Origin of the sequence: Telluribacter humicola, from assembly GCF_017355935.1 — a bacterium.
In the GTDB taxonomy this organism is placed as follows: domain Bacteria; phylum Bacteroidota; class Bacteroidia; order Cytophagales; family Spirosomataceae; genus Telluribacter; species Telluribacter humicola.
Genome location: NZ_JAFIQT010000005.1, coordinates 57,672 through 288,357, shown reverse-complemented (window position 1 = coordinate 288,357; position 230,686 = coordinate 57,672). Strand labels below are relative to the sequence as shown.

Genomic DNA, 230,686 nt, shown 5'->3' with positions numbered 1-230,686 from the left:
TGATAGAGGAGTTGACCCAGACAAACCGGGATCTCAAACAGTTTTCCTATATAACCTCCCATAATTTCCGGGCTCCTCTTTCCAACCTGCTTGGACTGTTGAGCCTGATGGAAGAGGATAAAGTAGAGGATCCGCTCCTGCAGGAAATACTTATTGGTTTCAGAAAGTCAACATATACCCTTAATGATACAATCAATGATCTGATAAAGGTTTTGATCATCAAGGATCAACCGGCTATGGGCCGTGAGCCTCTACAGGTGGCAGATCAGTTTGATAAGATCGTGAATCAGCTTAGTGTGCAACTTGAGGAGGTACATGCCGATCTGAAAACTAATTTTGAAGAGGCCCCTATTGTACAATTTAACCGAACTTACCTGGAAAGTATCTTCCTTAATCTACTGACCAATGCTATCAAATACAGATCATCGTCCAGACTTTTAGAGGTAAGGGTTAGCACTCAGCTTGTCGATGGTTGGGTAGTTCTGCGTTTTGAAGATAATGGTATGGGTATTGATCTAGAGCGATATAAGGATCGACTTTTTGGGCTATACCAGCGTTTTCATGACCGACCCGATAGTAAAGGACTTGGTTTATACCTGGTTAAGTCTCAGATGGAAGCATTGGGTGGTTCCATAGAGATGGAAAGCGAAGTAAATAAAGGTACTATACTTACCTTAAAATTTAGAAATGAGCTATGGTAGATAGCATAGTTTTGATCGAAGATGACGAAGTCACCAGGATGCTTAGCGGGATTGTAATCCGGAAGGCCTCCTTTGCCCGCAACATCCTTACTTTTGGAAATGGTCGGCAGGCACTTGATTACTATCAGGGGCTATCCGAGAGCAACGAAGAAACACGTAGTAATTATCCAAGATTAGTATTTCTGGACCTGTACCTGCCCGTCATAAATGGCTGGGAGTTTCTGGATGAGTTTGTTAGAGAGTACTATCCCCTCTTTAAGGAAACAAGGGTAGTGGTTCTGTCATCATCGGTTGACCCGTCTGATGAAATACAGGCGAAAAAGTACCCACTGGTACTGGATTTCAAATCAAAACCAATCACAGTACAGCTTCTGGAAAGTCTGGCGGAGCGGCTGCGTGAATCAGTTGGTACACCAGTTTCTGCGCGAGAGTAATCTAATAATTTTCCCTCTTCCAAATACGACATTTTCCTCGTGATGTAGTATAAAGCCAGGGATGCGGAATGGGTTGTCGTAGTCTCTTATTTTTGGAATGAATAATGAACTTGGGATTAGTATTTTACTGCACCAAAGTCCATTGCCGAGTGGACCGGAGAAGGGTTCACTCTTCTACTTTTCCAACATCTCTCATTCCCTTCAAAGAAGGTACCATGGGTATTCAACGGCATAAAGGTTAGTGGCTGGGGGATGTGATCCAAGTCCAAGCTCTGATATATCCGGAAGCAAAAGTATCTTTATACTTGCTATTTTTGCACCTTTACCGGATAGCAGGTAGTTAGTTTATGAAATATTGCAAAGCTTTTATTGTGGCCATAGTGCTTTTGGGTGGTCTCGCCTTTTCCTGTACGCGGAAAGATCCTAATCTGGGCGTGCCTGATGATCGGGTAGTAGGTACCTGGCGGCTATTCAAAAGACTGGTGCCTCAGGATTCGGCTACATTAGTAAAAGATATTCCGAACCTACCCGCTCAGACCCTGGTCTTTAATGGGGATGGTACCTTTGCGGCTACGGGTGAGGAGCTGGAGTACTACCGTAGCAGCCGTTACTACCGGATGGACTCAACTCTTCTGGGAGAATGGAGGTTAGGATTTATAATCAATAATTTGAATCCGACTTTTTACCAGAAGTTTAGTCAGCGGGGAGATACATTGGTACTACTGCCCTCCTGCGAAGGGGATTGTGGACTGTATTTTGTTAAAACACGCTAAATATGTGCAGATGGAAACAACCGTTTGGCACAGTCTTTTCGTTTGAAAAAGCATAAAATACAAATTGCAATAGATCCAGGTTTCATTTGTCCCACCATTTAAACAACAAGTACTATGAAAAATGTAAAGCTTTCTATTCTGGCGTTATTATTGTTTATTCCCCTTCTCTACGCTTGCGAAGAAAAAACAGACGTAGTTGATTCAGGTACCTATCAGGGCGTAATAGATGATGTAGAAGCCGAAGAAACGGAGATATACGTGAAGACAGATGATGACAAACGCCTCGAACTATACTTTAACGAATCTACTCAGCTCAGCCAGAATGGACAACCCATCCAGTTTGAACGCTTGAAAAAGGGAGACCGTGTTGAGGTAGAAGTTGAAAAAGTTGGTAATCGTCTGGAACCCGTAGCTGTTAGATTACTTCAGTCCAATGAGTGAACCTAACTTCTGGCGGACCGAGATATGGCATCCGCTGGTATTGCATTTTCCGCTGGCAGTATTGTTACTGGCAACCGTAACAAAACTGGTCGCAGTGTTTATAAATCATGAGCCTGCATCTTTCTGGCAAAGAGCAGGCTCTTATTTGCTTTATTGTGGTTGTATATCCGCCTGGCTGGCTGTTTATACGGGTAATATGGCCGATGGAGTTGTAGCCCGCAGAATCTGTGACCCTACCATTCTGAAACTTCATCAGATAGCAGCCTATAATACAGCTTATCTTTTTACGGGAGCTACTGCCGTGGATCTTGTCCTGTACTATGGCCTTTTCAGGCAGTATAGCCGCCTCATACGAGTAGGCATAGTAGTACTGATGCTGGCTGGATCGGGTTATCTGGTGTACGCAGGGCACCTGGGTGCACAGGTTGTGTACCAGCAGGCAGGAGGGGTACGGGTACCTTCGGCTGATTGTGCCGAATACAATTAATGATTAGAAACTAATGCACAACGAAAGGCAGGCTGCTTCCTCAGAACAGAGTCTAAAAACAACCCTGGTGGGCTTAGTGGTTAGTGCTGTTCTGGCCATAGTAAAAGCCCTCGGTGGAATATTCGGTAATTCCTTCGCTCTCATCGCGGATGCCATTGAGTCAACAATTGATATCTTTACTTCATTTATGTTGTGGCTGGGCCTGAAATGGTCCGTCAAGCCCGCCGATAAAGATCATCCCTATGGTCATGGAAAGATTGAAGCTCTGATCGCCGTTGGGATAGCCCTGGCACTTGTCATCGCTTCTGCCATTATCACCCGTGAGAGTATTGAAAATATACTGATTCCCCATAAACCGCCCGCACCGTTCACCCTGGTTATATTATTCATTGTAATCATCACGAAGGAAGTCATGTACCGGTATGTACTCAAAACCGGTATGGAGCTAAACAGTGGCGTTTTGAAAGCGGATGCTTTTCATCACCGGAGCGATGCCATCACTTCGGTAGCGGCCTTTATTGGTATTACGATTGGTATAGTAGGTGGAGAAGGGTACGAAGTAGCAGATGACTGGGCAGCGCTACTCGCTGCTGTGATCATTGTAATAAATGCCTACCTGATACTGCGCCCTGCTATAGGTGAACTGCTGGACGAAAACCTTGATCCGGAACTGGGAGTCAGGGTGAGGGAACTGGCAGCTCTGGATCCGGAGGTAATCAAAGTAGAGAAGTGCCACATTCGGAAGATGGGTATTATGAACCACGCCGATCTGCACATCTGGGTAAACAAGGACCTGACCGTTGAAAAAGGACATGATGTGGCGCACCGGGTAAAGGAATCTATTCAAAAGGAACTCCCCCAGTTTGTAGGGGTAATGATACACGTCGAGCCAAGTACACCCGAGTAAGGGTTTCGATAGGAGTATATATATTCAATATTTTATAATCTCTAACTGCTTACCACCTTTATTGCCCTGCATGGGTCCTATTACATATCAATATGTCATTTTAGTGAAAAAACTACTCATACTGTCACTATTAGGAATGATGGCCTGTGAAGATCCCTTTTGTGAGGAAAGGCCGGATGAAGTGGCTGGTCTGGTTGTAAGGGTTCTGGATGAACAGTACCTGGCGTATGAGCGAAGCGAAGGTGATCTGGGGCGTAATGGGATTCAAATCACTTCCGAACAGCAGTTCCAGCAGGTTTTCTCCTACTGCTGTGCTACCCAGTTAGATAGTATTGATTTTTCAAAGTATGATGTATTGGGTAAATCAACCGTCAACCGGGGCAGCAATAGTAGCTATCGCCGCGAAGTACAGCATGATGATACAAACAAGAAGATTATTTATACCATTACTGAACACTACTGTAAAAAAGCTTCACCAACCGATGGTCGGGGTAATTTTGTAGTGGTCCCCAAGGTACCTGCTGACTTCCGGGTGGAGTTTATTGTAAATAATTAGTAAGGGAAGCGACCTGGTCAACTACCAATTGTAATGACCAGGTCGCTGTTTTTCATTAGTGGCGTATACCAGCCGGGGTGGCTACTGTGAGTAAGCTACCCGGTACATGACTCCGTTGTTGTCGTCGGTAAGGAGGAGTGATCCATCCTGGTGCTGCGCGATTCCGACGGGTCTCCCAAACATGCTACGGTTGTTGTCCGTCAGAAACCCGGTCAAGAAATCTTCAAAACGAGTAGGTTTGCCATTTACAAACCGCAGACGTACGACCTTGTACCCGGTAGGACTGCTCCGGTTCCAGGAACCACGCAGGGCAACAAAGGCGTCGTTCTGGTACCCCGCAGGAAACTGGCTACCCGTATAAAAAGCAAAACCCAATGGCGCGCTGTGGGCATCGTACGTAAGTAGCGGCAGGGTAGTTTTGCGGAGGTACTGCTGGTAGGTAGTGTCTCCCGGGGGACGATCGGCCGGATTGTACTTGCCTTCTCCGTAAATGTAGGGCCACCCGTAATCGGCATCCTGTTTGATGGCATTGACCTCCTCCCTCTGTTCATTATTGCCCAGCCAGTCTATGCCGTGATCCAGGCCGTACAATTCCTGACTTTGCGGATGCCAGCCAAACCCAATGGTATTTCGCAGGCCTTTGGCGTATATCTTCCGGTTTGTGCCGTCCGCGTTGGCTCGCAGGATGGTAGCACTTTCGGGGGATGTTTCCTGGCAGGCATTGCAGGTACTACCCACGGTCAAATACATCATTCCGTTCGGGCCAAAAGCGATCGTACGGTTAGCGTGCTGTCCACCGTCCGGCAGATCATCTATCAATTTTTTGGGCTGTCCCAGGGTACCGTCACCCTGCATAGGTGCCGAATATACTTCTTTCACCGTAACCAGATACAGGGTTCCCTGGTGAATGGTGATCCCATGTACCTGTTTCAGGGTAAGTACCTTTCTTTTTTCATCGGCCTTTCCATCCTGATTGGTGTCCCGGACCAGCGTTACCGTTCCGGCTTCCCGGTCTGTTACGTAAATGTCGCCATTGGTATGTACTGCCAGCATCCGAGGCTTACCCAGATCTTTGGCAAATTTTGTAACGGTGAACCCTGCTGGTACTTTCAGCTGAGCTATCTGCTGGTCGTTGGCAGGGATCAGTGCCGGCTTGTACACGTAGCCGTTTATTTGTGCGGTAGTAAGCTTATCATTCGTTTCAGGGATGGTGCTGGAAGTAGACGCCTTCTCGGCCCCTTTGCAACCCAGCACCAGCGCCGCCGTGGCGGCCACGTAAACAACTGCATTATGTAACCTTGCCATCTTCGTATTTTTAGCTTATTAGGGTGTTCTATCCAATATTTCTCGGGTTCAACGGATAAGGATGCGGTTAAGGCATTAGGCGGTACTATAATGATCCAGTACTTTCTGGACATTCGTCGTGGAAATTTTCTGACCTGTATCGGCTGCCTGGTATATGGCTTCGATGAGCTGTACATCCCGGAGTCCCATTTCACCGGGTACCGTTGTGGGTTTGTTGTTCAGGATACAGTCTGCAAAAGCATCAATTTGCCGGGCCTGTTGGTTTACATTTTCAATATTCATTTCGCCGCGACTGGTCTGACCTTCGAGGCCGCCGTACTGGTAGGCCGGCTGCAGCTCAAACCATCCGTTGGCCGCTTCCGCCCTTAATAAATTATACTTTTCGGTATAGCTTGTCTTGCAGTCAGCTACGCTACCATCTTCAAACTGCAGCTGGAAGTCCATACCTTCTTCGACTTCTTTGAATTTCTCCTTATCTGTGATAGGATGGTATTGGGCCGTGACCGAAACAGGAAGCTGTCCCTTCGTATAGATCGCTCCCTGTAAGCAGTAGATGCCAACGTCCGGTAGAGGCCCTCCGCCAGACAGCTCTTTATCAAAGCGCCAGGGAGTATCATTTCCTTCTTTTTGCCCGTTCTGAGCGATGAGTTTTTCCACTTTCCCAAACTCCACCTGCTGACCCAGGCGCATCATTTCGAGGTTGTGCGGCTCAAAGTGCAGGCGGTACCCAATCGAAAGCTTTTTGCCGGCCTTATTGCAGGCATCAATCATTTTTTGACAGTCAGCCGATGTTATAGCCATGGGTTTTTCACATATAATATGCTTCCCGGCCTGGGCTGCTCTGATCGTATACTCCGCATGCATCCCATTGGGAAGTACTACATACACAATATCAATCTCGGGATTATCCGCAATCTGATCAAATGTCTGGTAGTTATAGATGTTCTGTTCCGGTATGTTGTACTTCTTCTTCCACTTCTCAGCTTTTTCGGGGGTACCGGTTACGATACCAGCCAGTCGGCATAGCTTGGTTTCTTCCAGAGCGGGAGCCAGCTGACCTTCGCTGTACTTGCCCAGCCCTACCAGCGCAATACCTAACTTACGTTCGCCGGATGCGTCCGATGCTTCGGTTTTTTCTGCCGATTGGGTGGTAGTTCCACCACAGGCCGACAGCATTGATAGGGCAGGCAGCACCAGGGCTGAAGTACCTGCATAGTGGATAAAGTCTCGCCGATTCAACTCATAGAGCGCATTCTTTTTCATAGTCAGATCACGTTGGTGTGCTAGTAACTTATCTTTTACTTACACTGTAACTGGCTCATCTGCTTTATGTTTACTAATAAAATATGATAAAAGTTAATAAGACCTTTGTCTAAGGCTTTCATGGATGATTGGGATAATCCTCATAGCTACCATGCATCTTCGGCTACAGTATTTATTCTTTTCCCTGTTCAAAAGTGCCCATTCCCTAACTATTTCCAGGTAGTCAAAGCCTACTAATTTCAATAAGAAGCTCCGATTTAAAAATAGCGTCCCTTATAACCTGGTTGCACAAGTCTTTCAGAATTTGAATGGTAATGGTGTACGAGACTTCTGGAGACTAACCACTCAGCTGGATGTCGAGGATCTTAGTGTAATTCTACTTTGACTGTCACCTTTACATCTGAACCCACCCAGGATGATGAATGTGGTATTTTTCATGCCAGGGTTAAAATTATCTTGTACTTATAGGAATACTGAATACTGTCCCTAAGATGATGATCATGAGTCAATGACTACACAATCCAAATATATTTCAAGTAGAAAATTATGTTTGAGTGATAATGTTCTGCCATTTTTTGTATCAATGATGGGAACAGGATACCGTTAGATAAAATTCTGCTAAATTCTTAGCTGCGTTGACCTATAATACCTAGTTTGGACATCTATTTTGAATCGTGATATGAGAAGGTCATCATTATTGGTACTACTTATTTTAATTGCTAGCAGTACGATAGCTCAGACTTTTCATGCGATTCTGATTGCTGATACTAAAGATCCGGTCCTTGGAGCTAGTTGTGAAAGGGATTTAGCAGAAATGTCGGCACGTATAACCGATATAGCCCAAAAGATTAATTATCAGTACCACGAAGTTATCTGTAGCAACGAACAATTTGGAAATGCGGGTCTTTCAAAAGCGCTTTCAGAGATAAACTGTTCTCCTGAAGATATTGTATTCTTTTATTACACAGGCCACGGACTTAATACACTTGAGCGTTCCAGTTCATTTCCCCTGCTGTATCTTAAAGATAATAATGACACTGAGCTGGAGTCGATACATCTTCAACTGAAAGCAAAAAAGCCTAAATTCTGCCTGACGCTGGGTGACTGCTGCAATAATCTATATAGCGATACCCGCAGTTTGCGTCCTGTTCCTCCCCTTTTCAAAGGAATCGGAGTAACGGATGATGCAACTATAATCAAAAAACTTTTTTTGGAAACCGAAGGCGATATTATCATATCAAGTGCAGGAAGAGGAGAAAAAGCAACGGCCCATCCAAACCTGGGAAGCTTCTATACCTATTCCTGGATGGAAGCACTTACTAATGCAGAAAGCAATAATCAGGCAATTACGTGGGAGACATTTTTGAGTGATGCAGAGAATCGTTTGCAGGTAGCCCTCAAAGAATTCCCTGATACGATAAAGCACCATTCCCATTGGTCCGTAGGATACAAGAAGGCACCATCAATAGATCCCTCCACCATTAAGCCGGTAGTAAGCTACGATGAGATAAACAAGTTCTTGAATTTTCTGGCCAATGAAAGAATTCCATTTACTGAACGTAATTCTATCCGAGTCCACAAACAGCCTATCTATTTTTCTCCTGCGGCTACTGTAGATATATATATCAATTCGCCTGAAAAGCCTGTTGAACGACAACCTGTTGATCAATTCCTGAAAAGAATAATCAGCACAGCCAAACTTATTGATCAGTTCAATTTTGTGGAGAAAATGTCGGAGTTAAGTGAAGATGGCAAATATAGACATCTTACATTACAGGAAGTCAGGTAGTATAGTATAAACAAAACGCATCCGGTTATGCCAAAACTCTACTATATTCTTTTCTTATTAATTGCCTCTTTTCACCTTCAGGCTCAACCTGATCTGAATAAGGAGCGTTTAGCTGAGTTCAAAATATTGACAGAGCAACGGGTCAATGATCTGCAGGAATATATTACTCAAATAGGCAATAAATCACTACCTATTGAACAGCGTCAGATAGCCATTGACCTTGCCGTGGATCTGTTTGAAAAAGATTACGAAGTAAATGGAAAGCGCCGATCTCCCTACATTCAGGTTTCACGTCGAAATGGAATGGTTGAAGCGATTCCCGTTCGCGCCTACTTCAATAATTTATTAGGTGTAAAGTTCGATAAGGTCGAAATCACTTACTACGATGCGGCCGCTGTATCTGATTTCGAAAAAGGAACTGATGGTAATTACCACGCTACCGCAACTTACTTCCAGCAATTCAAGGGTTTTGACAATAGTGGAAAAATGATTTATGGCAGCCGGGATCGTAAGGATATACGTGTAACGGGTAAAAGTATGGCTGTATATAAAAATCTGGGAAAAGAAGATCTTAAAATTTTCTTTGGGGATGTCACAGTGAGGGAGACAATACCTATTAAGGGTTATTGACCATCAGTTAATAATAAAAAACACAGTGCAGTACTCATTTACCAGAGTGATAGTACTTAAAAAAGGCTGTTCATTTCTGGTGCTTTTCAGGAGTAGCTAACATTTTGTAAAGTCAGTAAAGCTACCTGTAATTATAACTATACACATACTTATCTAAGATTATAATGCGGCTCCTCCTGATTGTGCTATGGGCTATTGGAAGCTCACTCGTAGGACTGGGACAGTCTGTATCAGAGATTGCACCGTCTGTTGTCGCGGATACGTTGAATACAAAAGAATTCAGCCAGAAGCTGGTCAGAAATGAGTCGAAGCCCTATATGATGTGGCAGGTAAAGCATGTAAGTGAATTCATAGCCCGGTTTAACCATGAAGCTCTACCCGGTGGTAAAAAGTTTACAGACTCCTCAAGAATGGAATATCCCAGGGATATGTACCTGCGCCGGCTGTTCAATGAAGATGATGTTCGCTTCAAGAGGACGCGTTTAGGTTTATCCTCGCTTTATTCACAACAGGTAGATGAATTCATCAATACTGTCACTACCCATGACATCAAGATTTCCAGTCAATCACCAATCGAAGCGGTCTCAAAACTTCGGGTTATACATCATCATCTTACGGACACTCTGGTAGTAAAGTTAAGAAAGTACTATACAGCTGATAGTGCCTCTTACTGGCAGATTGTACAAGTGAAGCGCCCGCAAGTATTGCGTGATTCACAATCAGCCGCTTGTGATGGTCTGGAAAAGCAACAAGATCTCCCTCCCAATTCTCACGAGGTAAACTTCTTACCTCTTCTTCGAGGGCTAAGTGACTACCGAAGTTTCTGTCCTTTTATGAATTCCGATTCAAGACTCAATAAGGATTGGCAATGTACAGAAGCGGCCCTACGTAATGGCACTCTGCATATTGAATCTGTAGTGTCTACTACTATTTATATACCCATTGGCACTGAGTGGCAGCTGGAACTGAATGAGTTTTTATATGAAAAGGAAAATTCAGGTTGGTTGATCTCTAACCTTATTCAACTTGCTCATAAATAAATATAGATAAATGAAACTGCTGAAAATAGTTATGCTTCTACTTACTGCATTGGCTGGGCAAGCACAACAGCCCTCCCGGCAGGTATTGGAGCAGATGCTTCCAGACTATTTTCAGAAGCTAAATACTGCTATACAAATTCTGGGTCATGAATCAGATTCAACGAGTTGGCCAGAGGTACAAGCCAGTATTTTAAGATTATACTTTACAACCGATACGATACAAGTACCAGACCTGCTTGTGCCGGAGGATAGCTACCTGCAGAAACGACCTAAGATAGCGGTACATGTTCTGTTGAGTCGAATTCCTTACTACTTCTGGAAAGGATTTCAATTCGAAATACATACGAAAGACGCTACGGTACAGGAGATGAGTGAGAATGATACAAGTATAAAAGCCATAGTATTGGTACCCGTTGGCCTACGAGGTATAGCCCGACAGGAGCGCAGGCTGCAAAGGATAGGTGAGGTTATGAAAATAACATTGGAAGGCCAATGGGTAGATTATTCTATCAAGGATTGTAAAATAAGTAACATACAAGGTACGGGAGAGTGGTTATATGGTGCTCCGCTGACACGCAGCCGAGCATTAGAAATTGAGAATCAGTTATTAACTCCTTTGAAGCGAATCTTCTCGGCTACTACTTCGGATTCTTTAAGACATAAGGCATGTGAAGAGCTAAAAAGTAGGCTAAAAAAAGATACAATTTTTTTTGTGAGTACTGATAAGGTAAGCACACCCTACAGTATAAATGAATGTAAGTTTCCTGGAGAGGTAATGATTGATGATTCCAGAAAGCTTGAGATAGCAGAATTTAGCCTTGACTATACTACTGATTTTTACCGTGGAGCTAATCAGGTTTTTATTGGACAACGTACCAGGCTGGATAATGTGAATCTAAAAACTGCAGTCGGAGCGTGGTATAAGACACTGAAAAAAGATTGGGTACCGGTAGAAGACTCTGTGGCTGTCAGTAAGAAGTACGAATGGAAAGTTTCAGATTTGATCATTCATTTTTAACCATAGCCTATTATGATTTTAAAGCCTTCATATATCCTCACCGCTACAAAAGTGTTACTTACGGGAGGAATTTTGGCTGGCCTTCAGGCCTTTACTCCGGCTGATCATGTACCTCTTTCCCACGAGCGTACGCTTGATGGAATGCTGAAGAGTTATCAACGTGAATTGAACGCATTAGTACCTTCTCTAAATGGAACATCCAGCTCTAAAAAGGCTGAGGAATTTGTGCACGTTTACTTCATGGATGATACTGCTTCTATCGTAAACCACATTATACCCGGAAATGTAAAGCCGGACAAATCCTTGGAACCACTAGCTGATAAAGCATCCCTTAAAGTAGAAGAATACCTCAGACTGGCAGGCGGGCTGTATAAGAAGGGTTTTAAATACGAGTTGGAGCGAGATCTCCTTAAGATTGTAACACTAGATTCAACAAATTCCAAAGACCGGTTTATACACAGGTATCGACTTACTGTACCTGTTACGGTTCAGGGACGACCTAATGCACAATTACAGGTTGAAGTACAGGATACACTAGATATATATGCCTCTGTCTACTCGGATAGTAAACGGAATGTGCGCTATGCCCGGATTCAGAACATAGTTAGAAGTGGTACCTCGATACCTGCTGCGCCGGTTCCTGCTCCAAAACCAGAATCTATACCCGGTAATAATGACGATGTGACTTTGATAGACTGGCCTATCGAACGTAAGATAGATGCCATTCTGAAAAATCTGACTGTACTCAAAAGCAATGTGTCGGAAGAACAATTTTCGCAGTTCAAAGACGAGGCGGAAGCAATATTTGGCCCTAGTGGATATGTAAACCTTGTGACAAAGGATGGTCAGACGATGAGGCTTCCACGGGTAGGTTTTCTGATGCGAGTTCGCGATACCAAAAGCTCATACGAGTTGATGCAGTCGACCCTGGTACTTTATGACCAGTTCCGTGAAAATTCATTAGGTAAATGGTACTGCCGGAGCACAACCTTTCATGATGTCAATCATTTCGATAAGGGAAATCCTGTTCCAGGTAAAGTTACCTCTGCGCAAAGAATGCCTATGCTAACTAAGGCACCTACTCAAAGGGGCAGTTACTGGCAGATCGTAGAATTAACTCTCAAAGAAAAGTAGAACTTCTTTATATAAGATACAGGCACTATAAAATCCATTAATTATGAAAGCTTATCTATCAACCCGTTTCACACTTACAGCTCTTCTTGTACTAACACTATGTGTTTCAGGCTTTTCTCAGACAAGAAAAATGGGATTAAGAATGGACGACGATCAGTACATGCGTCTCCCCAGAAAACCAGATAACTTACGTTTCAAAGGCATACTGCCTCCTTCGTACAATCTTAAAGAATATCTTCCGGAGGCAGGTGATCAGGGGGATTTTGGAACTTGTGTAGGTTGGTCAACAGCATATTATATGCGGACGATCATGCAGGCAAAGAAGAATGGTTGGAATAACCAGGCTGCCAATATTGCCAAAGCCCGATTCTCACCAGCGTGGATATACAATCAGATAAAGAAATCTACTGATTATGATTGTCAGGGAGGAGCTTCACTTGCTGATGCACTTGAACTGATGAAAAACAAAGGGACGGCCATGCTTGCCTGTGCTCCCAACGAGTGTGGAAGTGCTACTGGTAACTGTGATCAGGATGCTGCGAACTTTAAGATACAAGGGTATGCTACACTCTTCAACTCTACACTTTCTGCCACTCCTGCTAGCGAAAAAATACTTGCCATAAAGTCGGCTCTTGTTGAAAGCGAAAATGCTGTTCTGATAGGTATGTTGATGACACATTCATTCCTGGTTGAAGCCAAGGATACATGGAAGGCAGCACCAGGTGAATCGCCTGAAAGTAATCTGGGAGGACATGCTATGGCAGTAATCGGATATGATGATAGCATCAATGGAGGCTCCTTCCTGATTGTCAATAGCTGGGGAAAAGGTTGGGGAGACAATGGCCTTACCTGGGCTAACTATGACGATATGATCCGGTTTACCAAGTACGCCTTTCAGGTATTTCCTGAACCAACTCCAAAACCACAGCCTAATGTTATTGCACTTAAAGGCAATATGGAATTCACATTGACGGGAGGAAATATGCCTGTTCACTCTCTTGTTAATAAAGGTATTGATGTAACACCTGATCAGCCCAATAGCAACGCCGAGATGATTACCTATACGATGAGTAATGGGTACACATCGGGCACTCGCTTTAAAATGGCGATCAACAATAATAAGCAGTCATACGTCTACATTATTGGATCTGATCAGCAAAATCGTGTAAGCAAGCTATTCCCGGTTCCTACTGGTACCAGTACAAATGTAAGTCCTATCATACCTTCCAGTAATGCTGTATTGATGCCGTCTCCCAATAGTTCTTTTACTCTCGATAACGTAGCGGGTGAAGACTACTTCGTAGTTTTTATTTCTGAAAAGGAGCTAAATCTGGATGAGGTAGCTACCAAAATCAAGAATACTAACGGTACTATTGTTCAGAAAGCATACGCAGCATTAGGTGAAGACTTCATTTCACCTCGAGATATGACCTATGAGCCTAATCAAATCGCCTTTGAAGTGAAAGGTAGTCCTAAGGGGAGTGTTGTACCACTCCTGGTGAAAATCGAGCATAAGTAAATTACTTGCTATGAGGAGATACGTAAGGAGATAAGGCAAATGCCCTTATCTCCTTCCGTAATTTAAAAGAAGCTGCCGGAAAAATGACCAATACTACCCAACAATTAAGAAGATTGAACATGAAGAATTTTTACGAACTATTCTCCAGCAAGCTTGATCTGGTACTTCAGGGGCAGTATTCCCTGCACCTTTGGAAAGGGCTATTCGTAATGCTAATTGTAGTGAGCTATTCTAATGTAAATGCACAGGACCGGATCATCAGGAATGATGGAGAAGAGATAAAAGCCAAAGTTCTTAGTGAGGATGATACTTACATAAAGTACAAGCGATTTGATAACCCCAACGGCCCCGAATATTTCCTTTATAAGAAAGATGTAAAAGATATAGTGTACGAACCTAAACCAGGAAAGCCAATTAGTAATGCTCCCAGATATACTATTGAGGAGTTGGAGAGAAATGCCTCAAAGTACAAACGGAAACAACTACTATTCTCTTCCATTGGAGCGGGAGCGGTGGTGGCTGGTGTAGCTACTTTTTTTACTGTGCAGGGAAACTACAATAAATATAAAAGTCAACTCGAACAAACGAACCGGGAGTTTTCCAGCTGGTACACCCAAAACTACAATAGGGAGCCCAACGCCAGTGATTTAGCCAGACCAAAAAGCCTTACGGCCTTTGGTTCCCCCGGCATCTATCTGGCTGCGGCCGGTATCGCTGGAGGTGTTGTATTTGAACTGCTTGGAATTAGAAACGGGAGCCTACGGCGAAAAACGCTGAAAGAGATGGAGCAGGGAAGAACGCAGGCGTCCTTCCAACCCTACTACAATCCTACTACTCGTACTGCCGGCGTGGGGCTTACTTTAAAGTTCTAGCCCCGTATTCATCACTTATTGACTTAGGATCAAGATTATTTTTACTAGTATTTATGTTAAAACGTCTACTGTTTTTCTTTCTATTGGGTGTCTTTTTCATTGGCTGTCACAGCGAGATACCCCCCGAACCAATGGCATCATTTTCGGTTGAAAATGATAATTGCATGGTTCCCTGTGAGGTTGCATTTACCAACAGTTCCGAAAACGCCAGTAGCTATATGTGGGATTTTGGGGATGGAGAAACATCCACCGAGAGGAGCCCCAGGCACACGTTCAGGAGTGCAAATACATTTCAGGTAAAGCTTGTCGCCAAGGGCGACGGGGGAAGCCAGGGAACGACCAAAACAGTTACGACCAGGGCGCCATTGCCTCCTGTTGTTGATTTCAATATAGCCAACAACGGTTGTACCGCCCCCTGTACAGTTAGTTTTACGAACCAAACTACCAATGCCATTACGTATGAATGGACTTTTGGAGATAACACCAGCTCTACCCAGACCAACCCAACCAAACTATATAATAGTGCAGGTACCTATAGAGTCAAATTAACAGCTAATGGCGGAGGCGGAAGCCGGAGCGTAGAAAAAACAGTTACTATTGCTGCACCTGCGGAGGCTCCCGTAGCGGCTTTCAGCATAAGCAATAATGGCTGTACCGCTCCCTGTACGGTAAGCTTTACCAACCAATCCAGCAATGCCAGTTCCTATGAGTGGACGTTTGGAGACAATACCAGCTCTACCCAGACCAGCCCTACAAAGCAGTACAACCAGGCAGGTAGCTATACCGTCAGGTTAACAGCCAACGGACAGGGGGGCAGTAGCAGTACAGAAAAAACTGTGACGGTATTCGCGCCGGCAGCTGCGGTTGCGGCATTCAGCGCATCTAACAATGGCTGTACAGCCCCCTGTACCGTAAACTTTACCAACCAGTCCAGCAACGCTAATTCATATGAATGGAATTTTGGTGATAATACTACCTCAACCCAACCCAATCCTACCAAGCAGTATACCAAGGCTGGGAATTACGTTGTAAAGCTAACTGCTACCGGACAGGGTGGTAGCCACAGTACTGAACAGACCATCAATATAGCTGCTCCCGCGGCTGCTCCAGTGGCGGCTTTCAATATCAATAATAATGGTTGTACAGCCCCCTGTGATGTTAGTTTTTCCAACCAGTCCAGCAACGCCAATACCTTTGAGTGGAGCTTTGGGGATAATACTACCTCTACCCAAAAGGATCCCACCAAGCGGTACTCGCAGGCAGGTACCTATACCGTGAAGTTAACAGCAAACGGTGAGGGAGGGACCAATAGCACTGAGAAATCAGTTACCATCTCGGCACCTGCGGCAGCGCCGGTGGCGATATTTAGTATTAATAATAATGGCTGTACTGCTCCCTGTACGGTAAGCTTTTCTAACCAGTCCAGCAATGCCACTTCCTATGAGTGGTCGTTTGGAGACAACACTAGCTCTACTCAGCCCAGCCCAATGAAGCAATATTCACAGGCGGGTAATTACACCGTACGATTGACTGCGACCGGACCTGGTGGTAGCAATAGTAGCCAGCAAACCGTTACCATCAACTCACCGGCAGCCCTTGAGCCCACCAAACAGTGGGACAAGACCTTTGGAGGTTCGGCATATGATGAGGCCAAATCAATATTGAATACCTCCGATGGTGGCTATCTGCTCTTTGGCCATTCCAACTCTGGCTCATCAGGAGACAAAAGCGAGGGCTCCAAAGGCAACAATGATTACTGGGTGGTAAAGATCAATGGTAGTGGCAACAGGCAGTGGGACAAAACAATAGGCGGTAATGGTAGTGATGATGCCCGGGCTGTAGTACCTACTGCTGACGGAGGCTACCTGCTGGTAGGGCTTTCTGAATCTACTGTATCGTGGGATAAGAGTGAAGGTTCCCGTGGAGGCAATGACTTCTGGATCGTAAAGATCAATAGTAGTGGTACCAAGGTATGGGACAAAACCTACGGGGGTAGTGGCTATGATGAGGCCAGTTCAGTAGTACCTACTTCTGACGGGGGCTTTGTGATACTGGGCTACTCGTACTCTAACCAATCCAGTGATAAAGCTGAAAACGCAAGAGGGGAGGGTGACTACTGGGTAATGAAGATTAACTCAAGCGGAAGTGTGCTATGGGAAAAGACCCTGGGAGGCAGTGGCAATGATGTAGCACGATCCATTGTGGCCACATCCGATGGCGGCTTCCTGCTGGTCGGCAACTCTACATCACCCGCTGGTGGTGATAAAAGCCAGGGCAGCCAGGGCAACTATGATATCTGGGTCGTCAAGATCAACGGTAGTGGAGCAAAGCAGTGGGACAGAACCTTTGGTGGTAATGGCATTGATGATGCCAGGCACGTAGTGGCTACTTCCGATGGAGGGGCTGTACTGGCAGGCCTGACGGAGTCGGGCCGTTCCGGTGACAAGAGTGAAAGCTCTCGCGGGGGCTACGACTACTGGGTCATTAAACTAAACTCCAGCGGTGGTAAAGTCTGGGACAAAACCCTGGGTGGAAGTGGCAATGATTACGCCAGATCAGTAGCCTCTACCTCTGACGGAGGCTTTGTAGTAACCGGTTTTTCAGACTCAGGACAGTCGGGAGATCGGAGCGATAACTCCAAAGGGCAAAATGATTATTGGCTGGTAAAGGTAGATGCCAATGGTGGTAAAGTCTGGGATAAGGCCTACGGTAGTAATGGGAATGATTCAGCGGAGGCTATTCTAAGTACTTCTGATGGGGGTTATATCATGGCTGGTCATTCCAACTCCGGCGCATCGGGTGACAAAAGTGAAGGCTCTCACGGCAACAGTGATTATTGGGTACTAAAAGTAAAATGATTTAACCTATGACTAAATTTTTAATAGTTCTACTAGCCGCCGTTGGTATGGCCAATGTGAGCCAGGCTAACCCAGAGGTAAACGTACCTGCTGATACTCTATACCTGCTGAATCGGGAGAAGCAGGTTGTAGAAGTAAAACAAGTGTTTCCGGATAAAATCAATTATTGGAAAGAAGGTACCTCTAAAAAAGACATCCGTACGCTACCTATCAGTCAGATAGCCCAGATTGTCTATTCCAACGGGACCCGTGATGAATTCAATGTAGTTGCTGATCAGCCCCAGGGGCAGCCGCAACCGGCTATCCAATGGCTTACGCAGGTAGGCCATACCGACAAGCAGGAGCTGTCCCTCACCGCTTGTGTTCAAAACAAAGCACAGGGTATGAAAGTGGAAGTGAACGGAGTAGAGTCACCTATCAACGTGCGAGGCTTTAAGCCAGTTGCGGCCAATGATTGTGCCGGTGGAGTATCTGTATCCCATACGGTGCGGCTGCGTGAAGGACAGAATACAGTAGTATTTGTAGCTACCAACTCTGCTGGTACTACCCGCTCGGTTCCTTTGGCTATCATGTACGAGAAAGCGCAAAAGCGGGTTGCTCTGATCATTGGAAACTCCAGCTACTCGGCAGCCAACAAATTACCCAATCCGATCAATGATGCAAAGGCTATGTCTCAAAAGCTGCGTGGGCTGGGCTTTGATGTAATAGAACGTTATGACACTCGTCAGGGAGAACTAAGAACAGCCGTAGCTCAGTTTGGAAGTAGCCTGCAGGATCAGAACGTAGAGGTAGCTTTATTCTATTACGCCGGGCATGGTATGCAGGTTGCCGGGAAGAACTACCTGATTCCGGTCGACATCACCCCCCAGTCCGAATCGGAGCTTAAAGTACTGGCCGTGGCAGCCGACGAGGTACTTGATCAGATGAACAACGAAAACAACACCAACCGTACCAACCTGATGATCCTGGATGCTTGTCGTGACAATCCACTGGCCCGTAGCTGGACCCGCAGCACAGGCGGAAAAGGTCTGGCCAATATGGGCGCTCCGGCGGGTACCCTGATTGCCTTTTCGACCCGACCCGGCCAGACGGCTCAGGATGGAGACGGCAGCAACAGCCCCTATACCGCCGAGCTGTTGAAAGCCCTGGATGAACCCCAAAAGCGCCTGGAGGATATATTCAAAACCGTACGGGTACGGGTGATGGAGCTTACTCATTCACAGCAGATCCCCATGGAAAACAGCCTTCTCACCCAAGAGCTGATTCTGAATAAAAGTGGTAAGAAGTAATAGTGAAAAGGTAGTGCGGAAGCCTGTAAATGTCCGAAGGGTTTGTAAAAATCAATTACTACAATGAAAAGGTACTTGCTTCTACTTGCGGCAGTCTGTCCATTCTTTTCTGGCTTCGCCCAAACCTTAAGCGAATTCCAGAAGCGTCAGGCGGCGCAGCAGGTGAAGCAGGTACTTAAGGACTTCGAGTCAGCCTTTTCGCTTCATGTCAATCCCAATGTAATGAGCTGGGACGAAAAGACTGATGCATTGAACCGGATGTGGGCAAACGTGCGACTTGATGCGCGCTTTGAAAATGACCTGGTACCTAACAATAAAGGAAGTCGAATCATTGACTTTAAAGAGTACCAACAGATCGCATCAGTAAGCTATAAATCAGGAAGGGGGTTGAATTACAGCCTTGAATGGGACGAGGCTGAATTCAAGCAGGCACAGGATGGGTACATGGTGATTTTCTACGGACTAAAAACCCTCCTGGGTACATATCAGGGACGGGTACCACTGCGTATAGAAGGTGAGCCGTGTCGGGCGGTTGTATTTCTCCGAATGCAGGGTTCTACGATACATGAGGCTAAGATAGGCCTGATGGATACGGACCTTAGGGAAAGGGGCAAGCCATTCTCATTGCATGAAAGTGTGAACCCACTGGATTTCTTTACCCTCCTTGAGGCCATCGATAAACTGGCCACTCAAGTGGCTCAACAGATTCCGGAGAACGTAGTAAAAAAAATATCTATTGAAACCTTTACTTATCAAGGGAAAAAAGTTGTCAATGAATTTTCTCACCAGATTACCGGAACCCTCAAATCTTCCCTTACCCAGCATAATCCGGATATAGAAATAGCAGTTATTACTCGTAGTGCCGCCTTTGAACCTTATATGACCCTTAGAGGTCACTACCAGAAAGTCGGGAATTTTTTGAAAATACATGCGCAACTATACAACTACGGCAGCCAGCCGGTAGGTAAGGCTATCGAATCTGAGGTATTACTTATCAATCTTCCCAATGCCGCCATCGAACCACCGATAGCCCTGGTGGAAGAAGCTACACGTATACATGTTGAAATAGATGACAAACCGGAAGTTGGTCCCGTCCCCGTCAAAGCGGGTGATCTGCGACTTGAACTTAGTACTAACAAAGGCATGGGCCCGCAGTCATACACCGAGGATGATACTATGCGTGTCTCGGTACGTGTCAATACCCCTTGTACCGTCCGGCTTATTTACCGTGATGCAGCCAATAACCTAGTATTGCTACGGAATCAGGACTTTAGAATAGCTGAATCCGAAGTAGATCGGTGGGTTAAAATTCCAACTGATTTTGTGTGTGCAGCACCGTTTGGTGTAGAGTTATTACTGGGATTTGCTACAACCGGTCAGTTTGAACCACTACATACCGAAGAGTTGAGCGGATATACCATCATAAAAGATGATTTGAAAAAAGTAAAAGTGGCCTCATCAGCTGATCAGAAAAGGAAGAAAGCGGGTGTGGGAGTTGCCGAACGAAGTATACAGATCACTACCCAGGCCAAAAGCAACCATACAAAGCGGTAGCTTTGCCATACAACCTAAACTGCCTGAAAGAAGAGTTTTTATAAGTACACCGCTCATGAATAAATCCGATCCCTGTAGTTTGTACCAACAGTCCGAAGCGTTTTTCTACAACGAACTGCTAAAGGAGCGTCATGAGGCTTTTATGTGTTTGTACAAGCAAACGTACCAGTTGTGCCTTCCTTTTGCACTTTCGAAAGGTAGTAAGCAGGAGGAAGCCGAAGATCTGCTCCAGGAATGCCTTGCCATCTTTGTCGAAAAGCTCCGTAGTGGCAGCTATACGTTTCTGGAAGGAGCCAAGATCACTACTTACTTCTATCGCATTTACATAAATCAGTGGAAGAAAGCAATTGAACATAAAGTCAAGCGGGCAGAGGTACAACTTCAAACTGAATCAGTAGTTGAACAGGATGAGGACGAGTTCTACAAACCAGCTACTTCCACTTCCCCGTTTGTAGCTATTCTACGTAATGAAGAGGGAGAAAATCAGGCTCTTCCCATTGATGATGCTATTTACAGCGATTACGATGACGATGAACGCGCCTGGATATTCAGGAAGCTCAACCGTGCTTTCCATCTATTGGCTGAGGATTGTCAGAAGGTACTGAATTGGTTTTACGTGGAAGATTGGTCACTACGCCAAATCGCAGAAGCATTGAATATGACTGAGGCTTCTGCCACAGGAAAGCGCTTTAAATGTGCTAAGTACCTCAAAGAAAAATTCCGGCTGGCCTGATAAGGTTAGCGTGGTAAAGGGTATTAATGCAGAGAATGGAAGGAGTACTTCTATACCTAATAAGCTTTATACTTTTTTGCTCCACCTGCTCTTGTTAATGCGTATCAAATCTACTTTTCATCATGTACACGTAGCTGTACAATCCTAATTGATATATGGAATTATCAGAAGAAATGTTCAATCAGATTCATGCCTATTTGGGTGGCGAAGGGACTGTAGAGGAACGATCAGCATTTGAACAGCAGATGAATCAAAGTCCTGCGCTTGCCCGGGAAGTAGCTACCCAAAAGCGTATCAAATCAGGCTTAAAGATAAATGAATATAAAACGCAGTTTGAAGGCATTCACGCTCAACTAAAAGCCGAAGGCTCACTTCCTATAGTCAATACTACCTTAGAAAAAGAGGTGGTTGGCGAAGAAGAAAGAAATGAGAAAGTACTTCCAACTACCTCTTATCGATCTCTCTGGCGATATGTAGCAGCGGCCGCCAGTATTATAGTAGTAATAGGAGTAGGATGGTGGGTTTACAATAGTACTGATGAAAGTCCGCGGGAAATGGTAGCGCAGGATAAGAAGCCACAAACCAACCAGAATACTACCTCGGAGCCAGGGACTACTAGTCCTGAAAGTGATCCTTTAGATACACCAGCTACATCTACACCTTCGGCCCAAGCCCCTGACTTACCAGACACGCAGCAGCTATTTGCAGATGCCTTTGATTCCACACCTGATATTTCCAGTCCCTTTGCTAATGATAACCTGGGAGTAAGTCCCGGTTCAGTAGCTCGTTGGCAGTCCGATACGGCCACACTACATGCAGGAATCCGACTACTTCAGAAAGGACAGGGTGCCTCCGCGCTTATTCAATTGGAAAAAGCAGAAAAAAGTACAAATAAAGATATCAGGGATCATGCACAATGGTACATTGCTCTGACAATGTTGCAAGGAGGGCAAACAGGATTAGTCAGCCAGCGGTTGGAACAGATTGCTTTGGATACAAATCACCCATATCAGGAACGGGCCAGTATCCTTTTAAGAAAGCTTGCTGCTAAGCCCTGAAGGGCTATGTAGTGGAGAGGTACATAAAAATAGGTTGATCTGACTGATAAGGTTTGGCGCTGATATAGGATAAAGCTACAGACCATTCATTTCAGAAAGCATGTACACATCACTTATTTCGTATCAGGAGTCTACGTTCTCCCACCGGGCCTGGACAATCAGCTTTGGTATCTTTGCTACATTACTACTCGTACTTGGGTTAATCAGGATAACTCCCTCTGCTCAAACGATAGCAAACAAGAAGGCTCACCTTGATAGCCTCGAGCTTTTGACGCTGGTACCCATACGGCTGGAAGCATTTCCCCGACAAAGAAGTACTCCATCTGTCGGATCATCAGGGGCTGCCCCTGCTCCCCGATTTGCGCCCAAGCCTACCCCTGCCCGTCCATCGGCATCCGAAATACGGGGTACCACCAGGCCTGTTGTGACCCAGCAGCATGATTCGCCGGTAGAATCTCCCAAAATAGACCCAAGTAGTCTCTTCAAAAAAACCGAACACCGGGGCAGCGGGAGCGATCCCAAGGCTGCTGCTAACCAGGGCGGAGCACCCAATGGGAGTTCCTCAGGTGCGTACGATGGGCCTAGTAACGGCACCGGTAATATAGGCCTTGACCTTTCCGGGTTCCGATTTGGCAAACTGAGCGTACCGCAAGACCCCTATGAAGATACAGGCAGTGTTGTATTTCGGATCAGAGTAAATGCTGAAGGGAAAGTACTGTCACTTACGGTAATTGAAACCACGGTCTCTGCCACAGTAGCAGGGTGGTACAAAAACCAGTTGTCACAGCTAAAAATCATCCCAACCTCTGCCGGCCAGCGACCTGAAGTATCAGAAGGACGGGTAACAATCATTATTAAAGCGAAATAGTAAGGCCCAATTACGTCTCCACACTAATCCTTTACTAATGATATGGATCTTGTACTTTACTTTATCTTTTTCACTCTTTTTATAATAGTACTTAATGGTATCATGATCCTGAAGCAGATTCAGCGTCGTGAGCGAATTGACTGGCATCAACTGGTTATTTCAATACTACTACTACTGCTCATGTATGTTGTGTTTTTTTATTGATCTGGAAGGGCATTACATATGTCATGCATAGACCTCCAGCACCCGATTGGCCTGCTGAATGTGCCTTTCATCGTGGGCTTTCACAAAGGCGAAGGTATCGCCCAGATTAAGCTTAACTAACCGTGTAATAGAAATAGGTACTTTGATTTTGTTAAGGTTCAGCTGTTCGGCCTGACGAAGTAACTGGAGCCACTGTTCCTGCTGTTCAATGAATTCGGCTACTACCTGTGCCCCGTTAAGTGCAGGTAATGGTATATGACCTTTCATGGCTTTGTACTTCCTGCTGTTTTGAGCATGCATCAGGTTTGTGAAGTAGCTCCCCAGGTAACCACTACGGAAGTAAAGGGTGGGCTGCTTGTATTCGGCCGGACTGGCTTCTATGGCCTGTTGTACCGCGGGTATATAGTACCTGCCGTAGCTGTTGAGGTGCTCCAGGCACTGGGCTACGGACCAGCCCCCGTCTGAGGCTGGTTGCAGGAGTTGTTCTTCCGGTAAGTTTTGGTAAATCCGGGTCGCCTTTTCCAGATGTTCCTCTACCTGTTGCTGTAATTGATTCAGCCAGGCCGTAGTCAGGTGCTTTTTCATTAAGCTACTGTGGGAGTGGGAGAAGTCTGTCGGGTCTTCAGGAAGAGTAGAAGTAAAGAAGACAGGCAAAGTACCGACTCGATTACCAGCCACTGCTGACCAAAATCTCCCAGACTACCTTCGACCAGGATGGTAGTAATTCTGGAAAGAGCGTAGAAGCCCCAGAGGAGGGAGATAAAAATAAGACCCTTGGTAACGTCCCGCAGCAAAAGGTACACCAGCAAAACAACTATGGTAAGACTTACCCCTCCGTATACGCCCCGGATAGAACTGTAGGCATCGGTATTTGTAAGCTGTACGCCTACCAGGTCCATGACGGACTGGGGATCAGAAAAGGCCATCAGGCAAACTGAGAATATGGCAAGTGCCGATAGGGTGAGCAGTATTTTGCTAAGTACATTTACAATAGTTTGTTTTTTCATGGCTTATAGATGTTTTGATTTATGTTCCAAAATTCGGCCTATTCCGGAATGTAAATCTTGGTATTTACCATGATTTCAGATCCGGACTTTGTTCAGCAGCTTACTGAAATTTGTCGGATCTACGCGAAGATAGCTGGCCAGGTACTTATGTGGTACGAGCTGAAGGATGTGCGGACTCCTTTTTAGCAGTGTACGAAACCTGTCTTCGGCAGAAAATGACTGTAACTCCACCAGTCTTTCGAGTACACCTGCCAGGGCACCACTAACTCCCAAGCGAATCATGCGTTCAATGGAAGGGTACTTGAGCATCAGGTGATCTAGGTCGGTAAAGGTGGTTCTTAATAGTATAGAAGGGGTTAGCGTTTCGTAGTAGTACCGTGAAGGCTGCTGAAACAGAAATGAATCAATAACTCCACCAAACGAATGTGTATAGTTAAAAACGAGCGTAGCTTCCCGATCCAGATCGTCGGCATAGTACACCCGCTGGAGGCCTTCCAGTACAAAGTACAGGTACTTTTCGGTATCACCACTCGTAGTAAGTATTACCTTCCGCTTTACCTCTATCGGCCTCCATATGGATAGAAACTCTTCCATTTCCTGTTTATTCAGGGGGTGAATGCGCTGTACTACCTGACGAAGGGCTTCACTATCGTGGTACATGTAAGATTGAGTTGGTTCAATTGGAGGTGCCATAAATCAGCACAGGGCTAAAATAAAAGAAGAAAAGACAATAATAGAGGCTTTGAGATCTACTATCTGATAGAACACTTAGAGATTCCAGGTATACCTACTTGCTCAGGCAGTTGGTACTCTCAACGCAGTGTTATATGCTACTCAAATTTTCAAAATTATTAAATTAGATTGTATGCCATTTAAACTTATGTTAGTTAAAAGCTCTTTGTTTCCTGAACCATTTCGCCCTTCCTTTTTCCAGGAAATTACAGTTTACCCACAACATTAATCTGTATTTATAATTTGGCTCAGCCAAAGGAGAAGCTGTGACGTTCACTAAGTTTCTCTTGATCACTATTTAGTTTTGTCTATATTACGGGTACGTACACGTCACCCTTTTTTACTAAATATACTGATTAGAATATAACGGTTACTTAGTAAGTATCTAAATCCCCCACTACTAATGATCTTAATAAGTCAATGTCATCTGACAAAGGATTAATGAATCACAGTATCGTGTACGTACACGAAAAGATCCCGCTCAAACTTGGAAAAGCACATAGGCTTAGCTATATGAGAAAGCAACAGAAGTGATAGAACCTGACAGGATACAGTGAAGGAAGAGAGTCTACTGATAGCAAAATCAAATAGGATGTGACTAACTAATAATAACCCTTTTCCTAACCCTTAACCCATTTATCCATGAAAATAAAACCACGAGCACCCTAGATAAAGCCCATAGAATACAAATCAGAGGAATCGTGAAAGAGGCAATCTTTTGATCAGACCACTACTGATCAGGAGTGACAGGAGATTACAAGCAAGAAAACCAACTCAATGTTATAACCTATACCCTTAACTACCTTATGAATTTACCTCTCAAAGGAGAAACTGCGCCGACTAATGCATGGCAGCTTCTCAGACAGTCGGTGGGGGAGATCCTGGATTCCTTCCGGGGATCCATTGGATTCTCGCCTGTTGCGGGACCTCCATCAAGTCTACCCAAAAGACTCATTCCTGTTTTTCTGGTTGCGGCCATTACACATGTGGAGGCCGCTGATAACCCTCAGAAAGCCATTGTTAGTCCTAAATATTTTACTGTTGCCGTAGGTAAAACAACCGCCGAGCAACGGGTTACCGGTAAAGTACTGGATGAAAAAGGAGAAGGCTTGCCGGGTGTGAGTATCCTGATCAAGGGGACGAGCCGCGGTACAGTCACCGATATTAACGGGAATTGGGAAATGATGGTACCGGATGCCAATACTGTACTGGTATTTAGCTTCGTGGGCTTTACACCAAAGGAAGTTACTGTCGGGAATCTGACTAACATGGAAGTTACGCTTGGCCCTGACGTAAAGGCTCTCGATGAAGTGGTAGTAGTAGGGTATGGTACCCAGAAAAAGGTGAACCTAACCGGAGCCATTACTGCTGTAGATGCCGCCGAACTGAACAATCAGGCGGCCTCTAACCTATCAAATACCCTGGCTGGTCGTGCGCCGGGGGTGAATGTGACAAATACATCCGGTTTAGCAGGAGCTACTTCGTCCATTCGTATGCGGGGTAGTTTTGGCGATCCGCTATTTGTGATTGATGGTATTGTACGGGATAAAGAATCTTTTGATGCTCTGGAGGCGGCCGAGGTGGACCAAATCAGCTTCCTGAAAGATGCCGCTACGGCTTCTATCTATGGTTCTCGTGCGGGTAATGGGGTAGTACTGGTTACTACCAAATCGGGAGTAAAGCAGAAGCCTACCTTTAATCTTCAGTCTAACTATACCACGGGCCGTCCTACGCAGACACTACTATCAGACCTGACTACGGCGGAGGATGAGCTCATCTACCAAAACCGCGTTGCTCAGTTTAATGGTACTCCGATACCTAACAGCCAGCGTGAATTTGATTACTTTAAAGACAAGCGCTACAATGTAAATGATTTTATCTGGCAGAATCCTTACAGCCACCGGCACTCGCTGAGTGTATCGGGCGGCGAAAAGAAACTGACCTACTACTCACTACTAAGCTATCGCGGAGAGGAAGGCTCCTATAAAAGCCTAGAGCACAACAAGTTCAACATGCGGACGAACGTTTCGGCCGAGATTACAGATGCTATCAAGGTCAACCTGAACCTGGCGGCAAACCAGCAAAACCACGACCGATTTTACTGGCCATTTACAGGTGATGATGACTTCGATGTATCTGACCTCTATCGTGTAACTTTCAACTGGCCTAAGACCTACCCCTTCTATACTGAATCGGATGGGACCCCGGTCAACCACGTTACCGATTATCCTGTACAAACACCTATGGGTAGCTGGCAGGCATGGAGTGTTATAGATCAGGTAGTTGGTGACCGCTACATCAAAACGCGCCGTCGTAATATAAATTCAATCCTGTCGCTGGATATCAAGCTGGATAAGTTCATTCCCGGCCTGACAACCAAGATTATAGGTAACTACATTGCTGGTGATTACATGCGTAAGAAGTACCTGACCTTCCAGAAGAACTACGTATTCAACCAGGCTGATCCCAACGGCAACCGGTTTATCCCGGCTCCTCCGGACCCGAACAAGACGAATACCTTTACATTCAGCCGGAACCAGCCTTTCATGAGCTATGATCTGAATACTACCTGGAGTTATCAGTTCAACTGGTTTGCTAATTACACTCGCACTTTTAACAGGCATTCGGTTGATGGACTACTGGTGTATGAGCAGGCTGAAAATGGTGGATATGGTGCCTCGGCTGTGCTGGAAGATCCCCTCACATCCTATGATCAGTCGTTTGTGTATTCAACGGATATTGCCAGAAGAAACGGCTTTGCTACCGAAACCATTGGGGCACGCCAGTCAATGATAGGTCGTTTTAACTACAATTTTGATAGCCGCTATATTGCTGAATTTTCATTCCGTTACGACGGTAACACCCTGTTCCCGCAAGGTAAGCGGTGGGGTTTCTTCCCATCCGTATCGGCCGCGTGGAGAATATCAGAAGAGGCTTTTATGAAAAATAATACTTCCTTCTTTGATGATCTGAAACTACGGGCTTCGTATGGTACTACCGGTAACGATCTAAATGTAAATAATGACCGGATCAGACCCTTCTCATATAGCTACGTATATACAAATGCCGGTAGCTATATATTTGGTGACCGGTTGTACCAGAGTATCGCACCTGGAGCTACGCCTAATCCAAACCTGACCTGGGCTACCTCTACTACCTATAATGCCGGTCTTGACTTTGGTATGCTCAAGAACCGCTTGTATGGTACTTTGGATATATTCCTCAAAAAAGAGGTGAATATTCTGGGATCGCGCGTAGTGACACTACCTGACAATTACGGACAAAGTCTGGCTCCAGAAAATTACGCGGCCCGTTCGTGGAGAGGAGGGGAGCTGTTTGTGGAGTGGCGTGATAAGGCACTCGGCAATAAGTTGAACTACTCTGTCTCCGCTAACATGGGCTATGCCATTGATCGCTGGGATATACTGGATCAGGGAGCTGCTTTTCAGCCAGGTGGTAGCCGCTATTTTGAAAATAAAATTGGCTATCCGGCTGACCGTATATTTGGTCTGAAAACGCTGGGGATGGTTCGTACCCAGGAGCAGTTGGATGCCCTGCTGGAAAGCGGATTTAAGCAGTATGGTCGAAATCCGTACCTGGGAGGTCTATACTTTGAAGACATCCGGGGTGATGGGTATTCAGAAGGACCGGATGGTAAGATTGACGGAAATGATGTTCAGCTACTCTCAAATAAAGGGGCGCCACGAATCAACTATGGTATTGGTATAAATCTGTCGTACCGCGGTTTCTCAGTTAACTCCGTTCTGCAGGGCGTAGGTGCCTACGACCGGATCATCAGCAACCAGGAAGGAGCGGGTATGCGTCAGCACGGTGGAGCCGTACGACCTTACTACCCGATCTGGGCTTCGGATGTCTGGACTCCCGAGAATCCGAATGCAAAGTACCCCCGCCCGATAGGTCAGAACTGGTTTGAATCAGGAACGGGTGCTTCTTCTTTCTGGATTGTGAATGGGGCATACCTGCGGCTCAGAAACGTAAACGTGGCGTACAATATTCCGAAGGAGTGGATCTCACCCCTGAAATTGGGCAGTGCACAGGTTTTCTTTAATGGAACCAACCTGTTCACCTTCTCCAAAATGAGAGAATTCCACGATCCTGAGCAGAAGAACTACGATTCTTTCCCGGTTATGAAGTCTTTCACTTTCGGAGTTGATTTTAGATTTTAAGCAATAGATATTATGAAGAAGAAGATTTTAAGTATAATGTTCGCGGTTGCAGGCATGCTATCATCCTGTAACGATGTTCTGGACATAGAGGATATCAATAATTATAATCCGCAGCTTGTCTGGAATGATGCCAACCTGGCTAACGCCTATATGGCTAACCTGTACCCTATGTTTGGGAACTGGAATCCCGGTGCGGATTCTTATAGCCAGCAGCTAGCCGGTATACAGTTTTATCTGGATCGGGTAACCATCTCCAATGACCAGTTCAAATCCTGGAACTACGGCCGGATCCGATTGATCAACCAGGCGATCGTAGATGTAAACAAAGGTACCCTACCGGAAGCCGTTAAAAATAACATTACCGGTCAGGCGCTGTTTATGCGGGCCTATACCTACTACGATATGGTACGTCATCACGGTGGGGTTCCGTACATCACCGTACCGCAGGATCGTTATTCGGATGATCTTTTTGTCGCCCGTAACTCCACAAAGGAATGTTTTGATCTGATGATCAAGGACCTGGATGAGGCCATCGCCAAACTACCCCAGCGTATCGCGACTACCTCACCGGATTTTGGAAAAATCGACGGTAACTTTGCGCTGGCTTTCAAAGCCAAGGTACTACTACTCAAAGCGTCTCCGCAGTTCAATCCCTCTAATCCCTGGAATAACCCCTACTGGGCAGATGCTTATGTGGTTAACAAAAAGGCGTACGAGGAGCTGAAAGCGCAGGGATATGCTTTGGCCGCTAACTACGAGGATATAGCCTTAGTGGAAAGAGGCCCTGAATCAGTATTCACCGTGATCAACTCGTATCCTAACAAGACCGCCAACTGGGACAACGGGGTACGTCCGGGATCAGAGAGTCGTGGTCCGGCCTCTGCTACACCTACCTGGGAGTTTGTAAAGGAGTATCCAATGAAGGATGGTAAGTTATACAGTGATCCCACCAGTGCCTACCATATGTCTGAGGAGGAGTTTCTGCAGAACTTCTGGAAGAATCGCGATCAACGTTTCAACAAGTCTATTGTCTGGAATGCTAAGGTATATGAAGTATCCGGTAAGGCTGGAAAGCGTCAGTATACCTCCCTGGGTATTGCCCATGAGCTGGATGATTTTGGGGTAAACCCTAAAGCGGGTGTAAATTCTACCAATCTGGATCGGTATACGGGCTTTTTTGTCTTAAAGAATAGTCTACTTAAACTGGCTCAGGCCGAAGTACAGCAGTACGACGTAGATTATGTACTGATGCGGTTTGCGGAGGTAATGCTGAACTACGCCGAAACGGCAAACGAAACCGGCAAACTGGACGAAGCAATGGATATCCTGAAGCAGATCCGTCGTCGTGCCGGTATAGAGCCGGGTACTGACGGGAACTACGGTATCACAGCTACTACCCGTGAGCAGATGCGGGAAGCTATCCTGGCGGAGCGGAACATTGAATTCGCTTTTGAAGGACATCGTTTTTGGGATCTTCGTCGCCTGCGCATGCTGGACCGGCTGGATGGTACTACCAAGCATGGTGTGGAAGCAGTAGCCATTCTACCCAATGGTCAGGAAATGCCCCTGAGTGAAGCCCGGGCCAAAGCAGATAAGAATGAGCTGCTGGAAGGTAACTTCAGGTATAGCCTGCTACAGGTACCCCGCTCGGGTGTAAAGGAGAACGTTCTACCGGAAAAGTATTATTTCTTCCCTATTCATCGTGACGTGCTGGACCGAAACAAGAGTCTGGAACAAAACAAAGAATGGGGGGGGACCTTTGATCCTACGCTGGAGTAGGTACAGATTAATAGATAGGAGTGGTAGTAAAAGGCCACCCATCCGACTGTAAGCTGGATGGATGGCCTTTTTTATAGCCAGTATTACACGCTTTCTATATTCTCGTCAATTTAATTGCCAACCTTATATATGGAGTTCTTAGTAGAGGTACCCTTTATAGCCGCATACATTCATATAACCCTTTGTATACAATCGGACTCATAATATGAATTTTTGAACAAAGACTGGTTAGAAATGGAGACCATCGGTATATTTAGAGTATTTTTGACTCTTATAAGTTTTAACACATTTCATTTTCATTAATATCTACTCTTTACCAGCCTTAATGTAATTCAAGTATGTTCAGAATTTCTCTAAGTCTGCTGTTTTCCTTCCTGGTGTACCTCTGGTTTGATGGAAGTAGTAAGACAGAAGATGCCCCCATTAAACAGGAAGTATTTGCCAAAGCGGACTCCCTGCCCAATGCGGCCAAATGGCCGGCCGAACTCAACATTACCCATTTTGTGGGTGCTGACATTACCCCAAGCCCTGCCTGTCTGGCGGTTGCTCCTAACGGTGAGGTATTTATAGGAGTAGATATGATTGGCTCACTTGGCAAAAAACCCGGTAAAGGAAGCATTGTGAGGCTTGTAGATAGCAACAACGATGGCAAGATGGATAAGCACACCACCTTTGCCATGGTAGATAACCCGCGTGGTATTATAGCCAGAGGTGATCAGGTGTTTGTACTGCATACTACCTTTTCACCCGAGACTGGCATCGCTACCGGTATGGACCTGGTTGTATTTGAGGATAAAAATGGTGATGGCTTAGCCGATGGCCCTTCTAAGCCGCTGATCCAAAATATCAGCTCTCCTAAGTTTATTCAAAGCCGCGGTACCGACCATGCTACCAACGGTATCCGGATGGGGATTGATGGCTGGATATACATCGCTGTGGGGGATTTTGGTTTCCACGGAGCCGTAGATCGCTCTGGCAAGAAATTGACCCAGCTGGGTGGAGGGATCGTACGGGTACGTCCTGATGGTACTGAGATGGAGGTTTACACGCACGGTATGCGGAATATTTATGATGTAGCTATTGATCCCTACATGAATATCTTTACCCGGGGTAATACCAACGATGGTGGCGGATGGAACATCCGGTTTACCCATCAGATCCAGTCGGGTGAGTACGGCTATCCGGTACTTTTCAAACACTTTACGGATGAAATAATACCGGCCCTTATTGACGTTGGAGGTGGTTCGGGTACAGGAGCCCTGTTTATTGATGATGCTAATTGGCCCGCTAAGTACAACCAAGTACCAATGATGGCCGACTGGGGACGCAACCAACTGTACATTCACCGTGTGAAGCCCGACGGCCCCAGCTTTACCCAGCAGGAAGAAGAATTTATCAAGCTGGCTCAGATTACTGACGTAGATATTGATGCTTCCGGCCGTATGTATCTGTCGGCCTGGGATGGAGCCGGCTACTCAGGTAGCCCATCCAAAGGATTTGTAGTAAGAGCTGTACCTCAGAACTGGAAGTACCAGCCATTCGCTGATCTGAAGAAAGCTTCGATAAAACAATTAGCTAGCCTCCTTGAGTCAGGTAGTGGAGTCGCTCGCCTGGCGGCTCAGCAGGAGTTGCTTACTCGTCCAGCTAAGCAGGCCTCCGAAGCTGCCTGGAAAGTAGCTGCCGATAAGAGCCAGTCTCTGCCTGTGCGTATAGCCGGTATGTACACATATACCCAGGCTGCCGGTGCCGGTAGTGTGGCTAACCTGGTGAAACTGACAGAAGAGCCTGCCATGCGTGAATATGCCCTTCGTGCGCTGTCAGATCGTAAAGCAGTTGCGGCTAACGTACCGGTTGAGCCCTTCATGAACGCATTGAATGATGCCTCACCCCGTGTACGCAGTGCGGCTATCATCGGATTAGGTCGGTTAGATCGGAAAGAAGCGGTACAGGCTCTACTGAATACCCCTGTACCTGCTACATTCGTAGCTCCGGCTCTGGGTGCAGAAGGTCCCCACGCTACTCCTAATTCAGCCATTATCCTGCCTCACCTGGCCGTTAAGGCGCTGGTAAGTCTCAATGCTGTGGACGAAGCGGTACAGGCCGTTGGCACCAAAAACTCTACGCTGGCTCTGTGGGCGCTACGTTATATGCACGATCCCAAAGCGGTTAATGGTTTGTTGAAAGCCTATGATAACGCCAAAGATGCTGAATTGAAAAAGCAGATCATCACTACCCTGGCTCGTTTGTACAAGCAGGAAGCTCCTTACGATGGTTCATGGTGGTGGAGTACCCGCCCCGATACCCACGGTCCTTACTATAAGGCCATTGAATGGGAATCGTCTCCTGCTATCAAAGACTTGTTGGTAAAGGAGGTAAAAGCGTCTTCAGATAAGCAGTTCTATAAGGACCTGAACAGCCGTATGCGCCTGGATATACCCGAACTGGGTACCGATGAGCCGGTAGTGGCAGCCAAAGAAGAAGTGAAGGTTGATCTGGAAAAGATAAAGAACAAGAAAGGTCAGGTGGGTGAGTCATCTATAGAAGATGTCATGCTGGCTATGGACAAACTACCGGGTGACCCTGCCGTCGGTAAGAAGCTGTTTACAACCCAGGGGTGTATCGCCTGCCACAGCATTTCTAAAGGGGAAACTATGAAAGGTCCATTCATGGGGCAGATCGGCTCTATCATGAACCGTGAGCAGATCGCTGAATCGATCCTGAAGCCTAATGCTTCCATTTCACAGGGCTTTGCTTCGGTGATGATCACGGCCAAAGGCAACAAAAGCTACATGGGCTTCGTAACCGAAGAGTCGGCTGATCGCTTGGTACTGCGGGATATCACCGGACAAGTATATCGTATCAAAGCTTCGGATGTTATCAAGCGGGAAGAGATGGAAACTTCCATGATGCCTAGCGGACTGGCTAATTCACTCTCCTACGAAGAGTTTGCTTCGCTAATCACCTTCCTATCCCAGCAGAAGAAGTAGTACTATCCAGTAGCAGTATATTAAACCCATAGCCTGATACAAACTATCAGGCTATGGGTTTTTTGCTTATGTACTCTAAATAAACATGATAAGTTGAGCCACCTTTGTAGGAGCGAAATAGTCTTAGTATAAATGTACATTAGAGCTAGAATAGCACATGATAATACTATTGAATCTTAAAATAATATGTTTATTTAGAATAATTAAAAATAAACTCTTGCTTTGCTTGGATATCCCGCTTCTGTTGTTTTAGTTTGTCTTATTATTTATATTTAATCTAAATAAAATGAGAGCAACTATATTCCTATTTTCCCTTCTGCTTTGCCTTTATGGAGAGGTGGTAGCTCAACAGGGAGGTACCATCAAAGGCAAGATTCATACCAAGGATGGCAATCCGGCTGAGCACGTTTCACTTTTGGTTAAGGGTACTGGTATTGGTACAACAACCGATGATAAGGGTACTTACCTGTTACGCCGTATCAAACCCGGAACCTACACCGTACGTGTCACATCAGTAGGACTGGTTACTCAGGAAAAACAAGTATCCGTTGCTCAGGATGAAGAAGTAAGCCTGGATTTTGAATTGCAGGAGAATGCATCTCAACTAAAAGAACTAGTAGTGTCGGCCAGTAACAAGAATTATAAGGTAAATACCCCTTCGGAGGCTCTGCGCATCGGAGCGCCTCTCCTCGAAATCCCACAGAACATTCAGGTGATTACCAGTGACCTCCTGAAAGACCAGCGGGTATTTGATCTATTGGAAGGGGTGTCCCGTAACGTAAGTGGCGTTACCATCCAGGAGCACTGGGGCAACTATACCCGCATGAATATGCGCGGAGCACGTATTGCTCCCTTCCGCAATGGCATGAATATCGAGTCTACCTGGGGACCTCTGTCAGAAGATATGTCATTTGTTGATCGTATTGAATTTGTAAAAGGACCCGCCGGATTTATGCTGGCTAATGGTGACCCCAGTGGCTTCTATAATGTGGTAACCAAGAAACCAACCGGACAAACCCGGCAGGAACTGAACCTGACCGTTGGGAGCTTCAATACACTGCGGGCTACGGCCGATCTGGACGGACAACTTACTGGTGATGGTAAGCTCCTGTACCGCCTCAATGTAATGGGACAGAAAAAAGATTCCTGGCGGGACTACGAGTACAACAACCGGTACTCCATTGCTCCGGTGTTGAAGTACCGCATCTCAGATAAGACTTCTATAACCGCCGAATTTACTCATCAGTACTCCAAAATGTCAGCGATCGGATCGGCCTATGTATTTTCGGCCCGTTCGTACGCTGATCGTCCCCAAAACTTTACGATTGCCGATCCCAATCTGGAACCCTCTACCATGCGGGACAACAGTTCGTTCCTTACCTTTGAGCACTCCTTCAACCCGAACTGGAAACTCACTGCCCAGACTGCCTACTTCGATTACAGCCAGGTGGGTAGCTCTCTATGGGTCGCCAGTGTAGCCGCAAACGGCGATATGCAACGCACGCTCAGTAGCTGGGACGCCTCTAATAAGAGCAAATTCGGACAGCTATTTATAAATGGAAACATCCGGACCGGTAAAGTATCACACCGGATATTGGGAGGGCTGGATCTGGGCAGCAAAAAATACCTGGCCGACTGGAATCAATACTTTGTGTTGGACGAAACAGTACCTTTCAATATCTATAACCCTGTTTATGGTTTCTCCGAAAGCTCAGTACCGGTCATAGATCGCTCTAAGTCACTAGAAGAAAGAGCCGCTGGTAATATTCTGGCTCAGAAGTACGGAGCTCTGTACGTACAGGACGAACTTGGCTTCTTCAGTAATCAGCTTCGCCTTACCCTTGCCGGCCGCTATACCATAGCCGAAACCAACCAGTATACGACCCTGATCAACAACCAGAAGTTTACCCCACGCGTTGGTCTGAGTGCTTCCCTTAACAAGTATACATCGGTGTACGCCCTGTACGACCAGGCTTTCATTCCCCAGACCGGCCGACTGGCTAACGACGAAAAGGTAAAACCCATCTCCGGAAATAATACAGAACTGGGTGTGAAAAAAGACTGGTTTGGCGGTCGCTGGAACTCAACCCTTTCACTATATCAGATTACTAAGAACAACCAGCTGGTAGGTGATCCTAGTGATCCGACCCAAACACTATCGCTGCAACTGGGCCAGACGCGTACACAAGGGGTGGAACTGGATATAACCGGTGAAATTGTAACTGGTCTTAATGCAGTAGTGAACTATGCCTATACTAACTCTGAAATTACCAAGGATACAGATCCGGCCAAAGTAGGTACTAAAGTGCCGGGCTTTGCTGAGCACGTGACCAACGCCTGGCTCAACTACCGTCATGGCAAGGGTACCCTGCAGGGTCTGGGAGTATCGCTTGGCTATCAGTATCAGGTGAACCGGCACCCATGGTTTATAGCGGATGGTACTAACAGTGCACTCCCCAACTATTTCCGCCTGGATGGAGCCGTGTCCTATCAGTTCAAAAAGGTAACCCTGGCGGTGAATGTCAATAACCTCCTCAACACCTACCTCTACTCAGGAGCCCCCTACGACTTTAACTACGATGGCACTTCGGATGGCTTCTACTGGCAGGCCGAAGCCCCGCGTAATGTACGTATCAGTGTTGGATATAGATTCTAAGCATGAATTTCAAAAAAGCAATTGGCACTATGCACCTATGGCTCGGATTTGCATCCGGGCTACTGGTGCTGTTTCTGGGAATTACAGGATGTATGCTGGCCTTTCAGCGCGAAATCGAAGACCTCACCCAGAGCTATCGGTATGTAGAGCAGGCAGATGCTCCCAAACTTGCCCCCTCAGTACTCCGGCAGATCGCTGATAAGGAGCTACCCGGTAAGCATGCCCATAGTGTAAGCTACCGCCAGGGACGGTCTTCCGAGGTAGTCTATTTTGCTATGGAGCCAGAGTACTATTACATCGTATATGTGGATCCGTACACCGGCAAGGTACTTCAGGTCAAAGATATGAGTCGGGACTTTTTCCGGTTTATCATCATGGGGCATTACTACCTGTGGTTACCTCCTAAAGTAGGCCAACCGGTCTTGGCCACAGCTACGCTTATCTTTGTGATCCTGATGATAACCGGGCTGGTACTGTGGTGGCCTAAGAACAAGGCAGCCCAAAAGCAACGGTTCAACATTAAGTGGAATGCGAAGTGGCGACGGGTCAATTATGATGCGCACAATGTACTGGGCTTCTACATGACCTGGGTAGCTATCTTCATAGCGTTGACGGGTCTGGTGATGGGCTTTCAGTGGTTCTCTAATTCCGTCTATTGGGTAGCTTCCGGTGGAAAGCAGAAAATAGACTTTTACGAGCCTGCTTCTGATACTACACTTGTGTCGGCTGCTTCAAACGTACCGGCTATGGATAGGATCTGGATGAGGATGCATCCGGGCCTGAGTACTTCACCGGCCAAGCTGGAAGTACACGTTCCATCGGGCGCGGCTTCGTCAATCGAAATAGCCGTTAATCCCGATCCCGATACTTACTGGAAGACCGACTACCAGTACTTTGACCAGTACACATTGAAAGAAATCCCTGTCACTCACCAATACGGTCGGTTCGCAGAGGCTACGGTAGCTGATAAAATCATGCGGATGAACTATGATATCCACGTTGGAGCTATCGGAGGGATCGTCGGAAAGATTATAGCCTTCTTTGCCAGCCTCATTGCCTCCAGTCTGCCTGTGACAGGCTTTATGATCTGGTGGGGACGGAGGAAGAAAAGCAAACCAGAGAAGCAAAAAGCAGAAAAGCCGGTAGCGGGTATGGTAGTGAGATAGAAGTATTCAAAGATGATACTAAATCGGGTCAGAAACAGATGTGTTCCTGACCCGATTTAGTATTATACTGTGCAAGTATAGTGGCGTTACTCCGTCTTGTTTTCTTTGTTAGGATCATTAGCCATTTCACGATATTCCTGACGGGCTGTATCCAGCTCGGCTTGTTCTTCTCTTAGTTCGGTGGTGTCGCCTTCCTGACGGGCATCTACTACATCTTCGTAGGCATCCGTTACTTTATCGGCTTTCCTTTCGGTTTCGGAGCTACATGCTACGGAAAGGGAAGCCAGGAAAAAAATGGACGCTAGTCCAGATATCCAATTTTTAGTTTTCATAAATTTCGGTGTTAAGTACTGTTTCTTTAACTGCCTGAATTTCCTAAGGTTTTGTAACAACTACTGGTATGGATGCTCATTCAGGCTTTTGATTATATCACTAAAAACTTGTGCCATTGCTTAAAGATATTGATCCAGGCACAGGTAAAATGTAGTCATCTTTGCTTTTTAATTTCATAATACACCTCTGTTACCTCAACCTATTCCATTTGCACCGAATGAACATTGGCATCGAAATCGGCGGAACAAAAATACAAGTAGTGATAGGCAAGGCGGATGGGACAATAGAAGAGCGGTACCGATTTATAGTGGATAGAAGTCAGGGGGCAAAAGGGATACTGTTAAGCATTGAGCAGATACTAGGTACTTTACCTAATCAGCCTGAAGCGATAGGAGTGGGTTTCGGTGGACCGGTAAACCGTGAGACCGGACTAATCGCAACTTCCCACCAGATAGTAGGATGGGCTGGATTTAGTCTAAAGAATTGGTTAGAGGAGAATACAGGAGCCAGGGTAATTGTAGAGAACGATGCCAATACGGCGGCACTCGGTGAAGCTCTTTGCGGAGCAGGAAAGGAATACAGACATGTATTTTATATTACACTCGGCAGTGGGGTAGGAGGAGGCATGGTTAATGAAGGCCGATTATTTCATAGTGCCTTTCCGGGTGAGGCTGAAGTAGGGCATGTACGTATGAACAAGCAGGGGGATAGCCTGGAATCGGTATGTTCAGGGTGGGCGCTAAATAATACAATCAGAGAAAAGCTCCCCTCGCTGCCGGAAACATCTTATCTCAAAAAAGCCATCGGTGAGGCTACCTCCCATGAAGCCAGGTACCTCAGTGAAGCTCTCAAAAATAATGATCCGGCTGCCCGTGATATACTCATGCAGTACGCTGATAACCTGGCTTTCGGACTTTCACATGTGGTTCACCTGTTTCATCCTGAAATCATCATCCTCGGAGGAGGAGTATCTCTGATCGGTGATCCCTTACTTAATGCGGTGCGGCTGGCTTTGCCTGCCTATGTTGTTTCGACTTTGCATCCGGTCCCCGTTATTGCACTTTCTCAGTTAGGGGAAGATGTTGTACCTACGGGGGCTCTTTTACTTACTAATTCATAATCTATTACATGAAAACCAACTACTACGCTACTTATCTGGATCAGCAAAAGGCTACGCTCGAATCCATTCCCTTAGAACAGGTAGGCCGCATCGCTGAACTGCTGAAGGAAGCCTGGGCTCAAAACCGGCAGGTATTTGTATTCGGAAACGGAGGGAGTGCGGCTAACGCGTCTCATTTCATCACTGACCTGGGCAAGGGAGCATCGGATACATTAAAGAAACGCTTCCGCTGTATGTCGCTCAATGATAACACCGCCTGGATCACTGCACTCGGAAATGATTATTCCTACGAAGATGTGTACATGGCTCAACTACAGAATTACGCGCAGCCTCAGGACCTGGTATTGACCATGAGCGTGAGTGGCAACTCACCCAATCTGGTAAAGGCCATCGACTGGGCCAATAACAACGGATTGACAACCGTAGCCCTGGTGGGGGGCAAAAAGGGTAAACTTGCTGAAATAGCTCAGGAGGTAGTAGTAGTGGACTCGGAACATTATGGCCGGGTAGAAGATGCACACATGACCATCTGCCATATGTTATGCTATGATATCATGGAGCAGGGGATATAGTACAGGTAAATAAAGGTCCAAATTTGGTACTTAAAGCTTATACGCAGAAAAATATTTATATATTAAATTGTGCCTTTAAAGCACCTGAGGGCACATTGTAATTTTTTTATCTGATTTTGTAATAAAGTTACGAACCTAAGTCGTATCTTAGATGTAGTATTACAGAATATAACAAACAACAACATGAATAACGGAACAGTAAAGTTCTTTAATGACCAGAAGGGATTCGGGTTTATCAAGGACGAAAAATCAGGTCAGGAGTACTTCGTACACGTTTCTGGACTTGTAGATGAGGTCAGAGAAAATGACGATGTTACTTTCGATCTTAAAGAAGGAAAGAAAGGACTAAACGCAGTCAATGTTCAGCTTGCTTAGTCTTAAAGATATAAGAAGTTAGCAACGGAAAGCCTTACCTCCTGTAAGGCTTTTTTATTTGTTTACATGATGTAGCTGTCAATCAGGGCTACTAGTAAAGCAACAACAAATTAGTAATTATACAACAACCAAAAACCAAGAGATACGTAAAATATGGGTAGATCGCAGGAGACCTTCGGTAAAAAAGAAAAAGAGCAGAAGAAGCTGAAAAAAAGGCAGAATAAGGAACAGAAGAAAGAAGAGCGCAAAGCAACCGCGAGCAAGGGACAAAATGTTGAAGACATGTTTGTCTACGTAGATGACTACGGTAATTTAACTTCAACTCCCCCCGATCCAAGAAGAAAGAAAGAAGTAAAACAGGAGGAAATTCAGATAGGTGTAAGCCGGCAGGAGGATATCGATCCGGCAGAACTAGTACGAAAGGGTACTGTTACGTTCTTCAACGTAACCAAGGGTTATGGCTTTATCAAAGATCACGCTTCACAGGAAAGTATCTTCGTACATAAGAATGAATTACAGGACACTATCAAAGAAAACGACAAAGTTAACTTTGAAGTAGAAAGAGGTCCTAAAGGCCTTAATGCGCTGAATGTACGTTTGATCAGCTAATTTTTTGAATATTTTCTAAGAGAGTTGGGGGGTAAGCAGTTGTTCTAACAAACCCGCAAGTTCATCGGCATTGACAATATTGTTTACTTCAATAAGGTTGATGGCTTGCTGAGGCATAAAGCCAACTTCGGCTGTGGAAGGATTTTGAACTATAGTATAGCCCCCTGATTTTTTGATTTGAGCAAGTCCGGCCGCGCCATCTGCATTGGCCCCTGATAGTAATATCCCAATCACACTGTTCCCGAACATGTAAGCTACCGATTCGAAAGTTACATCTATACTGGGTCGGCTATAATGTACTTTTTCAGAGCTGTCAAGGGAGAAAAGTTCTTCGCTTTCAATAAGCAAATGGTAATCAGGTGGCGCAATGTAAATGGCATTGATCTGTATAGGGTCCTTGTCCTCTACTTCTTTGACCTTAAGGCGTGTTCGGTTTGCAATAAGATTTTCCAGGATAGAATCCTTATCATTTTTCCGGTGTACTACTAGTATAAAAGTGGCCTTCGGCTGTTCGGGTAGCTTTTCGATCAGTTTAAGGATTATTTCAAGGCTCCCGGCTGACCCACCTATCACTACGTACTGGTACTTCGTTATCGCATTTTTCGCCATATTTTTTCTTTATTCTCCATCTGAGCGTAACTGCCCGCTATTTCTGAAAAGCGTAGGTTTTCCTTGGAGCCAAGTACTATAAAACCCAGTCGTTCCAGGCTGTTGTCGAACAGGGTAAGTACTTTATCCTGTAACTCTTTATCAAAATAGATCAGTACATTGCGGCAGAATATCAGCTGAAACTCGTTGAATGAGCGGTCAGAGACTAGGTTATGGGTGGCTACGATCATTCTGGATTGGAACCGTTCGTCAAATTTGGCCCATTCGTATCGGGTCATGTAGTACGACGAAAAGTCTTTCTTTCCGCCGGACAGGATGTAATTCTCCGAATACTGCTTCATCTGACTCAGGGGAAACAGCCCCTTCTTAATATTCTCAATGACTGAGGGATTGATATCCGTGGCATAAAGTAAAGACTTGTGCAACAGGTTAGCCTCTTCCAGCAGTATGGCCATGGAATATACCTCTTCTCCCGTTGAGCATCCGGCATGCCAAATACGAATGAAGGGATGTGTAGCCAGTACGGGCAGTACCTGTTCGCGTATGGTTTTGAATAGAGCTGGATCCCGGAACATTTCTGTCACGTTCACCGTAAGTTCCTCAACCAGATGCGTCAGATAGTCCGGATCATTTTTTATCCTGTAAAATAGCTCGGCAAAGCTTGTAAAACGGTCTATGGTCAGTAGCCGGTTGACCCTTCTTTTTAATGAAGCTTTTGCGTAGTTGGTAAAATCATACCCATATCTCTGAAAAAGCTCATTAAGCAGTAGATCTAGTTCCTCCTCTTTAATCATTTAAACGCGTACGTGTTAAAGATAGGTTGCTAAAACCTCCATCAACTGGTCCACATCTACCGGCTTGGACTGATACCCATCAGCCCCAGCGGCCAGGCATTTCTCCCGGTCGCCGGTCATGGCCTGAGCCGTGACCGCTATAACTGGAATATCCTTGTATCGTTGGTCAGTTTTTAACAGAGGTATGGCTTCGTACCCATCCATGTCTGGCATCATCATATCTATCAGGATTACTCCTATATTTTCATGCCAGCTCAAAATATCAAAGGCTTCCTTCATACTACCTGCCGAAATCGTAGTATATCCCTTGGCCTTCAGTACTGCTGATAGAGCAAATATATTACGGTTATCATCATCTATGATCAATATGGGTTTTCCGGTTCGGGTCATGCGTTCGTCAGTTATTGGTACAGCCATACACGCAGCAAAGATATCAACTGGTCTACATCTACCGGTTTGGTGATATAGTCGGAGGCTCCGGCCGCGATACATTTTTCACGGTCGCCGGCCATAGCCTTGGCAGTGATGGCAATAACCGGAAGGTTTTTGTACTTGTGAATACCCCGTATCCGGCGGGTCGACTCGTAGCCGTCCATTTCGGGCATCATCATATCCATCAGTACCAAGTCTATGTTTTTATGATCTTCTAGTTGTTTCAGCGCATCCTTGCCATCGGTGGCCGATATCACATTCATCTCGTAGTTTTCCAAAGACTTGGACAGGGAGAAAATGTTACGTACATCATCGTCAACTACCAGGATGGTTTTTCCTTTGAGTACTTCTCCAAACTCACCCATCCGTTTGTATCGGGTAGATTTTGTTTCTTTACTGTTTTCCTCTACCAGGTGCAGGAATAGTGATACCTCATCCAGAATACGCTGGTAGGAATGAGCGGTCTTGATTACAATAGAATCAGCATACTGCTTCATCTTTTTCTCTTCAATATGGGATAGGATGCGACCTGTAAAGATGATGATCGGTAGGTTTTCCAGTCCCGGTGATTGTTTCACTTCATCCAGTATATCGTAGGATTGCTGAGGAGCCTGACCCATATCCAGAATCACACAATCGACTTCCTCCTGATTAAGTGCCGTGATGCCTTCCCTGACCGTATCTTTGATCTCAGAAGCTACGTTGAATGTCTGTAGAAAATACGAAAGAGCCTGCGCATGTTTTGCGTTTTCTTCCACGATCATGACCTTTTTGGGGTGTCGGCTGAGTGCTTCCTCAATCTTCGAAAACATCACACTGAGCTTTTCAAAGGTGACCGGCTTATCTATAAAGTCCATCGCTCCTTTGGATAGGCTTTGGCTCTTCACCTGCAGGGACGACATCATATGAACCGGGATGGGACGGGTAGATAAGTCAGATTTTAGTTCATCCATTACTTCCCATCCGCTCTTGACGGGCAACTGTACATCCAGCAGGATACCGATGGGCAGGTACTGTCTGGCCAGTTCAACACCTTCGTCACCACGTACAGATACTACCCCTTTGTACCCTTTACTTCGTGTATAGTCCAGCAGGGAGCGGGCAAAAGCTGTATCATCCTCAATGATCAGGATGACCCTATCCCCTCTGGATATGGTGTCCCGGTCGTCGGGAATGGGCGATGGAATGACACTGCTGATATACTTATTTTCGGCTCTATCCGGTTTCAGATTTACCTTCTCTTCCACAAGGGCAGTTGGTAGCGGTTCAGGAATGAGTGTAGCTGCTTCGGGTCTGGTACCTGCCTTACTTTTGTGTAGAGGAAGTGACAAGGTAAACTCACTGCCCTGGTCTACTTCGCTGGTTACCTGGATTTCTCCTCCCAATAGCCGGGCCAGTTCACGGCTAATCGATAGTCCAAGGCCGGTTCCTCCGTACTGCCTGCGGGTAGAGCCATCTGCCTGCTTAAAGGCTTCAAATATGACTTTAAGTTTGTCCTTAGGTATTCCTATCCCGGTATCTTTTACTTTGAATAATATAGTGTTATCTACATTCGTAACAGACAGATGTACTGATCCTTTCTTGGTGAATTTAAGCGCGTTGGAGACCAGGTTACGGAGAATCTGAACCAGCCGCAGGCGGTCTATTTCCATGGTGGCCGGTACCTGATCATCCAGCGTCGTATTAAATTCGATACTCTTGTCCCGGGCTATGGGCGAAAACAGGGAATCCAGCTCATCAACCAGGTCATGTAGCCTTACATCTACAAATTCCAGATCCATCTTGCCGGCTTCGATCTTGGACAGATCCAGAATCTCATCGATCAGGGTGAGCAGCCCTTTGCCCGAGGTCTGGATTACATTGGCATACTCAATCTGATCAGTAGTCAGGTTACTATCATGATTTTCACTCAGCAGACGCGACAACAGCAGGATTGAGTTGAGAGGGGTACGCAGCTCGTGCGACATATTGGCCAGGAACTCTGATTTGTACCTGGTACTTTGGGCCAGTTCTTCTGCCTTGGCCTGTATCTCAAAGTTACGCTCCAGGATCAACTCATTCTTTTCTTCCAGTAGCCGGCTCCTTTCTTCGAGTTCCTGGTTAGCCTGCAGTAGTTCTTCCTGCTGTACTTTCAACTCCTCTTCTGAAGCCTGCAGCTTTTCGGCCTGGGCTTCCAGTTCCGCGTTAATATTCTCCAGCTCACTGTGCTGGGCCTGTAGTTCTTCAGCTTGTGCCTGCGTTTCTTGCAGTAGTTCCTGTACCCGTTCGCGGTTTTTAGCAGCGTTAATGGCAATGCCCAGATTAAATGAAACTGCGTCCAAAAAAGCTTTTTTTGTGGTAGAGTATCCCTGCAGGGAAGCCAGTTCAAATACTCCTTTGACTTTGTTATTATAAAGTACAGGGACGGCAATAACCGATTTGGGCTTTACTTCACCAGCTACCAGACTCAGGGTATAGTCTTCGGGTGACAGGTCACTTACTTCCATGATTTTTGCTGACTGTGCACACTGCCCGGCCAGCCCTTCCCCAAACCGCAGGGGCTTTCTGTTTTCCAGCGTATGGGCATAGCCACTGATTCGTTCCAGATTACCTTCGCTATTGATGATATAGAAGGCACCGACCTGGCTGCTGGAGTACTCGGTAATGAAGTCCAGAGAGTTTTTTGCCAGGCTACGCATGTCCTGCTCCGCTATGACGCGCTCGTTCAGGGCTGCAATACCGGTTTGTAGCCATTCTTTATCAGAAAGCGAACTGAACGAGTAGTCAAGTGATGCCGCCATAGAGTTCAGGGCCGTGGCAATACCTCCCAGGGTATCTTCCCCTTCGTCATTTACTTTTACTTTGTAATTTCCTGATGAGATCTGTTCGGCAACTCCCTCTATGATAGTAAGCCTTTTGGATATCTCTTCGTCCTTATCCTCCAGTTCTTTTTGTAGCTGCGCCCTTTTTTCATAGTCGGCATTGACTCTATAAAAAGAAACCAGCGTAACTAAAAAGGCTAACAGGGAAGCAATGACAATGAAAATGGGGGTAGAGGAAGAGAATTTGTTCAACTGTTCAGTTCGATCTAATAACAGATTTCGCTCCCGGGTGGCCATCTGATCGATCACCGAACGCAACTGCACCATGGCATTTCGTCCTTCCTCCAGACCTTCCACGGGCATCTGGCCGGTACTTTCATATTTGAATATTACGTCCTGAAGTACATTGAACCGCTTATCGACCAGGTACCTTAGTGAAGTAGCGTTTTTAAGTTGCTCTTCATTATCAGCAATAAGTGCTTCGACTCTCCTATACGACTGCAGGGCTCTTTCCCGCGCTTCATTGTACGGATCAAGATACCGCTTGTCGTGGGTAAGCAGGTAGCCTCTCTGTCCTGATTCACCGTCTTTGGTGGCTAGCAATATTGAGTCAAGCTCTTTGATTATGGCATTAGTTTGATTGACCAGTTCGGAGCTATACAGCAGGTTGCGGATACTGATATAGGAGGCAACGGAGCTGACGGCCAGCAGTAAAAGCGAAATGCTGTACCCAACCAGCAGGTTACGTTTGAATGGATTCATGTAGAATTAAAGTATATGTTTATTCAGCTGGTACAAATGATTCAGTTTGTCGAACGGGGAGAACGATCATGAAGGTAGTACCTATGCCATCCTGGCTTTTGGCACTGATCAGTCCGTTGTGTTTTTCAATAATCTTCTTGACTATGGCCAGTCCAATACCCGTTCCCTCGTATTCGTACTGGGAGTGAAGGCGCTGAAAAATGCTGAAAATCTTGTTAAGGTACATTTCATCAAATCCAATACCGTTGTCTTCGATGGATATACGCAGGTACTCGGCGGTTTCGGTAGTGACCGGGGCGATGAGAGACTTCTCAATGATGTACTCTCCCCAAATCCGAACCACCGGAGGTACACCATTTTTGGAGAACTTTAAGGCATTACTGATCAGGTTCTGAAACAACTGACGCATCTGACCGGGAATAGCCTCCAGAGCAGGTAACTCTTCATAATAGATCCTTGCCTTTTTTTCTTCGATGGTTAGCTCAAGTGCTTGAACTGTTTCCCTGATAACAGAATTCAAATCGACATCAGAAAAATACGAATGGGCTGATAACTTGGAGTAGTTGAGCAGGTCATTGATCAGGTTGCGCATCCGCTCGGAGGAAGCATTGATCTTTTTCATAAGCTCAGCTGCTTCGTCCATGTGGCACAGGTACTTCTCGTCTATGATGTGCCCAAACGTGATGATTTTCCGGAGGGGTTCCTGTAGGTCGTGCGAAGCGAGTGATGCAAACTGTGCCAGTTCTACATTTCTGGTCTCGAGATCTTTATTTAGCTGGAGTAACTCTTCGGTGCGATCTTTCACCTTTTCTTCAAGCAGCAGATTCATCTGCTCAACAGCCTCCTGCGCTTTTTTCCGGTTTTCGATTTCCTCTTTCAGGGCTTTCTGTACGGTCTGTAGCTCACGGGTCTGTTCAAACAGCCGGTAGAAGGTTTTTACCTTAAGGAGCAACAAGTCCGGATCGAATGGCTTGGTAATATAGTCTACGCCACCGGAGTCGTAGCCTTTGGTGATGAACCGCTTGTCAATATTGACAGCAGATAAGAATATAATGGGAATATCTCTGGTCTTGCTGTACCCGGTGATGGTTTCGGCCACTTCATAGCCATCCATTCCGGGCATTTGTACATCCAGGATTATAAGCGCATATTCCTTTTTAAGTATCTTCAGCAATGCCTCTTCGCCGGAAGTTGCGGTATCCACTTCGTAGAGGTTAATCTGCAGAAGTGTTTTTAGCGAAAATAAATTTTCCTGTTTGTCGTCAACAATAAGGATCATGCGTGTCGGGGAACTTACCTTCTTTAAACTAGTATTTCCAGTAAAATGATATCAGATAATATAATTCGTTAACAGAGTTATTAGATATTCTCTTTTCCTGACTACTACAAAGCATCAGGATTAGCAAAAGCAGCAATAGTCAGTTCCATACCTGTTGACTTCCAAATGTAAGTCTGGTATAGGCCAGGCTGGAACACAGGATTTACATCGTTTTGCAATTGATGCAATTGTCCTTGCAGGGATTCACAGTCAGCGGGGGATGTGCCTGATCAACTACCGGTAACACATTCCCTGCAACGGGAAGATCCGGTTCGTGAATCTATTCTTATGTTCACAATATACATAAGGTACATCAACAAATGTACAATAGATGCTTTATTTATTGGTAAGTTATGGCAATAATTGAGCATCCTGCTGCTTAGTTACTCCCTTATAAGCACCTGTAGAGAGAGACGGTTTGAATTGAAACTGGATTTTGTAAATGGAAGCAAGTTTACCGGGAGCCACAAATCTTTTTGTAGAATGAGTACAGATCTGCCTTAAAGCGTATACGTTAATTACCTGGCTGTAAGTTAATGGACAGGCCAACTCACATGCTGAATAATGGGACTAGTGTAACTCGCTGGGCAGGTACTTGTAGTACTTCTTGAAGGCCGCTGTAAAATGAGCGTGGTTGCGGTACCCAACCAGATGCGCAATCTCCCCGATGGATTTTTCCTTCTCAAGGAGCCACTGTCGGGCTAGTTCCATGCGCTGTTGTTGTACATACCCATAGATGGTGTTCCCTACCTGCTCCTTAAAGTCCTTTTTTAGCCTAAATTCATTAAGACCTACCAAACGGGCTAATTCCATTATGGTAGGTGGAGCCTGGTAGGTTTCCTCCAGGATACGTTTAGCCTCCTGAATCTTCTGCCAGTCGCTACCTCTGGATAAGCTCCGGTTGAAATCAGCCGCATTGATTTGCTCAATCTGCAGCATCAGCAATTCAATTACCTTGGATTCAAAGTAAAGCTTTTTGAGGTCCCCGCTCCGGTCACACTCCCGTATCTCCTGAATCACTCTCCGCATAGCCGGTGTGATTGGCATATTCTGAGAAGTAAAGTAGGTACTCTCCCCCGCCTGTATTCCCCGGGCAAAAGACTGGTGTAGCGCACTATCGGGAGCCAGTAGCTGGAAGTATATATCCTTAGGTATAAATACAGTAAAGTAGTCCAGGGACTTGTCTGTGGTGTGGCAATCAAATACGCGCAGGGAGTTGGGCTGAAAGCAGATCGTATGTTGATTGGGGGAGAAATGCCGCTCATCTGGGTGGCCTTTGGCCTCGGTCATTCCCCCTCCATTAAGTAAGAAGTGGAGTTGTATGCCCTCCCCCTCCACCTGCTTTTCCAGCTGAATCGGACATTTAAGCTGGAAATCCACCTTACATATTAAGAAGGGGCCCGCCTGAGTTTGTTTATCTATAATCAAGCTACCATCCGTCAGATTTACCGTATTGCATGTTTCTGATAGACCAACTAAATCATCATGCGGTTCAGGAAGGGTTTGCTGGCATAACCAGCATTCGGTCCCGCTAACTTGAACTGCCACTCTCATAGAAACTTCTTTTTACGTTACTTTTTGTCCTGATTACGATAACACCGCCTGCAAATGTAGCTACATCTTTGCACAAGTTTATAATTAGTCTAAATAAAAAAATGATTCATAAGATTTACCTTATCAGTCTTTTTGTGCTCATGACGCATATAGGTTGGGCACAAACTAGTCAATCAGTCATTCAGGGAAAAGTAGTGGACGAAGCTGGAAGTCCCATTCCAATGGCATCTATTATGCTGGAAGGTACTCGCTATGGTACTACTTCCAACGAATCAGGATACTTTAAAATATCACGAGTACCTGACGGGTATTACAAGGTAATCGTATCGAGCATCGGGTATGAAACATTGAACAGAAAGGTTGTGGTGAGCGGAGATGAGGTCGTGAATCTTAATTTCAGGATTACCAGTGCGGCCAATGAACTGGAAGGTGTCGAAGTATTTGGTGCCCGTGATAAACAGCCTGATAAGCTGGATGCCATTACCCGACTACCCCTAAAGCCCAGTGACCAGATCCAGAGTATCTCCGTTATTTCTAACAAGCTGATCGAGCAGCAGGGGGCACTCTCAGTCATCGAAGGAGTACGTAACGTACCGGGGGTATATACCTACTCGACCTACGGAGGGGTGAAGGAAAGTATCTCCGCCAGAGGATTCCGTGGTATACCTACCCTGAAAAATGGTGTACGCGTGATGACCGACTTCAGGGGGATGGGGTACCCTACGGATATGCAGGGGGTAGAAAATATTCAGGTAATCAAAGGTACATCGTCCGTTACGCAGGGATTGGGGCAATCATCGGGCTCGGCTACTGATCTGGGAGCGCCGGGTGGACTGGTGAATGTAGTGACTAAGACGCCTAAGTTTATTAATACCGGTACTGCCTCGTTGCGAGTTGGTAGCTGGAACCTGTTCCGTCCCACCTTTGATGTACAGGGGGTACTTAATCCGGCCAAGACCATTGCCTTCCGCCTCAACGGCGCCTACCAGAATGGCGGTAAGTTCCGTAAGGGGATGGAAAAAGAATCGTTTTACATAAATCCATCCCTGAGCATCAGACCGGATGAGAAAACGATGATCACTCTGGAGATGGACTACTACAATGTCAACGAGACCATTGATGCCGGTACCATAAACCTGTCGGTACTACCTAATCCGGCTTTTGATACTACCCGCCCGGCCAGCCGGAGCAATGTACGGTACCTGACCAACCTGACCAATGATATATATGATCTGTCAAATGATCGGATGTTAGGTTTTAAATCAGATATCTCAACCATACGTCACAGCACCTACACTGCCAGCTTCCGCCGCTATCTGGATCTGGATAATAAGCTCTACGTGAGAGGAGCTATTTACCGCTCAGTATATGATGCTGATGCTATTCGTACCTCACTGACTGCACTGACCAGCCGCCCTGACACCAACGATGTAAAGGTAAACCTGTATACCCGCTCTATTAGCCATAACCAGCCTCGCCTCGACAAAAACATGGTAATCCAGTTTGATCTGGTAGGTGAAAAAATCCAGACGGGTGCCATTAGCCATACCTTTATGGTAGGTGCTGATTATAAAGTGACGGACCTGACCGAGTACGCCTATAATACCATCAGTATTCCGGGAGTGATTGATGTGTTTGATCCGTCCACTATCTCCAACACGCTTCCCTTTGGTACCGCTAATTTCACCAAGACGGGCGAGACGATCAGTAAGACGACCAACATGGGTATGACGATGCAGGATGTTATATCGGTAGCTGAATGGATGAAGGTATTCGGAGGGCTACGTTTCAGCACCAATCAGAGTAGCTCACCCCTCAATCCGGCCTTTACCCGGACGCAGTTCTGGAATCCGCTGGCTGGAATCATGATCACGGCTAAGAAAGGCCTGAATCTATTTGCCTCCTACACCAACAGTACCCGCCCCGAAAACGTTAGCCAGATTGACGAAGCCGGCAATACCTTTGGCAACAGCTACATAACCCAGTGGGAAACGGGGGTTAAATCGGACTGGCTGGACAACCGTCTGCGCTTCAACCTGACGCTGTACCGGATCGAGCAGAAGAACATCATAGAGCAACTATACGACATCAACAACAATGCCATTACTGTTAACGGCCGCAACGTGTACCGGGCCAGTGGAGATGACCGTCGCCAGGGAGTAGAAGTTGAGCTAACCGGTCGTATTCTGGAAAATCTGGAAGCGATTATCGGATACTCACACATTGATGCTCAATACCGCCATACTAACGTAAATGTGGAAGGCTCGGCTCCTAACAACACCCCCCGCCATACCTTTAACGGTTGGTTGAATTACACAGTAGTGAAAGGTATAGCAAAGGGACTCAACCTGGGAGCTGGCGTATACTACCTCGGCGAGCGCCCCTACAACGACTGGACACAAGTAGGCTATACTACACACGGACTCGATACCAGCAAGGAGCCCTGGTACAACAAAGCGTATACCCTAGTGAACGCACAGATTGGCTATCAGGTCAATCGCCAGTGGGGAGTACGTCTGTTTGCCAACAACATCCTGGATAAAGTTGGATACGATGCTTACCGAACCTCATTTATTGACCGAATCCAGCCGCGCAACTTCTCAGGAAGCCTGACATATAAGTTCTAATCTTTGAAAAAGATAAATGTGGAGGAGTGGAGAAGCTTAATTTTTAATTTTTCTCCACTCCTTAGCGATGAAAAGTACAAATCTGACGTTCACTACTAAAACCCCAACAATCTACAATGAAAACACTGTTTTGCTATCTGTCGCTGCTGGTAGCTGTCAGCCAGATAACACTGGCCGGTACTGCCGAATCCATGTTTAGTGACACCATGCGTGCCTACGCGGTACCTACTCTGGTTAAGACACCCAAAAACAACGTGGCTCTGTCGTGGACCGAGAAAGACCAGGCCGGTACGGTGTACTTCTACTGGGCCGAATCTAAGGATCAGGGAAAGACCTTCGGAGACAAGAAGTTAATCTTTGCTTCACAGGGGCTGGGTAACTCGCGCCTGATGCGCCCGAAACTAATGTTCAGACCTGATGGCTCAGCCGTTGCCGTTTTTGCATTGCCGGGACCTATGGTTCCGACTGCTCAGGCATCAGCTTCTTCGCATGACGCTCATGCTTCGCACTCGGGCGGACACCAGCAGCATGCCGATCACCAGCCCAAAGCCGAAGGCCGTGGTGGTCGCCCAACGGATCTGCAAATCGTGTATAGTACTTCTAAGGATGGAAGTACCTGGACGGTACCTGCTCCGGTGCATCAGGATAAGACACCCCAAATCATACGTGGTTTCTTTGACGCCACTGTACTGGGCAATGGCGAAATAGGTGTAGCTTATCTCAAAGATATACCCGGTAAGCCTCATGAGCGCGACCTGCGTTTTGTAAGTACTACCGGAGGTACATTCGGAGAAGAAAAAATTCTGGATCCATTTAGCTGTGATTGCTGCAACATTAGCCTCCTGGTAGATCAGAAACGAGCACTGCACGTGTACTACCGCGAAAACAAAGGCAACATCCGTGACATCGCTCACATGACCTCAACTGACCACGGTAAGACATTTTCTAAATCAACCATACTATCGGCAGATAACTGGCAGATCAACGGCTGTCCTCACTCGGGTCCTACTTCCAGCGCAGGTGGTGGCAGCAAACTGGTGGCCTGGTTTTCGGGTGCTACCGACGCACCGGGTATACGGGTAGCTGACGAGAAAGGCAATCGCTTATTCGTTCTGGATGATCCGACTGCCAAAAATGCTTACTTGGTACCTACGCCTAATTCATCAGTCCTGTTGTGGGAGCAGAATCAGGATGCAGAGCCAACGCCTGCGTCAGTAATAGCATATCGTATCATCAAAACAGGTGAGCCCATCAAGACCCAGTTTGTAGCTAAGTCCTTGAATGGTACAAATGCTACTGGATTGGTAAATAACGGAAAGCTGGTAGTAGCCTACGAAGTTCGTAATGCTAATAACAAAAACTCAATTCAGGTAGCTCAGCTCGGATTGTAAATTAGCTTCTATACAAAAAAATAGCTCGCTTCAACTTAGGCTGAAGCGAGCTATTTTTTTTAATAATTGTATTATAGCTTTTCTACCACTACGGCTGTGTTAGAGTTCTCTGACTTTATAATCTTGGTATCGTTATCAGTGAATCGGTCAATCAAATACACAAGCATAAAACCAACTACCGCCAGTACTACGGCTAAGGCCAGGTATGAATCCTGTCCCGTAATCGTCTCATAGATACCCGGCATTACATTCTGCTGTACCAGTGGCTTTACTACACCGTGGCGGTCCGTGTACGTTTCAAGGGTCTCTTTCCAGGGCCATACTTTATTCAGCGACCCTACCATAAAGCCAGTAAGCAGCGCAACGGTAGCGTTATGATAGTTCTTGAGGGCCCAGTTCAGTACATGCGAGAACGACAGGATTCCTACCAGACAGCCTGCGGCGAATACGGCTACAATATCTATTTTAAGCTCTTTTACTGAATTCAGAATAAATTCATATTTGGCCAGTAGTACCAGCAGAAAGCTACCCGAAATACCGGGAAGAATCATGGCACAAATGGCGATGGCACCGGATAGAAAGATAAACCAGTAGGCTTCGGGAGTTTGGGTAGGGGTAGCTACCGTAAAAAAGTAAGCAATAGCAGCTCCAGCCAATCCCAACAGGATCACACCGACCGACCAGCTGGAAATTTTTTTGCCGACTACTACTGCTGAGGCAACAATGAGACCAAAAAAGAATGACCAGAGTAGCTCGGGATAGTTGTCCAGTAAGAATAGGATAACCCGGGAAAGGGTAAGTACCGAAAAGCCAATTCCGGATAGTAGTACGACCAGAAAGGTACCGTTGATGTGACGCCAGAAGTCGGCCAACTTAAAACTAAGCAGTAATTTGATGGCCTCGCCGTTTACGGATCTGATTGACCCAAGTAGTTCCTCATAAATGCCCGTGATGAAGGCAATAGTACCTCCTGATACACCTGGCACTACATCGGCGGCGCCCATGCCCGCTCCTTTTGAAAAAAGCAATAGATACTCTTTTGCAGATCGTTTTTGCATAAAATTAATGGTAAGTTCTAGGTAATTCTTACTTGGCTTTTAAGTTAACTTTCGGATACAGCGAGAGCAATCTAATACTTTAGTATTTACACGTTGCTGTTTAATAGGTTTCTAAATCATGAATACTGTAAGTTGTATTAACCCTATGACTAGTCAGATCCACTTTTTGTTGGTATACATGTTGAAAATATATCAACAGGTTTGATACGGTATCTGATTCTGATTAATCGAAAATGACTGGTAAGTAATCACGAAATAATACAATAGAAAATGCGTCTTAATTGTTTTGTATTTTAGTGTGTATTTATTGAAATTATCCAGCGACATTTACCCCTTTTGCTTCTGCTGCTGCTGATTTATTGTACTTTGCTTAAAAAAGTACTATTTTGCAGGTATGAAAATAACATCTGGTTATACATTACTTACTCCCCCTTGAGCACCTTCTGATCTCTCCGATTCTTACCGGATCCTATTTTCCTTAAATCACTAAGGAACCTATCACTATTATCTTATCATAACTCTGCTGTACTGTCGGGCGTATCAGGCCAGGCTGTATTTGCGCATTTACATTTATTTATCTTCACATTATGTACCAGTACCTCAGATTATTTGACCTATCTCAAAAGGTAGATTATAAGACAGAAATACTGGCTGGACTTACCGTCGCACTGGCTATGATTCCCGAAGCGATCGCATTTGCACTGATTGCCGGGCTTTCTCCACTGACAGGGCTATACGCAGCTTTTACCATAGGTCTGATTACCTCCGTCTTTGGTGGGCGTCCGGGTATGATATCCGGAGCTACCGGAGCCGTAGCGGTTGTCATCGTATCTCTGGCCCAATCCCATGGGGTTGAATACATATTTGCCGCGGTAGTACTGGCCGGTATTATTCAGATACTGGCCGGTGTATTACGATTAGGTAAATTTATCCGGCTGGTACCACACCCGGTCATGTTTGGCTTTGTAAACGGGCTGGCCATTATCATCTTCCTCTCACAACTGGACCAGTTCAAAGCTCCTGACAGTACCGGTGCTCTGCAATGGATGACGGGTATGCCTATGTATATTATGCTTGGGCTGGTACTACTGACTATGCTGATCATCTGGGGACTACCCAGGTTGACCAAAGTTGTACCGTCATCGCTGGTTGCTATTCTGGTGGTTTCCTCCATGGTGATCGGGCTTGGTATTGACACGCGTACCGTAGGAGATATAGCTTCCATACAAGGAGGCTTTCCGCCCTTTCATATTCCAGCTGTTCCTTTCTCGCTTGAAACGCTAGAGATCATTTTCCCTTATGCCCTCATAGTGGCCGGGGTAGGTCTGATCGAAAGCCTGCTCACGTTGAATTTGCTGGATGAAATCACCGAGACCCGGGGACGTGGTAATAAAGAATGCGTAGCCCAGGGAACGGCCAATCTGGTAACGGGATTGTTTTCTGGAATGGGTGGGTGCGCTATGATTGGTCAGAGTCTGATCAATGTTTCGTCAGGTTCAAGAGCCCGTTTATCCGGTATAGTAGCTGCGGTGATGCTACTGGTGTTCATCATGTTTGGGGCCGGTCTGATAGAGCAGCTACCCATGGCGGCGCTGACGGGGGTCATGATCATGGTATCCATCGGCACGTTTGAGTGGGCAAGTTTTAATATGATCGGGAAGATGCCGATCGCCGATGTTCTTGTAGGTATTTCCGTTGCGGCAATTACCGTATTGCTGCACAACCTGGCTCTGGCTGTCCTGGCCGGAGTGATTATATCGGCTCTGGTATTTGCCTGGGAGAATGCCAAACGTATACGAGCCCGTAAGTTTGTGGATGAAAAAGGTGTAAAGCACTACCAGATCATGGGACCGCTCTTCTTTGGGTCGGTTACTGCTTTTAATGAAAAGTTTGATGTTCAAGGGGATCCGGATGAGGTAATTATTGATTTCAGAGAAAGCCGTGTGGCTGACATGTCAGGTATTGAAGCCCTGAACCGGATAACGGAGCGGTACCAAAAGGCCGGTAAGGTACTTCATCTGAAATATCTGAGCCCTGATTGTCTGAGACTACTGAAAAATGCCGAGAAGGTTGTCGATGTCAATATCATTGAAGATCCAACATATAAAGTCGCTATGGATACCTACTAGCAGGACAAGCTAATATATTGAAACAGCTACTGATACTGACCCGGATTGACAACTCCTGTCAGTCCGGGTTTTTTGATTAATAACAGGTGTAAGTCAAATGACTCAGTACCAATACATCAGGAGTAAGCATAAAGAGAAGATTTAGCTTTGTAGCAGTCAGCATAGTAAATCAGGTAGGTATTCTATCTTTTGTAGATAAAATTACATCCTACCTATGAAAACTACTATACTAACCGGTCTATTTGCTGCAACACTAAGTTTGACCTTTGCTCAGACACCAACGAATTTGGAAAGTACCCTAGAAACGCTGGATGTTAAAACCGGAAAACGAATGGTAATCCTCAAGGAGCCCCGGCACTTTGAAGCACCCAACTGGTCGCGGGATGGCAAGTTCTTCATAATCAATGCCGATGGTAAGCTTGAAAAAGTGTCTACAAATGGGAAGAAGCAGGGAGTAATACCAACCGGTATTGCCGACCGGCTTAACAACGACCACGGACTCACCTTTGATGGAAAAACGCTGATTGTAAGTCACAATGATCCGCAGGTGACCAAAGGTGCCAAGTCACGTATCTATACGCTTCCCGCCGAAGGGGGTACTCCCAAACTTATCACCGAAAAAGCGCCCTCCTACTGGCACGGTGTATCACCCGATGGCAAAACGCTGGTCTACTGCGCCGAGCGCGACGGAGCCTGGGATGTATACAGCATTAGTTCAGAGGGCGGAGAAGAAAAACGCCTCACGGATGCGCAGGGACTGGATGATGGCCCTGAGTATTCGTACGACGGAATGTGGATCTACTTCAACTCAAACCGGAGCGGCCGTATGCACCTGTACCGGATGCGTCCGGATGGCAGTCAGCAGGAGCAACTTACCAACGATGCGTTCGACAACTGGTTTGGGCATCCGTCACCCGATGGAAAGTGGCTGGCGTATATCAGCTACCTGGAAGACCAGAAAGGGCAGCACCCGTTTGGGAAAGATGTCAAGCTGCGGCTGATGAATCTGGAAACCCGCGAAATCAAGGATCTAACAGATGTGTTTTATGGGGGACAAGGTACCATTAATGTACCTAGCTGGTCACCGGATGGTCGTAAAATTGCTTTTGTTACCTATCGTAAGCTTTAATAGCAACACAGCAGACACCAATAGTATAGCTCAAATTCTACTAGCCGCTGTTAATAAGGCCAATACGGTCAGCCTCACTGTTGTACAAAAAAGTAACTTTCGGAGATTAAATATGTATATTCATGGCAAAATAGACGAGTAATTATTTATTTTGCCATGAATATTACACAGGTATGACGGGCTGTGAGGCAAACGCAGGTGTGTAATAACTCTCCTCTCAATAGCATTACAAGTGAAAATCATAATCTGACCCGAGTCTCTTGCGGTTCAGCAGGGGACTATTATATATAAGGTGACCATGTTAGTTGCTTCTAACAATATGCAGGATTTTTATAATCAACTCATTGAAGGCTCTTCAGATGGTTTGTTGATTTGTACCCGCAAGAAAAGTGGCGACGACGCCGAATTTGAAATATGTGCTGTCAATCAGCAGGCTCGGTCCCTACTTACCTGGCCTACTCACATAATGACCCCTGTGCCGGTCGGGCAGGTGGTATCTGCTACCAGCCTCAAACAGACACTGGCGGATGCGCATCACTCCAAATCCCGCAAATCGGGTGTTATGGAACAATCCTTTCCTGATAGCCATTCAAACTGGTTCTCTTACGACGTAGATCCCTACGGAGAGGCACTATTGGTGCGTCTGGATACCTGTGAAGCGCCCGAGATCAGGGAAGCCAGAATAAACCAGACGATAGGACAGCATTTTCAGGAGACAAACCTGACCTGCATTATCATGTTCGATGCGGTTAGGAATGATGTAGGGAAGATTGAAAATTTTCGGATTAGCTATCAGAACGAAGCTTCAAAAAACAACCGCGCACTTGGGGTAATACCGCAGGTGGGTTGGCTAATGACTGACTGGTACCCTAATACCAAAACCACCGGACACTTTTCTAAGTACGTTGATGTAGTGGAGACCGGAGTGCCGTATTCTGCAGAGCAATACTATCCCTTATATGACCAAAGCTTTCATGTAGCAGTGTCAAAGTCCGGTGATGGTATTATCATGAGCTACTATAGCATCACTGAAAAGCAGATAGCAATCAGGCAGGCCCAGCAGCAAGCCCAACTGCTTCAGCAGATCATGAACAGCAGTCATGACTTCATCATGCTTTGGGAACCAATCCGGGATAGCTACGGTGAAGTTGTTGATTTTAAAGCAGTACAGTATAGCCAGGCTGTGATAAACGCGGGCTTGTTTTCGGCGGACGATTTCAACAACTATACCCTTACGCAACTGTCGCCGGAGTCTGTTCATTTTATCCCCATGTATTCGCAGGTACTGAAAACGGGAGAGCCGTTTCGGATGGAACAGCCGTTCCGCAAAGGAGACCTTCGACTCTGGCTCGACTTATCAGTGACTCGTCTAAACGATGGAGCCCTATCCATTTTCAAAGATATTACCGAGCGTAAAAGAGCTACTCTCCGCATACAGTCAAACAACAACCTCCTGGAGAATATTCTGGATAGTTCAGAAAATGCTATCCTGGTGGCTAATTCTATTCGTGATCAGACTGGTACTATCGTTGACTTCATGATTACAAAGGCGAATCGGGTAGCCCAGAAATATCTGTTTCAACTATTCGGATGTGATGTAGTGGGCATGACCCTTATGACACTGAGCGGTGGAAAGCTGGATTTATTTTCTGATTTTGTAAAAGTAGCCGAAACGGGTACCCCTGTTATTTTTGACCAGCGCTACTATCCAACTATTGAAAAATGGTTTAAGGTGTCCGCTCACCGCCTGGAGAATGGCATCGTGATCAACTACGTAGATGTAACGGCCATACATAGTTCACTGCTTGATGCCCAAAGTCAGACCGAACTCGTAGAAGGAGTACTTAATGGCTCTATTAACGGGATATTTGCTATGGAACCTGTACATGATGCAAATGGACAGGTTGAGGACTTTAGAATAGTATTAGCCAATGCCGGTGCTACCCGCATTATCGGGCTATCCAGTGAGAAGTTAGCGGGGAGTTCTTTATTCTCTCTTTTTCCGGAAATGTCCGAAATTGGGTTCTTTGATATCTATAACAATGCCATCCAGACGGATGGCTCCTACCGTACTGAATTAGCCTTTCCGGGAGTAGATGGAAAACAATTCTGGTACGATGTGTCGCTTACCCAGGTCAATGACCATCGGGTAATCTTGTCTTTTGTTAATATTACAGATCGGGTCTTACTACGTCAGCGTCAGGAGAATCTGCTGGAAGAGCTAAGACACTCTAACCTATACCTGGAACAGTTTGCCTACGTTGCCTCCCATGATTTGCAGGAACCGGCCCGGAAGATACAGTCATTCGGCGAAATACTGGTCCGACAGTATGGGCCATTGCTGCCAAAGCATGGGGTGGATATCATCAACCGAATGCGCTCCGCCGGTAACCGCATGCAGGATCTCATTGAAGGGTTACTTTCCTACTCCCGCTATTCTACCCAAAAAGAAGCCCACAAAACGGTAGTACTAGATCAGGTACTCCATAATGTAATGCAGGATCTGGAAGGAGTCATAGAGCAGAAGGGCGCACTGGTACAGATAAGAAAGCTACCCGTGGTTAGGGGAAACGCCGTACAACTCCGACAGTTGTTCCAGAATCTGCTAAGTAATGCCTTGAAATTCAACATAGAAGATACTTTTCCTGTAATAAAAGTTGAAGCCGGACCTGCGACCGAGGAGGAAATAGGGGCTACTGTAAAAGCGATTGATAAAAAGTGGGTTGCTATAAGAGTCATTGACAATGGTATTGGCTTTGACGATACCTATCGCGACCGGGTTTTTGAGCTATTCGTCCGTCTGCACGGCAGAAGCCAGTTTGTCGGTAGTGGATTGGGACTGGCCATTTGTAAAAAGGTTTCTGAACTACATGGCGGCGGAATCACTGTAAAAAGTTCGATCGGCGAGGGAGCTACCTTTACAGTGGTTCTACCCAGTCAGGAAAACTTATAAATAGCATTGCTGTATAGTGAAAGAGCTCAATTTCTGAACATGAATAGTCATCAGGCAGAATGAAGCCTTTTCTGTAAATAGTTTCCATCAGGTATAGAAGCACTAGCGTAATCTTTTGAACTATATACTTTACTACTTTTTGTAAGATGGTAGCCAATACCAGTTTCCCTTCCTATGTGTTGTTTTAAGGTTCCGGTCTACTTCCGATCTTTCTTGCTCCTACTGCTCTTTTGCTTTGTCGGTCTCGCACTGGTATCTGCTCAGACAGTTATATCGGATCAGTACCGAGGACTACCTTTCATTCAGAACCTCAGCCCGCGGGACTACATTCACCTGGTTCAGAACTTTGAGCATACCAGTATTCTGCAGGATAGACAGGGAGCAATGCTGATCGGTAGCCACGGTGGGGTACTTAGGTACAACGGCAATACCTGGCAACTTATAGAAACACCTAATCAGAGCCTGGTGTGGTCGCTTGCGAAAGGCGAAGCCGGGCGTATATACGTAGGAGCTACGGATGATCTTGGGTTCCTGGCACCAGATGCCACCGGCAAAACCCGCTTCGTCTCCTTACTCCCCCATCTACCTAAAGAGATAGGGTCCCTAGGGGAAGTATGGCACACCATAGTGACACCCGAAGGCGTATACTACAAAACGAACAAGTACCTGATGCGCTTGCACGGGGGAAAATTCAAAGTATGGCAGGCCGAAACCGTTTTTGGAGGTGTACAGTGGCTGGATCATAAGCTTGTCGTTCAGGTGTATACCAAAGGGTTGTTTGTAATTAATAATGGGAAGTTAAAGCCGTACATCCAAAACACTGTTCTTGCGAATGACAGGATCAACTTCATGCTCCCACTGAGCACTGGCAACTGGCTGATAGGTACCGCTTCTCACGGACTTTTTCATTGTGATGGTCAGAAGGTATGGCCGGTTAATCCCACATTACAAGAGTACCTTATTGACAAAGGCCTATTTCATGGTGTACTTCTTTCTAATGGTGATGTCGCCCTGGCTACAACGAAAGGGGGAATAGTTATTATAGATCAGAAGGAAGCGATCAAAAGCATTGTCAACAAAGAAAGTGGCTTACCTACCAACACAGTTTTCTTTCTGGCAAAGGACCAACAGGATGGGCTGTGGGTTAGTATGGAGAAAGGCCTTAGCCGGATCAGACTAGGATCAGCCTTCTCTCTATTCAATGAACAAAATGGCATCAGGCGCGAAACCTACACCATGGCTACCCACCAGGGGCAGGCATATGCCGGTACTACGGATGGTGTATTTGTGTTGCAGGGAAAATCAGTGATGGACCCATCCGCTACTTTTAAGAGAGTAGGCGGTTTTGACGGCAGTGTTTGGAGCTTACAATCAGTGGGTACTGCATTGCTTATGTCAAGTGATCAGGGGTTGCATGAACTACAAAACGGGCAGGTAGTGTCGTTACCTACATCCGGGCAGGTGTGGGAGAATTATAGCCGCGATCTGCAACCGTGGAGTCTTGATTCTACTATTGTCTTTAAAGCGTCAAGAGGATTATTCGCTTACCGGAGTGAAGGTTCAACCTGGATTAACATTGGTAACATAGGGGGGATACAGGAGGTAATAACACAGATTGTTGAGTCATCAAACGGCAACCTGTGGCTGGTGACTAAATCAGGAGTGGTAAGGGTTGTGTTTCCAAAAGCAAGAAAAGGGTTTCTTTCAAATGATTGGCAGAAAGAGGTAGTCATTCATCGTTATGGTGCAAGCAAAGGGCTTCCTGCAGGAAAGCTTAAACTTTATTCGCTTAATCAGGATGTACTGGCTCAGGTGGGTGAATCAGATTTCAAGCTGTACAGATTTAACAAAGACCAGGACAAGTTTGAACGGCTGGAAAATTTCGGAAGTCAGTACGGGCTTTCTTCCTGTTTAGTACATCCTGCTTTCGAACATAGTACCGACGCAAATCTGTGGTTGTGGGTAAAGAAACCGGGAGATCGGGGATGGCAACTTTGCCAGGTCCTTAAAAATCCTGGAGGAGGATACACCGTACGACACTCAGATTTCAGCGGTATCACCGAACCTTTAAAGCACTTTGTACACCAGCAGGGGAATGAAGCGGTATGGTTTGCAGGTGTGGATGGATTGGTACGCTATTCATTTTCAGAAGTTAGGGAGAATACTACCTCTTTCCCAACATTGCTTGAAAAGGTGCTACTGCCTTCGGACTCTGTGCTTTATCCTACTACTGCTGAGGTACGGTTACCCTACGAATACAACACGCTTCGTTTTGAATATGCGGCCCCCAGTTTTGATGGAGCGGGTGAGAACAGATTCCAGTACCGATTGGATGGGTATGATCAGGGATGGTCAGCCTGGAGCCCTGACCCATTTAAGGAATATACCCGAATTCCCGAAGGTACCTATACCTTTCGCGTCCGGGCCCGAAACGCGCAGGGTGTAGTAGGGCAAGACGCTACCTATACCTTTACCGTACTGCCACCTTGGTACCGTACCGCATTTATGTACCTGTTGTACATATTGGGGAGTATAGCTCTTTTCTGGTGGTTGATCCGCTGGCGCTCATCCAGGATCGAAGCCGAAAAAACCGAACTTGAGCGCGTGGTACAACTGCGTACCCGAGAAGTTGCCGATAAGAATATACTGCTGAGTAAGCAAACCCGGGAGCTGGCCACGCAGGCTGAAAAGCTCCAAGAGCTGGATCAGGTCAAAACCCGTTTCTATGCTAATATCTCCCATGAGTTCAGGACTCCTCTGACGCTTATCCTGAACAATTTGCTCGACAAGCTTACCAATACCCAAAAGGCTCCTGCGCAGGAGCAGGTCACTGTGGGTGTGCACGAACTGAAAGTAATGTCCCGCAATGCCCAAAGGCTGTTGCAACTGATCAACCAGCTACTCGATCTGTCCAAGCTGGAATCCGGTAAAATGGTCCTTAAAAGGCAGGATGGAGACCTGCGACAGGTACTACGCGTGGTACATGCTTCATTCACGTCACTGGCGGAGTACCAGCGGGTCAATTTTGAGTTGCAGCTTCCAGATGACCCTTTGCTTTGTCAGTTTGATGAAGATAAACTGGAAAAGATCTTATACAACCTGCTTTCTAACGCCTTCAAGTTTACTCCGGCTGATGGTAGTGTATTGTTGAAAGCGGAGGTAGTCCCATCTTACATATTATCCAATTCAAAAGAAGTACTCTTAACGGTGCAGGATAGCGGCCATGGTATACTGCCTGACCAGCTAAGTCATGTATTTGATCGTTTTTTTCAGGGTGAACAGCATTACACAGATGCGCAGGGAACGGGTATAGGACTTGCACTAGTCAAAGAACTGGTAGAGCTTCACCAGGGGCAAATAACAGTAGCGAGTGAACCCGGTAAGGGGGCTTGTTTTCAGGTACGCCTGCCGCTCATTCCCGCTTTGTCTACTCCGCTAGTTGGTACCGTGGATACATCAGAGGCATTTAAGGAACTTGTGCTCCCAGTCGAAGTATATCCAATAGAGATAGGCTCTGACTTTATTTTAGCTCAATCAGGATCCGCGCGCCAGGAGGACAAACCTATAGTACTCGTTGTGGAAGACAACCATGACCTTCGGGACTATATCAGGAATCAGTTGGCGCCTCTCTACCAGGTACTCGAAAGTACGAATGGAGCCGAAGGATTGGCGCTGGCTAAAGAGACCATTCCTGACCTCATCATCAGTGACCGGATGATGCCTGTGATGGATGGGAACGAGTTGTGTACACAACTGAAATCACAAGTTACTACCAGCCATATACCGGTGATACTACTGACGGCGCTGGCCTCAGTTGAAGAAAAGGTGAAGGGCCTGGAGACCGGAGCTGATGACTACTTAACCAAACCCTTTGACGCGCGCGAACTACACGTACGGGTTCAAAATCTGATTAAAAGCAGACAGAAACTCCGGGAATACTTTGGGCGGGAGATACGGCTGGAACCTACAAAAAAAGTGGTACAGTCAGTTGAAGAAAAGTTTCTGAAGCAGGTGATGCAAATTGTAGAGGACCGTATGGGTGACTCTGATTTTAGCGTAGATGAACTGAGCCGGGAGGTAGGCATGAGCCGGGTGCACCTCCACCGCAAATTAAAGGCGCTAACGGACAAATCGCCATCTGAATTTATACGGATGATCCGTCTGAAACAGGCAGCTCAGCTACTGGATGCCCGCGCTGGTAATATTGCCGAAGTAGCCTATCAGGTGGGTTTCAATAACTTGTCCTATTTTTCCAAGTGTTTCCGGGAGCAGTTCGGACTTCTACCGAATGAGTACAGCAACAGACCTGCCGAGACTATATAGATTTCTATCCAACTATTTGTAAGCATTGAGAGCAGCACCTCTGGAAGAGGTGCTGCTCTTCTTGTACTTGGGTATGTAGTGGATCTACTGCTATGTTACATCTTTATAACAAATTGGTAATCAGACCTTTTTATTTCTTTGGTGGTTACCTCAGTGGTATAATTTGTTACCGGCGTGGTAGACACAGGAGGGGTGGCCGTTGTAGTTTTGCATTGTCAATTAGCCCAAAAGTAAATACTAGTAGCTATGAAAAATCTATGTAATAATCTCATGATTGCGTGTGCAGTCATGTACGTATCCATCCAGTCATCCGCCCCCGAAAGAGGCGGTCTTACCGGCAGATGGAGTAAGTACCCGGGATTTGTTTGGGAGTTGTACGACAACAGTACTTTTTCCCTTTCCATTGGCTACGGCATCCACATGTTTGGCCGGTACTCCACCGATGGAAACCGCCTGGTATTATCAAAGCAATCAGGCACTTTGCTAGCCTTGCTATGTGGCTACAGTTCAGGACCATTAAAAGCCTCGGGGGACTACTACTTTAAAATGGATGAGGGGCACCTGGTAATCACACAATTCACCGAAGAGTGTAAAGAGCAAAAGGGAGAGATACCTGGCACTTTCTACCGCATATAGCAGCGGCCAACTCAACGACTTCCCTTACTAATCTTCTAACAATTCATTATTTAACTTTTATCATCTAACAGCCATGAACACATTTGAGACAGTATCGGACTATCCTGTTACCAAAGCAGAAGCCTCCTCATCTCTGACCACACCTTGCAAGGTTCTAGATAGCCTGGGATACCTTAGTGGAGCGCTCTTCTTCCTGCTCTTCCAGTACCGGGGAATGGTTGTACCCGGCCCCCCTGCTGAATTCGACAACCAGATCCTTGCCGACTTTTACCGCACTAATGAGGTACGTATCGTAGAAGGTATCTATATAGGGGTACTTGCCTTTCTGTTGTTTATGGTTTTCGTGGTGAGCCTGTCCAACCAGGTGCGCAAGGCTGACAAAAGCAATGGATGGTTACCGGGAGTGATGATTGCCTCTGCGGCCATGGCCGTAACCATTTTTGTCGTTGGTCAGGCTTGTGAGGCGGCTGTGGCGTTAATGGCCGGACGTAATGCTAACCCGGAACTGATACGGGGTATGGATGAGATAGCCCATGTCATTACTCATTTGTTTGCTACTCCACTGGGAGTGTTTCTTATCAGTACGGCCGCTAGTATCAGAATGTATCGAATACTGCCGCGCTGGATGTCTGTCCCCTGCTTCGCATCGGGTGGTATCCTGCTGGTATCATCAGGTACCTTTAATCATAAACTTATATTACATAGTGCAGGTATGGTAGGGTTGATACTATTTCTGGTAACGACCCTGATCATGAGTGGCGTGTTGCTCTGGAAAAACCGGTAGTACCTGTCCTGCTATCAAATGAGAGCCTCCGGTCCTTATGACTGTGAGGCTCTCTTTGCTTTTAAAAAGCAACTTATTAGATTTTGAATTCTGTTGCGTTGGAGGAAGTTACGAGTAGGGACTAGCGCAAAAAGGCTTGAAAAGACTGATATATTACTATAAAGCCTTTTATTTGCTGCTGGTTTAACTACTTGAGAAATGCTTTTAGCCGTCGATGCGGGTAACACCGATACTGTATTTGGATTGTATAGTGCCAACGAGTGGAAGTACATATGGCGAACCAGATCATTGGCACAGGAGCCCGCTTCCTACTATGAATCTACCCTCAGGCTGCACTTGCTCGAGGCCGGTGTAGATACAGACCATATTCAGACGGTAGTTTTAAGTAGCGTAGTTCCTCCTCTGACTCCCACTCTTCAAACTATGTTAAAGGGGCTACTGGGACAAGAACCTGTACTGGTGGGGCCCGATGTATTTCCGGATCTTAACATCAGCATTGATCACCCTTACGAAATTGGTGCTGACCTCATCGCTAATGCGGTAGCTGCCTTCTCCCGTTACCGGCGCAACTGCATAATTGTAGATTTTGGTACCGCCCTTACCTTTACGACAGTATCCGGTGAAGGAGAAATTCTAGGTGTTGCCATCGTACCTGGATTGAAAACCGCTGTGAAGGCTCTATTCGCCAATACAGCCCAGCTACCCGAAGTACCCCTCGTATTACCGGCTTCGGCTATTGGTAAAAATACAACCCATGCCATACAAGCGGGTATCCTGTTAGGGTATGAAGGGTTGGTAAAGTCGATGATTCAGCGAATCAGGAAGGAGCTGGATGGTGACTGTATTGCCGTAGCTACGGGAGGGCTTTCCTCAATCATTGATACCCTACGCGACGAATTTGTAGATATAGACCGTCGTCTAACGCTGGATGGTCTGCGGATCATTGGTGAATATGTACAGGCGGCCCGCAGGTAGGTTTAGCTTCTGAAATTCCCTCCGATTATCTGCTCTAGTCCGGTTACTGATTTATTAAATAGGTACGTCCAGCATTCCAGCGTTTCCCCTGTCGTCAGCTGAACAGGAACTTTCCTACGCAGGTATTGGCTCTCCGATTCGATTGGACTTACATCTTCATAGGCATCAAGTTCCTGGAGGAGTACGTCCGGATTTATAATCTCATATACTTCTCCGAATACCCGGTACTTGGGGTCATCTACAAATACTGCTCCCGGGTACCAGCTGATCCGGTACAACAAGCCGGTCATAGTACCTTCGCCCATCCAGGTAGCATGCTGACGGAGTAGGTTGGCGAATGGGTTTTCGAAGCCGCGCATCAGGGTACCGTACACAAAAAGAAAAAGTTTGTTCTCCATATTTCTACTTAGCAAACTACTTTATAAGCTTTGTTCTTTGTGTTAATTTGACGCAAATCTTTAATTAATTGAATTTAACGAATAGAAGCGACTTTTTCTACCTGATTCTTCGTTACAGAATATGAATATACTTATTTTCGTATACCTACCTAAACTAGTATTTTAAAACGCTTCATCCTCTATCCCATGTACGATAAGACACTTGGCACAAAACAAAAAGCTTTAAAGATCAATCTGGACCGCCGTATTTACGGTTCATTTGCTGAGATAGGTGCGGGTCAGGAAACAGCTGCCATATTTTTCAAAGCAGGCGGTGCCTCGGGTACCGTAGCCAAAACCATGTCCGCCTACGACATGACATTTAGTGATGCTATCTACGGCAACGAAGAAAGTGGTCGCTATGTATGTGAGTCGAGGCTGCTTAAAATGCTTCATAAAGAGTATAGCCTGGTGGAGAAGCGCCTGGCCGAAAAGCGGGGCTCTGATAGTCTTTTCTTTGCCTTTGCCAATACCGTCGTAGCCCTCAACTATCAGAAAACCAACGAATCTCACGGCTGGATTGGACTCCGCTTTCAACTCCGTCCGCAGGGACCTTACAATGATGTCGTGATCCACGTCCGGATGTTGGACAATGAAAATGTACTCCAGCAGCAGGCCCTGGGTATCATTGGGGTTAACCTGATGTACGGCTGCTACTACTACTATAAATCCCCCGAAACACTCCTCCGCTCACTCATGGATGATCTGAGCCCGGAGCGGATCGAGATTGATATGATCCGGTTTAGTGGCCCTGACTTTATAGAGGTAGATAATCGACTGATGAGTCTACACCTGGTCAAGAACGGCTTTACGGATGCTGCTCTTTTTGGGCCGGATGGGGGAGTACTGCAGCCTTCGGAGGCTTTCTATAAAAAACATATCCTGTTATTGAGGGGACGTCTGCGACCAATCACCAATGTGCATATTGACATGATTGAAAATGGAAGCGCCCAGTTTAAGGCTGAACCGGATGTTGATTCCGATCGGGTGATACAGGTGTCAGAGCTGACGCTGCGTAACCTCAAAGCCGATGATAGGGAGATTGATGAAAAGGACTTTCTGGACCGGGTAGATATACTGTGTTCGCTGGGGCATATGGTGATGATCTCCAACTTCCATGAGTACTACCGCTTGGTTTCATACTTGTCCAAGTTATCAAGGCTCAAGGCCGGGCTACTGCTAGGTATACCAAGCCTGCAGGATATATTCGAAGAGTCACACTACAAGTCACTCTCCGGGGGGATTCTGGAATCGTTTGCTACCCTGTTTAGCCGTAAGGTGAAGCTGTTCATCTACCCTACGTTACATCCTGATGGTACGATCTATGACTGTGAAAACTTTACGCTGCCGGATCATCTGCGTCCGTTGTATCAGTACCTGTTGCTGAATAACAAGATTGAGGACATACATAATTACAACCGGGAGCATATGCAATGGACTACGGATCAGGTACTTGAGCGCATTAAGCGGAACGAGCCCGGCTGGGAAAATCTGGTGCCTGAAAGCGTGGTTCAGATCATTAAGGACAACTGTCTGTTTGGTTTCCCATGTGATGTGTACCACCCTAAGGTCGTCAAGCAGATTCACCAGGCGGTGGGAAACATGTAATCAGTATGATAAAGTACCTATAAGGGGAGGATGATTAATCTAAGATTAGTCATCCTCCCCTTATTTATTAGCAGATAAAAATAAAGCAAATCCATAGGAAAGCCAGCAGCAGGGGAGTCCGTGAAACAACCTGGGTACCTGCCATTCGGTTGGTAGAGTATTCAACGAAAAAATCAATGGTGTACTTACTTGAATAATACAGCCAAACAAACTTAGAGGACAGAACGAGTAATAAGAATAGCTCTTTCGATTGCAAAAGATCCGACATACACTGAGCAGGGTTTTAAAGTTTTTGAGGTGTCAGGTCGTAGTAGAGTTTCAGTCTACTACCCCTTATATTTCTGCAAAAATAAAGCAGATGCTGCTATATTTTTAATCCCCCTGCCCTAAATATTTTAAAATTATTTTCGTCTATCCATTTGTACCATAATTGATTGAAGGCGCTGGGTCTATCTTAGAAAGGTAAAACTACAAATATCTCTATACAGAAAGCGGGCAGTTCCTGATGTTAAGTCAGGAACTGCCCGCTTTTTATAAGTACTATGTGTACAGTTTAGTAAGGCTTAGACTGGTGCGATTTTTCTTCCGCATCCCTTACACCTTCAGATGATTTATTGGTACCAATGGGTCCACCCGAGTCATCCATCTTGAAGTTTTTGAGGCCTTCGCCTACCCGGTGACCATAGTCTTCATCACACTGGGTGAATAGCTCAAGCATCTTGTCCTGGATGTGCTTCTGAGCAGGACCGAGGGTATTAACCAGGTTCTTGATCAATTCTTCGCGCTCCCAGTCTTCATACAAGCGGTAGCGTTCACCAGCTTGTTTGAAGTTATTGGTACGTTCTATAGACTGTTTTACCAGTTTACCCTCGATCTGTGGTGAGTACTCTTTACCACTGGCTGGAGCCTCTTTAAGTCCATTTAAAGTTGAAGGCTCGTAGTTGACGTGTGGGTTTCCTCCCTCCGGTACATCTATGTGGTACGCCATCTGGCCACCCCGCTGGTTGGTAGCTACGCGCTTCTTAGGGGAGTTGATAGGTAGGTGCAGGTAGTTAGCGCCTACGCGGTACCGCTGCGTATCCGAGTAGGAGAGGGTACGCCCCTGCAGCATCTTATCATCCGAAAATTCCAGACCATCTACCAGTACTCCCGTACCAAATGCTACCTGCTCCACTTCGGCGTGGTAGTCTACCGGATTGCGGTCCAGTACCATGCGGCCCACCGGCAACCAGGGGAACTGATCCTCCGGCCACAGTTTGGTATCATCCAGCGGATCGAAGTCCAGTTCGGGATGATCGTCGTCGCTCATAACCTGAATCAGAAGCTCCCACTCCGGATAGTCTCCGCGTTCGATGGCCTCGTACAGGTCCTGCGTAGCGTGGTTAAAGTTTTTAGCCTGGATCATCTGGGCTTCTTCCTGCGTCAGGTTTTTGATTCCCTGCTTAGGCTCCCAGTGGTACTTCACCAGTACCGCCTCCCCATTGTCATTGACCCATTTATATGTATTCACCCCTGATCCCTGCATCTGCCGGTAGTTCGCCGGAATACCCCATGGAGAAAACAGGAAGGTGATCATGTGCATAGCCTCCGGTGTATTGCTGATAAAGTCAAAGATCCGCTCACCGTTCTGGATATTCGTAACCGGATCCGGTTTGAAGGCGTGAACCAGATCGGGGAACTTCATGGCGTCACGTATAAAGAACACTTTCAGGTTATTACCTACGAGGTCCCAGTTACCATCTTCGGTATAAAACTTCACCGCAAAACCGCGGGGATCGCGCAACGTTTCGGGGGAATGTCCTCCGTGAATTACCGATGAAAAGCGAACAAATACAGGAGTACGCTTTCCTTTCTGCTGGAAGAGCCTAGCGCGTGTATATTTAGAGACTGGTTCGTCGCCTACGGTACCATAGGATTCAAAATATCCGTGAGCTCCCGCTCCCCGGGCATGTACTACCCGCTCGGGTATACGCTCACGATCAAAGTGAGTAATCTTCTCTAGAAAGTTGTAGTTTTCCAGGGTTGCCGGACCACGATTACCAACTGTCCGCATGTTCTGGTTGTTGTGAATCGGATGACCCTGCCGGTTGGTCAGTGTCTTGTCGTCTCCCCCCTGTTGGCCGTTTCCCTGATCTCCATGACCGTTGTTGGTCATGTTCTTTTCATTTTCCATACACCTGTAGTTTCTAGTTAAGTACTGTTTTTCACTAGTTTAATACAAGTACTCAACCCTGCAGGTGACAAAGTGTTTGGAGTCGTGTATATTTTATTCATTATGAGATTAAGTATGTTGAAGAGGTCAGGTTGAGTAGGTATAATACTCCACCAAAAAGGCTGCGTAGCAAATCATGTGGATGATTATCTGGCTTTTACTCAAGTCAATCGGGATAACAATCAAGTTTAGACAGGGTTAATAATAAGTAAAAATCAAAATCGCTGACTGATGCTAGTTGCTATTACCGGAATCATACTGTTGTTGATTATTTTATCCGATGTTATCACTACCACCCTCTCCTTACAGGGGGGCGGCTGGCTTACCAAATGGATGATGCGGGGAGGATGGTTAGCCGCACTATATATATCGGGAAACAATGGTCGATCAAGGTTTTTGGATCATGTTGGCTATGTACTTCTGCTATCGATGCAGTTATTCTGGGTACTGGGTTTATGGTCAAGCTTTGTACTTATACTCCTTTCTGATAATGATAGTATTGTAAATAGTACTACACAGCTTTCGGTATCATTCTGGGATAAAGTATACTATGCTGGCTATACCATCAGTTCACTTGGCAATGGAGAGTTCCAGCCTGGTACGATCAGGTGGCGGATGGTAGCTTCATTTTACTCATTTATCGGCATTATCATGATTACTTTATCGATCACGTATCTGGTACCTGTCCTTTCCGCAGTACTGAATAAGAATAAGTTAAGTATATATATCAGAAGCATGGGGTATACACCCGCCCAGATTATTCTGAATAGTTGGGATGGGCAAAACTTTAATCGCTTGATTGACCATTGTGCAACTGTGGCCCCGCTTCTTATAGATCATGAACAGAACCATAGAGCCTATCCTGTCATTCACTATTTTCATTCTTCTTTGCCAAGGCATGCTGTTACTTTACGACTAGCCACCCTTTTCGAAGCTATTATTATACTGAAGTACTTTGTACGGGAAGATGTAAAGCCTGACATGAATGACCTGGCACCTATTCTTACGGCTTATGAAAATTATGTAGAATTATCGAAAGATGGCTCCAGGACTACCTTAGATGGAGCTTTTATTCATCCATTGATAGATGCAGAGCTATTAGATAGTGATTTACTCAATAGTGGGGATATAAAAATTACTCGTATCAGTGAAAATGATAATAATCAACGGAAGGCTTTATACCGGCTTGTAGAAGAAGATGGATGGAAATGGAGCGAGTTAGGTAAACAAACAGAAGTTAAATCAAAAAGTAATTACCCCTCAGTATAAGATGAAAGAGGTTATTCTTATTCAAATTTGCTTTTAGTTTATAGCTGCTAAATGGTCTGGCACAGTAATTTAAGATGTATTAGTAATTGAGTTTTATATAAATACATTTAGAACCTTAAAGTAGAAGAGCTATGCGATTTATAAGCACAAAGGCCCACGGGGCACTGGACTACCTGACTGGTATACTGCTGATCGCTTCGCCTTGGTTATTTGGATTCAACTTTGGAGATGAAGCACAGTGGGTAGCGATTATATCAGGTGCCGCTTTATTAGTATTATCAATAATGACTGATTATGAAGCGGGAGTAATGAAGAATATCAGTATGTCAACTCACTTAACTATGGACGTGTTGATGGGTATATTCCTGGCCGCGTCACCCTGGTTGTTTGGTTTTGCTGATTATGTGTATTTGCCACACCTGATCATTGGTATTATGGAAATCGGTGCTGGTCTGATGACTGAGCGAACACCTTACCACAGCCACGGTATGACCCATAGTCACAATCATTAATAGCGTACTTGTAATTAATGATAAGTTGATTTGCTAAAAGCCTCAAACCATACATGATTTGAGGCTTTTCTTTATGATATGCTTAATGATCTATCTATCGTCTTTTCTAATCCTGCCTGAATTCAGTCTACCATTTGTACGGTACTGGTGCCATTCATCAAAAACGATTATAAGGTCTATGATATATCATATACTTTTGAATTGTTCCTAGACTCCCAATTATATGTTATCAAGAATTCTCTTTTACAGCATTGACAAAGCGATAAAGCGGTATCGGCAGTTTGCGCAGGCTAACATTGATCGGGCTGGATTTGCTATCACGATAGACCAGTGGCTGGTACTGAATGTAATTCAGGAAAAACCTGACTCTACGCAAATAGAAATAGCGGAGCGCACCTTCAAAGATCAGGCATCCATAGCCCGTATTATCAACCTTTTGATACAAAGAGCCCTGATAGCTATTGAAAAGCATCCCTTTGATCGTAGAAGAAGCCGGATGATCGTAACTGCTGAAGGGAAAAGAACGCTTGAAGATATGATGCCAACTATAAAGGATAATCGGGCCGTCGCGCTACGAGGAATTACAGAGGAAGAAATTGCGCAACTTCAGTACCTGCTTGAAAAAATTTTTAATAATTGTACAAATCAAATATGCCATGAAGAACAACTACCTAACCAATCAACTATTTTGCTACCGATGGATACTGGCCTTGACAATGCTATTGGCAAGCCAGTTGAAAGTGCTGAGCCAGCCCGTACAATATATAACGGGGAGAGTCAATGACGCTAATGGTGCTCCTGTTGAGTTTGCAACGGTAACCTTACACCGTGCCGTTGATTCGTTAGTAGTAAAGAGTGAGTACACCGGGCAACAGGGAGACTTCAGAATAGCAGCTGTACCACAGGGTAACTACTTTGTGCAGGTTTCTATGGTAGGGTACGAGCGGTATACTTCTGCTCCTGTAGTAGTTCCTGCAAGTACCGCACAGGAATCAGGTATTGCGGGTGTAGTTACGCTACCCGTTATTTCATTGGTATCCTCGGTGAGTACTAATCTGAAAGAAGTAACCGTACAAACACGAAAACAACTATTTGAGCGGGAGTCGGATCGTATTATTGTCAATATCGAAGGAAGTCCACTGGCAGCTGGCGCAACTTCTCTGGAAGTACTGGCTCGCTCACCCGGTATTACCATTGACCAGAACGACAACATCAGCATGCGTGGTAGACAGGGCGTATTAGTACTGTTAGATGGTAAGCTAATACCTATGACCGGAACCGAACTGGGGAATATGCTGCGCTCAATGCCGGCAGAGCAGCTCGAAAAGATTGAGCTAATTACGAACCCACCAGCCAAGTATGAAGCGGCCGGAAGTGCTGGTATTATTTCTATCAAAACAAAAAAAGATACGCGCCTGGGTACTAATGGTAGTGTTAACCTCAGCTACGGACGGGGGCAGTTCGGACGGTTTACATCTGGAGTTACTTTGAACAACCGCCAGAAAAAAATCAACCTGTTCGGAAGCTACAACTATACCAACCGATCCGGATTCTCAATACTGGACCTGCATCGGGACTTCTACATTAACAGCAGTCTGGTGGGTAGCAGTAAGCAGTACAACTACCAGGAAATGCCCATGCAATCCCATACATTCAGAGGAGGAATTGACTATACTATTACCAAATCTACCCTATTGGGGCTAACTGTAAGTGGACTGGCTAATGATATAGATGTGAATGGAACGAATGACACCCGGACATTCAATGCTCAGGGAAGTCCCGAAGCAATTTATTCATCTGATAATGTACGCGCCTTCACTTCACCTAACATGGCGGTGAATATGAATCTCAAGCAGACTGTGGGTAAAGGGGGAGAACTAACCTCAGATCTAGATTATGCCCGCTACAGCAGTAAGCGATTGCAGAACCTGACAACCCGGTTTAGCCTGGGTGGTCCGGCTTCACCACTGGTACTTCAGGGCGATCAGACGGGACTGCTTACGATAAAGTCATTCAAGGCAGACTACACAAAGTCACTACCAAAACAAACCCGATTGGAAGCTGGGGCAAAATTAAGTTGGGTACATTCGGATAATGATGTTTTATTCACCAATATAGTAGAAGGTCGTACCCTGATTGATTCGGGCAAAACCAATCACTTTATCTACGACGAGAACATCATAGCTGGGTACATCAACCTTAACCGGAAGTTCAAAAAAACGACCCTGCAACTGGGATTGCGCGGGGAGCAAACAAATACTACCGGGTTACAGGCAATAGGGGAGGAAGGATTTGATCGTCACTACTTCCAGTTTTTCCCAAGCGCTTCTTTTAAGCATAGTCTCACGGATAAGCACGAGCTAAGCATGTCGATGAGCCGCCGGATCGACCGCCCTTCGTACAATCAGCTCAATCCTTTTCGGTCTTATATAGATGCTACAACCTACGGAGCAGGTAATCCTTCGTTACTACCTCAGTTGAGTTACAATATGGAAGCGGCCTATACTTTCAGACAAAAATATACCGCTTCATTCAGCTATAATGTTACCAGTAAGCCCATGATTAGTGTAGTACAGCCTGCTCCCGACGGTGACCGGCTGGTGGTATCAACATTCCGCAACCTGACCCGTCAGGATTACTATGGCATTACACTAACAGCTCCCGTTGAGCCTGCCAAGTGGTGGCGGATGTACAACAATGTGGTCGGTTACTATAATGTATTTATTGGGGATCTGGCAGGTACGAGTCTGAACGCGGGACTTCCTGCTTTCTCACTGAGTAGCAACAGTACCTTTACTCTTGGCAAGGGCTGGTCTGCTGACTTGAACGCAACCTATCAATCAAGAGAGTTGTACGGCTTCCTGCGTGTGAGACCACTTGGACAGTTAACGGGTGGATTCCAGAAGAATATGTTAGGTAAAAAGGGTACGTTACGGATAAACTTTACGGATATATTCTATACAAACCGGGTTAGAGCTACCTCAACGTATAGCAACTATGTAGAGCGATTCAATCAGCGCCAGGATTCACGTGTGGGTACAGTATCATTTATTTACCGGTTCGGCCGGGAAACGGTGCCGCCTTCTCGTCGAAATCAGGGTGGGGCAGAGGAAGAAAAACGTAGAGCAAGTTAGTAACATGAAAGTTTACTGATTAGTGAGAGGATGGGGATATTAAAAATCTTCCATCCTTTATTTTTCATTATTAAACAGTTTAATGAAGCTTTTTTGTACATGCATTGTAAATATATCTAGATGGCGTTGATTATATAAATTATAATATTATAACGTTCTTATCGCGTTTATATAACATATAAAATATCTTTCTTTATCTCAATTAGGCTATTATCATATACATTTGATATACTCTAATTAGTAACTTGTAAAAGTTAACAAACATATAGATATTTATATAGTCACTAGTTAGCTTTATTAGCTTCCTTAAAAAAGACGCATTGCAAGTAGACCATTTCCAACTGCACCACCCGCACGAAGCGCTGCGGATATGAATACAGTTTCTGCAATCTCTTCGCGAGTTGCCCCGGCTTCTACAGCATTGTTGATGTGGGACTCTATACAATAGGCACATTGAGTGGTCAAGGCAACAGCAACCGAGATCAGTTCACGGTACTTGGCAGGTATGGCACCGTCATTTCGTTCGGCTGTATGTTTGAGATTCATAAATGCAGCTGCCTCTTTTGGGGCTGAATTAATAAGTGTCTCGGTATACTTGCGGTCTTTGGGGGATTGGTATTCTGCCATGGGAGTATTTGAAAGGATAAGTTTTTAATTTATTGTACCACCCATAAAGCAGGATTCCAGGTGGTGCTAATACAAGGTAAGAAATGATAATATATATACCTGTTTATAGAGTCCGCATCTCAACATGTTAACATAACTTGGATAACTGGATAGTTCATATATTCTCACATGAAGTGCACCTGGTTCAAGCTTTTGTATATAAGATGCTGCGATCTATCTCCCGACCTGTTTCGGTACTAAGCTTACCTTTACCCGTTCAAGATGAAAATGTTATCACCTACTTACTAGGCTGTAAATTCATAAGGATTATATACTTCCGATAAGTCTTAATTATCAGAAGTAATAATTTATTTAAATCCGTGATCTTTGTTATCGTTTTTGTATGATCAATCACTGATTATCAGAAAGTAGCTATAGGCTAGGGTATGGGCAGAATGGTTAATGTCTAGTGTTAATAAAAGTAATTAATACGAATATCCATGTTTCAACATACTACTGAAAGGATAGTCATTTCTCCATTCACAATGGATGACGGACTTTTCATCCTGGAGTTGCTCAATACAGCTTCCTGGCTTCAATACATTGGTGACAGAGGAGTCAAAAATCTAAAGGATGCACAAAACTACCTAAGTACCGGACCAATCAGGAGCTATGAGCAGTTCGGCTTTGGATTATATAAGGTAAGCCTTCTGTCAAGCCAGCCAATAGGGATGTGCGGACTTATCAAAAGGCCAGAATTGGAAACTCCAGACATCGGATTTGCATTATTACCTACATATGAAGGTCAAGGCTACGCATATGAAGCAGCTAGTGCGGTGATGGGTTTTGCAATGAATTCATTACGATTACCCGCTATTTGCGGGATAACAACTTCCGAAAATCCAGCTTCTGCCAAACTACTGCAAAAGCTAGGGCTGAAATTTAACAGCTACCTCACTTTACATCCAGAAGGTCCTGAATTGATGTTGTTTCTTAGGGAGCTTCATCCTGAAAAGGCTGGTGCACCCTGAATAAATAGGCATTGTTTTGACAGAGGCATATTGCAATAGAGTATTAATCAATACCGGGATGTTAGACTTTTATCTGGTACTTACTAGCTGACCAAAACAGTAGCGAACAAGAGTATTGACAATGTGAGAGTACCTGTTTAGTTCTGCCTCAATGGGACTATAGATGGGTATTCGGTAGTACTAACCTATATCTTTCAGCAAAGCTATGCTGCATTAACTCTGAAAAAAATCACTAATATTGGCTCCAGTACCAAGCTGGATCTGACTACCAAATCCTTGTACCTGATAGAAGATAAAAATATCTGTCTTTTAGATTAACTATAACCACAATGAAAAGAATAGGTATCATCGGTATAGGTGGAATAGGAGGCTTTATTGGTGCCCCGTTGGTTAATTACTACAGCCAAACAGATGGAGTGGAGATTGTCTTTATCTGCAGAGGCGAGACATTAAAGAGCATTAGTAGCAGAGGACTGATTCTGAAAGCAGCTGAAAAAGAAATTGTAGCTCACCCTGTACTTGTCAGTGATGATGCCAAACACATCGGAAAGCTTGATGCGGTATTTATAACTACTAAACCCTGTTCACACCTACGCATGCCTAGACCATATAAAAGCATAAATGTCTCAATTACCCCTAAACTGTGAGGGAGTTAGACTCGCGTATTTTTTAAAGAAAGTATTGAAGTGTGTAGGACTCTCAAAACCAAGGGTATAAGCGATTTCAGAAACATTCCAGGGACTATGTTTGAGTAAGATCTTAGCCTCTTTAAATAGACGCTGCATGATCAGTTCAGAAGTAGTACTCTGCATCACATCCTTTACCGACTTGTTCAAATGGTTAACGTGAACCGCCAGCTGATTAGCAAAGTCGGATGGGGACCGTATCTGAACCCGGTCATCATTCCCCTCTATGAGAAACTGCTTTTCTAATAGCTCAATAAAAAGAGTAGCAATTCTGGAGGAGGCATTCTGCTTTTCCTGGATGATAGACTCACTCGGCCGCATTTTAAGGGTACTGTGGATCAGCTGAAAGACAAGGTTCTTAAGTACATCATCTTTGAATTCAAAATCGGTATCCAGTTCCTCAATCATTTGCTTAAAAATGGAGGAAATGGTACAGACTTCGGTTGAATTCAATTCATAAACTGGGAAACCTCCCGATTTGAAAACAGGATACTCTTTCAACCGGCCATAATTAGTAAAAAAACTTTCTGAGAAGATACAACTGAATCCCTTTTGTTCTGATTCAAGCGCCTCCCAATTATAGGATATTAGAGGATTAGCGAAAAGTAGAGTGTAATCATTTATTTCGAAACTTCTGTCAGCATAATAAATTCTGCTTTTCCCTTTAGTCAGACATATCTTAAAATAATCTTTCCGGTTAAATACAACGGGCAATGCCTGGTCTGCATTCTGTTCTTCAATCCTGAAAACATTCAAATGCCCTTTTCCCCGTACCAGGTCAGCCGGTTTTGGTAAAGATCTTTCGCTATAAAATTCTTCCAGTGTTTGCAGCTTCGTCATTATGAAACTAAGATAATCCCACAGATTAGTAAAAGTAGAAGCCATAAATTTAAATGAAAATGTGTAGCGTTTCCTAATAGACAAGCAATCATAAAAAGCCAGCACCATCCAAAGATGCTGGCTTTATTCACCAACTTCATATTCGGCTGTTGCCGCGAGAAATTTATCAAGTGGTGCATTCATCGCTTCGAAGGCAGTAAGCGGGTTCCAGAAGTCCACGTTTTTTAAGATTTTTCCTTCAGGTGTAGTTGTCACCACGGAAATGTATTTCTGCAGGTAGGGCTTGCCTGTAGAGATAGCGTAACCATTTCTTGTAAACTCCGCATTTACAAGAGTCGGCTCTTCAGTAGCATGGAAATGCAGATTCTCTAATTCTTCCTTAAAATGTTCAGGGAAGTTTTTCATGTAATCAAATAGGTCCTTTTTGCCACTTACACTCGATAGAAAATCTGTACCCTTAGTTGCATACGGGAATTCAAGAACTCCATCCTCTGTAAAAAGATCCACCCACTCCTCAATACGACCCGTAGAAAGAAATTCCAGGTGATTATTAAAAGCTTGTTGTCCTAGTGCTTTGATGTTTTCTGATGTTTTCATAGTGTTTCTTTTTTGATTTTTAAAATTGTTTCCTGGTATGACACCTGCTGATTAGCGGTGTTTTTTGATGGAACAAAGGTAGGGTACCTAAGCAGGGCCAGGTTACCATAAATCAAAGAGAAACCTATCAAAATCAAATCAATGCTACCCTTTATATCATTAGGGCCTCAAAAGTACTGGGGTGAAATCTGGTAGTGGAAATAGCTTTATTAAGCATATAACACATATAAGTATCATCCACTTTGTTGATAGCATACAAATGGCTTGGTATAAGTTCTTTCACTATCACTATCTAATTACAGTCTACTCTGCCTGAAATTCTTTTAACTGTATTTGAATACGTTAACATACGCCTGGTCAAAACACTGGTAAAATTCTAAAACATTTTTTTCAATACTCAAATCCAAAAAGAATCCATTCTCGTAGTTAGGACGAAATGTCTTCCAACATAACTTCTAACTTGTTCACAATGAAATTCGCTCTAAAAAAATGGTTCTTACCACTCGTGGTACTTGTTTCAGGATCCTTCCTTCTATCCTGCGAAGATCACCGCCTGCCTCCCGCTTCACCCGAGCTACCTGACCAAATTTTTTATGCCCTAACTGATGATAATCAGTTGTTTGAACTGAATGTCAAAAATACTGCTTCACCGCTTCGAACTGTCTCAATTACAGGTCTCCAATCCGGTGAAAAGCTGCTGGGCATTGATTTTCGTCCGGCTACCGGTCAACTTTACGGCGTAGGCAGTACCAGCCGTTTGTATCATATCAATCTCAAGTCAGGAGCAGCTACGGCCCTGAGTACTGAACCATTTACACCCGCCATAGAAGGCACGATGGTTGGTTTCGATTTCAATCCTACGGTTGATCGGATCAGACTTGTGACCAATACTACCCAGAATTTGCGGCTGCACCCCGAAACGGGCGCAGTGGCAGCTACAGATGGTAACCTTAATGGCTATCCCAATCCCATAATAGCTTCTGTGGCTTATACTAACAGCTTTGCTGGCTCAATGACTACCCAACTATATGACATTGACGCTACAACTGATAAACTCTATCTGCAGGATCCTCCTAACGCAGGAGGCTTAAAAGAGATAGGCACGCTGGGGCTAGACATCACCGCAACGGGTGGATTTGACATTTCTGCCGACAACAACTATGGCATCGCATCTGTGCAAGTTGACGGTAAATGGGAACTGGACTATGTTGACTTAACGACTGGAAAATTACAGAAGTTAGGAGATTTGCCTTCAGGTACTATTAAAGGAATCGCTATCCCTACCCGACCTGTAGCGTATGTAGTCGATGGAACTAATACATTGCATATTTTCAACCCCAAAGCTTTTCCGCTTACCACCCTCACCAGACCTATCATGTTACCAACCGGGGTAATGATCGAAGGAATTGACTTCCGGCCGGCTAATGGCCAGCTTCATGCACTTGGTAGTAACGGTATATTATACACTATAAATTTATCTAATGGAGCCGCCACGGTGCTATCCACATTGAGCGTACCTCTTAATGGTACCAGTTTCGGGGTAGATTTCAATCCGGTCGCTGATCGCCTTCGGATCGTGAGTAACACCCGCCAGAACCTTCGGGTGAATGTCATGACGGGAGCAACCATTGAGGACGGTATGCTAACACCTGCCAATGGTATGCCTACACCATTTATTAACGGAGCTGCTTACACGAATAGTTTTGCCGGAGCTACCTCAACCGTACTGTATGACATCGACAGCCAGTCAAGCAAACTATTTAAGCAGGACCCTCCCAATGCGGGAGGCCTGCAGGAAATCGGGAGCTTGGGAATCTCGGTGGAAGCCGCTAATGGCTTCGACATAGGAGGTACTACTGGCGATGCCTATGCTTTCCTGACTACCACCAGCGGAACGGGCTTTTACAAAATTAGCCTGATGACTGGTAGTACTTCCCAAATTGGTAGCCTTCCCGTTGGAGTAAAAGGCTTTGCCCTCGGGTTTGGGCTTTGACATTTTTTGAGCCATATAAAAAAGCGGGAGGAAACGTTTCCTCCCGCTTTTTTATATGTACAGTATCAGACTCAAATCGAGTGCTCTTTGCCGTCAAGGTAGATTGTAGCATCGAAGCGAAAATAAGTTATCGGGCTTAATCAACACAATCCAGATTCATTTACAACTTCACTCTGAACTGCCTGTGCCTGATTAAAACAGTAGCAAACTGTGGCAAGCAGAGACAAGAATGAATACTTATGACCATAGTACTTTGAAGTGACAACGGTTAATTACAGTACCTGTCAATTCTTAAGCGCAACAACCTTATAAAAGGCAGACTTGGGTTTGTTATTCCGGTCGAACAGCAACGGATAGTTGGTCCGGCCGCGAATGGGCCAGTTGTTCAGCCAGGTATTTCCATCGTTTATGCCCCAGAACGTGACGCGGGTGACTTTGTCTTTATGCTTCAAAAAAAGCTTAAACAGAGATTCGTAATCAGCTGCCAATTGTTGTTGCACCCCATCTGGAAGGCCAGCGGTGTAGGGGTTCGACTGTTCATTGGCGGTCATCCGCTGGCTTACTTCGGCCCCCTGAAAATTGCGGGGCAGTACTTCAATGTCCAGTTCTGTAAACATGACCTTCAAGCCCAGAGCCGCGTACTGCAGAATACTTTCCTCTATCGCTTTTAAGGGTACCCGCCCTACGTGCCAGTGCCCCTGAATGCCCACGCCATCTATGCGAACTCCGGCCGCCTGAATCTTTTTTATTAAAGCTATGCAGCCTGCCCTTTTGGCTGGTTGCTCGTTGTTGTAGTCATTGTAATACAGCTCCGTGTTGGGGGCCGCCTGTTGTGCCAACCGAAATGCCTCGGTTACGTAATCGTCTCCAAGGTAATCCAGAAAGACGGTCTTTCGCATGGTACCGTCTTCATTGAGTGCTTCATTGACAACGTCCCATGAAAAAACCTTTCCATCAAAGCGTCCGGCCACCGTTTTGATATGGTCGTTGAAGAACGTCCGGACTGAATCTGCACTCTTCATGCCGCGCATAAACGGCGGTAACTGACTGTGCCAGATCAGTGTATGCCCGTTGATCAGTATGTTATGCTTTTTTCCGAACTGGACCAGCTTGTCCGCCGGTTCGAAGTTGTATGTGTCCCACTTCGGATGGATAAGCGCCGATTTCATGATATTCTCGGGCGTAGCCATGTTGAACTGGCGCACAATGAACTGGGTCATTTGCGGGTCACGTTCTTCGAATTGGGCGTTATTGAGCGCGGTACCTATTCCGAAATCGTTTTTGAAAGTATCTTTTAATGAAGGAATTGTTTGCCCGTACGTGGTACCCGGCAGCAATGCCAAGCCAGCCAGTAAAAGTCCGGCCATACAGGTGGCGACTACTTGTTTTATTTGAATCATAGGGTTGGGAGTTAAGGTTTAAGAACGCTTTACTTAAATAGCAACTGGCTGAACATCATCAGATCGTGCCGCCATACCGGCCAGGTATGCCCACCCGGATACTCGCTGTAGTGGTACTTGACACCCATTTCATCAAACTTCTTCATCATGAACTGGCAATTCTGGTAAGCAATGTCTTCCTTGCCACCCATCGAGATCCATAGGTTTTTCAGATTGCTGTTGATGGTAGCCGCATGCTCTTTCATGAACGCATACTGCGGGTCCGACAGCTTTGGGTTATTGGCAAACCAGCCCGAGCTGAATACACCGAGCGATGAAAATAGGCCAGTATTCCGGATACCCGCGTAGAGCGTCTGCAACCCACCCATCGACAGGCCCGCCAGCGCCCGGCTTCTCGAGTTGGTATCCACCCGAAAATGGGTCTCCACGAAGGGGATTGCTCCCTGTTTGAGTTCATTTTCAAATGCCCGCAGCACGTTTTCGCTGAAGCCAGCCGGACCGCCGGTATTCCCCATGTTGCCGTCGAGCATCACCACTACCATGGGTTTGGCTTTTTGTTCGGCAATCAGGTTGTCCAGAATCAGGTCGGTGCGGCCCTGGGTAGCCCAGCCACGCTGGTCTTCACCCCCGCCGTGCAACAGGTACAACACGGGGTACTTATCGGTGGACATGTCGTATCCTGGTGGGGTATAGACGTACATTTCCCGCCAGGTGTTCGAGGCCTTGGAGAGGTAGCGTTTTACGCGGATGTTGCCGTGGGGTATATCTTTTAATGCGTAATAGCTGCCATCCCGGTCCGGAATCTCGATGCCGCTGGCCATGCGTCCCATACCGTAGAAGGTCTCGCTGGCCGGGTCTGCGACGGCTAAGCCATCAATCAGCAGGGAGTAGTAATGGAACCCGCGACTAACAGGATCCGTCGTGACGGTCCAGAAACCAGCGGTATCTTTCACCATGTCATACTTTTTACCCAAGTCAACCTGTACCTTTTGGGCATCGGGAGCTTTTACCTGGAACACAACACGATTATCAGGCAGAATCTGCGGGTACTTCGAATTGCGTACATTGGTAGACGCCGGAGTTCCCAGAACGGTGTACTTCGTCAGCGATGCGTTATCAACCGGCTTAAACAGGAACTGCGAGAACATGTACAGCCCGTTTTTCCAGACTTTGAAATCGTGACCGCCCGGTTCAATGTAGTACACATGCGGTACATCGTTCTGGTACAGGTAGTCGTGCGTGCGCTTGCTAAATGAGAGCAGGCCGTCGGCATCCCCGCATGAAATCCAGAGCAGCTTCAGCTTCTGTCTGGCGTCTTCAGGGTTAGGTACCAATTCCTCCGGTCGTTTGGTATTCGGAGCCGATGAAAAACCACCAACCCAGGCGAATTTTTCCAGATTCCCCAGACCAAAGTTCAGCGATTGTCCCCCACCCATTGAAAGCCCGGCAATAGCGCGGTGTTCACGGTCGGTCAGAGTTGGGTATTTCTTTTCGATGAACGGAATCAGGTCGTTGAGCAGGTCTTTTTCGAAAGTAGCGAAGGCTTCTACCTTCTCCCGGTCAAAGACATTACCCACGGCGCGGTCGTCTTTCATGGCCCGACCGTTGGGCATCACCACAATCATAGGCTCCAGCTTCTTGTCGGCATACAGGTTGTCTAGTATTACCTGCGGGTTCCCTCCTCTTAACCATTCCTTTTCGTCGCCCCCAATGCCGTGCAGCAGGTACAGCACCGGGTATTTAGTCTTCTTGTTAAAACCGGGCGGGGTGTACACCAGCGCCTTGCGCGTAGTACCTACCGTTTTGGACTCGTACTGGACGGTATCGAGCTTGCCCGTAGTGATTCCGCTACGAACCTGATCGAAGCCCTTGGGTGCTTCCTTGTCGGTGGGTTGGGCATAGGCCGTTACCACTACCACCAAGGCAGCGAATAGGGTATAAAGTGCCCTTTTCAAGAATATATTGGTCTTCATGGTTTAGATAAGATAGATAAGCTACATCTTAGTTCTTAAATAGCAGCGGAGCCAGTTCATGCAGGCTGCGGCGCCAGGTCTGGAACTCATGGGCGGTACCCTCCGACACGTACGAAACGGCATTGTACCCGGCGGCTTTCAGATCGGAGGCCGCTTTCCTTACGCCATCGGGCCGTTCCTTGCTGCCGCTGCTCAGGAAAACCAGCTTTGGTTTGGCCTTGCCGTTGAGGTCTTCGGGGGTATAGACGCCCCCGCTAAGCAGGCCGTAGTACCCAAAAAGGTCCGGTTTATTGAGGGTTATCATCCGGGTTTCCATACCACCCATGGACAAACCGGCCATGGCACGGTTGTCCCGGTTGGGGAGCGTGCGGAAATGGGCATCCACGTAAGGAATCAGTTCCTCGGTCAGCACCGTCTGGAAAGGGTCTATTTTAAACTCCCGGATGCGCCCCCACTTTACTTCGTTGGTCATGCCGTAGGTCATTACGATGATAAAGGGTTTGATTTTGCCTTCGGCAATCAGGTTGTCCATAATCAGATTGGCGTGCCCCTGGTTGCTCCAGGCGGTTTCGTCTTCCCCCCAGCCGTGTTGCAGGTAGAGTACCGGGTATTTTTTTGACCGGTCTTTCTCGTAGCTGGGCGGGGTGTACACAAACGCCCTACGTGAAGTACCCGTGCTTTTGGAAGGGAAAAGAACCTGCTGCACATGGCCGTGGGGTACGTCCTTGAGGGCGTAGAAATCCTGGTCGTGTGCGGGTATCTCAATGCCGCTTTCCCACCGGACCGAGCCATAGTAGTTTTTGCCCCCAGGGTCGTTGAACTTGCCGCCGTCAATCGTGACGTTGTAGTAGTGGAAGCCTTCGTCCAGGGGACCCGCCGTGGTGCCGGTCCAGTAGCCGTCGGCTCCTTTGGTCAGGATGGTACCTCCCCGGCCCCCCAGCCCGAGGCTCACCCGGACACTGTCGGCTTTGGGCGCATGGATGCGGAAGCGGGCGTACCCCTGAGAGTTGACCTGAGGGTACTCCTGCCCCGGCTGATTGAGGGTAGAAGATTTAAAGTCCTCCGCTATGGCCGGTTGGCTGGCCTGCGCCAGGCAGCTGGCCGTGGTGAGTGCGACAGCGAAGAGGGTCGCTATTATTGTACGTATCATTGGTAAAAAGTTTTGTAGTTAAAGGTCAAGAATAAGTCAACTTAAAACTGTTTGAGACTGTCAAAAGAGGTTATTTGTCATTCCGAGGAACGAGGAATCTCAATCGTTTCTGACGCCTGAGATCTCTCGGCACCGGCCGCCCGGCTGCGTCGGGCCGGGTGGCCGGTGCCATGACAATAAATACTCACTTAAAAATCTCCTGTAACGTGGTGGCGAGGTATTGCTTGCAGTTCATCCAAGTATGGCCTCCCGGTACGATGTAGCTTTTCACCGCCAGCTTATTATCTTCAAACATGGCGATGTTCTGCTTTACCGGCTCGTACAGAAAATCTTCTGTACCCACGCTGATGGTGAACAGCTTCAGTTGCTTATTCATCTGCTCAGCATTGGGTGACCAGTCGGTGAAGTTCTTCTTAAATTCCTCGGTAGCGGTATAGGGCGCATACGAACACACGTAGGCAAACTTTTCCGGGTTGGTAAGTCCGATGTTCAGCGTCTGTCCGCCACCGACTGAAAAACCGGCCACGGCACGGCCGTTGCTTTCTTTGATTACCGGGTAATTGGCTTCAATGTAGGGCACAATGTCATTGACCATGTCTTTGGTAAAGTCGGCCATGGGAGCCGGACGCACATTGCCGTAGGGCATCACAATCAGCATAGGCTTAGCTTTGCCCTGCGCGATCAGGTTGTCGGCAATCAGGTTAGCCCGGCCTACTTTTGTCCAAGTTTCTTCGGTGTCGGAGCCGCCATGAATCAGGTACAGCACCGGGTATCTGGTCTTGCCGTTGGGGTTGAAGCCGGGCGGGGTATACACCAGTACCTGCCGGGTAGTGCCCAGTGTACCCGATTTGTAGTAGCGGTAGCTAACTTTGCCGTGCGGCACGTTCTGAAGTGAGTGTACCAGCGGCCCATCGCCGGGCACGTCAACGATGCTGCGCTTAAACCGCTCGTTGGCAAAGATGTAGGTATTATTCGGGTCAGGAATCTGAACGCTATCTACCCAAAAACTATAAGGATAAATATCCGGCTTGACAGGAGGTACGGTCACGCTCCAGATGCCCGATGTATCTTTGGTCATGGATAGGGGTGCTTTCATAAACTCACCACTAACTGTTACTTTTTTTGCATTCCTTGAAAAGTACCGGAACGTGATGCTACGGTCGGGATGCACCTGGGGCGAACTGATGGCCGGCGGCCGTTGCTGCGCAAGAGCCTGTAACGACGCTACCATCAGTATGGTTAGAAGATATAGAATGCGGTTCATGGGCTATGGTATTTGTGGTTGGAATAGCAACGGGACGGTTGCGGCAACGTAGGTTTTCACATTCATCCAGGTATGGCCTCCGTCGGTTACCAGGCTCTTGTAGTTCACCTGTTTGGCTTTCAGGTAATCCATGAACTCCACGGTACCTTTGTACAGAAAATCATCGCTTCCCACACTCACCCACAACAGCTTTAGTTGCTTATTGGTGTTAGCCGGATTGCTAACGATAGCTGGATAGCTGCGCTCCATTTCTTCGGGTGACAGGTACGAGGAGTAGGCACACACCCACGCAAACTTGTCCATGTTGCTAAATGCCGTCCGCAGTGTTTGCCCTCCCCCACGCGAAAAGCCACCAATGGCCCGATTGTCGCGGCCCGGCATAGCCCGGTAACTCTTCTCAATATAGGGAATGACGTTGCTTACCAAATCCGTCGCAAAATCGTTAGCCCGTTTTACCGCTTCGGGATTATCGCGTCCCGTGGGGTCGGCGGGCTTGGCTCCACCCCGCTGCTCGGCTACCCGGGCGGCTATGTTGCCGTAGGGCATGACGATAATCATTGGTTTGGCTTTGCCTTCCGCAATGAGATTATCGAGAATCAGGTTGGTTTTTCCGACCTTGAAGAAGGTCTCTTCCGTATCCGTAGTACCGCTGATGAGGTAGTACACGGGATACTTTTTATTAGGTGCCTGGTCGTATCCCGGTGGGGTGTACACTACCAGCGAGCCCGTTGTCCCCTCCATCGACGGGTAGTACTCGTAGTTGACCGAACCGTGGGGTACCTCGCGCAAGGCGTGAATCAGGGGGGTATTGCCGGGTACATCCACCAGGCTGGCTTTGAAGCGCTCGTTGGGGAAGAACGCCACATTAGCCGGGTCCATGGTGGTAACGCCATCAACCTGGAAACTATACGGATAAATATCGGGCTTGACCGGTCCCACCGTTACGCTCCAGATGCCCTGGGCATCTTTGGTCATAGCCATCTGCGCTTTCAAAAACTGCCCACTTAGCTTTACCTCGTTTGCCAATGGGGCGAGGTACCGGAACGTAACGGTCTTGTCAGCATTCACCTGCGGAGATACCACCAGCGGACCACGGGGTGGCTGGGCCAGTACCAGACGGCTCAGGCCGAGCAGTAGCCAGGCCAGCCAGCATCGAAGGAATAAGGATTTAGGCATAGTCATTATTGTCTAGGAATGGTAGAGTTAGGTTCCGTAAGGGTACACCCTTCCGGGGCAGGTCAACAGCTTATTCACTATTAATCCAGGTATTCACTTTCATCCAGGCAAACAGTGGCTCCATCCAACCAGGATGACGAAAGATGAAACCGTGGTCACCACTGGGGTAGATGTGCATTTCGACGGGTACCTTCTGGTGTCGAAGCTGTTCGAAATAGAGGATGCTGTTGTCAACGTCCACCAGTTTATCGTCGGCTGCGTGAGTCAGGTACGTTGGGGGCGTATTGGCCCTTACCTGAAGCTCATTGGAGAATAGCTCAACGTCCTGTAGCGATGGGTATTTGCCCAGCAGGTTATCCCGCGACCCGCCGTGCGACAGGCTGTCGCGCATGCTTATGACCGGGTAAACCAGAACCTGGAAGTCAGGCCGTAAGCTGGTGTTACTGGTATTTTCAATGTAAGCTTTTTCGAAATGCGTTGCCGCCGTTGAGGCCAGGTGTCCACCCGCCGAAAAGCCCATAATGCCGATTTTGCTGGCATCAATACCCCATTTGACAGCATTCTCCCGCACTAGCTTGATGGCCTGTTGGGCGTCCTGCAACGGGCCAATCTTCTTGTCGGCCATGATGGCATCGCTGGGAAGCCGGTACTTCAACACAAAAGCGGCCACCCCCCTTTCGGCCAGCGCTTTTGCCGTGCTGATGCCTTCGCCATTATATACCACCACACCGTAACCACCGCCAGCGATGACAATGACAGCAGCCCCCGAAGCTTTGTCTGGAGCAGGTTTGAAGTACTCCAGCGTAGGTTTGGTAATGCCCCTCAGCACGCCCGACTCCGCCCCCGACTCCTGTACATCAGTAGTTTTTGAATTCGGAACCGCAGCGGAGTATAGGGGAATGATTTCCTGTGATTGTGCGGTCAAAGAATGAAGCAAAAAGACTGCAAGTGCGCTTGCCCCTGACACCCTCCATAAACAACACCTCATAGTTGAATAGATAAAAGTAAGTCTAACAGCCCTTCCTTTTTAAACAGTTACCTCACCGGCCTAGTCAAGGGGACCAATCAATTCGATGAATGTCCCGTCGGGGTCCTGTACCAGCACAAAGTGCGTTTTGCCGTTCAGGGGCGTAGGTGTACTACCCAGCAGCGGTACTTTCATTTGCTTCAATCGTTCTATGATCGGGTTCAGGGCTTTTACGTTGATGGTGATATACTGCATGCCCGTATCGTCTTGAATGAATTTTTGCTGCGAGTGCGAGGCTTTTTTACCAAAGCTCATCAGCTTCCAATCAGTAGCTTCGGGGCTATTTTCCAGCTTCAGAATCGTTACGGCAGCCGCTGTCCCGTCTGACAGGCCCGAGCGTTTTGAGAATTCTTCATTGATGGTAAAACTTCCGGTTTTTACCATACCAATGCCGTTGACATAAAAATCCAGTGAGAGTTCGAGGTCGGCTACTACCACGCCTATCCCGATTACTTTGCTGCTAAAATTGGATTGGGCCTGAACGCTACTGCCGACCAGAAAAGAAATTAAAATAGTGAGTTTTACAAGTGTCGTTTTCATGATTTTGATAAATTCAAAGGATATGGGATAAGTTGGTTAGTCTATTTTATTTATACATGGGATCATCGCCCCCATATTTCAGGTAGCTGAACGAAGCTGTATTTGTAGATGGTACCCCCGAAGAGGTAGCATAAAGGCCATACACACAACCGATAAACCCGCCCGCTACTTTGGTACTCAGGAATCTGGCGTCCACGTTGTCTTTCAGCAGCGTCCAGTTCTTTCCGTCAGTGGCTACGTGAAAGCTGTATGAATCGCCTTTGGAGACAATGCGAAGGCCCGTTTTACCCGCGGGATTAGCCAGCGGCACCTCGGCGAGCAGTTCCATGTCCTGTTCCCGTGGTTTGCTCTTGAAAAGCTGGAGCACGGCCTTCCCCTGCGCCATGGATTTGGCTAAAAAGTAGAAGTGCCCTTCGTCCTGGAAAATAATTAGTCCCGCTTTTTCTTTCTCCGATGTAGGCGTAAAATCCAGTTCCGTTTCGGCGGTACTAAACAGGTGCTGCTGGCGTTTGCAGATGAAGGCCGGATTGCCTCTGTCCATGACCGTTTCAGGTTTTAGCTTCAGGGTTAACCCCTGCTTTTTGGATAGCGAGTACCAGCTTTTGTCTAGGGTACGCATGAACAGCAGGGCGGGGTCAAGTTCCTTATCAAAGGTAAGCGTGTAGCTGAAGTTACCGGCCTGCGGAAGCGTTCCTTTGGGCTTGACTTCTTTATAATCAACAGGGTACTCGTACTTTATTTCTTTACTGTCTGGGTTGATAATCGGCCAGTCGTTTTTCCACTCCACCGGCGCAATGAAAGTCTCGCGGCCCGTATTGTAGTAATCGCCCTCGTAGGGTCGGACAGCCAGGAAAATCGCGTACCACTTCCCGTCTGGCCCTTCTATTAACTGCGCGTGGCCTGCCGAGGTAACGGGGTCTTTGCGGTCATCGGGCAGGTCTTTCTGAGTCAGGATCGGATTATGTTCATAAGGTACATATGGTCCCCACACGTCTTTACTGCGTAACACAACTTCCGTGTGGTTGACCGATGTACCTCCCTCCGCCGCGTACAGGTAGTACCAGCCGTTGCGTTTCAGGATATGCGGGGCTTCAATCCAAACCGGCTTTTTGGATAAGTCTACTCCTCCGTTTACCAGTTGTTTTTCATCACCCGTCACCTTCAGGTTCCGATAATCAAACTCGTACATCCGTATAGTCCGGTGGCCGGAGTATAACGGCTTGCGGTCAGGCGCGTCGCTGTTATAAAGGATATAGGCCTTGTCAGTCTCTTCGTCAAAGTAAATGGATGGGTCAATCCCCCGCACCTTGGGGAGCTTTACCGGGTTGCTCCACGGACCAGCGGGGTTTGTGGCCGTTACTACAAAGTTACCGTCGTGGTCGATGTCGGTGCAGGTCAAGTAGTAGGTATCTTTGTAGTAGCTGATGGCGGGGGCAAAGAGTCCGCGTGTCATGGGTTCACCCATAAAATCCATCTGCTCCGGACGGTCGATGACGTTGCCGATCTGCTTCCAATTTTTCAGATCCCTGCTGTGAAATACGGGTATGCCGGGGAAGTAAGAAAACGTGGAATTGACTAGGTAGTAGTCTGTTCCCACCCGAACCACACTCGGATCAGGGTAAAACCCGGTCAGGATGGGGTTTACCAAGGTTGTTTGGGCCAACAGCCCGTGACTCAGCGCAGCGCAGCACAGACCCAGAGCAATAGAGAGAAGTTGTTTATTCATAAGGGGTAATGTTTTCATTTTTTGCCATTTTTGTCTTTGTCATCCCTCCTACGTCGGGATGACAAAGACAAAAACTACTTAGCTACCAGTGTATATACCTTTCCGGCCTGTGTAGGCATATCGTACAGAAAGGTTTCTTTCAGGGTTAGTGCCAGCTTACCGGCCTGGGGAGATACAACGGGAGCCGGTGTAGCCTCGGTTTGATAAAAAGGGTTAGGATTTTGTACCGACGCATTCGCCAGTGCTCCACCATCGTTAGTTTTCAGTGCATTGGGTACCCGCAGGCGCAGGTTACCTCCCAGATTGGATTTGAGCGTTAGCTTTGTCAGTTTACTGTCCTTCCACTGCATGTCAACTACCTCGAAACCACCCAGCGCCCTTAGTCCCGCTACGCTGCCGGTAGGCCAAACGTCGGGCAGGGCTGGCAGGATATGAACGGCACCATCGGCGCTTTGCAGCAGCATTTCGGTAATACCCGACGTGCAGCCAAAGTTGCCGTCAATCTGAAAAGGCGGGTGGGCGTCGAACAGATTGTTATAGGTTCCGCCGCCCTCTTTATTGACGCCCAGGGGCGTAAGCTGATTCTGTATTAGGGAATAGGCATGGTTGCCATCCTGCAGACGCGCCCACCAGTTGACTTTCCAGCCCATACTCCAGCCGGTTGACACATCGCCCCGGTGAATCAGGGTAGTTTTGGCGGCACGGTACAGCTCGGGAGTGCGGTAAGCCGAAATCTGATTGGACGGAAACAGACCGTACAGGTGCGAAATGTGCCGGTGTTTGTCATTGGGGTCATCGATATCTTCCAGCCATTCCTGCAACTGACCGTGCTGTCCAATGTGCATAGGCGGTAGCTTGCCGCGCATCTGCTTTAGCGTGTCTACCAGGGCAGCATCTTTTTTCAGGATTTCGGCAGCTCGGATGGCTGTACTGAATACATCGAATGCAATCTGATTGTCCATGGTCGTACCCGCATCCAGCGATGAACCACCGTGGGCCTGAGGTGCATTTTCGGGTGAAGTACCGGGATTAACAACCAGCCATTTATACCTGGGATGTTCGACCAGGTAATCTACATAGAACAGGGCGGCTCCCTTTAATATGGGATAAACCGACGCCAGGAAAGCTTTGTCGCCGTTGTAGAGGTAATGCTCCCACAGGTGCTGGGCCGTCCAGCCCCCACCGGCCACCCACATGCCCCAGGTTGCTCCGTCGATTGCGCCGGTTGTCCGCCAGATGTCGGTGTTGTGGTGGGCCATCCAGCCACGTGCCCCATACATGACGCGAGCGGTCTCCTGCCCCGTTTCTGACAGCTCACTGACCATCCGCAGGAAGGGCTCGTGCAGCTCTGCCAGACCCGTTTTTTCGGCGGGCCAGTAATTCATCTGGGCGTTAATATTGATGGTGTACTTGCTGTCCCAGGGTGGTCGCATCCGATGGTTCCAGATGCCCTGAAGGTTGGCAGGTTGACCTGGTTCCTCACCAGTGCGGCCTGGCTGCGAAGACGAAATCAGCAGGTAGCGTCCGTATTGATAATAGAGTGCTGCAAACTGCGGATCATTGACCGTCCGGAAGTTTTTCAGCCGCTCATCGGTGGGGAGAGTGGCTGCTTCGGCAGGGCTTGTGCCAAGGTCTAACCGCACCCGGTTGAAGTAACGCTGGTAAGCGGCTATATGCTCCTTCTGTATCGCGGCATACGATTTTGGGTAGGCTTTGTTCAGGTACGCAGCTGCCCGGGCATTTTCATTGCCACTGATGTCGTTGTAGTTGTTGAAGTTGGTAGCGATGGACAAGTAAATTGTTGCGGCATTGGCCCCTTGTACGGTGAGCGTGGAGTCAGTAGCCGAAAGACTACCGCCCTGCGTCTTGATGCGGGCAATGCCTTTGAACCGTATCATCCCTTTTACACCTTCGTGGTCTGAGGTAGTACCGGCGATGGTTAGTTCTTTAGCCGGTGTTGTTTTCCGATCAGCTTTCTGTTGCGTCGCATACGAAGCCGTGAAGCCAAGGCTTCCCGGTTTACTGGCCGTAAGGTGCACAACTAGTACCCGGTCAGGAAATGACGCAAATACTTCGCGGGTAAAGGTTACTCCATCTACAGTATACGATGTTTTGGCAACAGCTCTTTCGATATCCAGGTCCCGGTAGTAGTTGGTGTAGTTTTCGTGCCCGTCAAAGGTCAGGTGCAGGTTACCTATGGGCTGAAACATCTGTCCATGCGCCTTTTTAGTGATGATGGCCTTATTGGCCAGGTGCTCAGCTTCCTTCTGCTTTCCGTCGAAGATCAGGTTCCGTATTTCGGGCAAGGCGGCCAGGGCGTCAGGATTATCGTTCCGGTTCGGACTACCACTCCAAACGGTGTGCTCGTTCAACTGGATGGTTTCCCGCGCTACGTTACCGTAGACCATAGCTCCCTGCCTACCGTTACCGACTGGTAAGGCATTTTCCCAGACCGTTCCGGCGGGTTGGTTGTACCAGAGTTTCAGTACCGGCTTATCCTGCGAAAAGCAGGTGAATGATGTACTTGTAAGTAATAAACAGATTAAAAATCGCATAAATGTAAACGTGTATTTCCAACACAATTTTAGGTACATGTAATAGAAATTACCTAGTTATCAGGCATCCACCAAAATCAGTTCAGGCAGAAAGCCAAAATTTCCTTTTTGCTGCCTGACATATTCGTGGGTATTAAGACTATAAAGCTGTCCTTTTTTGGTCTGAGAAGTCATGTCTTTCTCACCGGTCCCCATTAACAACTTTGTCGACAGGATCTTTCGGCTAAAATTTCGGCGGTCGAGTTTAGTATCATATATAGCCTCATACAGTTTCTGAAGCTGCGGAATGGTAAACTTTCCCGGCAGTAGTTCAAAGCCAATCGGATTCAGGGCCGCCTTGGTCCGAAGCCTTTTCAGGGCCTCCTCCACCATTATATCATGGTCAAATATGAGATATGGTTTTTTATGTAGACTGATCCAGGAGGCGTTGTGTGATCTGATGGCATTCATATCCTGGTCTTCTATATTGACCAGGGCATAGTAAGCAACCGAAACGGTTCGCTCAACCGGGTCGCGGGTAGTGGCCCCAAACGTTTGAAATTGTTCCAGATAATGATTGTCGAGGCCAGTCAAGTCAAACACAATGCGATGAGCGGCCTCTTCCAGGCTTTCTCCTTCGTTGAGAAAGCCGCCCATCAACGACCACTTACCAAATTCGGGTTCAAAGTTTCGCTTAACCAACAGGAGATTAAGCCCTTCCCCGTCGAAACCAAAGATGATACAATCAAGTGCTATAAGGATTCTATGGGTATGTGTATAGGGCATTAATGATATCAAGATTAGTATACTTTCATAAAAGGCCAATAAATTGTGTAACTACTACACAATTGTAAAAATTTTTAATTTGTTTCTACAATTGACTCATAGTGATCTTAGCTTCACCTATATAGAAAAACTCTTTACAAAGACACCACACCCAAGCTATGCCTCAAGGTGCAATGGAATACTAGTCAAGAACGATACATGTAAAAGAGGCAAAATAGGTTTCTGTCAGCTTTACATGAGATGCAGGATACGACTAATCTTTATTTAAACTTTCCAGCGACTACACTTATACTAACTCATTGGTATAGAAACCATCGTATGCATCTGAGTAAATAGCAAAACCTGCTAAATATTCGTTATGCGCTGAAACAGGTTATATAGAGAAGGTATATAGTGTATGCGCTATGGCAGTAAAAACGTAAGTGGCACAATAATTTGTAGTACCAGTGTATATGCATAGGTGCTATATCAATTGCCAATACATAGCCAACGAGTTAGAACCTGAACGTATAATACAACATGGCGCTGATTTCATAGAACATCTACAAATGAAAACAGTTATGTTCATGAAAATAGATGAGACAACATCCGCATTATAGAACTTGATTCCCTGGTCAATCCATTGGGGAATCAAGCACAGGTGGTACCGTTAAATCTATACTACTATATCCAAAACCATTAGTTTTTTATGGAAGAGAAGAATCAATCGGGTATTATTCCTGAACATAATACAGGGAAGATCATAGACACTGTAAGTTATATAGACTGTAGCAGTAACGAAGAGGCTAAAGCCTTTTATCAAGTAGTAAAGGCAAGGCTACTGAATGTCAATTCGTGGAATACATACGCGGGGGTGGGAACCGCTGAATTTAAAGTAGTGGATAAGAGCGGTAATGAGGTTGCAAGACATGTTACAGAGGGAGACTATTTCAAAATTGATATCCCGGGTCCGGGCTCTATATCCGGTGAAGGCTATGACTGGGTCAAAGTAGAAGAAGTAAATGCGGTATCTAACCCGGAGATGGAAAGTGTAGGTATTCGGGTAAGGCCTAGCCCTAATCCTCAAAGTACTGATGAACAGGTGGCTCACTTTTACTCCGAAGAGTCAACCAGTAATTTTACAGCAACAAGAGAGGGTAATCGAATTACGGTTGGTATATACGACCGGAATACTAAGCCTAACACCGAAGGTAAAAAAAATATAGTGGAGAAAGCCCGTGATTTTCTTGTTGGGCTGGGAGCTGTTACTAGTTTTTCAAAGTACCAGTGGCAGCAACTGGCAGATGGTTTATTGAAGCCCTAAATACTACGTTGCATCCTATTTATAAATACAATGTAATTCAATTTAAAAGAAAGGCCTTACGAGCTGATGCTCGTAAGGCCTTTCTTTTAAATTAGTGGCTGCTAATATCGCCACCTTAATCTGCTAATAATCATTTGTAATACGAAGCTTTTTTACTTGCTCCTATTATTTCACAAGATGCCACACTAACTCCGGGTGATCTTGCAGCCAACCGATTACAGGGAGTAGTATCTTTCATTTTACATTCTATCAAAGCAGCGAGTAATACAAATCCAAAGAATAGCAAACCTACTATCTTCCATATACGCAGTTCCTTGTCGGCAGGAGGTATTACTTTCATGTATTAAGGTTTGACAAATTTAATATTATCTAACTCGGAATGAGTACATTATTCTCGTACTATACTCCTATCATTGCATTAAAAGTTCTGACTAACCTTGCACCGGGACGTATATCCTTTGTCTGAAGGTACAACGCAAGCTTAGCAACCATAACCGCCTGATTCACAAAATCTTTATTGAATTTAAGATCTCCCCGCGTATCTGTAATAATGGGTGAATTGATAAGATTATGGAAGGTATTCAGTGAGGTATTTCCCAGAACAGATTGTGCCCAGTAATATACACAGACATATTTTTTATCGGGTAAGCTTATTCCATGTAATTCAAGCATCTCACGCAAGTGCGAACGATGTACTCCCAAATTAAATGCCAGTACATCATCTACTTTATCGAAATAAGCTTTTATAGCGGGCCAAATTTTATTGATAGGGGGATAATCTGATTTGTTTGACTGGAAGACTTGTGAATATTTGAATTGTACCTTTTCGTAGATCGTACCTTTCTTTACGTATGCTAAACTTATTTCTTCAGAATGGACACAAATAACCAGAAAACTTTCACTAGTAGTTGAAAAATGAATCATAGTAAAGATAGAGATAGTGTTTGACTTTTGGACACACGCAGACCTGCTATTTGATTAGCCTTGCCGTGTTCCAAAGAGTGATGTATAGTTCTTAAAGAATAAAGGAATCTGGTAAGTATAGTTAGATTGAATATACTTTGTAACTACCAGAAATTAGTTAATCAGAAAGAGATTCCGGAGGTTGTTCTGTGTTGTCGGGGGTGCTGTTTTTCATCATTGTTGGAGGGTTGTTATTAGTGAGTAATTATGGATTCATTATCAAATACTCACCAGTACTCCTTGTCGGTAATCATAAAGCAATACTTTTAGGAGGGTCTGGTAGTGAGGTAGAGGATGACCAACCACACTAACCATTTGTACTATCCTGCTTCCTTCCGCATTATTTAATCAATTATCAAGCCAATCCTGTAACTAAGAATCAGTTTTATGATTTATTAATACACTTTACTGGTTTAAGTCAATATAAAATTCTATTCAAAATTTTCTCTGGAAGTGAACGTATAGTAATAACTATCTAATAAATCATACCAAATCTTCTAAGTATACCATTGTTACTACTTTCATAACCTAAGGTTATCTACCATTACATAATGCTATTACCATTACTTCACAGAATTTCCGTTTTTCGCACTTGAATAATAATAGTCGTGGTACAAGTTGAAGTTAGCTTACTCGGCAAAAAAGTGACTTAATTGATTAGTCAGTTACTCAGTTTAACTAAGTAGCTGAACCGGAAATGACATAAATAGATCTTAGTTTAAGTATAATTGCATAAGGAATGAGGAATAAAATAAAGAGGCAAGTAAGAGTAGCTCGATATGTATTTTATAAAGAAACGCTGATTGATACCAAAGAACATTTCTGGACTTTTATCGGATCATTTACAGGTATTGGTTTAATTGGCTACCTCAGCAGCTTATTCTTTACCTCTAATGATAATCTTTTCCTAATTGGCTCATTTGGAGCATCTTCGGTACTAATATATGGGAGTATCAATAGCCCTTTGGCTCAGCCCCGCAATCTGATTGGTGGTCATGTACTTAGTGCTATAGTCGGAGTGACCATCTTCAAGTTATTTCCCCATGAAGCCTGGCTTTCTTCCGCTTTGGCAGTCTCCTTATCGATAGTAGTCATGCAGGCTACCAAAACCTTACATCCACCGGGAGGAGCCACAGCCCTGATAGCAACTATTGGGTCAGAAAAGATCATAAGCTTAGGCTATATATATATAGTAAGCCCAGTACTTACGGGAGTGATTATACTATTTTTGGTAGCTCTTATTTTCAATAACGCTACCTCACATCGAAGTTACCCAAAAAACAAAAACTGGTATAAAAGATGGGCAACCAAGTATAGATACTAATGGTGAAAATGCTTACTACTAAAAATAGCTACTCCGGGTGGAGTAGCTATTTTTATTTATTACAAAATCTTTTAATTTACTTTACCTCAACCACTTCCAAAATAACACTGGTACGTCGTGCATTCACACCCGGATTAAATCCAATATTCATTAGAAAATCTCCTGAGTAACTTACCTCTCCGGTAATAGATGACTTCGTACCCGGATACAGATTGATTTCTTTTACCCGGTATTTCTTCTCCAGATCCAGACCGTTCATTTTTACAGGTGAAAGTGTACCTGCTCCGTAGCGATTAGAAACCAGGTAGTTGAACATAACCGCCCGATCCTTACCCCCATTCACGTACATGAGCGAGGCGAAATCATTATCTCTAGGACTGGCTAATCGATACAGATCACCGTGCCATACTATATCATTGATATTTTTGTAGGTACTTACCGCATTCTGACAAAACTCCAGGTCTTTTTGATTCAGCTCGGTTACTACAATATCAAACCCCAACTTACCCATCATAGCTACATCCGTACGGTACTTGATGGGTTGCTTACCCCAATCCGTTACGTGGTTATCGTGGGTGATAGCGGGGAAGAAGTACGAGTATTCCCACTGAATAAATACACGCTCCAGAGGATCGGTATTATCACTCAACCAGAACTCGGTAAAATATTTCAGAGCAGCATAGTCGACACGTCCACCTCCACCCGAGCAGAGCATCATAGGCAGGTCTGGGTACTTAGCGCGGAAGCGCTCGAGTACCTTGTATAATCCACGTACATAATCTACATAGAGGTGCGATTGCTTGTCTTTCAGGTACTGGGAGTAGGCATTATAGATCACCGCATTACAATCCCACTTAAAGAAAGCTACGTTAGGATTTTTGGTCATGATATTATCAAGTACTCCAAACACGAAGTCCTGTACCTGCGGATTACTCAGATCCAATACCAGCTGATTACGGTACAGATGTTCGGGTCGGTTGGGCTGACGTATTACCCACTCGGGATGCTTCTCGTACAGCTCACTCTTCGGGTTCACCATCTCAGGCTCCACCCATATACCAAACTTCACCTGGTTATTCTGTGCTTCTTTGACCAGGTACCCGATTCCGTGAGGAAGTTTCTGTACGTTCTCCTGCCAGTCGCCTAGGCCAGCATTATCACCATTACGAGGGTACTTGTTCCCAAACCAGCCATCATCCAGCAGGAACATATCTACGCCCAGCTTTTTAGTATCCTTAATGAGCGCCGCCAGTTTGTTCTCGTTAAAGTCAAAGTAGGTGGCTTCCCAGTTGTTGAGAAGGGTTAGTCGCGAGCCATTCCCCTGCATGACGCGGTACTTGCGGGCCCAGCGGTGCATATTGCGACTGGCGTCTCCCTTCCCCTTGTCCGAGTAGGTATATACAAAAAGAGCCGTAATAAACTCCTGCCCCTTACCAAGTACATATTCAGAAGCAAAAGGATTGATACCCGCAATTAGGCGGAGGTTATTCAGGGGATCTACCTCCAGATCAACCCGGAAATTACCCGACCACTCCACCGAACCATACAGTACCCGGCCTTCTTCTTCGGTAGCCGGTTTATCAAGCGATACCATAAAGGTAGGAGGCTGGTAAAGATTGGCACGGGTACCCAGCTTAGAGTCCAGTACTTTGATGCCTGAGGTAAGACGGATTTCTTCGGGCTGCATTTCCTTGGCCCAGTCTCCGTGGTAGTGGTTCAGGTAGTACTCTTTAGCCGATACGTAAAGGTTAGCGGAGGCGTATTTATGCAGCGTTACGTTGCCCTTCTCATTGTTCTTGATCACCGACCACTGCTCTATCACATCCTCATCCGCATATACTTTATAGTATAAGGTCACATCCAGAGCATAAGCCGGATCACGTAACAGGATGCTGGTGATGGATACATTATTGTCGACCTTCTGTACATTATGGCTTACGTACTGCAGATCCAGGGAGGTGTTTCCGTCGGTATGGGTCACCCGAATGGCGGGCTCTACCAGGTTGCGAGAGCCACTGGGGGTATATACTGAATTGAGGATACCCGAATAGTCATCCCCACGACGCGACATGGCTGGCGCATGCAGGTACTCAGAGGCATTCTTTAATTTAGTACCAAAGTGAATAATCCCAACCCGCTTATCTGTCCCCAACTGCAGGGCCAGGCCGTAGCGCTTGGTTTCGATGGGAATGATCGAAGCCTGTTGTGCGACAGCGGTAGCTGAGATGGTTGTGATCATTACAATTAGTAAGCTTTTGAATGTGTGCCTGACTTTCATGGACGAAAGCATGCCAAATATTACTATCATTTCAAACTAGATTAGGAGGGATTTATCCCCGGAGTTTTTAAAGTAAAATTCTTGCAATTTAACAGATTGTTCAGAAAGAGTAGCGGGTGTAGTATTGTATACTATCGGAACGATTACTAGTAGGAGCCAAAGTAGGGAGGATTAATTAATTAGAAGCTCGACTATATAACTGTTAGCTAAAACACGAAAATAGTTTTTAGACGATATAGTACTACTAGAAAGACTGCACCATAACCCGTTGATCAGTCTCTCCGCAACAACTGCGGTTATGGCCGGATAATCTACTTCCAGGAAATCTAGTTTATCTACCTTCTGCATAGTCTCTTCTGTGTTTTTGCTCAGCAAGATAGGTATTACCTATTCATTAAGCCTAACAAATCATCTTTTGAAAGTGACTTGAAGAAGCTGTCGTCGCTACTGATCAGATCGGTGGTAAGACGAACTTTGTTCTGCTGCATCTGCATGATTTTCTCCTCTACCGTATCCGGGCATATCAGCCGTACCGCTATGACATTCTTCTCCTGACCGATGCGGTAGATCCGGTCGATGGCCTGGTTCTCTACCGCCGGGTTCCACCACGGATCCACCAAGAACACGTAATCGGCCGCTGTCAGATTTAACCCCGTACCACCGGCTTTCAAGCTGATCAGGAACACCCGCGTCTCTTCGTCCTGCTGGAACTGCTCAATTACCTCGGCCCGGTTACGGGTGCTACCGGTCAGGTAGGCGTGCTTGATTTTCTCCTTATTCAGCTCCTTCCTGACTAGATCCAGCATGGATACGAACTGGGAGAAGACCAGTACCTTATGTGCCCTTGATATACCCCTTAACTGATCAAGCAATCGCTCTATTTTGGCAGAAGTTTCACCATGCAGCTTTTCATCATTCAGCAAGAGGGGGGAGTTACAAATCTGCCGAAGCTTGGTAATGCCCCGCAGCACGTGCATACCATTTTTAGCTATCTCCTCCTCATTATTTGACGAGATATAGTCCCTAAACTCACGCTCGTAGGCATCATATACCTTACGCTGCTCGTCCCCCAGTTCACAGTAAAGGACTACTTCAGTTTTATCGGGTAGCTCGCTGGCGACTTCTTTCTTCGTCCTCCTCAGTACAAAAGGCTTTATAAGCTCCTGCAGGGCCTCCGCACTTCGCTTCTCCTTAAAGCGGTCAATCGGGATAGCGTAAGTATTCTTGAAATAGGTACGGGTACCCAACAGACCCGGACAGGCAAACGACAACTGCGCGTATATGTCAAAGGTGTTGTTCTCGATGGGAGTACCCGATATCGCAATCCGGTTTCGGGACTGGAGCAACCGGACGGCTTTGTACCGCTGCGACGATATGTTTTTGATGTTCTGAGATTCATCCAGAAAAACATAGCCGAACTCGTACCCTTTCAGAAAGGTAACATCCGATATTAGGGTACCATAGGAGGTAATGACTACGTCGTAGTCATCAAAAGCTTTGGTGTTTTTAACCCTAGATGAACCATGTAGGATCAGTATCTTTAGCGAAGGAGCAAACTTGCTGATCTCCTCTTCCCAGTTATGTATGAGTGAAGTAGGTACTACCAGAAGATGGGTAGCCTGGCCGTATTTAACCCGCAGATGCAGCATGAAAGCGATGATCTGTATGGTCTTACCCAGGCCCATATCATCCGCCAGACATCCTCCAAAGCCAAAACTATCCAGGAAGTTGAGCCAGCTCAAACCCTGCCATTGGTAAGGCCGTAGGGTAGCTTTGAGGTCTTTGGGAAGAGGTACACCTTCTATGGATGTAAAGTCAGAAAGCTTTGACTTGTAATGGTTGATTTCTTCCCTGACCTGCTGGTCCACCATGTGGGCTTCGAATAGTTTTTCAACAACGGTGAAGTTAGTCTTGGGAATCTGAATGGCTTCGTCAGTCACCTCTCCGCTGATAAAATACGCTTCCAGTTTGCTAAGCCACTCCTCGGGCAGGATACCCAAAGTACCATCATCCAGCTGCACGTACTTCGACTTATACTTTACTGACTTCTGCAACTGCTTAAGTGTAGCCTTCTTGCGGCCAAAGCGTACATTTACCAGCGCATTGAACCAGTTAAGCCCGCTGGCAATGTAAATATTGACCTTTAATTTATTAGGATTGAGCTTGTTCCCTTTCAGTTCATTGAACCCAAGTATGGTGATATGGGCATCCGTCCACTCCTCGAAGGCATCCAAAAACCAGCTTTCGTCCAGGAAGCGGGTCTTGTGCAGGTAGAAGTACTGGAGCGGGTTTTCCATCTGTTCCCAAAAATCCGGATGCTGCTGGATCAGTAAGGCTATAAAGCTATCCTCTGCCTGTCCGTCACGGGCTACACCAAATAGATTACCCCTTATATCCTGGGTATAAATCTGTCTTTTGGTCAGGACGGGTATATCAATATCCCCGTACCGCATGACCGGATTGATGAGAACATACTCACCCAAGTCGGATAGGTAAATAAACTTCTGAGGCCCCTGATCGAAGCCTCCACGCTTCAATTGAACTTTGGTGGCAGGTTTTAGATACCCATGATGAACATGCACGTGAGTTTCCAGATCAGCCAACACTTCTAACTGAAACTGCAACAAGGTATCGTGCGTGAGTTGGATGGAGTTATTATGCTTGATGAAGTAACCAATGGCGTTGAATACATTGCTATTCTCACACAGATACCAGCTGCTATCAAGAAGGAGGAAGTGACCGAACTTGAGAGCTACCCGCGTCAGGGGACAGTAGCTATTATCAATCTTCAGACTGCTGTGTACGTGATAAAACTTCTCCCCCAGACTGATCTGGACTCCAAAATCTACGTTAGGCTTGCTAAGGTGAACAGGGGTCAGAGAACGTAGAGTAATCTTTTCGGAAACGTTACTATCGTGCAGATAGAATTCGTATTTCAGGGGGTTGCTAATAAGGGCTTTTAGCCCCTCAGCATCCAGGATCGACTTTTCATAATAAGACTGAAACTTGATGATTGCCGCATAAAACTTTAACTCCTCGGGGCTTCTGGTATTCCAGACCAGATCAACGGGATTGACCGGGGTAAAAGGAGCCCGTAGTTCTCCCTTGTCACTTAGCTGACACTCGATGAGCTGTGCGTTGAAAAGATCATAGTACTTGTGCTTACCTATGACTACAATACGCTTGGCAGCAGGTGCATTAAGTGTTGTACTCCCTTTCGTTGCCAGAAATGAAAGCAGAAACTCCTCATCAGAGAGTTCTGTACTATCCGCTTTTTTATCCTTTCTGAATGGGTCAAATGGTTGGTTTTGTTGCATCAATGCCTGTCTTACTTACAGATCTTCCAGAACCTGCACCCGGCTCTACTTTTAATTCTACAAATGTAGGTGTAGAGGCGGACAAGTAATAGGAAACTAGTCGCTCCTACCTGAATAGTACAGTTATTCACTAAAAAACATTTCAATCAATCAACCTGTTGATTGTGGAATAGATACAAACGCTGTATCCATTTACACACCGGAAGTACCTGTAAAAGCAGGAGATAAGTTCAACTAATAAACTGTATGTCAAGTCACTCATCAAACACAACAACCAATCTGAAAGAGATTCAGCAGTGGGCTGAGCAGCGTCAGGGAAAACCGACCAAAGTAAAGGGTGCCGGTAATACCGAAGAGGGAGAAGGCCTCATTAGAATTGATTTCCCGGGTTATAGTGGAGGTGACTCACTGGAGGAGATATCGTGGGAAGAATGGTACTAGATATTTAAGAAGAATAATCTGGCATTTCTGTATCAGGAATAAACCAAAGATGGAGACGAAAGTCGCTTCTTTAAACTGGTAAGTAACAAGTAGGATTCCGAAAATCCATATAGCGCCAGTATTTCCAAACTGGTGCCTTTTTTTGCCCAATCTGATAAGTACCTTTACTATCAACATCAGCTACAACTGCAATATCACAGGTACTGCATTAGCTCTTTCCTGTACAACTGCTGCAATAAGATCATTCTAGTTTCTCCCATTATGTAACCGCTCAATAAGAAGTAACGACTTCTCTTTGACTTCGCTAAGCTTACCAGTACTTTTAATCAGCTAATCCTCCTAGTCACTGTAGATCTGACTGATCTATTTTATGCACTATTCACAACTAAGCCGTATATAGCCATGCCTACACCATTTGATCTTCTGGAACCCGATCGGCCTGATTCCCTAGCAGAGGCACGCACCCTAATCAACCGTGCCATCCGTGAGGGGGTAATGTATTACCCTTCTCCAATCAGTTGGCGGGATGAAATATTGTACTTCTTACTACCTGACCGATTTAGTGATGGCAAGGAAGCAACACGCCCACTACTGACAAGGGAAGAGATCAAACAACTACGGCAAACGGACGAGCGGCCGGACTGGGATTGGCAGCAATGGGCTGAATCGGGCTCACGCTGGCAGGGAGGAACAATTAATGGGATCAAAAGCCAACTAGGCTACCTGAAAGAATTGGGTGTAACGGCGATTTGGATTGGGCCAATTTTCAAGCAACGGGTCCGGTTGAACTCCTACCATGGCTACGGTATTCAGGACTTTCTGGAAGTAGACCCACGCTTTGGTACCCGCAAAGATCTTGTCAGTCTGGTTAGTGAAGCACACGCCAATGGAATACGTATATTGCTGGACGTTATAGTTAATCACTCCGGTGATAACTGGGGCTACGTGCGGCCGGATAATGATTTAAGCCAGGCTGAGAATGAACCGCCCTATAAACAGTGGCCTAACTACTATGGCTCTCCTAATTTTGATGATACAAAGGGGTGGAAGCTTACCTGGCGAAATGAAGCACAGCAGGGCTTTGCCACGGAATCAGCAGCAATTAATTCCCGGCATGAAGGAGTGTGGCCACGCGAGCTGCAAAGAGAAAGCCTCTATACACGGGCTGGAATGGGTAGCCTGGGTGAATCCAATAATATCACTGATCCCCGTGCCGAACACAAGCGGACTGATTTTCTTTCATTAAAGGACTTCGCCCTTGACGTTCCGGGAACTCTGACTCAACTGATCCAGTGTCTGCAGTACTGGATAGCCCTTACCGATTGTGATGGATTCCGAATTGATACGGTCAAGCACATGGCCCTGGAAGAAACCCGAAACTTTTGTGGAGCCATTCGGGAGTTTGCTGATCTGATTGGCAAACACAATTTCATTCTGATCGGTGAAATAGCCGGTGGAGACAACTTCCAGGATGCTGTACTGGACTATACAGCAATGATGGAACGTAATCTGAACGCGGCATTGGATATTGGCAACGCCCGACTTGCCCTCAACTCAGTAGCCAAAGGGCTGGAAAGAGGTAGCTCTTACTTCGATATATTTGATCAGCAAAGCCAAGGCTTTGATTCGCACCGGAGCTTTGGTGACCGCCATGTATCTATCCTGGACGACCATGATCACGTATTTGGAAGCAAGATCAGATTTTCCGCCGAAGTACCAAATAGTTTCGCGGTGAAGGATTACTATGTCACTGTACCCGTAGCCATTCAGCTTTTCACCCTGGGCATACCCTGCATCTACTATGGCACCGAGCAGGCCCTGGCCGGTCCGGCCAGTTCGCAGGTAGGCTTTCTGGAAGGCTGGCGTTCCAACGACAGGTACCTTCGCGAAGCCATGTTTGGTCCTGAGCATCCCCGCGCCAACTCTACCGAAGACCTGGATACTCAGCTACAGGAACCGGATAATACCATACCCGGCTTTGGTCCCTTCGGTACCGCCGGAAAGCATTGTTTTGACTCCAATAGCCCTGCCTACATCCGCATCAGTAGTCTCTGCAAAATCAGGGCAGCCCACTCTGTACTTCGCCTGGGTCGCCAGTACCTAAGACAAATCCAGACACCGGGCACCGGCTTTGATTATCCCAAGGCGGGTGAATTGGTAGCCTGGTCTCGCATATTACATAATCAGGAGGCCGTATGTATAGTCAATCCCAATGGTGTCGATGCCAGGGGAGGTAATATAGTAGTGGCCGCAGAGCTGTCTCAGCCCGGCACTGAGTATGTAGTTATTGCTAATACAGCTCAAACAGCTACTCTTGGTGGCGACTATACAGGTACTCACCCCGTCGGATCCAGGGTGGTCGTAAAAGGATTAGATCAAACAGGTGACCCTGCGTACATTGAAATTCGGGAAGTACAGCCGGCGGATGTACTGGTACTGATAAAAGATACTTTTGCCGCATAATGTAACTCAGTTGGAAGCCATTAGTCCTATAATCAAGCCAATTGATAATTTTTATTTCTGGATTCTTTTATAGGTAAGTATACTTGTGGATGAACATTTAACTGTTTAATCATCACACACTATACTCATTTATGAATAAGTTATTAATTGTTTGTATCGCTGTAGCCCTAGCATTAAAATTGATGGGCTCCTTTATTGGGGCAATTTATATCGTCTGGTTTCTAATGCTGGTACTGGCCTTAGTAGGAATCATTGAAGATAATAAGACCAGTTGGGTATTATCCACTATTCTTCTTCTACTTATTATGCACCCATTAATTCAGGATGTAAGCGATACGAAATTTTCGATTGGAATTATCGTTTCGGTAGTATTAGCTATTGTGTATATTAATGTTTCACATTGGTTACAATTTATACGCAATCAGGAAGAGGAAGACAATCACGATTCTTTATTCAGTTTCAATTCAGAAGAAATTTCTTATTTGATAAAAAATAATAATCCCACTCTCCTAAATACGGAAGAATTAACGGAGCTATCATACTACGAAAAAGAAAAGGAGACCGGTAAAATGGATCACTCTACAGCAAGAGGTATTACCATGTTTTGTGCGGTATGTGTCTCTATTTATATATACTATAATGGGGTTTCATTGAGTCTCCTTGGTCCATTAACTATGATTGTGGCACTGTGTGTATTTACCTACCTTGTCCAGATTTATAGCAGCTCGTCATCTAATGTATATAATCTTATGTACATGCAATTGATGCAAAATGCTAAGGAACGAGCCTCGTACCTGGTTGAGAAGAAAAGATGATATAAGCATAACTAAGTCTGGTACTTATCAATATTCCATTTATTTAGAATATTGATTTAGCTACACCATATACGCCCCAGCGCCATTACTTATCAATGGTGCTGGGGCGTACTTTATAATATAGCCAACAAACCGCTAATTTTCAGACACATATATAGAATCCATCAAAAGCAGCAAAAGAAAATTTACAAGAATGAGCAGGAACAACTTTTGTGGCTATAGCAGGATATAAACTATAAGGTAAACTTAATAATAGGCGCGTATGGCATTATTTTCAGCAATAGCAGCACTGGTACTGGCACTCACACATTTATTTTCCGAAAGACTTAAACTCACGGCAATTCCCCGCAGCAAATGGTTATCCTTTGCCGGGGGGATTTCGGTGGCTTATATATTTGTCCATTTACTTCCAGAGCTCGCTGAGGGTCAGGAAGTACTTCAGGACCAGGTACTAAACTATCTGGAACACCATACCTACTTAATTGCTTTATTTGGATTAGCCTTCTTCTACGGTCTGGAAAAGGCCGCCAAACAGTCTTCACAGTCCGCACGCGATGAGCATGAAACTGAAATGAAGTCAAAAAATCTGAATGTATTCTGGCTGCATATTTCTTCTTTTGCCCTGTACAATGCCATCATTGGGTATCTGCTGGTGCATCGTAACGAAGGTACCATGGCTACTCTTCTATGGTTTACGGTGGCTATGGCATTTCATTTCATGGTGAATGATTATGGACTCGCTGAACACTACCAAACCGCGTATCGTCGAAAAGGTCGCTGGATCATCACCGCTGCCGTACTGGTTGGGTGGTTGACAGGTGTACTTACAGAATTACCTGAAGCATCGATTGTGGTGCTCTTTGCCTTTATCGCCGGAAGTACGATCATGAATGTACTCAAGGAAGAGTTACCCGAAGAACGTAAGAGCAACTTCTGGGCGTTTTGTACCGGGGTAGTACTGTATTCAACTCTTCTGCTGCTTATTTAATGACTAGAACAGGACCGGTAAAGATGAGAATCTGATAACATACCTTATTCAATGTATCAATCTGAGCGTAGCGGTCGTGAACATGGTATAAAAAGTCATTAACTGCTTCGACAGACTGGCCTGCAAGTACTAGCATAAACAGGGGTTAATAACTATTCGGGCTCATTTTACACTTCTTAATTTGTCATTACTATACAATATCAAGTAAAAAGGTCGGTGCCTTTGTGAATCCAGGTTACACTCTCTTTTCTTTGCAGAAAACTTAGAAAAACCACCTATGGAAAATATACTGGACCAGGCTTACTCCGCTGACAACTTTCGTCAACAGGGGCACGCGCTGATAGATATGATGGCCGATTATTTGGAAAGAACTACTTCAGAAAAAAATAAGGAAAAAACTATACAGTGGCAGCCCCCTACAGATCAGCTGGCTACCTGGCAGGAAGATGCCCAACAGCCGCTTGCTGACCCGTTGGAGCTGTTTCAGGATGCCATAGCCCGGTCCATTCACCTACACAACCCTAGGTACATGGGTCACCAGACTACCCCTCCCTTACCGGTAACTGTACTTTCATCGGCTGTGTCGGCGCTGCTGAACCAGGGACAGGCGGTGTACGAAATGGGTATGGTGGGCAATTCATTAGAGAAGATCATGTCGGAGTACCTGGCCCGTAAGCTCGGCTTTGGCAGCGAAGCATCGGGTTTTTTGACATCAGGTGGATCGTTGGGTAACCTGACGGCCTTACTTGCAGCCAGGGCTGCCGTGAGTAATGTATGGAATGAAGGCCATCAGGAGGGGCAACGCTGGGCGGTACTGGTATCCGAAGAAGCGCACTACTGCATCGACCGCGCCGCCCGGATTATGGGTCTGGGTACCGAAGGTATTATCAAAGTACCTGTGAACGAGCGGTACCAGATGCGCACCGACCAGCTGGAGCAATACTACCAGCAGGCTATATCTGAGGGAAAGCAGGTACTATGTGTAGTAGGCTGCGCCTGCACGACCTCTACGGGCTCCTACGATAATCTGGAAGCCATTGCGGCCTTCTGTCAGAAGTACAACCTGTGGTTTCATGTGGATGGAGCCCACGGAGCACCGGCCGCCTTTTCTCCCAAATACAAGCATCTGGTTAAAGGAATTGAACAGGCAGATTCGGTCGTGGTGGACTACCACAAAATGATGATGACACCCTCACTCTCGACGGCGGTTATCTTCAAGCGTAGCGGCGATTCCTATAAGACATTTGCCCAGCGAGCCCAGTACCTGTGGGCGGAGCAGCCAGGAGAGGAAGAATGGTACAACGGCGGGAAGCGAAGCGTGGAATGCACCAAGAACATGTCCATCCTGAACGTGTACACCATCCTGCGTACCTACGGTGAAACCATATTCCGGGAGAATATTGATCGGCTGTATGGACTGGCAACTACATTTGCAGCCCAGGTCAGAACCAATCCCGCTTTTGAACTGGCCTACGAGCCGGAATGCAATATCGTGTGTTTGCGGTACCTGACAGAGTGCGATACAAATAGTTTTAATCAGCAGATCAGACAATTGCTGCTGGAAGAGGGAGACTTTTTCATAGTTCAAACTATCCTGAAAGGGCAAACCTATCTGCGGGTATCTCTGATGAATCCGCTCACTACTGAACGGGAGCTGCAGGAACTACTGGGGAATATCGAGCAGAAGGCTGCTTATCTGCTGGCTCATTCCCACTAGTCAGCTTTACTCAATAATTGTATTGACGACGGCCTTCACCAGCGGAGATAGTTGCTTATTGCGCCAGGCTATGGCATGATTAACTTCTATCTCCTGAGGTGAAGCGCCGTTCTTAAGTACCTTTCTAGCCACCAATCCGGGTTCTTTGCTCAGATCAAACAGGGAAGGCATAAAGGCAATACCTATATCCAGACTTACCAGGCTACACAGCATCTCGTGGGATGATACCTCCTGCACGATGTTGGTTTCGCGACTAAATCCCGCTTTCTGGCAAAGGCGCTCGATGTAGTCATAAAAGGGATGAAGTGACTTGTTAATGATCACCCATTTCTCGTTTTTCAATTCCTCCAGTACAATGTGATCGGCCGACGCCAGGGGATGATGTTCCGAGAGTAGCACGCTGAGGTAGTCACTTTTATATACCTGCGAGGCTAGCGACTCATCTTTCAGAGGTAGCAGCGTCATCCCAAGGTCAATCCGTTGTTCCAGCAGGCCATCCTGCACGCTCTCTACCGTTGGGAACTCAATGATCTTTACCTCTACCTCCGGAAAGTGTATGGCTATGGTATGTAGTATCTCCACCACCCACTTCCGAAAAGCCAGTTTAAAAAACCCGATACGCAGCTCGTTTTTATGCTGCCCAAGGTTACGGGCATTTTCCAGAGCCTTTTCACTCTGTCTCAGTATTGACACGGCATCCGTCATAAATTGTTCTCCAACCTCCGTAAGCTCCACTTTCCGCTGCTTAAGTCGTAGAGCCCGTACAAACAGGTCAACCCCAATCTCCTCTTCAAGAAGTTGAATTTGCTGACTGAGCGCCGATTGGGATATGAATAACTTTTCTGCCGCGCGGCCAAAGTGTAGCTCGCGTGCTACTTCTACAAAATACCGCAGTTGCCGTAGTTCCATACAGCAATTTCCAATAAGAAATACTAATTACCAAATTAGAAAATACAATTAAACTTATAAGAGATTAAATATCATTTTTGAGAGCAACAGTACGAACAGGTAAGCACAAGGACTCAATTCAAAATAGGTAAGACCTGCTTTTCTTTCTCCTTTTAAGCGAAAGAAACCTAAAAAAATGTAAACGCATGGCAGTCAAAACGTTTTCCCGCGATCATCTCCATTTTGTACTGTATGAGGTACTGGGCATGGAAGAAGTTACAGCTCATGAATACTTCAACGGCCACAGCCGGGAAACCTTTGATATGATTCTGGAGGCAGCCACCGAACTAGCCGAAGAATACTTACAACCCGCCTATAGGGCCGTCGATCGTGAGGAACCTCAGTTATCCGACGGACAGGTAAAAGTACATCCCCTGGTGCATAAGTTCTACCATGCTTACACAGAGTCGGGTCTGATGGCAGCTACCTTTCCAAACGAGTGGGATGGCCAACAGTTGCCGCGTACCATTGCCGCAGCGGTTCAATTTATACTCTCCTCCGCCAATAACAGCTTTGTGATGTTTACGGATCTGGTGAAGGGGGTTGCCAATGTACTACTTCAGTTCGGCAGTGAGGAGCAGAAGGCCCTGTACCTGCCCAAACTCCTGTCCGGGCAGTGGGCTGCTACCATGTGCCTTACCGAGAGCCAGGCCGGCAGCTCATTATCTGACATTACTACTATGGCAGTACCTGCAGGGGAGGCTGCCTATCACATCAAAGGACAAAAAATATTTATATCAGCGGGCGATCAGGACATCACCGAAAACATAATCCACCTGGTGCTTGCCCGAATCGAAGGCGCCCCGGCCGGAGTGAAAGGTATCTCGCTCTTTATCGTACCCAAAAATAGACCTGGTGCGGATGGTAAGCTCGTGCCCAATGGAGTGGAGTCTATTGGTATCTACCATAAAATGGGTCAGAAGGCTACTCCCGCTATGCACCTTGAGTTTGGTGGCTCCGGTACCTGCGTTGGATACCTGCTTGGGGAAGCCAACCGTGGCTTGCAATACATGTTCCAGCTCATGAATAGCGCCCGACTGGAAGTAGGCTTGGCCGGAGTATCAGTCGCCTCACTGGCCTACTGTACCTCACTGCAATACGCCCGGGAGCGGGTTCAGGGCAGACGGGCTGATGCCAAAGATCCCAATACGCCACCGGCTCCCATTATTCAGCATCCGGATGTCAGGAGAATGCTGTTGATTCAGAAGGCCTTTACCGAAGGTACTCTGGCTCTTATACTTCAATGCTACAAGTACCTGGATCTCTTGAAGGTTTCCGAGGGACCACAGAAACAGCACTACCTGGACCTGCTGGAACTCCTGACGCCGGTGGCCAAAACGTACGGATCAGAGGAGGGAAATCGCTCGGTATATCAGGCTCTGCAGGTACTGGGCGGGTATGGATATACGACTGATTTTCCCGTTGAGCAAATAGCGCGGGACGCTCGCATATTTCCGGTATATGAAGGTACTACCGGTATTCAATCCATTGCATTATTGGGTCGGCAGATACCTCAAAACAATGCTCAGGCGGTAGACCTATGGAGTGAGCAGGTTATGCCGGATATACAGGTGGCTCTAGAATCAGAAGCCTTACAACTCTACGCTGACCAGCTGAACCAGTCCATTGAGGCCTGGAAATCAGTAACCGGGCTTTTGCTGAGGATACGCGAAGAAAGAGGTAACGAAGCCTATCTGGCTAACGCTACTCTGTACATGCAGCTGTTTGGGATCCTTAATGTTGCCTGGCAGTGGCTCAGAATGGCCACGGTGGCCGAAAAAGCGTTATCCGGTTCGACTGTTACTACGGAGCGGAAGGACTTCTATCATTCTAAAATACAAACCATGAAGTTCTTCTACAACTATGAGCTAACAAAATGCAAAGTATTGTGCGAGCAGCTCACGTCGGAGGAACAGCTATCAGTATACAATCCCGAAGCAGAAATACTTATCTGATACTCCTCCTATGAAGCAAACCTTAGAGTTACCTCTGGAACAGGCCCAGGAACCCTCTCTGAAATACGGCTGGTACGTAGTCTTTTTACTAACCTTAGCCAATATTTCGTCATTCATCGACCGACAAATCCTCAGCCTGCTGGTAGTACCTATCAAACGTGACCTAGGGCTAACCGACTTTAAGATGAGCCTACTCATGGGATTGAGCTTCGCTTTGTTCTATACCCTGTTCGGTGTCATCATCGGCAGGCTCGCCGACCGGTATAGTCGCCGTAATATCATCATGAGCGGCGTGGCCCTATGGAGTCTGATGACAGTACTATGCGGGGGCATCCGGAGCTACTCGCAGTTTTTTCTGGCCCGTATGGGCGTAGGGGTAGGTGAAGCAACCCTGTCCCCCTCGGCCTACTCCATGATTGCCGACTACTTCCCCAAAAGCCGCCTGGCTACGGCTCTAAGTATTTTTTCATCGGGCATCTTTCTGGGATCGGGCATAGCGCTGCTGATCGGGGCCGGTATTATTGCCACGCTTCCTACTGAGGGACGGGTGTACGTGCCGCTGCTGGGCTCTCTGTATCCCTGGCAACTCCTGTTTGTGTACATCGGTCTGCCGGGCCTGATCCTGTCCGCATTGATGCTGACGGTAAAGGAACCGGTTCGTAAGAACCTCCTCAAAAATGAAGGCAAGACCGTAGAAGTAAGTATACCGGAAGCACTCAAAATCATATTCAAACACAAATGGGCCTACCTGTCCATTTGCTTTGGGTTGGCATTTTCCGCTCTGATCAACTACGGATGCAGTGCCTTGGTACCTACGTTTCTGGTGCGCACCTACGGCTGGAGCATGCCACACGCGGGACTAGGCTTTGGGATTGTACTCGTAGTAGCATCCGGACTGGGAGTACTCTGGGGAGGCTGGTACGCCGATCGGCTGGTGAGGATGGGCCATACTGATGGTCGTCTGCGCGTAGGATTGATCTCTCTGATAGCCGTTACGCTAACCTGCTTTGCTCCCCTTTTGGATAGTCCCATTCTGGCCTTAGCCATCCTATTCATTCCCTGCTTCTTCCTGGCGTCCAACATAGGAGCGGCCGCCTCGGCTGTACAAGAATTAATGCCTAACCAGGTAAGGGTACTGGCTTCGGCCATATTCCTCTTTATTCTCAACCTTATCGGATTGGGACTGGGGCCTACTACGGTAGCCATATTCACCGACTTTGTATTTCAGGATGAAGGAGCCATTCGCTACTCTCTGGCGCTGCTCCTACTGATTGGAGGAGTGGTCGGTGGAGTCAGCTTCTGGACGGGGCTAAAGCCTTACCGTGAGGCAATTGAAAACAACAAGGGGCAGTTAACTGATGAAAACTAAATGACCTATTCAACTACTCACAGAGCTTTAAAAATCATGAGTTTAACTAAACAGAAGTACTACAATACTCTTAGTCTGTTTATAAGTGGGCTTATTGTAGCTTATCTATTTCCCACTAGTACAAGCGCACAATCTTTCCAACAGCAAGCCCGACCGCGCATTGTGGTAACGGCTGATCCGGAACTCGACGATAATAACTCACTGATCCGCTTCTTACTCTACAGCAGTGACCTGAACATAGAAGGACTTATCTACGCCAGCAGCCAGTTTCACTGGAAAGGGGATGGGAAGGGTACAAAGTGGTATGTGCAGGGACGGGAGTACAGCCGTTTCGGGTTGAACTTGTGTCCCTGTGAATCATGGCGCTGGGGCAAAGACGAACGTTTCATTCATGATGCGGTCGAAGCCTACGCGAAGGTATATCCAAACCTGAAAGTGCATAACCCGGCTTATCTGGTGCCAGATGTACTTAAATCCAAAATCCGGTATGGAAATATTGAATTCGATGGTGATTATTCGAAAGATACACCGGGCTCTGATCTGATCAAATCCCTGATTCTGGATGATAAGCCAGGACCACTCTTTATCACCGCCTGGGGAGGACACAGCACCATTGCCCGGGCTCTGAAATCAATTCAGGACCAGTACGAATACACTACGCAGTGGGAAGCTATCCAGAAGAAGATCTCCCGCAAGGTAGTACTACTGCCCTCCGGTGATCAGGATGATACCTATGCTAGCTATATCAAACCAAACTGGCCCGATATAGAGTACCGGCAGTTCAGAGGTGGTCCCAACTATGGCTATGGGGCCCAGTTACGGGCTACTCCGAAGAACGCTGCCTTTCTCACCTCCTCCTGGATGAAGGAAAATGTCTCCGATCGTGGACCCTTCGGAGCCTTGTACCGGGTATGGGGAGATGGGAAACAGATGGTAAAAGACGATATACTCGATTACTTTGGCTTTACGGGCTTAACTAATGAACAGTTAAAGCAAAGGGGATACGTTGTATGGATGCCTGTTCAGGAGAAAGGCTCCTGGTTGGGTGAAGGGGATAACCATACCTTCATGAACATGCTCGGTAATGGATTACGTGCCTACGAGTCAAGTACCTACGGGGGTTGGGGTGGTCGTAAGGCACCGGAACAGGAGACCCCAAATATATTCTCACAACCTGCTGATACATCAGCTCAGGCCTTGGTAGCTACTCTTAGCTCAGATAGGTTGAACAGAAACGCCAATGAACCTGTCTACCCTAATTTCTTTCCGGCGGCGCAACAGGATTTTGCGGCCCGTCTTAAATGGTCGGTAACCCCAAAATACGCCAATGCCAATCACGAACCGATCGTACACATTGAGGGGCCACTCAGTTTTATGGCGGCTCCCGGAGCTAAGGTACGGTTAAGTGGAGCGGTTTCGGATCCGGACGGTGATCTGGTTACGCACAAATGGTGGCAGTTCCAGGCAGGAAGCTATCCCAACAAAGTTGTCATTTCTAACCCTACTCAGAAGCAAACGGAGGTACTGATTCCCAATGATGCAGTGGCCGGCCAAACCATACATCTTATCCTTGAAGCAACTGACAATGGTACACCTGCGCTTACCAGGTATCAGCGGGTAATCATTACGGTGAGGAATAAATAAGTACAGCTTGCAAAACAGCTTGTACCATCTGCCAAACATTTGATAGAAAACATCCCATTGGATTCCATCTGACCTCTTGAAGCTACTCATGAACAATACTACTATACTAAACCTCATTTCCGAAACTCTTCAGCTGGAGACAGAGGGAGAAATCCTCATTGTCAGGATCAGCCGTCCGGAAAAACGAAATGCACTCAATGATGAAACTATACTTTGTCTGGAAAAACTGTTTACTAACATACCCGAAGGCATCAAGTGTGTGGTCATTCATGGTGAAGGAAATCATTTCAGCGCCGGCCTGGACTTGTCGGAGTTGAAAGAGAGGGATGTGGTGGAAGGCATCTTCCACTCCCGCATGTGGCACAGTGCACTGGAAAAGTTGCAGTTTGGCAAAGTACCGGTGGTAGCCGTACTACACGGCGCGGTAGTAGGGGGAGGTCTTGAACTGGCCAGTGCCGCCCACATACGGGTAGCCGAGCCCTCTGCCTTTTATGCCTTACCCGAAGGCCAACGGGGTATATTTGTGGGAGGTGGCGCCTCGGTACGAATACCAAAGCTGATCGGTATGGCGCGCATGCAGGACATGATGTTTACGGGTAGAGTCTATACAGCGGAGGAAGGCTACACCATCGGGCTGTCGCAGTACCTGGTGGATGAGGGGGAGGGGCTGAATAAAGCCATGGAACTAGCCCGCAAGATAAGCTCCAACGCCGGCATGACCAACTACGCGCTCATGCACGTACTACCCCGCATAACAGAGTCGTCGCAGGAACAGGGTCTGATGATGGAGTCATTGGTTGCGGCCATTTCACAAAGTGCACCCGAAGCAAAAGAACGCCTCCGGCTGTTTCTGGAAGGTAAAGCTAAAAAAGTAGGAGAAGCATGATCCTGAAAGACGACATACAATCCTCACCATACCGGAAGATCCACTTTGGTGAAGTGTCTATTGATACAGCCACCAGGGAAGATGGGACCATCCTACTGAAGTCACGAGTGCCCTTACAGCCTTACCCCACCCGGATGACCGAGCGACTGCTGCACTGGGCCGAGGTCCGGCCGGACCATATATTTATCGGGCAGAGGACTAGTGAGGGGCAGTGGCGTACTCTTACCTACCAGCAGACGCTGGACCAGGTCTTACAGATCGCCCAGTATCTGCTCCAGGCAGACGTTTCTGCTTCAAGACCCATTGCTATACTCTCAGAGAACAGCATTGAACACGGGTTGCTGGCCCTGGCTGCCCTGCACGTAGGTATACCCTATTCATCTATTACGCCCGCTTACTCGCTACGCTCTACCGACTTTCAGAAACTCCGGCACGTTATGGACCTGCTTACCCCGGGTATGCTGTTCGTTTCGGATGGAAAGAAGTACGAGAAAGCACTGAAAGCCGTTGCCAAAGATACTGAGGTAGTAGTTGTGTCAAATCCAGGTGATATACCGACTACCCTTTTTCAGGACCTCTTAACAACTGTTCCAACCCATGCCGTTGATGAAGCATTCAACCGCATTGAACCTGATACCATTGCCAAAATTCTTTTTACCTCCGGCTCTACCGGTTTGCCCAAAGGAGTAATCAACACGCATGGAAACATCTGCACCAACTGGCAGCAGATTACCCAGACCTTCCCCTTCATGGCCGAAGAGTTTGAGATCATTGACTGGCTGCCCTGGAACCATACCTTTGGGGGCAATCACAACTTCGGACTAATTTTGTACAACGGGGGTACCCTATACCTGGACGAAGGTAATCCGACTCCGGCTGGAATGAAGGCAACGGTAGCCAATCTTCAGGAAATAGCTCCAACCATCTACTTCAACGTACCTAAGGGTTTTGGTGAACTGCTTGAATACCTGCGTAGGGACCGGGGGCTTCGGGAAAAGTTTTTTAGCCGGGTCAAGCTGCTCTTCTACGCCGGAGCCGGCATGCCCCAGCACGTGTGGGACGCTCTGGAGCAGTTGGCGCTGGACACCGTTGGTGAGCGCATTATCATCAGTACCGGTTTGGGCTGCACCGAATCAAGCCCCTCCGCTCTTTTCTCCACGCGCCCTGATGGCTTCGCCGGTCTGCTGGGACTACCCGTGCCGGGACTGGAACTGAAACTGGTACCAGTAGATGGCAAACTGGAAGCTCGCTTCAAAGGAGGAAACGTTACCCCCGGCTACTGGCGCAATGAAGAAGCCACCCAAAAAGCCTACGACGAAGAAGGATATTATAAGTCCGGAGACGCCCTTAGATTCGTAGATCCGGATGATGTATATAAGGGACTCTTATTCGATGGGCGTCTGGCCGAAGACTTTAAGCTGAATACCGGTACCTGGGTCAACGTAGGCACAATACGATCAGCCCTGCTGGCTGCCGGTAATGGACTGATCCAGGATGTAGTCATTTCCGGCCATGACCGCGACTACGTAGGGGCACTGGTATTCCCGGAGGTAGAGGCATGCAAAGCCCGCTTCGGCCTTACCTTTGACGCGGATCTACGTGAAGTCGCAGCCAGTGCTCAGTTGAAACAAACAATGCAGCAGATCCTCGATATTTTGGGTCAGAGAAGTACCGGTAGCGCTACCCTCATAAAACGAGTCCTGATCGCTGACTTTACATTATCAATGGATGCGGGTGAATTGACCGATAAGGGATCAGTCAATCAGAAGCAGGTGCTAAAAAACCATCCGGAAGCGGTAGCACTGCTCTATCAACCTAAACCCGCCCACCAAGTCATTGAAGTAAATACCTGATTGGATTGTACCTATGAAAACAACTATTCTACTTGCTTTAATCTTTGCAATCCTAACCAGCTGGGCAGTGGCCCAGCCGGTTAGGATTGATTCGGGTACGATCAACGGGGCCAGGTACAAGATCCTTTTCCCCACCAACTGGAAAAGCAAATTGGTCATGTACGCCCATGGGTATGAATTCATGAATTCTCCTTCGGCCATTGATAACCCAAACTTTGCCCAAAGAGTGGCTCCCTTTCTAGAGCGGGGATATGCCGTAGCTGCCTCCGCCTACCGCCAACAAGGATACGCCCTGCCCGAGGGAATTGAGGATACCGAAGCTCTCAGAAAACACTTCGTGGGTAAGTACGGCATGCCTGACACTACCTATATGGCCGGTGAATCCATGGGAGGAGGCGTCTCGCTGGGTATTATGGAAAACTTTGCAACCCACTACAAGGGAGCTTTGCCCCTATGCCCCTTATCCAGCCGCCCGTATCTGCAGACCCGTAAGGAGTTTGACCTGCTGGCTGTTTTTAATGTACTTTTTCCGGGACTTACTTCGTCACTTTCTGATATTGTAAATAATAGTGCAAACGCGCAGCCCCAACCCATGAACCAAGTCTTTATGAAGGTGGGACCCATTCAAAAAGGCTTGACGAAAGATTCGCTCGTAGCCAGGCAGCTGGCTCAGCAGTTTGATCTGAAAGTAAAAGACTTACCTTTCGCAGTACTCTTTGGGGAGATGGTACTACGGGATCTGATCAGAAAATCCGGGGGCAATCCTTTTGACAATACCAATACCCTGTACAGTGGCTATCCGGATGACTGGATGGTCAATCAGAAGGTAGAACGCTTTGCTGCTTCCCGCAAATCCTTCGATTTCCTTCAGCGCTATGACCGTACCGGCGATATTTCCCTGCCGGTGGTGATCCTGCATACTACTTACGATCAGCTGATTCCGGCCAAAATGGCCATCACTAATTATGAAAATATGGTCAGGCAACGAAACAAGGAGCAGTTTATGGTAGTAAAGTACACCAACGGCCAGGGACACTGCCAATTTACTCCTCAGCAGACCGGAGCAGCCTTCGATACGCTGCGTCAGTGGGTCTCGACGGGTAAACGCCCCAAGCCCGGCCCTATTGAATAAAATCAAATTAGTAACCTATATACCTAACAAATTAGAATATGTACAAGATCAAACCCCCGTTCAGAGCCGATCACGTTGGAAGTCTTCTTCGTACCCCCGAAGTAAAGGAAAGCCGGATGAAATGGAAGAGAGGCGAAATATCGGCAGAGGAACTACGGGCTATTGAAGATAAAGGCATCGCCGAAACGGTAAAGCGGTTGGAATCGACCGGTATGAAATCCATCACCGATGGAGAATTCCGCCGCGACTACTTCCACCTGGACTTCCTCAAAGAGCTGGCCGGTGTGACCGTGACCGGTGGTATCGACGCTAATCCTAATGCGAAGGCCGCCGAAGATGGTTTCACCCCTCCCAAGGTAAGCGTAACCGGTAAGCTCAAACACGTAAAGGATATTCAGGTGGATGATTTCAACTACCTGAAGCAGGTAGCCTCCTGTACCCCTAAGGTGACGATCCCATCACCTACTATGATTCACTTCCGGGGAGGACGCAAATCTATTGATATCAACTCTTATCCTGACATGGATGAGTTCTTCCATGACCTCAGCCAGAGTTACCGTCAGGAGATCGACGCTTTATACAAGTCCGGCTGTAGGTATATTCAATTAGATGATACCAACCTGGCCTACCTCTGCGATCCCAAAATGCGGGCTGCCGCTCAGGAGCGGGGTGAAGATCCGAACGAACTTCCCCGTACTTACGCCTCCCTCATTAACTCAGTTATAGATGGCCGTCCTGATGACCTTACGGTGGGCATTCACCTCTGCCGGGGCAACTACCGCAGTACCTGGTTTGCGGAGGGTGGCTACGAGCCGGTAGCCGAGGTGCTCTTCAACAACATCAACGTGGATGCCTACTTCCTGGAATATGACGACGAACGCAGTGGCGACTTTGCCCCTCTTCGCTTTGTACCCAACAACAAAGTAGTGGTACTGGGTATCGTCTCATCCAAAAGCCGTGAACTGGAAGACCCTGATGACCTGCGCAAACGCATCGATGAAGCCGCTCAATACATGCCTCTGGAGAACCTCTGCATTAGCCCACAGTGTGGATTCAGTAGTACTCACCACGGCAATGATATGAGCCACGATGATCAGTGGAGAAAAATCGAACTGGTAGTCAATACAGCCCAGAAGGTTTGGGGCGAGAGTTAATCTGCCCCCTTACAGATCCAATAGCAGCGACAGTCACCTTTCGTGATCTCTGGCCCCGGGTACTTCACTGACCCGGTGGCCAGAGTTGCTGTTAAAGTACACTCAAGCAAGGAGAGCACTCCTCTCCTTCCATTTATATTCTCCTTTCTTCCTTTTGTTCAGATGAATTTAGATGAGATCGTAGCGATTGACGTGCATACGCACGCGGAGGTATCCTGCACCCAACCCCACGATGATTACCGCCCCGAATTTGACGAAGCCTTTGCCAGGTACTTCAAGTCCAGCCACCGGCCTACCATTCAGGAAACTGTCGACTACTACCGGAGCATCAGGATGGCGCTGGTTATGTTTACCGTAGATGCCGAGTATGAACTGGGCCGACGTCGAATCCCTAATGAGGAAGTAGCCGAAGCAGCCCTGGCTAACCCTGATGTGATGATTGCCTTTGCAAGCATTGATCCGCATAAGGGACGCATGGGTGCCCGAGAAGCCCGTCGACTCATTGAAGACTATGGCGTGAAAGGATTCAAGTTTCACCCCACGGTGCAGGGCTTCTACCCCAACGACAGGATGGCGTACCACCTTTACGAAGAAATTGCCGCCGCCGGACTGCCCATGCTATTCCATAGCGGCCACTCTGGATTTGGCAGTGGGGTACGGGGAGGAGGAGGTCTGCGACTGGCCTATTCCAACCCTATTCATCTGGACGATGTTGCCATTGATTTTCCGGATGTACCTATCATTATAGCGCATCCATCGTGGCCCTGGCAGGATGAGGCTCTGAGTGTCTGCCTGCACAAGCCTAATGTGTACATTGATCTATCGGGTTGGAGCCCCAAGTACTTCCCCCCTCAGTTGGTGCAATACGCCAATACGCAGCTCAAACACAAAGTGCTCTTTGGAACGGACTTCCCCTTGATCACGCCTGAGCGCTGGATGAAGGACTTTGAACAGGCTGGATTCAAAGATGAAGTAAAGCCCCTTATCCTTAAAGAAAATGCGATCCGTATGCTGAACCTAAAAAAATAAGTGTGGTGTAGAGGGAAGGGGTGAAGAAATGTCGTCGTATGGATTAACTGCATCTTATTCTTCATCACTTACCATTTACCCATGTACAAAAGCATCCACTATCAATGGCATCTTAAGAAAGAGGAGGTCAATAGCAGCATATCTTATCTTAACCGGTACCTATAACTGAATACTATACCTGCTAAACTAGTCAGCGTACATGATATCCTAATTGTGATGTATAAGTATACTGGCAGAAAGTTAAGCTTCTTTAAGTAAAATAGAGCCAAGACTATTCCTAAGATGAACCCAACTTACAAGACGACAACCGATACCTCACCATCCTACGCGGATATCAAAGGCATCATTGATAACCGGAGCCTGAGCTGGCTTCAGTACACCACCATCTTTGTCTGCTTCCTGATGAATATGCTGGACGGAATGGATGTACTGATTATCTCCTACACCGCCCCCTCCATTGCCAGCGAATGGGCCATCAGCTCTGAAATGTTGGGTATGGTATTCAGTGCCGGAGTAGTGGGAATGGCCGTCGGAGCCATGTTTCTGGCTCCCAAAACAGATATTATAGGACGCAAGTCCATGATCCTGATATGTGCTATACTGATGGGAGGGAGTATATTCGCTACCGCCTACGCACAATCAATCACACAGCTGAGCATTTTCCGGTTTATTAGTGGATTAGGGATTGGCTCCATGCTGGCCAGTACCTCGGCCCTTGCTTCCGAGTATGCTCCCAGTCGTACCAAAGATTTCTGGGTTAGTCTGGTCATCAGCGGCTATCCGATGGGAGCCTTCCTGTCTGGCCTGGTGGCAGCTGAGGTTATTCCTACGTACGGCTGGCGCACCATGTACATCTTAGCCGGCGTTGCTTCGGCTATTACCATCCCTCTGATCTTTTTTATGCTGGCCGAGTCACTTGATTTCCTTTTCAAGACCCGACCCAAAAATGCTTTACAAAAGAGCAACCACATAATGGTAAAGATGGGGCTGGCCCCTCTGACTCAAATGCCCGAGGTAAAGCTCGAAGTTCGCAAAGCATCGTCATTCAGTTCTCTATTCACTGATGGACGGAAAGTAGGAACGATTGGTTTGTGGGTAGCCTTCTTTATGTCATTCGTAACGCTCTACTTCCTGACTAGCTGGATACCGAAGCTTGCTGCCAATACAGGTCTTAGTCTTGAACTGGCTATCTACGCCGGTACGGTATTTAACATGGGTTCCTTTGCCGGTATACTTACGCAAGGGTACCTGTCCGGGAAGTTCGGGCTGCGCAAGGTGATTGGTACGTTCCTTATCCTGACGGCAATCCTGATGTTTACATTCAGTGCCTTCTCCGGGTCGGTACTGGTACTTGTGCTCTTTGGTTTGATTGGATTCTGTATTCAGGGAGGATTTGTTGGATTGTATTCAGTAGCGGCCCGTATGTATCCCACGGAGGTACGTACTACCGGTATTGGCTGGGCGATTGGCGCCGGTCGCATTGGTGCTCTGGTTGGTCCTCTTTTGGGTGGCTTACTAATAGGCATGAATGTATCTACCACTGCCAATTTCATCATTTTTGGCCTTCCGGCGATTGTAGCCGGTATCGCTACCTACGTAATCAAGTCTAAGGATGTAAGCTAGCGGCTGTATACACTCCGTGAATTGAAGACCCATTTATATAAGTTGAAGCGGGCTACCTCATCATGAGGTAGCCCGCTCCTTTATTTAGGCAGGAAAAATAAGATGCATAAGTAGGTACAACACCGACGGACAGATCAGACAGCCCAGTCCCGTATAGAAAGTTGCAGTAAGGGCACCGTAGGGTACCAGTTTAGGATCAGTGGCTGCCAGTCCGGCTGATACGCCACTCGTAGTTCCCATCAACCCACCAAACACCATAGCAGAGTGGGGATTGTTCAAACCGATACTCGGAGCAATGAAGGGAGTCGCTATGGTGATAAATATAGCCTTCACTACTCCCGCTGCTATACTGAGCGCCATCACATCCGAGCTGGCACCAATAGCCGCGCCAGTCACCGGTCCTACAATGTAGGTACAGGCCCCGGCTCCGATGGTGGTCAGGCTTACGGCATCTGTGTAGCCCCAGAGTAGTGCCACGGCTACTCCCCCCAGGAAGGAGAGTACAATACCAATCAGGAGTGATAGCGCCCCTACCCATCCGGTCTGCTTCATAACCAGGAAGCTGGCACCCATGGCCGTTGACACAATAGCGAAATCACGGAACATCGAACCTCCCATTATTCCAAAACCCGAAAAGAGCTTCAAATCGGCTACTCCCTTTTCTCCGCCTGAGTAGATTCCACCAAAGTAGGCCAGCACCAGCCCGCCCAGAATAGCAATGGCCGAAGCAGGAATCTTACGGTTGGTAAGGCGGATGGAGATAATGGTAGATACGTACATGATAAGCCCCACCAGCAGAAAGGCCACCACCAGCCCGTTCTTCTCAAGAAATCGGATAATAATCTCCATCCTGATCAACGGGTTTCGGTTTGGAAAGTCGGGAAAGCAGCGGCACCGTTGCCAGGCATAGTAGTACAGGCACAATGCCAGCCAATAGGGCTATAAAACCGCTGGATACCGCTACTTTTACATTTTGAACAGCTGACATAGCCACCACGATGGGTATATACATCTGGCTCCAGAAGAGAATACCTCCCTCGGTAAGCTTATCCAGGTGGTCCCTCTTGATGAGCCAGTCATTCAGCAGGATTAACAGCAGCATGGCAAAGCCTACTCCTCCCACATTGGCATCTATCCCGATGAGATACCCCAGTAGTTCACCCGCTAGTTGCCCCGTAACATAACAAAATGCCAGAATGGCAACGCCATAAATAGTCATATCCTGTGGAGGTTAAGCAGGTTGAAAAAGCTGTTTCAGATCGTTCTTGGTAACCTTTCCCATAGCATTGCGGGGAAGCTCCTCTATGATACGGTACTGACGAGGGAGTTTATAGCCGGGGATCCGTTCCCGCAGCCAGGAGTTGATATCCTCCGTCGTCACAGAATGGTCTTTCATGATAAGTACGGCTGCTATCAATTCGCCCCACTCTTCGTTAGGTATACCTACTACACTGCAGTCGCTGATGGTTGGGTGAGTACGCAGCACTTCTTCTATCTCTAAGGCCGATATCTTGTACCCGCCGGACTTGATGATATCAATGGAATCACGGCCCAGAATGCGGTAATACCCCTCTTCCACCACCGCAATATCACCAGTACGGAACCAGCCATCGGCGGTAAAGGCTTTCTGTGTGGCTTCGGGACGATTCCAGTATTCCAGAAATACGTTAGCCCCTTTTATCTGAATTTCGCCGGGCTGTCCTGTGGGAACTACGACATTTTCCTCGTCAACTAGCCGTACATTTACCCCCGGGAGAGGCTGCCCGATGTACCCCACGCGACGGTCACCATCGTAAGGATTACTGATACCCATACCTATTTCAGTCATGCCGTACCGCTCGAGTAGTGTATGGCCACTGATCCCCTTCCACTTTTCCATCACCGAAGCAGGCAAGGCCGCCGACCCCGACACCATAAATCTGAACTGGGCTAGAGTTGCCGAGATCTGCTGCTGCTCGTCCGCCGGTAGCCCCTCCCAGTAGGAGATAAGCTTGAAGTAGATAGTAGGTACCGCCATGAACACATTGACCCGGCCACTCCGGAATATATCGAATATGGCTTCGGCCGAAAAGTTAGGTAGAAACTCCACGGTAGCTCCGGACCATAGGGCACACGACACCACATTGACAATACCGTGTACATGATGTAGCGGGAGCACGCAAAGGGTATGGTCGGCCGATGTCCATTGCCAGGCCTCATCCAGGGTAGAGATCTGGGTCTCCAGGTTGGCATGGGTTGTCACAACTCCTTTTGGCAAGCTGGTGGTACCGCTTGTGTACAAGATCATAGCCCGGCGGCTTCTGTCCAGTTGAGGTAGTTGTATAGTCGTAGCGGCTTTTTCCTCCTGCCCCAGTATAATAAATCTAAAGCCTTTTTCTTCGGCCAGGGGGGCCAGTACTGCCGCGTAGGTTTCATCGGCAACGACGATTTGCGCCCCGGTATCTTCTATGACGTACCTGAGTGAAGGAAGCGGATACGAAAGCGCCAGCGGAGCGGCAACTCCACCAGCCCGCCAGATCCCCCACTGCACCCGCACGTAGTCAAAGCCGGGTGTCACCATGAAGGCCACCCGGGCCTCGTTCAGATCGTCTGCTCCGTTAAGTAGTTGCCCCGCCAGGACTTCTGAGCTTTCAAGTAGTTGTTGGTAGGTATACGATTGTCCGTTAGAGATAATAGCCGTTTGATCCTGATTCCGGACGGCATTCTGGAGGAGTTGTTGCATGTATAAGAGGTTAATAAAGCTATGGGTACTATCTATAAATGTGATAAATTACTTTTCGTATGATTCTCTAAACTGCCTGGGCGATACCCCCGCCTGTTTACTGAAGAAGCGGGAGAAATAGGCGGGATCATCAAAATTAAGCCGGTAGGCTACTTCCGAAACACTATATTCGGTATGCTGCAGGTACTTCTTGGCTTCCAAAAAGAAGTAGTCATGTACAACCCGCAAGGCGGATTTTCCTACCATTGCCTGACATGCCCTATTGAGGTGGACCGGGGTGATGTTAAGTTCGCGGGCATACTCTTTAATTGTCTTCTGAGGAGAGTACGACTGCTTCATACTTCTCAGAAAATTTCTGAAGTACTGACCACTCCGGCTATCCGTAGTTACTGACTTTTTTGACTTTTCCAGAGCGAGGCGATAGATACCTCCCAACAGTAGGTTGAAGTAGCTTTGCTGCACCATTCCCTTTTCGGGCAAATCATCCTGTAACTCTTCATGTAGCCCATATATGGTCTGCCGGACCAGTTGAAAAAGTTTATGCTGTCCCAGCTCAGTCAATACAAGGGTACTATTCAACTCAGTAAGTACATTGGGATAATGTTGAAAAAGTACCTCCAGAAAGGAGGAAGAGAGTGTCAGTACCATTCCTTTGATATCCCGGCTTACTTCCAGCCCGTGTAGTATATTCTCCGGAATGGCTACGATAGAATGTGATGCAACCCGTTGCTGCTGTTCTTCAAAAGTAAAATTAACTGTACCAGACTCAATCAGAAACACCTGGAATAAGTGGGCGTGCAGATGAGGCTCAATTACCCAATTGTGCTTTTGACTCCGGTATTCAAATGATTCACAGTGCACAAAATCCGGCACCAGAAGATCATCTTCACCATAAAGGCCGTAGTGTAGAGGTTTCTTTTTGGTATATGTCATCAAAAAGCAATAGGTTCAGTGCGTACTCTTAATTCAGCAAAAACTGGAAACTATCCCGCAATTCTTTTATTTACTGCCTAAGATAGAGAAACAGATCTTCATTCTTTTACTACCCGTCGATGTTTATTTTGTCCAACTATTAAATCAATTTGTCCAAAGGGACAACAGCGATTACTACCTACTTTTGAATAGATGCAGCTAGTAAACGTTTGATTGCTCCAATGAAACAAAAGACCCAGGTAGGTATAATAGGCGCAGGTCCCGCAGGTTTAACCTTGGCACTTTTACTACAAAGAGCGGGTATCGAATCAGTAATTATCGAAAATCGTAGCCGCGACTATGTAGAATCCAGAGTAAGAGCCGGGCTTCTGGAACAGAACACCGTCAATTTGTTTAATGAACTGGGAGTAGCGGATCGATTAAATAAGGAAGGGTTAACCCACAAGGGCGTCTACTTTAGCTTTGACTACGAGCGGCAACGAATACCTTTTGATGAACTAACTGGGGGTCGCTGCATCACCATCTACGGGCAACAGGAAGTGATCAAAGACCTGATCAAAGCTAATCTAGAACGGGGTAACCGGATCGAGTTTGAAGCCTCCGCTACCAGCCTGGAAGGCATTGATACCACGACTCCCAGGATACACTATCAGCAGGACGGAGAACAGAATACGCTGGAATGTGCCTTTATAGCAGGTTGTGATGGTTATCATGGTATTTCCCGTAAGACTTTACCCACAAGTACTTACCGTGAACATATCAAAGAATACCCTTTCAGTTGGTTGGGCATACTGGCCTACGCACCTCCATCCACCGATGAGCTTATCTATTGCTATACCGAAAGAGGCTTCTCGCTACATAGCTTGCGGTCCGAATCAGTGAGCCGACTGTACCTGCAGGTAACGAACGACGACTCCCTTGACAACTGGTCAGATGATCGCATCTGGGATGAGTTGTCCAAACGACTCCATACCGAAGGCTTCGTCCTGAATACAGGAAAAATTTTTGAAAAAGCTATTACCCCCATGCGGAGCTTCATGATCGACAATATGCAGTACGGTCGTCTTTTTCTGGCAGGTGATGCGGCCCACATTGTCCCCCCTACCGGTGGCAAAGGGCTTAACCTGGCAGTGGCGGATGTCCGGTGGCTGGCAGAGTCAATAGTTAGGTACTTACATTCCAATGAGGAAGATCAGTTACAATCTTATTCGACTAATGCGCTACGACGGATTTGGCGGGCGCAGGATTTCAGTAACTTCATGACGTACCTATTTCATAAGCAGGAAGAGCAGGGCTCATTTGAATACCATCTGCAAAAGGCTAAATTTGATTATATACGACAGTCAAAAGCCTACGCAACAACCATTGCCGAAAATTATGTAGGACTTAAAGAAATTTAGAAGTGGAATTCATAAATATCAACGGACATGTAATTCACTTCCACTGGCGCCATACGCGGAAGGAGCGCACTTTTGTATTTATTAATTCACTGGGTACAGATCTAAGGATCTGGATCGAAGTCGTACAGGTTCTACAGGAGTGGGGGAATGTTCTTCTCTTTGATAAGCGAGGGCATGGTCTATCGGATGTCGTACCTGATACCAGCGGATTAGATGATTTTGCGGATGATGTGGAGGCTCTGCTCCATGAACTACAAATTGAAAAGTGCATCCTGGTAGGCCTTTCTGTTGGGGGAATGATTGCCCAGGTGCTGACCCAACGAATACCTGAGAAGATCGAAAAGCTGGTCCTGTGCGATACCCGCCATAAGATCGGAAATGCACAGATCTGGAATGACCGGATCAAAGCCGTAGAGAAGGAGGGTCTGTTAAGGATAGCCGACGGGGTGATGCAGCGCTGGTTTTCGCAGAAGTTTCGGGATGAACAAAAAACAAAAGTAGCGGGCTACCAGAACATGCTGGAACGCACTCCAACACCGGGTTATACCAAAACCTGCGAGGCCATACGTGATGCAGACCTGACCGAAATAGCGCGTGCTATAAAGATACCTACAATATGCATAGTAGGCTCCGAGGATAAATCTACTCCGGTAGAAGAGGTACGTAACCTGCACGAACTTATTAAAGGAAGCCGTTTCGAGATTATTCCTGATTCGGGACACATTCCACCCGTTGATAATCCTCAGGCTCTGATTGAGTTGATCCTGGATTTTATTCAGTAAATCTTTTCATCAAAGCTCGTATCCACAGTACTTTTCAAAAGGAGGTCTGTGGGGACACAGACCACGGTGAATAGACATCAACAGGCAGGCGTCCCTGTATGCTCAGCCTGACATACTAACTTGAAACTAATAGCTAACAGCTAAAAACTAATAGCTCCCAATGAACGACGAACTATACCAGAAAGGGATGCAGATGCGCAGGTCTGTGCTGGGCGATGCGCACGTTGACCGGGCCGAAGCCGCTAAAACCTCCTTCGACCAGGACTTCCAAGAGTACATAACCCAAAACGCCTGGGGTTCGGTATGGACTCGTCCGGGTCTGACTCAACGCGAGCGAAGCCTTGTCACGATTGCCCTCATGACAGCGCTGGGGCACGAAGGTGAACTGGAGCTGCATCTCAGAGCTACCAAAAATACGGGAGCCTCGGTGGAGGATGTCAAGGAAGTACTCCTGCATACGGCAGTCTATGTCGGAGTACCGGCCGTGAACACCGCTATTAAGATAGCTAAGAAAGTCTTTTCAGAAATAGATAACCCATCAACCAATGAGTCAGAATAAGCGCGACTGGGACGTACAACCTCCCTTCCTCTATCCGGATTATAAATCAACGGTACTACGGGCTCCTTCCCGGCCGCTGGTACCCATAAAGCATACACTGAGCGAACTTACAGGGCCGGTGTACGGGCACGATCTGATCCGTCCCTTCGATAACGACCTCACCATGAATGCCCGTGTAAACGGTGCTCCCCTGGGCGAGCGGATTATTGTTGCCGGTAAGGTAACGGATGAGCGGGGCCGCCCCATTTCCAATACCCTGGTGGAGCTGTGGCAGGCTAATGCATCGGGCCGATACGTGCACAAGGTCGACCAGCACGATGCGCCCCTTGACCCTAATTTCTTTGGCGGGGGCCGCTGCCTGACCGACAGCGAAGGCAACTACAAGTTTTATACTATAAAGCCCGGTGCATATCCCTGGGGCAACCACCCTAAGGCCTGGCGTCCCAACCATATTCATTTCTCGCTGTTTGGTAATCAGATCACCTCGCGGTTGGTTACACAGATGTACTTCCCCGGAGACCCACTGCTGGACTACGATCCGGTTTTTCAGGGTGTACCTGAGAAGTACCGCCATCTGCTGATTTCCAATTTTGATCTCGGTGTAACAGAACAGGATTTTGCTATTGGCTTCCGGTTCGATATGGTACTACGAGGCGATAACGAAACCCCATTTGAAAACCGATGAGCCAGGATAAATTCTACCAAACGCCTTCCCAAACCGTCGGCCCCTACTTCGCTTACGGACTTACTCCCAAACAGTACCTGTACAATTTCCCCAGTATAGCGGATGGAAATCTGATCATCAATGATGAAGTCTCAGGTGAACGCATAACTATTTCAGGTCAGGTTTATGACGGCAATGGCCATCTAATACCGGACGCCATGATCGAACTGTGGCAAGCTGATGCCGAAGGTAATTATTCAAAAGATTTAAGCATGTTTCATGGATTTGGCCGCTTAGGCACCGGTACAATCAAGGACAGCAAATTTGAATTTCAAACCATCAAACCCGGACGAGTGGATGGTCAGGCTCCGCACATCAATGTGATCGTATTCATGCGGGGACAGCTAACACATACCTATACACGGCTCTACTTTTCGGATGAGACCGAAGCCAATAGTCAGGACCCAGTCTTGCAAAGTGTAGAAGAAGACAGAAGAAATACCTTACTTGCTACCAAGACCATCCGGCCTGATGGGACTACCTGTTATGTTTTTAATATCTACATGCAGGGGCCTAATGAAACCGTATTCTTTGATGTATAGCCTATGAGCCTATTTGCAGCCTACTTGTCAGATGAAGAAATGGCAGGGGTATGTTCTGAAGAACAACTCATTCGCCATATGCTGCAGTTTGAAGCGGGTCTGGCTCTGGCCGAAGCCAGACTGGGACTTATTCCCGAGGAGGCTGCTCACACCATTCAGCTAGCATTAACATCGCTAGCATTCAAACCGGGTGAACTTGCTGCTGGTACCTTAAAAAATGGTATCCCTACCATTACGCTGCTGGCCAAAGTCAAAGAGCTTCTTCCAACGGATGTCAGGGACTATCTGCACCTGGGAGCTACCTCTCAAGATATCATGGATACGGCACAGGTCCTGATGATCCGGGAGGCTCTTTCTTTGCTGGTAAGCAGAATCAATCATCTATTACAAAATCTGCTGGCACAGATTGAGCTTGACGGTTTAGTTCCCTGCATGGCCCATACCCGCTGGCAACAGGCTACGCCTATACCCTTTGGCCTCAAGGTAGTAAACTGGGCAATGCCCCTGGTGCGTAGTCTGGGAAGGCTGGATGAAATCAAAAAACGGCTGCTGGTGGTGCAGTTGGGAGGAGCCAGCGGTTCGCTGGCTTCCTTAGGCCAGCAGGGCTACCAGGTTATGGAAGCACTGGCACAGGTATTACAGCTGGAACCGGCTACACCCTGGCAGGTACAGCGTGATACTGTAGTGGAGTTAGGGAGCTGGCTTGCTACTGTGAGTGGTACACTGGGTAAAATGGGGGCTGATATCCTACTCATGGCACAAACCGAAGTAGGTGAGGTAGTCGAAAACGCCGAAGGAGGAGGCAAGAGCAGCGCCATGCCCCATAAGAGCAATCCGGTACTGAGCGAAGCCCTGGTGGCGCTGGCGCGGATGAATATTAACGCTTCTACCCTGCTCATGCAGAGTCTACTGCAAACCGGTGAACGGGATGGTACTGCCTGGATGCTTGAATGGCAGCACCTTGCGCAAATGATCATCAATACAGGTACATCTCTAAAGCACGCCCTAACCATTAGCAGCGGCTTACAAGTAGATCAGGAGCGAATGCGACATAACATAGACCTGACTAATGGCCTGGTATACGCCGAACAGGCAGTAGTTATACTTTCTGACTATATGTCCAAGTCTAATGCAACTAAGGTAGTTAATGAGGCTTGTGGAAGAGTGAGTAAAGAAACGGGATTGTCTCAGGTACTAACCGAACTGGTACCTGATGTAAAGCTGGATTGGCCAGAACTCCTTCATCCAGAGGCTTGTTTTGGATTGTCGGGTATTCTAATTCAGAAAGTCACGGCCCAAATCAAAGATGTTTTAACCGTATCATTAAAGGAATAGTACCTAATGGAAGCATATATAGTAGATGGCATACGTACACCCGTAGGCAGCTTTGGGGGAAGTTTGTCACCCGTCAGGGCTGATGATCTGGCCGCAATAGTCATCCGACGCCTGATGGAAAGGAATAAAGTAGTACCCAGCGAAGCCATCGAAGATGTCATCATGGGATGCGTCAATCAGGCCGGTGAGGATAATCGGAATGTAGCCCGCATGGCTTTGCTACTGGCGGGACTACCCACCTCTGTACCAGGCGAAACAGTAAACAGATTATGTGCCTCGGGTATGTCAGCCATTGTCCAGGCCGCCCGTGCTATCAAGGCAGGCGATGCCGACCTGCTGATAGCCGGTGGCGTCGAGCATATGACTCGTGGTCCCTATGTGATGTCGAAGGCCAGCAAGCCCTTTGGCAACGACAGCCAGCTGTTCGACAGCAGCTTTGGCTGGCGATTCGTCAATCCCCAACTGGAGAAGTTGTACGGAGTAGATGCCATGGGTGTCACAGCTGAGAACCTGGCAGATATGTACCGGATTAGTCGGGAAGACCAGGATCTCTTTGCCTACCGTTCTCAGATGAAAGCGGTAGAAGCACAGAATAATGGAAGATTAAGCGAAGAGATTATGCCCGTGGAGATTCCCAGAAAGAAAGGAGAGGTGGAGTTGTTTGAGCGGGATGAATTTGTGAAACCAGCTACTACGCTGGAGGTACTTGCCAAACTCAAACCGGCCTTCAAAAAAGAGGGAGGAACCGTTACTGCCGGCAATGCCTCCGGTCTCAACGACGGTGCTGCAGCCGTACTTATTGCCTCCGAGGAAGCCCTTAAGAAATACAATCTAAAGCCTTTGGCGCGGATCGTTAGCTCAGGGGTTGTGGGTGTAGATCCCCGTATTATGGGAATAGGTCCGGTGGAGGCGACCCGGTTGGCCTTACGTAAAGCCGGAATCACGCTGAATGATCTGGATATTATTGAGTTCAACGAGGCCTTTGCCGCGCAAAGTCTGGCTTGTCTCCGTGAACTAGGTCTGGCTGACGATGATCCAAGAATCAACAAAAACGGCGGAGCCATAGCGATAGGACACCCGCTTGGAATGAGTGGTACCCGCATTACCTATAGTGCGGCATTAGAACTTCAAAAGCAAAATAAAAGATATGCACTGGCTACGATGTGTGTGGGAGTAGGTCAGGGGTATGCCGTAGTGCTTGAGCGAGTGTAAGCTCTTGTTTTTTTAACCACAAAGTTGAATAGAGGTAGACACGCAGGTCACAGAGTTTATATAAAAACTTATTTCTACTCTGTGCTTTAACTCCGATAACTCTGTGGTTTAATTATTTGAACTTATATTTTTAGACTACTAAGAATGAAACAAGTACCCGTAATAAGCGCTGAGCAGGCCGCCTCTATGGTAAAGGATGGAGACACCATCTTTGGCGGAGGCTTTGGTATGACCGGTAACCCGGTCCACCTGCTACACGCGCTGGCAAAAACTGAAACCAAAAATCTTACTTTCATTGGCAACAACGTAGGCGAACCTAACCTCGGAGGAGGTAAATTGCTGCTCAACGGACAAATCCGGAAGATGATCGGCTCCTTTTTTACCAGTAACCCCGATGCCGTGAAGGCCGCTCAAAGTGGACAAGTAGAGTACGAGCTACTCCCGCAAGGTACGTTGGCTGAGGCTATCCGGGCCGGTGGCGCCGGCATTGGCGGATTCTTTACCCCTACCTCCGCAGGTACAGTCATTGCCGAAGGCAAGGAAGTTAAAGTGATAGATGGAAAGGAGTACGTATTTGAAAAAGCCCTTCGGGCCAATGTAGCTTTTATACGTGCCTGGAAAGCTGACACCGCTGGTAACCTCCAGTACCGCATGACCGAGCAGAACTTCAACAAGGCAATGGCTACGGCCGCTGATTTGGTCATTGCTGAGGTGGAACATATAGTACCGGTAGGTGAAATAGCCCCCGAGCATATTCATACCCAGGCTAACTATGTAGATTATTTGGTGCAGGCAAGCATGACATTGGAAGCTCTGGGATCATCGGCCTCGGTCAAGTCCAGTAAGAAGAAGGTGGATGAGTCACGGATGAATATGGCGCGCCGGGCCTTTGCCGAACTGCAGAAAGGCGATGTGGTGAACCTGGGGATTGGCATACCGACGCTGGTAGCTGATCTCATTCAGCCGGAAGACGGTATTATCCTGCATACCGAAAATGGCATGCTGGGTGTAGGTCCCGAACCTGAAGGAGATGCCGGAGCTATGGATTACCCGGTCAACGCGGGCAAGGTACCCGTTACAGCCCTACCGGGTAGCAGCTACTTCGACAGCGCCGACTCCTTTGCAATGATACGGGGAGGACACATTGATGTAGCCATTATGGGCGGACTGGAAGTGGACGAAGAGGCTAACCTGGCGAATTGGGCCATACCCGGCAAACCTCTGCTGGGAGTAGGCGGAGCGATGGACCTGGCCTCAGGAGCTAAGAAGCTCATCATTACCTTGACCCATACCAACCCGGACGGGAGCAGCAAGATCGTGCCCTCCTGTACTCTACCTCTCACAGCCATAAAGGCGGTAGATCTGGTTATCACGGATCTGGCGGTGTTCAGTTTTGAAGAAGGGAGGCTTACGCTGACAGGGCTAATGCCAGGTGCTACGATTGAAGATGTTCGAGCCAAAACATCTGCCCAGTTTATTGAGAAACTGTAACTTGTACTAGTTGATAGATGGTAGGGGCAATACCTATTTGAACGTATTGAATTATATACAGCAAAAGGGGGTTGTATCCTAAGTACTTTGTATCCTACAAACATGGATTTGACCAAAGAAGAGTTTGATAATAGATTCGCTGAGACTCTGGATGCCCTGCTGGTTGCCATGGCGGAAAGCCCGGAGGTAGACGTCCCAAAATTCTACACCATGACACTGGTTCTAGAAAACCTGCGGTACTTCAGCCCGGTCTTGTTCGGGGCTATACAGCAGAGTGAGAAGAAATAAGAGGTTGGCCTTATTGGGGCCAACCTCTTATTTCTTCTATTAGTACTCAGTGTAATTTACAGGAAAACGAATCCGGAATACAGTACCTACCCTAGGTGTACTTTCTATCTTCAGCTCTGCATTCATAAGTTCGCAAAGACGTTTTACAATTATCAATCCTATACCTTCTCCCGAAGTCCGATTTCCATAGGTTGGCAGGTTATCTTCCTGTTCCATAGATACATTCTGTTTTTCATTGGGTATTGAGGCTGGCTGTGTATCATTTAGCTGATCAATCAGTTGCTGTGATATACCCGGTCCGGTATCTCCAACTGTCAGCATCCAGTAAGGGCTGTCTTCACTTTCGAGTTCCCATGAAATTTTAACTCCGCCCCGCGATGTATACTTTATAGCATTCAACAAGAGGTTCTGGACAATTCGAATTAACTTAACATTATCACCTTCTACTCGTAGCTGTTTGGGGCCCTCTGCTTTTACCCACAGCCCCTTATCCTGCGCCAGCGGCATCACACTCTCGCTCAATTCGATCAGAAGCTCAGCGGCATCAAAGCCACTTACGTGTAATTCCTCCTGACCCGACTCAAGGCGGGAGAAGTCCAGTAACTGGTTCATCATGTGGTTGACCTGCTTCAGGCTTCGGCGAAGCATGTGAAGTGTCTGTGCCCGTTCCTCCTCCGTATTCATCATGTCCAACAGGGAAGTTGCTCCTACTATCACGCCAAAACTACCCCGAAGGTCATGAGAGGTCGTCCGTAAAAATTCACCCCGCATCCGGATGTACTGCCTCATCTGCTCCAGCGTGGTCATAGTTTCGTTGGATCGTTCGAGCTCCTGCATCCAGTGTTTCTCCTGTTGCTCAGCTTGTCTTATTTTTGTAACATTTAGACCGGTCACAACTACCCCATCGTCCTGCTTCAGTACAGATATACCTAACCAGTAGTCTTCTCCTTCACGGATACTATGATGTTCCTCGTATACATGACTGCCTGTTGTATGCACTTCGTGTAACACATCAAAAGTGCGTGTTGGCCACAGGTACGTATCCAGTTCACGTTGAGAAGTACCTATCAACTGCTCAACTGTTGTCTGCATATACCCCGCAAACCGATTGTTACATACCGCCAGTTGGTAATCCACAATCTGCTCCTTCTCATTACGAATAGGCTTGAAATATCCGATATATGCCGGTGAGCTTTCAAGTACAATCTGCATGTTCTCCGTTAGTTGGCGCAGTTTGATCTCTGCCTCTACCGACTCGGTTACATCCAGATCTATTCCCAGAATACTTAGTACCTGTCCGCTGTCCTGCGTCAGGACATTGCTCCTCAGCTTCAGATACTTTTGACTTTCGCCTACCCGTATTCGAATCGTTTCATCGGATACAGCCTCGCCCGCCCTTAGTTTTTGAATGATTGATTCGATCTTTACCCGATCTTCTTCCACCGCATACTGGCTGTATGTGTCCAGTGAGACTGGTGTCCGGGGTTGCATCTCAAAAAGACGGTACATACCTTCCGACCAGGTCATAGTATCATTATCCACCAGATATTCCCAACTACCCATCCTGGCGACTTCTTCCGATTGCATGAGTATGGCCAACTGTTTCTTCAGGTCACTTTCAGCCTTTTTACGGTCATTGATATTAAGGGCTGCTATCAGTACTCCATCCATGAAAGGAACAAAGCTAGCCAGAATCCAGCCTTCGTACCCATGTGCGTTATAGAATGTTTCATCGGTGATAGATTCTCCCGTTGCGGCTACACGCAGCATTGATTCCCAGAATGGTAGGATTTCTATACCCGCTCTGATCTGAGTTAGTGGTTTGCCTATATGATCCTGAGTTAATCCGGACCGATCCAGATTGGACTGGCTGATAATCTCCATGGTGAAATCAACTACCCTACCCTGCTCATCCCTAACAGCCTTGTTGTAAGTAAGATGAAGCGGAACGGCTTCAAACATAGCCTGGATTTGATCATGGGCTTTTTCCATCTCCTCCGTTGCTTTCTTTTGTTCATTAATATTCTGAACAACATTAACAATGGCCTTCACCTGTCCTTCTTCATCCCGCTCAAATACCCGACCTCTGACCCGAAACCACTGCCATCCACCTGATTTTGTTTTTGCACGATATTCATACGAAGCGATATCATCGTCAGCTAGAGTAGCAAATCTGTTGAAATACTCATTAGTAGCCGGGATATCCTCCGGATGCATGAGTTGCTCAAGCTCCTCATTACTCATGTTGAGCATATCCTCGGTATCGAATCCCTGCAGAATATAGGGTTCCCGATTAATGTATTGCAATGTACGTGTTGGATACTCCATCACACTAATCATGTCGGGCATGGTCTCGGTGATGCTGCGAATAAAATGTTCCTGCTCCTTTACCTGAAGCTCCGAATTTTTGCGCCTGGTAATATCTTCCATGGCGGCAAAAAGGCCATCCTCCAGCTTCACCGCTTTCCAACGTACCCATATAGTAATTCCTCCCTCGTCATAGAGATACTCATAATCTGTGGATTTACCTGTTTCCACGGTCTTAATGAATTCCTCTACGATACCATACTTTACCAAATAGGGGAATTCCTCAAGCAACCTACCACCACTGACGTCTTTGCCTACCATTTTTTCACCGCCCTTGCTTACCCATTCGACGTAGAAATCAATGATTTCATTCTGATCATTCCGAATGCTTTTGAGTACACTCAGCACCATCGGTGATACATTGATAGCAGCCTCAAGGCGTACCATACTGTGTTTAAGGGCACTTGTTCGTTCGGCAACCTGCTGCTCAAGCAGGGTATTGAATGCCTGTAACTGTAACTCTGCCGTCTTTCGCACGGTAACATCCCGCGCAGCTCCCAGCCATTCAACTATATTACCCCGCTCGTCCAACACGGGTACCGCCCTCGAGAAGATCCAACCAACTGTACCATCCACCCGAATTACCCGGTGCTCCAGCTCAAACATCTTCTTAGAACGTACAGCTTCCTGAATTTCAGCTACTATCTGAGGCCAGTCTTCCTCCAGGACATACCTCTGGAGCCAATTGGCACTGGGGTTGACAGTATCGGCCAAAAAATCTTTTCCATCCAGACTATACATCTGACTCCAGTCCGGACTCATTTTATAAACAAGATCAGAACTTGCAGTTACAAACAGCCGAAACTGCTCTTCTGACCTGCGTAATGCTGCCTCGGCAATCTTACGCTCAGTAATGTCGCTGGCTGTTCCGAACCATTCAATAACATTCCCCTCCTCATCCATGAGAGGGATAGCCCGGGAGTAAGTCCAGCCGATGGTGCCGTCGGCTCTTATTACCCGGTGCTCCAGTTCAAACATATCTTTGGTTCGTTTGGCTCTTTCGATAGCTTCCAAACCTTTTGGCTGCTCATCCTCAGGCACATACTTTTCCAGCCATGAACTATTGGGATCTTCAGTATCGGCCAAGAAATTGTTCCCCTTCATCTGGAGCATTTGTCGCCAGTCAGGGCTCATTTTGTACAGGGTATCATCACTGGTCATTACGTATAATCTGAATTGTTCCTCCGATTTTCGCAATGCTTCTTCAGCCTCCTTACGATTAGTGATATCCAGTACAAACTCCACGCATTCGTTTTCACTCAAACGTCTACCGGCAGATAACCCCCACCAACGCGTACCATCTGGCCGTATGTATTGTTTCTCATAGGGTGTGTTCTGGCCAAAGGTAAGTAGCTCTTCCCGTGAGGTGAAGGTAACATCAATAAATTCCGGCGGTGTTACCTCATCCCAACGTACCCTACCACTCATAAAGTCACTCTGGCTATACCCACTCATACGCTGAAAAGCCTCATTAGCGTCATTAATTCTACCTTCCAGATCAAAGAAGATAACTCCTACGGTAGGTATTGATATCGCTTTTTGAAGGCGCTCCTCCGACCGACGAAGGGCATCTTCGGCTTGCTTACGCGCAGTAAGATCAGTTGTTACAGCCAGTATTTGGGGGGATTCTCCTTCATTTATTCCTATTGATGAAATAGAACTATTAGCCCATACAATAGTGCCATCATGCTTGACGTACCGCTTGTCAAGTGAGCCTGTCTTACCTTGCTCTAACAAAGCACGTACCATTTTCAGACTGGGCGGAATGTCTTCGGTGTAAGTAACGTCGATAATACCAAGATTCAGAAGCTCTTCCCGGGATCGGCCAAGTAATCTACAGAGGGTATCATTCACACGCAGGAAGCGTCCTTCGGTGGAGAGTACAGACAATCCTACCTCTGCCTCGGAAAAAATGGCCGACAGGTAACTTTCATTCCTGCGCAGAGCCTCCTCAACCATCATGCGATCATGAATGTCAATGTTCATGCCCACCCATTTGATGATTTCACCTGCTTTATCACGTATTGGGGTAGCTCTTACATTAGCCCAGCGGTACTCCCCTTCAGTATTAATAATTCTGAATTCGGCATTCAAATTTTGTTTGGTTGCGATGGCCTCCCTCCAGTGCTTTTCGACGTATGCACGGTCGTCGGGATGAACGGCATCGATCCAGCCTAAACCCGTCCATTCTTCAAACGTCTGCCCTGTACTGGCCCGCCAGGAGGGACTATCGGATACCACTTCACCTTGTGCGTTAGTTTCCCAAACGGCCTGAGCATAGGCTTCAATAAGATTACGAAAGCGCGCTTCACTCTCCCGCAGGGCCAACTCATCATGTACGCGATCAGTGATGTCCTGGAATACAACCACTACCTGCCGACTGCCTTCATCACCCACCCTGGTGATATAGAAGTTAAACCACTTCTTATACAGTTCTGAGAATAGCTCTATGTGTTTGGTCTGACCAGTATATACTACATCGCCCCAGATCCTATACCACTGTTCTTCGTAGAAGGGGTTAATTTCCTTAAAGGTTTTTCCGACAAAACTGGTTCCGATGATTCGCCTTGCTGCCGGGTTCTCTTCCAGATACAGAATATCTACCGGCTTGTCATGCTCATCAAAAACAATTTCGCACAGGTAAAAACCTTCGTCAATGGCATTGAACAGCGTGAGGTATTTATCAGTGACATTTCTGGCAACCTCATCCTTTAAATGAAGTATTTGCTGTTCTGCTTTTTTTCGCTCGGTTATATCTTCAGTGGATACAACCAGCAGATCATTTACTTTCCTGGTTCTGAAATAGAGCCAAAGTTGCATATCATCCCCCACGTACCATCTCTCAAATTCGGCTGGCTTACCGGTTGTAGCTGTACTTATCAACTCCTCAAGCATTCCCTGCTCCTTTACAGGGGGGAAATGCTGTACTATTTGCTTTCCTATTAGCTCCTGACTACCCTGTCCGGTAATATTCGTTGTAAAATTACTAACAAGCAGAATCTCAAAATCTTCTATTTCCCCCTTATCATTATGAATAGCCTTTAATACGGTGATGGCACTTGGTGAAGTATCAAATATGGACTGCAGTAGTGCATGGTTTTCCTCCAGCTGGGTCGTTTTTTCTTCTATTTCAACGAGAGTAGATGCAAGTACTTCGGTCTGAAGGGCAAGATCCTTTACTTCACCTTGTTTCAGTATGGCCTCAGTTACATCTATTACACGATGTATAATATACGCTATCTCACCTTTGCTGTTCAAAACGGGTGTATTGATAGGACTCCAGTACTTCTCTTTGAAGCCTCCTCCCATTTCCGAAGGGAGTGGTACATCATAGCGCTGAATGGACATCCGGTGCGGCTGTTTAGTCAGTAGTACCTGGTCAAATGATGCCTTCAGATTCTTTACCGCTTTGGCTTCAGGAGTAGCTGGATTGTCAGGGAAAGCATCAAAAATATATTTGCCAACGATGCGCTCCCGATCGGTAAGAGTCGCCGCCAGGAAAGCATCACTTGCCATTACTATAGTAAAGTCAGGTGATAAAACGATGTAGGCATCCGGAGTCTTCTGCAGCAGATTCAATAGGTTTCGGATATTTTCCTCCCCTCGTCTTAGTTCCTCTTCGGCTCTTTTCTGTTCCGTAATATCCAGAAAGGTCAATATCAACCCATCCTCGTTCTTCACCGCTGTCACATCAAACCAGGCATCCTTCTCAAACTGTTCGTAGGGATAAGACCGTACAATCCTCTGCATTTCACCGGATTCTACTACCCCCGCATACGTATCAAAAAATACGTGTCTGGCCGCAGGTGAAAGTTCAAGATATCTCTTTCCGACCATTTCGTCGGTAGGTAGTCCTATAATACGACTAGCAGCTTCGTTTACCCCTTTGTACAAGAAATCAATAATAGTTCCCTGCTCATTACGTACTGCTTCCAGTAACATAATAGCCGCTATTGATCCACTCAGCATCTGTTGGAAGGTCACTTCCGCCCTGACCCGATCGGTTATGTCCTGGATGATACCCAGGAACTTCACAGGCCTGTCATCCTTATCACATACCACTACACCATGGGCTTGCAAATGACGCACCTGACCATTGGGCAGATAGATACGACGGGTATATGAGTAGGGTTGTTTGTTAAGGGCGGCTTCTGACAGGATGTTTTGCACAACCGGTATATCATCGGGGTGGCTGTGGGCATTTATGTACTCAAGAGTAGGTTCAATAGAGTGGGGCTCTACCCCAAACAGTCTATATAAGTTATCAGAAAAATGAAAAGTCATGGTGGCCAGATCAGCCTCATAACTTCCCATGGCTCCCACGACCTCAGCCCTTCTGAATACACTCAGGGTTTGGCTGAGAGCGACTTCAGCCCGCTTACGATCATTGATGATTTGACTGGAGAAGATGAGTCCACTTTCATGCTTTACGATTGACACATCTATCCAGAGCTCCAAACCATCCAGGTCATACCAGCTTTCGAACCGTTTGGTCCCGCCAACATGATACACCTCTACCATCCTGTCCCAAAGCTCGTGCTGCCGATACCCGGGTAGTACTTCGCTGAACTTACGGGAGGTAGTCTGAATTTTCTTTTTGCCTTGGTGACTCAGGTCCTCCTCATTAGTAAGTACAATCAGAAAATCATTCAAATTGCCCTGCTCATCAAAGAGAGCCTTCAGGTAGCTAATCTGTACCTGTATTCCTTCGAATATATCCCGCAGTAGCTTATTAGCCTGAAGATTCTCTTCTTCTATCTGTTTACGGCTGGTAATGTCTTCAGCCGTAAGTATCACACCATCATCCAGTTTGACGGCAGTGATCCGAAACCAGTTGCGATAGCCGTTCCCTTTATAAAATCTTTCCAGATCAGCAGATTCTCCCGATTCGACCACACGGCGGTACAGGTCAAAAAGTCCGGAAGATCGATCTTGGGGGTTCATTTCGAGGTATCGCTTTCCTACCAGGTTTTGTCCAGCCATGGTCCGGGCTACCTGATTGAGCAATCTGTATTCGAAATCAACTATTTCACCCCGCTCATTCCTGACAGCCGTCAATACCATCATTTCAGACAGTGATCCGTTGAATACAGCCTCCATCAATGACTTATTTTTTAAAGCCTCGGTCTGAGCGTGTCTTAATTCAGTAAAGTCCTGTACGGTACCATAGACTTTTGTGGGCTTTCCATGCTCATCTTTTATTACTTCAGCCCGACGATGTACATAGCGAATAGATCCGTCGGGTCGGATGATTCGCTGGAATAAGTCCATCGGATCACCGTGAGCATGCGTAGACCAGATTTGCTCCCGCATCGCCTTCTGATCCTCGGGATGAACAAAGCTCAGGAGTTTCTCCATGTCGAACTTCACACTCTGAGGTTCCAGGCCGTGTATTCGGTAAAATTCATCCGAGCAAAAAAGAGTGGGACTGGGCAGAATACGCTCAAAGCTGCCGATATTACCCAGAGATTCAGCATTGCGAAAGCGCAGGTGTTCTTCGCGCAGATGATCAAGAGCCTCTTTACGTTCCTGTATATCCTGTACAATACCTATGGTCTGAAGTACGGTACCATCCTCCGCCCGCAGAAAAGCCCGGTCTCTTACCCTGAACCACCTCCAGGTACCATCAGCCACCCTGAAACGTAGATCAATCTCTTTGATCTCATTTTTTTCTAAGTACGTGCAGGCAGCCATATGCTCCATCCGCCTCGGATAATCATCCGGGTGCAGTATCTCTCTGAAAATCTTGCTCCTCAGCTTATACACATGCTCTACACTGGGCTGCCCCAGTATTTCAACCCCTCGCTGATTGACATAGGTAACACTCTTTTTAGGGAGGTCAAGTAGGTATATTATATCCGGGGTTGTATTGACTATTTTATCAATAAATAGCTGTTGTTGGTTTAAAGTGGTATCGGCTCCGGCTGTATTTTTCAGTTCCTCCTCATATCCATTGCCATTTAGCCGTACTACTTCGGAGACAGCCTCACCGGGTGTACATCGCTTACTACCTTTCTCCGTCCAAATATTATCTGATTCTGAATCAACCAGCAATACCTGGCAACCAGCCTGTCGTACCTGCTCAATCACGGCACCGAAGTTGTCCTCAACGGAGGCAGGTACTACTGCCATCATTGGTACCGGATGACTCAATAAAGGATCAGGAGATACCTCATCTACAACCGAGTATTCAGAGGTAACCGGAACAAAGACTCCATCGAGAATAGTGAGTGGTGAAGAAGTGGGTACTACATAAAGATGATTAGGACGGAGAGCTAAACCGGGAGCTGCCTCCCATACTTTCATTGAGGTAGACTGATTAATCTTTATAAATGTAGCACAAGCCAGTTCATCTTTTCCATCTATATATACTAAAAAGGTAAACCCCGACTGTTCAGGCACCATTTCCAGAAACTGTAAAAGTTCATCCGGTACCTCCTGGTTTGAATATATGGTAATTAACGATTGTTCAGATTCATCCATGATCTCAGTGTGACAACACTCTTAAAATTATCTTTCACATTTGATATAGAGAGAATGGTCATTATTAAATAAAAATTAGAAGTGTAAAAAATTAACTCAACTACCACCTCGATTTTTCTAAGATACAAGTAATTCGATTATGAACGTATGAATAAATTAAATTTTTCCTTAGTATATTACTATTTTAAGGAAACAATTGTTTACTTATCGCTGATCTTCTTTCACATAATCAAAGTCTTATCCTATCTAAGATATTTTTGCCGTCGCAGAAAATCCACCCACTCAATATAGGCACTGGAAGTTATGTGCAATCCATCCAGAGATAACTCTTTTCGGAGCTGTCCACTATCATCCGCAAAGACCTCATATACATTTACAAAGGGAATACTATTTGCCTCCGCAAACTGACGGAGCTTTTGGTTGAGCTGTCGGATTTTTTCGTTGGTCAGTACCTTGTAAGTATCCGGTAACAAAGGCTCGTTGACTGGTAACAAGCTGTGAATGTACACCCGTGTTTTGGGTGAATGTACCCGGATTTGGCTAAGTATACGGGAGTAGTTGCGAATAATGATGTTATCAGGAATGCGGCTCAGCAGGTCGTTGGTACCCACCATCAGGTATATCCGCGCTGGCCGGGATGAGACTACTTCATCCAGTCGGGCAAGTACACCATAGGTGTTGTCCCCGCTGATCCCACGGTTGACTACTGGCTGACGAGCTAATAACTCCTGCCATTCGCCCCACTCAATCAGGCTGTTGCCCAGAAAAACTATTTCATTTTTCTGATCAGGCATGAGCCTGAAAAAAGCCAGACGCTGAGCGTAGTAAGGTACTGCGTAACTAGAGTCAACGGGCAAAGCCGTCTGAGCCGTCACACTACCAAAACTCGACAAGACCATCATCACTAATATACTTTCTCTAATCATACTACCACTTTAATGCTTCATAGGTCTTTCGTCGGGCTTTCCCAATTCATCCAGGGCTGCCCTAAATCCCTGAGCCAGCTGTGTCGCCGGACCACTTCCGAAGTAGTGGAGGAAGAAAATGCGAGGGTCATCGTCCAGCATATGATTGTGCAGGGCTACTACTTCCAGTCCATTGCCCCGCAGAGCTTTGATCACCGGATTCACTTCGTGTTCCAGCATCGCAATGTCCCCCGCGATATGAGCACTGGCTTTGTTGCCCGCAAAAGATGCCCATGAGTTGAGCCCCATGGCGGCAGTCATTTCGGCACCCATCGCCAGTACCGACAGGTCCTCACGAGCTATGGTATACTTATAGGTAGGACCATTGACCGCACCAAAACTCTTGACGATGCCATCCAGTGCCGGAATATCAAATACTTCACCAGCCGGACGCCCCGCAGTTGCGCCCGTCTGATTGGCCGGATAGAGCTTGGTCTGCTTAATGGTTGCGGCGTACTTCTGCGCCAGTTCGGCAGTAGTACCAGACCCGTGCAGGTGCATGTAGAAGATCCGGGGCTGCTCGTAGAAAAAGTGGTTATGAATGGCGCTTACCTCGAGTCCATTGGCCTGGGCAACCGATATAAGCGGATTTACCTCTTCTTCCAGCAGAACAGTATCACTCATCATGACGGTAGAGTCCCCTTCGAGTGTTTTTTTGAACGACACCCATCCGCCAAATCCAAAGGTGGTAGGTACCGACTCCCCCTTGACCGTTACCTTCAGGTCGTTGCGGGGCAGGGCTGTGGTATGTACAGATTGAGATTCGTGGTAGGTACCCTTCTTACCCAATGCCGACTCAATGGCGGCAACTTCCTGGCGGGTCAAGGGGGGTGTTTCGAGTAGCGGCTTGTCGGTTGGGCCGGCAAGTGTTGGTTTTATACCGGCCAGCATACTGGTTATACCGGCCAGGGCTGAACTCTGCAGAACCTGTCTGCGAGTCAATTTTGTTGTTTTCATAGGTTAAAAAAGAGCAGGACAAACAAGTAATTAACTGTGTACTAGTGCTAAAACTTCACGCACCCGATACTGTTTCAGAATGAGAAAAAATAAGTCTCTTAATGAAGCAAAGCTACACTTTCAGGGAATATTATAGCTAACGACACGGGCTTTGATTGTATCCGCCTGGGCAGGATTTTCAATGAAAGACACGTAGCCTTCCCGACTGGACTCCTTTGGGCAAAATGCTACGTCGAGCTGGCTTTTTTCCAACTCTTCTCCCCCTTTCACCAGCGTAAGTTCAATAATGATAGCCTCAGCTGTTTCAGCTCCTTTATTATGTACAATAACATGGTACCGATGAGGCTCATAGCGGCCCGGCTCGTGAAAGTACTGCAGGTACAATTGAGGTGGCTCAGCTTTGAATGAAACAGTTTTGTAGATAAGGTATATAAAAATGGATAGTACCAGCAAAAAGCCTAAACCGGCCATGCTGTACTCCAGGATGTTTTTGCGGTCTATATAGGTGTTAGTACGATTAGTCATACACAGTAGTATTATCTGATAAGCAGATTACCAGCCGAGGCTCCCAGAGAAGATAGTACTCCCAGGGCTATGGTCTGAGAAAAGCAGACCCATAAGCTGGAATCATCAAAGCGGCCAAAGAACCAGAGCAGAAGAGCAGACGTACCTAAAGCAATGACATAACAGGTACATGTCTGTAAGACAACTACCTGAATAGCTACTTTGGAGCCCTCGAGTACACCTCCCCTGAAATCACTGTAGAAAATAATCAGTAAGCACAGAAACAAGGAGACTAAGGCCATAGTCAGGATGTGGATCGGTTTGGACTGGATTCCGATCATCAGGATTTCTTCCGTTGGCGCAACGTTACCTCCTACTACTACACTTCCGCATATACCCAGCACGACCAATCCAAACAGACTATGCTGACGTTCCTCCTCTATTTGCTTAATCATCTTCTTCTCTTCTTTGGTGGGAGCAGAATCCTCAGTTTCAATGCCTAGCTGTGAGGTACCTATGGATACCCCTATTGATACCACCATGGCCTCAATCACGACCTTACCTACGATCTCGACCATGGACATGGAGTCAAACTCTATGCGTCTGAGCATAAGCAGTACGCCAAAAGCCAACAGAAAACCAATCGCAATCTCTTCAAAGGAATCAAGAACAATACTACGCCAATGCGCCTCCGGATGCATGCCTGCATACCGGTTATAGCCCAACAGGAGCAGGAACGTAAAGAGTATAACCCCGATAAGCTGTAAAGGCGAAGCTATAAAACCGGCCCACCAAACCTCCATGGTATAGAGCAACGGAAAGCTGAAAAGCAGACCTCCTGCAATACCCCGTCCGTATTCTTCAAGAGATTCTTTAATAGGACGTGATGAATCCTGATATTTTGTCATCTGATATACCCTTACTCCTGTTCACTTTCTGGTATATGTAAGGATATATATCAAAAACTAAAATCTGTGCCAGCGCCTACCTTTTACATTCAGTACATGCCTGGCTTGGGTAGTACCTGTTTGACCTGGAGCATGTATATCCGTGACGTACTTACTACTGATACCCTACCCGAGTCATACTCTATTGTCCCGTAGTATAATGGTACATTTTGCTACTACCTCACGGTTGAACATAATATCAAAAATGAGCTGGTTCATGTACCAATTTCCGGCTTAGTACCCAACATACTTAAACTTTTGACGGTTATAGACTTGATTCACAGGAATTAATATGTGTATTCATTTCCACACCATATGAAAATAAGTAATATTCATGGCTGTAACAGAAGATATTAAAGTTGGATTTCATAATTCACACGAACAGTTCAAACCAAGCCACCTGCTGCAACTTGCCCAAAAAGCCGAACAAGCCGGCTTTACTCATGCCTTGACTTCTGACCACTTTATGCCCTGGAGCGAAAATCAGGGTGAGAGTGGCTTTGTATGGAGCTGGCTTGGAGCAGCTATGCACGGCACTAATCTGCACTTTGGAGTAGTTAATGCTCCGGTTCAAAGATACAATCCGGCTATTATTGCCCAGGCGGTAGCTACGCTATGTGAGATGTTTCCAAACAGGTTCTTTATTGCTGCCGGTAGCGGTCAGTTTCTGAATGAACATATCAACGGTGAGAAATGGCCTACCAAGCAGATTCGGAATGAACGACTTAAGGAGTGTATAGATATAATGCGAGCCCTCTGGCGGGGAGAGACGGTAACCCATTACGGACACGTAACCGTGCAGGAAGCCAAGCTATATACCCGGCCTGACTACATTCCGCCTATAATAGGACCTGCTCTCACCACCGCTACGGCCAAATGGCTGGGAAGCTGGGCTGATGGCATGATCACCACCTCCCGACCACCCGAGGATATGAAAAAAATGGTGGAGGCCTTTCACGAGGGAGGAGGAGAAAACAAACCCATCTACCTGAAAGTACAGCTCTCGTACGACACCACGAAGAAAAAAGCCCTGCGGGGAGCGCACGAGCAGTGGAAAAATAACATTTTCCAGTCGGCACTTCTATCAGATATACGTATGCCCGAGGGCTTTGATATAGCGGGCAGTATGGTCACTCCCGACCAGATGGAGCCGCACGTACGGGTATCAGACAGTACTGATCAGCATATCGAATGGCTGATGAAGGATGTCGAACTGGGCGTAACCCATCTGTACCTGCACAACGTCAACGTAGAGCAGGAACAATTTATAGAAGTCTTTGGGGAAAAGGTAGTACCCGTATTAACCAGAAAATAATTGTCAGGCACCAGACAGCCCAGGTACAGGTCACAAGACCGGGTCTGTCTGCTAAACCTATTCATACGATGAGTGATACAAAGCAAGAGTACCTGTGGTGGCAGAAAGGTGTCATCTACCAGATCTATCCCCGATCCTATCAGGACAGTAATAGTGATGGCGTGGGCGATCTGCGCGGCATTCTCCAGCGTCTGGACTACCTGGAGTGGCTGGGAATAGAAGCCATATGGGTATCGCCGATTTATCCCTCACCCATGGCTGATTTTGGCTATGACATTGCCGACTACACAGGCATCCACCAGTTGTTCGGCACGATGGAGGACTTCGACGAACTGCTGGCTGAGGTACACAGGCGGGGGATGAAGCTCATCCTGGACCTGGTACCGAACCATACCTCTGATCAGCACCCCTGGTTTCTGGAGTCCAAATCCTCACGTGACAATCCAAAGCGTGACTGGTACATCTGGAATGATGCCAATGAGGATGGTACTCCGCCTAACAACTGGCTGAGCGTGTTTGGGGGCAGTGGTTGGGAGTGGGATGATACTACGCAGCAGTACTACTACCACGCCTTCCTGAAAGAACAACCTGACCTGAACTGGCGCAATCCGGAGGTACAGCAGGCCATGATGAATGTCATGCGCTTCTGGCTGGACAAAGGCGTAGACGGCTTCCGGGTGGATGTGATGTGGCACATGATCAAAGACAAACAGCTTCGTGACAACCCCAAGAACCTGGACTACGCACCGAATGTAGATGTTACTTACAATGAATTGATTCCGGCCTATTCTACGGATCAGCCCGAAATACATGATATAGTCAGGATGATGCGTGCCCTGACTGATGAGTACGATAAGCGTGTAATCATAGGGGAAATATACCTGCCTATTCACCGGCTGGTCACGTACTACGGTCAGAACGGCAACGGAGCGCACCTGCCCTTCAACTTCCAGCTTATTACTATGTCATGGGATCCGCAGCGCATCGCCACCGCCATTGACGAGTACGAAGGAGCCCTGCCACCGGATGGCTGGCCCAACTGGGTACTGGGCAACCATGATAATCCAAGGATCGCCAGCCGCATAGGTATCGATCAGGCCCGGGTAGCAGCTATGTTACTCCTGACGCTACGGGGTACTCCCACGCTCTACTACGGTGATGAACTAGGTATGCGTGATGTACCCATACCACCCGATAAAGTCAAAGATCCGCAAGGGCTCAATATGCCTGATTTGAACGTTAGCCGCGACCCGGCTCGTACCCCCATGCAGTGGGACGACAGTCCCAATGCCGGCTTCACCGTAGAGGATGCGGAGCCATGGCTACCTCTCCCCGGCAACTACAAACGGATCAATGTGATGAATCAGCGGGAGGCTAAGCTTTCAATGCTGACCTACTACCGAAAGCTGGTTCAGCTACGACAGCAGGAACCTGCCCTTCATATCGGGAATTTTAAGCCTATTCATTCAGATAAGCAAATGATCGTATATACTCGGGAGTATGAAAACAAGTGCTTCCTCGTTATGCTCAATCTAAGTCACCGTCCCTGCTACTACACACCCAAGGGGGAAGGTTTACGCGGAAAGGTAATCATAGCGACCGAACCGGAAAGAGAGGGTACCTACCTGGAAAACACACTCTCTCTGGGTGGTGATGAAGGAATCATCATGCTGATTGACAAGTAAATCCAGCTCCATTTTTTACCATAAACAGGCTGTATTCCGGCTATAGCTAGAGGAATACAGCCTGTCTTTTTTGTATAGCATGAGCCGGTTGAAGTTTAATTACTATACGTTGGTATGATTTTATTCATTCTTTTTAATTGAATGGTACCTGGGTGGACAGATTAGTGAGGAGCAGTGTACCTGTTGTTCAAGATAAACTACAACCTCTTGTCCCCGATCATTTATGAAAGGCGTTTCCATTTATCGAGCTACTGCCACGTTATTTTTCCTTATTCTGTTAGTTGCATTTCTTTACCTGGGCCGCCCCTTTCTGGTCCCATTGAGCTTTGCTATAATACTGTCTATGCTGTTCCTGCCGGTAAGCCGCAAGCTCGAAGATTGGGGACTCAGCCGCTTGCTGGCGACTATTGCCTGCTTACTGATCCTGGTCCTGATTATAACAGGTTTTGTGTGGGTGATAGCTTCCGAAATTACCCGCATCTCGCAGGATATGGACGAGATGTGGCCTCGTCTGCAACAAGTGATCGATCAGGTACAGCAATGGATCAATCAGGAGTTTGGTATTTCGCCCTGGAAACAAACCAAGTTTGTAGATGATCAGTCCGAAAAACTTGCCGACTCATCAAATAGTATGGTAAAGGTCTTCCTGAATGGTGTATTAGGCATGATCAGTTCTATAGTACTGGTACTTATATATATGTTATTCCTGATCTGGCAGCGTGACAAGTACAAAAGGTTTTTCCTGAAGATAAGCTCTCACGAAAGTAAGCCCGAGGCAAAGGATACCATCCGGGAGATTACGCAGGTATCCTCCAAGTATCTGGGTGGTCGTCTGGTTTCCATGCTGTTCCTGGCTATATTTTACGGAGTTGGCTTTTCGGCAATAGGTCTTCGCAATGCTATCCTGATGAGCCTGTTGGCCGTTTTACCAAGTATAGTACCATATATCGGTCCCTTTATAGGTAGCTTCTTTCCCATATCCATGGCACTACTGAGCGGCTCTACGGATCTGGTTATACCTACTATCCTTATTCTGGTGGCAGCCCAGGCCATTGACAACAACCTGATCGAACCTTTTGTGATGGGAGCCAATATGAACCTGAGCCCATTGATGATCATTGTAGCCATCGTGACCGGAGAATTGATTTGGGGAGTTGCCGGTATGATCCTTTTCATTCCCCTGTTTGCAGTTATACGTGCTATTTGCGATCATATTCCTAGTCTCAGTCCATTGGGTTTTCTGATGCAGGACGATTTATCAGAATCAGTCTGGATCGGCAAAATCAAGGATTATTTCAAGTCTCTGAAAAACAAATAGTGCTTTCTACTGGTAGTTTTTTATAGAAGCCTGAAATTAACTCCCTAATAATCAAACTAATTAGCTCATGAAAAACAAAGCGTTCAACATGCTCCTTTGTACCACGCTGCTAATTGTTGGTCTTTATTTTCTGTTTTCAGGATTGGTTAAAGGTAAATCTTTTCTGGCTCCGGTTGCAGTAGCTGCCATACTCGCTATGGTAGTATTACCCGTCGCTAACTGGTTTGAGCGCAAGGGCATGAAACGGGTCTGGGCATCCCTCAGTGCGGATCTTCTGATTATCCTTTTTTTCGCGGTACTGACAGGTGTACTAGCGTATCAGGTAAAGCGTTTTTCGGAAGACTGGCCACAAATGAAGCAGAAACTTGAACCAAAAATCAACAACTTACAACAATACATTGCTGAAAAAACGGGACTTTCCATTGAGGAACAGCAACAAAAACTACCCGGTAGCCTATTGGGAAACGCATCTTCCGGTTCTTCACAAACCCAAAGTGGCCAGCAGCAAAGCCAGAATCAATCAGCTACACAGAGCCAGCAAAGTCAGGGATCCGGCTCGGGGGGAGGCTCCATGATGGCCAAAGCGGGCAGCTTTATCATGCAGTTCCTGAGTCTGATTGGTACCAGCCTGATTACGCTGGTGTACATTTTCTTTTTTCTGCTTTACCGGAAGAAGTTTAAAGATTCTATCATAAAAATGGCTCCCAATGACAAACGGGAAACAACCAGCAGTATAATTTCCAGTGCTGCCCAGGTTTCGCAGAGTTACCTTTTCGGACGTATGATCGAGATCGTTATTCTGTCCATTGTGTACTCCATCGGGCTTTTGATTTCGGGCGTTCAGAATGCCATACTTATATCCATATTGGCGGCTGTTTTGGTCCTTATTCCTTACCTGGGCAATATTATCGGGTATTTACTTGCACTCAGTTTTGCTCTCTTATCAGGGGGTAGTATGTCACAGGTAATCGGGGTTACTGTCACCTTTGGTCTTACGCAATTCATAGAAACCTACACCCTTGAGCCCTACCTGGTCGGCGGTAAGGTCAACCTGAACCCGGTCGTAACTATTCTGGTGGTGGTACTGGGCAATGCGTTATGGGGAATTGTGGGTATGCTGGTGGCCATTCCGGCGCTAGGCATCGTCAAAGTTATTTTTGATCATGTACCCGTCCTGAATCCACTGGGGTACTTGTTTGGAGAGGAAGATACTTCGGAGGGTGATGATGGTCCCTCCGCTTTTGATAAGGCAAAAGACTGGGCTACTGATAAATTAAAATAAAGATGATATCTCCTATCGTCAGCCTCTTTATCATACCATGCTACATGCTACTTCCAGCCTAAGGGTATACTTTTTATAGATGGTAAGTGTCACCTAATTATTCATATCGGAAAATTTTACAAACGGATGCTACACGCTAAGTTACCCGGGGTGGAATGTACCGCAGACTCATGTACTTTCACAGTTTGGGCGCCCCAGAAAGAGAAGATGCTGCTACACCTGATTCACCCACAAGAGCAGCTTTTAGAGATGCAGCCCCATGAGTACGGCTACTTTCAATTGGAAGTTAAAAACATAACACCTGGTACCAGATACTTTTACCGCCCCGGTGGTGAACATGATTTCCCCGATCCGGCCTCCCATTCTCAGCCCGAGGGAGTACATGGCCCCTCAGCCATTGTTGATCATAGTTCATATAGCTGGCAGGACAAGGACTGGCGCGGTATACCACTCAAAGATCTGATTCTTTACGAACTCCACGTTGGTACATTTACATCGGAAGGTACCTTCGAGTCGATTATTCCTTACCTCGACTATCTGGTACATCTTGGAGTCAACGCCATCGAACTGATGCCCGTCTCGCAGTTCCCCGGAGGACGAAACTGGGGGTACGATGGCGTATATCCTTATGCCGTCCAGAATTCATACGGTGGCCCAAATGGACTTAAAAAATTGGTTGATGCCTGCCACAACAAGGGCATTGCTGTATTTCTGGATGTAGTATATAATCACCTTGGTCCCGAAGGAAATTATCTAAATAAGTATGGTCCCTACTTCACCGACCAGTACAATACCCCCTGGGGCGACGCGCTTAACTTTGATGGTGAGTGGTCTGATGGTGTACGTGATTACTTTGCCCAAAATGCGCTGCACTGGTTTGAGCAGTACCATATTGATGGCCTGCGGCTCGATGCCATCCATGCAGTATATGACTCGGGCGCGGTAAATTTCTGGGAATATACCTACGGTAAGGTACGGCAACTGGAACAAAAGCTAGGCCGCCCTCTTTACATGGTCGCCGAAAGTGATCTGAACAGCCCCAAAGTGGTAAAGGTACCTGATGTGGGAGGATACGGCTTTGACGGGCAGTGGCTGGACGATTTCCACCATTCGCTGTACGTTCTTCTTGATAAAGAAGGCAGAGACCGTTACGAAGATTTTGGTGGTATGCAGCAACTAGCCAAAGCTTATTCAGATGGCTTTGTTCATAGCGGCGACTACGTTAAGTTCCGGAAGCGAAAACATGGTGTGTCATCAGCCGGAGTATCCGGCGAGAAGTTTGTGGTATTTAATCAGAATCACGATCAGGTGGGTAACCGGGTTATGGGGGAGCGTCTGTGTATGCTGGTTGATTTTGAACGAACCAAGCTGGCCGCGGCGGCTATCCTGCTTTCACCATACCTGCCCATGCTGTTTATGGGTGAAGAATATGCCGACGAAAGCCCATTCTTTTACTTCGTCAGCCACTCGGACGAGGATCTGATCAAAGCAGTGCAGGAAGGTAGGAGAAAAGAGTTTGAAGGATTCAATTGGGAAGTTGAACCACCCGATCCGCAGGACGAAGAGACATTTAACAAATCTAAGCTCCAATGGGATAAACGCGAGCAAGGTAAACACCGGATCATGCTGGAGTGGCACCGAAGGCTTATTGAACTTCGAAAAACAAATTCCATTCTGCAAAACCTGAACAAAAACGACCTGTTTGTGCAGGTACTTGGACAACAAGGCATTATGCTGCAAAGACGCAGTGAAGATCAGCTATCTTACCTGCTTTGCATATTTAATTTCTCGGATGAAACCGTAGCATTTACTACTCCTGAACTGAGCAATCAATGGGTAAAAGTGATTGATTCCAAAGAAAAGGAATGGCTGGAAAAGGAGGCAAAAAATGATGCTGCCGCACCACAACAGGTCGGAGCTAATGTGGAGATACAGATTGCCGCTTGCAGTGTCTGTGTTTATACTGATAACTAGTGGTGCTTATACAGCCAATTCATAGCAAAAGCGGTAAGATGACCTGAAAACCAGGATCATAATATACCAGAAAGAGGTGAGCGTCTTCGATGAGCACCTCTTTCTATTTTTATGATATACCCTAGCTACTTTACACTTATTTAAACTATGGATGAGTAGTAATATGTATCAAAACTAGTACCGGATCAGCTTATCCAACTTCCCTATTACCTCAGCTGGACCACCTTTAAATCGAATGCTTTTCCAGTTGCTATATAAGTGCAATTCGTACTTTTATATCTGTTGGAAAACAATACATACCGTTTCTATTTTTCATTTAGCATCTTCATTTTATTACTTATTCTGACTGTATAACTATACTAGTCAGCCAAATACAAGTAGTATATAGTTGTATTATATCCAAAAGTAAATTTTATTCAGAAACGAATATATGAAGTCAAACTAAATAATTAGGAGTAGTATATTATGGGGATTAGCAACACCATTTATCTACCATTATAGATCCGGCACCGCGAATTGTAATCAATAAGTTTTCATCAAATTAATAAATTTTCTAACATATTACGGCTGGATTTGTTTTTCTTTTAATTCTTGTTGTTATATCTTCACATTTAAATCATTTGTAAGTTTACAAAGACTCATTATAACTTCATTCTATGAAAGCAAAATCTATCCGTTTTTTCTCTCCCGACGATAATAGCGAGGAAAAGCAGAAAAGCTCAACGAAGGCCCCTGAGCTAACGGGGTATATTTCGGGTACAGGTAAGATAGTATTCCCCAATAAAACAATTGAGCAGCTTGATATCAATCCTGAGCAAACAAAGTTTAAAATAGGAGCCCAGGAAGGTAAAAGAAAGTTAAAGTCTATTTTCCTCGTACCTACTACCGATGATCAGTCTGAAGCTTTTGAGTTGACCAAAAGTGCAAAGAATTATAACATACCTCTGTCTGTTATTCTTCAAAAGAATGGAGTTGATTATAGCAACAACAAGTATAACTTCACCGTTAAGCCTTTTGATTTTGAAGGCGTAACGGGATATGAGCTTCAACTGGATCAGGAAGGTCCTAAACCTGAATATACAGGTAAGCCACGTGGTCGCAAACCTAAAAACGCTCAGGAACAGCAGGGTTAAGAAATATATCTCCTATGCCTAATTCAGAGCTCAGTCTGTTATGAATAGGAATAAAAATAAGAACGGCTTCACCTTTCCAGATGAAGCCGTTCTTATTTTTATCAGTTACAACTCAGGCTCTGTGTACATCCAACTGCCTGATCTCAGCCTTATATTGAGCCGGTAAAATTATTGATTTCAATATCCAGTCAGTCTTCAGCATCCGACTCCACTTATAGACGACCAATACCGGATTAAGTAGCGGCAGGTTTCCTAATTTCAACAGGGAGTTGACCTGCCTGGGTACTACCAGGACCTGCGCTTCTAGCAATAATTTGTACCGGACAAAGCCCAGATGTTTTCTATATTGCTTGTATAGGTCTTTAGTAAAATGACTATTTGCCATATTCTGCTCCAGGTGCTGTACACGCATCACCAGCCACTCTGCATAGGACTGTGGTAATCCCACCAGTCCCATTCGAACTCCTACCCGATAAAATACGTCAAATACTTCTTCCTTTTCGGCCAGTGTTAACGTCCGTTCCAAAAGTTCATAAGATCTGATTGAATAATCGATCAACATAAAAAGTACATCCCGATAGGCCCAATCAGGAATGGTTTCACCCCGCTTAGCTTCCACCCCGGAATGTATGGCCGCAATACGATCGATAGCCTTGTTGGCCGCATCCATTTCTGAAAAAACAATCTGTCGGGCATAGGCAACCGTTGAAAATAGCCTTCCCAGTGGATCAGCCGGAAGTTTACCTGTAAAGTACAGCCAGTCTACTGCTTTATTCAGGGCAAACTCGGCGGAAGCACCTGCAAAAATGAAAAGGATAGTATCTCCTTTTCCCCATATCTCCCGAACGATAGAGTCGTTTCTAACAAAGTTGTTCATGAGTAGTAAACAAATATTAGATCAAAAATGTGCTTCTGTAAGAATACTATAAGTACTAACTTGACCTTTTTAATAGACATTATCAAAGCTTAGGGGCAATAGTATCTGTTTTACTTTATACTCATCAAATCTATAAAAGGATCAATAGAGTAGTAAGTACCAGGTAACTCTCTCGTCATCCTACCGCTCTACCTCACCTATCAGACTTAATAAAAATAAATTAAGACTATCCATTAAGTACACCTTAGTATACAAAAAAACTATAATTACAAGTATGTAGTCCTAAGATAACATCATGGCATACAAACGTATATACTGTAGTATTACTATATAAAGAATGAAAGATCAACCTATAAAAGATCAAAACTCATCTGAACTTAATAAATGCAAAGAGTACCAACAATGAAACAGCGATGGAAACGTCTGCTAGAGTTTGTTTTGCCTTTGTTTGTAATTTAACGCCATTATCCTTTATCTACTTACTTTTATACTCCACCAATTTTCACCTTCGCTTTTATTTGCACGTTACTGTTCGGAATCAATCAATCTCCCATCAGATTGGTAATCAGCAGCATTAATTTACCGCAAGTTACCTTAAAGCCTAATTTGGCTACCAAATCCCGTATAAATCCCCTAAAAAGGCAGTTTTCCCTTTATCTGAATAACTCATATTTTTTTAGTAGAGCATAAACACTATACGGCTACTCCTGTTATACAAGTAGATGATCCTCCTCTAAATAAGATTTGGTTGTACACCAACATCTGCTACATAAAAAGTAAAAGGTAACTAACTGGTAACGAATAGACTTGTTATCGCCTACACGCTTTTTATATCTACTGATAACAGTAATTGAAGGTACTATTCATCAGGTTGATAGACTATCAATAGAATGATTAGCAGCTCTATAAGATCAACTAATCCATTATTAACTAGCCATAGGTGTTTCAACATCACCTGGTAGTAAAGCAGGCCTATTTGGCTGTCTCTGTTGGCATGATATTTTGGTTTAAAAGGGTAGATGAAGATGCTGTTGTCTCAGATGCTAACCGACTGAATTTTAGTCTATATAGTGTTTAAGGTACTTTCATTACAAGTAGGTTGAGTGATAGCAGGGAAATAGAAATCAAAGAAGATTGTGTAGTTGATACTATAGTACCTGCACAAGTGACTGCGGGGTAAGGTAATCGGAAAGTGTAGTAGAGGTTTCCCCTTAACAACCTTAACAGATCTGATTATTTGCAACGAAAAAGTACACATTTGTCCACACCATAAAACTGCATTGAATGAAAAAAAAGGTATTAATCACGGGTGGAGCTGGTTTTATTGGATCCCACCTCTGCGATGAATTAATCTCAAAAAGCTACGATGTAGTTGTATATGATAATTTGATCCCACAAGTACACGGCATAGGTCAACAACGGCCTGATTATCTGCATCCGGAAGTAGAACTGATCAAAGGTGATGTCCGTGACAAGCGTACACTTACCGAAGCTATGCATAATGTTGATGTAGTATATCATTTTGCAGCCCGTGTTGGGGTGGGGCAGAGTATGTATGAAATTGACGAATACACCGATGTCAATAATCGCGGTACGGCCGTATTGATGGAGGTATTGATGGAGCGTCCGGTTGAGAAACTGATAGTCGCTTCTAGTATGAGTATATATGGGGAAGGATTATATACTTCCCCCTCCGGCCAATGCTACCAATCAGTGGCCCGTACCATGTCTCAACTCAAAGCAGGAGATTGGGAGCTTCACGATGAGCAGGGCAATACGCTGCAGCCTCTGGCAACTCAAGAATCCAAAACTCCCGACCTGGCATCGGTCTACGCCCTTTCTAAATACGATCAGGAAAAACTGTGTTTGATTGCGGGCAAAGCCTACCATATTCCCACCGTAGCTCTACGCTTCTTTAACGTATATGGTACCCGCCAGGCGCTTTCCAATCCATATACTGGCGTTCTGGCCATATTTGCTTCACGCTATCTGAATAATAAGTCGCCACTGGTATTCGAAGATGGCTACCAGCAGCGTGACTTTGTACATGTCAAAGACGTAGCCCGGGCGTGTCGCTTAGCTATGGAGGTACCCGAAGCCGCGGGTGAAGTATTCAACGTGGGCAGTGGTAACAACTACACCATTAAGGAAATTGCGGAAAAACTGGCCGAATGTCTGCGTAAGCCAAACCTACATGCTCAATTTACGGGCAAGTACCGTGTTGGCGATATACGTCATTGCTTTGCGGATATCTCAAAAGCCGAACGGATTCTGGGTTTCCGTCCCGAAGTAGATTTCCGGGATGGCCTAAATGAACTAGCCGAATGGTTAAAAGAACAGGTAGCAGTTGATGAAGTTGACAAGGCGACCGACGAGTTGTCCGCCCGGGGACTTACTGTATAAACAACTGATCCATACCTTAAAACAACGATAAGAATGAAATCAAACGGCATTAAGCATCCTGAAATTGGTTTTTTGGAATGGTTTCATGTTGGCGAGTACGACCGTGTAGAAGCTACCCTGGATCAGCTCCGCAACCTTTCCATCAACCAGCTAAGAACAGGCATGTCCTGGGCAGACCTATATTCCGATGAAGGTAAGAAATGGTACAAGTGGCTGATCCCGCGCTTAGCCAAAGAAGCAGAGTTACTCCCCTGCTTCCTGTATACACCACCTTCGCTGGGGATACTTCCCAAAACGTCGTCTCCTCCGCGCAATCCCAAAGACTACGCCGATTTTCTGGATACAATGGTGACCCAGTACGGCCAGTATTTCGAATGGGTGGAGCTCTGGAATGAACCCAACAACAAGAGTGAGTACGATTATACGCTGGACTGGCAGTGGAATACCTTCACCACCATGATTGGTATGGGTGCCTACTGGATGAAGCACCTCAAAAAGAAAACCCTGTTGGGTGGGATGAGTCCAGTAGATCCTAACTGGCTACAGCTCATGTACGACCGGGAGGTGATGAAGTATATTGATGCCATTGGTGTACACCATTTCCCCCATGTATTTGATGATAAGTGGTACGGCTGGGAGCAACTGCTGGATCAGGTCAGAAATGTGGTAGACACCAACGGTGGAAACCAAAAAATCTGGATTACCGAAACAGGCTACTCTACCTGGAAAAACGACGAGCGAAAGCAACTGGAAATGTTCATGGAGAGTACCAAGGCACACGTGGAGCGTGTGTACTGGTACGGCCTTAACGACCTGAACAAAATATATCCTACCGTAGACGGATTCCATACCGACGAACGGGAGTACGCCTTCGGCATGGTAAAAACAGATGGTACCGAAAAGCTCCTGTATCGCCTGCTGTGCGAAAAATCACCTCGCGAACTGGAGTCCGACAAGTGGATGTCGGTACCCTACATTAAGCATGATACTACCGACAGTGTACTAGTCGTGGGGGGAGCCGGATTTATAGGTACTAACATGGTGAAAGCCCTGGCCGAAGCCGGTGAAAAGGTAACCATTCTGGACAACCTGTCCCGGCCGGGCGTAGAGAAGAACCTACGCTGGCTCAAAGCCAACTACCCCGACCAGCTCAACATTGAAGTGGCGGACATCCGCAACGAGTTTTGTGTAGAAGCCGCCGTAGCTAAGGCCAGTTTTGTCTATCACTTCGCGGCACAGGTAGCCGTTACTACGAGCTGTAACCTGCCGGTCATGGACTTCGACGTCAATGCCCGTGGTACACTCAATGTACTGGAAGCGATCCGCATGTCATCCCATCAGCCCCCGCTGCTATTTACCTCTACTAATAAGGTATATGGAGGTTTAGAAGATCTACAACTTGTTATTAAGAATAACCGATATGAACCCGAGGAGCCACTGATCCGCGACAGTGGCATTAGTGAGCTGCGTCCGCTGGATTTCCATAGTCCCTACGGCTGCTCCAAAGGTATCGCCGATAGCTATATCCTGGATTATGTACGTACCTATGGCCTGAAAGCAGTCGTGTTCCGGATGAGCTGCATCTACGGGCCCCACCAGTTTGGTACCGAAGACCAGGGCTGGATCGCGCACTTCCTGTTGAAAGCCCTGCAGGGCCAGCCCATTAACATTTACGGAGATGGCAAGCAGGTACGCGATGTCCTGTTTGTTGAGGACCTTATCAAAGCCATGCTGATGGTTCGCGAGCAGATGGATCATCTGAATGGAAAAGCCTTCAATATGGGTGGAGGTCCTGCCAATACCATTAGTTTGTTACAGCTCATTGATCACATTCAGGAGCTACACGGAGAGAAAATAGAGGTAAACTTTGACCAGTGGCGTCCGGGTGATCAGCGATACTATGTATCAGACACTACCCGCTTCCAGACCGAGACCGGATGGAAGCCCCGCGTAACGGCATGGGAAGGGGTGGAGAAGCTGTACCACTGGCTCGTCAAATATAATGATCAACCAAAAAAAGTTGCCCTAACATAAAACTTGTATGATACCCGAAGTACAAACTAGACCTGCTCTATCCAGCTTAGATCAACGAACGGGACGCTCTGCGGTTATAGCGGCTCCCCAATCAATTGAAATATCAGAAGTACCCCTGCGTCCTCCCGCTGATGATGAGATCTGTATCAAGTTAGAGGGTTGTGGCCTATGCTCTTCCAACCTACCAGTATGGGAAGGTCGGGAATGGTTTCAGTACCCTGTACAGGCCGGCAACCCCGGTCACGAAGGATGGGGTACGGTATACGCCGTAGGTACTAACGTACAGGATTTTCAGGTAGGTGATCGCGTAGCAGTACTCTCCTATAATGCCTTCGGTGAGTATGATTATGCACCCGCCACTCAGGCCGTTAAGCTTCCTGCGAAGCTTAACGGGCTCCCATTCCCCGGAGAGCCCCTGGGCTGCGCCATGAACATCTTTAACCGAAGCGACATTCGCGCCGGCCAGACCGTCGCTATCCTTGGCGTTGGATTTTTGGGTGCCTTGTTAGTTCAGTTAGCCAAAGGAGCCGGAGCACGTGTGATCGCTTTTTCCCGCCGGAGCTCATCACTGGACCTGGCGCGGCAGTTTGGTGCGGACGAAACCATAGCCATGGACGATCATTACCAGATTATCAACAAGGTGAATGAGCTTACCAATGGTGAGTTCTGTGACCGCGTCATCGAGTGTACCGGCAAGGAGTGGCCACTCAACCTGGCCGGCGAACTGACCCGTATCCGTGGCAAATTAGTCATTGCGGGTTTTCATCAGGATGGGATGCGTCAGGTAAATGTACAGCTCTGGAACTGGCGCGGACTGGATGTGATCAATGCCCACGAGCGTGATGTGGAGATGTACATTGAAGGGATCCGCAAGGCGGTTCTGGCTGTGGAATCAGGTATACTTGATCCTACTCCCTTGTACACGCACACCTTTTCACTCTCTGAAATCAACGAAGCGTTCAAGACTCATCAGGAGGCTCCCGAAGGCTTTGTGAAAGCACTAATCCTGAACACAAAATAACCCGCCTGACCATTGGAAAATAAAAATTTAGAAATTGGTTTCTTAGGGGTTGGCTGGATAGGTAGAAACCGCATGGAAGCCGTTGCCAAAACCGGCATTGCCAATATTACCTGCATTGCTGATCCCTCTGTTGATAACATCGAAGCCTCCAAAGCCAGCGCTCCGGAGGCCGATTTTTGTTCCTCCTACGAAGAGTTACTGGGTCACCAGCTGGATGGCATTGTCATAGCTACTCCCAGTGCCCTGCACGCGTCCCAGTCTCTGGATGCTATTGGTTCAGGACGGGCGGTTTTCTGTCAGAAGCCACTGGGCCGTACCACCAAAGAAACCGCCGCCGTGGTCAAGGCTGCCCGGGAAGCTAACCTGTTGCTGGGAATTGACTTCTCGTACCGGTACACCTGTTACCGGCTCCTCCACAACCTGGTACAGAAAGGGGAACTTGGAAAGATATACGCCATCGAAATGTGCTTCCATAACGCTTATGGCCCCGACAAGCCCTGGTTCTACGATCCGGAGCTATCGGGTGGTGGCTGCGTCATTGACCTGGGTGTACACCTGCTGGACCTGGCCCTCTGGACGCTGGGCAATCCGAAGGTGGAGGTACTTTCTTCCGTACTTTTCTCTAAGGGTGAGCCCCTTACCAATCATGATACCAAAGTAGAAGATTTTGCAACGGCTCTGATGCAGACGGAGGAGGGGGCTTCCCTTCGGCTTAGCTGCTCCTGGAACCTGCCCGCCGGAAAAGAAGCCGAAATATACTTCAACGTGTATGGGTCACAGGGAGGAGCCTCCTTCCGGAACATCAACGGATCTTTTTATGAATTTGAAGTAGCCCGCTTCTACGGTACACGTACCGAAATCCTGTTTGCAGGCCCCGACGAATGGGGGGGCCGGGCCATCGTAGACTGGACCAGCAAGTTGGCCGAAGGAAGCGGATTTGACACCGATATTGAATCAGTAGAACAAGTAGCAGAAATAATGGACAAGATTTATGGAAGAAAATAGCTATCTCAAGTACCCTCGCCGTATATTAATGACCGCTGATACCGTAGGCGGTGTTTGGACCTATTCCCTGAATCTTGCCAAAGCACTGGCTAAATTCAACGTTCAGGTCTATCTGGCCACCATGGGTAGTCTGCCCAACGAAAAGCAGAAAAAACAGGCGGCTCAGATCCCTAACCTGACCCTGCACTCAAGCGACTATGCCCTTGAGTGGATGGAAAACCCCTGGGAGGGAGTCGATAAGGCCGGTCCGTGGCTGATGGACCTCCAGAAACTGATCAATCCGGACCTCATCCACCTGAATAACTACTGCCACGGCCACCTGGACTGGAAAGCACCGGTCATGATGGTGTGCCATTCCTGCGTGTTCTCGTGGTGGGAAAATGTGATTGGCTCTACACCTCCTGAGCACTACCAGGAATACTTTACCCGGGTACAGAGAGGCTTACAGGCCGCTGACCTCGTAGTGGCTCCCAGTCGGGATATGCTGCAGTCCATTAGCCGGATCTATGGTGAACTAGCCAACAAGATCGTCATTCCAAATGGGGGCGAACCGGTAACCATCGAACGCGACGAAAAACAAGATGTCATTTTCAGTATGGGACGCTTGTGGGATAGCGCCAAGAATATAGAATCTCTGAACCGCGTGGCGGGTGATCTTTCCTGGCCGGTAGTCATCGCCGGCGATGATGCAGTACCTGGCTCATCCGAGAACTCGACCTTCACTAATGTCACCTACACCGGCAAACTGGATCAGGATGAAGTAAATGGTTGGCTGGCCAAGGCCTCTATTTATGCCCTGCCCGCGCGTTACGAACCTTTTGGCTTGTCCATTCTCGAGGCAGCCCACGCAGGTTGTACACTGGTACTGGGAGATATACCCAGCCTCCGGGAAAACTGGATCGGAGCGGCTTTCTTTGTAGAGCCCGGTAATCTGGAAGCGCTCAAATACACCCTTGAAACGCTTATCCAACGCCCTGAACTCCGGAAGAAATACGCCGAGCGGGCCGCCATTCGGGCCAAAGCCTTTACTACCAAGCGCATGGCTAACCTCTACCTGGAAAAGTACGAGGAGTTGCTAAATGCTCCTAGGCTTACTGCGCCAAAGAGTGCGGCAAAATCCGTGACGCTACCTAATACTTAATTAGCTTATCAAAAAAGACTGTTACTAACCCAGCCATACATGAAAATCGTATTATTCTACCACTCTTTATTATCTGACTGGAACCACGGCAACGCCCATTTTCTAAGGGGGGTGTCGGCTGAGCTCATAGATCGTGGCTACCAGGTCACCATACTGGAACCCAAAGGTGGATGGAGTCTTTCAAATTTGTTGAGCGAAAGTGGAGAAAAGGTATATACTGAATTCAAAGAAAACTACCCTACCCTTTCGTCCGAGATGTATGATCCGTCTAACCCGGAGCTCGGAAAGTACCTTCAGGATGCGGATCTGGTACTGGTACACGAGTGGAATGATCACGATTTGGTAAAGCTGGTTGGTAACCTGAAGAAGGAGTACGATTACAAACTGCTCTTCCACGATACCCATCACCGATCGGTCACCGAAGAGCAGAGTATGTCTAACTACGACCTCAGCAACTACGATGGAGTATTGGCGTACGGTGAAGTCATAAAGAATATATATCAGAAAAAAGGGTGGGTAAAGCAGGCCTGGACCTGGCACGAAGCCGCCGACACGCGACTGTTCCACCCAATGGAAGGTGTCGAAAAAGAAGGAGATCTGGTATGGATCGGCAACTGGGGCGACGACGAGCGCACCGAGGAGCTGATTGAGTTCCTGATCGAGCCGGTGAAAGAGCTGGGACTGAAGGCTAAAATGTACGGAGTAAGGTACCCCGATGAGGCGCTCAAACTATTGGCGGATGCCGGTATCGAATACGGAGGGTACTTACCCTCCTTCCAGGTACCTTCGGTATTTGCAAATTACCGCTTTACTATTCACGTTCCCCGGCGCCCCTACACCCGGTCACTCCCCGGTATACCTACCATTCGCCCCTTCGAAGCTATGTCCTGCGGGATTCCGCTTATCAGTGCGCCCTGGCAGGATGCCGAGCATCTTTTCAACGCGGGTCAGGATTACCTGACGGTTGCGAATGGAAGGGAGATGAAAGAAAAAATGAAGCAGGTATTGAATGACTCTTCATTGGCTACATCACTGGCGGAAAACGGCCTTAAAACTATCCAAAACCGGCACAGCTGCGTCCATCGGGTCGATGAACTAATGGAAGTGTATGAGCAACTGAAACAACAGGAACCATCTGCAATCAAAATCTGACTCCTCATGAAACAGCCACTAAAAATAGCCTTCTTTGGATCGAGCCTCGTATCAGCTTACTGGAATGGAGCTGCCACCTACTACCGTGGCATCATCAAGGAACTTCATAAACTAGGACACCAGGTAACTTTCTTTGAGCCAGATGCTTACGAACGGCAGCAACACCGTGACCTGCCCGATGTAGACTGGGCCACCTCGGTAGTTTATGATGCCACCACGGAAGCTCTGGAAGCGGTACTGACCCGTACACCCGAATTTGATATCCTCATCAAGACCAGTGGCATTGGTGTATTCGATGAGTACCTGGAAGAGCGTATTCCGCAGCTGGCCGGGGAAGATCAGCTTATTATCTTCTGGGACGTGGATGCCCCGGCTACGCTGGATCGCATGCAAAATGACCCTAATGATGCTTTCCGGGAACACGTCAAAAAATACGATCTTGTACTCACCTACGGTGGTGGCGATCCGGTAGTAGAGGCGTATACTGCCATGGGAGCCAAAGCCTGTATACCCGTTTATAATGCCCTTGACCCAGAGACTCATCATCCCGTCGAGCGGGATCCGGCTTTTGACTGTCATCTGGCATTCCTGGGTAATCGCCTGCCTGACCGGGAGCAGCGGGTGGAGGAGTTTTTCATTAAAGCGGCTGCCTCTCTCCCTCAGAAGAGCTTTATGTTGGGTGGTAATGGATGGCACGACAAGCCCATGCCGGCAAACATCAAGTACCTGGGGCATGTGTACACCAAAGATCATAATGCCCTGAACTGTACCTCCATGGCTGTCCTGAACATCAGCCGCGACAGTATGGCGAAGTATGGTTTTTCACCGGCTACCCGGGTATTCGAAGCCGCCGGAGCCGGTGCCTGTATCATCACGGATCACTGGAAGGGAATCGAGATGTTCTTTGAACCCAATACCGAGATCCTTATAGCTGAAACAGGAGCCGAGGTAGCTCAGATCATGGCTACGCTCACACCCGAGCGGGCCGCTCAGATTGGCAAGGCGGCCTACGAGCGGGTACTCAAGGATCATACCTACGCCCAGCGGGCACAACTGGCGGAGGCTCTTTTCATGAAAAACCTCAAGACCAACCGAAAGGAGGTGCTGTCATGAAATCCTGGAACATCACCATCCTGGGTCTTTCCATTACCTCTTCCTGGGGCAATGGCCACGCCACTACTTTCAGGGCGTTGATCAAGCAACTTCAGCAGCAGGGGCATCGGGTACATTTCCTGGAACGGGATGTCCCCTGGTACGCCAGCAACAGCGATATGCCCGCTCCCCCCTATTGTAAACTGGACCTGTACTCAACCCTGGAGGAGTTGAAGCGGAACTACGAATCCGTAGTAGCTGAGGCCGATATGGTCATAGTTGGTTCCTACGTACCCGAAGGGGTGGAAGTAGGGAAATGGGTACAGCAATCGGCGCAGGGAATCAAAGCTTTCTATGACATTGATACCCCCGTCACCCTCGCCAAGCTGAAAAGGGAGGATTATGAGTACCTGCATCCGTATCTTATACCGGGCTACGACCTGTATCTATCATTTACAGGGGGGCCAACCCTGGATAGATTGGAAGAAGTATTTAGCTCGCCATCCGCGAAACCTCTTTACTGTTCCTTCGACACAGATTTGTACTACCCCGAAGACACACCAGTACTGTATGACCTGGGGTACCTGGGTACATACAGCCCCGACCGTCAGCCATCCCTGGAGAAGCTGATGATTGATGCCGCCCAAGCTTGGCCGGAGGGTCGTTTTGCCGTGGTAGGCCCACAGTACCCGGAAACTATACAATGGCCTGCTAATGTCGCGCACACGCACCATCTGCCCCCTTCGAAGCACCGTCAGTTTTACAATACCCAACGCTTTACCATGAATATTACCCGGGCGGATATGATCCAGGCAGGCTACTCGCCCAGCGTAAGGTTATTCGAAGCTGCTGCCTGTGGTGTACCTATCATATCAGACTACTGGGATGGGCTGGATACTGTTTTCAGCTTTGATGAGGAGATACTGGTATCCTATGAAGCAGCCGATACGCTCAGGTACCTGAAAGAGATGGATGAACATACCCGCAAAGAGATCGGCGAAAAGTCCCGACAGCGCGTACTGAAAGAGCATACTTCGGTGCAGCGGGCGAAGCAACTAATAGGCTATGCGGAGGAGCTGAAAGCGAAGAAAGAGATTACAACGATAAATGGATAAAATGAATTATCAGGAGAAGATAAAGCAACTAGGTCCCTGGTTCCACAATATACATTTACCCGATGGTACACAGACAGCTCCGGACCATTTTCTGGGTGATTTTCCTTCCTTCAAGTGGAAGGAATTAGCTCCCTCCATTCACGAAGATCTGAAAGGAAAGAAAGTGCTGGATGTTGGGTGTAATGCAGGGTTCTATAGTATAGAGCTGGCTAAGCGGGGCGCGGAAGTACTAGGTATCGATGTAGATGCACACTACCTGCAACAGGCAGAGTGGGTGGCCGAATGTTTCGGCTTGCAGGATCAGATCCGGTACAAGCAGATGCAGGTATATGATCTGGCTCGGTTAAAAGAAGAGTTTGACCTGATTTGGTTTATGGGCGTTTTTTACCACTTGCGGTACCCGTTACTGGCTTTGGACATTTTGGGTCGCAAGTGCAGGCACATGATAGTGTTCCAGACCCTTACCATGCCCGGTGAACTACCTACAGAAGAGGTGTACGACAGCCACATTCATGATCGTGAGAATCTGCTTAAGCCGGAGTGGCCCAAGATGGCCTTTATAGAACATAGCTTTGCCGGAGACCCTACTAACTGGTGGCTGGCTAACGAAAGTGCTATGCGGGCTATGTTACGATCTACTGGTTTTGAAGTATCTGCCAAACCACACGACGAAACCCTGATCTGTATCAAAGATCCTAACTACAACAGCTCAGTAGATACCTGGAACAAGAGTGAGTACCTTTCGGCGATTCAGCAAAACTGGTTAGAAGAAGTCAAAACCAAAACGGTAAAGTAAGCAGTAATTCATAAGCAATCTGCTTACTTTGCCTTTTCATCGTTGAACTTCCCCGCATGCTGGATTTCCGCCTGTACGTTTTTTATACGGTTGCCAAAAAGCTGAGCTTTACCAAAGCTGCCGCTGAACTGCATATTACGCAACCGGCCGTTACCAGGCATATCCATGAACTGGAGCAGCAGTTTGGAGTGGCACTCTTTGAGCGGGCCGGTAAGCAGATCAAGCTGACGCCCGCCGGTAAAATAGCCCTACAGCATGCCGAAATCATACATGCCAACTACCGACAGTTAGAGTTCGATCTGAACAGCCTGAAAGGCCAGCACTCGGGAACACTACGCCTGGGTGCCAGCTCCACCGTGGCCCAGTACGTATTGCCGCCGGTACTGGCTCGTTTTCACGAAAAACACGCTGACATTTCTATCTCCCTCGTCAGTGGCAATACCGAACAGATCGAACAGGCCCTGCTCAACCGGGACATTGACCTGGGTATCGTGGAGGGACGAACCCACCTGCACGAACTACGCTATACGCCCTTTGTACCCGATGAAATAGTCCTGGTAGCCCGGGCGGAGCACCCCCTTTCCCAACGGGATGAGGTGTCGGTAGAGGAGCTGAAAGCCTACCATTTTCTGCTGCGGGAACGGGGCTCAGGTACCCTTGAAGTCATCGAACACGCCCTGCGGCAGGTAGGCGTAAAAATGACGGATCTGCCCATAGAGATGTACCTGGGAAGTACTGAAAGTATCAAGTCCTACCTCTTCCACTCTAATTGCCTGGCCTTTATATCCATCTATGCGATTGAAGGCGAATTAAAAGCTGGGTCATTCAGGGTTATTGACATTCAGGGACTTGAAATCTCAAGGCCCTTCTACACCATACTTCGTCAGGGTGATGCCGAACCCCTCTCTGATACCTTCCTGCGCTTTGCCCGGAGACACTATAACCACGGCTAATGACTCATAACAAATAGTAATTAGCCTTCCCTCCGTAAGTACTCTACCTTTGAACCATCAATCAGCTACAGCTGTTTTTAATGTAGTTACATATATAATTCCACAGAGGATTATACTTATCTAAAACACAAATCATGATTACAACTGATATATGCATCATTGGTGCCGGTCCCGTTGGACTATTTGCCGTATTTGAAGCAGGATTACTAAAAATGCGCTGCCACCTGATTGATGCCCTACCACAGGTAGGTGGACAGCTTTCCGAAATTTATCCCCAAAAACCCATCTACGATATACCGGGCTATCCCGAAGTAAAGGCGCAGGAACTGGTTGACAATCTGATGGATCAGATTGCCTCCTTCAAGCCAACGTTCAGCCTGGGTGAGCGGGTCGAAGTACTAGATAAGCAGGAAGATGGATCGTATATAGTAGAGACGAATGAAGGTACCCGGGTACACTGCCAGGTAGTAGTAATCGCCGCAGGACTGGGCTCCTTTGAACCCCGTAAACCTGAGATCTCTGGTCTGGAAAGATTTGAGGGTAAGGGTGTTAGCTATATGGTGAAGAATCCCGAGCTACTTCGTGACCGTCGGGTCGTACTGGCCGGTGGTGGTGACTCCGCTCTGGACTGGACCATATTCCTGGCCAATGTAGCCCAGGAGGTAACCCTGGTACACCGGGGAGAAACCTTTCGGGGAGCCCCCGATTCGGCTGAGAAGGTATTTGAACTGGCGCAGGAAGGCAAGATCAACCTGATCCTGAACTCCAACATCAGCTCCATCAATGGCAATGGTCACCTAAAGGAGGTAACCCTGGTTGGTAAAGATAAAAATAGCTATACCATGGAAGCGGATCATCTGATCCCCCTGTTCGGGTTGAGTCCCAAGTTAGGGCCCATCGCCGATTGGAATCTGGCGGTTGATAAATCTGCCATCAATGTCAATACCTTTGACTACAGTACCAACGTGGAGCGCATCTATGCCATTGGTGATATCAACACCTACCCGGGTAAGCTGAAGCTGATTCTTTGTGGATTCCACGAGGCGGCCCTGATGTGCCAGAGTGCTTTCAAATACGTGTATCCCAATCAGAAGTTAAGCTTCAAGTACACCACCGTCAACGGAGTACCAACATTTTGATATATAATGCAAATGTGTGATTGAGTATATTAGCGATCAGTGGTCACTCAATCATACATACACTCAATCAATACAAACAGCTATAAGCTAAGAATGATAAATTTCATTGTAGAAGACCGCAACGGAGAGCAGCGGCCAGTTGAAGTACCCGAAGGTATCGGGCTGAACCTGATGGAGGTTCTTAAAGCATCGGATTATGATATAATGGCAACCTGCGGGGGAATGGGGCTTTGTGCTACCTGCCACGTACAGGTACTTGAAGGTCACGATAATCTGCCTCCGGTCAGTGATGTTGAACTGGATATACTCGATACCTTGCCCAGCGCCCACGATGACAGCCGACTGGCCTGCCAGCTCCGGGTTGATGAATCTATGGAAGGGGCCCTGTTCCGAATCGCGAGTGAGGAACCTAGCTAAGATAAAGAAGCCGGTGTTGTATGACCGGCTTCTTTATTTATAAGTACTGCCAGAGGTACGTTTACAAGAGAGTTCGCGTTTAATATTCTCATATCTCTTGTGGGCCAGAGCAGGAAATCCGAACAGTTCGCACCTAAATATTTCGCCGTCAATAAGTAGTAAATAATTCTATAAATCAGTAGTTTAGGAGGGTAACGAAACCTATCATTCTAAATCCTCTGCTACTATGAGTAAAAAACTAAAATGGATACTCGGTATTCTGGGTATTCTCGTCATTGTACTCTTTGCGGCCTTTAAGTTCATGCAGTACAACACCAAAAAGGCCAGCCCCGAAACTACCGCTGAGTACACAAGCAACGGCAACAAAATCGTAGTTAACTACAGCCAGCCTTCTAAGAAAGGCCGGGAAATATTTGGTGGCCTGGTACCCTATGGCAAAGTGTGGCGGACCGGCGCCAACGAACCGACAACATTTACCACAGAAAAGGAGCTGAATGTAGGTGGCAAAACACTTCCGGCGGGCACCTATACCCTCTGGACCATTCCGGAAAAGGATCATTGGACGGTTATCTTCAATAGTAAGCAGTACGACTGGGGCATCAACTGGGATGGTACATCTACTCACGAGCCGGAGGCCGATGTAGCGCAGATACAGGTACCGGTGCAAACTACTACTGCCCCCACGGAGTCGTTCACCATCAGCTTTGAGGAAACAGACCCGGCTATGGTACTGGCCTGGGACCAAACCCGAGTGGTAGTACCCTTCCGGTAGCTTTTCTGGCCTGGTCACGTAGAGTGATGTATAAATGATCTTTGAATAAGATTGTAAAGGTGCTTGTCAGGCGGTCCTGTTCGCTCAGACTGACAAGCACCTTTACAAATTGGCTCATCTATCAGTAATATACTCTTTATCCTAATATACCCTTTAAATACAAGGAGCTGTACCGACCTGGTACAGCTCCTTGTATTTATTAATAGTATAAAGGCTGATCAGGCAGCCATTGAGGCCATACTACGGCATTCTTTAGCACAACGACGACATGCTTCAGCGCAGCGCTTGCAGTGGTCGGCTTCGTGCTTGGCACACTCAGCTCCACAGGCTTCACAGATTTGAGCACAGAGTTCGCAGATCTGGGCAGAGAACTGGCTGTTGCTTGACATGAACTCCACAGCAGTAAAGCAAATGTTGGCACAGTCACGGTCCAGACGGATACACGCAGCCATCATTTTTACATCATCCTCACTCAAACAGGCATCCATACACTGATTACACATCACGGCACACTCCTGGCAGGCCTGAATACAAGATTGAAACTTATCGCTTGTCATTGTACTTGGAGTTAAGTTAAACAAAAGATACAATCAATAAACCCGCTCCTGCACCTATTGTTTCATTGGATTTCCATGGCGGCTTTCCAACAAATTAGTACAATACATAGCTCCGAGTATTCGGGATTGGGTAAGTACTCAGGTGAATCATGCCGTAGTTATTTACCTGAATAAAATTAGCTACTGCCTACTTGCTGCTCCACCTATGGAATGGTTTTTTACCAGATTATCATATTGATATACAGGCTTCACACATTTACGCTAAGGCACCATGGGTTGTCTAAAGTACACAGGACATCTCAGATTGAACAAAGGGGGAAGAAGAACGACTGCACCCGGTACAGGATTGTAACAAGCTTAGAGTGATTGGCTTTCCAAACCAGCCACTGATAAGCATTTTCTCACAGAGGTTCAGGATTAATTCTCGCTTTAATCCCGGAAGAAACCTTGAATCTAATTACAAATACACTTACTGATGAAGCACGATAAAGAATCAAAGCAAGGTGGAATGAAGAACAGGAGCATGGGAATGCGTGGTGTAACGCGTCCCATGGCCGAGAAGGAAATACGACAGCACAACGAAGACATGCATAATGAGAGTGAACATCAGCATAATAAAGGAGAAGGTCACAGCATGATGATGTCCGACGACATGCGTACCCAGATGCTCCACATGCACCACATGCAGACCCTCTGGGTGTACTGGATGATTGTCCTGCTGGGATTCTGGATGGTATTTTCTCCCCTTACTTTCGACTACGGCATTGGTACAGTACAGCCATCGGGCGGCCGCAGCGTGTGGCTTACGCTGGACCAGCGCATCCTGTTCATGAAGTGGAGTGATATCATCAGTGGGGTACTACTGATCCTGTTCGGTTGGCGTGGCCTTACACCCAACCGCCCCATCAGCCTATGGATTTGCTGCTTTGTAGGTATTTGGCTCACGATGGCCCCGATCCTGTTCTGGTCACCGACGGCGGTTGCCTACTATAACGATACCCTCATTGGAGCGCTTATCATAGCACTTACCATACTTATACCGGGTATGCCCAATATGATCATGTACATGAAGATGGGGCCCGCTACACCTCCGGGCTGGAGCTATAATCCATCCAGCTGGCCGCAGCGCTGGATCATGATGGTACTTGGTTTTTTGGGCTGGATCGTATCCCGCTATCTGGCAGCCTTTCAGCTCGGCTACATCGACTCCGTGTGGGACCCATTTTTTGGAGAGCAGAGTGAGCGGGTACTCAACTCCAGTATGTCGCATTCTATGCCAATCTCAGACGCCGGTCTGGGAGCCATTGCCTATACGTTCGAATTTCTGATGGGATGGATGGGCAGTCCGGCCCGCTGGCGTACTATGCCCTGGATGGTGGCTATATTTGGTATTCTGGTAATTCCACTGGGGCTGGTGCATATTTTCCTGGTTATCAGTCAGCCGGTGGTGGTAGGAGCCTGGTGTACCTTCTGCTTACTGGCCGCGGCCATCATGCTCCCCATGCTTCCGCTGGAAGTAGATGAGGTGATCGCCATGGGTCAGTTTATGAAAAAAAAGATGAAGCAGGGTGAGAAGTTCTGGAAAGTATTCTGGAAGGGAGGTACTATTGAAAGTGACGAAAAAGACGAAGCGCCTGAGTTGATGGCATTTCCGCAGAAGCCAGCGGCTGTATACGCTTCATCCATCTGGGGAATGAGTTTTCCGTGGACTTTGTCAGTAGCTACTCTGCTGGGAGCAGCCATGGTATTTGCACCGGGTATACTGGGAGTACCAATCAAAGCTAACCCCGCGGATATTTTCCATCTGGGTGGTTCACTGATCGTGGTAGTGTCAGTCATCAGCATGGGTGAACCTATGCGGCTGGGCCGCTATATCAACATCCTGCTGGGACTTGCGGTGGCGGTTGCTCCCTGGTTCCTGGACAACAGCCCCGTCGGCCTGAATATCGCCGGAGTAGTACTTGGACTGGCCGTAGCAGCACTGGCTTTACCCCTCGGACCTGTCACACAACGTTATGCCGGATGGAACGAGTATATCCGGTGAAATGGGTATCCAGCTAAACATCTCCTGATGTAGCCTGTTAAATAGTTACTGATGTTGACAATTGTAAAAGAGCTAAGGCTCGTTGAGCCTTAGCATCTATCCTATCAATAAATCTTATGTACCTATGAAAATCTTAAAATTCAAAACCAATATAAAGTGTGGTGACTGCGTAGCCAAAGTTACGCCTTACCTTGACGGTGAAGATAAAATATCGATGTGGGACGTAGATACCAACACCCCCGAAAAGATCCTGAGTGTATCAGGGGATGAGGTAGAGCCGCATCACGTTGAAAATCTGGTTGAGAAAGCCGGTTATAAAGCCGAAGTTCTTCGTGTGCAGGGTATCGGTGGAGGCGACATTTAAAGGATAAAGTTAGATCATGACGGAGGTAAGTACTAATCATCCCAATGGCCTTCCCTACATAGAGCTGACCGATCAGGGGTGTAAGTTATCCTTCCGGAAAGAGTGTTTGGGTAACATCAAAATCTATCGGAAGGTTGATGATGGGGAGGAGGAGCTGTTAGTGCAGGGAATCCAAACGCCTTACACAGATGAGGCTAACTTTCCAGCCGGTAGTACATTAACCTACATCATCGAGCTGGACCATGACCAGCAAAAGTATCAATATACCTTAGAAGCAAGACTATATAATCAGAGGGCCGGCGAATGATAGCCGGCCCTCTGATTTTGTTCTAACTACGGCCCTTTACATTACCTTATCAAGCGTAATGGGCAGATCACGCACCCGCTTGCCCGTAGCATGGTAAACCGCGTTGGCAATAGCCGGCGCTACACTGACTATACCTATCTCGCCTAGTCCCTTCACACCGAGTGGATTCACGATTTGATCTTCTTCATCGACAAATATCACCTCCACATCGTGTACATCGGCATTAACCGGAACGTGGTACTCAGCCAGATCGTGGTTGATGAACCGACCGTACTGGTGGTCCATAACGGAGTACTCCTCCAGTGCCATACCTATTCCCCATACCACGCCTCCCAGGATCTGACTCCAGGCCGTCTTTGGGTTCAGGATTCGTCCCCCGGCAACGGCACTTACCACGCGGGTCACTTTGATGGTACCTAGGTCTTCATCTACATTTACCTCCACAAATACCACCGAGTGCGAGTAGGGCGAGTAGTTCTCCTGCTCGTCGGCTGGTTTTGACTCTGCCTCTACCTGTACACTATCCTTCTGATTTTCTTTCAGTAGCTGGGTGAGTGGGATGGCAACCGAAGTATCTTCTTTAAGTCGCATCTGCCCATCCGTGAACTCTACCTCCTCTATACTTACTTCTTTAAATGGTGAGTCGTCAGATTCCTGAGCCAGCTCCAGCAGCTTCTCACCCAACTTCTCACATACCAGCTTCACCGCTGAACCCACCGTTGAAGCAGTCCAGGAACCTCCCTCGAGGGGAGACTGAGGGAGAGATGAATCTCCCAATTTGAACTCTACGTTCTCAATGGGTAACCCCATGCACTCGGCGGCAATCTGGCTCATGATGGTATAGGTACCGGTACCTATGTCGGCCGTAGCACTACTTACCGTCAGCTTTCCTTCCTTGGTTAGTACCGCTTTGGCACCGGACGGCTTCTGAGTGGCCTCCCAGGCTCCGTTGGCAACACCCCACCCGATCAGGTTATGGCCTTCGCGCATGGAACGGGGCTGTGGGTTCCGGTTTTTCCAGCCAAATAGTTCGGCGCCCTGCCGGTAGCACTCCTGCAGTTCTTTACTGGAAAATGGTTTATTTACATTCTGGTCTTTGACCGAATAGTTTTTCAGTCGAAACTCCACCGGATCCATGCCTACCTTGTACGACAGCTCGTCAATGGCGCATTCCAATGCAAAGATACCCGTAGTACCACCGGGAGCCCGCATGTCAAGCGGAGTATATACATCCAGTCCCACCAGTTTGTGGCTGAGCTTTACGTTTTCACATTTGTAGAGTACACCGGGCCAGATAATCACGTCTTCACTGTAATCTTCGAAACGTGATGTTTCGGCAAAGGCGTGATGTACTACAGCCTCGAGGGTACCATCGGCAGAGGCTCCCAGAGATAGTTGTTGAACCGTTTTGGGACGGTGGCCAAAGGAGAACATCTGTGGCCGGGTAAGCACAACCCGCACGGATCGTTTCAGCTCGAGCGTAGCCATCACCGCCATGAATAGCTGGTACTGCGGCCGCAATCCCGAGCCAAAGGCTCCTCCCACAAATGGGGATAGTACCCGTACGTCTTCCTTCGCCAGCCCGAACACACCCATGATGTACTCCTGACTATTGAGTACCCCCTGTATCTTATCGTAGACCGTGATACGTCCATCTCCCTCCCAGATAGCTGTACTGGCGTGCATCTCCATGGGGTTATGGTGCTGACTCGGGTGCGAGTATACTTCGGATATTCGGTGCTCAGCCTCTTTCAGAGCTGTTTCGGGTTTTCCCCACGGATCAGGTGGTGGGGTGGATTTATATTCCTCCGGCTCGTAAGCATTGGTACGTTCAGCTTCAAAATTAGTAACGTGCTCTTCTGTTTCGTATTCGACCTTTACCAGCGAAGCGGCGTATCGGGCCAGTTCGTAGGTTTCGGCCACCACCAGAGCTATGGGTTGCATATTGAACAAGATATCCCGGTTGAAAAGCGGACGGAAGGGAGAACCGGGGGGAGCATCCTCATCCTGAAAGCTACTATCGTAGGATGCCAGTTTGGGCCTGTTTTCACTGGTGAATATATCGAGCACTCCCTCTACACGCAGCGCCTCACTGGTGTCCATCTCTTTAATCTTCCCTTTAGCTATGGCACTGGATACGACCACTCCATAGGCAAGATCGGTGGCACTGAATTCAGCGGCGTACCTGGCCCGACCAGTTACCTTGTCACGGCCATCTACCCGGTTTTGAGGTTTTCCTATTTGTTTAGTTACCATGGTTCTATTGGTCTATTTTCGCGGCCTGCATCAAAGCCCGCACTATGGAGCGACACGCCAGTTCTATTTTAAAGCTATTGTGTTCAAACCCTTTGGCCTTCTGTACATAGGCATCGGCCACGGGTTGGAAATTTTCCCGGCTAGCCCTTTTCCCAATCAACAGAGCTTCTGCTTCAGGATTACGCCAGGGCTTATGCGCCACACCACCCAGAGCTATACGGGCTTCCTGAATCGTATCTCCCTCCATATCGAGTCCGGCGGCTACTGAAACCAGCGCAAAAGCATAAGAGGCCCGATCCCGATTCTTCAGGTAGGTGTAGTGTTGGGCGAATCCTTTGGAGGGCAGCTCTATGGACGTGATAATTTCGTCATCGGCCAGATTGGTGTCCTTTTCAGGCGTATCACCGGGCAGTCGATGAAAATCAGCAATGGGAATGGTACGCTCGCCCCGCGGGCCAGTTACGTGAATGCGTGCCTCCAGGGCTGCCAGCGCTACTGCCATATCCGAAGGATGCGTTGCGATACAATGTTCACTGTGTCCCAGGATGGCATGGATGCGGTTGTAGCCATGAATAGCGGAGCAGCCAGTACCTGGCTCCCGCTTATTGCAGGCCGTGTGGGTATCATAAAAGTAGTAACAACGGGTTCGCTGTAACAAGTTGCCACCATCAGTTGCTTTATTACGAAGCTGGGCCGTAGCACCGGCCAGTATAGCATGCGAAAGCAGCGGATACCGCTGCTCCACCTGCTCGTGGTAGGCTGTGTCGGCATTGGTTACAAGTGCTCCGAGCAGAAGACCTCCTTGGGCGGTTTCTTCGATCGTATTGAGAGCCAACCGGGTGATATCGATCAGGTGCCGGGGCTGCATTACGTCAATCTTCATGAGATCCAGGAGGTTAGTGCCCCCCGCTATGACCTTGGCTCCCTCTTGTTGGCTTACTTCACTTACGGCTGATGTGATATCATCAGCCCGGGTATAGGTAAATGGCTTCATAGGTTCTGATTTCGTTCAATGGCTTCCTGTAAGACTTTCACAATATTGGTATAGGCTCCACAGCGGCAGATGTTACCACTCATCAGGTCGCGTATGTCATCAAGGGTCTTTGCTTTGCCCTCGTTGATCAGGCCGATGGTTGAGCATATCTGCCCGGGAGTACAATAGCCACACTGAAAGGCATCGTGATCTATGAAAGCCTGCTGTACCGGGTGCAGTTCACCATCCTGAGCCAGGCCCTCGATGGTTGTAAGCTCAGCGCCATCGTGCATGACCGCCAGGGTCAGACATGAATTAATTCGTTTTCCATCCAGCAGGATGGTGCAGGCGCCACACTGACCATGGTCGCAGCCTTTTTTGGTGCCGGTCAGGTCAAGGTGTTCGCGTAGCAGGTCCAGCAGGGAAGTCCATACTTCGACCTCCACCTGCTGACTGGTACCATTGATGGTGAGAGTGATCCTTTCGGTTGATACCGTTGGGGACAAGGCTTTTTCTTGCATAAGATGAAGTGGATGGGTAATGACGGATGGAGCCGGGATAGCGCTACCATCCCGGCCAAGATTTAGCAGATATATTGAATGCTGAAAATTAAGCGTCTTGTCCCGCGAGAGGTACGCTATAGATGCAAAACTCCATGTCAGAGATATCTCCCACGGCTTCGTGAATCCGTGAAGTAGTAAACAACAAGTTACCCCTACCATCGAGGGTGAAGGTGTCGGCCCATTTGATCTGCTCGTCTTGTACCAGGGTTTTGATCTCTCCCTCGGGAGTCCGGTATACTACGGCATTTTTTTCCAGATCAGCCATGTACATATTGTCGTTCTGGTCAAATATCATTCCGTCCGGAGCCGGCGTTTTGCCAAGGTTTTCGACCTGCTGTTCGAGCTTTTCTTCGTCGATGATCTCACTGGTAAGGATGTCTGTAGATACCCGGTACAGGTGATAGCCAGTCAAAGAGTGGTAGTACAGAAAAGCTTTGTCGGGCGATAGGGCAATACCATCAGCATGCATCTGTGGCTGCTTTCCCTCCCGGAGCCACTTTTCCCCCTCTACGGTCAGGTATATATCCTCAGCTTTGGTGGAAGGGTGATTATCAAGTAATCTGCGAGCTACGCCTGATACGATATCCAGTAATATAATGGCACCGGTACCGGACTCCGTTATATATATCCTGTTGTACTCTTCGTCAATCCGCAGGTCATTTAGGTATGATTGTTCCTGAGCTATTTTCCTGTCAAAAATCCACTTATTCTTTAGCAAGTCAGTGTTCAGATCAAACTCATAGAGTGCTGGGTTCCCGACTACTCCTTTCATTTCGGGGCTGGCCGGGTCAAGTACGAATAAGGAATTACCGTGGGCATAGACGGCCTGTACACAAGTAAACTTATTTTCCTGCGGGGCTCCCTGCCAATGGTTCCACGATTCGTCGGGATAAGGGGTGTAGCTACCATCCTCATCGACTTCAACTACTGAGAAGGGTACTCCATCCCTCCATCTTGGAAAACAGGCAAAAAGACGTCCTCCATCACTCATGGTTACTCCGGTAACCTGTACTCCTTTGAATGAAGCTACTTTAGTGAGCTGTTTTGTTTCGCTTTGTTCACTCATGACTATTTTGTGGATATATGTTTTGTATTTGATTGTATACTACTGATGTGGAGGGTACCCAAAACCTGTACCACTACCTTTAAGTACTTGTATATCGATCACGAGTAGAAGAGTAGGAGAAGCAAATTGCATGTGTCTACTAATACTGGACACTTTGTGCAACTCATTGATTTGTAACCTTAGTATAACCAGATTGTTTGTACGATACCATACTACACCCATCATTCATACTATTCATACCATTGGTTTTACAGGGTAGCTTTACAGCCGCCGGATAGAGTTTAGTATATACCTACCCCTGGGTAAGATTATACTCTGGTGGGTACCTGTCCATCCGGAAACTTCCAATCAGGGACTTGTTGAAGGGGCATCACCATCAGCTCTTTTACATCGGTATGTTTTCGGATGTAGGGTACTCCAATGTTGATCTGGTCCTGGGGGATATCCAGTCGGAGGGTCTGATGCAGCCGGTCCCAGATGGTAAGTACTACACTGTAATTACTATCGGTTTCGTCTCTGATTACTGAATGATGAATACCATGCATTCGGGGAGTAACAATGAAATCCGCCAGTCGCCGATCCAGTTTTTCGGGCAGCTTAAGATTGGTGTGGTGGAAGTTGGTAGCTACTTCAAATATTATCTCGTACACGAGCACCTGCCGGGGACTCACTCCGGCCAATAAGGCCCATCCTCCCCGATACAGCACCGAGATAAGTACTTCACCAAAATGAAAACGCAGGGCCGTTGTTACATCCAGATCCAGATCGGCATGATGTACCTGATGGAACCGCCATAGGAACGGGAACCGATGATTGAGTTTGTGCCAGCGGTAACTTCCGTAATCCAGCAGCAGGAAGCTCAGAAAATGGTTGAGAGGGAGCGGAACCCGAAGTATCCGTAATAAACCCACATTATGTTTTTCTCCTAGTGAAGCGGCCTTTACCATGGCCGGTATCAGCGAAAGACGCAGGGCTGCAACTGCGGTAGAAGAAACCATTGTATTAGTCTTAAGCCTTTCCCACAGAGCGTCTTTCCGTTTGCGCAGGGCATACCGCTTTTCAAGATAGAAAAGTCCCAAAACACCTACTGCCAGAATGGGTGCCCCTCCAAAATCAAATAGCTTCCTTATGAGCTTACTGTTACTGTTTTTCATAACGGATAAGGTTAGTAGCTAAGCATCCTGCTCACGGTCGAATGGTAAAATCGGGAAGAGGGAGTAGTGGCTTTGAGAGCCAGATTGACATCAGCCACACGTACTGCCAGGGGTTAGTATTAACCCAAACAACAGCATCCTACTATTGTTCGGGTCATCCATAAAACTGTAAAGTACATGCAGCGATCAATACGTATTGGGCAGAGGCAATAACAGCGGTAGCAAAAACATAAACCGTAATGTCCTGTTATTTAAGTAGTAGATCAAATTAAAGAGCTAATCTGAAAATGTGACATCGAGGAAGTTGAACAGTGCGGCTGATGAATCCTTGGACTAAGATCACCCAGTACCTTATCCAGTCATTCTTTAAACTGTCTCAAACTATCTAAGCATATGAACCTGACATTTAGCAATCTATTCTTTGTTGAAAAAAGTAAATTCCCGCAGGAGAAGCAGCATATCCAGGAGGAACATCACCGAAAAATAGGTTGGGTGTTTTACTGTACCCTAGTTCTGGGTCTCTGGCTGATAGCCTCCCCACCCTCCTTTGGGTATCAGGAGCCGCTCATGATCTGGAGCGATATTATAACCGGCTTTTTAATGGTTGTGCTCAGCTACCTGGCTCTCAATCCCTACCGGCTGTGGGCACAGTGGAGCATCGTGTTGCTAGGTGTCTGGCTATTAATCGCTCCCATGATCTTCTGGGCTAAGCAGGAGGCCGGGTTTCATAATGATTATCTGGTGGGTACCTTAGCCGTCGTATTTGCTATTATTATTCCCGGTCAGCCCGGCATCAAGCTCTTTGAAAAACCGGGACCTGATATACCTCCGGGCTGGACCTATAACCCTTCCTCCTGGAACCAGCGCCTGCCTGTGATCTTTCTGTCGTGGGTAGGTTTCTTTGTCGCCCGGTACATGGGCGCCTATCAAATGGGTTATATTGATACCATCTGGGACCCTTTCTTTGGGGATGGTACCCGACAGGTACTGACCTCAAAAGTATCCAAGTCTTTTCCGGTATCGGATGCCATGCTGGGGGCTTTCTCTTACGTGATGGATATCCTTTTTGGCTGCGCCGGAGCCATTAACCGCTGGCGCACTATGCCCTGGGTAGTGATCATTTTCGCGATTCTGATCATACCGCTGGGGGTAGTTAGTATTACCCTGGTGATCCTGCAGCCGGTATCGGTTGGCTACTGGTGTACCCTGTGTCTTACCAGTGCCATGATCTCCATGCTCATGATTCCCTTCACTATCGACGAGGCTGTGGCTACCATCCAGATGATGCGGGCCGAAAAGAAAGCGCACGGCACCTCATACTGGACCACCTTCTGGTTTGGAGGTACCATGCAGGGCGGTAAAGAGACAAGAGTCCATTTACCTTCTACCCTTCTGGAACTGACCGGTAATGAGATGCTTAATGACATCAAGCTACGCCCCTGGAATCTGATATTTACACTGGTCATTGGAGCATGGGTGATGTCGGCGTATAGCACACTGGGGTACAGGGATACTATATCATATAGCGAAAATATTACCGGTGCCCTCATCATTACATTTTCTGTGATTGCCATGTCGGAAGTAGGTCGCCCGGCTCGGTACCTGCTGATCCTGTTTGGTCTGTGGCTTATCGCGGCTCCCTGGATCCTGGGTACGGATAAAAATGCCGCTATGTGGAATGGGGTTATTGCCGGTGCCGTACTGATCCCGCTATCCTTCCCGAAAGGCAAAGTAGAGGACAAGAGGGGAAGCTTCGATAAGTATATAGTCTGATCTCAATTCAGGGTCTTGTACATCCATTCTACCAGGTCCTTTTTCTGATACTGGGAACTGCATATATGAAAGTAAAAAAGGATCTACCGGAAGTAGGTCCTTTTTTACTGATGCACCAGTTCCGGTGTCACGATACTTGAGTGCGATTTTAAACTAACTATGAGTGGGAATGTTGTTATAGGGCTTCTATACACCTAATTAATAACTATATGGTTACAACCAAGGGGAGGTACCTATTAACAAAAGCATATTTACAGGTTACGTCCAGCATCGCGTTCTATCCGGTCATGATCACGCTGGGTATGCTGTCACTCTCGTGGTGCATCGTTTATCTTGACGAAATATCGGTGGGTAGCTATCTGATTAATAAAGTCCCCTTTCTCCGCATTGATAACGCCAGTACGGCCACAAGTCTGCTTTCTTCCCTCCTGACCGGCCTCATTAGTCTGGTGACATTCAGTTTTTCTATGGTCATGATCGTCCTCACCCAGATTATGTCCAGTTTTTCTCCCCGACTTATACCTGATCTTGCCAAACAAAAGGGAAATCAGATGGTGCTGGGTATTATCATGGGTACTATATGCTTTATCACGGTTATATTAAGCAATATTCAGACTATGCCGAAAGGGCCTGAGGTGCCACTCCTCTCGGTAGTCCTTGCCATGTTTCTTGCTTTTAGCTGCCTTATTACCTTTATCTACTTTATACACAAAGTCTCCAATGATATTCAGATTGGTAATATCGTAAACAGAATATACCGCACTACCCGGCGCGTGTTAGATACCGAACATAGCAGCGGCAACTACTACGAACAGTGGAAAGAAGAGGAAGAATTCATTACAATAAAAGCCTGGGAATCCGGGTACTTCAATGCTATCACCCAGGATCATTTCATGATCCGGGCCAGGAAGCTCAACCTGAAACTAAAATTACTGAAGATCCAGGGTATGTACGTTTTGAAAGGCGACCCTTTCCTCCAAATCAATCAACCTATGAATGATGACATAATGAAACTACTGGAGGAAAATATCATTCTAAGGCATCAGGAGCTGGTGGGAGACAACTTCCTGTACGGATTTAAACACCTTACTGAAATAGCCGTAAAAGCGCTAAGTCCGGCCGTAAATGATCCTGGTACAGCCATTAACGCTATTGATTATCTTTCGGACCTGTTCACCAGGCTCCAGAGACTAACGGGTCAGAAGGTAACCCAGTCAGAAGATGGAGCAGCCGTAATCGTGTACTCCACCATTCCGTTCGAATGGGTGTTTTACTTGTGCATGGCCAGTATCAGACCTTACTCGACACAGGATGTAACAGTACAGTCCCGTCTGATAGACCTTCTTGTAAAGATCAGCCAGCGCGATAAGCACCAGGCACATCGGACTCTTATCGAGAAAGAACTTACTTCCATTGAGAGTGGCTCCTCCAAAGAAATGACCAGTGAGGAAGATATAGCTTACATCAGAGCATTGGTACAAAACGCCAGGGAGCAAATGCATGTCTGAGCACTATACAAGACTATAAGTAATTAGAAAAAGGCATAGGTACTGACAATTATGTCAGTACCTATGCCTTTTTCTAATTATGATGGGTGGATCAGGCTACATCACAGATACCAATGCTCTGCTTGAGCGAAGCCAGTTTATCAGCTCTTTTGGGGATAAATTCCTGGGCCACAAAACCCTTGAACCCCGTATCTACAATGGCTCTCATGATAGCCGGGTAGTTTAGCTCCTGCGTATCATCTATCTCAGCCCGTCCTGGTACCCCTCCAGTATGGTAGTGCCCATAGTACTGGTGATTTTTTTTAATGGTAGCGATTACGTCCCCTTCCATGATTTGCATATGGTAGATATCATACAGGAGCTTGAAATTCTCGGAACCAACTCTTTTGCATAGCTCAACACCCCAGACCGATTTATCACACATGTAGTCCGGATGATTTACTTTGCTGTTCAGGAGTTCCATGATCATGGTTATGCCATGCTTTTCTGCCGAAGGCATGAGACGCTTCAGTCCGATAGCGGCATTTTCGAGCCCCTTTTCATCAGACATGCCATTCCGGTTACCTGAAAAACATATAACTGTATTATACCCTGCTTCAACCAGCTTGGGAAAGAGAGCCTCATAGCTTTTAACCAGCTCATCGTGGTACTGCGGATCATTAAAGCCTTTAGTGATACCCATACCGGCTCCGTTTGGAAGTGCACAGGTCAAGCCGTACTTCTTCAGTGTAGGCCATTCATTGGGTCCCAGTAGCTCTACGGACTGAATACCCATGGCTTTGGCTTCCCGGCAAAATTCATCCAGAGGTATTTTGTTGTAGCACCAGTGGCATACGGAGTGCTTGATCTTGCCATTTAGTTCAGCACCAAGAGCTTTCTCGGAGGCAGCCAGGGCTTCCGTCAGAGTCATAGTAGCTGAAAGAGCAGTCGCCCCTCCCACTATATTCTTAAGTACGGAACGGCGGGTTGAAGTTGATTTCATGTTTTGTCTGATTATCACTTATAAATAGCCACATGCTATTAGTAGATACTTGTAGTTCTACTTTTGGCAGGCCATAGTTGAAAAGGTACTAGCCAGGCTATATTTACTGTAATATTTACAGGAATTATTAATGACCCAATACCTTGCTCAGCTAGGTTAGTCAGGTGGGGCGCGGGTAGGTTATAGATCTATATCAACAACAGGAACAGCTTTTTTATAAAGTTACATTCTCGGAATTAACCTGGTAATCCATGAAGAACCTGACCATATTTGGTAAAGAGATAATTGATGAAAACTCGATCCGGCAGATCAAAAACTGCCTTTCAGAAGAAGATATTGGTGTACTAACCGCCGATGCCCACTACGGCTACGGCCATCCCATCGGAGGAGCCGTAGCTTATAAGTATAAAATCTCCCTGTCGGGTGTGGGGTTTGATATAGCCTGTGGCAACAAGGCTGTCCGAACTATTTTGCAGGTCAAGGATGTAAAGGTACCTAAGGTCATGGACGAGATATTTAGGCGTATATCCTTTGGCGTAGGTCGCCCTAATAATGAGCCCGTAGATCATCCGGTGCTGGATAAAATTGCCAACGCTGAGTTTAAGCCCCAACGCAAATTCTACAAAGATCTGGCTAAGCCACAACTGGGTACCGTCGGCAGTGGTAACCACTTCATCGACCTATTTGAAGATGAGGAAGGGTACCTGTGGATCGGGGTGCACTTCGGCTCCCGGGGCTTCGGTCACCGTACTACCACCGGCTTCATCGCCCTGTCACAGGGCCTCTCCTTTACGGATCACGGTAAGGAGGGTTCTATGGATTCGCCTCCTATCTTGTTTGATCAGGGTTCAGAGATAGGTCAGGACTACATCGAAGCCATGAATCTGGCGGGTGAATACGCCTACGCCGGACGTGACACCGTAGTAGATAAGGTGCTGGAAATCCTGGACCATCCGGAGGTAACCTTCTCGGTACACAACCACCACAACTTCGCCTGGAAGGAGGAGCACTTTGGCGATACCTATTGGGTGGTGCGGAAAGGCTGTACTCCCGCCTTTCCGGGTCAAATGGGTTTTGTCGGAGCTACCATGGCCGACACCTCAGTTGTTGTTGAGGGGGTAGATTCAGAAGAATCCCGAAAAGCGCTGTACTCTACTGTACACGGAGCCGGGAGAGTAATGTCGCGTACGCAGGCAGCCGGTAAAATGAAGTGGATGCGCGACAAGAACGGGGTGAAGAGACCTACTATAATTACACAGGGAAAGGTTAATTTTAAGGAAATGAAAAACTACATGACCCTGTCTGGGATTGAACTACGTGGCGCCGGACCTGACGAAGCCCCCGAGTGCTACAAAAAGCTGGAAGAGGTATTGGGATACATGGGTGACACGATCCGGGTACTTCACCGGCTGCGCCCGGTGGGAGTAGCCATGGCAGGTATGGAGACTTATGATCCTTATAAAGATTAACTAAAAAGGGTACCTCAGGGGGTACCCTTTTTGGTTTGGGTGGAGTACTTTATCTGGTACGGTAGAGTGTTCCTTTCTCTATCGTGAAGAGATAATTGCTCAGAGCTGCCAGATGAGTCATTTGCGAATAGATCCCCGGCTCCCCTACCTGCTCATAGTTGCCCTGGTTGTCCGTTTTGTAAAGTGTACCGTTGCTTTCTACGCTCCACAGAAATCCACGATCGCTGGTCCAGCCAACGGTAGACTCCCAGTCACCCGTTTTGCCTACCTGTACCCATTTCATAGATTTTGGATTGGTTCGATACAAAGTACCTCCCTCCACGGTCCAAAGATATCCGTCCAGTGCTGCCAGCAGAGAGGCATTTTTGAAGCTACCTGCCTCGCCCAACTGTTTCCAGTTTCCTTCTTTATCGGTGATATAAAGGGTACCATCCGTTTCTATACTATACAGCTCCCCGTTCATGGCCACCATTGCCACGGTATTCTTCCAGTCCTTACCCAGTTTCTCCCACCTGAGGCTACGGGTATTGGTTCTGTACAGTTCACCGTCTCCTTCAAGAGTGAACAGATAGCCATCTAGTCCGACCAGTAATCTGACATCCTGAAAACTGCCTTCTCCGGCTAATTTTTCATAATTGCCATTCATATCGGTTTTCCATAAAGTACCGTCGGTTTCAATACTGTATAAAGAGCCATTCATGGCTACCATATCAACGGTATTTTTCCAGTCACCGGCTTTGCCTAATTGTGCCCATCGATTACTTTGTGCAAAGGCCTGAGTGTAAACGGATGCTACTAAAAGTAGAAAAAAAATTGAGTACAATGATCTGTTCATTCTTATTGATGATTAGAGGGTTATGAGTGTTAACTCCGGGGTAAGTTATAATAATTTTAGATTAGATTATTATAATTCGGGAAGTACATGCTTTGATGATAAGTTCTGCGAACAAAAGTGGAAACAACAGGTTGAAGAAAGTAGACTTACAAAATTTTAGAGTAGTAATTGATTGCTATTTATAAAAGGGTTAGGAATGCACTAAAAAAGGAAGCCAATTGGCTTCCTTTTTTGTTTTTTACATAAAGACACTCTTCAATCAACGGAATTTCCCTACCTGTATAGACTACTTCCTACACCACCTATCATCGGCTTCGAGATCTCAATTGACACTTCAAAATGGATGAACTAATCAGAAATAAATAATGTAAAGGTATTATATGTATATACATACATTTTATAGCTTTGTAAACACTCACCTTATACATATACATGAGCAAACTGCCTCTACTGTTGAAGAACGTTGTAACTAGTTAAGAGAAACATTATGAACCGGCTGACTGAATTTAAGACCTTTACTGACAGGTTGCCCGAGCAGGAGCAACTTATGCCTGTGCTATTTATTGGCCATGGGTCGCCTATGAATGGTATCGAACATAACGAGTTCAGCCAGCACTGGATGAATATGGCTGCCGAAATACCTGAGCCAAAGGCGGTAGTGGTAGTGTCGGCACATTGGTTATCCAGGGGTACCCGTATTACAGCTATGGACTTCCCAGATACTATTCATGACTTTGGCGGCTTCCCTCCTGAACTGTTCTCGGTACAATATCCTGCTCCCGGTGATCCACTGCTAGCCAATGAGATAACGTCACTTGTGAAGTCTGTCCACGTAGAGGCCGATCATGACTGGGGCCTCGACCACGGTACCTGGACCATCATCCGGCACATGTACCCCAAAGCGAATATACCTGTACTACAGCTCAGCATTGACTACACCAAGGGTCCTCGTTACCACTATGAGCTGGCTCGTGAACTGTATACACTACGTAAGAAGGGGGTACTACTGATCGGTAGTGGTAATATGGTCCATAACCTCAGGATGATATCGTGGGATATGATCCAAGGCGGAGGGTATGACTGGACGCTTAAACTAAATGAAAAATTCAAACACTATGTCAGCCAGGGGGATCATGAGCCACTCATCAACTACCAGAGTCTGGGTAGGGAGGCCATGCTCGCCATACCAACACCCGAGCATTACCTCCCCTTACTATATACCCTGGGCCTGAAAGGCAAGGACGAAAAAGTATCTTTCTTTAACGATAAAGCAGTGGGTGGCTCCTTAACTATGACTTCGGTAAAGATTGAAAGTATCTATAATTAGATAGAGGATCTACTCAGAATTTTACCAGGTTGGATTTTTTTACAGCTGGCGTCATGAGATTTGGACGCCTGCTGTTTTTATTACCTAACAGGCAAAGTCATTGGGTGCTGAGCTCTATTCCAATCAATCCTACCGTTCATGTTTAAGAATCTGCTTATTGCTCTACTTTTACTTCACGTCTCTGTTACATATCCTCAAAAAGCAAAGGCGCAGTCTAATCTTGAATTGAGTGTACAGGGTACTAACATCCTGATGGATGGTAAACCATTCCCATTCAGCGGCATTAGCTTTTTCAACGCCATCTTCAACCCCACTTTTAACAAAAGCTCATCGGAGCGGAAAAAATGGCTCAGCAAGTTTGACAGGTACGGCATTAATGTGCTACGGGTGTGGGGACAGTGGGATAATAAACTGGGGTTTGTAGATACCTGCCCTACCTGTACACTTTATAACTCTGATGGTAGTCTGCGGCAAGAGCACCTGACAACCTTAAAGAATATTATCCAGGATGCAGCCAGTCAGGGAATGGTGATAGAACTAGCCCTCTTTGCCCGGGAGAGCTATAATGATAACATCAGACTTGAACAGCAGGAAGCCGATAAAGCCGTGGCAGCCCTAACCCGGGAACTACTCCCCTATCGCAACGTAGTAATGCAGGTATGGAATGAGCACTCAGATCGGGTACTGGACCACCTGAAGACCATTAAAACCATTGATCCCAGGCGTATGGTCACCAACTCACCCGGGTACGGTGGCGACCTGGGGGATGAAAAACAGAACCAGGCTCTGGACTTTCTGACACCCCATAGCAGCCGTCAGTGGGTAGGCAGGCACTGGGAAGTAGCCCCGCTGGAAATAAAGTACCTGCAGCAACGCTTCAAAAAGCCTGTGGTAGATGACGAACCGGCACGCAATGGTACAGCCGAGTTCGGTGGCCCCGCCGAGACTCCCTCTCCCTTTGACCAGATCTTACAGATCTACCAGGTATGGCAGGCAGGAGGGTATATCGTGTACCACCATGATATGTTCCAGAAAGGGTATGGACATCCATCAGTACCTCCCTCCGGAATCCCTGATCCCGAGCACAATCCGTATCACCGAATGGTATTAAAGTTTATCTCCAAAAGGGCACGCTACGCGAAGTAAGGGCACTATATGCTACTCTTTCTTTGATTCCAGGAAAGCCAGTAGGTCCTGAAGTTCAGATACGGTGAGCTGATTATGTAATCCATCCGGCATGAGGGAAGTTTTGATCATACCATACTCCGCCACGTCCTTTTTGCTGAATAATCTAAAACCAGAGGCCTGGGTATAAAGCTCTAATTCCTTGTCCCCTACGTCGATTTGTCTTCCCTGGTGTAGTTCGCCATTCCGGAGTTTAATGTACCACCCCTGCCATTCCGGACTTATCTCTTCGGAAGGCTTGATAATAGACTGTACCAGTTGCTGTCGGTTCTTTGATAAACCTACGTTTGTAAGGTCAGGGCCCAAGTCTCCTCCCCTGCCCTGAATGGCATGGCAGGACGAACAAACCGCCTGATTTGAATAAAACACCCTACGACCTCGTTCAGGATTGCCGCCCTTCCGTAGTGCCGACTGCCACTCATTAAACGAAGCCGGTCGTGCATGTGACGAAGTAGTAGCAGGCGCTAGTGCCATCGTTATCATCTGAGCTAGGGGCGATGCTTTTTGTTTTTGTAGGGTGGTAAGCGTTTGTTTCAACGCCTTCTGCACCTTTTCATTCGATGCATAACCCAGCAAGTACCGTACGGCTTCTATTTGTATATCCACCTGCGAATCGTTCAATAGTACCAGCACTTTGTCTGAGTAATCGACAGGCTGACGGGACAGGGCTAGCAGGGCTTCAGCACGTACCTGAACAGGGGCGGAAGTACCAACGGCTACGTTATAGAGTGCCACGGCAATAGATTCGTCCGGTACAGTAGCTAAGGCCCGAATGGCCTCTGCCCTTAATCGAGGCTCTTTTTCCTGTAGTAATAATGATATAAGTACCTCCTTCTGACCAGCCGGATCGGGCAGGTACCGTATGGCCAGTGCTCGCAGGGCCGCTGACCTGTTCTTATCCTGCACAAACATTTCAATGAACTGCTCCGGTAACTCACGTTTGATAGACTTAGCATAACGCTCAGATCGCTGACGATAGGCATTGATAAAGTCAGGTGAAAGATGAGCAATGGTTTCCAGGTACGTTTCGAACAGTGTGGCTGAAACCGGAGTAACCGCAAGAGCCTTGTCTATATCCGGCCTCAGCTCAGCCAGTCCTTCCTGCCCTACCCATATCAGGGCTTGGCGACGGATCTGCTCGTTTGGGTCCTGCAACAGACGGCGAAGAATTGGAACGGCCTCTGCGTACTCTCCTTTTTGTAAAGCCAGCATGGCTCCCAACCGTACCTCAGGTTCCGACGATCGGGTAGCCTCTACGACCTGCTCCTGAAAAACCGGCCGCGCCAGCGACTGTATAGCCGCATGACGTAGAAAAGGGTCTTTGGATTGGAGGTTCTTTTTTAAAAAATCAAAATCAGCAGGAGAGCTGGCGGCATATACTTTCGCTAACACATTACCCTCCGTAATAAGTTGTGGCCTGTTAAAAGCTGGCCTGGACTTTTCTACCTGCACACCCAATTTAGCTTTGAGGCGCCAGATGCGCCCTTTGCCATGGTTAGGATAATCCCTAAGTACCCAGTCCGTAAAGTAGATGGTGCCCTTCCGGTCCGTCGCGAAAGCCACCGGACGAAACTGCTGACTTCCCTCGACTATCACTTGGGTACTTCCAGTTAGCGATGCCCCCTGGGGTTTCAGATCAATCCTGACTATTCGACTCTCCTCCCAGATACTAGCCAGCATCTGCCCCTGGTAATCGGTTGGCAGAGCGGCCGTACTGCCATCCAGTAGCCCCGACGGAGCCTCGCCCAAGCCAACAGCAAAGGGAAGTGTACTGGAGAGTTCACCGTTCCAGGCCAGGTACGGGTGTATGCCGCTCCCACCGTAGAGGGACTGGTACCCATAGTTGCCACCGGGTACAACATGTACCAGCCGATTGGGCCCGCGGCTATCGGGGTCATTGTCTGCTGCCAGCAGATGTCCCCGGTTGTCGAACTTAAGGTCCATGGGGTTCCAGAATCCGGTAGCTACCTCTTCAAGTTGGGTACCATCCGGTCGCGCCCGTACAATATTTCCCCCATCCCCGTAGCCACCCACCGCTGAGCCATTCGTTCCCTGCAGCTTCCAGGCAGCACCACTAGTATTACCTCTGGAAATATACATCCAGCCATCAGGCGAAAACGTGATACCCAGTAAGGCTGCATGCGCATATACAGAAGCTGGTTCGACCAATTCAAGCACCTTTTCCCTCTTCTCGCTTACACCATCTCCATCCTTATCATGCAGTACCCACACTTCACGGGATGTAACGGCATATAGTTGTCCAGCGGGCGAGAAGGCCAGATTCAAACCCTCTTTTAGTCCTTCGGCAAAAACAGTCACCCTTTCAGGATGGCCATCCCCGTCCTTATCCGTAAATAGTTTGATTAAGTCAAACTTGGGACCTTTGTAGCCGGAAGGTGGCAGGTGGGTGTGGGACTCAAGTACATAGATCTGATCCATACTATCAATGGCAATACCTATGGGTGTTACGATCTGAGGATCGGCGGAGAATAGACTTAGCTCTAAACGATCGTCAAGCACCTTAGGCACTTCGGTATTCAGGATAACTGATTGCGGTTTAGTTCTAAATCCAAACAGATACCCGACCACTAGCAACAGACTGAAAACAGCAATAGAGGAAAGAACCTGTTTTTGAAGGATAGTTGCCAATTTAACATAGAAGAGGTTTAGGTCTGGTAGTACAAGTACTTCCTGAAAGCCAACTGAAAAGGATGCTACCGTTCGTATTTCTGAAACAGGTGGTAGGCCTTTCGTAAGTCTTCTTCCAGGGTTTGCTGGTTTTGAGGAGGAGCCATTTCAATAAGCAGATAACCGGTGTAGCCGTGGGCCAGCATTCGCTCTACCACCCCGGCATTGTCCGTAACCCCCTCACCATATCTGACTACCTTATGAATCCCTTTGCGTTCCGTATCTTTCAGATCAATGTGCAGAATACGCGAGTGAAAGCGGTCGACTACTTCATATAAGTCTACGTTTGCTCCGTCAAAATGAGCGTTATCCATACACATGCCTACATTGGGTGAAGCAATGGCGCTGAACAGGCGGTCGTAGTCCTCGATATTTTCCAGATTATTATTCGCGTGGTTCTCTACCAGAATCAGCATCCCCATTTCCTCCGCCGCCGGTGCCAGTTCTTTCAGAGTTTTGATAATGGCATCCAGTCCTCCCTCACTGCCCCGCCCTGCTCCGGTAAATTTCACCCGGTTGCAGCCCAGTTGGCGGGCGGCCTCCATGTTCCACAGCTTGTGCGTTACATCTTTGATAATATTGCCCGATGCCCCAAATGAGCTGCCCTGTACACAGATTGGTTTCAGCTTGTGCTGCCGACAACGATCCTTAATACTCTGTATACCCATAGGGGTCAGATTACGGGCGTACCAGCAGTTAAACTCTACATTTTTATAAGGAAGCCTGGGAATCATGGCGAAGGCGGGTTCAAAGTTCATATCGCCGAATCCGTCACAGGTAATCGTAGCGATAGCCAGCTCCACTTTCCTGGGCTTAGTAACTAGTGGTGTGAGGGGGGGGTAAACATCCTGCAAATCCAGCATACCCAGTCCGGTTACGCCCAGGCCGGCAGTTTTGATAAAGTCGCGTCGGGAAGACTCCTGCATTTCACTTAGATAGATTGTGAGCCACTAGATAATTTATCTAAAAAGGATAAGGCTGTAAGTTTTTACTTTTAGCCTTAATATATCGACACACTATACACACTCATTTAAAACCCGCAATGGAAAACTTTGAAGAATCCTTTACTCTGGCCCAGGAGCTGGTAGAGTACTTCACCGAAAAAAAGCCTCTTCATCTTCACTTTCCACTTTGCGAAGACCATTTGGGTACCCTGGCCGCCCAGATTTGTAATGAAGATTACTACCACATGGCTCAGCTTTTCGGTACCCGATTTGTTAAAGAAGTTCTCTATTATCTTGAATCAATTGAAGAATACGAACGGTGCGCCATGATCCTGAGACAATTGAAGACTATGGGTGAACATACGGATCTTCAATGGGCCTTAAAAAGACCCTAAAAAAGTACAGGTGTAGCCCCCTACTAAAAGAGGCTACACCTGTACCAGGTATTAGCTGTTTAATACACCATTATTTAGCCGCTGTCTGAGCGGTAGCATTCTTAGATACAAAATCGAGCAGCGTGTACATCTCCTGCCTCACCAGCTCACGGGTATCATATATCTGATTCGCCATTTTCTGAACGTCCCCGTTGGGCTGTACCTTTTTGTAGGCTTCGACATACTTCTGATCGGCTATTTCCTTGGTGGATGGAAAATAATTGATCGTAGCGAAGTTGTACCCCTTTTCACTACCCAGCGGTAACATCAATCCGGCGACGGTCCAGCCCATGATATTATTCATAGCTATACGTTCTTTGTGAACATCTTTTATTGAGCTTTCCAGGGCCATATACTCATTGACTCTGGTATCCTTTACCTTCATGAGATCTATAACCCAGATCGGAGCCAAAGCCGGCGAAGTCATTTTTTCTGAGAATATACCATCTACTGTTTCCCAGATTTCAAGTTTGCCATGTTCCTGAATGAGGTCCGTTCTTTTTATCAGATCATCCCATTTCTTAGTTGCTTCACTTCCATATACTTTTGTGTTGTACTTAGCAGGGTAGGCATTCTGAAAGTTACCCATATCACTGAACGTCTTAATCGTGATATAGTCGTACTCCCCTTGGTCTGGATTGGACGATAAAGCCTTTGACAATATGTACCAACCCGTGATGTGATTATCGTCCAATTGTGCCTGGTGGAGCTTTTTCCATTCTCTTTCTATTGCAAGAGCTTCCTGCATCGTATGACCGGGCTTGATTTTGTGAAAGTACACTTCAGAATAACTGCGGGCAGGAGTCTGAGCGTTGCAGACCTGAATCAGTAGTAAGCCTGCTAGTAGGCTCAAGGCATGACGGAAAGTAAGAGTAGCTTTCATAGGTAGTGGATTATTAGGTTTGAGAAAAGTGAAAAAGCTGGGGGCGGTAATCACAGTGTCAAGAGGAGCCGGAAGCGTTGAACCCGTATCCTAACTGAATTTTCAATGGAAAGGTACTTGCGAATCAGTTGTAGCTATGAGTCGAAGTCGAAAACGTAGAATGTTGTAGTAAACAAGCCTTATGATGAAAGGCTGTAGTAGTAGCTAAATCTTCAATTATCTGTAATCTGAATGTATGCTTGCTCTTTGGCTGAGCTAGGCTCTAGTAGATCTACTATGCCCGAAGTATACTGTGGCGGAATTCTCAGTAGTAAATGGTATCCGGTAATAGCTCACTGAACAATAAATCAGATAAATGTAACTTTTCAGTAGCATATCAGCTACATATTTAGAGACTTTTTATCAAACGGCAGTTTATCTGAGGCGAGGCAACTAATTGAACGTGTGATATTTACTATTCACATCTATAGAAATCTATTGTTTTCCATATAAAAAGTTAGCCTTCACTGGACAATCAAGTATCGATTGTCCAGTGAAGGCTAACTAAATGGACTTACTAAAAACTATACGCTTACAGGTACTTTACATACCTCCTGCAGTATTTCATAGGAGCGAAGGCGGGCCTTTGGATCATAAATCGCAGAGGCCACCATGATCTCATCTACCCGGGTTATATCCAGAAACTTCTGGAGGTCTTCTTTAATTGTCTTGGGACTACCAATAAAGGTATAGCGTAGCATCTGGTATACGGCCTGCTCTTCAGCCTCGTCCCAGATCCTATCCATGTTGTCCACCGGGGGCTGTAACAGGTTGGACTTGCCATGGATGACATTCATGAATGCCTGGTATAAGGAAGTCGCCAGATAGTGAGCCTCCTCATCGGTATCGGCCGCAATGACATTGATACATGCCATGGTATAAGGTTGCTCTAAACTTTCCGAAGGCTGGAAGGTATCCCGATAGATTTTTAGAGCCGCATGTAAGTTGGTAGGTGCAAAGTGACTGGCAAAGGCATAGGGAAGACCCAGCATTGCCGCCAGCTGAGCCCCGTAGGTACTGGAACCCAACAGCCAGACTGGTACCTGCAAGCCTTCTCCGGGAATAGCCCTTACCCGAGCTGCCGGATTGGGCGGTCCAAAGTACTGCTGTATCTCCTGAACATGCTGAGGGAACTGCTCTACATTACCCCGCATATCCCGACGCAGAGCCATGGATGTTACCTGATCCGTACCGGGTGCGCGCCCCAGACCCAGATCGATACGCCCAGGGTACAGCGACTCCAGGGTACCAAACTGCTCCGCAACTACCAGTGGTGAATGATTGGGCAGCATTATTCCTCCCGAACCCACACGAATGGTAGAAGTCTGTCCGGCTATATGACCGATCAGTACTACCGTGGCCGAGCTGGCAATACCGGGCATATTGTGGTGTTCGGCCAGCCAGTAACGTGTATATCCCAGGCGCTCAACATGCTGGGCCAGTTCGACACTATTCTTAAAGGAATCGGCGGGTGTATTTCTTGCCCGTACATGAGCAAGGTCCAGGACTGATAGTGAAATATCCGAAAGCTGTTTATTAGTAATACTAGTGGATAGGGCTGCCATTGTATGAGTTATTAATAATTTAAAAATCTATAAGGCCAATCAGCTACAATGCAAAAAGTACATGCATGCTGTAGTACATCAGTAATAACCTCCATTGCCTGATCAGGGTTCCTTTTTGCCCTGTTACTAAGATCAAATTAGCTTCATCAGACACTAGTGGTTTAGGTACAACTTCCAACCTTTGATAGAGGTGACCAACTCAGTATGTAACCGTTCACTAAGTGGGTAGCAGAATATTAGTAACTGGTGGTTGATATTCAACAAATACTACCTACTTTGAAAGTAACCAATCATCCTTATATCTATTACTGAGCTACACTCAGCAGCCAACTTGTTAGTAGCTAAAATTCCAACTTGATATAGTAGTAATGATCAGAGAGTTACGTACAGCTTACACAACATACCATTATAAACTTTGAATCTTTAGTTACCATAACCCGTAAAAACCCTATGACAAACGTTTCTCTCCGCGCATTATTTATGGCTACTGCATTAACCTGCTTAGGATCAGGCTGTGCCAATCAGATTGATCTGGAGCCATCCACTACCCAAAGTGAAAAAGCAGCCCGTGCCTCAGCAGACAATTCCTCAGATTTTACAATCAGAAAGGGGAAGTACCTTATTATATCAACTACTAATTCACTTCCCTCAAATCTTGAATCAGAGGTTAACAAAGCCAAAGGCCGTATGGGTGTTAAGATGAATACCATTGGATTTGCCACGGCTACTTCAGATGACCCGGCTTTTGCAAGTAAAATTGAAAAGCTGACTGGTGTTAAATACGTTATACCCGATGTCAGCGCCAGTTGGCTCGAGCCTGTAAACAATTTTAGTTATCTATCTGAAATTAATAAGCCCTTACCTCTAACTACGCAAAGTCTTAACACCAATCCATTTTATAGTGTCCAGTGGCAGCATCAGGCTATTAATTCGTCAGGTGCATGGCAAACAGGTTCTCAGGGAGAAGGCGTTAAAGTGGCCATACTTGATACCGGATTTGACTTGACTCATGATGACCTGGCCGGTAATATTATATATAGCAAAAGCTTTGTACCGAGTGAGCCAGCTCAATTTGATAATAAGTGGGGGTTCAGTCATGGTACCCACGTAGCAGGTATTGTAGCCGCTTTGGATAATTCAATTGGTGTAGTAGGTGTAGCACCTAAGTCTAAACTGCTAATGATCAAAGTACTGTCAGATCAGGGGGGAGGAAATTTCTCCTGGATCATCGCAGGAATTCTGGATGCCGTTGAGCAGGGGGCAAACGTCATTAATATGAGCTTAGGAGCCTATTTGCCCAGAAACGGAAAGTTCCTTGATGATAATGGTACACCCGATGATCCATCGGATGATAAAGTAGTATCAGAGACCAAAGCCGTACAGGAGCTACTGGTGGTCATGACCCGTGTAATCAATTATGCCAATCAACGGGGTACAACTGTTATAGCATCGGCCGGCAATAGTGCCATCAATGGTAATAAGGATAAGTCAGGTATTTCTATACCAGCAAACCTGCCCAATGTACTTTCCATTTCAGCCACAGGTCCCGCCAACTGGATTCAGAATCCACAGACAAACCTCGACCAGATAGCCTCTTACTCCAACTACGGTACCGCTGACGTTAGCTTTTCAGCACCCGGTGGTGATGATAGAAATTATCCGAATACTGGATGGTACTTTGACATGATTTTTAGTACGTGCCAAAGCAACAGCTACACCTTTTCGGCGGGTACCAGTATGGCGGCTCCACACGTTGCTGGTGTTGCGGCGCTGATCATTGGTAAGAATGGAGGCTCTATGAGTCCTGCTAAAGTAGAAGCAGCTTTAAGAGCTTCATCTGACGATTTAGGAAAGCCAGGTCGTGATCCTCTGTATGGACATGGGCGGGTCAATGCCGCAAGGGCAGTCAATCAGGGTAAAAACCTTTGATAGGCATACTTACACATGTATTATTAATGTATAGTACCCAAAAAGGCCGGAGTTATTCCGGCCTTTTTGGGTACCATATCAATCTATGATGAATTACCCTAGTGCATTCAACTCATCCAGATCCTCCTGATCAAGTGAAATTGAAGCCGCCTGATAGTTTTCTTCCAGGTGTTTGACCTTTGAAGTACCGGGTATAAGCAGGATATTGGGTGAATGGTGCAGAAGCCAGCTCAGCGCTAGCTGGTGTACCGACGCATTGTGTTTCTTGGCGATCCGGTCCAGTTTATTCATCGCCTCCACGTTACCCCCTCCGAGCGGGTACCAGGGTATAAAAGCCATATCATTTTGCTCACAGTACTTGAGTTCATTCTCCCACTTGCGGTTGTCGACACTGTACATATTCTGTACTGACACTACTTTAATGTAATCCTGAGCCTGCCTGATCTGATCTACGGTTACTTCTGACAGTCCAATATGCTTAACCAGGCCTTCTTCCTGAATCTGCTGCAGGAACTTGAATATCTTCTCAAAAGGGACATTGGTATCTATCCGGTGCAGCTGATACAACTGGATCTGGTCCTGCTTCAGACGCTTCAGGCTTCCCTCCAGGGCCTCCCTCAGGTGACCGGGATCTCCATTGACGGGCCACTGATTAGGTCCGGTACGTAGTAGTCCTCCTTTGGTAGCTATGACCAGATCTTTGGGATATGGATGGAGTGCCTCAGCTATAAGCTCTTCCGATACATGGGGTCCGTAGCTATCGGCTGTATCTATAAAATTAATACCTAATTCAACGGTTCTTTTGAGGACCCGAATACTCTCATCATGGTCTTTGGGTGGTCCCCAGATACCCTCTCCGGTAATCCGCATGGCGCCGTAGCCCATTCGGTTTACAGTCAGTTCGCCCCCAATGGTATAGGTCTCAGTTACTGAGTTTGATGTTCCGTTTGCCATTTTCTCCTATTTAAATTACATAAATACATTTCACGTATTTTAAACCTTCCACCTGCACAAAAGTTATGAGAAAGCGTTTTGAATGGGTAATGTTGATGTACCCATAGAGGGGAAACTACTGTCGGCGCACTACCAGAAGTAGTACTCCCGCCACCAGCAAGGGGAACAGCGGATCCAGTATACTACCGCCCGATCCCACTACCAGATTCACTAACGCGACACTACACCCACCGATGGCCCAGGCTATAGTAGTCGTGACTGACCATACCGTCATCTGCTGTCGTACCTCCACAATACCCATCAGGCGATTAACTACCCAAAAGAGGCTATCATTGAAGTAACTGAAAAATAGGGAGCCCATAGCCGCTGCCTGAGCGGCTAGTAACATGTTAACTCCGGGTATCTGAGTGAGAACAGGGGCTGATATTGAGGCAGCCGTGATCATAGCTACGGTACCCGATCCTTGTATAAGCCGTACCAGCGTAGAGACAATGAAAGGAATCATAACTGGAGAGATGGGCAGACCTGCCACCTGTGCAGCCAATTGACCACCGGCACCACTTTCGCGCACTACAGCTCCCAGGGCTCCACCGGCACCCGTTACCATAAGTATTATTCCGGCTGATTGCAGCCCTTCCTCCAGTCGTGCAACCGCCCCCTGCCGGTCCAGTTCTGGAACGAGCGTGTATACGGCTATTAAAGTACTAATCGAAAGAGCAATGATAGGACTTCCGGCAAAGTAGAATACCTGTACTATGGGTTGCTCGGCTAAACCTTCCTGTCCCGGTAGCTGAGCAAGTGTTGTTAGTAGGGCCTTTATGAATATTAGAACGATGGGTACCAGGATTGGAAGCAGTGAAAGCATAAGGCCGGGCAGTGGCTTTGCTTCTTTCTCCTTTACGTATTTTTCATGGACGGCATGTAGATCCACATCATTTACCTCCTTAATTTCGAAATGCGGGTACTTTCTGTGGAGCCATTGGGCATAGAGTACAACACCTACTTCACAGGGGATAGCCAGAGCTACTCCCAGCAACAGCATGGAGCCTATATCTACCCCGAACAAACCAGCTACCCCCAACGGACCAGGAGTAGGTGGCACCGTCGAGTGGGTTATTACCAATCCTCCCGCCAGGGCTACGCCTAAGGTTAGCAAAGAACGCTGTCCCCTATTTGCCAAAGCTTTAGCCACCGGAAAAAGGATTACGAAGGCCGAGTCAACGAAAATAGGTATACTAACTATATAACCGGTGATCGCCATAGCCCACTCTTCCTTCCTTCTCCCCAGCCACCTGATCAGACTAAAGGCAATCTGCTCGCCTGCTCCGGATACCTCCATGATGCGACCCATCATCACGCCTAACCCAATCACGATACCGATGCTACCAAGCGTAGTGCCAAAGCCCTGGGTAATGACTGACACCGTTTTTTCTCCCGACATACCTCCCACTATTCCGGCTATACTAGCCGCGATCAGCATGGCAATCAGGGCGTGTACCTTTGTGCGCATCACCAGAAAGATGAGCACCAGTACCGCAATAATCAATCCTATGACCGGTATGGGCAGACTACTCATACCCTCTTCTGAAGGTCGTTGATTATGAATTGACTGATGAAGCTATCGAAGTCCTGATCAGCCTGAAAGCCTAGTTGCAGAGCCCGGCTGTTATCAATATGCCCCGGCCAGCTGCTCACAATCCGGTTGATGGCTTCGTCTGGTTCGAAACGGACTCTTGACAAGGTCTCAGCATCCGTCTGCCGCTCGAGTGAGTCCAGCATGTGCTGTACCGTCACATGTATTCCGGGCAAATTAATGGTACGCCATTTACCTAAAGCCGATGCCTCGATATTAGCGGCATGTACCAGATTATGGATTACCGTCTCAGGACTGGATAACCAAAGGGATAAATCAGTTGAAACCGGACAAATGGCTTCCTCGCCTTGTAATGGCTCCCGGATAATGCTGCTAACAAACGATGAAGCCGCTTTATTAGGTCTGCCCGGACGTACGCATATGGTAGGTAGTCGTAGTACCACACCATCCACAAATCCTTTGCGGGAATAATCGTTGACCAGTAGCTCACCCATGGCCTTCTGGGCTCCGTAGGAAGATTGGGGTGTCACCGCCGTGGAATCCGTGACTACCTCCGGAAGTTGTCCTCCGAATACAGCCAGTGAGCTGGAAAAGACAAAACGGATACCAGCTTTGGTTTGACGGCAAGCTTCGAGCAACCGGCGCGTTACATCCAGATTAATCAGGTACCCCAGATCAAAGTCACTTTCGGCGTGACTACTTACGATCGCCGCCAGATGATACACCAGACCAGTTTGGGGAGTGATAAGTGCTTCTGCTGCTCCAACATTGGACAAATCTGCCTGCTGGCATTTTACACGAGAATCCTGTCCGGGATTGACAGGCATGACCTGATCTACTAGCAGAAGCTCATCAAAAGTTAAGGTACTATTCAGCAAGCCCTTGGCTAGTTTCTGCCCCAGAAAGCCTCCACCACCGGTAATTATTATTTGCATAAAGTTGTAATCAGATACTCCGAAATAGGTATTATTCTCCCTATTTCAAAGCCACAAACATAAGATTCTACTTACTTCTGTACTTTCCGCACCATTTCTTTCAGAATGGTATAATGTAGGGAAAATATAAATACATCATTTATCTTAGGCATCTGTATCAGATTCAGATTATGCGTACTACTTCCATTGACCTACTCAATCAGCTCCCACCGGAATATGGGCAGGATCTTCTGCCGGAAATTTGGGCAGAATTCAGGAAAGCGGGCAAAACCATAGTGGTATTGGATGATGATCCTACCGGCACCCAGACCTCCTACGATATTACAGTTCTGACTCAGTGGAATGTACCTCTGCTCGTGGAAGAGCTTGAAAAGAAGCCTTCCATCCTGTTTATCCTAACTAATTCCCGTAGCCTTGCCGGAGAAGAAGCAGTACAACTCACTGAGATGATTTGTCAGAATTTAAAGGAAGCCGTACAGGTAAGCGGGCAGGAGATTGTTACCATCAGCCGGAGTGACTCTACCCTGCGCGGACACTTTCCGGCGGAGGTAGATGCCATGGCCCGGGTACTGGACCAGGAAAATGCGATACGGATAATCATACCAGCTTTTATAGAAGGTGGTCGCTATACGATACAGGATGTCCACTACATCAGGGAGGGAGATGAACTGGCACCGGTATCTCAGACACCCTTTGCTCAGGATGCCGTGTTTGGCTACACCCACTCTAATCTGAAAGAATGGGTGGAAGAGAAGACACAGGGGCTGGTGAAGGCTCATGAGGTTGTCTCTGTATCGCTGGAAGATTTACGCAGCGGTGGCCCCCAGCGGGTGAGCGCGAAGCTACTCTCATGCCAGTCGGGACAGGTATGTATTGTCAACGCTGCTTCTAATAAAGACCTGGAAGTGTTTGTACGGGGTGTACAGATGGCCGAACAGGCCGGGCAGTGCAGTATCTATCGGACCTCGGCAACCTTTGTTCCCATCAGGGCAGGTATGGCTCCCGGTAAATTGTATGCTCCTGAACAAGGAAGCAGTACTACAAATGGCTCTCTGATTGTTGTTGGCTCCTATGTTCCCAAAACAACCAGTCAGCTCCGATACCTACTGTCGCAGGAGAGCCATCAATCCATAGAAGTCGATGTGACCAGATTGCTCCGACTAACTCAAGATGAAGCAACCGCTTACTCCCTTGATATTGCACAACAAGCCAATCAGTGGCTGGCAGCCGGAGAAGATGTTGTCATACATACCAGCCGTCAGTTGGAAGTAGGAAAGGATATAGCAAGCAATCTGAAGATTAATAGTACTGTCTCTAACTTTCTGGTAAAAGTAGTACAGGGTGTAGAAGTGAGACCAGCATTTATGATTGCCAAGGGAGGTAATACATCCAGCGATATGGCTACAAAGGGATTAAGTGTTCAAAAAGCAACCGTATTGGGACAAGTTATACCGGGAGTGCCAGTATGGAAGCTGGATCAGAACTGTAAGCATCCTGACCTGACATACGTGGTTTTTCCGGGAAATGTGGGAGATGAAAAAGCTTTGTCCGATGTATACAAGCGGCTGAGTACCACCTAAAGTTAGATTAAAAAAAGGAAGAGTTGGGTTAATCCATTTTATAGTAAAATTGTACTATTATCACTGCGACAAACTGCTGCTTTTATTGTTAGTTAGGGATATTTGATTCCAATACTGACAGTTATGATTTTGAAGGCAAAGCAGCGGATATTTCTGAGCATATTCTTTTTTCTCTCGGGAGTTAGCTTTTCGACCTGGGCATCCAGAATACCTACCATCAAGTCCTTCTTTGGCTACAACGAAGCCGAAATGGGAACAGTACTACTGGCCATGCCGGTCAGTTCTATGATAGGTCTGCCTATTTCGGGTTGGTTGATCGCGCGGTACGACAGCCGCGTACCCATGTCCATTGGTTTTGGACTGAATGCCCTGGCGCTTGCTTTGATTGGATTTGCTCAGAGTACCTTCAGCCTGGTGGTAGCCATCAGTATTTTTGCTTTCACAATGCGTATATTCAGCATCGCTGTCAATACGCAGGCTATTACGTTACAAAAGCAGTTTGACAAGAAAATACTTGGCTCTTTCCACGGACTATGGAGTACGGGTGGCATTGCCGGGGTTGGGTTTTCAACCGTTATGGTAGCCAACAACATCTCTATTCAGGTACATTTGGCTACGGTGGCTGCCATCAGCTTCCTGGTGACCCTATTCTCCTACCAGTACCTGTTACGCAATGACCGTACCACCGAAGGCAATAAGCTGATCCTGGGCAAGCCCGACCCTTATATTCTATACCTGGGGATACTCATTTTCTTCGCAGCAGTCTGCGAAGGAGGTATGTTTGACTGGAGTGGTATCTTTTTCAAAGAAGTACTGAACGTCGAGGTATTTACCTACGGATACCTGATCTTCATGGTATGCATGGCTATATCCCGCTTTATGTCGGACAAGATCATCGAGCACATAGGTATGCCCAATACCTATCTTATGAGTGCAATACTGATCATGGTGGGTATTGGCATGGCCGTAAGCTTTCCCGGATTTGAGACAGCCATGATTGGCTTCTCGCTGACCGGCTTTGGTACGGCCTCCATTGTACCCATGACCTACGCACTGGCGGGTTCTTCACGGAAATATTCACCCGGGATGGCCATTTCGATCATAGCTACCTACGCTACGGTAGGTATGCTGGTAGGCCCGCCCATGATTGGGTACCTGGCTCATGCCTTTGGCCTGCGCATGTCGTTCGTGTCATTTGCCCTGGCAGGAATGATATTCATACCGGTTTCGCAGCTATTTTTCCGCTATCAGAATCAGACAAGCCAGGAGGAAGTACCCGCCTAATTTAGACACGTACATAAAACTTCTTTTTGTCCATCCAGTAGCCAATAGCCCAGAGTAGGAGCACAAATAGTAAAGCAAACAGGAGTGAGCCAAACTCGCGGGTACCAGCTATAGGAGCAACTATGTACTTGAAGAACCACCCCCAGGGGCTGATAAAAGCGGGGGCTCCGTTTTCGTCGACACCGTCATTCAGCCGGATGATAGAAAGTAGCTTTGGGATAAGACCGCTGAGGGCATATATAAACAGGGGATTCTTTCCAAACACTTCAAAGAAGCGGGTCCAGGTGCCCCGGTTGTTCTTCACCTCAATCAGGTAGATCAGTACTGAGAGCAGCATAATAGCCAGCCCTACGGTCAAGGCTACGTATGAACTGGTCCATATTTTCTTATTAATGGGGAAGACCAGTCCCCAGGCATATCCAACGAATAGGAGTACGGCTGCCGCCAGGAACAACATCGTGAGTGTCTTGTAAACAGGATTCCCTTCACGTAGAGTACTAGCCGGTACATCACTTCCGGCCTTGCCCCGGTTCAGGATGTAGTAGCCCACCAGGTATCCAAATATCACCTCTACAATGCCCGGTAAGGTACTTACGACCCCTTCAGGATCGAAGGCGATACCTTCACCGCGGTACATGTGCGCTTCTCCCAATATCTGCTTATCAATGGCGGTACCAAACCAGCCCTCGAGGCTGTAGGGATCAATAGGATTGCCCAGTATACAGAGCAGCCAGTAGAGCAATAGTATACCAACACCAATCCAGAAAGCCCAGCGTACCTTGGCATAGTAAATGATAACCGAGGCAAAAAAGTAGCAAAGCGCAATACGCTGAAGTACTCCCAGGATACGTACTCCCCGCAGCTCACCCTCACTATTCAACCAGGTCCAGGGCTTGACTATCAGTTGATCGTCCTGCCACATCAGGAAGGGAAACCAGTTCAGGAAAAGTCCGATCAGAAAGATAAGAGCGGTTCTCTTCACCACCTTCTGCCAGAAGGCCGCGTCGCCTGCCGCTTCCAGACGGGGCATGACAAATGCCATGGCATTACCTACTGCGAAAAGAAAGAAAGGAAATACCAGATCGGTTGGAGTAAGTCCGTGCCATGGAGCATGGCTTAAGGGAGAAAAAGCCGCTGATCCTGCTTGGTTGTTTACCAGGATCATAAAGGCCACCGTAGCTCCCCTGAAAACATCAAGAGAGTAGTAACGCTGTTTCATGTATAGGTTAAGATAAGGGTTAAGCTGCCCAAATTACAAATTTGGGTGGGATTGTTATTGCATTCGCAATAATTATGCAGCTTTTCCTTTAAATGCCCTCTATTTTCTCCCCTAATCAGAAATTCTTACATCTTATGTTAGCTGAAGCTCATCCGCTGGATACGGATAGCATTGAGGATGGCCAGAAAGGCCACACCTACGTCGGCAAATACGGCTTCCCACATACTGGCTACACCGAAAGCACCAAATAGCAGCACCAGGGCCTTCACTCCAAAAGCCAGTGCAATGTTCTGCCAAACAATCCCGTTAGTCTTCTTCCCGATATTAATTGCTGTGGCAATCTTAGAAGGCTGGTCGGTCTGAATAACCACATCGGCCGTTTCGATGGCGGCATCGGAACCCAAGCCCCCCATGGCCATACCTACATCAGCCAGGGAGATCACCGGGGCATCGTTGATACCATCCCCAACAAAGGCAACGGTAGCTCCTTGTTTCTGCAGTTCCTCTACTTTTGCTACCTTATCCTCCGGTAGTAAGTCGCCGTAAGCTTTGTCAATTTGCAAGCTACTGGCTACTTTCTGAACGATGGAATCTTTATCCCCTGAAAGCATGACTACCCGACGTACTCCAAGTGCGTGAAGTGAGCGAATAGCCCGCTCGGCATCTTCCTTGACTTGATCGGCAATGGTCACATACCCGGCAAAACGTCCGTCGACTGCCACCAGCACTATGGTTTCGACAATCCTATTCAGAGCCGGATCGTAGCGGATGCCAAACTTATCCAGCAGTCGCGCATTACCGGCCAGTACTTCTCTTCCCCGTACTGTACCACTGAGTCCATGCCCTGATATTTCTGCTACCGAACCTATATCGGCAAGTACTGATTGCGGACCTGTATACTCCACTACGGCCTGCGCAATGGGATGGGTAGATTTGCTTTCCAGTGTAGCCAGCAGGCTCAGGAATTCCTTACGTTCTATACCTTCAACAACTACATCCTGTACCTTAAATACCCCTTCGGTCAGGGTACCCGTTTTGTCCATAACCACTGTATCTACCTTCCGCATCTGGTCCAGGTAGTTGGAGCCCTTGAACAGGATACCATTACGCGATGCCGCTCCAATTCCCCCAAAGTATCCCAGCGGAATCGATACCACCAGCGCACAGGGACAGGAGATCACCAGGAAGATCAGCGACCGGTACAGCCATTCATCAAATACATAGGTTTCTACAAAAAAGTAGGGCAAAAAAGTAAGTCCAAGGGCCAGGAAAACAACAATGGGAGTATATACCTTAGCAAACTTGGTAATGAACTGCTGGGTCTTGGCCTTGCGGCTGCTGGCCTGCTCCACCAGCTTCAGGATGCGCGACAGGGCACTATCCTCGTAAGCCGAAGTGACCCTTATATCAGCGACCTGATCCAGGTTGATCATACCAGCCAGTACCCTTTCGCCATTGGATTTAGTATCTGGTTTGGATTCACCCGTCAGGGCAGCCGTGTTGAAGCTGGAACGGGTACTAACCAGCTCACCGTCCAGGGCCACTCGTTCACCCGCCCGTACCTGTATGACCTCACCAACTTTTACCTTTTGAGGGTTTGTTTCAAATGTCTGTCCACCCCGTAGTACATTGACCGTCTGGGGGCGGTTATCGATCAGATCCTTGATAGATTTGCGTGAACGGGCCACGGCTGCTTCCTGAAAATGCTCCCCAATGACATAGAAAAGCATTACGGCTACCCCTTCGGCGTATTCACCGATATAAAAAGCGCCAAGCGTCGCCAGGGACATCAGGAAGAACTCGTTGAATACATCACCACGGGCTATGTTGGTTGCCGCGTGTTTGACTACTTTCCAGCCCACCAGTACGTAAGCCACACCAAACCACACAAACCGTATCCAACCCTCAAACCAGGCTACATCAAAATAGTCAAAAGCGATACCCGACAGTAGCAACAGCAGGCTTACTATGGTAGGTACATACGAGTTGCTTTCATCGTGATCGTGATCGTGGTCATGGCCGTGTCCATCGTCATGCGAATGTCCTTCGGGTGAGCAGCAGCTATCTTGCACCACTTTCTTTGGCCCCGGTTCCTCCGCCGTACGCGGCGAAGTTATTTCCATGGGCTGCAGATCTACTTCTCTTTCCTTTTTATCTTTATCGTTACTAGCCATATCAATAGCTTTTATAACTCTTAATGAACAAAAAATGTAAAAATGCCTAATAAGATAAGGGTAAAACCCGTGATCTTCTTTTCGTGATTTTCGAGAAAATGAAAATTAACTTTTTCCAGACTCCTCCCCCCTACCGCCACCAGTGCCATAATACCCGATACCGTTACCAGCAGGTACACTACCGAAATTGAAATAATACCTTTCCAGCCAAAATGCCCGGCGCTGAAATAAAAGGTTTCGATCTCCAGACAGGGAGAAAAGAACATAGCGATACTCACACTTAGTATGATACTTCGCTTGGACTTTTTAGCTAGTTTCTTTTCAGAAATATGATCGTGGTTACTATGCCCCAGATCTATTCCAAAATACAGAAGCCCCATGAATATTAACACCAGAGGAGCTATAATCGTTGGAAAAAGCCGAAGCTGATCAGAAATTTCAACCCCTATCAATCCGATGATAATACCAAGGCTGATCGTACTAAGTGTATGTGCCAGAGCAGCGATGCCGGCAACTATCATAGTTTCACGCTTCTTCCATCCTTCTGATCGAGCTATTAGTACCAGTGGCAACCAATGGTTGGGTATAGCAGCATGTATAATGCTTAGTACCAGACTTCCGATTATAATATGTGTCATCTTTATTTAAACTTCCCACAAGTACATATCAATAAAAAAACATACAAGTGAGCTTGTACAGCCCTTCTAGAGCGGGCTTATATTTTATATTATCAAAAGTGATGTACAACTATCAAATAAAGCTAGTCTGACTGAAATAAATTTAATAATCCAGGCTCTTTCACTTCCAGCGGTGCCGTTTTCTCGCTTCTTCTAACCGTTAGATAAAATAAATTGCAATTTTGTAACGATTTATATATTTTTAGTCACATACCCCCCCTCGCTTGATCTGAACAGAAAAGTTTAGATACCCACTCCGCTATCTTCGTTTATCATACCCTGGTAAAGCAACCAGTCTTGAACCCTACAGATATGATCAAGCTCAGTGTATTTTAAAAGAAAAGCTCCAACAGCCGGTTTGATATGAATTACTTTCTGGAAACGCATATTCCGCTGGTTAAGGAGCGATTGATCCCGATGGGTCTGCAAGATATAGATTTAGAAGAAGGACTCGCCGGGCCTACGCCAGATGTACTTCCTGCTTATGCTCTGATCGGGTCACTAAATTTTGAGACATTGGACCAACTTCAGCAGGCCATGGATACCCATGCAGCCGAGTTGATAGCCGACATTCCAAATTTTACGAACGTACAGCCCCTTATGCAGGTCAGTCAGGATCACTAAGTACCTGCGTTCAAAAATATCAATTAGAGAGGAATCAGTAGATTTGTAATACAGCAAATAGCCGCACCAACTCCGTAGTGCGGCTATTTCTTTTTATACTATGTATTAATCCACATTATACCACTACAACTACCTTCCCTACTGTTCGCCCTGTTTCAATCTGTTCATGGGCCTTACCTATCTCATCCAGATTAAATACATGAGATACGTGCGCTTTCAGCTTACCAGTAGCCAGGAGCGCCGCCAGTTGTTCCATATCTTCACCACTCGATTGCACCAGATAGTTGGCCGCACTGATGCCGCGCTCCTGAGCCACGTTCTGAACTTTCTCGTTGGCTCCACCTACAATAGATATCAACTTTCTGCCCGGTTTCAGGATTTCCAGGGATCTTCGGGTAGTATCCCCTCCGACGGGGTCAAGCACGAAATCAACCTCTCTGGCTTCCTGCACAAAATCCTGGTTTCGGTAGTCGATGTGCTTGTCTACTCCCAACTCTTTCAGGAAGTCAGCGTTGCGTTCGGAGGCAGTACCTATGACGTAGGCCCCCAGATGCTTGGCTATTTGCACGGCGAAATGACCTACACCACCGGCTGCCGCATGAACGAAAACAGTCTGTCCCGGCTGTACCTGCCCCTGGTGCACCAGCACCTGCCAGGCTGTAAGGGGAGCTAGCGTGGCTGCCGCGGCTTCCTCATGAGTAATCTCCTTAGGCTTATGTGCCAAATGGTGCTCCGGCACGGCTACATATTCAGCGTAGGCTCTACCGTGTCCCGGAAAATTAACCATACCGAACACTTCGTCTCCGGCTTTGAAGCGGGATGCACTATCCGCCACATCTACGACTTCCCCGGATATGTCCCAACCCAGGATTATTGGCATCTGCTCCTTGATTCGACCATATACTCCTTTACCGGTTCGGGTTTTGATGTCCACCGGATTGATACTCAGGGCCTTTACCTTCACTAGTACTTCGTTATCCTGAAGTACTGGAGTATCTATGTCCGAAATGGCCAATTTATCAGTACCTCCTGATTCAGTTAATAGTATTGCTTTCATGTATGAATATTAAAGTATGGGTTCAAGACGCTACACCAGTTTCTTTTCGGTGGCTTCCTCTACGGGCTCGTTTTCCTTCACGTCACCCATGATTAGCCGGATGCCCTGGTTAAAGTTGAAATAGCTCCACATCCAGCTCATAAACACCGTGACCTGATTCTTAAAACCAATGATGGAAATGAGGTGAATAAAGATCCAGATACACCAGGCCAGAAAGCCCTGCGTCCGGTACTCCTTATTGAATATTTTCAAGTCAGCCACGGCATGATTCCGCCCTATGGTAGCCATTGATCCCTGATCATGATACTTAAAAGCTTCCAGTGGCTTTTTCTCCATCAGCCTCTTCAGGTTATCTGCCAGCAGCCGACCCTGCTGTATGGCCGGTTGGGCCATCATAGGATGTCCGTGGGGATTCTCCTCGGTGACCATAGCCGCAATATCTCCAATGGCAAATATATTGCTATAGCCAACAATCTGGTTATAGACATTTACCTGGAATCGATCGCCCCGTAGTACACTCTCTTTACGGATGCCTTTGATGGGAGCTCCTACTACACCAGCAGCCCATACCATGGTTCGGGTAATCAGCTTCTCACCCGTGTCCAGGGTGACCGTGTAGCCATCGTATGATTTGACACGGCGGTTGAGCCATACCTTCACTCCAAACTCCTCCAGAAATTCCAGGGCCTTTTGGGATGCCTGCTCGGACATTCCTTTCAGCAACTGGGGGCCACTCTGGATCAGGTGAATATCCATGTTCTTAAAGTTGAGCTCCCGGTAGTCCTTCGGAAATACATGTTGTCTGAGTTCACACAACGCTCCAGCCAGCTCTACTCCGGTGGGGCCTCCTCCAACGATAACATAGTCCATCAGGCTGTTAAGTTGCTCTTCATTGTCTATCTGCAGAGCTTTTTCAAAGTTACTCAGGATAGTATTTCTGAGAGTCAGCGCATCATCAATGTCTTTGAGAGATATGGCTTTGCGGGTGATTTCCTCGTTGTTATAGAAGTTGGTTTCGGCCCCGGTAGCCACCACTAAATAGTCATAGCGTACCAGCCCGATGGATGTTTCTACCACTTGCTGGTCTGTATCCACCGAAAGGGCGTCTGCCATTCGGAAATACAGATTTTCCTGCTTATCAAATAGCTCACGAAAGGGCTGTGCAATGTAAGAAGGCTCAATACCGGTAGTAGCCACCTGGTACAGCAGGGGCTGGAAGGCGTGGAAATTATGCTTATCGATCAATATAACCTGAACATCCAGGCTTTTCAGTGACTTGGCTAATTCTATTCCTGCAAATCCACCCCCTAAAATAACGACACGTTGTTTTCCGGTTTCGGCAATGCGGGCATTGTGCAGCATATACGTATCTGTTCAGCTTAATACTAGTTTAGATAGTATCAAAAGCGATTAAAGCCCCTGAATGTTTTTGGAGAAGCAGGTGCAGTGGCATCTCAAGCTACATCATCTTAGTCAGCAGTTACACAGAAAAATGAAGGTTTCGGGAAGGTATGTATTTGATCTGTAATAGCCTCTTAATAGATGTTTGTACTTCAGGAGGAAACCCTATAAATGGAAATACTCTGCCGATAATATCAGCAGAGTATCTATCCACAACACTAAGACTAGCTAGATAGATCTTAGCACTTAAAACTAATAGGTATTTTTCAAAATAGCATAACCGACCAGTAAAAATGCCTCGTTTTTATCTAATTATTTATCAGATAGTTACTTAAAATCAGTCTTAACTAGCTATACGCTATATAGTATAAAATCACTATATCCAGTAGTACAGGTAGTTATATGTCATGACACTCATGTATATACATGTCAACATTACTTAAGTTTTAGGTATCTATTGTTAGGAGTTCTTTGGTGTTCTATCTCTTTACAAGTACCTCCATTCGCCAAGGGTTCGCTTGCCGGGTGCAACGCCGAACTTATCATATCAAGGGTGACTGACGGATCAGAAAAAAGGTGAGGCGTACCATTGCCGATCGTGGGTATTTCCAGAAGAAAGTAGTTATCCTTATCATGAAGAAGCATTACCTGCCCCCATACCGGATTATGATCTGGGCTGGATTTGAGTTTTAGCGCTTTCACGATTTTATTATTACTGATTTTTAATGAAGTCTTCTCCTACTGATTCCGCTTTCGGGGTCCTACGGTACTCATATCGATAGGTCGGAATCCCAAACCGAAGGCCGGTGAACCTTCCTTTAACCGAAAGTCATACTTAGCAATATCTTCAAAGAAAGGATCGATGTAGAGAGAGTGCTGGTCTTTACCCATCGTGTGCCACTGCTGCCAGTTCTTCTTATTGAAGGTAACTTTATCGATACTTTGGCTAGGGTTGTAGTAGATGTTCCAGTCCATATCGAAGGTACTCGCAAACTCCTGTGTACCCTTATCTCCTATGGGACGTACATAATAGGTATAAGGCTTGTCCTCCCAGTTTTTGCTTAGTAGTTCCCCCTCCCTCCAGTAGATAATGTTATTCTCAAAAAAAACACTCCGGTGGGGCTCCTGCCGGCTTCGACTTAGTTGTTCAAGCCGCCCCAGCGCAAAGATGTTGTTGCGCACGGTTATCTCCTTGGCGTAGTGGATGTTGTATCCGGCAAACTTGGTATTGTACACGATATTGTTCTCTACTAGGATGTGCGATGAACCTTCGTCATTGTATATCCCCCACCCTCCGTAGTGGTTGGCATCTACATCATGGATAAGGTTGTTGCGAAGTACCGTACCCGGAGATAGTCCTAATGTATAGATGGCTCCCATGTCGGACAAGAGTCCCTGCCCGATGGTATGGATGTGGTTGTACTCGATGATGTTGTCGCGGCTGATACTGGGCTGGTAACCCCAGCTCCATCCGATGGATATACCCGTGTACCAGCCATTGTTGATGTTATTATGGGAGATTTTATTACCGAAAGTGTGCATCAGCAGTATACCCACGGCCGAAGGAAATACCTCGCCGTAGTGGTGGATATCATTATCACTGATGGTATTGTGTCCGGTACGTAGTAACGGAGAGTCCGACACAGTACCACCGTTGATGCGAAATCCACCCGCCGCCAGGTGGCTGATCTCGTTATGGGTAAAAGCATTGTCAGAACTACCACTACCAATCTCAAAAGCAAAAGTGCCGATGTTGCGGACGGTACAGTTGGTAAAGGTAGTATGGCGAACACCGGAGAGGCTGATGCTGGCGGGTACTGAGGCCGATCCCTGATTATCGTTGGAGTTGCCGGGAGGCAGGTCCCAGTTAGTATACATAAAGTCCAGCCCCTTAAAGTTGAGGTGCTGCACGTATTTTCTGTTCTGGAGGTCTCCCTCGAGGGTAATAAACTTTTCGGTTACAGGAGCTATTACCTCAGCCTTAGTCAAATCTTCTCCGGGCAGGGGAATGTAGTACAGCGTACCAGCCTTACGGTCCAGGTACCATTCACCCGGCTGGTCCAGCCCCTCAAATACATTTTCTACGACATAGCGGGCCCCGTTGCTGGAGAAGTCATCGGTGAATACTTTCCCTGCCTTATGCTTGAAGGTAACTATGTTCGTGGTCGTATCCAGTGACTGGATGGGCAGGTGCGAGTCGGTCCAGAAGTGGTACACAATTACCTCTACGTCGTCCAGGTTTTTCCAGGTAGGGTCCAGATCGCCTTTGGCATATTCGAAGCGCTGGCAGTCGGTGTGGTAATGTACTTCTGATCCGCCATCCGGAAACCCTTTCACAATCTTGAATCCGGTATTAGGTATACGGGCGCGTTGTCTGAGGGAGCCGTTGACGTACAGCTGACGAAACTTCCAGCTACCACTTTTTACCTCCGGCAATTCAGCTGTATAGATATTCCCTTGGTACTTTTTCCATCCCCTGATCTGCCTACCTCCGTGGATGAGTACCTTTCCATTAAGAGAAGTATAGGTAACGGGGCTTTGTTCAGTACCTGAGTCGTCCGGAGTGAATACAAGAGGCTTGTCCAGAAAATAGTCTCCAGCTTCGATGCCTACGGTAACCGGATTGGTTAATGGACCTTTGGCCCGTTGCTCACGAACCGCCTTCTGCGCTCTTTCGATGGTACGGAACGCCTGGCTTCGGCTCAGTCCGCTGTTGGTGTCATTGCCTCCTTTTGATACATAAATGGTTAGGGGAGCAGCTGGCTTTGTTTGCGCAAGAGAGCCGGTATAGAGAAAGCCAATTAGTAAAAGTGGCAGTAATTGTCTGAAAGTGGTCATATTCTTTCTTGTAAGTAATCAAAAGGGACTACTCAAGAAGAAACCATGTTAGCAGATTTACCTGATTGTTGAAGAGGAAAATAGCTCCAGAAGAGGTAGAAAAAGAAAATGCCTGCTGCAGAGCGTAGCGCTCCACAGCAGGCAGGGCAACTTTATTATTGTATTACACAGTCTTCCAGGGACCTGTGATGGCCAGTGTTAGGCCAGCGCCCTGGATATTTACAAAGTATGTTTCACCAGTTGGAGAGAAAACCCCTCCGGCAAATTCAGTCAGAAAACCAACGTTTTCAGCTATTCGGTAGTACTCGCCACTCGGTGTTACACCAACCACAAAAGGATGTTTATCATCTTCACAAAGTACTACATCCCCCCAGGGTGCAACCGTGAGGTTATCGCAGTTTTTAACCAGATCCTGGTCGTTAGGTTCTACGTACAGCTCCACTCTACCGGGAGCATTTTTCTCCTGTGGTGTACCTTCGTATTTACTGGGTACATAGCGGAATACCTGCCCTTTTCCATTCTTTCCTCCACTGGTACAGGCAAAGAAGATTTCTTCGTTGCCATACCACATTCCTTCTCCCCTGGCAAATCGGGCGGCTCCCTTATCAAAGCCCTGGTAGCGCAGGTCATCATTTGGTGATTCTACATTATCTATATCAACCCACTCCACCTCATGCAACTCCCGTATCGGAAAGGTAGGAGTAGTAAGAGATTCCCAGTTACGGGTATCTACGCTCTTTTGTCCACGTATCATCAGGGCCTGTAGTTTTCCTCCTTTCAGGAGCTGACCGGGTACATTAGGTATATAGCGGTAGATGAGGCTGTCGCCGGTATCTTCTGTTAAGTACACTATGCTGGTACGTGGATCAACGGCCACGGCTTCGTGGTTCATCCGGCCCATGGGCTTGATGGGAACTGCGGTATGCAGCTTTACTTTTTCGGTAGCGGGTACTTCAAACACATAGCCATGGTCTTTTTCACACGAGCTGTCGCTACCAGCCTTTTTTGTATTCTCTTCGCAGGTTAGCCAACTGTTCCAGGGGGTAGGGCCCCCGGCGCAGTTACGGGTAGTACCCGCCAAACTCATAAATTCTTTTTCTACCTTCCCGGTCGCCGGATTATAGACAATGGTCGTCGTACCTCCCAGCTCTGGTTGTACTCCTTTACCATAGTCGTAGAACTTTGCTTTATCTACTTTGGATAGTAGCTCATTTTTAGAACCAAATGCTCCCCCCTCCGGATTAGGACTCATCTCGTGGTTGCGAACCAGGATGGTACGTCCTTTGGTACCTTTAAAAGTAGCCATCCCATCGGGAGCACCCGGTACCAGCAATCCATCACTCATGGCGTCTCCTTTCCGGGAAATAATCTGGTACGAAAATCCCTTCGGCAAGTTGAGGACTCCCTTCGGATCGGGGAGCAGAGGACCGTAGCCAGAGGCAGACTCGGCCATTTCGCTCATTACAAGGGCAGGCTTATTTACAAAGGCAAGTAGACCTAAAAAACCAACAGAAGCAGATCCGGTTAGTTTGAGGAAGTCACGACGGGTGGTAGGAGTTGGCTTAATCATTGAAGTATAGAGTCAGGTAAGGGTCAGGGAATAGCTTTGTTACTACTAATGGGATAAAAGATATCAAAATCTAGTGCTAATACACTTTAAAAGACTGGATGGACTATTAGCTACCACAAAATAATAGTAGCTAACCCAGATAAGGGTCAGCTTTGGTGTAATCTTATTGTTTCCTTTTCCCCCGAATATTTCTTTATTCCTTAATCAGGCGATGCAGGAAGCTAATGTTGTGCCTGCACAGGTGAATAAAAATTTGAAAAGTTCTTATGTAAATAGAAACACTAAGCACAGTCACATCGGCGGTAGTCAGAAAAGCTACTACCGCCAGATGCTACCTAGTGAAAAGAGGGAGATCGCCTGCTTCTCCTTAGCCCATAAAATAATCTATTACTTTCATCACGACGGCGAGCAGCACGCAGAATAAAAAGCCATAGCCTACAAGTTTTGCTCCCTGACTGGTACGCTTGAATGTGGGACGCTTCCATCTACTCCGGAAGACTTTTGGATCATCAGTGTCCATTGAAGTTAGGTATGAATAAAGCTGAGGTAGGAAATTATTATTGCTGATTTTGACCGAAACTATAACCTGTTTTCAACCCCGTTGTTTTAAAAAATTATAACCAGGTATCACATCAAAAGAGCGTAGAGTAACCTGGTAAGGGTAGATGGTATAGTTATTTAAATAAATATGCTAGTAAAATACCGGCACCCAAGTAATCAATATCTTGTAGAGTATGTTTGTTACCTCATTGCAAATAATTCTTTCGGATGGATGGCTGGAAAATACACCGGCTGTACTAACCGAAGGAATAGTCGGAACAGCTCTGATGACACTTTTCATGTACGGACTTACCTACCTGACCCGCCGAACCATGAAAGTAATCAGGATACTGGGTACTATGCTCACATCCAGTACTACCCCTACCGGGCGACTATCCGACCGGCCCCTGGCACTTGTTGTAGGTACTCTTGCGCATTTTAGCGTAGGTATTCTATTCTCCTACTTCTTTCATCTGCTCTGGGCTATGGGTATTGGTCAGCCTGACTCTATTCATATACTACTATTCGGATTAGGCTTCGGACTGTTTGGTATAGTGGTCTGGTATCTGTATTATAGATTTCATCCCAATCCACCCAAACTGTACCTCCGGTCGTACCTGTTCTGTCTGCTCCTGGCTCATATTGTCTATGCGTCGGGAGTAATTTTGACCCACCACTGGATACATATTGTTATCTTACCGGTTCAACCCTACTAACCAAGCCTTACTAATCAGTACGAATCGAGATGGATGATAGGATACTTACTTTGATTGGAATACTACTAGCCCTATTCCTGGGGGCACTTGACCAGACCATTGTGGCCACTGCCCTCCCTCGCATCGTACAGGATTTACAAGGTCTGGAGCGATATGCCTGGGTAGCTACCTCTTATATGGTCGCGTCAACGGTACTGGTACCGATCTACGGCAAACTGGCTGATATGTACAGCCGCAAGTCTATTGAGTTAGCTTCAATCGGTGTATTTCTGTTTGGATCTCTCCTCTGCGGTATCTCCGGTGAGTTTGGTTCGATTCCGCTCATAGGTGACGGCATGAATCAGCTCATTATCTTCAGGGCTATACAGGGGATAGGTGGGGCCGGTTTATTCTCCATGGCCTTTATAGTCATCGCAGACCTGTTTCCTCCTACCGAACGGGGCAAGTACCAGGGCTTTGTGGCGGCTGTGTTTGGTCTTTCCAGCGTCATTGGTCCCTGGGTAGGTGGACTATTGACTGATTACGGTGGGGCCATCATACCAGGTATTGCCGGATGGCGATGGGTATTCTATGTCAATATACCCATCGGAGCCCTGGCACTTTGGTTTATCATCGCCAAAATGCCGCCTCTCCTCCCGATCGGAGTCAAGCAGACCTTTGACTACTGGTCGGCGGTACTCCTTATTATCGGACTGATTCCTCTCATGATCGGTTTACAACTGGATAAGAGTCTCTACCCCTGGACCTCCCCCCTGGTACTAGGGTTGCTGGGAGGCGGGCTTTTTTGCCTGACCCTGTTTTACAGGCGGTCCTTACGAATCACCAGCCCCATCCTGAACCTCAGGCTATTCCAGAACAAAGTATTCAGTACCTCCAACGCGGCCTCGTTTCTGTTGGGAGCTGCCTTTATGGGTATTATTGTGTTTCTGCCCCTGTTTATGGTCAATGTACTGGGAGTTTCGGCCACCGAAGCAGGAGCAAGTATGATGCCGCTGTCCTTTGGAATGGTACTAGGATCTATTACGGGTGGACAGGTTGTATCCAGGGTCGGTAACTACAAGTACATCCTCTTGTGTGGCATAGCTATAATGTCGGTGGGGGTACTACTACTCTCACAGATGACACCCGCAACGTCTTTTACGTCGGTACTGTTTTACATGGCTCTGTGCGGGATAGGTATGGGTCCTACCCTACCCTTATTCCCCCTGGCTATTCAAAACTCGGTACCGGTTCAGAACATGGGACAGGCAACCAGTGCCAACCAGTTTTTCAGGCAGATCGGGAGTGTTATAGGTACCGCCGTGATGGGAGCTTTACTGGCCGCGGCACTGTCGGGTACTACGCTCCCCCCTCCTACCGCCCTGGGCGAAGGTGCCCCCGAAGCTATCACCGCCAGAGGTACGGCTCAACCGTCCGCACTGTCCGAACAGACTACCCAGCAACAAGCCGAACAACTACAGCAGGCAATCTTGAATGGTAATGAATCCGCTCGACAGCAGCTACTAACCGACCCTACTTTTCCGGAGCCGTTAAAACGCAAACTTCTTAACGGACAGATAACTCCCTCCAACGTAGGAGACGTAGTACAAAGCCTCAAGTCACAGGATGATCAGATGGTACGGCAAATACAGGAAAACATGAAGCAGACTTTTGCAACAGCCATCACCAACAACTATTTCTACCTGTTATTCATCGTACTACTGGCCTGGCTTATTACCTGGTTTGTACCACAACTACCTTTACGAAAAACTAACGCTCCCCCACCGGTTGTCGAGTTATAAAGTTGAGCTGCAATAGCTTAATTATCAGTAGCTAAAATTGCATTTAACCAATTAACCTGAACAATTTTATCGTAAGGAGGTTGATAAATTTGGAATATTACAAGAACATAGCTTATTTCAATTAAATCAATCTAGAATAAAGTCTGCTATCAGGAACCCTGATCTTTTGGTAATTGAGGGGAACAGAATGTGGAGAATGTATCATAAGTCTAAAGAATAAATCTCCTGATTAATTAACTGACTAGGGTCAGTCCTATTACTATCACCTGCTAATCTCCCTGTTACCTTTTAGATGTAATTCTTGATACAGACATTTAAAATGTATCTGGTGAAGAACAAATTATATATATCGGCATTATCAATAACTACCTTTTTCATGTTTGATAACTTAGAAGTACTTGAAACAGTCTATTTTAGGAATACTCTACTAGATTATATCATAGCCTTCGGAAGTATACTGCTGGGTTTTCTACTGATTGCTATTTTTAAGAGAGTCATCCTCAGAAAGGTTGAAAAACTATCAGGTAACACCAATACCAAGATCGATGACTACCTGGTACACGGCATAGAACGGTTCGGAATTCCGGCCCTATACGTAACAGTAGTTTACTCCGGCCTCACCTACCTGACTCTCAACCGCAAGTTCGAAAACATCCTGAGGATCGCGATTACGGTACTGGTCACCTACCTGGTTATACGTATTGTTTCTACCATCATCCTGATGCTCCTGCAATCGTACGTAAGAAGGCAAGACCGGGGAGAAGATAAAGTTAAGGAGCTGGGGGGGCTCATGATTGTTATTAATGTAATAATCTGGGGAATCGGTTTACTGTCCCTGCTGGATAACCTTGGTTACGACGTAACTACCGTAATTGCCGGTTTGGGAATAGGTGGTGTAGCCATTGCCCTGGCCTCACAGAATATACTAGGTGACCTGTTCAACTACTTTGTCATTTTCTTTGATCGTCCTTTCGAAACGGGTGACTTCATTATTATTGACACCAAAATGGGAGTGGTAGATTATATCGGGGTCAAGTCAACCCGGATTAAAAGCCTTACCGGTGAGCAACTGATCTTCTCTAATAGTGACCTGACCAAATCGCGTATCCATAATTATAAGCGAATGGAGCGCCGCCGAATCCTTTTTAAATTTGGAGTCGTCTACCAGACATCGCTGGAAAACGTAAAGCAGATACCCGGTATGATCAAATCCATTATAACGAGTATAGAGAATACGACTTTTGATCGGGCCCACTTTGCTGCTTATGGAGAATCCAGCCTGGACTTTGAAGTAGTCTACTACGTACAAAGCTCCGACTATACCGTATATATGGACATTCAGCAAACGATCAACCTTAGGATCTACGAAGAATTTCTGAGAATGGGGGTTGAATTTGCTTACCCTACCCGTACATTGTACGTCACCGATTCGAACGCAGATAAGAAAAGAGACAGGAATGACGACAAGCCTGATCGTACAACGATTATCCAGCCTGAATAGGGAAAAGACAACTTATAATAAAGAAAAGGAGATGGCATCAGCTATCTCCTTTTTCTTTTTCCAGGCTACTTCCTTAATTGACTTTCGTATAGACTAATCCAACTATCAGTACTCATTTTTTGGGCTAGTTGTCCTATCAGTGCATAAGGTATCGTTTCCATTTTTTTGAAGCGAATGCAGCTTTTACCCATATCAAGTTTGGTTGAAGTATGTTTAAGGTATTCTGATGTAAACCATTCCATCAACTCAGGACTCGCGTACAGGCCCATGTGATACAGGGCAATGAAGTTTTTCTGTGATGCCAGGCTAATAAAAGGCAAAGGGAGCTTCGGATCACAGTGGTAGCCACGAGGGTATACCTTGTGTGGCACTACGTATCCGATCATCCCATAACTTATGGTCTCTTCGTAACCCGCGGGAAGATTGGTCAGGATGGCTTGTCGTAGTTTTTGTACGGCCTCTTTACGCTCCAGGGGGAGCCGCTCGAGGTAGTCTTGGGGAGTATCCGCTTTTACTTCCATGTGCATCAAATAGTTAAGTTAACCGAATATACAATATGGATCAGAGGTTGGCAATCTACCTACTCCACTAAACTCCGGTACTGGTAAAACCAGGTTGTTCACCGACGTACATCAACTGTTCATATTCGGACACTTTTCCGCCCGCACCGCGCTACTAGCTACTGATTATCAACCTATTACATCCGTATCAAAAACAGGCACGTTATTTTCTCTACAAATGTGAAACATATAAATCACTATGGAAAGAAACTACCTCGGTGAATTTGAAGAACTCGTACTCCTGACGGTGGCGGTCCTGCATGACAATGCATACGGAGTAGCCATTACCGAAGAAATCGAAAAGCAGACCGGACGCACAGTCAGTCTTAGTGCCGTACATGCGGCTCTGAACCGACTTGAGGAAAAAGGTATGCTCAGTTCGCGTCTGGGTGATGCTACCGCCGAGCGGGGTGGCCGACGCAAACGTCTCTTTACTGTATTATCACTAGGTAGCTATTCCCTGCAAAGTATCCGAGAAACCCGCAACCGGTTGTGGGATTCTATATCACCGGATGTACTACCGGCCTTTAGCCTATGAAACCAACTACTAACCCACCCCGCTGGGCCGATCAATTGCTCTCCTGGTTTTGTGCGCCTCACCTGCTTGAAGAGGTACAGGGTGATCTCTACGAGAGGTTTCAGCGAAGAGTGCGGGTATTTGGAGTGGAGACCGCCCGACGACAATATGTATGGGAAGTACTAAGCTTTATAAAACCCTTTGCCATAAAACGTAAATCTAACCAAACAACCTCACCTTTTATCTTCAGCCATGATATGATCAAAAACTATCTCAAAATCGCCATCCGGAATCTGCAGCGGCAGCGGCTGTACGCTGTCATTAACGTACTGGGTCTGGCGGTAGGCCTCGCCTGCTGTCTGACCATCTACCTGTTTATCAAAGATGAACTCAGGTATGATACTTTCCACGAAAAAGCCGACCGAACCTATCGCCTCCGAAATGACAGGATATCCGAGGGCCGCGTGAATCACATGGCCAGGTCAGCTCCAGCTTACGGTCCGGCCATGAATGCCCATATCCCGGAGGTAGAGAAAACCTTCCGCGTTTTCTCCTTTAACGATCCGCTGGTTGTATACAACAACAACCGGTTTAAGCAGACGGGATTTATTCTGGCTGATTCTACCATCTTTGATATACTTACCTTGCCGTTGGTACGGGGGAATAAGGAGGAGGTGCTAAAAGGACAAGGTTCGCTGGTCATTAGTGAGTCGATGGCGGAGCGGTACTTCGGAAAAGAAGACCCTATAAATAAGATCCTGACCGTGGACGGTGGATTGAAAATGAGGATTACCGGGGTCATGAAGGATATGCCACGTCACTCTCACCTGGAACTAAATGCCATTGGCTCGTTCAGTACGCTACGCGATATTATTAGCGACCACGCCCGCCTGGAAAACTGGGGATGGCAACAGATGTTTACCTATGTACTGCTGACGCAGGGTGCTGACCCCGCCAAAGTAACTGACAAGATCACTGATATGGTGAAACGATATGCCAATCCCGATCAGAGGGACGATGCCTACCGTACTTCATTGCAACCGCTAAAAGACATCTACCTGCATTCGGCGGAGCTGGAGTACGATATAGCCCGCAAAGGTAACATCCGCTATGTGTATGCCTTTGCGATCGTGGCCCTTTTCACCCTGCTGATCGCCTGCTTTAACTTCATGAACTTATCCACCGCACGCTCCATGCAGCGGGCCAAAGAAGTAGGCTTGCGTAAGTCTATCGGCGCGCAGCGAAGCCAGCTAGTAGGACAGTTCCTGGGTGAGTCTATGGTCCTGACTGCACTGGCTATGGTACTCGCCATTGGCCTGACTGCGGCGGTACTGCCAGTACTTAATAACTGGGCCGGTAAGGAGTTGTCCCTGTTAGAAGCTCTGTCGCCTATGCTGCTGTTGCAGATACTGGGTGCTATGCTGGTGGTAGGCCTGCTGGCGGGAGTCTATCCAGCGTTTTTCCTTTCGGCCTTCCAGCCCATCAAGGTACTTAAAGGTACCATTGAGTCGAAGGCGCAGGGAGGTTATGGTCTCCGTAAAACCCTGGTAGTAGTTCAGTTTGCCGTATCAACGGCCCTGATCATCGGGGCGGGTGTCGTGTACTATCAGCTCAACTACGTTCAGCAAAAGAATCTGGGCTTTAATAAAGAGCAGCTCGTGATCATGCCCTTCCAAACTGATGAAATGAAGCGCGACTACAAGAGCATCAAGCAGGAGCTCCTGCAGAACCCTAATATTGAATCAGCCACCGCTTGCTATGGCTTACCAGGAGGAATTTTTGCCGGCGATGGGGTGAGGCTGCCAGGTCAGGACAAGGAGGTAGGCATCAGTATGTTCCTGATTGATCCGGATTATATCCCTACCCTCGGAATGGAAATGGTGGCAGGTCGTAACCTATCTGATCAGTATGGTACTGATGCGGAGGAAGCCTTCATCCTGAACGAGACAGCCGTAAAATCACTGGGCTGGGGTAGTCCGGAGCAGGCACTGGGTAAAGAAATGCTGTGGCCAAAGTGGGTACCTTCCAATCCGGCTGATACCCTCAAGCGTGGTAAGGTGATCGGAGTTGTGAAAGACTTTCACTACAAATCCCTGCACCAGAAAATCGAGCCGCTGGTACTACACGTTCATGAGCCGGCCAACTATACGATGGTAGCGCGGGTACGTCCCGAGAAAATGTCCGCAGCACTAGACTTCCTGAAGACAAAGTGGGAAACACGGGCGCCGGAGTTTCCTTTCGAATATGAGATCCTGGATCAGCAGTTCGCGAAGTTCTACGAGAGCGAGCAGATATTCAAAAAGCTGTTCCTGCTGTTTACGTCTTTGTCCGTTTTCATTGCCTGTCTGGGTCTGTTAGGTCTTGCTACCTTTATGGCACAGCAGCGTACCAAGGAGATTGGAATCCGCAAGGTGATGGGTGCCTCAGTGCCCGGTATTGTTTTGCTACTCTCCAAGGATTTCCTCAAGCTGATCCTGATCGGTATAATCATCGCCTCACCGCTGGCCTGGTACTTTATGAACCAATGGCTGCAAAGCTTCTCGTACCGTATCGATGTACAGTGGTGGATGTTTGCCCTGGCGGGCCTGCTGGTAGTAGGGGTAGCATTGCTCACGGTGAGCTTCCAGAGTATCAAGGCCGCCCTTATGAACCCAATCCAGTCTCTCCGGTCGGAGTAGTTCATTAAATTCCATATTGGCTCGTACTGCAAAATTATATTGAATAACTATAAAGCTTTATCCCTGTATATGTACCGGGATAAGGCTTTATAGCTTTAGAGCATTTCCCCTCTTTTATCAAACCATATAGTACCAAAAGAAAATCGACAACTACAGCACAAGATTATTCGCAGAGCAAGATCTGCACACTCTTATAGAAACGGAGACAGTACATTTGTTTCAGAAAAAGAAAATGCCCTGGCGAATAAGGGTAGTAAGCCATGAAAAATTTTAACAGTTCTGAACAAATGGAAACACTTACACGTACACCCAAAGCACAGGTATGGCAGTTTGCTACAGGCTTCGCTAACACACAGGTAACCTACACACTGGTTAAATCAGGTATCATAGAACAGTTACGCGACGAAGAAAAATCTTTAGAGCAACTGGTATCAGTCGGTCCGTTCAATAAAGATGTTCTATACAGGGTACTGCGATTTTCCTCGGCCATAGGTTTGGTAACCTGTACCGATGGTTCTTACTCGCTTACCGAAACGGGGAGGCTTCTCCTGAAGGGTGTACCCGGGAGCATGTACGGTGGAATCCTGTTAATCGGTACCGAACCCTGGCAAAGAAGCTGGAATAATCTGTTGCACTCCCTAAACACAGGCGAACCGTCCTTTGATTCGACCATGGGGGCACCCCTATTTGATTATCTGAATAACCATCCTGAATATGATAGTCCTTATAACGACTGGATGACCTCCTCTACGCTGATGTCGGCCAGAGCTATTGCCGAAGCCTATGACTTTTCACTGTATCATACCCTTTGTGATATAGGTGGTGGCCAGGGAGTATTACTGAAAGAAATCATGACGGCTTATCCTCATCTCGATGGTATCCTTTACGATCAGGAAAGTGTGGTTGCTACTCATGTTTTAGATGAAATGTCTGGCCGGGTAGAAATTCATTCGGGTGACTTTTTGAAGCAGGTACCGGCGGCTGATGTGCTTATGATGAAAAGCGTCCTGCACGACTGGGATGACGCTAAATCCCTCCAGATACTGGCTGCCTGTAAGCAGGTTATGACTCCTGGTACTAAATTATTGATACTCGATATGGTGGTTGCGGATGAGTCAGACCACATCGGCCTATTTTTTGACCTGCACATGCAGGTACTACTCAACAGCCGCGAACGTACCGAAGCCGAATTCTATACATTGATAGAGAAAGCCGGTTTAAAGATAGACCAAATTATTGCTACCAGGTCGCCTCTTAAAATTATCGAAGTATCTTGCTAACTTGACCAGAAACCGGTTGACCGCAGAAGAATCTTTTAGCCATGATTAAAGAAGTACTTACCCATATCTCCCGGCATCTGGATGAAGAGATCTCTCTGGACCAGCTGGCTCAGCTTTGTGGTTATTCTCCCTACCATCTGCATCGTCAGCTCAAACAGGAGTTGCAGGAGCCGATCGGTAGCTTCATCAAGCGTCAGCGCATGGAAACGGCGGCATATCTGCTATCCCTTACACCACTACCGGTTGCTCAGATCAAGTACATGGTAGGCTATGCCGATGACAGCGCATTCAGCAGAGCGTTTAAGGATATTATGAAGTGTTCGCCAACCCACTTTCGCTCCAACAATCTACTAAAAGAGGGTCTCAAAAAGCAGGAAGGGTACGTATCACTGACGGCCCGTGCCACCCACTTTCCAGCTCAATCGGCCATCGTGTTTCCAAGTCTGGGTAACTACTTTTCAAAAGATATATATAAGGTATGGAAGGATGTTAAGGAGTATATTCAATTAGCCGGTGCTAATGAAGCGGACTTTGACTATTACGCGGTATTACACGGCTGCCAGAACGTCACCACCGGCCCCAATCGCTACGATGCTGCTCTGGTACCTAAGCCGGGTGTTCACCTGCCCGCTGATAAATTCTTTAAGAGCACTTTACCCGAATGCCGCTTTGCCTCTTACAACTTCTGCTGCCCCGTAGAAGAGTTGCAGCAAACAGCCATGGTCATCACCAAACACCTGTTAGAGCAAACACAGTGGCAACATAAGGAGGGAGTTTCGTATTTTAAGTTTCATAGCCTGCCCGATTATCAGCAGCCGGACAACCAGCTCATAACCTGGCACATTCCGATCATTTGACGCTTTAGCTAAACTACTTATACTAAAGTACCCAAACCTGCTCATACTAAGCAGGCAGGCTCAACTTTGCCCAAACTTTAACAAAGTTACCCATTAAATAGAAAACCTATTAGCCATGAAAACTCTTTCCGCTTACCTCAACCGAATCAACTACACGGCTACACCTACAATATCCGTAGAAACTCTCGTAGCCCTCCACCGGGCGCACACCCTAACTGTTCCCTTTGAAAATCTGGATATAATCAATGCAATACCTATTCAACTGGACCAGCAGCAGTTTTACCACAAGATCGTAGGACACAACCGGGGAGGCTTTTGCTATGAATTGAACGGGCTATTTAAGCTGTTACTTGACCAGATTGGATTTCGCTCTTGGTTTATATCCTGCAATGTCTATTCACCCCGCATCGGTGGCTTTGCTCCGGACTTTGGTCATTTAGCGATCATCGCTGAGGTGGAGGATAAACTGTATCTGGTTGATGTGGGATTTGGTGACGCTTTCATTGAACCACTTAAACTGGAATTTGATACTCATCAGAACCAGTTTGGCAGCTATTACCGGCTCACCCGCTTACCAGACGAGGAAGTTCTACAGGAAAAATCTTCGGATGGTAATAGCTACAGCAAGCTGTTTAAGTTTACGCTCAAAGCCAGAGAACTATCCGAGTTTGAACAGCTGTGTCAGATGCACCAGCATTCGCCTCAGGCCCCGTTCAACAAGCAACCTCTCTGTTCCAGACCTACACTTGATGGTCGTATTACCCTCACCAGCAAATCACTGACCACAACCAGACACGGGGTAAAGCAGGAGATTCCTATCACATCAGATACCGAATTTCAGCAAACGCTCTCAGACCTGTTTGGTATTGCCTGGGAGACAAAGGCAGCAGTAATTATTTAATGATTCTGTAAAGTAGTACAGCCGAGGCTCTGCTTAATACAGCAGAGCCTCGGCTGTACTCATGGTACCTGTTTCTGATCTAGGATTTTTTTAGTAACCATGTGGTCAACCGAGTATTTTCCATTACCCATCACCAGGAGTACCAGGTACATGAGCATGTACAGCAGGGGAAGTTCCTTCTTACCGAACGGGTCGCTGCCGTGGGCAATGAAGGCTGCTACCACCATGGTAAAGAGTAAGGGGATGGTCGCTAATCGGGTGCCGGCTCCGATTAGTATCAGCAGCGAACATACTACTTCAGCTAGTACTGCCAATACTAAGGAAGTACCACTACCCAACACGATGGGATCGCGAAAGGCAAAATCACCTCCTAGGAGTTTCATCAGTTTTGGATAGCCATGGGTAAGCATCAGGGCAGCTACACCTACACGGACGATGAGCAACAAAATAGGGAGATAATCAGAGGGATACGAGGTTGAAAAAGAACGCTTCATGTACTGGAAAGGATAAAATACGGTACCTTATGCAAGGCTTTGTCTACTGCAAGTAAGTAAATACCGCATGGAAAATGATTATCCTTTATTGATCAGGTACAGTAAGTTTTGCCGGTAGGCTTCGCTGACGGGGATGTGGGTAATACCTATAGTTACCTGGTGTCGCTCCACCTTTTCGATCCTGGCTACAGCCACCAAGAAGCTACGGTGTACTCGGACAAACCTTTCGGTGGGTAGCATATTGGTAGCTTCGTTGAAGGTAATACGGGAGAGTACCTTCTTGTCCCGCAGGGCAAATGTCACGTAGTTGCCGTCCGCCTCCAGGTACAGGATGTCGTCA

178 protein-coding genes and 1 pseudogene (2 of these 179 only partly in view) are annotated in these 230,686 nt (G+C 47.0%); 112 read left to right on the top strand and 67 right to left on the bottom strand.

What is annotated here, in order from left to right:
- The 7 genes from JUB14_RS20735 to JUB14_RS20705 form a co-directional block, all read left to right on the top strand.
- Nucleotides 1-701, top strand: the 3' end of a protein-coding gene (locus JUB14_RS20735; protein WP_207508737.1) for a PAS domain S-box protein. Its footprint begins 3,178 nt before the window's first position; only the last 701 of its 3,879 coding nucleotides appear in the window; the start codon falls outside the window, past its left edge; the stop codon is at nt 699-701.
- Nucleotides 695-1,135 carry a response regulator gene (locus JUB14_RS20730; RefSeq protein WP_207508736.1) on the top strand — a complete coding sequence of 147 codons (441 nt, stop codon included), beginning with the start codon at nt 695-697 and terminating at the stop codon, nt 1,133-1,135. Before JUB14_RS20735 ends, JUB14_RS20730 begins: the two co-directional genes overlap by 7 nt.
- 347 nt (nt 1,136-1,482) lie before the next feature.
- Entirely contained in the window at nt 1,483-1,908 is a 426-nt protein-coding gene (locus JUB14_RS20725; protein ID WP_207508735.1) for a hypothetical protein, read from the top strand.
- 114 nt (nt 1,909-2,022) lie between these two features.
- Entirely contained in the window at nt 2,023-2,349 is a 327-nt protein-coding gene (locus JUB14_RS20720) for a hypothetical protein (protein WP_207508734.1), read from the top strand.
- Entirely contained in the window at nt 2,342-2,836 is a 495-nt protein-coding gene (locus JUB14_RS20715) for a DUF2231 domain-containing protein (RefSeq protein ID WP_207508733.1), read from the top strand. The genes JUB14_RS20720 and JUB14_RS20715 overlap by 8 nt, the downstream gene beginning before the upstream one ends.
- Before the next feature lie 13 nt (nt 2,837-2,849).
- Entirely contained in the window at nt 2,850-3,743 is an 894-nt protein-coding gene (locus JUB14_RS20710) for a cation diffusion facilitator family transporter (RefSeq protein ID WP_207508732.1), read from the top strand.
- Between the two features lie 103 nt (nt 3,744-3,846).
- Nucleotides 3,847-4,299: a hypothetical protein gene (locus tag JUB14_RS20705; protein WP_207508731.1), complete on the top strand. Its 453-nt coding sequence runs from the start codon at nt 3,847-3,849 to the stop codon at nt 4,297-4,299.
- A gap of 81 nt (nt 4,300-4,380) precedes the next feature.
- Here JUB14_RS20705 and JUB14_RS20700 read toward each other — a convergent pair whose 3' ends face one another.
- Nucleotides 4,381-5,604, bottom strand: a complete 1,224-nt coding sequence (locus tag JUB14_RS20700) for a PQQ-dependent sugar dehydrogenase (RefSeq protein ID WP_207508730.1) — start codon at nt 5,602-5,604, stop codon at nt 4,381-4,383.
- A 75-nt stretch (nt 5,605-5,679) separates the two neighbouring features.
- Complete coding sequence (locus tag JUB14_RS20695; RefSeq protein WP_207508729.1) at nt 5,680-6,867, bottom strand: Gfo/Idh/MocA family protein; 1,188 nt, start codon at nt 6,865-6,867, stop codon at nt 5,680-5,682.
- A gap of 679 nt (nt 6,868-7,546) precedes the next feature.
- Here JUB14_RS20695 and JUB14_RS20690 point away from each other — a divergent pair.
- From JUB14_RS20690 to JUB14_RS20625, 14 genes are all read left to right on the top strand, one after another.
- On the top strand, nt 7,547-8,656 hold the full coding sequence (locus JUB14_RS20690; RefSeq protein WP_207508728.1) for a caspase family protein: 1,110 nt from the start codon (nt 7,547-7,549) through the stop codon (nt 8,654-8,656).
- Between the two features lie 27 nt (nt 8,657-8,683).
- On the top strand, nt 8,684-9,286 hold the full coding sequence (locus JUB14_RS20685) for a hypothetical protein (RefSeq protein ID WP_207508727.1): 603 nt from the start codon (nt 8,684-8,686) through the stop codon (nt 9,284-9,286).
- 164 nt (nt 9,287-9,450) lie between these two features.
- Nucleotides 9,451-10,326: a hypothetical protein gene (locus JUB14_RS20680; RefSeq protein ID WP_207508726.1), complete on the top strand. Its 876-nt coding sequence runs from the start codon at nt 9,451-9,453 to the stop codon at nt 10,324-10,326.
- 10 nt (nt 10,327-10,336) lie between these two features.
- Nucleotides 10,337-11,344 (top strand): hypothetical protein, encoded by a 1,008-nt coding sequence (locus tag JUB14_RS20675; RefSeq protein ID WP_207508725.1) that lies wholly within the window; start codon nt 10,337-10,339, stop codon nt 11,342-11,344.
- Nucleotides 11,345-11,356: 12 nt separating this feature from the next.
- A complete protein-coding gene (locus tag JUB14_RS20670) occupies nt 11,357-12,478 on the top strand; it encodes a hypothetical protein (RefSeq protein ID WP_207508724.1) in 1,122 nt (373 codons plus the stop codon).
- A 43-nt stretch (nt 12,479-12,521) separates the two neighbouring features.
- Nucleotides 12,522-13,997 (top strand): C1 family peptidase, encoded by a 1,476-nt coding sequence (locus JUB14_RS20665; RefSeq protein ID WP_207508723.1) that lies wholly within the window; start codon nt 12,522-12,524, stop codon nt 13,995-13,997.
- A gap of 119 nt (nt 13,998-14,116) precedes the next feature.
- Nucleotides 14,117-14,869 carry a hypothetical protein gene (locus tag JUB14_RS20660; RefSeq protein WP_207508722.1) on the top strand — a complete coding sequence of 251 codons (753 nt, stop codon included), beginning with the start codon at nt 14,117-14,119 and terminating at the stop codon, nt 14,867-14,869.
- Between the two features lie 53 nt (nt 14,870-14,922).
- A complete protein-coding gene (locus JUB14_RS28030) occupies nt 14,923-17,727 on the top strand; it encodes a PKD domain-containing protein (RefSeq protein WP_207508721.1) in 2,805 nt (934 codons plus the stop codon).
- Between the two features lie 8 nt (nt 17,728-17,735).
- A complete protein-coding gene (locus JUB14_RS20650; RefSeq protein ID WP_207508720.1) occupies nt 17,736-19,016 on the top strand; it encodes a caspase family protein in 1,281 nt (426 codons plus the stop codon).
- A gap of 63 nt (nt 19,017-19,079) precedes the next feature.
- Nucleotides 19,080-20,570, top strand: a complete 1,491-nt coding sequence (locus tag JUB14_RS20645) for a hypothetical protein (protein ID WP_207508719.1) — start codon at nt 19,080-19,082, stop codon at nt 20,568-20,570.
- A 55-nt stretch (nt 20,571-20,625) separates the two neighbouring features.
- Nucleotides 20,626-21,303, top strand: a complete 678-nt coding sequence (locus tag JUB14_RS20640) for an RNA polymerase sigma factor (protein WP_207508718.1) — start codon at nt 20,626-20,628, stop codon at nt 21,301-21,303.
- Between the two features lie 155 nt (nt 21,304-21,458).
- The gene (locus JUB14_RS20635; protein ID WP_207508717.1) at nt 21,459-22,361 is read left to right on the top strand and encodes an anti-sigma factor; all 903 of its coding nucleotides are present in this window, start codon (nt 21,459-21,461) and stop codon (nt 22,359-22,361) included.
- Between the two features lie 100 nt (nt 22,362-22,461).
- Nucleotides 22,462-23,229, top strand: coding sequence for a hypothetical protein (locus JUB14_RS20630; protein ID WP_207508716.1), 768 nt, complete (start codon nt 22,462-22,464; stop codon nt 23,227-23,229).
- Nucleotides 23,230-23,271: 42 nt separating this feature from the next.
- Nucleotides 23,272-23,433, top strand: a complete 162-nt coding sequence (locus tag JUB14_RS20625) for a hypothetical protein (RefSeq protein WP_207508715.1) — start codon at nt 23,272-23,274, stop codon at nt 23,431-23,433.
- A gap of 21 nt (nt 23,434-23,454) precedes the next feature.
- On the opposite strand, the gene JUB14_RS20620 is transcribed toward JUB14_RS20625, so the two are convergent.
- From JUB14_RS20620 to JUB14_RS20610, 3 genes are all read right to left on the bottom strand, one after another.
- Nucleotides 23,455-24,018 carry a DinB family protein gene (locus JUB14_RS20620; RefSeq protein ID WP_207508714.1) on the bottom strand — a complete coding sequence of 188 codons (564 nt, stop codon included), beginning with the start codon at nt 24,016-24,018 and terminating at the stop codon, nt 23,455-23,457.
- Nucleotides 24,018-24,440, bottom strand: a complete 423-nt coding sequence (locus tag JUB14_RS20615) for a DUF4345 domain-containing protein (RefSeq protein ID WP_207508713.1) — start codon at nt 24,438-24,440, stop codon at nt 24,018-24,020. Before JUB14_RS20615 ends, JUB14_RS20620 begins: the two co-directional genes overlap by 1 nt.
- Before the next feature lie 75 nt (nt 24,441-24,515).
- On the bottom strand, nt 24,516-25,100 hold the full coding sequence (locus tag JUB14_RS20610) for a Crp/Fnr family transcriptional regulator (RefSeq protein ID WP_207508712.1): 585 nt from the start codon (nt 25,098-25,100) through the stop codon (nt 24,516-24,518).
- Nucleotides 25,101-25,978: 878 nt separating this feature from the next.
- Between JUB14_RS20610 and JUB14_RS20605 the strand changes: the two genes are divergently transcribed.
- The 5 genes from JUB14_RS20605 (at nt 25,979) to JUB14_RS20585 (ending at nt 37,947) form a co-directional block, all read left to right on the top strand.
- Complete coding sequence (locus JUB14_RS20605; RefSeq protein ID WP_207508711.1) at nt 25,979-29,359, top strand: SusC/RagA family TonB-linked outer membrane protein; 3,381 nt, start codon at nt 25,979-25,981, stop codon at nt 29,357-29,359.
- 12 nt (nt 29,360-29,371) lie between these two features.
- Complete coding sequence (locus JUB14_RS20600) at nt 29,372-31,138, top strand: RagB/SusD family nutrient uptake outer membrane protein (protein ID WP_207508710.1); 1,767 nt, start codon at nt 29,372-29,374, stop codon at nt 31,136-31,138.
- Between the two features lie 338 nt (nt 31,139-31,476).
- Nucleotides 31,477-34,125 (top strand): DUF7133 domain-containing protein, encoded by a 2,649-nt coding sequence (locus tag JUB14_RS20595; protein WP_207508709.1) that lies wholly within the window; start codon nt 31,477-31,479, stop codon nt 34,123-34,125.
- Between the two features lie 286 nt (nt 34,126-34,411).
- The gene (locus JUB14_RS20590) at nt 34,412-36,781 is read left to right on the top strand and encodes a TonB-dependent receptor (RefSeq protein WP_207508708.1); all 2,370 of its coding nucleotides are present in this window, start codon (nt 34,412-34,414) and stop codon (nt 36,779-36,781) included.
- Nucleotides 36,782-36,783: 2 nt separating this feature from the next.
- Nucleotides 36,784-37,947: a PepSY-associated TM helix domain-containing protein gene (locus tag JUB14_RS20585; RefSeq protein ID WP_207508707.1), complete on the top strand. Its 1,164-nt coding sequence runs from the start codon at nt 36,784-36,786 to the stop codon at nt 37,945-37,947.
- A gap of 86 nt (nt 37,948-38,033) precedes the next feature.
- On the opposite strand, the gene JUB14_RS20580 is transcribed toward JUB14_RS20585, so the two are convergent.
- The gene (locus JUB14_RS20580; RefSeq protein ID WP_207508706.1) at nt 38,034-38,279 is read right to left on the bottom strand and encodes a hypothetical protein; all 246 of its coding nucleotides are present in this window, start codon (nt 38,277-38,279) and stop codon (nt 38,034-38,036) included.
- 218 nt (nt 38,280-38,497) lie between these two features.
- Here JUB14_RS20580 and JUB14_RS20575 point away from each other — a divergent pair, with 218 nt between their 5' ends.
- The 4 genes from JUB14_RS20575 to JUB14_RS20560 all read left to right on the top strand — a co-directional run bounded on the left by JUB14_RS20575 (nt 38,498) and on the right by JUB14_RS20560 (nt 40,956).
- Nucleotides 38,498-39,400 (top strand): ROK family protein, encoded by a 903-nt coding sequence (locus JUB14_RS20575; RefSeq protein ID WP_207508705.1) that lies wholly within the window; start codon nt 38,498-38,500, stop codon nt 39,398-39,400.
- Nucleotides 39,401-39,408: 8 nt separating this feature from the next.
- Complete coding sequence (locus JUB14_RS20570) at nt 39,409-39,972, top strand: D-sedoheptulose-7-phosphate isomerase (protein WP_207508704.1); 564 nt, start codon at nt 39,409-39,411, stop codon at nt 39,970-39,972.
- A 183-nt stretch (nt 39,973-40,155) separates the two neighbouring features.
- Nucleotides 40,156-40,347: a cold-shock protein gene (locus JUB14_RS20565; protein WP_207508703.1), complete on the top strand. Its 192-nt coding sequence runs from the start codon at nt 40,156-40,158 to the stop codon at nt 40,345-40,347.
- A 153-nt stretch (nt 40,348-40,500) separates the two neighbouring features.
- Complete coding sequence (locus JUB14_RS20560; RefSeq protein ID WP_207508702.1) at nt 40,501-40,956, top strand: cold-shock protein; 456 nt, start codon at nt 40,501-40,503, stop codon at nt 40,954-40,956.
- A gap of 15 nt (nt 40,957-40,971) precedes the next feature.
- Here the strand turns inward: JUB14_RS20560 and JUB14_RS20555 are convergent, their stop codons facing one another.
- The 6 genes from JUB14_RS20555 to JUB14_RS28025 all read right to left on the bottom strand — a co-directional run bounded on the left by JUB14_RS20555 (nt 40,972) and on the right by JUB14_RS28025 (nt 49,052).
- Nucleotides 40,972-41,565: a chemotaxis protein CheB gene (locus JUB14_RS20555; RefSeq protein ID WP_207508701.1), complete on the bottom strand. Its 594-nt coding sequence runs from the start codon at nt 41,563-41,565 to the stop codon at nt 40,972-40,974.
- Nucleotides 41,547-42,359: a CheR family methyltransferase gene (locus JUB14_RS20550; RefSeq protein WP_207508700.1), complete on the bottom strand. Its 813-nt coding sequence runs from the start codon at nt 42,357-42,359 to the stop codon at nt 41,547-41,549. Before JUB14_RS20550 ends, JUB14_RS20555 begins: the two co-directional genes overlap by 19 nt.
- Before the next feature lie 15 nt (nt 42,360-42,374).
- The gene (locus JUB14_RS20545) at nt 42,375-42,776 is read right to left on the bottom strand and encodes a response regulator (protein WP_229368079.1); all 402 of its coding nucleotides are present in this window, start codon (nt 42,774-42,776) and stop codon (nt 42,375-42,377) included.
- Nucleotides 42,761-46,354, bottom strand: coding sequence for a response regulator (locus JUB14_RS20540; RefSeq protein WP_207508699.1), 3,594 nt, complete (start codon nt 46,352-46,354; stop codon nt 42,761-42,763). Before JUB14_RS20540 ends, JUB14_RS20545 begins: the two co-directional genes overlap by 16 nt.
- 19 nt (nt 46,355-46,373) lie before the next feature.
- Nucleotides 46,374-47,633 (bottom strand): sensor histidine kinase, encoded by a 1,260-nt coding sequence (locus JUB14_RS20535; RefSeq protein ID WP_207508698.1) that lies wholly within the window; start codon nt 47,631-47,633, stop codon nt 46,374-46,376.
- A gap of 609 nt (nt 47,634-48,242) precedes the next feature.
- On the bottom strand, nt 48,243-49,052 hold the full coding sequence (locus JUB14_RS28025; protein WP_207508697.1) for a helix-turn-helix transcriptional regulator: 810 nt from the start codon (nt 49,050-49,052) through the stop codon (nt 48,243-48,245).
- A gap of 275 nt (nt 49,053-49,327) precedes the next feature.
- On the opposite strand from JUB14_RS28025, the gene JUB14_RS20525 reads away from it, so the two are divergent.
- A complete protein-coding gene (locus JUB14_RS20525; RefSeq protein ID WP_207508696.1) occupies nt 49,328-51,853 on the top strand; it encodes a TonB-dependent siderophore receptor in 2,526 nt (841 codons plus the stop codon).
- A gap of 116 nt (nt 51,854-51,969) precedes the next feature.
- Nucleotides 51,970-53,244, top strand: a complete 1,275-nt coding sequence (locus tag JUB14_RS20520; protein ID WP_207508695.1) for a sialidase family protein — start codon at nt 51,970-51,972, stop codon at nt 53,242-53,244.
- A gap of 71 nt (nt 53,245-53,315) precedes the next feature.
- Here the strand turns inward: JUB14_RS20520 and JUB14_RS20515 are convergent, their stop codons facing one another.
- Complete coding sequence (locus tag JUB14_RS20515; protein ID WP_229368077.1) at nt 53,316-54,302, bottom strand: polyprenyl-phosphate transporter; 987 nt, start codon at nt 54,300-54,302, stop codon at nt 53,316-53,318.
- Between the two features lie 587 nt (nt 54,303-54,889).
- On the opposite strand from JUB14_RS20515, the gene JUB14_RS20510 reads away from it, so the two are divergent.
- The 7 genes from JUB14_RS20510 (at nt 54,890) to JUB14_RS20480 (ending at nt 67,231) form a co-directional block, all read left to right on the top strand.
- Nucleotides 54,890-56,431 carry a SulP family inorganic anion transporter gene (locus JUB14_RS20510; protein WP_207508694.1) on the top strand — a complete coding sequence of 514 codons (1,542 nt, stop codon included), beginning with the start codon at nt 54,890-54,892 and terminating at the stop codon, nt 56,429-56,431.
- 214 nt (nt 56,432-56,645) lie between these two features.
- Nucleotides 56,646-57,560, top strand: a complete 915-nt coding sequence (locus tag JUB14_RS20505; protein ID WP_207508693.1) for a TolB family protein — start codon at nt 56,646-56,648, stop codon at nt 57,558-57,560.
- Between the two features lie 298 nt (nt 57,561-57,858).
- Nucleotides 57,859-60,513 carry a PAS domain-containing sensor histidine kinase gene (locus tag JUB14_RS20500; protein WP_207508692.1) on the top strand — a complete coding sequence of 885 codons (2,655 nt, stop codon included), beginning with the start codon at nt 57,859-57,861 and terminating at the stop codon, nt 60,511-60,513.
- A 213-nt stretch (nt 60,514-60,726) separates the two neighbouring features.
- Entirely contained in the window at nt 60,727-64,836 is a 4,110-nt protein-coding gene (locus JUB14_RS20495) for an ATP-binding protein (protein WP_207508691.1), read from the top strand.
- A gap of 246 nt (nt 64,837-65,082) precedes the next feature.
- Nucleotides 65,083-65,472 carry a hypothetical protein gene (locus JUB14_RS20490; protein ID WP_207508690.1) on the top strand — a complete coding sequence of 130 codons (390 nt, stop codon included), beginning with the start codon at nt 65,083-65,085 and terminating at the stop codon, nt 65,470-65,472.
- 73 nt (nt 65,473-65,545) lie between these two features.
- Nucleotides 65,546-66,256, top strand: coding sequence for a hypothetical protein (locus JUB14_RS20485; RefSeq protein WP_207508689.1), 711 nt, complete (start codon nt 65,546-65,548; stop codon nt 66,254-66,256).
- A gap of 198 nt (nt 66,257-66,454) precedes the next feature.
- Entirely contained in the window at nt 66,455-67,231 is a 777-nt protein-coding gene (locus JUB14_RS20480) for a type III pantothenate kinase (RefSeq protein WP_207508688.1), read from the top strand.
- 2 nt (nt 67,232-67,233) lie between these two features.
- On the opposite strand, the gene JUB14_RS20475 is transcribed toward JUB14_RS20480, so the two are convergent.
- Nucleotides 67,234-67,629, bottom strand: coding sequence for a gamma-glutamylcyclotransferase family protein (locus JUB14_RS20475; RefSeq protein ID WP_207508687.1), 396 nt, complete (start codon nt 67,627-67,629; stop codon nt 67,234-67,236).
- 186 nt (nt 67,630-67,815) lie between these two features.
- On the opposite strand from JUB14_RS20475, the gene JUB14_RS20470 reads away from it, so the two are divergent.
- The gene (locus tag JUB14_RS20470) at nt 67,816-69,276 is read left to right on the top strand and encodes a nucleotidyl transferase family protein (protein ID WP_207508686.1); all 1,461 of its coding nucleotides are present in this window, start codon (nt 67,816-67,818) and stop codon (nt 69,274-69,276) included.
- A gap of 553 nt (nt 69,277-69,829) precedes the next feature.
- Here JUB14_RS20470 and JUB14_RS20465 read toward each other — a convergent pair.
- Nucleotides 69,830-71,431, bottom strand: a complete 1,602-nt coding sequence (locus JUB14_RS20465; RefSeq protein ID WP_229368086.1) for a catalase — start codon at nt 71,429-71,431, stop codon at nt 69,830-69,832.
- Between the two features lie 288 nt (nt 71,432-71,719).
- On the opposite strand from JUB14_RS20465, the gene JUB14_RS20460 reads away from it, so the two are divergent.
- The 4 genes from JUB14_RS20460 to JUB14_RS20445 all read left to right on the top strand — a co-directional run bounded on the left by JUB14_RS20460 (nt 71,720) and on the right by JUB14_RS20445 (nt 76,403).
- Nucleotides 71,720-72,757, top strand: a complete 1,038-nt coding sequence (locus tag JUB14_RS20460) for a potassium channel family protein (protein ID WP_207508684.1) — start codon at nt 71,720-71,722, stop codon at nt 72,755-72,757.
- Between the two features lie 131 nt (nt 72,758-72,888).
- Complete coding sequence (locus JUB14_RS20455; protein WP_207508683.1) at nt 72,889-73,269, top strand: SPW repeat protein; 381 nt, start codon at nt 72,889-72,891, stop codon at nt 73,267-73,269.
- Nucleotides 73,270-73,492: 223 nt separating this feature from the next.
- Nucleotides 73,493-74,053 (top strand): MarR family winged helix-turn-helix transcriptional regulator, encoded by a 561-nt coding sequence (locus JUB14_RS20450; protein WP_207508682.1) that lies wholly within the window; start codon nt 73,493-73,495, stop codon nt 74,051-74,053.
- Nucleotides 73,986-76,403, top strand: a complete 2,418-nt coding sequence (locus tag JUB14_RS20445; RefSeq protein WP_207508681.1) for a TonB-dependent receptor — start codon at nt 73,986-73,988, stop codon at nt 76,401-76,403. The genes JUB14_RS20450 and JUB14_RS20445 overlap by 68 nt, the downstream gene beginning before the upstream one ends.
- A 306-nt stretch (nt 76,404-76,709) precedes the next feature.
- Here JUB14_RS20445 and JUB14_RS20440 read toward each other — a convergent pair whose 3' ends face one another.
- On the bottom strand, nt 76,710-77,030 hold the full coding sequence (locus tag JUB14_RS20440) for a carboxymuconolactone decarboxylase family protein (RefSeq protein WP_207508680.1): 321 nt from the start codon (nt 77,028-77,030) through the stop codon (nt 76,710-76,712).
- Between the two features lie 479 nt (nt 77,031-77,509).
- On the opposite strand from JUB14_RS20440, the gene JUB14_RS20435 reads away from it, so the two are divergent.
- Nucleotides 77,510-78,040, top strand: a complete 531-nt coding sequence (locus tag JUB14_RS20435; RefSeq protein WP_207508679.1) for a GNAT family N-acetyltransferase — start codon at nt 77,510-77,512, stop codon at nt 78,038-78,040.
- A gap of 329 nt (nt 78,041-78,369) precedes the next feature.
- Nucleotides 78,370-78,687 (top strand): 2-dehydropantoate 2-reductase N-terminal domain-containing protein, encoded by a 318-nt coding sequence (locus JUB14_RS20430; protein ID WP_207508678.1) that lies wholly within the window; start codon nt 78,370-78,372, stop codon nt 78,685-78,687.
- Here JUB14_RS20430 and JUB14_RS20425 read toward each other — a convergent pair.
- Both JUB14_RS20425 and JUB14_RS20420 read right to left on the bottom strand, forming a co-directional pair.
- Nucleotides 78,667-79,134 (bottom strand): helix-turn-helix domain-containing protein, encoded by a 468-nt coding sequence (locus JUB14_RS20425; protein ID WP_207508677.1) that lies wholly within the window; start codon nt 79,132-79,134, stop codon nt 78,667-78,669. The genes JUB14_RS20430 and JUB14_RS20425 overlap by 21 nt on opposite strands.
- Nucleotides 79,135-79,689: 555 nt before the next feature.
- Nucleotides 79,690-80,163 (bottom strand): nuclear transport factor 2 family protein, encoded by a 474-nt coding sequence (locus tag JUB14_RS20420; RefSeq protein WP_207508676.1) that lies wholly within the window; start codon nt 80,161-80,163, stop codon nt 79,690-79,692.
- A 469-nt stretch (nt 80,164-80,632) separates the two neighbouring features.
- Between JUB14_RS20420 and JUB14_RS20415 the strand changes: the two genes are divergently transcribed.
- Complete coding sequence (locus tag JUB14_RS20415; RefSeq protein WP_207508675.1) at nt 80,633-82,156, top strand: DUF4394 domain-containing protein; 1,524 nt, start codon at nt 80,633-80,635, stop codon at nt 82,154-82,156.
- Nucleotides 82,157-82,440: 284 nt separating this feature from the next.
- Here the strand turns inward: JUB14_RS20415 and JUB14_RS20410 are convergent, their stop codons facing one another.
- From JUB14_RS20410 to JUB14_RS20365, 10 genes are all read right to left on the bottom strand, one after another.
- A complete protein-coding gene (locus JUB14_RS20410; RefSeq protein WP_207508674.1) occupies nt 82,441-83,556 on the bottom strand; it encodes an endo-1,4-beta-xylanase in 1,116 nt (371 codons plus the stop codon).
- A gap of 29 nt (nt 83,557-83,585) precedes the next feature.
- Complete coding sequence (locus JUB14_RS20405) at nt 83,586-85,529, bottom strand: alpha/beta hydrolase-fold protein (protein WP_207508673.1); 1,944 nt, start codon at nt 85,527-85,529, stop codon at nt 83,586-83,588.
- 28 nt (nt 85,530-85,557) lie between these two features.
- Entirely contained in the window at nt 85,558-86,679 is a 1,122-nt protein-coding gene (locus tag JUB14_RS20400) for an alpha/beta hydrolase-fold protein (protein ID WP_207508672.1), read from the bottom strand.
- Between the two features lie 184 nt (nt 86,680-86,863).
- The gene (locus tag JUB14_RS20395) at nt 86,864-87,943 is read right to left on the bottom strand and encodes an esterase (RefSeq protein ID WP_207508671.1); all 1,080 of its coding nucleotides are present in this window, start codon (nt 87,941-87,943) and stop codon (nt 86,864-86,866) included.
- 3 nt (nt 87,944-87,946) lie between these two features.
- Nucleotides 87,947-89,119, bottom strand: coding sequence for an alpha/beta hydrolase (locus tag JUB14_RS20390; protein WP_207508670.1), 1,173 nt, complete (start codon nt 89,117-89,119; stop codon nt 87,947-87,949).
- Nucleotides 89,120-89,189: 70 nt separating this feature from the next.
- Complete coding sequence (locus JUB14_RS20385) at nt 89,190-90,107, bottom strand: alpha/beta hydrolase (RefSeq protein WP_207508669.1); 918 nt, start codon at nt 90,105-90,107, stop codon at nt 89,190-89,192.
- A 60-nt stretch (nt 90,108-90,167) separates the two neighbouring features.
- Nucleotides 90,168-90,686, bottom strand: coding sequence for a VOC family protein (locus JUB14_RS20380; protein ID WP_207508668.1), 519 nt, complete (start codon nt 90,684-90,686; stop codon nt 90,168-90,170).
- A 46-nt stretch (nt 90,687-90,732) separates the two neighbouring features.
- On the bottom strand, nt 90,733-92,412 hold the full coding sequence (locus tag JUB14_RS20375; protein WP_207508667.1) for a glycoside hydrolase family 43 protein: 1,680 nt from the start codon (nt 92,410-92,412) through the stop codon (nt 90,733-90,735).
- 74 nt (nt 92,413-92,486) lie between these two features.
- Nucleotides 92,487-94,967: a glycoside hydrolase family 95 protein gene (locus JUB14_RS20370; RefSeq protein ID WP_207508666.1), complete on the bottom strand. Its 2,481-nt coding sequence runs from the start codon at nt 94,965-94,967 to the stop codon at nt 92,487-92,489.
- 60 nt (nt 94,968-95,027) lie between these two features.
- The gene (locus JUB14_RS20365) at nt 95,028-95,732 is read right to left on the bottom strand and encodes an NUDIX hydrolase (protein WP_207508665.1); all 705 of its coding nucleotides are present in this window, start codon (nt 95,730-95,732) and stop codon (nt 95,028-95,030) included.
- A gap of 688 nt (nt 95,733-96,420) precedes the next feature.
- On the opposite strand from JUB14_RS20365, the gene JUB14_RS20360 reads away from it, so the two are divergent.
- A complete protein-coding gene (locus JUB14_RS20360; protein ID WP_207508664.1) occupies nt 96,421-97,035 on the top strand; it encodes a hypothetical protein in 615 nt (204 codons plus the stop codon).
- A 399-nt stretch (nt 97,036-97,434) separates the two neighbouring features.
- Here JUB14_RS20360 and JUB14_RS20355 read toward each other — a convergent pair whose 3' ends face one another.
- A complete protein-coding gene (locus tag JUB14_RS20355; RefSeq protein WP_207508663.1) occupies nt 97,435-97,959 on the bottom strand; it encodes a hypothetical protein in 525 nt (174 codons plus the stop codon).
- Nucleotides 97,960-98,737: 778 nt separating this feature from the next.
- Between JUB14_RS20355 and JUB14_RS20350 the strand changes: the two genes are divergently transcribed.
- Nucleotides 98,738-99,322, top strand: a complete 585-nt coding sequence (locus JUB14_RS20350; RefSeq protein ID WP_207508662.1) for an HPP family protein — start codon at nt 98,738-98,740, stop codon at nt 99,320-99,322.
- 76 nt (nt 99,323-99,398) lie between these two features.
- Here the strand turns inward: JUB14_RS20350 and JUB14_RS20345 are convergent, their stop codons facing one another.
- A complete protein-coding gene (locus JUB14_RS20345) occupies nt 99,399-101,561 on the bottom strand; it encodes an alpha-galactosidase (RefSeq protein ID WP_207508661.1) in 2,163 nt (720 codons plus the stop codon).
- A gap of 422 nt (nt 101,562-101,983) precedes the next feature.
- Nucleotides 101,984-104,917, bottom strand: a complete 2,934-nt coding sequence (locus JUB14_RS20340) for a DEAD/DEAH box helicase (RefSeq protein WP_207508660.1) — start codon at nt 104,915-104,917, stop codon at nt 101,984-101,986.
- Nucleotides 104,918-105,163: 246 nt separating this feature from the next.
- Here JUB14_RS20340 and JUB14_RS20335 point away from each other — a divergent pair, with 246 nt between their 5' ends.
- The 5 genes from JUB14_RS20335 (at nt 105,164) to JUB14_RS20315 (ending at nt 111,341) form a co-directional block, all read left to right on the top strand.
- Nucleotides 105,164-105,358: a hypothetical protein gene (locus JUB14_RS20335; RefSeq protein WP_229368075.1), complete on the top strand. Its 195-nt coding sequence runs from the start codon at nt 105,164-105,166 to the stop codon at nt 105,356-105,358.
- Between the two features lie 402 nt (nt 105,359-105,760).
- The gene (locus JUB14_RS20330) at nt 105,761-107,821 is read left to right on the top strand and encodes an alpha-amylase family glycosyl hydrolase (RefSeq protein WP_207508659.1); all 2,061 of its coding nucleotides are present in this window, start codon (nt 105,761-105,763) and stop codon (nt 107,819-107,821) included.
- Nucleotides 107,822-107,952: 131 nt separating this feature from the next.
- Entirely contained in the window at nt 107,953-108,636 is a 684-nt protein-coding gene (locus JUB14_RS20325; RefSeq protein WP_207508658.1) for a hypothetical protein, read from the top strand.
- A 262-nt stretch (nt 108,637-108,898) separates the two neighbouring features.
- Nucleotides 108,899-109,624 carry a hypothetical protein gene (locus JUB14_RS20320; RefSeq protein ID WP_207508657.1) on the top strand — a complete coding sequence of 242 codons (726 nt, stop codon included), beginning with the start codon at nt 108,899-108,901 and terminating at the stop codon, nt 109,622-109,624.
- Nucleotides 109,625-109,901: 277 nt separating this feature from the next.
- On the top strand, nt 109,902-111,341 hold the full coding sequence (locus tag JUB14_RS20315) for a pyridoxal phosphate-dependent decarboxylase family protein (RefSeq protein WP_207508656.1): 1,440 nt from the start codon (nt 109,902-109,904) through the stop codon (nt 111,339-111,341).
- A 6-nt stretch (nt 111,342-111,347) separates the two neighbouring features.
- Here JUB14_RS20315 and JUB14_RS20310 read toward each other — a convergent pair whose 3' ends face one another.
- The gene (locus tag JUB14_RS20310; RefSeq protein WP_207508655.1) at nt 111,348-112,250 is read right to left on the bottom strand and encodes a LysR family transcriptional regulator; all 903 of its coding nucleotides are present in this window, start codon (nt 112,248-112,250) and stop codon (nt 111,348-111,350) included.
- A 185-nt stretch (nt 112,251-112,435) separates the two neighbouring features.
- On the opposite strand from JUB14_RS20310, the gene JUB14_RS20305 reads away from it, so the two are divergent.
- The 9 genes from JUB14_RS20305 (at nt 112,436) to JUB14_RS20265 (ending at nt 124,934) form a co-directional block, all read left to right on the top strand.
- Nucleotides 112,436-114,244, top strand: coding sequence for an acyl-CoA dehydrogenase family protein (locus JUB14_RS20305; RefSeq protein WP_207508654.1), 1,809 nt, complete (start codon nt 112,436-112,438; stop codon nt 114,242-114,244).
- A 10-nt stretch (nt 114,245-114,254) separates the two neighbouring features.
- Nucleotides 114,255-115,613, top strand: coding sequence for a spinster family MFS transporter (locus JUB14_RS20300; protein ID WP_207508653.1), 1,359 nt, complete (start codon nt 114,255-114,257; stop codon nt 115,611-115,613).
- A gap of 36 nt (nt 115,614-115,649) precedes the next feature.
- On the top strand, nt 115,650-117,257 hold the full coding sequence (locus JUB14_RS20295; RefSeq protein WP_207508652.1) for a DUF1593 domain-containing protein: 1,608 nt from the start codon (nt 115,650-115,652) through the stop codon (nt 117,255-117,257).
- An 88-nt stretch (nt 117,258-117,345) separates the two neighbouring features.
- The gene (locus JUB14_RS20290) at nt 117,346-118,143 is read left to right on the top strand and encodes a crotonase/enoyl-CoA hydratase family protein (RefSeq protein ID WP_207508651.1); all 798 of its coding nucleotides are present in this window, start codon (nt 117,346-117,348) and stop codon (nt 118,141-118,143) included.
- On the top strand, nt 118,140-119,996 hold the full coding sequence (locus JUB14_RS20285) for a feruloyl-CoA synthase (RefSeq protein WP_207508650.1): 1,857 nt from the start codon (nt 118,140-118,142) through the stop codon (nt 119,994-119,996). Before JUB14_RS20290 ends, JUB14_RS20285 begins: the two co-directional genes overlap by 4 nt.
- 13 nt (nt 119,997-120,009) lie before the next feature.
- Nucleotides 120,010-121,128 (top strand): alpha/beta hydrolase family protein, encoded by a 1,119-nt coding sequence (locus JUB14_RS20280; RefSeq protein ID WP_207508649.1) that lies wholly within the window; start codon nt 120,010-120,012, stop codon nt 121,126-121,128.
- Nucleotides 121,129-121,166: 38 nt separating this feature from the next.
- Nucleotides 121,167-122,282 carry a 5-methyltetrahydropteroyltriglutamate--homocysteine S-methyltransferase gene (locus JUB14_RS20275; protein WP_229368074.1) on the top strand — a complete coding sequence of 372 codons (1,116 nt, stop codon included), beginning with the start codon at nt 121,167-121,169 and terminating at the stop codon, nt 122,280-122,282.
- Between the two features lie 162 nt (nt 122,283-122,444).
- Nucleotides 122,445-123,311, top strand: a complete 867-nt coding sequence (locus JUB14_RS20270) for an amidohydrolase family protein (RefSeq protein WP_207508648.1) — start codon at nt 122,445-122,447, stop codon at nt 123,309-123,311.
- Between the two features lie 282 nt (nt 123,312-123,593).
- Nucleotides 123,594-124,934 (top strand): MFS transporter, encoded by a 1,341-nt coding sequence (locus tag JUB14_RS20265; RefSeq protein WP_207508647.1) that lies wholly within the window; start codon nt 123,594-123,596, stop codon nt 124,932-124,934.
- Between the two features lie 84 nt (nt 124,935-125,018).
- On the opposite strand, the gene madM is transcribed toward JUB14_RS20265, so the two are convergent.
- From madM to JUB14_RS20245, 4 genes are read right to left on the bottom strand one after another with little or no spacing between them, the layout of a single operon-like run.
- A complete protein-coding gene (gene madM, locus JUB14_RS20260) occupies nt 125,019-125,783 on the bottom strand; it encodes a malonate transporter subunit MadM (protein WP_207508646.1) in 765 nt (254 codons plus the stop codon).
- Nucleotides 125,758-126,153 (bottom strand): malonate transporter subunit MadL, encoded by a 396-nt coding sequence (gene madL / locus JUB14_RS20255; protein ID WP_207508645.1) that lies wholly within the window; start codon nt 126,151-126,153, stop codon nt 125,758-125,760. The genes madM and madL overlap by 26 nt, the downstream gene beginning before the upstream one ends.
- A 12-nt stretch (nt 126,154-126,165) precedes the next feature.
- Nucleotides 126,166-127,656 carry an acyl-CoA synthetase gene (locus JUB14_RS20250; RefSeq protein WP_207508644.1) on the bottom strand — a complete coding sequence of 497 codons (1,491 nt, stop codon included), beginning with the start codon at nt 127,654-127,656 and terminating at the stop codon, nt 126,166-126,168.
- A gap of 48 nt (nt 127,657-127,704) precedes the next feature.
- Nucleotides 127,705-128,589, bottom strand: a complete 885-nt coding sequence (locus tag JUB14_RS20245; RefSeq protein WP_207508643.1) for a helix-turn-helix domain-containing protein — start codon at nt 128,587-128,589, stop codon at nt 127,705-127,707.
- Between the two features lie 221 nt (nt 128,590-128,810).
- Between JUB14_RS20245 and JUB14_RS20240 the strand changes: the two genes are divergently transcribed.
- From JUB14_RS20240 to JUB14_RS20200, 9 genes are all read left to right on the top strand, one after another.
- Nucleotides 128,811-129,989 carry a 4-hydroxybenzoate 3-monooxygenase gene (locus tag JUB14_RS20240; RefSeq protein WP_207508642.1) on the top strand — a complete coding sequence of 393 codons (1,179 nt, stop codon included), beginning with the start codon at nt 128,811-128,813 and terminating at the stop codon, nt 129,987-129,989.
- A gap of 2 nt (nt 129,990-129,991) precedes the next feature.
- Nucleotides 129,992-130,771: a 3-oxoadipate enol-lactonase gene (pcaD, locus tag JUB14_RS20235; protein ID WP_207508641.1), complete on the top strand. Its 780-nt coding sequence runs from the start codon at nt 129,992-129,994 to the stop codon at nt 130,769-130,771.
- A 160-nt stretch (nt 130,772-130,931) separates the two neighbouring features.
- A complete protein-coding gene (pcaC, locus tag JUB14_RS20230; protein WP_207508640.1) occupies nt 130,932-131,330 on the top strand; it encodes a 4-carboxymuconolactone decarboxylase in 399 nt (132 codons plus the stop codon).
- On the top strand, nt 131,317-132,015 hold the full coding sequence (gene pcaH, locus JUB14_RS20225) for a protocatechuate 3,4-dioxygenase subunit beta (protein WP_207508639.1): 699 nt from the start codon (nt 131,317-131,319) through the stop codon (nt 132,013-132,015). The genes pcaC and pcaH overlap by 14 nt, the downstream gene beginning before the upstream one ends.
- Nucleotides 132,012-132,596, top strand: a complete 585-nt coding sequence (gene pcaG, locus JUB14_RS20220; protein WP_207508638.1) for a protocatechuate 3,4-dioxygenase subunit alpha — start codon at nt 132,012-132,014, stop codon at nt 132,594-132,596. Before pcaH ends, pcaG begins: the two co-directional genes overlap by 4 nt.
- 3 nt (nt 132,597-132,599) lie before the next feature.
- Complete coding sequence (locus tag JUB14_RS20215; protein WP_207508637.1) at nt 132,600-133,931, top strand: class-II fumarase/aspartase family protein; 1,332 nt, start codon at nt 132,600-132,602, stop codon at nt 133,929-133,931.
- Nucleotides 133,932-133,937: 6 nt separating this feature from the next.
- Nucleotides 133,938-135,143, top strand: a complete 1,206-nt coding sequence (pcaF, locus tag JUB14_RS20210) for a 3-oxoadipyl-CoA thiolase (protein WP_207508636.1) — start codon at nt 133,938-133,940, stop codon at nt 135,141-135,143.
- Nucleotides 135,144-135,287: 144 nt separating this feature from the next.
- A complete protein-coding gene (locus JUB14_RS20205; protein ID WP_207508635.1) occupies nt 135,288-136,634 on the top strand; it encodes a 3-oxoacid CoA-transferase in 1,347 nt (448 codons plus the stop codon).
- 102 nt (nt 136,635-136,736) lie between these two features.
- Entirely contained in the window at nt 136,737-136,922 is a 186-nt protein-coding gene (locus tag JUB14_RS20200) for a hypothetical protein (protein WP_207508634.1), read from the top strand.
- 39 nt (nt 136,923-136,961) lie between these two features.
- Here the strand turns inward: JUB14_RS20200 and JUB14_RS20195 are convergent, their stop codons facing one another.
- From JUB14_RS20195 to JUB14_RS20175, 5 genes are all read right to left on the bottom strand, one after another.
- A complete protein-coding gene (locus tag JUB14_RS20195; RefSeq protein ID WP_207508633.1) occupies nt 136,962-145,772 on the bottom strand; it encodes a PAS domain S-box protein in 8,811 nt (2,936 codons plus the stop codon).
- A 242-nt stretch (nt 145,773-146,014) separates the two neighbouring features.
- On the bottom strand, nt 146,015-146,698 hold the full coding sequence (locus JUB14_RS20190; RefSeq protein WP_207508632.1) for a GDSL-type esterase/lipase family protein: 684 nt from the start codon (nt 146,696-146,698) through the stop codon (nt 146,015-146,017).
- 9 nt (nt 146,699-146,707) lie between these two features.
- Complete coding sequence (locus JUB14_RS20185; protein WP_310586175.1) at nt 146,708-147,694, bottom strand: DUF1259 domain-containing protein; 987 nt, start codon at nt 147,692-147,694, stop codon at nt 146,708-146,710.
- A 120-nt stretch (nt 147,695-147,814) separates the two neighbouring features.
- Nucleotides 147,815-148,219: a hypothetical protein gene (locus JUB14_RS20180; protein ID WP_207508631.1), complete on the bottom strand. Its 405-nt coding sequence runs from the start codon at nt 148,217-148,219 to the stop codon at nt 147,815-147,817.
- Between the two features lie 11 nt (nt 148,220-148,230).
- Complete coding sequence (locus JUB14_RS20175) at nt 148,231-149,106, bottom strand: TIGR02587 family membrane protein (protein ID WP_207508630.1); 876 nt, start codon at nt 149,104-149,106, stop codon at nt 148,231-148,233.
- A gap of 373 nt (nt 149,107-149,479) precedes the next feature.
- On the opposite strand from JUB14_RS20175, the gene JUB14_RS20170 reads away from it, so the two are divergent.
- The 6 genes from JUB14_RS20170 to JUB14_RS20145 all read left to right on the top strand — a co-directional run bounded on the left by JUB14_RS20170 (nt 149,480) and on the right by JUB14_RS20145 (nt 157,852).
- Complete coding sequence (locus JUB14_RS20170; protein ID WP_207508629.1) at nt 149,480-150,460, top strand: TIGR03885 family FMN-dependent LLM class oxidoreductase; 981 nt, start codon at nt 149,480-149,482, stop codon at nt 150,458-150,460.
- Nucleotides 150,461-150,528: 68 nt separating this feature from the next.
- On the top strand, nt 150,529-152,145 hold the full coding sequence (locus JUB14_RS20165) for an alpha-amylase family glycosyl hydrolase (RefSeq protein WP_207508628.1): 1,617 nt from the start codon (nt 150,529-150,531) through the stop codon (nt 152,143-152,145).
- Between the two features lie 223 nt (nt 152,146-152,368).
- Nucleotides 152,369-153,463 (top strand): AI-2E family transporter, encoded by a 1,095-nt coding sequence (locus JUB14_RS20160; RefSeq protein ID WP_207508627.1) that lies wholly within the window; start codon nt 152,369-152,371, stop codon nt 153,461-153,463.
- Nucleotides 153,464-153,530: 67 nt separating this feature from the next.
- Complete coding sequence (locus JUB14_RS20155; RefSeq protein WP_207508626.1) at nt 153,531-154,745, top strand: AI-2E family transporter; 1,215 nt, start codon at nt 153,531-153,533, stop codon at nt 154,743-154,745.
- 126 nt (nt 154,746-154,871) lie between these two features.
- Nucleotides 154,872-156,719 carry a malto-oligosyltrehalose trehalohydrolase gene (gene treZ / locus JUB14_RS20150; RefSeq protein ID WP_207508625.1) on the top strand — a complete coding sequence of 616 codons (1,848 nt, stop codon included), beginning with the start codon at nt 154,872-154,874 and terminating at the stop codon, nt 156,717-156,719.
- A gap of 656 nt (nt 156,720-157,375) precedes the next feature.
- Nucleotides 157,376-157,852 carry a hypothetical protein gene (locus JUB14_RS20145; RefSeq protein WP_207508624.1) on the top strand — a complete coding sequence of 159 codons (477 nt, stop codon included), beginning with the start codon at nt 157,376-157,378 and terminating at the stop codon, nt 157,850-157,852.
- Between the two features lie 112 nt (nt 157,853-157,964).
- On the opposite strand, the gene JUB14_RS20140 is transcribed toward JUB14_RS20145, so the two are convergent.
- Entirely contained in the window at nt 157,965-158,729 is a 765-nt protein-coding gene (locus JUB14_RS20140; RefSeq protein ID WP_207508623.1) for an oxygenase MpaB family protein, read from the bottom strand.
- 1,284 nt (nt 158,730-160,013) lie between these two features.
- Between JUB14_RS20140 and JUB14_RS20135 the strand changes: the two genes are divergently transcribed.
- From JUB14_RS20135 to JUB14_RS20075, 13 genes are all read left to right on the top strand, one after another.
- On the top strand, nt 160,014-161,132 hold the full coding sequence (locus tag JUB14_RS20135) for an NAD-dependent epimerase/dehydratase family protein (RefSeq protein ID WP_207508622.1): 1,119 nt from the start codon (nt 160,014-160,016) through the stop codon (nt 161,130-161,132).
- 33 nt (nt 161,133-161,165) lie between these two features.
- Entirely contained in the window at nt 161,166-163,166 is a 2,001-nt protein-coding gene (locus JUB14_RS20130) for a GDP-mannose 4,6-dehydratase (RefSeq protein WP_207508621.1), read from the top strand.
- A gap of 7 nt (nt 163,167-163,173) precedes the next feature.
- Nucleotides 163,174-164,187 (top strand): MDR/zinc-dependent alcohol dehydrogenase-like family protein, encoded by a 1,014-nt coding sequence (locus JUB14_RS20125; RefSeq protein ID WP_207508620.1) that lies wholly within the window; start codon nt 163,174-163,176, stop codon nt 164,185-164,187.
- A 12-nt stretch (nt 164,188-164,199) separates the two neighbouring features.
- Nucleotides 164,200-165,192, top strand: a complete 993-nt coding sequence (locus JUB14_RS20120) for a Gfo/Idh/MocA family protein (protein WP_207508619.1) — start codon at nt 164,200-164,202, stop codon at nt 165,190-165,192.
- Nucleotides 165,179-166,333: a glycosyltransferase family 4 protein gene (locus JUB14_RS20115; protein WP_207508618.1), complete on the top strand. Its 1,155-nt coding sequence runs from the start codon at nt 165,179-165,181 to the stop codon at nt 166,331-166,333. Before JUB14_RS20120 ends, JUB14_RS20115 begins: the two co-directional genes overlap by 14 nt.
- Before the next feature lie 39 nt (nt 166,334-166,372).
- Nucleotides 166,373-167,485, top strand: coding sequence for a CgeB family protein (locus JUB14_RS20110; protein ID WP_207508617.1), 1,113 nt, complete (start codon nt 166,373-166,375; stop codon nt 167,483-167,485).
- 6 nt (nt 167,486-167,491) lie between these two features.
- A complete protein-coding gene (locus JUB14_RS20105) occupies nt 167,492-168,598 on the top strand; it encodes a CgeB family protein (protein WP_207508616.1) in 1,107 nt (368 codons plus the stop codon).
- The gene (locus JUB14_RS20100) at nt 168,595-169,692 is read left to right on the top strand and encodes a CgeB family protein (RefSeq protein ID WP_207508615.1); all 1,098 of its coding nucleotides are present in this window, start codon (nt 168,595-168,597) and stop codon (nt 169,690-169,692) included. The genes JUB14_RS20105 and JUB14_RS20100 overlap by 4 nt, the downstream gene beginning before the upstream one ends.
- Nucleotides 169,685-170,488: a TIGR04290 family methyltransferase gene (locus tag JUB14_RS20095; RefSeq protein WP_229368072.1), complete on the top strand. Its 804-nt coding sequence runs from the start codon at nt 169,685-169,687 to the stop codon at nt 170,486-170,488. Before JUB14_RS20100 ends, JUB14_RS20095 begins: the two co-directional genes overlap by 8 nt.
- Nucleotides 170,489-170,544: 56 nt before the next feature.
- Nucleotides 170,545-171,441 carry a LysR family transcriptional regulator gene (locus JUB14_RS20090; protein ID WP_207508614.1) on the top strand — a complete coding sequence of 299 codons (897 nt, stop codon included), beginning with the start codon at nt 170,545-170,547 and terminating at the stop codon, nt 171,439-171,441.
- 134 nt (nt 171,442-171,575) lie between these two features.
- Nucleotides 171,576-172,580 carry an NAD(P)/FAD-dependent oxidoreductase gene (locus JUB14_RS20085; RefSeq protein ID WP_207508613.1) on the top strand — a complete coding sequence of 335 codons (1,005 nt, stop codon included), beginning with the start codon at nt 171,576-171,578 and terminating at the stop codon, nt 172,578-172,580.
- A 93-nt stretch (nt 172,581-172,673) separates the two neighbouring features.
- Nucleotides 172,674-172,997 (top strand): 2Fe-2S iron-sulfur cluster-binding protein, encoded by a 324-nt coding sequence (locus JUB14_RS20080; protein WP_207508612.1) that lies wholly within the window; start codon nt 172,674-172,676, stop codon nt 172,995-172,997.
- 226 nt (nt 172,998-173,223) lie between these two features.
- The gene (locus JUB14_RS20075) at nt 173,224-173,769 is read left to right on the top strand and encodes a DUF2911 domain-containing protein (RefSeq protein ID WP_207508611.1); all 546 of its coding nucleotides are present in this window, start codon (nt 173,224-173,226) and stop codon (nt 173,767-173,769) included.
- A 218-nt stretch (nt 173,770-173,987) separates the two neighbouring features.
- Here JUB14_RS20075 and JUB14_RS20070 read toward each other — a convergent pair whose 3' ends face one another.
- Nucleotides 173,988-174,326: a four-helix bundle copper-binding protein gene (locus JUB14_RS20070; protein ID WP_207508610.1), complete on the bottom strand. Its 339-nt coding sequence runs from the start codon at nt 174,324-174,326 to the stop codon at nt 173,988-173,990.
- Nucleotides 174,327-174,801: 475 nt separating this feature from the next.
- Here JUB14_RS20070 and JUB14_RS20065 point away from each other — a divergent pair, with 475 nt between their 5' ends.
- The 3 genes from JUB14_RS20065 (at nt 174,802) to JUB14_RS20055 (ending at nt 177,041) form a co-directional block, all read left to right on the top strand.
- Nucleotides 174,802-176,370: a vitamin K epoxide reductase family protein gene (locus JUB14_RS20065; RefSeq protein ID WP_229368071.1), complete on the top strand. Its 1,569-nt coding sequence runs from the start codon at nt 174,802-174,804 to the stop codon at nt 176,368-176,370.
- A gap of 124 nt (nt 176,371-176,494) precedes the next feature.
- The gene (locus JUB14_RS20060; RefSeq protein ID WP_207508609.1) at nt 176,495-176,734 is read left to right on the top strand and encodes a heavy-metal-associated domain-containing protein; all 240 of its coding nucleotides are present in this window, start codon (nt 176,495-176,497) and stop codon (nt 176,732-176,734) included.
- Between the two features lie 16 nt (nt 176,735-176,750).
- On the top strand, nt 176,751-177,041 hold the full coding sequence (locus JUB14_RS20055) for a hypothetical protein (RefSeq protein ID WP_207508608.1): 291 nt from the start codon (nt 176,751-176,753) through the stop codon (nt 177,039-177,041).
- Nucleotides 177,042-177,077: 36 nt separating this feature from the next.
- Here the strand turns inward: JUB14_RS20055 and JUB14_RS20050 are convergent, their stop codons facing one another.
- The 5 genes from JUB14_RS20050 to JUB14_RS20030 form a co-directional block, all read right to left on the bottom strand.
- Nucleotides 177,078-179,297: a xanthine dehydrogenase family protein molybdopterin-binding subunit gene (locus JUB14_RS20050; protein ID WP_207508607.1), complete on the bottom strand. Its 2,220-nt coding sequence runs from the start codon at nt 179,295-179,297 to the stop codon at nt 177,078-177,080.
- A 4-nt stretch (nt 179,298-179,301) separates the two neighbouring features.
- A complete protein-coding gene (locus JUB14_RS20045; RefSeq protein ID WP_207508606.1) occupies nt 179,302-180,291 on the bottom strand; it encodes an FAD binding domain-containing protein in 990 nt (329 codons plus the stop codon).
- Nucleotides 180,288-180,791 carry a (2Fe-2S)-binding protein gene (locus JUB14_RS20040; protein WP_207508605.1) on the bottom strand — a complete coding sequence of 168 codons (504 nt, stop codon included), beginning with the start codon at nt 180,789-180,791 and terminating at the stop codon, nt 180,288-180,290. Before JUB14_RS20040 ends, JUB14_RS20045 begins: the two co-directional genes overlap by 4 nt.
- Nucleotides 180,792-180,879: 88 nt before the next feature.
- Nucleotides 180,880-181,899: an SMP-30/gluconolactonase/LRE family protein gene (locus JUB14_RS20035; protein WP_207508604.1), complete on the bottom strand. Its 1,020-nt coding sequence runs from the start codon at nt 181,897-181,899 to the stop codon at nt 180,880-180,882.
- 308 nt (nt 181,900-182,207) lie between these two features.
- Nucleotides 182,208-183,053 (bottom strand): sterol desaturase family protein, encoded by an 846-nt coding sequence (locus JUB14_RS20030; RefSeq protein WP_207508603.1) that lies wholly within the window; start codon nt 183,051-183,053, stop codon nt 182,208-182,210.
- A gap of 393 nt (nt 183,054-183,446) precedes the next feature.
- Here JUB14_RS20030 and JUB14_RS20025 point away from each other — a divergent pair, with 393 nt between their 5' ends.
- The gene (locus JUB14_RS20025) at nt 183,447-184,826 is read left to right on the top strand and encodes an SPW repeat domain-containing protein (protein ID WP_207508602.1); all 1,380 of its coding nucleotides are present in this window, start codon (nt 183,447-183,449) and stop codon (nt 184,824-184,826) included.
- A gap of 209 nt (nt 184,827-185,035) precedes the next feature.
- Nucleotides 185,036-186,334, top strand: a complete 1,299-nt coding sequence (locus tag JUB14_RS20020) for a DUF2254 domain-containing protein (RefSeq protein ID WP_207508601.1) — start codon at nt 185,036-185,038, stop codon at nt 186,332-186,334.
- Nucleotides 186,335-186,425: 91 nt separating this feature from the next.
- Here JUB14_RS20020 and JUB14_RS20015 read toward each other — a convergent pair whose 3' ends face one another.
- Nucleotides 186,426-187,316, bottom strand: a complete 891-nt coding sequence (locus JUB14_RS20015; RefSeq protein WP_207508600.1) for a hydroxypyruvate isomerase family protein — start codon at nt 187,314-187,316, stop codon at nt 186,426-186,428.
- Nucleotides 187,317-187,567: 251 nt separating this feature from the next.
- On the opposite strand from JUB14_RS20015, the gene JUB14_RS20010 reads away from it, so the two are divergent.
- A complete protein-coding gene (locus JUB14_RS20010) occupies nt 187,568-188,785 on the top strand; it encodes an RtcB family protein (RefSeq protein ID WP_207508599.1) in 1,218 nt (405 codons plus the stop codon).
- Nucleotides 188,786-188,834: 49 nt separating this feature from the next.
- Here the strand turns inward: JUB14_RS20010 and JUB14_RS20005 are convergent, their stop codons facing one another.
- Nucleotides 188,835-189,485 carry a hypothetical protein gene (locus JUB14_RS20005; RefSeq protein ID WP_229368070.1) on the bottom strand — a complete coding sequence of 217 codons (651 nt, stop codon included), beginning with the start codon at nt 189,483-189,485 and terminating at the stop codon, nt 188,835-188,837.
- Between the two features lie 622 nt (nt 189,486-190,107).
- Between JUB14_RS20005 and ygiD the strand changes: the two genes are divergently transcribed.
- A complete protein-coding gene (ygiD, locus tag JUB14_RS20000) occupies nt 190,108-190,947 on the top strand; it encodes a 4,5-DOPA-extradiol-dioxygenase (RefSeq protein WP_207508597.1) in 840 nt (279 codons plus the stop codon).
- A gap of 138 nt (nt 190,948-191,085) precedes the next feature.
- Nucleotides 191,086-192,093 carry a hypothetical protein gene (locus tag JUB14_RS19995; protein ID WP_207508596.1) on the top strand — a complete coding sequence of 336 codons (1,008 nt, stop codon included), beginning with the start codon at nt 191,086-191,088 and terminating at the stop codon, nt 192,091-192,093.
- Between the two features lie 12 nt (nt 192,094-192,105).
- On the opposite strand, the gene JUB14_RS19990 is transcribed toward JUB14_RS19995, so the two are convergent.
- Together JUB14_RS19990 and JUB14_RS19985 are read right to left on the bottom strand one after the other, a co-directional pair.
- A complete protein-coding gene (locus JUB14_RS19990; RefSeq protein ID WP_310586172.1) occupies nt 192,106-194,661 on the bottom strand; it encodes a PVC-type heme-binding CxxCH protein in 2,556 nt (851 codons plus the stop codon).
- A 185-nt stretch (nt 194,662-194,846) separates the two neighbouring features.
- Entirely contained in the window at nt 194,847-195,746 is a 900-nt protein-coding gene (locus JUB14_RS19985; RefSeq protein WP_229368069.1) for a sugar phosphate isomerase/epimerase family protein, read from the bottom strand.
- Nucleotides 195,747-195,862: 116 nt separating this feature from the next.
- Between JUB14_RS19985 and JUB14_RS19980 the strand changes: the two genes are divergently transcribed.
- Nucleotides 195,863-196,159: a hypothetical protein gene (locus tag JUB14_RS19980; protein WP_207508594.1), complete on the top strand. Its 297-nt coding sequence runs from the start codon at nt 195,863-195,865 to the stop codon at nt 196,157-196,159.
- Nucleotides 196,160-196,229: 70 nt separating this feature from the next.
- On the opposite strand, the gene JUB14_RS19975 is transcribed toward JUB14_RS19980, so the two are convergent.
- Nucleotides 196,230-197,081: a hypothetical protein gene (locus JUB14_RS19975; RefSeq protein ID WP_207508593.1), complete on the bottom strand. Its 852-nt coding sequence runs from the start codon at nt 197,079-197,081 to the stop codon at nt 196,230-196,232.
- A gap of 563 nt (nt 197,082-197,644) precedes the next feature.
- Nucleotides 197,645-198,685, bottom strand: coding sequence for an LLM class flavin-dependent oxidoreductase (locus tag JUB14_RS19970; RefSeq protein ID WP_207508592.1), 1,041 nt, complete (start codon nt 198,683-198,685; stop codon nt 197,645-197,647).
- A gap of 450 nt (nt 198,686-199,135) precedes the next feature.
- On the opposite strand from JUB14_RS19970, the gene JUB14_RS19965 reads away from it, so the two are divergent.
- The gene (locus JUB14_RS19965; protein WP_229368068.1) at nt 199,136-200,614 is read left to right on the top strand and encodes a S8 family peptidase; all 1,479 of its coding nucleotides are present in this window, start codon (nt 199,136-199,138) and stop codon (nt 200,612-200,614) included.
- Between the two features lie 93 nt (nt 200,615-200,707).
- Here JUB14_RS19965 and JUB14_RS19960 read toward each other — a convergent pair whose 3' ends face one another.
- The 3 genes from JUB14_RS19960 to denD all read right to left on the bottom strand — a co-directional run bounded on the left by JUB14_RS19960 (nt 200,708) and on the right by denD (nt 204,097).
- Nucleotides 200,708-201,568, bottom strand: a complete 861-nt coding sequence (locus JUB14_RS19960; RefSeq protein ID WP_207508591.1) for an aldo/keto reductase — start codon at nt 201,566-201,568, stop codon at nt 200,708-200,710.
- Nucleotides 201,569-201,683: 115 nt separating this feature from the next.
- Complete coding sequence (locus JUB14_RS19955) at nt 201,684-203,144, bottom strand: GntP family permease (RefSeq protein WP_207508590.1); 1,461 nt, start codon at nt 203,142-203,144, stop codon at nt 201,684-201,686.
- Nucleotides 203,141-204,097: a D-erythronate dehydrogenase gene (denD, locus tag JUB14_RS19950; protein ID WP_207508589.1), complete on the bottom strand. Its 957-nt coding sequence runs from the start codon at nt 204,095-204,097 to the stop codon at nt 203,141-203,143. The genes JUB14_RS19955 and denD overlap by 4 nt, the downstream gene beginning before the upstream one ends.
- A 170-nt stretch (nt 204,098-204,267) precedes the next feature.
- On the opposite strand from denD, the gene JUB14_RS19945 reads away from it, so the two are divergent.
- Both JUB14_RS19945 and JUB14_RS19940 read left to right on the top strand, forming a co-directional pair.
- Nucleotides 204,268-205,677, top strand: coding sequence for a four-carbon acid sugar kinase family protein (locus JUB14_RS19945; RefSeq protein ID WP_207508588.1), 1,410 nt, complete (start codon nt 204,268-204,270; stop codon nt 205,675-205,677).
- A 123-nt stretch (nt 205,678-205,800) separates the two neighbouring features.
- On the top strand, nt 205,801-206,961 hold the full coding sequence (locus JUB14_RS19940) for an MFS transporter (protein WP_207508587.1): 1,161 nt from the start codon (nt 205,801-205,803) through the stop codon (nt 206,959-206,961).
- A 1-nt stretch (nt 206,962) separates the two neighbouring features.
- Here the strand turns inward: JUB14_RS19940 and JUB14_RS19935 are convergent, their stop codons facing one another.
- The 3 genes from JUB14_RS19935 to JUB14_RS19925 all read right to left on the bottom strand — a co-directional run bounded on the left by JUB14_RS19935 (nt 206,963) and on the right by JUB14_RS19925 (nt 210,992).
- Complete coding sequence (locus JUB14_RS19935) at nt 206,963-208,180, bottom strand: acyltransferase family protein (RefSeq protein ID WP_207508586.1); 1,218 nt, start codon at nt 208,178-208,180, stop codon at nt 206,963-206,965.
- Nucleotides 208,181-208,317: 137 nt separating this feature from the next.
- Entirely contained in the window at nt 208,318-210,354 is a 2,037-nt protein-coding gene (locus tag JUB14_RS19930; RefSeq protein WP_207508585.1) for a heavy metal translocating P-type ATPase, read from the bottom strand.
- A gap of 20 nt (nt 210,355-210,374) precedes the next feature.
- On the bottom strand, nt 210,375-210,992 hold the full coding sequence (locus JUB14_RS19925; protein WP_207508584.1) for a hypothetical protein: 618 nt from the start codon (nt 210,990-210,992) through the stop codon (nt 210,375-210,377).
- Nucleotides 210,993-211,388: 396 nt separating this feature from the next.
- Here JUB14_RS19925 and JUB14_RS19920 point away from each other — a divergent pair.
- Nucleotides 211,389-211,655: pseudogene (locus JUB14_RS19920) on the top strand (EthD family reductase); the annotation flags it as partial.
- 115 nt (nt 211,656-211,770) lie between these two features.
- On the opposite strand, the gene JUB14_RS19915 reads toward JUB14_RS19920, so the two are convergent.
- The 4 genes from JUB14_RS19915 to JUB14_RS19900 form a co-directional block, all read right to left on the bottom strand.
- Nucleotides 211,771-212,712 (bottom strand): NADP-dependent oxidoreductase, encoded by a 942-nt coding sequence (locus JUB14_RS19915; RefSeq protein WP_207508583.1) that lies wholly within the window; start codon nt 212,710-212,712, stop codon nt 211,771-211,773.
- Nucleotides 212,713-212,742: 30 nt separating this feature from the next.
- On the bottom strand, nt 212,743-214,074 hold the full coding sequence (locus tag JUB14_RS19910; protein ID WP_207508582.1) for an NAD(P)/FAD-dependent oxidoreductase: 1,332 nt from the start codon (nt 214,072-214,074) through the stop codon (nt 212,743-212,745).
- A gap of 777 nt (nt 214,075-214,851) precedes the next feature.
- Nucleotides 214,852-216,951: a right-handed parallel beta-helix repeat-containing protein gene (locus tag JUB14_RS19905; protein WP_207508581.1), complete on the bottom strand. Its 2,100-nt coding sequence runs from the start codon at nt 216,949-216,951 to the stop codon at nt 214,852-214,854.
- Nucleotides 216,952-217,114: 163 nt separating this feature from the next.
- Nucleotides 217,115-218,521, bottom strand: coding sequence for an alkaline phosphatase PhoX (locus JUB14_RS19900; RefSeq protein WP_207508580.1), 1,407 nt, complete (start codon nt 218,519-218,521; stop codon nt 217,115-217,117).
- Nucleotides 218,522-219,255: 734 nt separating this feature from the next.
- Here JUB14_RS19900 and JUB14_RS19895 point away from each other — a divergent pair.
- The 3 genes from JUB14_RS19895 (at nt 219,256) to JUB14_RS19885 (ending at nt 223,059) form a co-directional block, all read left to right on the top strand.
- Complete coding sequence (locus JUB14_RS19895) at nt 219,256-219,777, top strand: hypothetical protein (protein WP_229368065.1); 522 nt, start codon at nt 219,256-219,258, stop codon at nt 219,775-219,777.
- A 50-nt stretch (nt 219,778-219,827) separates the two neighbouring features.
- Entirely contained in the window at nt 219,828-221,558 is a 1,731-nt protein-coding gene (locus JUB14_RS19890) for an MDR family MFS transporter (RefSeq protein WP_229368063.1), read from the top strand.
- A gap of 376 nt (nt 221,559-221,934) precedes the next feature.
- The gene (locus JUB14_RS19885) at nt 221,935-223,059 is read left to right on the top strand and encodes a mechanosensitive ion channel family protein (RefSeq protein WP_207508579.1); all 1,125 of its coding nucleotides are present in this window, start codon (nt 221,935-221,937) and stop codon (nt 223,057-223,059) included.
- Between the two features lie 65 nt (nt 223,060-223,124).
- Here JUB14_RS19885 and JUB14_RS19880 read toward each other — a convergent pair whose 3' ends face one another.
- Nucleotides 223,125-223,580 carry a DUF1801 domain-containing protein gene (locus tag JUB14_RS19880; protein WP_207508578.1) on the bottom strand — a complete coding sequence of 152 codons (456 nt, stop codon included), beginning with the start codon at nt 223,578-223,580 and terminating at the stop codon, nt 223,125-223,127.
- A gap of 238 nt (nt 223,581-223,818) precedes the next feature.
- Here JUB14_RS19880 and JUB14_RS19875 point away from each other — a divergent pair, with 238 nt between their 5' ends.
- From JUB14_RS19875 to JUB14_RS19855, 5 genes are all read left to right on the top strand, one after another.
- Nucleotides 223,819-224,157 (top strand): PadR family transcriptional regulator, encoded by a 339-nt coding sequence (locus JUB14_RS19875; RefSeq protein WP_207508577.1) that lies wholly within the window; start codon nt 223,819-223,821, stop codon nt 224,155-224,157.
- Nucleotides 224,154-226,814, top strand: a complete 2,661-nt coding sequence (locus JUB14_RS19870; protein WP_229368061.1) for an ABC transporter permease — start codon at nt 224,154-224,156, stop codon at nt 226,812-226,814. Before JUB14_RS19875 ends, JUB14_RS19870 begins: the two co-directional genes overlap by 4 nt.
- Before the next feature lie 260 nt (nt 226,815-227,074).
- Nucleotides 227,075-228,094 carry a methyltransferase gene (locus tag JUB14_RS19865; RefSeq protein WP_207508576.1) on the top strand — a complete coding sequence of 340 codons (1,020 nt, stop codon included), beginning with the start codon at nt 227,075-227,077 and terminating at the stop codon, nt 228,092-228,094.
- A 41-nt stretch (nt 228,095-228,135) separates the two neighbouring features.
- On the top strand, nt 228,136-228,951 hold the full coding sequence (locus JUB14_RS19860) for a helix-turn-helix domain-containing protein (protein WP_207508575.1): 816 nt from the start codon (nt 228,136-228,138) through the stop codon (nt 228,949-228,951).
- Between the two features lie 115 nt (nt 228,952-229,066).
- Nucleotides 229,067-229,852, top strand: a complete 786-nt coding sequence (locus JUB14_RS19855; protein WP_207508574.1) for an arylamine N-acetyltransferase family protein — start codon at nt 229,067-229,069, stop codon at nt 229,850-229,852.
- A 59-nt stretch (nt 229,853-229,911) separates the two neighbouring features.
- On the opposite strand, the gene JUB14_RS19850 is transcribed toward JUB14_RS19855, so the two are convergent.
- Nucleotides 229,912-230,346, bottom strand: coding sequence for a DoxX family protein (locus JUB14_RS19850; protein WP_207508573.1), 435 nt, complete (start codon nt 230,344-230,346; stop codon nt 229,912-229,914).
- A gap of 78 nt (nt 230,347-230,424) precedes the next feature.
- Nucleotides 230,425-230,686, bottom strand: the end of a protein-coding gene (locus tag JUB14_RS19845; protein WP_207508572.1) for a LytR/AlgR family response regulator transcription factor. 422 nt of this gene lie beyond the right edge of the window; only the last 262 of its 684 coding nucleotides appear in the window; the start codon falls outside the window, past its right edge; its stop codon occupies nt 230,425-230,427.

Bases quoted from the DNA above. Each gene is read 5' to 3' on its own strand.
- JUB14_RS20015 (WP_207508600.1), bottom strand. From the start codon at position 187,316: ATGAAATCAACTTCAACCCGCCGTTCCGTACTTAAGAATATAGTGGGA.
- JUB14_RS20340 (WP_207508660.1), bottom strand. From the start codon at position 104,917: ATGCAACAAAACCAACCATTTGACCCATTCAGAAAGGATAAAAAAGCG.
- JUB14_RS20700 (WP_207508730.1), bottom strand. From the start codon at position 5,604: ATGGCAAGGTTACATAATGCAGTTGTTTACGTGGCCGCCACGGCGGCG.
- JUB14_RS20325 (WP_207508658.1), top strand. From the start codon at position 107,953: ATGAATAAGTTATTAATTGTTTGTATCGCTGTAGCCCTAGCATTAAAA.
- JUB14_RS19905 (WP_207508581.1), bottom strand. From the start codon at position 216,951: ATGACCACTTTCAGACAATTACTGCCACTTTTACTAATTGGCTTTCTC.
- JUB14_RS20115 (WP_207508618.1), top strand. From the start codon at position 165,179: ATGGAAGAAAATAGCTATCTCAAGTACCCTCGCCGTATATTAATGACC.
- JUB14_RS20315 (WP_207508656.1), top strand. From the start codon at position 109,902: ATGGAAAATATACTGGACCAGGCTTACTCCGCTGACAACTTTCGTCAA.
- JUB14_RS20265 (WP_207508647.1), top strand. From the start codon at position 123,594: ATGAACCCAACTTACAAGACGACAACCGATACCTCACCATCCTACGCG.
- JUB14_RS20105 (WP_207508616.1), top strand. From the start codon at position 167,492: ATGAAACAGCCACTAAAAATAGCCTTCTTTGGATCGAGCCTCGTATCA.
- JUB14_RS20505 (WP_207508693.1), top strand. From the start codon at position 56,646: ATGAAAACTACTATACTAACCGGTCTATTTGCTGCAACACTAAGTTTG.
- JUB14_RS20050 (WP_207508607.1), bottom strand. From the start codon at position 179,297: ATGGTAACTAAACAAATAGGAAAACCTCAAAACCGGGTAGATGGCCGT.
- JUB14_RS20635 (WP_207508717.1), top strand. From the start codon at position 21,459: ATGGAATTATCAGAAGAAATGTTCAATCAGATTCATGCCTATTTGGGT.
- JUB14_RS19860 (WP_207508575.1), top strand. From the start codon at position 228,136: ATGATTAAAGAAGTACTTACCCATATCTCCCGGCATCTGGATGAAGAG.
- JUB14_RS19980 (WP_207508594.1), top strand. From the start codon at position 195,863: ATGGAAAACTTTGAAGAATCCTTTACTCTGGCCCAGGAGCTGGTAGAG.
- madM (WP_207508646.1), bottom strand. From the start codon at position 125,783: ATGGAGATTATTATCCGATTTCTTGAGAAGAACGGGCTGGTGGTGGCC.
- JUB14_RS20410 (WP_207508674.1), bottom strand. From the start codon at position 83,556: ATGATTCAAATAAAACAAGTAGTCGCCACCTGTATGGCCGGACTTTTA.
- JUB14_RS20005 (WP_229368070.1), bottom strand. From the start codon at position 189,485: ATGAATGGCTCTTTATACAGTATTGAAACCGACGGTACTTTATGGAAA.
- JUB14_RS20720 (WP_207508734.1), top strand. From the start codon at position 2,023: ATGAAAAATGTAAAGCTTTCTATTCTGGCGTTATTATTGTTTATTCCC.
- JUB14_RS20385 (WP_207508669.1), bottom strand. From the start codon at position 90,107: ATGAGGTGTTGTTTATGGAGGGTGTCAGGGGCAAGCGCACTTGCAGTC.
- JUB14_RS20430 (WP_207508678.1), top strand. From the start codon at position 78,370: ATGAAAAGAATAGGTATCATCGGTATAGGTGGAATAGGAGGCTTTATT.
- JUB14_RS20125 (WP_207508620.1), top strand. From the start codon at position 163,174: ATGATACCCGAAGTACAAACTAGACCTGCTCTATCCAGCTTAGATCAA.
- JUB14_RS20630 (WP_207508716.1), top strand. From the start codon at position 22,462: ATGTACACATCACTTATTTCGTATCAGGAGTCTACGTTCTCCCACCGG.
- JUB14_RS20685 (WP_207508727.1), top strand. From the start codon at position 8,684: ATGCCAAAACTCTACTATATTCTTTTCTTATTAATTGCCTCTTTTCAC.
- JUB14_RS19930 (WP_207508585.1), bottom strand. From the start codon at position 210,354: ATGGCTAGTAACGATAAAGATAAAAAGGAAAGAGAAGTAGATCTGCAG.
- JUB14_RS20045 (WP_207508606.1), bottom strand. From the start codon at position 180,291: ATGAAGCCATTTACCTATACCCGGGCTGATGATATCACATCAGCCGTA.
- JUB14_RS20305 (WP_207508654.1), top strand. From the start codon at position 112,436: ATGGCAGTCAAAACGTTTTCCCGCGATCATCTCCATTTTGTACTGTAT.
- JUB14_RS20515 (WP_229368077.1), bottom strand. From the start codon at position 54,302: ATGCAAAAACGATCTGCAAAAGAGTATCTATTGCTTTTTTCAAAAGGA.
- JUB14_RS20585 (WP_207508707.1), top strand. From the start codon at position 36,784: ATGAATTTCAAAAAAGCAATTGGCACTATGCACCTATGGCTCGGATTT.
- JUB14_RS20675 (WP_207508725.1), top strand. From the start codon at position 10,337: ATGAAACTGCTGAAAATAGTTATGCTTCTACTTACTGCATTGGCTGGG.
- JUB14_RS20395 (WP_207508671.1), bottom strand. From the start codon at position 87,943: ATGAACCGCATTCTATATCTTCTAACCATACTGATGGTAGCGTCGTTA.
- JUB14_RS20665 (WP_207508723.1), top strand. From the start codon at position 12,522: ATGAAAGCTTATCTATCAACCCGTTTCACACTTACAGCTCTTCTTGTA.
- pcaG (WP_207508638.1), top strand. From the start codon at position 132,012: ATGAGCCAGGATAAATTCTACCAAACGCCTTCCCAAACCGTCGGCCCC.
- JUB14_RS20165 (WP_207508628.1), top strand. From the start codon at position 150,529: ATGAGTGATACAAAGCAAGAGTACCTGTGGTGGCAGAAAGGTGTCATC.
- JUB14_RS20360 (WP_207508664.1), top strand. From the start codon at position 96,421: ATGGAAGAGAAGAATCAATCGGGTATTATTCCTGAACATAATACAGGG.
- JUB14_RS20590 (WP_207508708.1), top strand. From the start codon at position 34,412: ATGAGAGCAACTATATTCCTATTTTCCCTTCTGCTTTGCCTTTATGGA.
- denD (WP_207508589.1), bottom strand. From the start codon at position 204,097: ATGCAAATAATAATTACCGGTGGTGGAGGCTTTCTGGGGCAGAAACTA.
- JUB14_RS20080 (WP_207508612.1), top strand. From the start codon at position 172,674: ATGATAAATTTCATTGTAGAAGACCGCAACGGAGAGCAGCGGCCAGTT.
- JUB14_RS19985 (WP_229368069.1), bottom strand. From the start codon at position 195,746: ATGCAGGAGTCTTCCCGACGCGACTTTATCAAAACTGCCGGCCTGGGC.
- JUB14_RS20490 (WP_207508690.1), top strand. From the start codon at position 65,083: ATGAAAAATCTATGTAATAATCTCATGATTGCGTGTGCAGTCATGTAC.
- JUB14_RS20075 (WP_207508611.1), top strand. From the start codon at position 173,224: ATGAGTAAAAAACTAAAATGGATACTCGGTATTCTGGGTATTCTCGTC.
- JUB14_RS20180 (WP_207508631.1), bottom strand. From the start codon at position 148,219: ATGACTAATCGTACTAACACCTATATAGACCGCAAAAACATCCTGGAG.
- JUB14_RS19995 (WP_207508596.1), top strand. From the start codon at position 191,086: ATGTTTAAGAATCTGCTTATTGCTCTACTTTTACTTCACGTCTCTGTT.
- JUB14_RS20575 (WP_207508705.1), top strand. From the start codon at position 38,498: ATGAACATTGGCATCGAAATCGGCGGAACAAAAATACAAGTAGTGATA.
- JUB14_RS20195 (WP_207508633.1), bottom strand. From the start codon at position 145,772: ATGGATGAATCTGAACAATCGTTAATTACCATATATTCAAACCAGGAG.
- JUB14_RS20345 (WP_207508661.1), bottom strand. From the start codon at position 101,561: ATGATCACAACCATCTCAGCTACCGCTGTCGCACAACAGGCTTCGATC.
- JUB14_RS20285 (WP_207508650.1), top strand. From the start codon at position 118,140: ATGATCCTGAAAGACGACATACAATCCTCACCATACCGGAAGATCCAC.
- JUB14_RS20570 (WP_207508704.1), top strand. From the start codon at position 39,409: ATGAAAACCAACTACTACGCTACTTATCTGGATCAGCAAAAGGCTACG.
- JUB14_RS20290 (WP_207508651.1), top strand. From the start codon at position 117,346: ATGAACAATACTACTATACTAAACCTCATTTCCGAAACTCTTCAGCTG.
- JUB14_RS20525 (WP_207508696.1), top strand. From the start codon at position 49,328: ATGATTCATAAGATTTACCTTATCAGTCTTTTTGTGCTCATGACGCAT.
- JUB14_RS20405 (WP_207508673.1), bottom strand. From the start codon at position 85,529: ATGAAGACCAATATATTCTTGAAAAGGGCACTTTATACCCTATTCGCT.
- pcaH (WP_207508639.1), top strand. From the start codon at position 131,317: ATGAGTCAGAATAAGCGCGACTGGGACGTACAACCTCCCTTCCTCTAT.
- JUB14_RS20030 (WP_207508603.1), bottom strand. From the start codon at position 183,053: ATGAAAAACAGTAACAGTAAGCTCATAAGGAAGCTATTTGATTTTGGA.
- JUB14_RS20715 (WP_207508733.1), top strand. From the start codon at position 2,342: ATGAGTGAACCTAACTTCTGGCGGACCGAGATATGGCATCCGCTGGTA.
- JUB14_RS20445 (WP_207508681.1), top strand. From the start codon at position 73,986: ATGCTATTGGCAAGCCAGTTGAAAGTGCTGAGCCAGCCCGTACAATAT.
- JUB14_RS20280 (WP_207508649.1), top strand. From the start codon at position 120,010: ATGAAAACAACTATTCTACTTGCTTTAATCTTTGCAATCCTAACCAGC.
- JUB14_RS20215 (WP_207508637.1), top strand. From the start codon at position 132,600: ATGAGCCTATTTGCAGCCTACTTGTCAGATGAAGAAATGGCAGGGGTA.
- JUB14_RS20695 (WP_207508729.1), bottom strand. From the start codon at position 6,867: ATGAAAAAGAATGCGCTCTATGAGTTGAATCGGCGAGACTTTATCCAC.
- JUB14_RS20730 (WP_207508736.1), top strand. From the start codon at position 695: ATGGTAGATAGCATAGTTTTGATCGAAGATGACGAAGTCACCAGGATG.
- JUB14_RS20365 (WP_207508665.1), bottom strand. From the start codon at position 95,732: ATGCCCTATACACATACCCATAGAATCCTTATAGCACTTGATTGTATC.
- JUB14_RS28030 (WP_207508721.1), top strand. From the start codon at position 14,923: ATGTTAAAACGTCTACTGTTTTTCTTTCTATTGGGTGTCTTTTTCATT.
- JUB14_RS20135 (WP_207508622.1), top strand. From the start codon at position 160,014: ATGAAAAAAAAGGTATTAATCACGGGTGGAGCTGGTTTTATTGGATCC.
- madL (WP_207508645.1), bottom strand. From the start codon at position 126,153: ATGACTATTTATGGCGTTGCCATTCTGGCATTTTGTTATGTTACGGGG.
- JUB14_RS20090 (WP_207508614.1), top strand. From the start codon at position 170,545: ATGCTGGATTTCCGCCTGTACGTTTTTTATACGGTTGCCAAAAAGCTG.
- JUB14_RS20170 (WP_207508629.1), top strand. From the start codon at position 149,480: ATGGCTGTAACAGAAGATATTAAAGTTGGATTTCATAATTCACACGAA.
- JUB14_RS19850 (WP_207508573.1), bottom strand. From the start codon at position 230,346: ATGAAGCGTTCTTTTTCAACCTCGTATCCCTCTGATTATCTCCCTATT.
- JUB14_RS20095 (WP_229368072.1), top strand. From the start codon at position 169,685: ATGGATAAAATGAATTATCAGGAGAAGATAAAGCAACTAGGTCCCTGG.
- JUB14_RS20660 (WP_207508722.1), top strand. From the start codon at position 14,117: ATGAAGAATTTTTACGAACTATTCTCCAGCAAGCTTGATCTGGTACTT.
- JUB14_RS20010 (WP_207508599.1), top strand. From the start codon at position 187,568: ATGAAGAACCTGACCATATTTGGTAAAGAGATAATTGATGAAAACTCG.
- JUB14_RS19910 (WP_207508582.1), bottom strand. From the start codon at position 214,074: ATGCTGCACAATGCCCGCATTGCCGAAACCGGAAAACAACGTGTCGTT.
- JUB14_RS19855 (WP_207508574.1), top strand. From the start codon at position 229,067: ATGAAAACTCTTTCCGCTTACCTCAACCGAATCAACTACACGGCTACA.
- pcaF (WP_207508636.1), top strand. From the start codon at position 133,938: ATGGAAGCATATATAGTAGATGGCATACGTACACCCGTAGGCAGCTTT.
- JUB14_RS19875 (WP_207508577.1), top strand. From the start codon at position 223,819: ATGGAAAGAAACTACCTCGGTGAATTTGAAGAACTCGTACTCCTGACG.
- JUB14_RS20500 (WP_207508692.1), top strand. From the start codon at position 57,859: ATGTTAGTTGCTTCTAACAATATGCAGGATTTTTATAATCAACTCATT.
- JUB14_RS20645 (WP_207508719.1), top strand. From the start codon at position 19,080: ATGAAAAGGTACTTGCTTCTACTTGCGGCAGTCTGTCCATTCTTTTCT.
- JUB14_RS19900 (WP_207508580.1), bottom strand. From the start codon at position 218,521: ATGATTAAGCCAACTCCTACCACCCGTCGTGACTTCCTCAAACTAACC.
- JUB14_RS20650 (WP_207508720.1), top strand. From the start codon at position 17,736: ATGACTAAATTTTTAATAGTTCTACTAGCCGCCGTTGGTATGGCCAAT.
- JUB14_RS20200 (WP_207508634.1), top strand. From the start codon at position 136,737: ATGGATTTGACCAAAGAAGAGTTTGATAATAGATTCGCTGAGACTCTG.
- JUB14_RS19945 (WP_207508588.1), top strand. From the start codon at position 204,268: ATGCGTACTACTTCCATTGACCTACTCAATCAGCTCCCACCGGAATAT.
- JUB14_RS20310 (WP_207508655.1), bottom strand. From the start codon at position 112,250: ATGGAACTACGGCAACTGCGGTATTTTGTAGAAGTAGCACGCGAGCTA.
- JUB14_RS20485 (WP_207508689.1), top strand. From the start codon at position 65,546: ATGAACACATTTGAGACAGTATCGGACTATCCTGTTACCAAAGCAGAA.
- JUB14_RS19970 (WP_207508592.1), bottom strand. From the start codon at position 198,685: ATGGCAGCCCTATCCACTAGTATTACTAATAAACAGCTTTCGGATATT.
- JUB14_RS20085 (WP_207508613.1), top strand. From the start codon at position 171,576: ATGATTACAACTGATATATGCATCATTGGTGCCGGTCCCGTTGGACTA.
- JUB14_RS20550 (WP_207508700.1), bottom strand. From the start codon at position 42,359: ATGATTAAAGAGGAGGAACTAGATCTACTGCTTAATGAGCTTTTTCAG.
- JUB14_RS20580 (WP_207508706.1), bottom strand. From the start codon at position 38,279: ATGAAAACTAAAAATTGGATATCTGGACTAGCGTCCATTTTTTTCCTG.
- JUB14_RS20710 (WP_207508732.1), top strand. From the start codon at position 2,850: ATGCACAACGAAAGGCAGGCTGCTTCCTCAGAACAGAGTCTAAAAACA.
- JUB14_RS20355 (WP_207508663.1), bottom strand. From the start codon at position 97,959: ATGATTCATTTTTCAACTACTAGTGAAAGTTTTCTGGTTATTTGTGTC.
- JUB14_RS20375 (WP_207508667.1), bottom strand. From the start codon at position 92,412: ATGAATAAACAACTTCTCTCTATTGCTCTGGGTCTGTGCTGCGCTGCG.
- JUB14_RS19880 (WP_207508578.1), bottom strand. From the start codon at position 223,580: ATGGAAGTAAAAGCGGATACTCCCCAAGACTACCTCGAGCGGCTCCCC.
- JUB14_RS20060 (WP_207508609.1), top strand. From the start codon at position 176,495: ATGAAAATCTTAAAATTCAAAACCAATATAAAGTGTGGTGACTGCGTA.
- JUB14_RS20725 (WP_207508735.1), top strand. From the start codon at position 1,483: ATGAAATATTGCAAAGCTTTTATTGTGGCCATAGTGCTTTTGGGTGGT.
- pcaC (WP_207508640.1), top strand. From the start codon at position 130,932: ATGAACGACGAACTATACCAGAAAGGGATGCAGATGCGCAGGTCTGTG.
- treZ (WP_207508625.1), top strand. From the start codon at position 154,872: ATGCTACACGCTAAGTTACCCGGGGTGGAATGTACCGCAGACTCATGT.
- JUB14_RS19870 (WP_229368061.1), top strand. From the start codon at position 224,154: ATGAAACCAACTACTAACCCACCCCGCTGGGCCGATCAATTGCTCTCC.
- JUB14_RS20155 (WP_207508626.1), top strand. From the start codon at position 153,531: ATGAAAAACAAAGCGTTCAACATGCTCCTTTGTACCACGCTGCTAATT.
- JUB14_RS19895 (WP_229368065.1), top strand. From the start codon at position 219,256: ATGTTTGTTACCTCATTGCAAATAATTCTTTCGGATGGATGGCTGGAA.
- JUB14_RS20625 (WP_207508715.1), top strand. From the start codon at position 23,272: ATGGATCTTGTACTTTACTTTATCTTTTTCACTCTTTTTATAATAGTA.
- JUB14_RS20455 (WP_207508683.1), top strand. From the start codon at position 72,889: ATGCGATTTATAAGCACAAAGGCCCACGGGGCACTGGACTACCTGACT.
- JUB14_RS20560 (WP_207508702.1), top strand. From the start codon at position 40,501: ATGGGTAGATCGCAGGAGACCTTCGGTAAAAAAGAAAAAGAGCAGAAG.
- JUB14_RS20175 (WP_207508630.1), bottom strand. From the start codon at position 149,106: ATGACAAAATATCAGGATTCATCACGTCCTATTAAAGAATCTCTTGAA.
- JUB14_RS20300 (WP_207508653.1), top strand. From the start codon at position 114,255: ATGAAGCAAACCTTAGAGTTACCTCTGGAACAGGCCCAGGAACCCTCT.
- JUB14_RS20510 (WP_207508694.1), top strand. From the start codon at position 54,890: ATGTACCAGTACCTCAGATTATTTGACCTATCTCAAAAGGTAGATTAT.
- JUB14_RS20540 (WP_207508699.1), bottom strand. From the start codon at position 46,354: ATGAATCCATTCAAACGTAACCTGCTGGTTGGGTACAGCATTTCGCTT.
- JUB14_RS20420 (WP_207508676.1), bottom strand. From the start codon at position 80,163: ATGAAAACATCAGAAAACATCAAAGCACTAGGACAACAAGCTTTTAAT.
- JUB14_RS19940 (WP_207508587.1), top strand. From the start codon at position 205,801: ATGATTTTGAAGGCAAAGCAGCGGATATTTCTGAGCATATTCTTTTTT.
- JUB14_RS19935 (WP_207508586.1), bottom strand. From the start codon at position 208,180: ATGAAACAGCGTTACTACTCTCTTGATGTTTTCAGGGGAGCTACGGTG.
- JUB14_RS20025 (WP_207508602.1), top strand. From the start codon at position 183,447: ATGAACCTGACATTTAGCAATCTATTCTTTGTTGAAAAAAGTAAATTC.
- JUB14_RS19965 (WP_229368068.1), top strand. From the start codon at position 199,136: ATGACAAACGTTTCTCTCCGCGCATTATTTATGGCTACTGCATTAACC.
- JUB14_RS20565 (WP_207508703.1), top strand. From the start codon at position 40,156: ATGAATAACGGAACAGTAAAGTTCTTTAATGACCAGAAGGGATTCGGG.
- JUB14_RS20400 (WP_207508672.1), bottom strand. From the start codon at position 86,679: ATGATACGTACAATAATAGCGACCCTCTTCGCTGTCGCACTCACCACG.
- ygiD (WP_207508597.1), top strand. From the start codon at position 190,108: ATGAACCGGCTGACTGAATTTAAGACCTTTACTGACAGGTTGCCCGAG.
- JUB14_RS20270 (WP_207508648.1), top strand. From the start codon at position 122,445: ATGAATTTAGATGAGATCGTAGCGATTGACGTGCATACGCACGCGGAG.
- JUB14_RS20160 (WP_207508627.1), top strand. From the start codon at position 152,369: ATGAAAGGCGTTTCCATTTATCGAGCTACTGCCACGTTATTTTTCCTT.
- JUB14_RS20070 (WP_207508610.1), bottom strand. From the start codon at position 174,326: ATGACAAGCGATAAGTTTCAATCTTGTATTCAGGCCTGCCAGGAGTGT.
- JUB14_RS20370 (WP_207508666.1), bottom strand. From the start codon at position 94,967: ATGCGATTTTTAATCTGTTTATTACTTACAAGTACATCATTCACCTGC.
- JUB14_RS20350 (WP_207508662.1), top strand. From the start codon at position 98,738: ATGAGGAATAAAATAAAGAGGCAAGTAAGAGTAGCTCGATATGTATTT.
- JUB14_RS20205 (WP_207508635.1), top strand. From the start codon at position 135,288: ATGAAACAAGTACCCGTAATAAGCGCTGAGCAGGCCGCCTCTATGGTA.
- JUB14_RS20470 (WP_207508686.1), top strand. From the start codon at position 67,816: ATGTACGATAAGACACTTGGCACAAAACAAAAAGCTTTAAAGATCAAT.
- JUB14_RS20140 (WP_207508623.1), bottom strand. From the start codon at position 158,729: ATGAACAACTTTGTTAGAAACGACTCTATCGTTCGGGAGATATGGGGA.
- JUB14_RS20615 (WP_207508713.1), bottom strand. From the start codon at position 24,440: ATGAAAAAACAAACTATTGTAAATGTACTTAGCAAAATACTGCTCACC.
- JUB14_RS20320 (WP_207508657.1), top strand. From the start codon at position 108,899: ATGGCATTATTTTCAGCAATAGCAGCACTGGTACTGGCACTCACACAT.
- JUB14_RS19925 (WP_207508584.1), bottom strand. From the start codon at position 210,992: ATGACACATATTATAATCGGAAGTCTGGTACTAAGCATTATACATGCT.
- JUB14_RS20110 (WP_207508617.1), top strand. From the start codon at position 166,373: ATGAAAATCGTATTATTCTACCACTCTTTATTATCTGACTGGAACCAC.
- JUB14_RS20545 (WP_229368079.1), bottom strand. From the start codon at position 42,776: ATGGCTGTACCAATAACTGACGAACGCATGACCCGAACCGGAAAACCC.
- JUB14_RS20185 (WP_310586175.1), bottom strand. From the start codon at position 147,694: ATGAAAACAACAAAATTGACTCGCAGACAGGTTCTGCAGAGTTCAGCC.
- JUB14_RS20610 (WP_207508712.1), bottom strand. From the start codon at position 25,100: ATGTACCACGATAGTGAAGCCCTTCGTCAGGTAGTACAGCGCATTCAC.
- JUB14_RS20425 (WP_207508677.1), bottom strand. From the start codon at position 79,134: ATGATTGAGGAACTGGATACCGATTTTGAATTCAAAGATGATGTACTT.
- JUB14_RS20680 (WP_207508726.1), top strand. From the start codon at position 9,451: ATGCGGCTCCTCCTGATTGTGCTATGGGCTATTGGAAGCTCACTCGTA.
- JUB14_RS19975 (WP_207508593.1), bottom strand. From the start codon at position 197,081: ATGAAAGCTACTCTTACTTTCCGTCATGCCTTGAGCCTACTAGCAGGC.
- JUB14_RS19885 (WP_207508579.1), top strand. From the start codon at position 221,935: ATGTTTGATAACTTAGAAGTACTTGAAACAGTCTATTTTAGGAATACT.
- JUB14_RS20020 (WP_207508601.1), top strand. From the start codon at position 185,036: ATGGTTACAACCAAGGGGAGGTACCTATTAACAAAAGCATATTTACAG.
- JUB14_RS20250 (WP_207508644.1), bottom strand. From the start codon at position 127,656: ATGCAACAACTCCTCCAGAATGCCGTCCGGAATCAGGATCAAACGGCT.
- JUB14_RS20390 (WP_207508670.1), bottom strand. From the start codon at position 89,119: ATGCCTAAATCCTTATTCCTTCGATGCTGGCTGGCCTGGCTACTGCTC.
- JUB14_RS20600 (WP_207508710.1), top strand. From the start codon at position 29,372: ATGAAGAAGAAGATTTTAAGTATAATGTTCGCGGTTGCAGGCATGCTA.
- JUB14_RS20380 (WP_207508668.1), bottom strand. From the start codon at position 90,686: ATGAAAACGACACTTGTAAAACTCACTATTTTAATTTCTTTTCTGGTC.
- JUB14_RS20330 (WP_207508659.1), top strand. From the start codon at position 105,761: ATGCCTACACCATTTGATCTTCTGGAACCCGATCGGCCTGATTCCCTA.
- JUB14_RS20335 (WP_229368075.1), top strand. From the start codon at position 105,164: ATGTCAAGTCACTCATCAAACACAACAACCAATCTGAAAGAGATTCAG.
- JUB14_RS19915 (WP_207508583.1), bottom strand. From the start codon at position 212,712: ATGAAAGCAATACTATTAACTGAATCAGGAGGTACTGATAAATTGGCC.
- JUB14_RS20690 (WP_207508728.1), top strand. From the start codon at position 7,547: ATGAGAAGGTCATCATTATTGGTACTACTTATTTTAATTGCTAGCAGT.
- JUB14_RS20130 (WP_207508621.1), top strand. From the start codon at position 161,166: ATGAAATCAAACGGCATTAAGCATCCTGAAATTGGTTTTTTGGAATGG.
- JUB14_RS19955 (WP_207508590.1), bottom strand. From the start codon at position 203,144: ATGAGTAGTCTGCCCATACCGGTCATAGGATTGATTATTGCGGTACTG.
- JUB14_RS20475 (WP_207508687.1), bottom strand. From the start codon at position 67,629: ATGGAGAACAAACTTTTTCTTTTTGTGTACGGTACCCTGATGCGCGGC.
- JUB14_RS20480 (WP_207508688.1), top strand. From the start codon at position 66,455: ATGCTTTTAGCCGTCGATGCGGGTAACACCGATACTGTATTTGGATTG.
- JUB14_RS20670 (WP_207508724.1), top strand. From the start codon at position 11,357: ATGATTTTAAAGCCTTCATATATCCTCACCGCTACAAAAGTGTTACTT.
- JUB14_RS19960 (WP_207508591.1), bottom strand. From the start codon at position 201,568: ATGGCAAACGGAACATCAAACTCAGTAACTGAGACCTATACCATTGGG.
- JUB14_RS20555 (WP_207508701.1), bottom strand. From the start codon at position 41,565: ATGGCGAAAAATGCGATAACGAAGTACCAGTACGTAGTGATAGGTGGG.
- JUB14_RS20035 (WP_207508604.1), bottom strand. From the start codon at position 181,899: ATGAGTGAACAAAGCGAAACAAAACAGCTCACTAAAGTAGCTTCATTC.
- JUB14_RS20295 (WP_207508652.1), top strand. From the start codon at position 115,650: ATGAGTTTAACTAAACAGAAGTACTACAATACTCTTAGTCTGTTTATA.
- JUB14_RS19865 (WP_207508576.1), top strand. From the start codon at position 227,075: ATGAAAAATTTTAACAGTTCTGAACAAATGGAAACACTTACACGTACA.
- JUB14_RS20520 (WP_207508695.1), top strand. From the start codon at position 51,970: ATGAAAACACTGTTTTGCTATCTGTCGCTGCTGGTAGCTGTCAGCCAG.
- JUB14_RS20190 (WP_207508632.1), bottom strand. From the start codon at position 146,698: ATGATTAGAGAAAGTATATTAGTGATGATGGTCTTGTCGAGTTTTGGT.
- JUB14_RS20415 (WP_207508675.1), top strand. From the start codon at position 80,633: ATGAAATTCGCTCTAAAAAAATGGTTCTTACCACTCGTGGTACTTGTT.
- JUB14_RS20245 (WP_207508643.1), bottom strand. From the start codon at position 128,589: ATGACATATACCAAAAAGAAACCTCTACACTACGGCCTTTATGGTGAA.
- JUB14_RS20640 (WP_207508718.1), top strand. From the start codon at position 20,626: ATGAATAAATCCGATCCCTGTAGTTTGTACCAACAGTCCGAAGCGTTT.
- JUB14_RS20065 (WP_229368071.1), top strand. From the start codon at position 174,802: ATGAAGCACGATAAAGAATCAAAGCAAGGTGGAATGAAGAACAGGAGC.
- JUB14_RS20435 (WP_207508679.1), top strand. From the start codon at position 77,510: ATGTTTCAACATACTACTGAAAGGATAGTCATTTCTCCATTCACAATG.
- JUB14_RS20040 (WP_207508605.1), bottom strand. From the start codon at position 180,791: ATGCAAGAAAAAGCCTTGTCCCCAACGGTATCAACCGAAAGGATCACT.
- JUB14_RS20440 (WP_207508680.1), bottom strand. From the start codon at position 77,030: ATGGCAGAATACCAATCCCCCAAAGACCGCAAGTATACCGAGACACTT.
- JUB14_RS20620 (WP_207508714.1), bottom strand. From the start codon at position 24,018: ATGAAAAAGCACCTGACTACGGCCTGGCTGAATCAATTACAGCAACAG.
- JUB14_RS20450 (WP_207508682.1), top strand. From the start codon at position 73,493: ATGTTATCAAGAATTCTCTTTTACAGCATTGACAAAGCGATAAAGCGG.
- JUB14_RS20595 (WP_207508709.1), top strand. From the start codon at position 31,477: ATGTTCAGAATTTCTCTAAGTCTGCTGTTTTCCTTCCTGGTGTACCTC.
- JUB14_RS20535 (WP_207508698.1), bottom strand. From the start codon at position 47,633: ATGATCCTTATTGTTGACGACAAACAGGAAAATTTATTTTCGCTAAAA.
- JUB14_RS20275 (WP_229368074.1), top strand. From the start codon at position 121,167: ATGTACAAGATCAAACCCCCGTTCAGAGCCGATCACGTTGGAAGTCTT.
- JUB14_RS20240 (WP_207508642.1), top strand. From the start codon at position 128,811: ATGAAACAAAAGACCCAGGTAGGTATAATAGGCGCAGGTCCCGCAGGT.
- JUB14_RS20605 (WP_207508711.1), top strand. From the start codon at position 25,979: ATGAATTTACCTCTCAAAGGAGAAACTGCGCCGACTAATGCATGGCAG.
- JUB14_RS20460 (WP_207508684.1), top strand. From the start codon at position 71,720: ATGCTAGTTGCTATTACCGGAATCATACTGTTGTTGATTATTTTATCC.
- JUB14_RS20465 (WP_229368086.1), bottom strand. From the start codon at position 71,431: ATGACCAACAACGGTCATGGAGATCAGGGAAACGGCCAACAGGGGGGA.
- JUB14_RS20055 (WP_207508608.1), top strand. From the start codon at position 176,751: ATGACGGAGGTAAGTACTAATCATCCCAATGGCCTTCCCTACATAGAG.
- JUB14_RS20145 (WP_207508624.1), top strand. From the start codon at position 157,376: ATGAAAGCAAAATCTATCCGTTTTTTCTCTCCCGACGATAATAGCGAG.
- JUB14_RS20100 (WP_207508615.1), top strand. From the start codon at position 168,595: ATGAAATCCTGGAACATCACCATCCTGGGTCTTTCCATTACCTCTTCC.